This is a genomic window from Nonomuraea typhae (assembly GCF_009760925.1).
Taxonomy (GTDB): Bacteria; Actinomycetota; Actinomycetes; order Streptosporangiales; family Streptosporangiaceae; genus Nonomuraea; species Nonomuraea typhae.
The window spans coordinates 1-225850 of the sequence record NZ_VRLV01000001.1 but is presented as its reverse complement, the minus strand read 5'-3'; the positions used below and the strand labels follow the sequence as shown (position 1 = coordinate 225850).

Annotated in this window: 211 protein-coding genes, 1 tRNA gene, 2 pseudogenes and 1 riboswitch (1 of these 215 cut by a window edge); of the genes and pseudogenes, 93 read left to right on the top strand and 121 right to left on the bottom strand. The window is 71.7% G+C overall.

What is annotated here, in order from left to right:
- The 5 genes from FVE25_RS01070 to FVE25_RS01050 all read right to left on the bottom strand — a co-directional run.
- Window positions 1-952, bottom strand: the 5' portion of a protein-coding gene (locus FVE25_RS01070; RefSeq protein WP_157244458.1) for a glycosyltransferase family 4 protein. 140 nt of this gene lie to the left of the window's left edge; 952 of the gene's 1092 nt are visible here — the first part of the coding sequence; its start codon is at window positions 950-952; its stop codon lies off the left edge, out of view.
- Window positions 949-2220 carry a M48 family metallopeptidase gene (locus tag FVE25_RS01065; protein WP_157244457.1) on the bottom strand — a complete coding sequence of 424 codons (1272 nt, stop codon included), beginning with the start codon at window positions 2218-2220 and terminating at the stop codon, window positions 949-951. Before FVE25_RS01065 ends, FVE25_RS01070 begins: the two co-directional genes overlap by 4 nt.
- Entirely contained in the window at window positions 2217-2777 is a 561-nt protein-coding gene (locus FVE25_RS01060; protein ID WP_157244456.1) for a hypothetical protein, read from the bottom strand. The genes FVE25_RS01065 and FVE25_RS01060 overlap by 4 nt, the downstream gene beginning before the upstream one ends.
- A gap of 331 nt (window positions 2778-3108) precedes the next feature.
- Window positions 3109-3606, bottom strand: a complete 498-nt coding sequence (locus FVE25_RS01055; protein ID WP_157244455.1) for a C40 family peptidase — start codon at window positions 3604-3606, stop codon at window positions 3109-3111.
- A 69-nt stretch (window positions 3607-3675) separates the two neighbouring features.
- Window positions 3676-3828: riboswitch (cyclic di-AMP (ydaO/yuaA leader) on the bottom strand.
- A 228-nt stretch (window positions 3829-4056) separates the two neighbouring features.
- Complete coding sequence (locus tag FVE25_RS01050) at window positions 4057-4674, bottom strand: class I SAM-dependent methyltransferase (protein ID WP_157244454.1); 618 nt, start codon at window positions 4672-4674, stop codon at window positions 4057-4059.
- A 70-nt stretch (window positions 4675-4744) separates the two neighbouring features.
- Between FVE25_RS01050 and FVE25_RS01045 the strand changes: the two genes are divergently transcribed.
- On the top strand, window positions 4745-5629 hold the full coding sequence (locus tag FVE25_RS01045) for a LysR family transcriptional regulator (protein WP_157244453.1): 885 nt from the start codon (window positions 4745-4747) through the stop codon (window positions 5627-5629).
- Here the strand turns inward: FVE25_RS01045 and FVE25_RS01040 are convergent.
- Both FVE25_RS01040 and FVE25_RS01035 read right to left on the bottom strand, forming a co-directional pair.
- Complete coding sequence (locus FVE25_RS01040) at window positions 5626-6564, bottom strand: C40 family peptidase (RefSeq protein ID WP_246266500.1); 939 nt, start codon at window positions 6562-6564, stop codon at window positions 5626-5628. The two genes, FVE25_RS01045 and FVE25_RS01040, sit on opposite strands and share 4 nt — an antisense overlap.
- A 201-nt stretch (window positions 6565-6765) precedes the next feature.
- Complete coding sequence (locus FVE25_RS01035) at window positions 6766-7998, bottom strand: NYN domain-containing protein (RefSeq protein ID WP_246266498.1); 1233 nt, start codon at window positions 7996-7998, stop codon at window positions 6766-6768.
- A 420-nt stretch (window positions 7999-8418) separates the two neighbouring features.
- Between FVE25_RS01035 and FVE25_RS01030 the strand changes: the two genes are divergently transcribed.
- A complete protein-coding gene (locus tag FVE25_RS01030; protein ID WP_246266496.1) occupies window positions 8419-9285 on the top strand; it encodes a phosphotransferase family protein in 867 nt (288 codons plus the stop codon).
- Here the strand turns inward: FVE25_RS01030 and FVE25_RS01025 are convergent.
- Together FVE25_RS01025 and FVE25_RS01020 are read right to left on the bottom strand one after the other, a co-directional pair.
- The gene (locus FVE25_RS01025; protein WP_157244450.1) at window positions 9282-9947 is read right to left on the bottom strand and encodes a response regulator; all 666 of its coding nucleotides are present in this window, start codon (window positions 9945-9947) and stop codon (window positions 9282-9284) included. The genes FVE25_RS01030 and FVE25_RS01025 overlap by 4 nt on opposite strands.
- Entirely contained in the window at window positions 9944-11146 is a 1203-nt protein-coding gene (locus FVE25_RS01020; RefSeq protein ID WP_157244449.1) for a sensor histidine kinase, read from the bottom strand. Before FVE25_RS01020 ends, FVE25_RS01025 begins: the two co-directional genes overlap by 4 nt.
- A 109-nt stretch (window positions 11147-11255) precedes the next feature.
- Here FVE25_RS01020 and FVE25_RS01015 point away from each other — a divergent pair, with 109 nt between their 5' ends.
- From FVE25_RS01015 to FVE25_RS01005, 3 genes are all read left to right on the top strand, one after another.
- A complete protein-coding gene (locus FVE25_RS01015; RefSeq protein ID WP_157244448.1) occupies window positions 11256-11474 on the top strand; it encodes a hypothetical protein in 219 nt (72 codons plus the stop codon).
- Window position 11475: 1 nt separating this feature from the next.
- A complete protein-coding gene (locus FVE25_RS01010; protein ID WP_157244447.1) occupies window positions 11476-11979 on the top strand; it encodes a PH domain-containing protein in 504 nt (167 codons plus the stop codon).
- 176 nt (window positions 11980-12155) lie between these two features.
- Complete coding sequence (locus FVE25_RS01005) at window positions 12156-13664, top strand: PH domain-containing protein (protein ID WP_181019411.1); 1509 nt, start codon at window positions 12156-12158, stop codon at window positions 13662-13664.
- Window positions 13665-13739: 75 nt separating this feature from the next.
- Here the strand turns inward: FVE25_RS01005 and FVE25_RS01000 are convergent, their stop codons facing one another.
- The 3 genes from FVE25_RS01000 to FVE25_RS00990 form a co-directional block, all read right to left on the bottom strand.
- Window positions 13740-15254, bottom strand: a complete 1515-nt coding sequence (locus FVE25_RS01000; protein WP_157244445.1) for a hypothetical protein — start codon at window positions 15252-15254, stop codon at window positions 13740-13742.
- A gap of 65 nt (window positions 15255-15319) precedes the next feature.
- The gene (locus FVE25_RS54235; RefSeq protein WP_219825250.1) at window positions 15320-16762 is read right to left on the bottom strand and encodes a serine/threonine-protein kinase; all 1443 of its coding nucleotides are present in this window, start codon (window positions 16760-16762) and stop codon (window positions 15320-15322) included.
- Window positions 16752-18251 carry a serine/threonine-protein kinase gene (locus tag FVE25_RS00990; protein ID WP_157244444.1) on the bottom strand — a complete coding sequence of 500 codons (1500 nt, stop codon included), beginning with the start codon at window positions 18249-18251 and terminating at the stop codon, window positions 16752-16754. The genes FVE25_RS54235 and FVE25_RS00990 overlap by 11 nt, the downstream gene beginning before the upstream one ends.
- Before the next feature lie 94 nt (window positions 18252-18345).
- Between FVE25_RS00990 and FVE25_RS00985 the strand changes: the two genes are divergently transcribed.
- On the top strand, window positions 18346-20052 hold the full coding sequence (locus FVE25_RS00985; RefSeq protein WP_157244443.1) for a DEDD exonuclease domain-containing protein: 1707 nt from the start codon (window positions 18346-18348) through the stop codon (window positions 20050-20052).
- Between the two features lie 10 nt (window positions 20053-20062).
- Window positions 20063-20350: an Lrp/AsnC family transcriptional regulator gene (locus FVE25_RS00980; protein WP_157244442.1), complete on the top strand. Its 288-nt coding sequence runs from the start codon at window positions 20063-20065 to the stop codon at window positions 20348-20350.
- Between the two features lie 484 nt (window positions 20351-20834).
- Here FVE25_RS00980 and qcrB read toward each other — a convergent pair whose 3' ends face one another.
- From qcrB to ctaE, 4 genes are read right to left on the bottom strand one after another with little or no spacing between them, the layout of a single operon-like run.
- Window positions 20835-22493, bottom strand: coding sequence for a cytochrome bc1 complex cytochrome b subunit (gene qcrB, locus FVE25_RS00975; RefSeq protein ID WP_157244441.1), 1659 nt, complete (start codon window positions 22491-22493; stop codon window positions 20835-20837).
- Window positions 22490-23596, bottom strand: coding sequence for a cytochrome bc1 complex Rieske iron-sulfur subunit (gene qcrA / locus FVE25_RS00970; protein WP_157244440.1), 1107 nt, complete (start codon window positions 23594-23596; stop codon window positions 22490-22492). Before qcrA ends, qcrB begins: the two co-directional genes overlap by 4 nt.
- The gene (gene qcrC / locus FVE25_RS00965) at window positions 23593-24402 is read right to left on the bottom strand and encodes a cytochrome bc1 complex diheme cytochrome c subunit (protein ID WP_157244439.1); all 810 of its coding nucleotides are present in this window, start codon (window positions 24400-24402) and stop codon (window positions 23593-23595) included. Before qcrC ends, qcrA begins: the two co-directional genes overlap by 4 nt.
- Before the next feature lie 14 nt (window positions 24403-24416).
- Window positions 24417-25064 carry an aa3-type cytochrome oxidase subunit III gene (gene ctaE, locus FVE25_RS00960; RefSeq protein WP_157244438.1) on the bottom strand — a complete coding sequence of 216 codons (648 nt, stop codon included), beginning with the start codon at window positions 25062-25064 and terminating at the stop codon, window positions 24417-24419.
- A gap of 207 nt (window positions 25065-25271) precedes the next feature.
- Here ctaE and FVE25_RS00955 point away from each other — a divergent pair, with 207 nt between their 5' ends.
- Window positions 25272-25670: a hypothetical protein gene (locus FVE25_RS00955; RefSeq protein ID WP_181019465.1), complete on the top strand. Its 399-nt coding sequence runs from the start codon at window positions 25272-25274 to the stop codon at window positions 25668-25670.
- A 9-nt stretch (window positions 25671-25679) separates the two neighbouring features.
- Window positions 25680-26726, top strand: a complete 1047-nt coding sequence (trpD, locus tag FVE25_RS00950) for an anthranilate phosphoribosyltransferase (RefSeq protein ID WP_157244436.1) — start codon at window positions 25680-25682, stop codon at window positions 26724-26726.
- Here trpD and FVE25_RS00945 read toward each other — a convergent pair.
- The 5 genes from FVE25_RS00945 to ctaC form a co-directional block, all read right to left on the bottom strand.
- On the bottom strand, window positions 26701-28281 hold the full coding sequence (locus FVE25_RS00945) for an MFS transporter (RefSeq protein ID WP_157244435.1): 1581 nt from the start codon (window positions 28279-28281) through the stop codon (window positions 26701-26703). The two genes, trpD and FVE25_RS00945, sit on opposite strands and share 26 nt — an antisense overlap.
- Window positions 28282-28362: 81 nt before the next feature.
- Window positions 28363-29553 (bottom strand): L,D-transpeptidase, encoded by a 1191-nt coding sequence (locus FVE25_RS00940; RefSeq protein WP_157244434.1) that lies wholly within the window; start codon window positions 29551-29553, stop codon window positions 28363-28365.
- Window positions 29554-29693: 140 nt separating this feature from the next.
- A complete protein-coding gene (locus FVE25_RS00935) occupies window positions 29694-30107 on the bottom strand; it encodes a cytochrome c oxidase subunit 4 (protein WP_157244433.1) in 414 nt (137 codons plus the stop codon).
- Window positions 30107-31762 (bottom strand): aa3-type cytochrome oxidase subunit I, encoded by a 1656-nt coding sequence (gene ctaD / locus FVE25_RS00930; RefSeq protein WP_157244432.1) that lies wholly within the window; start codon window positions 31760-31762, stop codon window positions 30107-30109. The genes FVE25_RS00935 and ctaD overlap by 1 nt, the downstream gene beginning before the upstream one ends.
- Window positions 31759-32541, bottom strand: a complete 783-nt coding sequence (ctaC, locus tag FVE25_RS00925) for an aa3-type cytochrome oxidase subunit II (RefSeq protein ID WP_246266492.1) — start codon at window positions 32539-32541, stop codon at window positions 31759-31761. Before ctaC ends, ctaD begins: the two co-directional genes overlap by 4 nt.
- A 199-nt stretch (window positions 32542-32740) precedes the next feature.
- On the opposite strand from ctaC, the gene FVE25_RS00920 reads away from it, so the two are divergent.
- Genes FVE25_RS00920 through FVE25_RS00910 form a run of 3 tightly spaced genes read left to right on the top strand, consistent with a single transcriptional unit; the run spans window position 32741 to window position 34606 of the window.
- Window positions 32741-33874 (top strand): cysteine desulfurase family protein, encoded by a 1134-nt coding sequence (locus tag FVE25_RS00920; RefSeq protein ID WP_157244430.1) that lies wholly within the window; start codon window positions 32741-32743, stop codon window positions 33872-33874.
- Window positions 33871-34116 (top strand): sulfurtransferase TusA family protein, encoded by a 246-nt coding sequence (locus FVE25_RS00915; RefSeq protein ID WP_157244429.1) that lies wholly within the window; start codon window positions 33871-33873, stop codon window positions 34114-34116. Before FVE25_RS00920 ends, FVE25_RS00915 begins: the two co-directional genes overlap by 4 nt.
- A gap of 55 nt (window positions 34117-34171) precedes the next feature.
- Complete coding sequence (locus FVE25_RS00910; RefSeq protein WP_157244428.1) at window positions 34172-34606, top strand: CBS domain-containing protein; 435 nt, start codon at window positions 34172-34174, stop codon at window positions 34604-34606.
- A 50-nt stretch (window positions 34607-34656) separates the two neighbouring features.
- Here FVE25_RS00910 and FVE25_RS00905 read toward each other — a convergent pair whose 3' ends face one another.
- Both FVE25_RS00905 and erpA read right to left on the bottom strand, forming a co-directional pair.
- On the bottom strand, window positions 34657-35643 hold the full coding sequence (locus FVE25_RS00905; protein WP_157244427.1) for a carbohydrate kinase family protein: 987 nt from the start codon (window positions 35641-35643) through the stop codon (window positions 34657-34659).
- Between the two features lie 177 nt (window positions 35644-35820).
- Window positions 35821-36174: an iron-sulfur cluster insertion protein ErpA gene (erpA, locus tag FVE25_RS00900; protein WP_157244426.1), complete on the bottom strand. Its 354-nt coding sequence runs from the start codon at window positions 36172-36174 to the stop codon at window positions 35821-35823.
- Window positions 36175-36327: 153 nt separating this feature from the next.
- Between erpA and nadA the strand changes: the two genes are divergently transcribed.
- Window positions 36328-37461, top strand: coding sequence for a quinolinate synthase NadA (gene nadA, locus FVE25_RS00895; protein WP_157244425.1), 1134 nt, complete (start codon window positions 36328-36330; stop codon window positions 37459-37461).
- A gap of 6 nt (window positions 37462-37467) precedes the next feature.
- Here the strand turns inward: nadA and FVE25_RS00890 are convergent, their stop codons facing one another.
- The 7 genes from FVE25_RS00890 to FVE25_RS00860 are packed head-to-tail and all read right to left on the bottom strand — an operon-like array spanning window position 37468 to window position 45261.
- Window positions 37468-38082 carry an SIMPL domain-containing protein gene (locus FVE25_RS00890; protein WP_246266490.1) on the bottom strand — a complete coding sequence of 205 codons (615 nt, stop codon included), beginning with the start codon at window positions 38080-38082 and terminating at the stop codon, window positions 37468-37470.
- 41 nt (window positions 38083-38123) lie between these two features.
- Window positions 38124-41297: a bifunctional lysylphosphatidylglycerol synthetase/lysine--tRNA ligase LysX gene (gene lysX, locus FVE25_RS00885; protein WP_246266488.1), complete on the bottom strand. Its 3174-nt coding sequence runs from the start codon at window positions 41295-41297 to the stop codon at window positions 38124-38126.
- A 38-nt stretch (window positions 41298-41335) separates the two neighbouring features.
- Window positions 41336-42700: an alpha/beta fold hydrolase gene (locus FVE25_RS00880; protein WP_157244422.1), complete on the bottom strand. Its 1365-nt coding sequence runs from the start codon at window positions 42698-42700 to the stop codon at window positions 41336-41338.
- Between the two features lie 31 nt (window positions 42701-42731).
- Window positions 42732-43289 (bottom strand): PspA-associated protein PspAB, encoded by a 558-nt coding sequence (gene pspAB, locus FVE25_RS00875; RefSeq protein ID WP_157244421.1) that lies wholly within the window; start codon window positions 43287-43289, stop codon window positions 42732-42734.
- Window positions 43286-44176: a zinc metalloprotease HtpX gene (gene htpX, locus FVE25_RS00870; protein ID WP_157244420.1), complete on the bottom strand. Its 891-nt coding sequence runs from the start codon at window positions 44174-44176 to the stop codon at window positions 43286-43288. Before htpX ends, pspAB begins: the two co-directional genes overlap by 4 nt.
- 3 nt (window positions 44177-44179) lie before the next feature.
- On the bottom strand, window positions 44180-44458 hold the full coding sequence (gene pspAA, locus FVE25_RS00865; protein WP_157244419.1) for a PspA-associated protein PspAA: 279 nt from the start codon (window positions 44456-44458) through the stop codon (window positions 44180-44182).
- Complete coding sequence (locus FVE25_RS00860) at window positions 44455-45261, bottom strand: PspA/IM30 family protein (RefSeq protein ID WP_246266486.1); 807 nt, start codon at window positions 45259-45261, stop codon at window positions 44455-44457. The genes pspAA and FVE25_RS00860 overlap by 4 nt, the downstream gene beginning before the upstream one ends.
- A gap of 150 nt (window positions 45262-45411) precedes the next feature.
- Here FVE25_RS00860 and FVE25_RS00855 point away from each other — a divergent pair, with 150 nt between their 5' ends.
- Entirely contained in the window at window positions 45412-46029 is a 618-nt protein-coding gene (locus tag FVE25_RS00855) for a DUF3043 domain-containing protein (RefSeq protein ID WP_343046126.1), read from the top strand.
- Between the two features lie 27 nt (window positions 46030-46056).
- Here FVE25_RS00855 and FVE25_RS00850 read toward each other — a convergent pair whose 3' ends face one another.
- On the bottom strand, window positions 46057-47007 hold the full coding sequence (locus tag FVE25_RS00850) for an SMI1/KNR4 family protein (RefSeq protein ID WP_157244417.1): 951 nt from the start codon (window positions 47005-47007) through the stop codon (window positions 46057-46059).
- 80 nt (window positions 47008-47087) lie between these two features.
- Between FVE25_RS00850 and FVE25_RS00845 the strand changes: the two genes are divergently transcribed.
- Window positions 47088-48086, top strand: coding sequence for an aldo/keto reductase family protein (locus FVE25_RS00845; RefSeq protein ID WP_157244416.1), 999 nt, complete (start codon window positions 47088-47090; stop codon window positions 48084-48086).
- Between the two features lie 52 nt (window positions 48087-48138).
- Here FVE25_RS00845 and FVE25_RS00840 read toward each other — a convergent pair whose 3' ends face one another.
- Complete coding sequence (locus FVE25_RS00840) at window positions 48139-48345, bottom strand: hypothetical protein (RefSeq protein ID WP_157244415.1); 207 nt, start codon at window positions 48343-48345, stop codon at window positions 48139-48141.
- Between the two features lie 84 nt (window positions 48346-48429).
- Between FVE25_RS00840 and FVE25_RS54880 the strand changes: the two genes are divergently transcribed.
- On the top strand, window positions 48430-48933 hold the full coding sequence (locus tag FVE25_RS54880) for a GPS-CTERM domain-containing protein (protein WP_157244414.1): 504 nt from the start codon (window positions 48430-48432) through the stop codon (window positions 48931-48933).
- A gap of 125 nt (window positions 48934-49058) precedes the next feature.
- Entirely contained in the window at window positions 49059-50009 is a 951-nt protein-coding gene (locus tag FVE25_RS00830) for a bifunctional adenosylcobinamide kinase/adenosylcobinamide-phosphate guanylyltransferase (protein WP_157244413.1), read from the top strand.
- Here FVE25_RS00830 and FVE25_RS00825 read toward each other — a convergent pair.
- Together FVE25_RS00825 and FVE25_RS00820 are read right to left on the bottom strand one after the other, a co-directional pair.
- Window positions 49993-50940 (bottom strand): aldo/keto reductase, encoded by a 948-nt coding sequence (locus FVE25_RS00825; protein ID WP_157244412.1) that lies wholly within the window; start codon window positions 50938-50940, stop codon window positions 49993-49995. The two genes, FVE25_RS00830 and FVE25_RS00825, sit on opposite strands and share 17 nt — an antisense overlap.
- Window positions 50931-51785: an NAD-dependent epimerase/dehydratase family protein gene (locus FVE25_RS00820; protein WP_157244411.1), complete on the bottom strand. Its 855-nt coding sequence runs from the start codon at window positions 51783-51785 to the stop codon at window positions 50931-50933. The genes FVE25_RS00825 and FVE25_RS00820 overlap by 10 nt, the downstream gene beginning before the upstream one ends.
- Before the next feature lie 80 nt (window positions 51786-51865).
- On the opposite strand from FVE25_RS00820, the gene FVE25_RS00815 reads away from it, so the two are divergent.
- Window positions 51866-52795: a LysR family transcriptional regulator gene (locus FVE25_RS00815; RefSeq protein WP_246266681.1), complete on the top strand. Its 930-nt coding sequence runs from the start codon at window positions 51866-51868 to the stop codon at window positions 52793-52795.
- Here the strand turns inward: FVE25_RS00815 and FVE25_RS00810 are convergent.
- A complete protein-coding gene (locus tag FVE25_RS00810) occupies window positions 52742-53542 on the bottom strand; it encodes an ABC transporter ATP-binding protein (protein WP_157244409.1) in 801 nt (266 codons plus the stop codon). The two genes, FVE25_RS00815 and FVE25_RS00810, sit on opposite strands and share 54 nt — an antisense overlap.
- Window positions 53543-53566: 24 nt before the next feature.
- Here FVE25_RS00810 and FVE25_RS00805 point away from each other — a divergent pair, with 24 nt between their 5' ends.
- Together FVE25_RS00805 and FVE25_RS00800 are read left to right on the top strand one after the other, a co-directional pair.
- Entirely contained in the window at window positions 53567-54874 is a 1308-nt protein-coding gene (locus FVE25_RS00805; RefSeq protein WP_219825248.1) for an aminoglycoside 3'-phosphotransferase, read from the top strand.
- A gap of 4 nt (window positions 54875-54878) precedes the next feature.
- Complete coding sequence (locus tag FVE25_RS00800) at window positions 54879-55742, top strand: adenosylcobinamide-GDP ribazoletransferase (RefSeq protein WP_157244408.1); 864 nt, start codon at window positions 54879-54881, stop codon at window positions 55740-55742.
- Here FVE25_RS00800 and FVE25_RS00795 read toward each other — a convergent pair.
- Genes FVE25_RS00795 through FVE25_RS00785 form a run of 3 tightly spaced genes read right to left on the bottom strand, consistent with a single transcriptional unit; the run spans window position 55735 to window position 57925 of the window.
- Window positions 55735-56619, bottom strand: coding sequence for a CPBP family intramembrane glutamic endopeptidase (locus FVE25_RS00795; protein WP_157244407.1), 885 nt, complete (start codon window positions 56617-56619; stop codon window positions 55735-55737). The genes FVE25_RS00800 and FVE25_RS00795 overlap by 8 nt on opposite strands.
- Window positions 56619-57581: a DUF1648 domain-containing protein gene (locus tag FVE25_RS00790; protein ID WP_157244406.1), complete on the bottom strand. Its 963-nt coding sequence runs from the start codon at window positions 57579-57581 to the stop codon at window positions 56619-56621. Before FVE25_RS00790 ends, FVE25_RS00795 begins: the two co-directional genes overlap by 1 nt.
- On the bottom strand, window positions 57578-57925 hold the full coding sequence (locus tag FVE25_RS00785) for a GntR family transcriptional regulator (RefSeq protein WP_181019410.1): 348 nt from the start codon (window positions 57923-57925) through the stop codon (window positions 57578-57580). The genes FVE25_RS00790 and FVE25_RS00785 overlap by 4 nt, the downstream gene beginning before the upstream one ends.
- Before the next feature lie 105 nt (window positions 57926-58030).
- Here FVE25_RS00785 and FVE25_RS00780 point away from each other — a divergent pair, with 105 nt between their 5' ends.
- From FVE25_RS00780 to FVE25_RS00730, 11 genes are all read left to right on the top strand, one after another.
- A complete protein-coding gene (locus FVE25_RS00780) occupies window positions 58031-59482 on the top strand; it encodes a leucyl aminopeptidase (RefSeq protein WP_157244405.1) in 1452 nt (483 codons plus the stop codon).
- Window positions 59483-59530: 48 nt separating this feature from the next.
- The gene (gene lpdA / locus FVE25_RS00775; RefSeq protein ID WP_157244404.1) at window positions 59531-60895 is read left to right on the top strand and encodes a dihydrolipoyl dehydrogenase; all 1365 of its coding nucleotides are present in this window, start codon (window positions 59531-59533) and stop codon (window positions 60893-60895) included.
- A 22-nt stretch (window positions 60896-60917) separates the two neighbouring features.
- Window positions 60918-62459, top strand: a complete 1542-nt coding sequence (gene sucB, locus FVE25_RS00770; protein ID WP_157244403.1) for a 2-oxoglutarate dehydrogenase, E2 component, dihydrolipoamide succinyltransferase — start codon at window positions 60918-60920, stop codon at window positions 62457-62459.
- 623 nt (window positions 62460-63082) lie between these two features.
- The gene (locus tag FVE25_RS00765) at window positions 63083-63967 is read left to right on the top strand and encodes a TIGR01777 family oxidoreductase (protein WP_157244402.1); all 885 of its coding nucleotides are present in this window, start codon (window positions 63083-63085) and stop codon (window positions 63965-63967) included.
- A 32-nt stretch (window positions 63968-63999) separates the two neighbouring features.
- The gene (locus tag FVE25_RS00760; protein ID WP_157244401.1) at window positions 64000-64737 is read left to right on the top strand and encodes a Type 1 glutamine amidotransferase-like domain-containing protein; all 738 of its coding nucleotides are present in this window, start codon (window positions 64000-64002) and stop codon (window positions 64735-64737) included.
- A gap of 38 nt (window positions 64738-64775) precedes the next feature.
- Window positions 64776-65447, top strand: a complete 672-nt coding sequence (lipB, locus tag FVE25_RS00755; RefSeq protein WP_157244400.1) for a lipoyl(octanoyl) transferase LipB — start codon at window positions 64776-64778, stop codon at window positions 65445-65447.
- A 216-nt stretch (window positions 65448-65663) separates the two neighbouring features.
- Complete coding sequence (locus tag FVE25_RS00750) at window positions 65664-66647, top strand: M48 family metalloprotease (RefSeq protein ID WP_157244399.1); 984 nt, start codon at window positions 65664-65666, stop codon at window positions 66645-66647.
- Window positions 66648-66695: 48 nt separating this feature from the next.
- A complete protein-coding gene (gene lipA, locus FVE25_RS00745) occupies window positions 66696-67625 on the top strand; it encodes a lipoyl synthase (protein ID WP_157244398.1) in 930 nt (309 codons plus the stop codon).
- Between the two features lie 153 nt (window positions 67626-67778).
- Window positions 67779-70274 (top strand): beta-glucosidase family protein, encoded by a 2496-nt coding sequence (locus tag FVE25_RS00740; protein ID WP_246266483.1) that lies wholly within the window; start codon window positions 67779-67781, stop codon window positions 70272-70274.
- 75 nt (window positions 70275-70349) lie between these two features.
- The gene (locus tag FVE25_RS00735; RefSeq protein ID WP_157244397.1) at window positions 70350-71024 is read left to right on the top strand and encodes a DUF4191 domain-containing protein; all 675 of its coding nucleotides are present in this window, start codon (window positions 70350-70352) and stop codon (window positions 71022-71024) included.
- Entirely contained in the window at window positions 71024-71785 is a 762-nt protein-coding gene (locus tag FVE25_RS00730; RefSeq protein ID WP_157244396.1) for a class I SAM-dependent methyltransferase, read from the top strand. Before FVE25_RS00735 ends, FVE25_RS00730 begins: the two co-directional genes overlap by 1 nt.
- Here the strand turns inward: FVE25_RS00730 and FVE25_RS00725 are convergent.
- Both FVE25_RS00725 and FVE25_RS00720 read right to left on the bottom strand, forming a co-directional pair.
- A complete protein-coding gene (locus FVE25_RS00725; RefSeq protein WP_157244395.1) occupies window positions 71769-72692 on the bottom strand; it encodes a glycoside hydrolase family 113 protein in 924 nt (307 codons plus the stop codon). The two genes, FVE25_RS00730 and FVE25_RS00725, sit on opposite strands and share 17 nt — an antisense overlap.
- Window positions 72689-73297 carry a TetR family transcriptional regulator gene (locus FVE25_RS00720; RefSeq protein WP_157244394.1) on the bottom strand — a complete coding sequence of 203 codons (609 nt, stop codon included), beginning with the start codon at window positions 73295-73297 and terminating at the stop codon, window positions 72689-72691. The genes FVE25_RS00725 and FVE25_RS00720 overlap by 4 nt, the downstream gene beginning before the upstream one ends.
- Before the next feature lie 116 nt (window positions 73298-73413).
- Here FVE25_RS00720 and FVE25_RS00715 point away from each other — a divergent pair, with 116 nt between their 5' ends.
- Entirely contained in the window at window positions 73414-77697 is a 4284-nt protein-coding gene (locus FVE25_RS00715) for a GH92 family glycosyl hydrolase (RefSeq protein ID WP_157244393.1), read from the top strand.
- A gap of 19 nt (window positions 77698-77716) precedes the next feature.
- Here the strand turns inward: FVE25_RS00715 and FVE25_RS00710 are convergent, their stop codons facing one another.
- Entirely contained in the window at window positions 77717-78178 is a 462-nt protein-coding gene (locus tag FVE25_RS00710) for an RDD family protein (RefSeq protein ID WP_157244392.1), read from the bottom strand.
- A 90-nt stretch (window positions 78179-78268) separates the two neighbouring features.
- Between FVE25_RS00710 and FVE25_RS00705 the strand changes: the two genes are divergently transcribed.
- The 4 genes from FVE25_RS00705 (at window position 78269) to FVE25_RS00690 (ending at window position 82353) form a co-directional block, all read left to right on the top strand.
- A complete protein-coding gene (locus FVE25_RS00705; protein ID WP_157244391.1) occupies window positions 78269-79312 on the top strand; it encodes a hypothetical protein in 1044 nt (347 codons plus the stop codon).
- A 93-nt stretch (window positions 79313-79405) separates the two neighbouring features.
- Window positions 79406-80830 (top strand): type I glutamate--ammonia ligase, encoded by a 1425-nt coding sequence (glnA, locus tag FVE25_RS00700; protein WP_157244390.1) that lies wholly within the window; start codon window positions 79406-79408, stop codon window positions 80828-80830.
- Window positions 80831-81064: 234 nt separating this feature from the next.
- Window positions 81065-81622 (top strand): hypothetical protein, encoded by a 558-nt coding sequence (locus FVE25_RS00695; protein WP_157244389.1) that lies wholly within the window; start codon window positions 81065-81067, stop codon window positions 81620-81622.
- A 77-nt stretch (window positions 81623-81699) separates the two neighbouring features.
- Complete coding sequence (locus FVE25_RS00690; RefSeq protein ID WP_157244388.1) at window positions 81700-82353, top strand: GOLPH3/VPS74 family protein; 654 nt, start codon at window positions 81700-81702, stop codon at window positions 82351-82353.
- Here the strand turns inward: FVE25_RS00690 and FVE25_RS00685 are convergent.
- From FVE25_RS00685 to FVE25_RS00675, 3 genes are read right to left on the bottom strand one after another with little or no spacing between them, the layout of a single operon-like run.
- Entirely contained in the window at window positions 82350-82874 is a 525-nt protein-coding gene (locus tag FVE25_RS00685) for a GNAT family N-acetyltransferase (protein ID WP_157244387.1), read from the bottom strand. The genes FVE25_RS00690 and FVE25_RS00685 overlap by 4 nt on opposite strands.
- A 4-nt stretch (window positions 82875-82878) precedes the next feature.
- Window positions 82879-83637, bottom strand: a complete 759-nt coding sequence (locus tag FVE25_RS00680) for a phosphotransferase (protein WP_157244386.1) — start codon at window positions 83635-83637, stop codon at window positions 82879-82881.
- Window positions 83638-83646: 9 nt separating this feature from the next.
- Window positions 83647-84678 carry a hypothetical protein gene (locus FVE25_RS00675; RefSeq protein WP_157244385.1) on the bottom strand — a complete coding sequence of 344 codons (1032 nt, stop codon included), beginning with the start codon at window positions 84676-84678 and terminating at the stop codon, window positions 83647-83649.
- A 100-nt stretch (window positions 84679-84778) separates the two neighbouring features.
- Between FVE25_RS00675 and FVE25_RS00670 the strand changes: the two genes are divergently transcribed.
- Entirely contained in the window at window positions 84779-86806 is a 2028-nt protein-coding gene (locus tag FVE25_RS00670) for a tetratricopeptide repeat protein (protein WP_181019409.1), read from the top strand.
- Between the two features lie 4 nt (window positions 86807-86810).
- Here the strand turns inward: FVE25_RS00670 and FVE25_RS00665 are convergent, their stop codons facing one another.
- Window positions 86811-89756 (bottom strand): bifunctional [glutamine synthetase] adenylyltransferase/[glutamine synthetase]-adenylyl-L-tyrosine phosphorylase, encoded by a 2946-nt coding sequence (locus tag FVE25_RS00665; protein ID WP_157244383.1) that lies wholly within the window; start codon window positions 89754-89756, stop codon window positions 86811-86813.
- 81 nt (window positions 89757-89837) lie between these two features.
- Here FVE25_RS00665 and FVE25_RS00660 point away from each other — a divergent pair, with 81 nt between their 5' ends.
- On the top strand, window positions 89838-90365 hold the full coding sequence (locus FVE25_RS00660; RefSeq protein WP_181019408.1) for an HXXEE domain-containing protein: 528 nt from the start codon (window positions 89838-89840) through the stop codon (window positions 90363-90365).
- On the opposite strand, the gene FVE25_RS00655 is transcribed toward FVE25_RS00660, so the two are convergent.
- Complete coding sequence (locus FVE25_RS00655; protein WP_157244382.1) at window positions 90346-91026, bottom strand: type 1 glutamine amidotransferase; 681 nt, start codon at window positions 91024-91026, stop codon at window positions 90346-90348. The two genes, FVE25_RS00660 and FVE25_RS00655, sit on opposite strands and share 20 nt — an antisense overlap.
- Window positions 91027-91114: 88 nt before the next feature.
- Here FVE25_RS00655 and FVE25_RS56135 point away from each other — a divergent pair, with 88 nt between their 5' ends.
- The gene (locus FVE25_RS56135; RefSeq protein ID WP_181019407.1) at window positions 91115-94507 is read left to right on the top strand and encodes a serine/threonine-protein kinase; all 3393 of its coding nucleotides are present in this window, start codon (window positions 91115-91117) and stop codon (window positions 94505-94507) included.
- A 9-nt stretch (window positions 94508-94516) separates the two neighbouring features.
- A complete protein-coding gene (locus FVE25_RS00645; RefSeq protein WP_157244380.1) occupies window positions 94517-95368 on the top strand; it encodes an alpha/beta hydrolase in 852 nt (283 codons plus the stop codon).
- Here FVE25_RS00645 and FVE25_RS00640 read toward each other — a convergent pair.
- Both FVE25_RS00640 and FVE25_RS00635 read right to left on the bottom strand, forming a co-directional pair.
- A complete protein-coding gene (locus FVE25_RS00640; protein ID WP_157244379.1) occupies window positions 95355-96068 on the bottom strand; it encodes a PaaI family thioesterase in 714 nt (237 codons plus the stop codon). The genes FVE25_RS00645 and FVE25_RS00640 overlap by 14 nt on opposite strands.
- A 167-nt stretch (window positions 96069-96235) precedes the next feature.
- Window positions 96236-98431, bottom strand: a complete 2196-nt coding sequence (locus tag FVE25_RS00635; protein ID WP_157244378.1) for a M9 family metallopeptidase — start codon at window positions 98429-98431, stop codon at window positions 96236-96238.
- 117 nt (window positions 98432-98548) lie between these two features.
- On the opposite strand from FVE25_RS00635, the gene FVE25_RS00630 reads away from it, so the two are divergent.
- Window positions 98549-99496: a D-2-hydroxyacid dehydrogenase family protein gene (locus tag FVE25_RS00630; protein WP_157245426.1), complete on the top strand. Its 948-nt coding sequence runs from the start codon at window positions 98549-98551 to the stop codon at window positions 99494-99496.
- Between the two features lie 83 nt (window positions 99497-99579).
- Here FVE25_RS00630 and FVE25_RS00625 read toward each other — a convergent pair whose 3' ends face one another.
- The gene (locus FVE25_RS00625) at window positions 99580-101655 is read right to left on the bottom strand and encodes a SufS family cysteine desulfurase (protein WP_157244377.1); all 2076 of its coding nucleotides are present in this window, start codon (window positions 101653-101655) and stop codon (window positions 99580-99582) included.
- 187 nt (window positions 101656-101842) lie between these two features.
- Here FVE25_RS00625 and FVE25_RS00620 point away from each other — a divergent pair, with 187 nt between their 5' ends.
- Window positions 101843-103183: a helix-turn-helix domain-containing protein gene (locus tag FVE25_RS00620; protein WP_157244376.1), complete on the top strand. Its 1341-nt coding sequence runs from the start codon at window positions 101843-101845 to the stop codon at window positions 103181-103183.
- 189 nt (window positions 103184-103372) lie between these two features.
- Here the strand turns inward: FVE25_RS00620 and FVE25_RS00615 are convergent, their stop codons facing one another.
- Together FVE25_RS00615 and FVE25_RS00610 are read right to left on the bottom strand one after the other, a co-directional pair.
- Window positions 103373-103858, bottom strand: a complete 486-nt coding sequence (locus tag FVE25_RS00615; RefSeq protein WP_157244375.1) for a methylated-DNA--[protein]-cysteine S-methyltransferase — start codon at window positions 103856-103858, stop codon at window positions 103373-103375.
- Window positions 103859-103983: 125 nt separating this feature from the next.
- On the bottom strand, window positions 103984-104850 hold the full coding sequence (locus FVE25_RS00610) for a TetR/AcrR family transcriptional regulator (RefSeq protein ID WP_246266481.1): 867 nt from the start codon (window positions 104848-104850) through the stop codon (window positions 103984-103986).
- Window positions 104851-104920: 70 nt separating this feature from the next.
- On the opposite strand from FVE25_RS00610, the gene FVE25_RS00605 reads away from it, so the two are divergent.
- Window positions 104921-106558 (top strand): right-handed parallel beta-helix repeat-containing protein, encoded by a 1638-nt coding sequence (locus FVE25_RS00605; protein WP_157244374.1) that lies wholly within the window; start codon window positions 104921-104923, stop codon window positions 106556-106558.
- A 50-nt stretch (window positions 106559-106608) separates the two neighbouring features.
- Here FVE25_RS00605 and FVE25_RS00600 read toward each other — a convergent pair whose 3' ends face one another.
- Window positions 106609-108378 (bottom strand): NAD+ synthase, encoded by a 1770-nt coding sequence (locus FVE25_RS00600; RefSeq protein ID WP_157244373.1) that lies wholly within the window; start codon window positions 108376-108378, stop codon window positions 106609-106611.
- 55 nt (window positions 108379-108433) lie between these two features.
- The gene (locus FVE25_RS00595; RefSeq protein WP_157244372.1) at window positions 108434-109645 is read right to left on the bottom strand and encodes an MDR family MFS transporter; all 1212 of its coding nucleotides are present in this window, start codon (window positions 109643-109645) and stop codon (window positions 108434-108436) included.
- Window positions 109646-109705: 60 nt separating this feature from the next.
- Between FVE25_RS00595 and FVE25_RS00590 the strand changes: the two genes are divergently transcribed.
- Window positions 109706-110692, top strand: a complete 987-nt coding sequence (locus FVE25_RS00590) for a DUF5937 family protein (protein ID WP_157244371.1) — start codon at window positions 109706-109708, stop codon at window positions 110690-110692.
- On the opposite strand, the gene FVE25_RS00585 is transcribed toward FVE25_RS00590, so the two are convergent.
- The 3 genes from FVE25_RS00585 to FVE25_RS00575 form a co-directional block, all read right to left on the bottom strand.
- The gene (locus FVE25_RS00585) at window positions 110636-111085 is read right to left on the bottom strand and encodes an expansin C-terminal domain-related protein (RefSeq protein ID WP_246266677.1); all 450 of its coding nucleotides are present in this window, start codon (window positions 111083-111085) and stop codon (window positions 110636-110638) included. The genes FVE25_RS00590 and FVE25_RS00585 overlap by 57 nt on opposite strands.
- Window positions 111086-111164: 79 nt before the next feature.
- Window positions 111165-112121, bottom strand: coding sequence for a terpene synthase family protein (locus FVE25_RS00580; RefSeq protein ID WP_181019406.1), 957 nt, complete (start codon window positions 112119-112121; stop codon window positions 111165-111167).
- Window positions 112122-112135: 14 nt separating this feature from the next.
- Window positions 112136-112681, bottom strand: a complete 546-nt coding sequence (locus FVE25_RS00575) for an EF-hand domain-containing protein (RefSeq protein ID WP_157244369.1) — start codon at window positions 112679-112681, stop codon at window positions 112136-112138.
- A 151-nt stretch (window positions 112682-112832) separates the two neighbouring features.
- Here FVE25_RS00575 and glnA (FVE25_RS00570) point away from each other — a divergent pair, with 151 nt between their 5' ends.
- The 4 genes from glnA (FVE25_RS00570) to FVE25_RS00555 all read left to right on the top strand — a co-directional run bounded on the left by glnA (FVE25_RS00570) (window position 112833) and on the right by FVE25_RS00555 (window position 117337).
- On the top strand, window positions 112833-114194 hold the full coding sequence (glnA, locus tag FVE25_RS00570; RefSeq protein WP_157244368.1) for a type I glutamate--ammonia ligase: 1362 nt from the start codon (window positions 112833-112835) through the stop codon (window positions 114192-114194).
- 279 nt (window positions 114195-114473) lie between these two features.
- On the top strand, window positions 114474-114938 hold the full coding sequence (locus FVE25_RS00565; protein ID WP_157244367.1) for a hypothetical protein: 465 nt from the start codon (window positions 114474-114476) through the stop codon (window positions 114936-114938).
- Window positions 114939-115086: 148 nt separating this feature from the next.
- Window positions 115087-116625 carry an MFS transporter gene (locus tag FVE25_RS00560; protein ID WP_157244366.1) on the top strand — a complete coding sequence of 513 codons (1539 nt, stop codon included), beginning with the start codon at window positions 115087-115089 and terminating at the stop codon, window positions 116623-116625.
- Between the two features lie 112 nt (window positions 116626-116737).
- Entirely contained in the window at window positions 116738-117337 is a 600-nt protein-coding gene (locus FVE25_RS00555) for a TetR/AcrR family transcriptional regulator (protein WP_157244365.1), read from the top strand.
- Window positions 117338-117376: 39 nt separating this feature from the next.
- Here FVE25_RS00555 and FVE25_RS00550 read toward each other — a convergent pair whose 3' ends face one another.
- The 4 genes from FVE25_RS00550 to FVE25_RS00535 form a co-directional block, all read right to left on the bottom strand.
- Window positions 117377-117940 carry a vitamin K epoxide reductase family protein gene (locus FVE25_RS00550; RefSeq protein WP_157244364.1) on the bottom strand — a complete coding sequence of 188 codons (564 nt, stop codon included), beginning with the start codon at window positions 117938-117940 and terminating at the stop codon, window positions 117377-117379.
- Window positions 117921-118640: a DsbA family protein gene (locus tag FVE25_RS00545; protein ID WP_219825246.1), complete on the bottom strand. Its 720-nt coding sequence runs from the start codon at window positions 118638-118640 to the stop codon at window positions 117921-117923. Before FVE25_RS00545 ends, FVE25_RS00550 begins: the two co-directional genes overlap by 20 nt.
- A gap of 99 nt (window positions 118641-118739) precedes the next feature.
- Window positions 118740-119666: a M56 family metallopeptidase gene (locus FVE25_RS00540; protein ID WP_157244363.1), complete on the bottom strand. Its 927-nt coding sequence runs from the start codon at window positions 119664-119666 to the stop codon at window positions 118740-118742.
- Entirely contained in the window at window positions 119666-120013 is a 348-nt protein-coding gene (locus FVE25_RS00535; RefSeq protein ID WP_157244362.1) for a BlaI/MecI/CopY family transcriptional regulator, read from the bottom strand. The genes FVE25_RS00540 and FVE25_RS00535 overlap by 1 nt, the downstream gene beginning before the upstream one ends.
- Before the next feature lie 101 nt (window positions 120014-120114).
- Between FVE25_RS00535 and cutA the strand changes: the two genes are divergently transcribed.
- The 4 genes and pseudogenes from cutA (at window position 120115) to FVE25_RS00515 (ending at window position 122439) form a co-directional block, all read left to right on the top strand.
- Complete coding sequence (cutA, locus tag FVE25_RS00530) at window positions 120115-120435, top strand: divalent-cation tolerance protein CutA (protein WP_157244361.1); 321 nt, start codon at window positions 120115-120117, stop codon at window positions 120433-120435.
- A 57-nt stretch (window positions 120436-120492) separates the two neighbouring features.
- Window positions 120493-120663 carry a hypothetical protein gene (locus FVE25_RS00525; RefSeq protein WP_157244360.1) on the top strand — a complete coding sequence of 57 codons (171 nt, stop codon included), beginning with the start codon at window positions 120493-120495 and terminating at the stop codon, window positions 120661-120663.
- 443 nt (window positions 120664-121106) lie between these two features.
- Window positions 121107-121843, top strand: a pseudogene (locus tag FVE25_RS54870) (MBL fold metallo-hydrolase).
- Entirely contained in the window at window positions 121840-122439 is a 600-nt protein-coding gene (locus FVE25_RS00515) for a TetR/AcrR family transcriptional regulator (RefSeq protein WP_246266480.1), read from the top strand. Before FVE25_RS54870 ends, FVE25_RS00515 begins: the two are co-directional and overlap by 4 nt.
- On the opposite strand, the gene FVE25_RS00510 is transcribed toward FVE25_RS00515, so the two are convergent.
- Together FVE25_RS00510 and FVE25_RS00505 are read right to left on the bottom strand one after the other, a co-directional pair.
- The gene (locus FVE25_RS00510; protein WP_157244358.1) at window positions 122431-123039 is read right to left on the bottom strand and encodes a family 1 glycosylhydrolase; all 609 of its coding nucleotides are present in this window, start codon (window positions 123037-123039) and stop codon (window positions 122431-122433) included. The genes FVE25_RS00515 and FVE25_RS00510 overlap by 9 nt on opposite strands.
- 644 nt (window positions 123040-123683) lie before the next feature.
- Window positions 123684-124895, bottom strand: a complete 1212-nt coding sequence (locus tag FVE25_RS00505) for an MFS transporter (RefSeq protein WP_157244357.1) — start codon at window positions 124893-124895, stop codon at window positions 123684-123686.
- A gap of 126 nt (window positions 124896-125021) precedes the next feature.
- Here FVE25_RS00505 and panB point away from each other — a divergent pair, with 126 nt between their 5' ends.
- Window positions 125022-125843 carry a 3-methyl-2-oxobutanoate hydroxymethyltransferase gene (panB, locus tag FVE25_RS00500; RefSeq protein WP_157244356.1) on the top strand — a complete coding sequence of 274 codons (822 nt, stop codon included), beginning with the start codon at window positions 125022-125024 and terminating at the stop codon, window positions 125841-125843.
- Window positions 125844-125881: 38 nt separating this feature from the next.
- Window positions 125882-126538 (top strand): NADPH-dependent F420 reductase, encoded by a 657-nt coding sequence (npdG, locus tag FVE25_RS00495; RefSeq protein ID WP_157244355.1) that lies wholly within the window; start codon window positions 125882-125884, stop codon window positions 126536-126538.
- A gap of 125 nt (window positions 126539-126663) precedes the next feature.
- Here npdG and FVE25_RS00490 read toward each other — a convergent pair whose 3' ends face one another.
- From FVE25_RS00490 to FVE25_RS00465, 6 genes are read right to left on the bottom strand one after another with little or no spacing between them, the layout of a single operon-like run.
- Window positions 126664-127269, bottom strand: a complete 606-nt coding sequence (locus FVE25_RS00490) for a response regulator transcription factor (protein WP_157244354.1) — start codon at window positions 127267-127269, stop codon at window positions 126664-126666.
- Entirely contained in the window at window positions 127266-128354 is a 1089-nt protein-coding gene (locus tag FVE25_RS00485) for a sensor histidine kinase (RefSeq protein WP_157244353.1), read from the bottom strand. Before FVE25_RS00485 ends, FVE25_RS00490 begins: the two co-directional genes overlap by 4 nt.
- Window positions 128355-128366: 12 nt before the next feature.
- A complete protein-coding gene (locus FVE25_RS00480; RefSeq protein ID WP_157244352.1) occupies window positions 128367-129092 on the bottom strand; it encodes an ABC transporter permease in 726 nt (241 codons plus the stop codon).
- 31 nt (window positions 129093-129123) lie between these two features.
- Complete coding sequence (locus FVE25_RS00475) at window positions 129124-130002, bottom strand: ABC transporter ATP-binding protein (protein WP_157244351.1); 879 nt, start codon at window positions 130000-130002, stop codon at window positions 129124-129126.
- A 19-nt stretch (window positions 130003-130021) separates the two neighbouring features.
- Entirely contained in the window at window positions 130022-130714 is a 693-nt protein-coding gene (locus FVE25_RS00470) for an alpha/beta fold hydrolase (protein WP_157244350.1), read from the bottom strand.
- A 32-nt stretch (window positions 130715-130746) separates the two neighbouring features.
- Window positions 130747-132168 (bottom strand): aminotransferase-like domain-containing protein, encoded by a 1422-nt coding sequence (locus FVE25_RS00465; protein WP_157244349.1) that lies wholly within the window; start codon window positions 132166-132168, stop codon window positions 130747-130749.
- A gap of 59 nt (window positions 132169-132227) precedes the next feature.
- Between FVE25_RS00465 and FVE25_RS00460 the strand changes: the two genes are divergently transcribed.
- The 3 genes from FVE25_RS00460 (at window position 132228) to FVE25_RS00450 (ending at window position 134732) form a co-directional block, all read left to right on the top strand.
- A complete protein-coding gene (locus tag FVE25_RS00460; protein WP_157244348.1) occupies window positions 132228-133397 on the top strand; it encodes a trans-sulfuration enzyme family protein in 1170 nt (389 codons plus the stop codon).
- A gap of 26 nt (window positions 133398-133423) precedes the next feature.
- Window positions 133424-134341, top strand: a complete 918-nt coding sequence (locus tag FVE25_RS00455; RefSeq protein WP_157244347.1) for a serine/threonine dehydratase — start codon at window positions 133424-133426, stop codon at window positions 134339-134341.
- A 130-nt stretch (window positions 134342-134471) separates the two neighbouring features.
- Window positions 134472-134732: a hypothetical protein gene (locus FVE25_RS00450; RefSeq protein ID WP_157244346.1), complete on the top strand. Its 261-nt coding sequence runs from the start codon at window positions 134472-134474 to the stop codon at window positions 134730-134732.
- A gap of 98 nt (window positions 134733-134830) precedes the next feature.
- Here FVE25_RS00450 and FVE25_RS00445 read toward each other — a convergent pair whose 3' ends face one another.
- The gene (locus tag FVE25_RS00445) at window positions 134831-135961 is read right to left on the bottom strand and encodes a lipase family protein (protein ID WP_157244345.1); all 1131 of its coding nucleotides are present in this window, start codon (window positions 135959-135961) and stop codon (window positions 134831-134833) included.
- Between the two features lie 127 nt (window positions 135962-136088).
- On the opposite strand from FVE25_RS00445, the gene FVE25_RS00440 reads away from it, so the two are divergent.
- Window positions 136089-136667: a hypothetical protein gene (locus FVE25_RS00440; protein ID WP_157244344.1), complete on the top strand. Its 579-nt coding sequence runs from the start codon at window positions 136089-136091 to the stop codon at window positions 136665-136667.
- Here FVE25_RS00440 and FVE25_RS00435 read toward each other — a convergent pair.
- The gene (locus tag FVE25_RS00435) at window positions 136608-137570 is read right to left on the bottom strand and encodes a LysR family transcriptional regulator (RefSeq protein ID WP_157244343.1); all 963 of its coding nucleotides are present in this window, start codon (window positions 137568-137570) and stop codon (window positions 136608-136610) included. The two genes, FVE25_RS00440 and FVE25_RS00435, sit on opposite strands and share 60 nt — an antisense overlap.
- A 72-nt stretch (window positions 137571-137642) precedes the next feature.
- On the opposite strand from FVE25_RS00435, the gene FVE25_RS00430 reads away from it, so the two are divergent.
- Window positions 137643-137894: a CBU_0592 family membrane protein gene (locus FVE25_RS00430; RefSeq protein WP_157244342.1), complete on the top strand. Its 252-nt coding sequence runs from the start codon at window positions 137643-137645 to the stop codon at window positions 137892-137894.
- Window positions 137891-138541 carry a cyclase family protein gene (locus tag FVE25_RS00425; RefSeq protein ID WP_157244341.1) on the top strand — a complete coding sequence of 217 codons (651 nt, stop codon included), beginning with the start codon at window positions 137891-137893 and terminating at the stop codon, window positions 138539-138541. The genes FVE25_RS00430 and FVE25_RS00425 overlap by 4 nt, the downstream gene beginning before the upstream one ends.
- 3 nt (window positions 138542-138544) lie before the next feature.
- On the opposite strand, the gene FVE25_RS00420 is transcribed toward FVE25_RS00425, so the two are convergent.
- From FVE25_RS00420 to FVE25_RS00410, 3 genes are read right to left on the bottom strand one after another with little or no spacing between them, the layout of a single operon-like run.
- A complete protein-coding gene (locus tag FVE25_RS00420; RefSeq protein ID WP_157244340.1) occupies window positions 138545-138721 on the bottom strand; it encodes a hypothetical protein in 177 nt (58 codons plus the stop codon).
- Window positions 138722-138760: 39 nt separating this feature from the next.
- Entirely contained in the window at window positions 138761-141391 is a 2631-nt protein-coding gene (locus FVE25_RS00415) for a helix-turn-helix transcriptional regulator (protein WP_181019405.1), read from the bottom strand.
- A 10-nt stretch (window positions 141392-141401) separates the two neighbouring features.
- Complete coding sequence (locus FVE25_RS00410; RefSeq protein ID WP_157244339.1) at window positions 141402-142799, bottom strand: DsbA family protein; 1398 nt, start codon at window positions 142797-142799, stop codon at window positions 141402-141404.
- A 73-nt stretch (window positions 142800-142872) separates the two neighbouring features.
- Between FVE25_RS00410 and map the strand changes: the two genes are divergently transcribed.
- Window positions 142873-143721: a type I methionyl aminopeptidase gene (gene map, locus FVE25_RS00405; RefSeq protein ID WP_157244338.1), complete on the top strand. Its 849-nt coding sequence runs from the start codon at window positions 142873-142875 to the stop codon at window positions 143719-143721.
- On the opposite strand, the gene FVE25_RS00400 is transcribed toward map, so the two are convergent.
- The 4 genes from FVE25_RS00400 to FVE25_RS00385 all read right to left on the bottom strand — a co-directional run bounded on the left by FVE25_RS00400 (window position 143708) and on the right by FVE25_RS00385 (window position 148127).
- Window positions 143708-144097, bottom strand: coding sequence for a sensor histidine kinase (locus tag FVE25_RS00400; protein WP_157244337.1), 390 nt, complete (start codon window positions 144095-144097; stop codon window positions 143708-143710). The two genes, map and FVE25_RS00400, sit on opposite strands and share 14 nt — an antisense overlap.
- A gap of 175 nt (window positions 144098-144272) precedes the next feature.
- Complete coding sequence (locus FVE25_RS00395; protein WP_157244336.1) at window positions 144273-146249, bottom strand: bifunctional copper resistance protein CopD/cytochrome c oxidase assembly protein; 1977 nt, start codon at window positions 146247-146249, stop codon at window positions 144273-144275.
- Complete coding sequence (locus FVE25_RS00390) at window positions 146246-146791, bottom strand: copper resistance CopC family protein (protein WP_157244335.1); 546 nt, start codon at window positions 146789-146791, stop codon at window positions 146246-146248. Before FVE25_RS00390 ends, FVE25_RS00395 begins: the two co-directional genes overlap by 4 nt.
- Before the next feature lie 52 nt (window positions 146792-146843).
- Complete coding sequence (locus FVE25_RS00385) at window positions 146844-148127, bottom strand: helix-turn-helix domain-containing protein (protein WP_157244334.1); 1284 nt, start codon at window positions 148125-148127, stop codon at window positions 146844-146846.
- Between the two features lie 434 nt (window positions 148128-148561).
- Between FVE25_RS00385 and FVE25_RS00380 the strand changes: the two genes are divergently transcribed.
- Window positions 148562-151339, top strand: coding sequence for an AfsR/SARP family transcriptional regulator (locus FVE25_RS00380; RefSeq protein WP_181019404.1), 2778 nt, complete (start codon window positions 148562-148564; stop codon window positions 151337-151339).
- 21 nt (window positions 151340-151360) lie between these two features.
- Here the strand turns inward: FVE25_RS00380 and FVE25_RS00375 are convergent, their stop codons facing one another.
- From FVE25_RS00375 to FVE25_RS00365, 3 genes are read right to left on the bottom strand one after another with little or no spacing between them, the layout of a single operon-like run.
- A complete protein-coding gene (locus FVE25_RS00375) occupies window positions 151361-152740 on the bottom strand; it encodes an NCS2 family permease (RefSeq protein WP_157244332.1) in 1380 nt (459 codons plus the stop codon).
- Between the two features lie 60 nt (window positions 152741-152800).
- Window positions 152801-153034, bottom strand: a complete 234-nt coding sequence (locus tag FVE25_RS00370) for an EF-hand domain-containing protein (RefSeq protein ID WP_157244331.1) — start codon at window positions 153032-153034, stop codon at window positions 152801-152803.
- 9 nt (window positions 153035-153043) lie between these two features.
- The gene (locus tag FVE25_RS00365) at window positions 153044-155239 is read right to left on the bottom strand and encodes a molybdopterin cofactor-binding domain-containing protein (RefSeq protein WP_157244330.1); all 2196 of its coding nucleotides are present in this window, start codon (window positions 155237-155239) and stop codon (window positions 153044-153046) included.
- A 94-nt stretch (window positions 155240-155333) separates the two neighbouring features.
- Between FVE25_RS00365 and FVE25_RS00360 the strand changes: the two genes are divergently transcribed.
- Window positions 155334-156812, top strand: coding sequence for a PucR family transcriptional regulator (locus FVE25_RS00360; RefSeq protein WP_157244329.1), 1479 nt, complete (start codon window positions 155334-155336; stop codon window positions 156810-156812).
- Here FVE25_RS00360 and FVE25_RS00355 read toward each other — a convergent pair.
- Window positions 156788-159598: an AfsR/SARP family transcriptional regulator gene (locus FVE25_RS00355; protein ID WP_157244328.1), complete on the bottom strand. Its 2811-nt coding sequence runs from the start codon at window positions 159596-159598 to the stop codon at window positions 156788-156790. The genes FVE25_RS00360 and FVE25_RS00355 overlap by 25 nt on opposite strands.
- Window positions 159599-159664: 66 nt before the next feature.
- Complete coding sequence (locus FVE25_RS53685; protein WP_181019403.1) at window positions 159665-160615, bottom strand: excalibur calcium-binding domain-containing protein; 951 nt, start codon at window positions 160613-160615, stop codon at window positions 159665-159667.
- Window positions 160616-160788: 173 nt separating this feature from the next.
- Here FVE25_RS53685 and ald point away from each other — a divergent pair, with 173 nt between their 5' ends.
- Window positions 160789-161904 carry an alanine dehydrogenase gene (ald, locus tag FVE25_RS00345; RefSeq protein ID WP_157244327.1) on the top strand — a complete coding sequence of 372 codons (1116 nt, stop codon included), beginning with the start codon at window positions 160789-160791 and terminating at the stop codon, window positions 161902-161904.
- Between the two features lie 2 nt (window positions 161905-161906).
- Here the strand turns inward: ald and FVE25_RS00340 are convergent, their stop codons facing one another.
- The gene (locus tag FVE25_RS00340; protein ID WP_157244326.1) at window positions 161907-162617 is read right to left on the bottom strand and encodes a thioredoxin-like domain-containing protein; all 711 of its coding nucleotides are present in this window, start codon (window positions 162615-162617) and stop codon (window positions 161907-161909) included.
- A gap of 115 nt (window positions 162618-162732) precedes the next feature.
- Between FVE25_RS00340 and FVE25_RS00335 the strand changes: the two genes are divergently transcribed.
- Window positions 162733-163359 carry a DUF305 domain-containing protein gene (locus tag FVE25_RS00335; RefSeq protein WP_157244325.1) on the top strand — a complete coding sequence of 209 codons (627 nt, stop codon included), beginning with the start codon at window positions 162733-162735 and terminating at the stop codon, window positions 163357-163359.
- The gene (locus tag FVE25_RS54865) at window positions 163356-164879 is read left to right on the top strand and encodes a phytoene desaturase family protein (protein ID WP_181019402.1); all 1524 of its coding nucleotides are present in this window, start codon (window positions 163356-163358) and stop codon (window positions 164877-164879) included. The genes FVE25_RS00335 and FVE25_RS54865 overlap by 4 nt, the downstream gene beginning before the upstream one ends.
- On the opposite strand, the gene FVE25_RS00325 is transcribed toward FVE25_RS54865, so the two are convergent.
- From FVE25_RS00325 to FVE25_RS00310, 4 genes are all read right to left on the bottom strand, one after another.
- The gene (locus FVE25_RS00325) at window positions 164876-165925 is read right to left on the bottom strand and encodes a threonine aldolase family protein (protein ID WP_157244324.1); all 1050 of its coding nucleotides are present in this window, start codon (window positions 165923-165925) and stop codon (window positions 164876-164878) included. The genes FVE25_RS54865 and FVE25_RS00325 overlap by 4 nt on opposite strands.
- Window positions 165922-166551 (bottom strand): SDR family NAD(P)-dependent oxidoreductase, encoded by a 630-nt coding sequence (locus FVE25_RS00320; protein WP_157244323.1) that lies wholly within the window; start codon window positions 166549-166551, stop codon window positions 165922-165924. Before FVE25_RS00320 ends, FVE25_RS00325 begins: the two co-directional genes overlap by 4 nt.
- Window positions 166548-168608, bottom strand: a complete 2061-nt coding sequence (locus FVE25_RS00315) for a DUF6421 family protein (RefSeq protein WP_157244322.1) — start codon at window positions 168606-168608, stop codon at window positions 166548-166550. The genes FVE25_RS00320 and FVE25_RS00315 overlap by 4 nt, the downstream gene beginning before the upstream one ends.
- Before the next feature lie 72 nt (window positions 168609-168680).
- Complete coding sequence (locus tag FVE25_RS00310) at window positions 168681-169166, bottom strand: FBP domain-containing protein (RefSeq protein ID WP_157244321.1); 486 nt, start codon at window positions 169164-169166, stop codon at window positions 168681-168683.
- 78 nt (window positions 169167-169244) lie between these two features.
- Here FVE25_RS00310 and FVE25_RS00305 point away from each other — a divergent pair, with 78 nt between their 5' ends.
- On the top strand, window positions 169245-169811 hold the full coding sequence (locus FVE25_RS00305) for a TetR-like C-terminal domain-containing protein (RefSeq protein WP_157244320.1): 567 nt from the start codon (window positions 169245-169247) through the stop codon (window positions 169809-169811).
- Here FVE25_RS00305 and FVE25_RS00300 read toward each other — a convergent pair.
- On the bottom strand, window positions 169804-171312 hold the full coding sequence (locus tag FVE25_RS00300; protein ID WP_246266476.1) for a serine/threonine protein kinase: 1509 nt from the start codon (window positions 171310-171312) through the stop codon (window positions 169804-169806). The genes FVE25_RS00305 and FVE25_RS00300 overlap by 8 nt on opposite strands.
- Window positions 171309-172769: a hypothetical protein gene (locus FVE25_RS00295; protein WP_157244319.1), complete on the bottom strand. Its 1461-nt coding sequence runs from the start codon at window positions 172767-172769 to the stop codon at window positions 171309-171311. The genes FVE25_RS00300 and FVE25_RS00295 overlap by 4 nt, the downstream gene beginning before the upstream one ends.
- 106 nt (window positions 172770-172875) lie before the next feature.
- Between FVE25_RS00295 and FVE25_RS00290 the strand changes: the two genes are divergently transcribed.
- A complete protein-coding gene (locus FVE25_RS00290; protein ID WP_157244318.1) occupies window positions 172876-174834 on the top strand; it encodes a hydantoinase/oxoprolinase family protein in 1959 nt (652 codons plus the stop codon).
- The gene (locus tag FVE25_RS00285) at window positions 174831-176525 is read left to right on the top strand and encodes a hydantoinase B/oxoprolinase family protein (protein ID WP_157244317.1); all 1695 of its coding nucleotides are present in this window, start codon (window positions 174831-174833) and stop codon (window positions 176523-176525) included. The genes FVE25_RS00290 and FVE25_RS00285 overlap by 4 nt, the downstream gene beginning before the upstream one ends.
- Here the strand turns inward: FVE25_RS00285 and FVE25_RS00280 are convergent.
- From FVE25_RS00280 to FVE25_RS00240, 9 genes are all read right to left on the bottom strand, one after another.
- Window positions 176465-177070, bottom strand: a complete 606-nt coding sequence (locus tag FVE25_RS00280) for a Uma2 family endonuclease (RefSeq protein ID WP_157244316.1) — start codon at window positions 177068-177070, stop codon at window positions 176465-176467. The two genes, FVE25_RS00285 and FVE25_RS00280, sit on opposite strands and share 61 nt — an antisense overlap.
- A gap of 63 nt (window positions 177071-177133) precedes the next feature.
- A complete protein-coding gene (locus FVE25_RS00275; RefSeq protein ID WP_246266475.1) occupies window positions 177134-177772 on the bottom strand; it encodes an adenosylcobinamide amidohydrolase in 639 nt (212 codons plus the stop codon).
- Window positions 177769-178542, bottom strand: coding sequence for an ABC transporter ATP-binding protein (locus FVE25_RS00270; protein WP_157244315.1), 774 nt, complete (start codon window positions 178540-178542; stop codon window positions 177769-177771). The genes FVE25_RS00275 and FVE25_RS00270 overlap by 4 nt, the downstream gene beginning before the upstream one ends.
- Entirely contained in the window at window positions 178539-179531 is a 993-nt protein-coding gene (locus FVE25_RS00265) for a FecCD family ABC transporter permease (RefSeq protein ID WP_157245419.1), read from the bottom strand. The genes FVE25_RS00270 and FVE25_RS00265 overlap by 4 nt, the downstream gene beginning before the upstream one ends.
- 44 nt (window positions 179532-179575) lie before the next feature.
- Window positions 179576-180538, bottom strand: a complete 963-nt coding sequence (locus tag FVE25_RS00260; protein ID WP_157244314.1) for an ABC transporter substrate-binding protein — start codon at window positions 180536-180538, stop codon at window positions 179576-179578.
- A 211-nt stretch (window positions 180539-180749) separates the two neighbouring features.
- The gene (locus tag FVE25_RS00255) at window positions 180750-181610 is read right to left on the bottom strand and encodes a Gfo/Idh/MocA family protein (protein ID WP_157244313.1); all 861 of its coding nucleotides are present in this window, start codon (window positions 181608-181610) and stop codon (window positions 180750-180752) included.
- 3 nt (window positions 181611-181613) lie between these two features.
- Window positions 181614-182798, bottom strand: coding sequence for a cytochrome P450 (locus FVE25_RS00250; RefSeq protein WP_157244312.1), 1185 nt, complete (start codon window positions 182796-182798; stop codon window positions 181614-181616).
- Window positions 182744-183745, bottom strand: coding sequence for a phosphotriesterase family protein (locus FVE25_RS00245; protein WP_246266473.1), 1002 nt, complete (start codon window positions 183743-183745; stop codon window positions 182744-182746). Before FVE25_RS00245 ends, FVE25_RS00250 begins: the two co-directional genes overlap by 55 nt.
- Window positions 183730-184497 (bottom strand): phytanoyl-CoA dioxygenase family protein, encoded by a 768-nt coding sequence (locus tag FVE25_RS00240; protein WP_157244311.1) that lies wholly within the window; start codon window positions 184495-184497, stop codon window positions 183730-183732. The genes FVE25_RS00245 and FVE25_RS00240 overlap by 16 nt, the downstream gene beginning before the upstream one ends.
- Before the next feature lie 91 nt (window positions 184498-184588).
- Between FVE25_RS00240 and FVE25_RS00235 the strand changes: the two genes are divergently transcribed.
- Both FVE25_RS00235 and FVE25_RS00230 read left to right on the top strand, forming a co-directional pair.
- On the top strand, window positions 184589-185482 hold the full coding sequence (locus FVE25_RS00235; protein WP_157244310.1) for a TIGR03621 family F420-dependent LLM class oxidoreductase: 894 nt from the start codon (window positions 184589-184591) through the stop codon (window positions 185480-185482).
- Between the two features lie 43 nt (window positions 185483-185525).
- Window positions 185526-186113 (top strand): histidine phosphatase family protein, encoded by a 588-nt coding sequence (locus FVE25_RS00230; protein WP_157244309.1) that lies wholly within the window; start codon window positions 185526-185528, stop codon window positions 186111-186113.
- On the opposite strand, the gene FVE25_RS00225 is transcribed toward FVE25_RS00230, so the two are convergent.
- From FVE25_RS00225 to FVE25_RS00200, 6 genes are all read right to left on the bottom strand, one after another.
- A complete protein-coding gene (locus FVE25_RS00225; RefSeq protein WP_157244308.1) occupies window positions 186106-186372 on the bottom strand; it encodes a sigma factor in 267 nt (88 codons plus the stop codon). The two genes, FVE25_RS00230 and FVE25_RS00225, sit on opposite strands and share 8 nt — an antisense overlap.
- A complete protein-coding gene (locus FVE25_RS00220; RefSeq protein WP_157244307.1) occupies window positions 186372-187247 on the bottom strand; it encodes a maleylpyruvate isomerase family mycothiol-dependent enzyme in 876 nt (291 codons plus the stop codon). The genes FVE25_RS00225 and FVE25_RS00220 overlap by 1 nt, the downstream gene beginning before the upstream one ends.
- A gap of 22 nt (window positions 187248-187269) precedes the next feature.
- Window positions 187270-188046, bottom strand: a complete 777-nt coding sequence (locus FVE25_RS00215; RefSeq protein WP_157244306.1) for a hypothetical protein — start codon at window positions 188044-188046, stop codon at window positions 187270-187272.
- A gap of 15 nt (window positions 188047-188061) precedes the next feature.
- Window positions 188062-188328, bottom strand: a complete 267-nt coding sequence (locus FVE25_RS00210; protein ID WP_157244305.1) for a 3'-5' exonuclease family protein — start codon at window positions 188326-188328, stop codon at window positions 188062-188064.
- Window positions 188329-188415: 87 nt separating this feature from the next.
- A complete protein-coding gene (locus FVE25_RS00205; protein WP_157244304.1) occupies window positions 188416-188652 on the bottom strand; it encodes a DUF397 domain-containing protein in 237 nt (78 codons plus the stop codon).
- Window positions 188653-189474: a helix-turn-helix domain-containing protein gene (locus FVE25_RS00200; RefSeq protein ID WP_157245417.1), complete on the bottom strand. Its 822-nt coding sequence runs from the start codon at window positions 189472-189474 to the stop codon at window positions 188653-188655.
- A gap of 223 nt (window positions 189475-189697) precedes the next feature.
- Here FVE25_RS00200 and FVE25_RS00195 point away from each other — a divergent pair, with 223 nt between their 5' ends.
- On the top strand, window positions 189698-190201 hold the full coding sequence (locus tag FVE25_RS00195; RefSeq protein WP_157244303.1) for an ATP-binding protein: 504 nt from the start codon (window positions 189698-189700) through the stop codon (window positions 190199-190201).
- 88 nt (window positions 190202-190289) lie between these two features.
- Window positions 190290-192692 carry a helicase-associated domain-containing protein gene (locus FVE25_RS00190; RefSeq protein ID WP_157244302.1) on the top strand — a complete coding sequence of 801 codons (2403 nt, stop codon included), beginning with the start codon at window positions 190290-190292 and terminating at the stop codon, window positions 192690-192692.
- Here FVE25_RS00190 and FVE25_RS00185 read toward each other — a convergent pair.
- Window positions 192673-193305 carry a TetR/AcrR family transcriptional regulator gene (locus FVE25_RS00185; RefSeq protein ID WP_246266471.1) on the bottom strand — a complete coding sequence of 211 codons (633 nt, stop codon included), beginning with the start codon at window positions 193303-193305 and terminating at the stop codon, window positions 192673-192675. The two genes, FVE25_RS00190 and FVE25_RS00185, sit on opposite strands and share 20 nt — an antisense overlap.
- A 36-nt stretch (window positions 193306-193341) precedes the next feature.
- Between FVE25_RS00185 and FVE25_RS00180 the strand changes: the two genes are divergently transcribed.
- A complete protein-coding gene (locus FVE25_RS00180; protein ID WP_157244301.1) occupies window positions 193342-193668 on the top strand; it encodes a rhodanese-like domain-containing protein in 327 nt (108 codons plus the stop codon).
- Here FVE25_RS00180 and FVE25_RS00175 read toward each other — a convergent pair.
- Window positions 193665-194918 (bottom strand): ArgE/DapE family deacylase, encoded by a 1254-nt coding sequence (locus FVE25_RS00175; RefSeq protein WP_157244300.1) that lies wholly within the window; start codon window positions 194916-194918, stop codon window positions 193665-193667. The two genes, FVE25_RS00180 and FVE25_RS00175, sit on opposite strands and share 4 nt — an antisense overlap.
- Window positions 194919-194957: 39 nt before the next feature.
- Between FVE25_RS00175 and FVE25_RS00170 the strand changes: the two genes are divergently transcribed.
- Entirely contained in the window at window positions 194958-195869 is a 912-nt protein-coding gene (locus tag FVE25_RS00170) for an endonuclease/exonuclease/phosphatase family protein (RefSeq protein ID WP_219825244.1), read from the top strand.
- On the opposite strand, the gene FVE25_RS00165 is transcribed toward FVE25_RS00170, so the two are convergent.
- The 3 genes from FVE25_RS00165 to FVE25_RS00155 form a co-directional block, all read right to left on the bottom strand.
- On the bottom strand, window positions 195866-196429 hold the full coding sequence (locus tag FVE25_RS00165; RefSeq protein ID WP_157244298.1) for a DUF1349 domain-containing protein: 564 nt from the start codon (window positions 196427-196429) through the stop codon (window positions 195866-195868). The two genes, FVE25_RS00170 and FVE25_RS00165, sit on opposite strands and share 4 nt — an antisense overlap.
- Window positions 196430-196433: 4 nt before the next feature.
- Window positions 196434-197150, bottom strand: a complete 717-nt coding sequence (locus FVE25_RS00160; RefSeq protein WP_157244297.1) for a spherulation-specific family 4 protein — start codon at window positions 197148-197150, stop codon at window positions 196434-196436.
- A gap of 206 nt (window positions 197151-197356) precedes the next feature.
- Window positions 197357-198271, bottom strand: a complete 915-nt coding sequence (locus FVE25_RS00155; RefSeq protein ID WP_157244296.1) for an NAD-dependent epimerase/dehydratase family protein — start codon at window positions 198269-198271, stop codon at window positions 197357-197359.
- A 284-nt stretch (window positions 198272-198555) separates the two neighbouring features.
- Here FVE25_RS00155 and FVE25_RS00150 point away from each other — a divergent pair, with 284 nt between their 5' ends.
- Window positions 198556-198876, top strand: a complete 321-nt coding sequence (locus FVE25_RS00150; protein WP_157244295.1) for a GroES family chaperonin — start codon at window positions 198556-198558, stop codon at window positions 198874-198876.
- Between the two features lie 12 nt (window positions 198877-198888).
- On the opposite strand, the gene FVE25_RS00145 is transcribed toward FVE25_RS00150, so the two are convergent.
- Together FVE25_RS00145 and FVE25_RS00140 are read right to left on the bottom strand one after the other, a co-directional pair.
- Window positions 198889-199806, bottom strand: a complete 918-nt coding sequence (locus tag FVE25_RS00145) for a hypothetical protein (protein WP_157244294.1) — start codon at window positions 199804-199806, stop codon at window positions 198889-198891.
- A 54-nt stretch (window positions 199807-199860) separates the two neighbouring features.
- Window positions 199861-200295, bottom strand: a complete 435-nt coding sequence (locus FVE25_RS00140) for a TIGR02611 family protein (RefSeq protein ID WP_157244293.1) — start codon at window positions 200293-200295, stop codon at window positions 199861-199863.
- Between the two features lie 130 nt (window positions 200296-200425).
- Between FVE25_RS00140 and FVE25_RS00135 the strand changes: the two genes are divergently transcribed.
- From FVE25_RS00135 to FVE25_RS00125, 3 genes are read left to right on the top strand one after another with little or no spacing between them, the layout of a single operon-like run.
- A complete protein-coding gene (locus tag FVE25_RS00135; RefSeq protein WP_246266470.1) occupies window positions 200426-201319 on the top strand; it encodes a phosphotriesterase family protein in 894 nt (297 codons plus the stop codon).
- Window positions 201320-201339: 20 nt separating this feature from the next.
- Window positions 201340-202203 (top strand): sensor histidine kinase, encoded by an 864-nt coding sequence (locus FVE25_RS00130; protein ID WP_157244291.1) that lies wholly within the window; start codon window positions 201340-201342, stop codon window positions 202201-202203.
- Window positions 202200-202877 (top strand): response regulator, encoded by a 678-nt coding sequence (locus FVE25_RS00125; RefSeq protein WP_425489465.1) that lies wholly within the window; start codon window positions 202200-202202, stop codon window positions 202875-202877. Before FVE25_RS00130 ends, FVE25_RS00125 begins: the two co-directional genes overlap by 4 nt.
- Here FVE25_RS00125 and secY read toward each other — a convergent pair.
- Entirely contained in the window at window positions 202870-204135 is a 1266-nt protein-coding gene (gene secY / locus FVE25_RS00120) for a preprotein translocase subunit SecY (RefSeq protein WP_157244290.1), read from the bottom strand. The two genes, FVE25_RS00125 and secY, sit on opposite strands and share 8 nt — an antisense overlap.
- An 85-nt stretch (window positions 204136-204220) precedes the next feature.
- On the opposite strand from secY, the gene FVE25_RS00115 reads away from it, so the two are divergent.
- Window positions 204221-204817 (top strand): P-loop nucleotide/nucleoside kinase family protein, encoded by a 597-nt coding sequence (locus tag FVE25_RS00115; RefSeq protein WP_246266468.1) that lies wholly within the window; start codon window positions 204221-204223, stop codon window positions 204815-204817.
- On the opposite strand, the gene FVE25_RS00110 is transcribed toward FVE25_RS00115, so the two are convergent.
- A complete protein-coding gene (locus FVE25_RS00110) occupies window positions 204759-205370 on the bottom strand; it encodes a TetR/AcrR family transcriptional regulator (protein WP_181019401.1) in 612 nt (203 codons plus the stop codon). The genes FVE25_RS00115 and FVE25_RS00110 overlap by 59 nt on opposite strands.
- A gap of 48 nt (window positions 205371-205418) precedes the next feature.
- Here FVE25_RS00110 and FVE25_RS00105 point away from each other — a divergent pair, with 48 nt between their 5' ends.
- Window positions 205419-207566 (top strand): excinuclease ABC subunit UvrA, encoded by a 2148-nt coding sequence (locus tag FVE25_RS00105; RefSeq protein ID WP_157244287.1) that lies wholly within the window; start codon window positions 205419-205421, stop codon window positions 207564-207566.
- Here the strand turns inward: FVE25_RS00105 and FVE25_RS00100 are convergent.
- Genes FVE25_RS00100 through FVE25_RS00080 form a run of 5 tightly spaced genes read right to left on the bottom strand, consistent with a single transcriptional unit; the run spans window position 207553 to window position 211955 of the window.
- Complete coding sequence (locus FVE25_RS00100) at window positions 207553-208326, bottom strand: putative hydro-lyase (RefSeq protein ID WP_157244286.1); 774 nt, start codon at window positions 208324-208326, stop codon at window positions 207553-207555. The genes FVE25_RS00105 and FVE25_RS00100 overlap by 14 nt on opposite strands.
- Window positions 208327-208358: 32 nt before the next feature.
- The gene (locus tag FVE25_RS00095) at window positions 208359-209591 is read right to left on the bottom strand and encodes a sugar ABC transporter permease (RefSeq protein WP_157244285.1); all 1233 of its coding nucleotides are present in this window, start codon (window positions 209589-209591) and stop codon (window positions 208359-208361) included.
- Entirely contained in the window at window positions 209588-210361 is a 774-nt protein-coding gene (locus tag FVE25_RS00090; protein WP_157244284.1) for an ATP-binding cassette domain-containing protein, read from the bottom strand. The genes FVE25_RS00095 and FVE25_RS00090 overlap by 4 nt, the downstream gene beginning before the upstream one ends.
- A gap of 1 nt (window position 210362) precedes the next feature.
- Entirely contained in the window at window positions 210363-211484 is a 1122-nt protein-coding gene (locus FVE25_RS00085) for a sugar ABC transporter substrate-binding protein (RefSeq protein ID WP_157244283.1), read from the bottom strand.
- Between the two features lie 42 nt (window positions 211485-211526).
- Window positions 211527-211955: a winged helix-turn-helix transcriptional regulator gene (locus FVE25_RS00080; protein WP_157244282.1), complete on the bottom strand. Its 429-nt coding sequence runs from the start codon at window positions 211953-211955 to the stop codon at window positions 211527-211529.
- A gap of 67 nt (window positions 211956-212022) precedes the next feature.
- On the opposite strand from FVE25_RS00080, the gene FVE25_RS00075 reads away from it, so the two are divergent.
- The 4 genes from FVE25_RS00075 to FVE25_RS00060 all read left to right on the top strand — a co-directional run bounded on the left by FVE25_RS00075 (window position 212023) and on the right by FVE25_RS00060 (window position 215804).
- Window positions 212023-212940, top strand: coding sequence for an NADP-dependent oxidoreductase (locus FVE25_RS00075; protein ID WP_157244281.1), 918 nt, complete (start codon window positions 212023-212025; stop codon window positions 212938-212940).
- A gap of 70 nt (window positions 212941-213010) precedes the next feature.
- Window positions 213011-214060 carry an ATP-binding protein gene (locus tag FVE25_RS00070; protein ID WP_157244280.1) on the top strand — a complete coding sequence of 350 codons (1050 nt, stop codon included), beginning with the start codon at window positions 213011-213013 and terminating at the stop codon, window positions 214058-214060.
- A complete protein-coding gene (locus FVE25_RS00065; RefSeq protein ID WP_157244279.1) occupies window positions 214057-215142 on the top strand; it encodes a vWA domain-containing protein in 1086 nt (361 codons plus the stop codon). Before FVE25_RS00070 ends, FVE25_RS00065 begins: the two co-directional genes overlap by 4 nt.
- Window positions 215139-215804 carry a hypothetical protein gene (locus tag FVE25_RS00060; RefSeq protein ID WP_157244278.1) on the top strand — a complete coding sequence of 222 codons (666 nt, stop codon included), beginning with the start codon at window positions 215139-215141 and terminating at the stop codon, window positions 215802-215804. Before FVE25_RS00065 ends, FVE25_RS00060 begins: the two co-directional genes overlap by 4 nt.
- 105 nt (window positions 215805-215909) lie before the next feature.
- Here the strand turns inward: FVE25_RS00060 and FVE25_RS00055 are convergent, their stop codons facing one another.
- On the bottom strand, window positions 215910-216128 hold the full coding sequence (locus FVE25_RS00055; protein WP_157244277.1) for a hypothetical protein: 219 nt from the start codon (window positions 216126-216128) through the stop codon (window positions 215910-215912).
- A gap of 138 nt (window positions 216129-216266) precedes the next feature.
- Here FVE25_RS00055 and FVE25_RS00050 point away from each other — a divergent pair, with 138 nt between their 5' ends.
- The gene (locus tag FVE25_RS00050; protein ID WP_157244276.1) at window positions 216267-217199 is read left to right on the top strand and encodes a LysR family transcriptional regulator; all 933 of its coding nucleotides are present in this window, start codon (window positions 216267-216269) and stop codon (window positions 217197-217199) included.
- Window positions 217200-217897: 698 nt separating this feature from the next.
- Here FVE25_RS00050 and FVE25_RS00045 read toward each other — a convergent pair.
- A complete protein-coding gene (locus FVE25_RS00045) occupies window positions 217898-218428 on the bottom strand; it encodes a histidine phosphatase family protein (protein ID WP_157244275.1) in 531 nt (176 codons plus the stop codon).
- A gap of 131 nt (window positions 218429-218559) precedes the next feature.
- Here FVE25_RS00045 and FVE25_RS00040 point away from each other — a divergent pair.
- Window positions 218560-218633, top strand: a tRNA-Ile gene (locus tag FVE25_RS00040).
- 422 nt (window positions 218634-219055) lie between these two features.
- On the opposite strand, the gene FVE25_RS00035 is transcribed toward FVE25_RS00040, so the two are convergent.
- Complete coding sequence (locus FVE25_RS00035) at window positions 219056-220444, bottom strand: site-specific integrase (RefSeq protein WP_246266465.1); 1389 nt, start codon at window positions 220442-220444, stop codon at window positions 219056-219058.
- 1625 nt (window positions 220445-222069) lie between these two features.
- Between FVE25_RS00035 and FVE25_RS00030 the strand changes: the two genes are divergently transcribed.
- From FVE25_RS00030 to FVE25_RS00005, 6 genes and pseudogenes are all read left to right on the top strand, one after another.
- Entirely contained in the window at window positions 222070-222384 is a 315-nt protein-coding gene (locus FVE25_RS00030) for a hypothetical protein (protein WP_157244274.1), read from the top strand.
- Between the two features lie 85 nt (window positions 222385-222469).
- Window positions 222470-222685, top strand: coding sequence for a hypothetical protein (locus FVE25_RS00025; RefSeq protein WP_157244273.1), 216 nt, complete (start codon window positions 222470-222472; stop codon window positions 222683-222685).
- A gap of 328 nt (window positions 222686-223013) precedes the next feature.
- Complete coding sequence (locus FVE25_RS00020) at window positions 223014-223715, top strand: HNH endonuclease family protein (RefSeq protein ID WP_246266463.1); 702 nt, start codon at window positions 223014-223016, stop codon at window positions 223713-223715.
- 611 nt (window positions 223716-224326) lie between these two features.
- Complete coding sequence (locus tag FVE25_RS00015; protein ID WP_157244272.1) at window positions 224327-225184, top strand: Crp/Fnr family transcriptional regulator; 858 nt, start codon at window positions 224327-224329, stop codon at window positions 225182-225184.
- A gap of 126 nt (window positions 225185-225310) precedes the next feature.
- Entirely contained in the window at window positions 225311-225520 is a 210-nt protein-coding gene (locus FVE25_RS00010) for a hypothetical protein (protein WP_157244271.1), read from the top strand.
- A gap of 155 nt (window positions 225521-225675) precedes the next feature.
- Window positions 225676-225850 (top strand): annotated as a pseudogene (locus FVE25_RS00005) (ISAzo13 family transposase); the annotation flags it as partial.

The following is a 225850-nucleotide window of genomic DNA, read 5'->3' as shown; positions in this document are numbered from 1 at the left end:
CGGGAACCGACCGCCCGTCCACCACCACCCCGGTCTCCCCCGGCCGTACGGCATCGGGGGCGCCTCCGGAGGCCCCGGCCAGTACCGGCAGCCCACTGGCCGCGGCCTCCAGGAAGACGATGCCGAGCCCTTCGACGTCCACCCCGCCCAACCGGGTACGGCACGGCATCGCGAAGACGTCGGCGGCCGCGTAGTACCCCGGCAGGCTCTCCTCCGGCACCGGCCCCGCGAAGACCACCGACCGGGTCCGCGCCGCCAGCCGTTCCAGGCGCCGCCGGGCCGGGCCTTCGCCAGCCAGCAGCAACACGGCGCCGGGCACCGCCCGCAGCACCCTCGGCCACGCCCTGATCAGCTGGTCCTGTCCCTTGCGCGCCACCAGCCTGGACACGCACAGCACCACCGGCCGCCCGCCCAGCCCGAGCTCGACCGGCGCCGCCGAGGGGTGGAACGCCGAAGGGTCCACGCCGGGCGCCAGCCGTACCAGCTTGGCCGGGGGAATCACGCCGGAGAGCCGAGCCCGCGTGTACGAGCCCAGATACGTCACCACGTCCGCGTGCGCGCCGATCCGGCGCAGCACCCGCCTCAGGCCCGGCGTGCGGGCCCAGGACGCCTCGTGCCCGTGCGTGAGCATCACGATCCGCCGGGCCCCGGCCGCGCGCAGGCGGGGTGCGAGCAGGCCCAAAGGCGCGGCGGCGCCGAAGACGACGGTGTCCGCCCCCAGCCGGGCCACGAGGTGGGCGGCTCGGCGGGCCACGGCGGGCGTGGGCAGCATGAGCGAGGTCGGATGGCGGAAGATCGGGTACGGCTGCCGCCGGTCGAAGGCGGCGCTGCCCGGCCAGGCGGGGGCGTAGACGGCGACCCCGGGCGTCCGCACCGCCAGGCCGTGCACGAACGACTGGATGCCGCCCTGTCTGGGCGGGAAGTCGTTCGTGACGATGAGGACGCGGCTCACGGCTCGGGCACGCCGTTCAGCAGCGCCCAGGAGCGGGCCATGGCGATGCGCTGCGGGGCGGTGGGGTGGGAGGCGTACAGGATGTACTCGACGAGGTCGGGCGACAAATCCGAGATGTTCGTGGTCGCCAGCCGCTTCTGCATGGCGACGAACGTGGCCGGGTCACGCGTGAGGTCGAGCGAGTGGGCGTCGGCCCGGGCCTCGACGTGGCGGCTGATGAGGTTCTGGGCGGGTCCGGACAGCACCGTGGCCAGGCTCATCAGGCCCATGACGGCGCCGACCGCCACCGGCTCGGCGATCGTGCCCACCCGGACGCGCCGCCGTACCCAGGGGAAGATCGCGAACAGCGCGGCCGCGCCGAACGCGGCGCCCAGCGCGGCCAGGAGCGTGCCGTTGAGGACATCGCCGTTCCCGGCGTGTCCCAGCTCGTGCGCGACGACCAGCTCGACCTCGGGCTCCGGAGCCTTGAGGAGCGTGTCGTAGACCACGATGCGGCGGGTGGCGCCGAAGCCGGAGACGTAGGCGTTGAGCGCGGTGGTCCGGCGGGAGGCGTCGGCGACGAGCACGTCCTCGACCGGGACGCCGTCGCGCTCGGCCATGGCCAGCAGGTCGGTGCGGAGCTTGCCCGCGGCCATGGGGCGGAAGTCGTTGAACAGCGGCTCGAACACGACCGGATACACGAACGAGGCGACGATCGTGAGTACGGCGGCGCCCCCGGCGGCGGCGATCCACCAGCGGCGGAACCGGCGGGCCAGCCCGGCCAGCGCCACGACCATGATGGCCAGCAGCACGATCCGGACGCCGATGCTCTTCAGCCGGTCACCACTCCAATCGGCCCACCCCTGGGTGGACAGCCCGAAATCGCGCAGCCGTACCTCGAACCACATCCCGAGCGGCCAGCGCAGCAGCTCGACCAGCGCGGTCAGCACCACCACGCCCAGAATGACCCGCACCCACCACGGCCCCCGCAGCCTGCCGAGGAGCTTCGCGCCCATCGGCGTGGCCACCAGCAGCCCGGCGAACAGAATCGTCAGCCCGAACGACAGGTACGACGGCACGCTGGTGGCCGCGTCGAACGCCTGTGACCTGGCGAGCTGCTCCGCGGTGAAGTCGCGGGCCGGATCGGGGGCCACCTGGGGCGCCTGCGCGGGCAGCGGCCGCCAGGGGGTGGTGAGCGCGGCGATCACGACGAAGGCGGCGCCGAGGACGGCCGCCGCGATCCCCGCCTGCCGCCGCAGCCCCGCCCCGGCCAGGGTGTCTTCCGTCATGCCAGTTCCTTCCGCACGTACCTGCGCCACCGATCGGTCAGCTCGGCGACCGGCCAGGGCAGCGCTCGGTGCGCACCTGCCCGCCGGGCGTCGTGGTAGAGCTTCACCAGCCTGGCCTCGCCCAGCCGCTCGGCCAGGAAGCGACACGCCAGCCACGCCTCCTGGTAGGACTGTGCCAGCCGCGCCGACCCGGGCGCGAACGCCTCCGGGCCGGGGAGGCTCCGCGGCACCCTGCCCGCCCGTACCTCGGCGGCCAGCTCGGCCGCGGCCACGGGCACGGCCAGCCCGGCGTCCTTGTAGGCCACGTAGTCGGCGAACCCCTCGTACAGCCACGCGGGCAGCCCCTCCGTCCCGGCCGCCACGTGGGTGAGCTCGTGGGTGAGCACGACGTCGCGCCCGGTGGGGGTGAGCCTGGCGTACGTCTCCGGGATCACGATCACCCGCCCGGCGTCGGCCACCGCGGCCAGACCCTCGACGGAGGCCACCCCGGCCATCCGGGCCGCCTCCCCGGCGTCGGCCGCCACCTCGACGCGCGGCCGTACCGGCTGCCCGAGCACCGCGCCGACCCTCCGCGCGGCCCTGTCCGCCCGCCGCGCGAGATCCGCGCGATCGACACCTGCGGCTGGCGTACGGCGGGCCGATCCTTCAACCGGCGTACGGCGGGCCGTTCCCTCAGCCGGCGTACGGCCGGCCGTCCCCTCATCACGCGTAGCGGACGCCCCGCAGCCCACGGCTGCGATCAGGAGGGCCGCGAGCGCGGCGCGACGGCTCACGACCACGGCCCGATGGTAGCCGCACGCGCGTGGGCCCCGTCCCGGGAGGGGACGGGGCCCACGTGCGTCAACCGGGCGGAACCTCGCCTCAGCCCGGCCTGTGCTGACCGGGCTCCTACGAACCCGGCCGGACGGCTCCGGCGAACGACGACTTACGCCATCCGCTGAGCCTGTCCACCCGCACCCGCTTGCCCGAACTGGGCGAGTGGACCATCTTGCCGTCGCCGACGTACATGCCGACATGGCCACGACCGCGGAAGAACAGCAGGTCACCCGGCTGCAGAGACTTCCATGAGATCTTCTTCTTGATGCGCGCGTACTGGCTGTGCGTCACGCGGGGGATCTTGACTCCGGCCTTCTTCCAGGCGTACTGGACGAGTCCGGAGCAGTCGAAGGCGCCGGGTCCCGTGCCGCCGTAGCGATACGGGTCGCCGACCTGCGCCCTGGCCACGGAGACGGCCTTGACCGCCTTCGCCTTCTGCCTGGTGGCGCGGGTGGTGACGGCCTTCTTGACGGCCTTCGTGACGGCCTTCGTGACGGTCGCGGTCCTCGTGGTGGTCGCGGCCTGCGCGGCGGGGGCGTGGAGGGCGAACCCTCCGGCCGTCACGGTCATGGCGATCGCCGCGCCACTGAGGACACGACGGGGGTAATGCAGGGAGGTAGACAGGATGTCTCCTTGGAGCTTCCACGAACGCCTACCGGGTTAGCTGTCGGATTCGGGCCTGGAAGTCGCCCTACGGCACGCGGTGTGCGCGCGCCGATTCACCCCTTGACCCCTGGGGATCGGGATCGGTGGTTCCCCGGCTCCGTGCCTCCTGGCTGCACGGACTCGGCAGGCCGCGGCCCTCGTGGTGACGGGGCGGCCGGCGGATGTGTGGTGCTACGGCGCCCATGGCTTGTCCGCCGCGACGCCAGAAGGTACTCGGGGCGTCACGGCTCGGCAAAGCGCAAGCAAAGTTGTCAAGATCAGCCAGAGGGTTCTGTCAGAGCGAGAACTCCTGCTGAACCACGGGTTCCGTTATCCAAATGTGACCCTGCTCACACTTGGAGCTCCAAGGTCATGTCAGATCCCATCCGTCACTCTGGTCACAGCCGTCAGCCGGAACCCGGTCGGCACGTGCCGTACCTCTTCGATCTCCCGCAGCCGCGCCGGCCCCTCGAGATAGCGATGCAGGTACGGCACGCGGCGCAACCCGGTGACGGCGAAGCGCGCCTCGATGGCGGCGAGCATGTCGCGCGCGGTCGCACAGTCCGCATGGGCCTCGCGCCAGCGCGCGAGAGGGTCCTCGACCGGCTCGTCGAAGCGCCCGAGCAGCACACCGGCGTCGTAGAACCAGGTGGCCGCGGGCCCGTCGGCCCAGTCCCACGCGAACTCGTCCACGACGAGCCGCCCGCCGGGGACCAGCAGCGCGGCGGCGCGGTCGAGCGCCTTCCCGAGCGGGTGCATGTGGTGGAGCGACAGTGACATCACGATGACGTCGAACGGGTCGTCCTCGTAGGCGGCCATGTCGGCCCGCCGCGCGGGGACCCCGGCGGCGTGGGCGGGACCGGGGTCGAGGTCGATGGCGGTGACGTCGTGGCCGAGAGACGACAGCTGCGCGGCCAGCGAACCGTCGCCGCACCCCGCGTCCAGGATGCGGACGGGGACGGCGGGCAGAAGGGAGGCGATCCAGGCGTCCATGACCCGATCCTTCTGCGGACAAGGCATGAGCACCACTGCGGGTTCGGCATGAAAGGCATAAGCTCCATGCATGCTTGACGTCTGGTCACTGAAGGTGCTGTCGGAGGTGGGGCGGCTCGGGTCCTTCTCGGCCGCCGCCGAGGCGCTGTCGATGACGCAGCCCGCCGTCTCCCGGCAGATCGCCGCGCTGGAGCGGCGCAGCGGCGTGCGGTTGTTCCACCGGCTGCCCCGCGGCGTCCGCGCCACCGACGCCGGGCTGGCCGCGCTGGAGCAGGCCGCGCGGGTCCTCGACGGCATGACGCTGCTGGAGACGAGGCTGGCGGCCCACGCGGCGGGCGAGACCGGCCGCGTGCGCGTGCACGCCTTCCCGAGCGCGGCCACGGACTTCGTCCCCGGCTGCTTCCGCATCCTGGCCACCCGGCATCCCGGCGTGGAGCTCTCCCTGACCGTCGCCGGTCAGGGGGCGCACGCCGTCCGCGAGGGGACGGCCGACCTCGCGCTGACCACCTCGTGGGACCCCGAGCCGCCCGCGGGCCTGGAGGCGGTGCCGCTCCTGGACGACGACCTGCTGGTGGCCCTGCCCGGCGCGCACCCGCTCGCCTCGGCCGAGACGGTCGCGCTGCGCGAGCTGGCGGAGGAGCCGTGGATCGACGGCACCCACCCCGACTGCCTCGGGCCGCTGTCGGAGCTGGGGGCGGCCATGGGCGCGCCGCCGCGCGTGCGCCACCTGTGCGACGACTGGAACGGGCGCCAGGGGCTGGTGGCGGCGGGGGTCGGGGTGATGTTGTACCCGTCGGTCGCGGGCGCCGCCGTGCGCGGGGACATCCGGCTGCTGCGCCCCTCCCCCGCGCTGCCCGCCCGGCGCGTCTACGCCGTCGTCCTGCCCCGCCCGGCCCGCTCACCGGCCGTGGAGGCGCTGCTGGAGGTCATGCTGGGGTACGGCCCGGCCGCCTAGGGCCGGATGGCGCCGACGATCCGCCGGCCGTACGAGGAGAGCTTGACGACCTTGATGACGTCGCCGGTCTGCGGCGCGTGCACGATGTTGCCGTTGCCCGCGTACATGGTGACGTGGCCGAGGCCCTCGCTGAAGATCAGGTCACCGGGCTGGAGGGCGTCCAGGCTGACCTTCCGCTTGGCGCCCCAGGCCCACTGCTGCCAGGTGGTGCGGGGCAGCGAGACGCCGCCGGCCCGCCAGGACGCCTGGGTGAAGCCGGAGCAGTCGTAGCCGCGCGGCCCGGTGCCGCCGTAGATGTAGGGCTTGCCGACCTGGGCGTAGGCGAACTTGAGCACGGCGGCCGCGTTGCCGGTGGCCGGGCCGTCGTAGGCGATGCCGGTGCTGTCGGGGTCGCCCTCGTTGTAGGCGCCCAGTTCGCGCAGGAGCTTCTTCTGCTGCTTGATCAGCTCGAGAACCTCGGCGCGTTCCTTCTCCACCTCGTCGCGTTCGTCGTCGGCGGCGACGAGGGCGTCCTGGGCGCGGTCGCGCTCGGCCTTCAGGCCCTTGTTCTCCCGGTCGAAGGCGGCCAGCCGCTCGCTCCGCTCGGCCTGCATCTGGCTCGTGAGGGCCATACCGCTGAGCAGGCCCGTCGGGTCGCCGTTGCCCATGATCGACGGCCAGGAGGTCACGTCGGCGCCGAGCCGGTAGTCGTTGACCGTCATGGTGACGATCTGCTTGCGCAGGTTCTCCACGGTGGCCAGCTTCTGCTTGTACGAGGAGTTCAGCCGCGCGTACTTCTTCTTGGCGTCCTTGTGCCGCTCGGTGGCGGTGTTGAAGCGGTCGACGACCTTGTCGGCGCGGTCGTTGAGGCGGGCGAGCTTGGCCTTGGCCTGTTTGATGGTCGGTTTGGGGTCGGCGGCGGCCACACCGACCGGTGACGCCAGCAGCCCGATCACCAGACCAGCAGCCAACGTAGCCCGGCCGTACTTCACAGCGTCGCCTCCCAGGGAACATATCTGGGGGGAAATAGTACAGAAGTGACGGGTGAGGTCTCAGCTATTCGCCCCATTTGTAACCAACGCCCTAGCTCCTCGTCAGCGCGACCGGAGGCGCATGGCAGGCGTCCCCGGTCGCTGTGCGGGAGCGGCGTCGGAAGGTTACGCCCGGCCGAGGCGGCGAAGCAGCAAAGCAGACGGAACCGGTCTGGCGCCCATGCGCCGCACCGACTCGGCCACCTCGCGGTCGGAGGAGACCACCGCGATCGCGCGGCCGGGCGGCTCGGCCCGGACGAGCTGGCGGATCACGTCGTCGGCGATCTCCCCCGGCGCGCTGAACAACACGCGCACCCCTCGCGGGGCGACCACCTGAACCGGCGAGTTGAGCTCGGCGCCGTCGAAGACGACGGTCACCTCGACCCGGGTCTGGGCCACCAGCCCGCCCAGCCCGGTCATGAGCCGGGCCCGCTGGTCGGCCAGGGTGAGGCTGCCGTAGCCGGTCTTGGTCACGTTGTAGCCGTCGATGACCAGGTGCACCTGAGGCAGGGCCAGGAGCTGGTCGAGCAGTTGCGGGTCGTCGTCGGCCAGCGCGCGGGCGGGCACGGCGCGGACCCCGGGAGCGCCGGGCGAGACGGCGGCCACCGAGTCGGCCGGGCGGCTGATGGTCGTGGGCAGGGCCAGCTCGCGCCGCAGCCCGGCCGAGGCGTCCTGCAGCGCGTCCAGCAGGACCCGGATGCGCGCGTCCTCGATGCTGCGGCCCTCGCGGGCGGCCCGGCGGGAGACCTCGAGCTGCTTCTCCACGTCGTTCAGGCGCTCGCGCAGGCGGCGCAGCTCAGCCTCCCCGGCGCTGCCCGCGGCCGTGGCCGCGGTCATGGCCTCCTCGGCGGTCTGCTCCACGGACGCGCGCCGCTGCTCGGCCGCCTTGGCCCGCTCGCGCGCTTCGTGCAGTTTGCGGCGCAGGTCGGAGTTCTCCGCGCGGGCGGCCTTGAGCTGCTCGCGCAGCCGGTCGGACTCCTCCTTGGCCGCGGTCTTCTGCGCCGAGAGCTGCTCACGCAGACGTGCGACCTGCTGTTCCTGCGCCGACCCTTCGGCGGCCACGGCCGACTGCTCCAGGTCGGCACGGGCCATCTCCACGATCTCCGCCCACCCGGGCGGACGCGTGAGGTAGGCGGCGGCCGCCACCAGCACGGGGTCGGCCGCGGGCGGCACATTGCCCTCGGCCAGCGCGGCGACGAGTTCCGGCCACCCGGCCGCGACCGACTCGGCCACGGCCTCCCTGAACTCCTTGTCGTTCTCCAGCTGCGCGGCGATGGGCGCACTGCCCAGCTTGGCCCGCTTGCGCGGATCGAACCTGGCGATCCCGCGCAGCGGCGGCGGCACCACGGCGGCCGGCATCGACCCCAGGACCTGTGCCGCGAGGTCGACGACATTGAGTCTTACCTGCTCAGGGAGCGGGCGAGACAGGCCTTCACCGGCTGAGCTCATCCCACGTGTGTCCCTTCGCGCCTTGCTCTTTCAGTCAAGGGTACGGCTGCCGCGTACCTAACCGTAACTGTGCGTTGCATCTGGACAAGCGCTTGGTTGGCGGTATACGACTGTGCCAGGTGAGGGAGGTCCAGGGTGACGGAACAGATGCGTACCTCCACGCGTGACCTGGAGGAACTGCACGATCGGGTGGCCGCGTGGCTGCGCGGGAAAGTCGGCGGGGAGGTCGCCGTCTCGGAGCTGGAGCGCCCTTCGGGTAATGGAATGTCCAGCGAAACGTTATTTTTTACCGCTCAGTGGTCCGAAAACACGACACGCTGTGTTGCAAGGATGGCGCCCGCCGCCGAGTCGGTCCCCATCTTCCCCGCCTACGACCTGGGCGCCCAGTTCGAGGTGATGCGCCTGGTCCGCGAGCGCGCCGGCGTCCCCGCGCCCCGGGCGCTCTGGTACGAACCCGACCCGGAGCCGCTCGGCATGCCGTTCTTCGTCATGGAGCGGGAAGACGGGCTGGTGCCGCCCGACGTCATGCCCTACACCTTCGCCGGCTGGCTGCTCGACGCCGCCCCCGAGCAGGCCCGGCGCCTCCAGGACGAGACCGTGAAGATCCTGGCGGCGGTGCACGACGCCCCCGTGCGCCCCGCCGAGCTCGCCTTCCTCGGCGCCGCCGGGCTGCGCGCGCACGTGGAGGACCAGCGCGCCTACTACGCCTGGGCCCACGGCGGACGGCGCATCCCGCTGCTGGAACGGGCCTTCGACTGGCTGGAGGCGCACTGGCCGCAGGATCCCGGGCCGGACGTGCTGACCTGGGGGGACGCGCGACCGGGCAACGTGATGTACCGGGACTTCCTGCCGGTGGCGGTACTCGACTGGGAGATGGCCGCGGCCGGCCCGCGAGAGCTCGACCTGGGCTGGATGATCTTCCTGCACCGGTTCTTCCAGGACATCACCGAGGCCCTCGAACTGCCCGGCATGCCGGACTTCATGCGCCGCGAGGACGTCTGCCGCACCTACCGGGAGCTCACCGGCCACGAACCCCGGGACATGGACTTCTACGAGATGTACGCCGCCCTGCGCCACGGCATCATCATGGCCAGGGTCTGGCAGCGCCGGATCCACTTCGGCGAGCAGCCCGAGCCCGCCGACCCCGACGACCTCGTCCTGCACCGGGCCGCCCTCGAACGCATGCTCGGCGGTTAGGTGCCGGCGTCGTAGACCGTCAGCGCGATCTGCACCCGGTTGTTGAGCTCCAGCTTGGTCAGAATGCGCGAGACGTGCGCCTTCACCGTGGCCACGCTCATGAACAGCTCCGCCGCGATCTCCGCGTTGGACCTGCCCCGCCCCACGGCCACGGCCACCTCGCGCTCGCGCTCGCTCAGCCGCGTCAGCAGCGTGCGCGCCCGCTCGGTGCGCAGGCTCGCGCCGCCGTCGGAAACGTGGCTGATGAGCTGGCGGGTCACCACGGGCGACAGGATGGGCTCCCCCGCGGCCACCCGGCGGATGGCCGCGACCAGGTCGCCGGGCGGGATGTCCTTCAGCAGGAACCCCGCCGCCCCGGCCCGCAGCGCGCGCAGCACCTGGGCGTCGGCGTGGAAGGTGGTCAGCACGATCACCTCGGGCGGCGCGGCCGTGGCGCGCAGCGCCTCGGTGGCGGTCAGGCCGTCGACGCCGGGCATGCGGATGTCCATGAGCACCACGTCGGGCCGGTGCTCGGCCACCCGCGGCGGCACCTCCGCGCCGTCGGCCGCCTCGCCGACGATCTCGATGTCGCCGGTGCCCGACAGGATCATCGACAGCCCGGCCCGCACCAGGGCGTCGTCGTCGACGATCAGCACGCGGACGGGCGCGGTGGCAGTGCTCATGTGGTCCACGGTAGCCATGCCTTCACCACGAAGTCGCCATTGATGCGCGGGCCGTGGTCGAGCCGGCCCCCGGCCAGCTCCGCGCGTTCGGTCAGGCCGATGAGCCCGGCCCCGGCGCCGGGGATGCGCGGGCCGAGCCGTACCCCGACGGGGTTGCGCACCTCCACGGTCAGGCCCTTGCTGCGGCCGCCCGAGACCGTCACCGTCACCGGGGCGCCGCCGGCGTGCTTGCGCGCGTTGGTCAGGGCCTCCTGGACGATGCGGTAGGCGTTGCGGCCCAACGCCTCGGGGACCTCGCCCAGCTCGGGCAGGGTCAGCGTGAGGTCCATCCCGGCCCGGCGGCTCTCCTCGGCCAGCGTCTGGACGTCGGCCAGCGTCGGCTGCGGCCTGTCGGGCACCTCCTCGTCGCCGCCGGCGTGACGCAGCACCCCGATGACCCCGCGCAGGTCCTGCAGCGCCTGGTGGGCGCTCTCCCGGATGGCCCCCGCCGCCCTGGCGACGTCGTCGGGCCTGGCGTCGGGCCGGAACTCCAGCGCCCCGGCGTGCAGGCTGAGCATGGACAGCCGGTGGGCCAGCACGTCGTGCATCTCCCGGGCGATGCGCTCGCGCTCCAGCCGCTTGGCCTGCTCGGCGGCGGAGTCGGCCTGGGCGCGCAGCGACCACACGAGCTGCCTCCTGGCCCGCACCACCACGCCCCAGGCGAAGACGGCCAGCGAGATGGACGCGCCGAGGGTGAAGGTGCCCCAGTAGGACAGGTCGGGGCTGGGACGCAGGTAGGCGTAGGGGAACAGGGTCAGGACGTTGACCAGGAGGACCGGGCCGGAGATCTTGAAGGGCCGGTGCACGGCGACCGTGAACGACGCCACCACCGCGGCGCCGCCGACCAGGATGAGCGAGGTCGACAGCAACGCCATCGCCATCGCCAGCGTGACCGGCCACCTGCGGCGCAGCCACACCGAGGCGCAGGCCAGCGCGCCGATGACCTGCTCGGTGACCTGCAGCGGCGCCGGGACGGAGCTGAGGTCGGGCACCGTGAGCAGAGTCAGCCCGCTGGCGAGCAGGAACATGACGGTGTCGACGATCCAGTCACGCGTCGAGCGCTTGACCGGCCGGCCCTCCACGCCGTCGCCGAGCAGGACCGAGGGCAGCACCCATCGATACTCCTGCCGCGCGGCCGTGGCGTTCTCCGAACCTGTCACGTTTTCCGAGGTTATGGCCTTCCGGCGGGGAAACGACAGCGACCAAAGTAGATGTCTCGCTCAACCTCCGGCCGTGGCGGATCAACCTCCGGATCTGCAGGCTGGAGGCATGAAAGTGGTCCTCGAGACGGCCGGATGGCTGCTCCTTATCCAAGGGGCCGGCGGCCTCGTCAACACCGTGTTCGGCTGGTGGAGCTGGTCGCACGACCTGCTGCTGGTCAACCGGCTGCCGTTCCTGCGCGGGCAGGAGGTGTTCGCCGCCATCGTCATCGGCGTGCTCGGGGTGGCGATGCTGGCCGCCGCGCGAGCCGGCAAGAAGGAGGGCTGACATGAGCGACATCACGGCCACACTCACCCTGCGCCCTCCCCGCCACCGGGCGGACCCGAGGGCCGTCTCCTGGTGGCGGGTCCAGGGCCTGATCCTCGCGCTGCCGGTCGCCGCCGCGGCCGGCGCCGCGTACTGGATCTTCACCGACCGGCCGTTGTGGCTGGGGCTGGTGGTGGCGGCGTTCGCGCTGCTGTGCCTGGCGCTGGCGCTGGCGGCGCCGCGTGCCTACTACCGGGTGCAGCGCTGGGAGGTCACCGACGACGCGGTCTACACCCGTCAGGGCTGGGTGACCCACACCTGGCGGGTGGCGCCCATGTCGCGCATCCAGACGGTCGACACCGCGCGGGGGCCGGTGCAGCGACTGTTCGGGCTGGCCGACGTCACCGTCACCACCGCCTCGGCCGCCGGCCACATCAAGATCGAGGCCCTCGACCACGAACTCGCCGCCCAGCTCGCCGAGCGCCTGACCGCGATCACCCAGGCCACCCCCGGAGACGCCACATGACCGCCCCAGCCTTCGACGAACGCGACCAGCCAACCGGGGCCACCAGGACCACGGGACACACGGGGCACACTGGGCACACTGGGGCCGACGGACGTGAGGGGCGCCGCGGATCTGACGGGCCCAACAGACGCGACGAGCGCGACGAGCGCACGAAAGCCGCCGAGACCGGTGAGCGATTGGACGGCGATGAGGGTGGCGGCTGGCGGGGGCTGGCCGGGCGTAGCGTCGCGGCCTCCGCGGTCATGTCGCTGGCCATCGTGGCGCCCGTGGTCGTGGTGCTGGGCCGGATCCTGCTGGGCGACGACTGGTCGTTCGCCGCCGTGGCCGGCCTCAACGCCGTGGCCGCGGCCGCCATCATCGCCGCCGCCGCCGGCTACGACCTGCTGCGCCTGCGCACCACCCGCTGGCGGCTCACCGGCGAGCGGCTGGAGCTGCGCTCCGGGATCGCCGAGCGCCGCCACCGCTCGGTCCCGCGCGAGCGCGTGCGCAGTGTGGACATCACCGCGGATCCGGTACGGCGGGCGTTCGGCCTGGCCGTGGTCAAGGTAGGCACCGGCGAGCACACCGGCGACGGCAAGGAACTGACCCTCGACCCGCTGACCCGGCCGGAGGCCGAAGCGCTGCGCCGTACCCTCTTGGAGGGCGAGCGCGCGCCCGAGGTGGCGGCCGCGGACGACGCGGTGGTGGCCAGGCTGGAGTGGGCCTGGATCCGCTACGCCCCGCTGACCGTCTGGACGTTCATCGGCGGCGCGATCGCGGCTGGCGCCCTCTACAAGCTGCTCGACATGCTCGGCTTCGACCTGCTGGCCTTGGACACCCTGAAGGGCGCGTGGGGGTGGGCGAGCGCGCACCCGTGGCTGGCGGTGCCGGCGGTCCTCGCCGCGAACCTGGTCTTCGGCCTCCTGGGGGCGCTGGCCCTGTTCGCCGAGGCGTGGGGCCGCTACCGGCTGGAGCGCGCGCCCGGACGGCTGCGCCTGCACCGCGGCCTGCTGACCACGCGCTCGCTGACGCTGGAGGAGCGCAGGCTGCGCGGGGTGGAGGTGGCCGAGCCGCTGCTGCTGCGGCTGGGCGGCGGCGCCCGGGTCAAGGCGGTGGCGACCGGCCTGCGCAAGGCCGAGGACAACGAGACCGAGGACGTGGCCGCGCTGACCCCGCCCATGCCGCGCGAGCTGGCCTGGGAGGTGGCCGCCAAGGTGTACGGCGCGCGGCCCGGCGAGGCGCACCCGGTGCTGCTGCGCCATCCGAAGGCCGCCAGGGCCAGACGGCTGCGCTGGGCCCTGCTCACGGTGCTCGTGCCGGCGGCGGCGCTCGGCGTCCTCGACGCCCTGTACACCTGGGTGCCGGTGTGGGCATGGGCGGTCCCGGTGGCGCTGGTGCCGGTGGCGCTGGGGTTCGCGGTGGACGCCTACTGCGGGCTCGGCCACGGGCTGGGCCCGCGCCACCTGCTCACGCGCTCGGGCTCGGCGTTGCGCAGCACGGTAGCGCTGGAGCGCTCGGGCATCGTGGGCTGGACGGTGCGCCAGTCGTTCTTCCAGCGCCGGGCGGGGCTGCTGACGGTCTCGGCGACCACGGCGGCGGGCAAGGGCCACTACGACGTGCTCGACGTGGGCCAGGACGAGGGCTTGCGCATGGCGTCGGTGACGGTGCCGGGACTGCTGGCGCCGTTCGTCATGCGCAAGCGCTGAGGGTCGCCTGCCCAGGCCCCTGCGCTGGGCAAGCGCGAGCTTGGCTCAACTGTACGGCTCGCGCTTGCAGGCGGCTTAACTGCCGGTGGGCTGCTCGGCCAGGGCGTCGGCCAGGGCGCGGGCGAGCTTGAGCGCGCCCGCCCGGCCTTCCTGCTCGGTCACCAGCTTGGCGTCGCCGGAGTCGGCCGTGGCGCCCTTGGGCACGTCGACGCCCGAGTAGTCCACGACCAGCACCGTGGCGCCGCGGCGCAGGACGATCGTGCCGGTGCCGCTGTGGATGTCGCCCTTCTTGATCGTGACGTACTGGTGGAAGGCGGCGTCGCCCAGCCCCTTGATCTCGGCCATCTTGCCCCAGAAGATGCCGCCGAAGCCCAGGTCCTGGTTGGCCCCGCGCTTCTGCGCGTACATGCCCTTGGCCGCGCCCTGGTCGGGCCCGCCCGCGCGGTCGGCGAACTCGTGGACGGTGACCAGCGCGCTGCGCAGCTTGTGCCCGCCGCCGGACAGCGGAAGCTCCCGGTTCAGCCAGCGGCACTCGGTCTGCTGCTCCTTGCCCTCTTCCAGCGCCCGGGCCCGTTTCTCCCCTTCGGGGACGAGCTGGAGGGCGGTCGCCGACACCTTCTCGCACAGGACCGGGAAGGCGGCCAGCACCGTCGGGGAGGCACTGGGCTGCGACGGAGCGGGCGTCGGCGTGGCCGTGGGTTTGGGCTTGGCCCTGGCCAGCACGTCGGGGTTGGCCGCCTGCCAGGTGGAGACGCCCTTGACCACGTGGGTGAGCAACTGGGTCACCTCGCGCAGGGCGTTCTCCTCCGTGATCGACTTGGTGCCCTCGTTCGAGAGCATCTTGGCGTCCTTGGGCTGCTGGCTGGCCTGGAACTTGATCTTGACGGTCATGTCGCCGTTCCTGGCCTGGGCCTCGCCGAAGGAGTACCACAGCAGGTCGCCGGAGCGCCGCCAGGTGTACTGGGCGAAGGCGCCCTCGCCCACGCCCTGGATCTCCCGCATCGGGGAGATGTACTCCTTCTCGTCCTCGCGCGACTCGGGCTTGGCGGTCTCGCGGTACTTGGCGCCGCCGTAGTCGAGCTCGTAGATGCTCTGGGCCATGGCCCGGCCGGTCTTGGCGCCCTCGCCCTTGTGCTGCTCGACGCGGATGTCGAGCTCGCGGCTGCGCCAGAACTCGTTGTAGGAGATACGCCGGTTGACCCAGCTGCAGGTGAAGGTGACCGTGCCGGAGTCGGCGGCGTCCCGCGAGTCGCCGGTCGCGGGCGCCCCGGGCACCAGCCGCTCGGCCTCCGTCTTCGGCACCATCGCGCACACGTCCAGCGTGGGAGGCGCGGCGGGCTTGCCCTTCGCGACCGGCGCGGACGAGCGCGCGCCGCCCGGCTGCCCCCCGGGCAGCGGCGAAAGCCTGCCGGTGAGCACGAGCACCGCGGCCCCGGCCACCAGCACCACCACGACCGCGCCGGCGACGGCCGCGATCAACCGGCCTCTGCCCCGGCGCCGGGGCGGCTGCGGCGCAGGAGGCATGGTCGGCTGCTCGTACGGCCCGCGGTAGGGGTTGGTCGGCGGCTCGAACTGGCTACCGGGGTTCACTGCGTCACTCCTGACTTGCCCGGGAATGCTGGGAAAGAATGGTAGTCATGGGGCTTGCAAGGCACTTACAACGCCGCTGCCACCGCCTTGGCCGCCTGTTCCGCCGCCTGCCGGTCACCGGCGGCCACCGCTTTCGCGTCCGGGACGTGGACCAGCACCTCGCCGATGAGGTTGCTGTCGCGGAACATCACCGTCGCGGTGGCCTGCCCCGTCGTGCCGGTCAGGTGCTTCTTGAACGCGTGCTGGGCGAAGGCCGCCTCTCCCACGCCGGCCACGTCGGTGACGCCGCTCGTCTTCACCCGGAAGGTGACCCCCTCGGCGGCCGCGCGGTTGACCCGCTCGGCGTCGAAGAGCCTGCGCGCCACCGCGGGCCCGTCCAGGTCGCCGCGTGGCTGCTCGGCGCGGGCCCTGACGGTCAGCTCGCGCAGCGTCCTGGAGCCCTGCCAGACCCGCCAGCGGCACTCCCCCGCGCGGGTGCGCTCCGCCCGCGCCTCGGCCTTCAGCAGCTCTCCCGCCCGCGCCGCCGGCAGAAGGGCGCACGGGTCGGGCGCCGTGGCGTACTTCCCCGCCGCGTCCTTCCCGGTCAGTACGGCGAGGCCGTACCACCCTCCGGCGGCCAGAATCGCGACGGCCAGGGCGGCGACGACGGGCACCACCCAGCGGCGCCGCCTCGCGGGCGGACGCGGGGCGGCGGGCGGCGGCGCGCCCGTGAGCGCGGCCCGGATCTGGGGCGCGGCAGGCCGGGCGGCGGGGTCCTTGGCCAGCATCGCCAGGAGGAGCCCGCCCAGTTCGCGCCCGGCCCGGGCGGGAACGGGCGGATCGTGCAGCAGGACGGCGGCGGCGATCGCGGCGGGCATGGCGCGCTCGAACGGCGCCCGGCCCTCGACCACGGTGTAGAGGCTGGCGCCCAGGGACCACAGGTCGGAGGCGGGCCCGGAGGCGTGGCCATTGAGGCGCTCGGGGGCCATGTAGCCGGGCGAGCCCGCGCTGCCGTGGCGGTCGCCGCGCCCGCCGACCGGGGCGGCGATGCCGAAGTCGGTGAGCATGGCCGAGCCGTCGGCGTCCAGCAGGATGTTGCCCGGCTTGACGTCCTGGTGGACGATGCCGGCCGCGTGCGCGGTCTCCAGCGCCGACAGCACGCTCAGCCCGATCCGCGCGACCATGGCGGGCGGCAGGGGGCCGTGCTCCCTGACGACCTTGTCCAGGGAGCGGCCGGTGGCCAGGTCCATGATGATCCACGGCTGGTCGCCTTCGAGCACCACGTCGTGGATGAGGACGATCGCCGGATCGCGCAGCCGCCCGGCCGCCCGGGCCTCGTCGATGGCGTGGTGGGCGAACTGGGCGCGCTCCTGCGGGCTCAGCCCGCGCGGCACCCGGACCTGTTTGACCGCGACCGCGCGGTGCAGCGTCTCGTCGGCGGCCCGCCAGACCGTGCCCGCGCCGCCCTCGCCGAGCCGCTCGATCAGGCGGTAGCGGCCGGCCAGGAGGTAATGTCCCTCAGCCTGCACGGCGCAGCCCCTGCTCGACGAGTTGGGCGGCTTTCAGCGCGGTGTTCTTGATCTCCACGTCGGTGGGCTTCTGGTTGAGCGTGGTGTACTCCACCTGCACCACCAGGTTCGCCACCCGGTACAGCAGGAAGGCGCTGTGGACCCGGCCCGTCTTGCCGGACAGCTCGAAGGCGAAGCCCTCCTCGCCCGGGGCGGTGATCTTCCTGACGGCGCCGCGCCTGGCCTGGTAGTTGCCCTTGGCGCCGATCTCCGGCCAGGTCCACTCCAGCTCGCCGGCCCGGTTCCAGTACCGCTGCTGGTTGGCCAGGAGCCGGACGGCCTTCGGCGCGGTCATGCGCCACGGGTCCGGGGTGTCGGAGTCCTTCTGCACCTGGACGCCGACGCCGGAGTTCGGCACCGGCCAGCCGCACTTGGGGCCGGCGTCGTCGGCGGAGGGCAGGCCCTTGGGCGGCTCGCGCACGCCGAGCAGCGAGGCGACCTCCTGCGGGGTGAGCAGCGAGCACAGGTCGATCGGCACCGTGTACGCGCTCGGCGGCGTCTTCTCCCCCGGCCGCAGCACGAGGAAGGCGCCGGCCCCGGCCACCAGCAGGACCGCGGCCGCCGCGGCGATCCAGATCCAGAGCCGGGACTTCCGCTTGGGCCGGGTGGGCACCGTGGCGTCGTGGACCACGGGCACCTGCGCCGGTTGCCCGGCGGCCAGGCGGCGCAGCGCGTCGAGGGCGGTGGTGGCGTGGGGCCGGGCCGCGGGATCGCGGGCCAGCATGGCGGCCAGCAGCGGGCCCAGCGGGCCGTGGGCGGGCCTGGGCGGCTGGGTGAGCGTGTTCTTGATGCGCTCGCCCACGGGCCCGTCATAGACCGGGCTGCCCTCGCCGGCCAGGAACAGCGTGGCGCCGAGCGACCACAGATCGCTGGCCGGGCCGCCGGGGTGGCCCTCCAGGCGCTCGGGCGCGATGAACCCCGGGGAGCCGATCATCAGGCCCTGCTCGGTGAGCGTGGCCTGGCCCTCCTGGCGGGCGATGCCGAAGTCGGTCAGCACCACGCGGCCGTTGTCCGTCAGGAACACGTTGCCCGGCTTCACGTCCCGGTGCTGCAGGCCGCGGGCGTGGGCGGCACTGAGCGCGTCGAGCACGTCGGCGCCGATGCGGGCCACCTGCGCGGGCGGCAAGGGCCCCCGGGCGGCGACCAGGTCGCCGAGGTTGCTGCCGCGCAGGAGTTCCATCACCAGCCAGGGACGCTCCTGCTCGACGATGACGTCGTGCAGGGCCACGATCCCCGGATGGCGGAGCTGGGCGGTGGCCTGCGCCTCGCGGACCGCCCTGGTCACGGCCTCCTGGCGCTCGCGCGGGCCGAGGTGCTCGCCCAGCGTGAGCTCCTTGACCGCGACCTCGCGGCCGAGCATCTCGTCTCGGGCCAGCCAGACCCTGCCCATGCCGCCGCTGCCCAGCAACTGGAGCAGGGCGTATCTGTTGGCGAGTCGTCCCCCGGACATAGGTAGGAGACTAACGAAAGATCAGGATTTGTCGGTCAGCATTGACGGCGGGGCTCCCGATAACTGTCGGTCCCCCCTTCTATGGTCTTGGTTCGTGGACGCGGTTCAAGGCACTCTCGACGAGCTCGGCACTCCCCTCAGCGAAGTCACGTTCGTCGTCTTCGACCTTGAGACGACCGGCGGCTCCCCCGCCGAGCACACGATCACCGAGATCGGCGCGGTCAAGGTCAGAGCGGGCGAGGTGCTGGGCGAGTTCTCCACGCTGGTCGACCCCGGGAGCCCGATCCCGCCGTTCATCTCGGTGCTGACCGGCATCACCGACGCCATGGTCATGGCCGCCCCGCGCATCGAGGCGGTGCTGCCCAGCTTCCTGGAGTTCGTCAAAGGCACCGTGCTGGTCGCCCACAACGCCGGCTTCGACACCCGCTTCATCAAGGCGGCCTGCGCCGCGCTCGGCTACCCGCCGCCGGCCAACCCCGTCGTCGACACCGTCGACCTGGCCCGCCGCGTCCTGACCCGTGACGAGGTCGCCAACGCCAAGCTCGGCACCCTCGCCCGCTTCTTCCGCAGCCCGGTCGAACCCTGCCACCGCGCCCTCCAGGACGCCCGGGCCACGGTCGACGTCCTCCACGGCCTCATCGGCCGGGCCGGCTCCTTCCAGGTCCACACGCTGGAGGAGCTCAAGTCGTTCGTCCGCGCCCCCACGCCCGAGCAGCAGCGCAAACGCCACCTCGCCGAAGCCGTCCCCCACGCCTCCGGCGTCTACCTCTTCGAGGACGAACGCGGCGAAGTCCTCTACATCGGCAAGTCCACGAACCTGCGCAACCGCGTGCGCTCCTACTTCACCGCCAGCGAGACCCGCCCGCGGGTGCGCGAGATGATCGGCATCGCCGAGCGGGTCCGCCACATCGTCTGCGCCACCGCCCTGGAGGCCGAGGTCCGCGAACTCCGCCTGATCGGCGGCGCCAAACCCCGCTACAACCGCCGCTCCCGCTTCCCCGAGAAGGTCGTCTGGCTCAAGCTCACGCAGGAGCCGTTCCCGCGCCTGTCCATCGTGCGCGAGGTCCGCGACGACGGCGCCGCCTACCTCGGCCCGTTCGGCACCACCCGGGCCGCCGACGACGCCAGAACCGCCCTCCACGAGGCCGTCCCGCTCCGCCAGTGCACCCAGCGCCTGAGCCCCGCCACCCGCGTCCCGGCCTGCGTCCTGCACGAGATGGGCCGCTGCGGCGCCCCCTGCACGGGCAGCGAGACCCCCGCCGACTACGCCCTGCACACCGAGGCCGCCAGACGCGCCATGCAACACGACGCCACCGCCGTCTTCACCGCCGTCTCCACCCGCATGGAACGCCTGGCCGTGGAGCAGCGCTACGAGGAGGCATCGATCGACCGCGACCGCCTGGCCGCCTTCATCCGCACCGCCGCCCGCATGCAACGCCTCACCGCGCTCACCCGCCTGCCCCAGATGGTCGCCGCGAGCCCCGCCTTCGACGGCGGCTGGGACATCCACGTCATCCGCTACGGCCGCCTCGCCGCCGCCGGCGTCATGGCCCGCGGCACCCACCCCGTCCCCTACGTCGAATCCCTGGTCTCCACGGCCGAAACCGTGATCCCCGGCCCCGGCCCCACCCACGCCGCCACCGCCGAGGAGACCGAATGCATCCTGCGCTGGCTCGAATCCCCCGGCATCCGGCTGGTCGAGGTCGACGGCGAATGGAGCCTGCCGGTCAACGGCGCCGCCCGCCACAAGGCCCGCATCGACCAGGCATACCGCGGGCTCGACCACAGGCCGCTGCGATAGGGTGAAGGCCATGGTCACGGCAATCGTTCACATCAACGCCGAAGTCGACCGCATTCCGGAGGTCGCCCAGACGATCGCCGAGATCGACGGCGTCAGCGAGGTCTACTCCATCACCGGCGAATACGACTTGCTGGCCATGGTCCGGGTGGCGGCCTACGAGGAGATCGCCGAGGTCATCCCGGGCCGCCTCAACAAGGTGCCCGGCGTGCTGCACACCGAGACCCACATCGCCTTCCGCACGTACTCCAAGCACGACCTGGAGTCCGCCTTCTCCCTCGGCCTCCCCGAAACCGACTGACGCGACCCCTTCTGCCCCTTCTGTTACGGCGTAGCCACACCCCCTTCTGTTACGGCGTAGCCACACCCCCTTCTGTTACGGCGTAGCCACACCCCCTTCTGTTACGGCGTAGCCACGCCCCCCACCACCCGCCGACGTGCGCGTGCGCAGGTCGGGGGGATCGCTTCTCACGTCGGACGCATGCCCCGCCGCAACGGCCCGGGTAACCACGCGCCGGCGCCCATCCCTGGCCACAGCAGCGCTCCCGGCGAAGCGGCCCTGGCAAGGCTCCGGCCGGCCCGTGCACCCGCCACGCCACCCGACCCCCGGGAGCCCTCCCAGCCGGCGTGCGTGCTGACTCGGTTCAACGCGGCGGGCGCCCCAACCCGGTCCCATCCCCGCGTGCGGCCCAGCCCGGTTCCCAGGCGCTCTGCCGTACCCCGTGCCTGTGAGCACGCGAAGAGGCCCGGACGGAAGATCCGTCCGGGCCTCCAGGCGTGCGGGGTCAGTGCTGGGTGATCGACTTGTCGTCGCCGCCCGCACCCACCGCGGCGTGCTCGTCGTGGTCATGGCCGTGGCCGTCGTCCAGCGGGATCTTCTCCCCGCCGTACGCCTTGGACATGCCGGCACGCAGCTTGCCGAGCGGCCCGCGCATGCCCTTGGGCGGGATGCCCGCGCTGTCTTCCTCGACCGGCAGCATCGGGACCGGCTCCTTGGAGCGCAGCAGGTCTTCGACGGTGTCGATCGGCGGCGTGTGCACCTCGATGAACTCACCGTGCGGCAGGCGCTTGATGACGCCCGACTCCACCCCGTGGCTGATGACCGCGGCGTCGTAGCGCTGCAGGCCGAGGCAGATCCGGTAGGTGATGATGTAGGCGAGCACCGGGCCCACGAGCACCGCCACCCGGCCGATGTAGGTGGTCCAGTTGAGGCTGATCTGGAAGTTGGCCGACAGCTCGTCGTTGGCGCCCAGGAGCCACAGCACGCCGTAGAACACGATGGCGGCCATGCCGATCGAGGTCCGGTGCGGGTTGTTGCGGGGACGCTCGGAGACGTGCATGGCGCGGTTGTCGCCGGTGACCCAGCGTTCGAGGAACGGGTAGAGGGCCAGGCCGGTCATGACGATGCCCATCGGGACCAGCGCCGGGATGATGACGCTCAGCGGCAGGGTGCCCGCGTGGGCGGTGCCGAAGAGGTTGATCTCCCAGGCCGGCATGAGCCGCAGCGAGCCTTCCAGGAAGCCCATGTAGAAGTCGGGCTGCGAGCCTGCCGAGATGTCCGCCGGGTTGTAGGGCCCGAAGATCCAGATCGGGTTGATCTGGGCGAACGTGCCCAGGCCCGCGATCAGCGCGAACGTGAACAGGAACATCGCCCCGGCCTTCAGCATGAACGCCGGGTAGAAGGGCGCGCCGACCACGTTGTGGTTGTTGGCGCCGCGGCCGGGCATCTGCGTGTGCTTCTGCACCCAGGTGAGGACCACGTGGGCGCCGATGAGCGCGAGCAGGATGCCCGGGATGAGCAGGATGTGGAGGGAGTAGAACCGGGAGATGACATCCACACCCGGGTACTCGCCGCCGAACAGGAAGAACGTGATGTACGTGCCGACCAGCGGCAGCGAGATCGCCACGCCCTCGGTGATGCGCAGGCCCGCGCCGGACAGCAGGTCGTCCGGCAGCGAGTAGCCGGTCAGGCCCTCGGCCAGCGCCAGCGTGAGCAGGATGACGCCGATGAGCCAGGTCAGCTCGCGCGGCTTGCGGTAGGCGCCCATGAAGAACACCCGCAGCATGTGCACCATCATGCTGGCCACGAACATGAGCGCGGCCCAGTGGTGCATCTGCCGCATGAGCAGGCCGCCGCGGACGTCGAAGCTGATCTCCAGCGCCGACGCGTACGCCTGGGACATGCCCACGCCCTTGAGCGGGGCGTAGGAGCCGTCGTAGATGACGTGCTCCATGCCCGGCTTGAACCAGAGCGTGAGGAACGTACCGGTCAGCAGCAGGATGATGAACGAGTAGAGCGCGACCTCGCCCAGGAGGTACGTCCAGTGGTCCGGGAAGATCTTGCGCAGGTTGCGCCTGAGGAAGTTGCCCGCGCCCAGGCGGTCGTCGAGGAAGGACGACGGCCCGCCGATGGCCTTGGGCACCGCGTTGAGCTCGCCGCTCATGCCTGGCTCCCTTCCCTGGCCGCCTTCTCGGCGTCACCGCGCTCCCAGTAGCTGGGACCGACGGGCACGTTGAAGTCGTCCTTGGCGATGAGGTAACCCTCGCCGTCCACGGCGATCGGCAGCTGCGGCAGCGGCCGCGCGGCCGGGCCGAAGATGACCTTGGCGCCGTCCGCGGCGTCGAACGTGGACTGGTGACACGGGCACAGGATGTGGTGCGTGGTCTGCTCGTACAGGGCCGCGGGGCAGCCGACGTGCGTGCAGATCTTGGAGTACGCCACGATCCCGTCGTGGGTCCAGTTCTTGTTCACGCCGGACTTGATCTCCTCCGGCCTGAACTTGATCAGGATCAGCGTGGCCTTGGCCAGCGCGTTCATGTCGTGCTCGTACCCCTCGGGCACGACCGACAGGATGCCGCCCGGCGAGTTGAAGTCCGCCGCGCGGATCGGCTGGCCGGTGCCCTCGACGACCAGGCGCATCGGCTTCTTGCGCGTCTCCGCCCACACGGTGTGGCGCAGCAGCTTGTTGAAGTTGGCGCCGGTCATCTTGGTGTTGTCCAGGTCCCGCAGCAGCACCAGCGGCAACAGGCCGAGCGGCGCGGAGGCCAGCAGCAGCGTGCGGCGCAGGAGCGGCCGCTTGACGAAGCCGCTCTCGTTGGCGCCCTGCAGGAACGTCTCGGCGACCTCTTCGCGCGTGGCCGCGTCGGAGGCCAGGTCGTGCCGCTCCTGGATCAGGTTGTACTTCGGCATGATGCTGCGCACCCACACCGTGATGCCGACCGCGAGGCCGAGCAGCGCCAGCGTGAGCGTGCCGCCCAGGGCCAGGTTGGAGTCACCGGTCGCCGCCGGCGTGCCGACCTGAATCTGCACGTACAGGATGATGAACGCGATGGCCGACAGGAAGGTGATCGTGAAGCAGAGCGCCACGACCTTCTCGGCCTTTCTGGCCGACTTCTCGTCGGGGATCATCACGCCCGGCGTGTCGGCGCCGGCCTTGTCGACGGTCTCCTTCGCCCCGAGCATCGAGGTGCCCGGTGCGGGGGTGCCGATGACGCGCTTGGGCACCCGCTCGTCCGGCTGCTCGATCTCGTGCTCGTTGTCTGTCATGACTTCTTCCGCTTCTTCGCGGTGATCCAGATGGCGGCGAGCGCCATGAAGCTGATGCCCACGACCCACGCCACGAGTCCTTCGGTGACCGGGCCGATGCGGCCGAGACCGAAGCCACCCGGGTCCTTCATGGAACGGACCTCGGTGATGTAGGCGATCATGTCGCGCTTCTCCTGCGGCGTGATCGTCGTGTCGTTGAAGACCGGCATCGCCTGCGGGCCGGTGACCATCGCCTCGTAGATCTGCGTCGGGGACGACTGGTTGAGGTTCGGCGCGTACTTGCCCCTGGTCAGCGCGCCACCGGCACCGCCCCAGTTGTGGCACTGGATGCAGTTGGCGCGGAAGAGCTCGCCACCCTTGGCGGCGTTGCCCAGCGAGCCGTCGACCTGCTCCTTGGTGGGGACCGTGGGCCCGCCGCCCAGCGACTGCACGTATGCGGCCAGCTGACGGGTCGTCTCCTCGTTCACCCACGGAGGGGTGGGCTTGCGCGGCGCCTGGGCGCCGGGGTTGGCCGCGGGCATGCGGCCGCTGCTCACCTGGAAGTCGACGGCCGCGGCACCCACGCCCACGAGCGTGGGGCCCGTGGAGGTGCCCTCGGCGTTGAGGCCGTGGCAGCTGGAGCAGTGGGCCTGGAAGAGGCTCTTACCCTGTGCGACGTCGTCGAGCTTGCCGGACGCGAGCGCCGCGTCCGCCGGCCGGCTTGCCTGCACGAGCGTGGCGTAGGCCACCCCGATCAGCGCCAAGGCCAGTACCAGGACGGCATATCTCGCGAGGGGATGCCGCCGCCAAGCGGTGGTCCTAGTCACAGAGATCCCGTTCCTTAACGAATGATGTAGATGGTCGCGAAAAGACCAATCCAGACGACGTCAACGAAGTGCCAGTAGTAGGACACGACGATCGCGCTGGTGGCCTGCTCATGCGTGAAGCGCTTCGCGGCGTACGTGCGTCCCAGCATGAACAGGAACGCGATCAGGCCACCGGTCACGTGCAGGCCGTGGAAGCCCGTCGTCAGGTAGAACACCGAGGTGTAGGCGTTCGCCGACAGGGTCGCGCCCTCGCTCGCCAGCTCGTTGTACTCGTAGAGCTGACCGGCCACGAAGACCGCGCCCATGAGGAAGCTGACGAAGTACCAGAATCGGAGCTTGCCGACCTGGCCCTTTTCCGCGGCCCACACGCCGAGCTGGCACGTCACGGAGGACAGCACCAGGATGATCGTGTTGACCGTTGCGAACGGGATGTTCAGGTGAGCTTCCGCCTCCGTGCCCGCAGGCTGGAGGGACGGGCCCCATTCGAAGCCGTCACCGATGCTCACCGACCGGATGGTGAAGTACATCGCGAACAGCGCCGCGAAGAACATGAGCTCAGAGGACAGCCACACGATCGTCCCCACGCTGACCAGGTTGGGTCTGCGCGACGAATGTGCTGTCGTCGTCGAAGTTATTGCGGATGCTGTCGCCACGGGCAGCATTATTGCGGTTCCTGTGGTCGGTCCGGCGCACGACCCCCCGTTAGCAGGTACAAAGCCGCTGCCAACCTGGGATAATTGCCGCAAATCACGCGTCGGGCCCGGCGGCCTGGGATTCCGTCCGGGACCCCCGGTACCATCCACTTGACCCTACCTCTACGACCGATAGCGAGCGCAGCAGTGAGCACCACTGGCAGCACTGACGAGACCATGAAGGTGCTCGTCTACAGCGACGACGCAGGCACCCGGGACAAAGTACGGCAGGCCATCGGACGCCGTCCGGCCGCCGACGTCCCGTTCGTGGAGATCGTGGAGTGCGCCACCGAGCCCAAGGTGCACCAGTGGCTCGGCTCCGGCGAGATCGACGTGGCCGTCCTCGACGGCGAGACCCAGCCCGCGGGCGGCATGGGCGTCGCCCGCCAGGCCAAGGACGAGGTCTACGACTGCCCGCCCATCTGCCTGATCATCGCCCGCCGCGACGACCGCTGGCTGGCCGACTGGTCCAAGGCCGACGCCGTCGTGCCCCAGCCCATCGAGCCCATCGTGCTGGCCGACGCCGTGGCCGACCTGATGCGCCGCCGTTCCTCCTCCCGACTCAACGCGAAGTAGGTACCGACGATGGACTCCCGCACGACCTGGCCGGCCCTGCTGTCGGCCCTCCTCGCCGGTGAGAACCTCACCTCCGACGAGACCGCCTGGGCCATGCGGGAGATCATGTCGGGTGCGGCGACGCCCGCCCAGATCGCCGGCTTCGCCATCGCGCTGCGCGCCAAGGGCGAGACGGTGGCCGAGGTCGTGGGGCTGTCCCGCACCATGCTCGACCTGGCCACGCCGCTGAAGGTGGACGGTCCCGTGGTGGACGTGGTGGGCACCGGCGGCGACCGCGCCCACACCGTGAACGTCTCGACGATGGCCGCCATCGTCGCCGCCGCGGCGGGCGCGAAGGTGGTCAAGCACGGCAACCGGGCCGCGTCCTCGTCCTGCGGCGCCGCGGACGTCCTGGAACACCTGGGCATCCGCCTCGACCTCACCCCGGAACAGACCGCGTCGGTGGCCGGGGACGCCGGGATCGCCTTCTGCTTCGCCCCGGTCTACCACCCCGCCCTGCGCTTCGCCGGCCCGCCCCGCAAGGAGCTCGGCGTCCCCACGGTCTTCAACTTCCTCGGCCCGCTGACCAACCCCGCCCGCCCCACGGCGCAGGCGATCGGCGTCTACGACCCCAAGATGCTGCCCGTCCTGGCCGGCGTCTTCGCCGAGCGCGGCGTCTCGGCCCTGGTCTTCCGCGGCGACGACGGCCTGGACGAGCTGACCATCGCCACCACCTCCACGGTCTGGGTGGTCCGCGACGGCGCCGCCACCCAGACGGCCTTCGACCCGGCGGTCCTCGGCATCCCGCGCGCGGAGGCGGGCGCCCTGCGGGGCGGTGACGTCGCCTTCAACGCCCAGGCCGTGCACGACCTGGTCCGCGGCAAGACGGGCCCCGTGCGCGACGCCGTCCTCCTGAACACCGCCGCCGCCCTGGTCGCCCTGGACGGCCCGGCCGACGACCTCGACTCCGCCATGATCGACGGCTACGCCCGCGCCGTCCAGGCCGTCGACTCCGGCCGCGCCGCCGCCACCCTGGACCGCTGGATCGAAGTCAGCCGCTCCCACCGCCCCGCGTAGGGACACACGGCTCAGCGGCCTCCTGGCCGCTCTCCTGGCCGTCCGCGTGGGCGGAGGCCGGGGAGGGGACGTGCCGCAGGAGGCGGGCGATCAGGACGGCCGTGAGGGCCAAGGCCGCCGCGGCCACCCCGGCGACCGTGTTCAGGCTCGTGGTGAACGCGCCCCTGGCGGTCTCCATCAGAGCCTGCCCGGCGGGCCCGGTCAGGTCGGCGGCCGTGGCCAGGGCGCCGGCCGGCGTGTCCCTGGACGACGCCTCCTCGGCCGGGGTCAGACCGGCCGGGAGGGACAGCGCGCCCCGGTAGAGGGCGGCGCCCAGGCTGCCCAGGAGGGCGATGCCCAGCGCGAAGCCGAGTTCGCCGCTGGTCTCGGTCAGCGCGGCGGCGGAGCCGGCCCGCTCGGGCGGGGCGGCGCCCACCACCAGGTCGGTGCTCAGGGTCACCAGAGGCCCGGCGCCCAGGTTGATCAGGGCCCAGCCGGTCGTGAGCAGGACGGGGCCGGAGGTGGTGTCCACCTGGGTGATGAGGAGGAGACCGGTGACGGAGACGGCCAGGCCGTACCCGATGAGGTAGGCGGGGCGGATGCGGCGGGCCAGGAGCGGCGAGACCAGGAAGCTGACGCCGCTGGCGGCCACGGCGGGGAGCATCCACAGACCGGCCGCCCACGGGGACAGGTTCTCCACGAGTTGCAGGTGCTGGGTCAGGAACAGCATCAGGGCGCCCATGAGCAGGGTGCCGGTCATCATGGCGCCCAGGGCGGTGTTGAAGGCGCGGCCGGCGAACAGGTTCAGGTCGAGCATCGGGTGGGCGAGAGTGCGCTGGCGGCGGACGAACAGCCAGGCCATGGCCAGGCCGAGCAGCATGGCGGCGATCGGCGTCGCACCCACGCCGTCCTTGGCGATCTCCTTCAGGCCGTAGACCAGCGGGAGGATGGCGGCCAGCGACAGGGCCACGCTGGTCAGGTCCAGGCGGCCGGGGACCGGCGCGCGGTACTCCGGCAGCAGCATCGGGCCGAGCACCAGGAGCAGGAGCATCGCGGGGACGCCCAGGAGGAAGGCCGCGCCCCACCAGAAGTGTTCGAGCATCGCGCCGCCGGCGATCGGCCCCAGGGCGGCGCCGCCCATGAAGAAGGCGAGCCAGATGCCGATGGCCAGCCCGCGCTGGCGGGCGTCGGTGAACATGTTGCTGATCAGCGCCAGGGTCGAGGGCGCCAGCGTCGCCCCGGCCAGGCCCAGGAGCGCCCGGGCGGCGATCAGCATGCCGGGGCTGGTGGAGTAGGCCGCGGCCACCGAGGCCAGGCCGAAGCCGGCGGCGCCGATGAGCAGGAGCCTGCGGCGCCCGATCCGGTCGCCCAGGGTGCCCATGGTCACCATGAAGCCGGCCAGCACGAAGCCGTAGATGTCGGTGATCCACAGTTGCTGCGTGCTGGTGGCTCCCAGGTCCGCCGCCAGATGGGGCAGGGCCAGCAGCATCACGAACACGTCGATCGAGACCAGTAGCGAGGTCAGGGCCAGCACGGCCAGCCCGATCCATTCGCGGCGTCCCGCCTGCGCTGTCATGGCGCGTCCTTCCGTCGTCTCCTGCGAGGTCACGGGAGAGTCGGAGCCGGACGCGGCTGCTCTACATCGCCGGCGCGGACATCACATCAGATCGGTACGGCCGGCCTTGACGGAACTCCACTTGAGCCACTGCTTCCAGTCCTCCTGCCAGTGCCCCCACCCGTTGGTGGGGTCCAGCGGCCGGGGCGAGCCGGTGATGATGATCGGATCGCCGATGAGGGTGTTGCTGATGAACCAGGAGGCGTTGGCGGGGCTGATGTTCACGCACCCGTGGCTGACGTTGGCATACCCCTGGGATCCGACGGACCAGGGCGCGCTGTGCACGTACTCCCCGCTGCTGGAGATCCGGACGGTGTTGTAGACGACCTTGCGGTAGTAGCCGGCCTGACCGGGCCCGATCCCGGGCGAGATCATGACGGTGACCGGCTCGCGGGACATGGCCAGGTGGATGCCGGAGGTCGTGTAGTACTTCCAGGCGCCGCCCTGGCCCGCGCTCATGGGGATGTTGCGGATCCGCTTGCCGTCCCGGCGGACGGTCAGGTAGTGGGTGTCGGTGCTGCCCTTGGTGATCTGCTCCCGGCCGATCTTGAAGTCGAGCGTGTAGTCGCGCTTGCCGTACATGCCGGGTCCGCCCTGCACGCCGGCCAGGCGCGCCTCGACGCGGACCTTGGTGTGCGCGGGCCAGTACGTCTTGGGCCGGAAGTCCACGTGGCGGTCGTCGAACCAGTGCCAGGCGCCTTCGACGGGCTTGCTGGCCTGGACCGACAGGTTGCGCTCGACGGCGACCCGGTCGACGATGTCGCGGTCGAAGGCGATCATGATGGGCATGCCGACGCCCACGGTGAGGCCGGTGTCGTTCTTGTTGGGGGTGAGGGTCTCGACGTCGAAGGTCTTGGTGGCCTTGACAGTGGAGAACGTGCTGGTGGTCTGCTTGCCGTCGGCGCCGGTGGCGGTGACGGTGTAGGTGGTGCCGGGGCGGGCGGTGCGGGTGCTGCGCCAGCGGGTGCCGTCGGCGCTGAGCATGCCGGGCAGCGTGGCGCCGGAGGCGGTGGCCGTGACGCTCTTCAGGGTGGCGCCGTTGTGCGCGGCGACGATCACGGCCTGGTCGGTGGCGATGCCGGCGGCGTTGTGCGCGGGGAGGATCGAGATCGTCTTCGGGCCTGGCCCGGCGGCGGCCTGGCCCGCGGTGTCCCCGTCCGCCGCGTTGCCCGCCGAGCACGCGGTCGCCAGTGCGAGGGCCAGCCCAGCCGATGCAGTCGTTACGTGCCCCACGACAACTCCCTTACGGTGATCGCTCCGCTCACGTCCCGTTACTACCCTCAGTGAGCGATTCGCCACGTAAGGCACATGGTAAAAAACGGCAAAACGGGTGCCCTCCCCCGGAAAGGAGGAGGGCACCCGAAAGTGACGACTCAGTGCGAGAAGTTGCCCCGGTAGTACTGGAACACGAACCCGATCATCGCCATGATCACCATGAACAGGCCGATCAGGAACATCCAGAAGCCGATCGCGAACCCGGCGAAGGCGAAGGCCGCCGCCAGGCACAGGAACAGCGGCCACCAGCTGCTCGGGCTGAAGAAGCCGATCTCGCCGGCGCCCTCGTGGATCTCACCCTGCTTGTTGTCCTCCGGCTGGTCGCCGATGCGGCGCGCCGTGAACATCAGGTAGTAGCCGATCATGAAGGCGAAGCCGACCGAGATGGCCATGGCCGTGGTGCCGACCGGCTCGCCGTGCCCGGTCGCCGCCTTGGTCCAGAACCAGTAGGCGACGTCCACGCCCGCGAAGAACAGGCCGCAGAGCAGGAACAGCCAACCCTGAACCTTCATCAGACCTCAACCTCCTGCTTGGCCGAAACGTGCGGGTAGTGCAGGTCGAAGGCCGGGCGCTCGGAGCGGATGCGCGGCAGCGAGGTGAAGTTGTGCCGCGGCGGCGGGCAGGAGGTCGCCCACTCCAGCGAGCCGCCGTAGCCCCACGGGTCGTCCACGGTGACCTTGGGCGCGCTGCGCGCGGTCTTCCAGACGTTGTAGAAGAACGGCAGCACCGAGATGCCGAGGATGAAGGCGCCGACCGACGAGATCATGTTCAGGTCGGTGAAGCCGTCGGCCGGGCTGTAGTCGGCGTAACGGCGCGGGAAGCCGAGCACGCCCAGCCAGTGCTGGACCAGGAAGGTCGTGTGGAAGCCGATGAACAGCAGCCAGAACTGCAGCTTGCCCAGCTTGTCGTCGAGCATCTTGCCGGTGAACTTGGGCCACCAGAAGTAGAACCCGGCGAACATCGCGAACACCACGGTGCCGAAGACCACGTAGTGGAAGTGGGCGACGACGAAGTAGGTGTCGGAGATGTGGAAGTCCAGCGGCGGCGAGGCCAGGATGACGCCGGTCAGGCCGCCCAGCAGGAAGGTCACGAGGAAGCCGACCGAGTAGAGCATCGGCGACTCGAACGACAGGTGGCCCCGCCACATCGTGCCGATCCAGTTGAAGAACTTCACGCCCGTCGGCACCGCGATGAGGAACGTCATGAACGAGAAGAACGGCAGCAGGACCTGCCCGGTCGGGAACATGTGGTGCGCCCAGACCGTGATCGACAGACCGGCGATGGAGATGGTCGCCGCGACCAGCGAGATGTAACCGAAGATCGGCTTGCGGCTGAAGACCGGCAGGATCTCGGTGACGATGCCGAAGAACGGCAGCGCGATGATGTACACCTCGGGGTGGCCGAAGAACCAGAACAGGTGCTGCCAGAGCAGCGCGCCGCCGGTCTCGGAGGCGAAGATGTGGGTGCCGAGCTTGCGGTCGGCCTCGAGGGCCAGCAGTGCGGCGGCCAGCACCGGGAAGGCCATCAGCACGAGCATGCTGGTGAGCAGGACGTTCCAGGTGAAGATCGGCATCCGGAACATCGTCATGCCCGGAGCGCGCATGCAGATGATCGTGGTGATGAAGTTCACCGAGCCGAGGATCGTGCCCAGGCCGGACAGGGCCAGGCCCATGATCCACAGGTCACCGCCGAGGCCGGGCGAACTGATCGCGTTCGACAGCGGCGTGTAGGCGAACCAGCCGAAGCTGGCCGCGCCGTTGGGGGTGAAGAAGCCCGACACGGCGATGATGCTGCCGAACAGGTAGAGCCAGTAGCTCACCATGTTCAGGCGCGGGAAGGCCACGTCGGGGGCGCCGATCTGCAGCGGCATGAGCTCGTTGGCGAAGCCGGCGAACAGCGGCGTCGCGAACATCAGCAGCATGATCGTGCCGTGCATGGTGAACAGCTGGTTGAACTGCTCGTTCGAGGTGAACTGCAGGCCCGGCTGCGCCAGCTCGGCGCGCATGACCAGCGCCATCACGCCGCCGATCAGGAAGAACGCGAACGACGTGATGAGGTACAGGTGACCGATGATCTTGTGGTCGGTCGAGGAGAGCCACTTCGCGACGATCCGCCCCTTGGGAGTCGGACGCGCCGTAACGGTGGTCGGGTGGTGCGTGGCGGTCACTGAGTCCTCCGGAGCTGGTCCGCGAAGTACGTGTCGAACTCAGCCTGTGGAACGAGCTTCACCGAGAACAGCATGCGGCTGTGGTCAACGCCGCACAGCTCCGCGCAGCGACCGGCGTAAACGCCGGGCTTGTCCAGCGTCTTGATCTCGAACGTGCGGCCGGGGTTGCCTTCCTTGATGCCCGGGATGACGTCCCGCTTGAACAGGAACTCCGGCACCCAGAAGGAGTGGATGACATCCGGCGAGGACAGGTCGAACTGCACCGTCTTGCCGACGGGCAGCACGAGCTGCGGGCCCTGGCGGTAGTCGCCGACCGGCTGGCCCACGACCGGGAAGGGCATCTTCTTGCCACCGGTCTCGGTGGTGAAGCGCCAGCTCCACTGGAATGCCTCGACCTTGACCTTGACGTCGGGATTGGCCGACATCTTCTCCAGCGCCTGGCTGTCACGCGCGGTGTAGAAGAAGAACACCGAGACCATGACGAGCGGAACGAGCGTGTAGAAGATCTCGATCGGCAAGTTGTAGCGCACCTGCGGCGGCAGCTCGGCCGCCTTGTTCCGCTTGCGGTGGAAGATGCATGCCCAGATGATCAGGCCAAGGACCACGGCGCCGGTGGCGAGAGCGGCGATCCAGGCGCCGTTCCAGAGGCTCTGGACAATGCCGCCCTGCTCGGTGACATGCTCAGGAAGCAGTCCACGAGACCAGTCGGCCTCGGGCACATCATTCGCACACGCCGTAGCGGAGGCCAGCAGCAACGCCAAAGCGGCGGCGCGCGGCACTCTGCCCCGGGCCAACGAACGCCGCGTCGAACGGCGAGTCGGACTCACGGATCGCCTACCCCACAGATGAAGCCCAGAAGTCACTTCTGGGCGCTCGTATTTCCAAATGCACAGCTGATTGCAGACACAGTAGCGTGGAAGGGCCTCGCCCTCCCGCCCGCCCCCTCGATGGCGCGCCGGGAGTGGGACGATAAGTCGCGTGGCGTACTTCGACGCGGCTTCCACGGAGCCGCTGCACCCCCAGGCACGCGAGGCGTATCTGGCGGCCCTCGACGTCGGCTGGGCCGACCCGGCGCGGCTCTACAACCAGGCCCGCCGCGCGCATCTGCTGCTCGAGCAGGCACGCACGGAGGTGGCCGAGGCGCTCGGCGCGCGGCCGGATGAGGTGTCGTTCACCTCGTCCGGGACGCAGGCCGTGCATCTGGGCGTGCTCGGCACCCTACACGGGCGGCGCAGGGCCGGACGCCGTCTGGTGACCGGCGCGGTCGAGCACTCCAGCGTGCTGCACGCCGCCGGCCTGCACGAACGCGACGGCGGCACGGTGGAGACGGTCGGCGTCGGGCTGAGCGGCCGCGTCGATCTGGCCGCCTTCACCGAGGCGGTCGCCCGCGAGGGTACGGCTGCCGCCTGCCTGCAGACGGCCAACCACGAGGTCGGCACCCTCCAGCCGGTGGCCGAGGCGGCGGCGGCCTGCCGGGAGCACGGGGTCCCGCTGCTGGTGGACGCGGCCCAGAGCGCGGGGCGGCTGCCGATCCCGGAGGGCTGGTCGGTGCTCATGGCCAGCGCGCACAAGTGGGGCGGCCCGGCCGGGGTGGGCGTGCTGGCGGTGCGCAAGGGCAGCAGGTTCCGCTCGTTCCTGCCGGAGGACGAGCGCGAGCGCCGCCGGGTGCCGGGGTTCGAGAACGTGCCGGCCATCGTGGCGGCCGCCGCGGCGCTGCGGGCGATGACCGCCGAGGCGGCCCAGGAGCGGTCCCGGCTCTCCGCGCTCGTGGACAAGATCAGGGAGACCGTACCGAAGATCGTTCCCGATGTGGAGGTGATCGGGGATCCCGTTGACCGGATTCCGCATGTCGTGACGTTCTCGTGCATGTACGTTGACGGGGAGGCGCTGCTCACCGAGCTGGACAAGGCGGGATTCGCGGTATCGTCCGGCAGCTCGTGCACCGCGAGTACGCTTCGACCATCGCATGTTTTGGAGGCGATGGGCGTGCTGACGCACGGGAACGTCAGGGTCTCGCTGCCCCGGGGCGCTTCCGCTGCCGACGTGGACAGGTTCCTGGAGATCCTGCCCGAGACGGTGCGCCGCATCCGCCGGGACGCAGGAGTGGCATGACCGAGGTGACCCAGCCGGCACTGACCATCGACGCACTGGGGAAGAAGTGCCCGATCCCGATCATCATGCTCGCCGAGCAGATCAACTACGTCCCGCTGAACGCGGTGGTGGCGGTGCTGGCCGACGATCCGGCGGCCTACACCGACGTGCCCGCCTGGTGCCGGCTGAAGTCCCATCCGCACGTGGGGACGTACGAACTGCCGCAGGGCGGCTGGGCCATCCACGTGCGGCGCAATTACTGACCTGGGATATTGGGTAGGAACGTCCCCGGAATGTCATCTCATTTCGGGGGAAACGATGACTGCTGGACATCCGCACGAGACCGCCCGTGACCTGATGAACCCGGGCGTGGAGTGCATCGCCGCCCACGAGACCCTGGACCGCGCGGCCCAGATGATGCGCGACCTGGGCGTGGGGGCACTGCCGATCTGCGGCTCCGACGACCGGCTCAAGGGCATCATCACCGACCGCGACATCGTCACCAAGTGCGTGGCCGCCGGCCACGACCCCGCCCGGGTCACCGCCGGGGATCTGGCGACCGGGCTCGTCTGGGTGCCCGCCGACGCCACGGTCGAGGAGGCGCTGGCCCGCATGGAGGAGAACCAGATCCGCCGCCTGCCGGTGATCGAGAACCACCGCATCATCGGCATGATCAGCGAGGCGGATCTGGCCAAGCACCTGCCGGACGACCAGCTGGCCACGTTCGTGCACCGCATCTACGCGGGGGGCTAACGGTCACGCGGGGACCTGGCGGGCCTGGCCGCAGGTCCCCCGGACGGCGGTCAGGCGTAGTGGCAGCGGATGCGCTCGGCGATGTCGGCGACGGCCTCCTGGCCGTAGGCGGCGGCGAAGCGCTCCAGGAAGGTCTTCTGGCCGAGCTCGTACTCCTGGCCGCCGACGCGCTCGAGCACGTGGGTGGCGGTCAGGTTGCCGATCTGCCCGCACCGCTCCAGGGGCAGGTCCCAGGCCAGGCCGGACAGGAAGCCGGCGCGGAAGGCGTCGCCGACGCCCGTCGGGTCGGCCTTGCCGCGCTCGGGGGCGGGGGCGACCTGGATGGACGGCTCGCCCTTGCGGTCGATGACCGCGCCCTTGGGGCCGAGCGTGGTGACGCGCACACCGACGCGGTCGAGGATCTCCTCGTCCGACCAGCCGGTCTTCTGCTCGATCAGGCCCTTCTCGTAGTCGTTGGAGAAGAGGTAGGCGGCGCCGTCGACGAGCGAGCGGATCTGCTCGTCGGCCATGCGGGCCAGCTGCTGGGAGATGTCGGCGGCGAAGGGGATGCCGCGCTGGCGGCACTCGTCGGTGTGCCTGAGCATGGCGTCGGGGTCGTTCGGGCTGATCAGCACGAGGTCGAGACCGCCCACCCGCGCGACGGCGGGCTGCAGCTCGATGTTCCGCGCCTCGGCCATGGCGCCGGTGTAGAACGAGGCGATCTGGTTGTGGTGCTCATCCGTGGTGCACAGGAACCTGGCGGTGTGGTGAGCCTCCGAGACGTGCACGGACTCACAGTCGACGCCGTGCCGCTCGAGCCAGGAGCGGTAGTCGGCGAAGTCGGAGCCGACCGCGCCGATCAGGATGGGATTGAGTCCCAGACAGCCCATGCCGAAGGCGATGTTGGCCGCGCAACCTCCCCGCCGGATCTGCAGGTCGTCGACCAGGAACGAGAGTGACACCCGGTCCAGTTGCTCGGCGATGAGCTGGTCCCCGAAGCTTCCGGGGAACGTCATCAGATGGTCTGTCGCGATGGAGCCGGTGACGGCGATGCGCACGGGATTCTTCTTCCTCGTTGTCTGCAAGCCAAGTTGAGCTTCACGAGGATATGCGAAGGCCACGTTCACACCAAGGTGAACGCGGCCTCCCGCGCTCCGGCGCAAATGCCGGCCGGATATGACCATGGGCCCCGGCGCCTTTCCGGGCTCCGGGGCGGATTCTTTGTGGACGCCCTCTTAGTTGAAGGAGTCGCCACAGGCGCAGGAGCCGGTGGCGTTCGGGTTGTCGATGGTGAAGCCCTGCTTCTCAATGGTGTCGACGAAGTCGATCGTGGCGCCCATGAGGTACGGAGCGCTCATCCGATCCGTCACCACGCCAACCCCACTGAAGTCGGTCACAACGTCGCCGTCCATCGAGCGGTCGTCGAAGAAGAGCTGGTAGCGCAGGCCGGAACAGCCACCGGGCTGTACGGCAACGCGAAGCTGCAGACCTTCCTCGCCCTGCTGCTCGAGCAGGCCCTTGACCTTGGCGGCGGCCGCGTCCGTCAGGATCAGGCCCTGCGTCGTGGTCTCGCTGCTCTCAACCGTCATGTGCGAACTCCCGCGGTCTGTTTCTGACTTCCTACTAAGACGCTATCAACACCGGCCGGACTCTACGCATTCCCGGTTCCACGACCCGGGACAAACCGCCGCAGGCCGTATGCCATGATGAGTATCGTCACTTCGACGATAAGGGGCTTGGACATGACCACCACCCAGCTGTTCATCCTCGGCAGGGGCGCCGACGCGGGGAGCGAGCGCGGCGTCGACTGTCCCGGCGAGCTTCCCCCGGCCTCCGACCCTCACCTTGTCGAGCGGGCCCGCAAGGCCAAGGAGGCCCTGGGCGAGCGGGTGTTCGTCCTCGGCCACCACTACCAGCGGGACGAGGTCATCCAGTTCGCCGACGTGACCGGCGACTCCTTCAAGCTCGCCCAGCAGGCCGCCGCCCGGCCCGAGGCCGAGTTCATCGTCTTCTGCGGCGTGCACTTCATGGCCGAGTCGGCCGACATCCTGACCTCGCCGTCGCAGCGGGTCGTGCTGCCCGACCTGGCCGCGGGCTGCTCGATGGCGGACATGGCCACGTTCGACCAGGTCGAGGAGTGCTGGGAGGCGCTGGAGGACGCGGGCCTGGCCGGCGATGTGATCCCTGTCACATACATGAACTCCAGCGCCGACATCAAGGCGTTCTGCGGACGGCACGGCGGCGTGGTGTGCACCTCCTCCAACGCCAGGCGGGCGCTGGAGTGGGCCTTCGCGCAGGGCAAGCAGGTGTTGTTCCTGCCCGACCAGCACCTGGGCCGCAACACCGCGGTGCTGGAGATGGGCATGTCGCTGGAGGACTGCGTGGTGTGGAACCCGCACCGGCCCAACGACATGAGCAAGGTCGCCGAGGCGAGAATGATCCTGTGGAAGGGCCACTGCTCGGTGCACGGGCGCTTCACCCCCGAGGCGGTGGACGACGTGCGCGAGCGCATCCCGGGCGTCAACGTGCTGGTGCACCCGGAGTGCCGGCACGAGGTGGTGCTGAAGGCCGACCACGTCGGCTCGACCGAGCACATCATCAAGACGCTCCAGGCCGCCCCGGCCGGCTCCAGCTGGGCCGTCGGCACCGAGCTGAACCTGGTCAAGCGGCTGGGCTGGATGTTCCCCGACAAGAACGTCTCGTTCCTGGACAAGACGGTCTGCTACTGCTCGACGATGAACCGGATCGACCTGCCGCACCTGGTGTGGGCGCTGGAGTCGCTGGCGCTCGGCGAGACGGTCAACCAGATCACCGTCGACCCGGACACCGCCCACTGGGCCAAGGTCGCGCTCGACCGCATGCTGGCCCTGCCGTAAGACCGATCAGGCGCCGAAGGAGTAGACGACCCGGACGGCCACCGAGACGCTCTGCTCGCCGGGGCTGATCGAGGACTGCTCGGCGGCCGCCGCGGCCATCATCATCGGCCGCGGCGGCCCCTCGACCTCCTCGGTGATGGCCACGACCTGGCCGAGCGGGCGGCCGGACAGCCGCGCGTACTGCTCGGCCTTGCCCCTGGCGTCGTGGAAGGCCCGGTCGCGGGCGTCCCTGAGCGCCTTGACCGGGTCGGAGATCTCGAAGCTCACGCCGTTGAGCCTGGCCTCCTCACCGATCGAGGCCACGAGGTCGATGATCCGATCGGCCTGGGAGAGGTCGCGGATCACCGCCTCGACGCCCTGGGCGGCGCGGTAGGCGGAGACCTTCGGATAGTTCTCGTACTCGGGACCCAGCGACAGCTCGCTGGTGCGCAGGTCCTTGGCGGCGATGCCCGCCTCCGCCAGCGTGCGGGTGAGCCGGACCGCGGCGGCGCGGGCTCCGGCGAACGCCTCTCCCGCGCCCGCCTTGCGCACCTCGACGCCGGCGTTGAGCCGCATCACGTCGGGCACGGCCGAGACCACGCCCTGACCGACCACGGTGATCTGCTGGCTGGCCGTGTCCACGTCTACCCCCTCGGGAGCCGAGTCCATGATCCCGGGCCAGACTACCCCAGCGGACGCCGCTCCCCCATGGGCCGCGTCAGCGGGAACAGCAGCGTCTGCCTGATGGGCGCGCCGGTCAGCACCATGACCAGCCGGTCCACGCCGAGACCGAGCCCACCGGTCGGCGGCATGGCGTACTCCAGCGCGCCCAGGAACTCCTCGTCCAGCTCCATCGCCTCGGGGTCGCCCCCGGCGGCCAGCAGCGACTGCTCGGCCAGGCGGCGGCGCTGCTCGATCGGGTCGGCCAGTTCGGAGTAGGCGGTGCCGAGCTCGGCCCCGAAGGCGACCAGGTCCCAGCGCTCGGCCAGGCGGGGGTCGTCGCGGTGCGGGCGGGCCAGCGGCGAGACGTCGGCGGGGAAGCCGACGTAGAAGACCGGGGCGGTGGTGCGCGCCTCGACCAGCCGCTCGTACAGCTCCAGCACCAGCTCGCCGCGCCGCCACGTGGGGTGGTACGGCACGCCGAGGCGGTCACAGAGCTTGCGCAGCTCCCGCGGCCCGGTGTCGGCGGTGACCGGCTCGCCGGCCGCCGCGGAGATGGCCTCGTTGACCGGCACGACCGGCCATTGTCCCGAAATATCAACTCCTTGCACGACGTGTCCCCCGAGCGCGGCTTCCGCGGCCTCCTGGATCAGCGATCGCGCCAGCTCCAGCATGTCGTGGTAATCGGCATACGCCTGGTATGCCTCCAGCATCGTGAACTCCGGGTTGTGCTTGTGCGAGACGCCCTCGTTGCGGAAGGTCCGGCCCAGCTCGAAGACCCGCTCCACGCCGCCCACGCACAGCCGCTTGAGATACAGCTCCGGCGCGATCCGCAGGTACAGGTCGAGATCGTAGGCGTTGATGTGCGTGCGGAACGGGCGGGCGGCGGCCCCTCCGTGGACCGGCTGCAGGATCGGGGTCTCCACCTCCAGGAAGCCCCGCCGTACCAGGCCGTCGCGCAGCGCGTGGACCGCGGCGGCGCGCACCCGCAGCATCTCCCGCGCGGCGTCGGAGGTGATCAGGTCCAGGTGGCGGCGGCGCACGCGGGCCTCGGGGTCGCTCAGCCCGCGGCGTTTGCCGGGCAGCGGGTGCAGGCACTTGCCGGTGAGGGTCCAGTCCTGCGCCAGGACCGAGATCTCGCCCTTGTCCGAGCGGGTGACCTCGCCGCGCACCCCGACGTGATCGCCCAGGTCCACCACCCGCCGCCAGTCCGCCAGCAGCCCGGGATCGGTGATCATGACCTGCCGTTCCCCCGCCCAGTCGCGCAGCGTGGCGAACAGGATGCCGCCGTGGTCGCGCACGAGCATGACCCGGCCCGCCACCGCCACCCGCTCGCCGGTCCGGGCCGCCTGCGCCGTCGTGTGCGTGCGCGGGAAGCCCGCCGGGTACGGCTCGGCCACCAGCGCCAGCTTGCCCGCGCGGACCTCGTCCTGCTCCCGGCGGCGCGTGGGCACGGGCTCGGCCGGGGCCGCGACCGGAGCGGGAAGGGCCACCGGGGCCCTGCCCTCGCCGCGGCTCAGCAGCGTGGGCAGGCTGGGCCCGGCCAGGAACCCTTCGGCGATCGCCGAGGCCAGGCCGACCTTGGGCAGGTCGCGGGTGTCGGCGTAGGCCAGGAAGCGCGGCACCCACTCGGGCCGGTACTTCACGTTGGAGCGGTAGAGCGACTCCAGCTGCCACCAGCGCGAGAAGAACAGCAGCAACCGGCGCCAGGCCCGCAGCACCGGCCCGGCGCCGATCCTGGCGCCCTCCTCGAAGGCGGCGCGGAAGACGGCGAAGTTGAGCGAGACGCGCTCGACGCCGATGCCGGGCGCCCGCTCGGCCAGGCCGGCGACCATGAACTCCATGAGCCCGTTGTCGGCGTCCCGGTCGCGGCGCATGAGGTCGAGGGAGAGCCCGCGCTCGCCCCAGGGCACGAACGACAGGATCGCCGCCTCGTCGCCGTCTGCGCTCAGCGCCTCGACGAGCACGCAGCGGCCGTCGGCCGGGTCGCCGAGGCGGCCGAGCGCCATGGAGAAGCCGCGCTCGGTCTCGGTGTCGCGCCAGGCGTCGGCTCTGGCGATGACGCTGCGCATCTCCTCCGGGGACAGCTCGGCATGACGGCGCACGCGCAAGGTGTATCCGGCGCGGCGGACACGGTTGACCGCCTGCCGTACGCCGCGCATCTCGCGGCCCTCGAGGGTGAAGGCGGCGACGTGCAGCACGGCCTCGTCGCCGAGCTGCAGGACCTTGAGCCCGGCGCGGGCGTAGGCGCGGGCGCCCTCCTCGCCGGCGCCGATGGCGGCGGGGGTCCAGCCGTACTCCTCGGCCTGCCGCCGCCAGCGGGCGATGGCCGGCTCCCAGGCTTCGGCGTCGCCGATCGGGTCGCCGCCCGCGAGGCTGACGCCGGCGACGACCCGGTAGGAGACGGCGCTCTTGCCGCTGGGCGAGAAGATCGCGGCCCGGTCGCGGCGGGTGGCGAAGTAGCCGAGCGAGTCGCGCTCGCCGTGGGCGGCCAGCAGCTCGCGGATCCCGGCCTCGTCCCCGGGCAGGAGTTCGGCGATGGCCCGCTGCGAGCGGAACAGCACGGTGAACGCCCACAGCAGCGCGACGGCGCTGAGCAGGCCGATGACGAAGGCCACCCAGGCGGGGCCGTACCCCCGGCGGTCGAAGTCGAGGATGAGCGCGCCGCCGAGCGCCTTCTCGATCACCCACTGCAGCCGGTCGGAGGCGCGCAGCGTGCCGGGGAAGGCCATGATGAGCGCGTAGCCGACGCCGACGGAGACCAGCAGCCCGGCCAGCAGGGTCAGCAGCGCCTTGCGGACGGCGGCGCGCTGCGTCCTGGCGAAGAACTCCTTGCGCGCGGCCACCAGCAGCCCGAGCATGACCACCGTGAAGCCGAGGTTGGCCAGCACCACCCACAGCGGCTCGTCACCCTCCTCGGGCAGCTCCCACACCACCACCCCGTACAGAGCCAGCCCCAGCAGCGTGATGCCCAGGAAGAGGAGCAGCAGCCGGTAGGCGATCCGCTTGCGCCGCGCGACGGCCCCGGCCAGCAGCGCGAGGAAGACGGCGTAGGCCAGGTTGGGCTCGGCGGGGAAGACGAAGTCGGTGAACGCCTGGGTGAGGGGGCGCAGCAGGACGCGCAGCGGCCGGACGAGCGCGATGAGCGCGCAATAGGCGGCCAGGGCGGCGAGGATCCCCGCCAGGACCCTCGGCATCCACCCCAGCCTCGACCTCATTGTCCGGACATACCCGGCTACTCTCCGTTAAATGGCCTGGTGATGGCCTCGGGAGCGTCAAGCTGAACCTGATGTCCCGCCTTGGGCAGCCGCACGTGGTCCGCGCCGAGCGAGCGGGCCAGCCGCTCCTGGCATCCGTCGGTACGGCCGGCCGTGATGACCAGCGTCGGCACGGGCGGATAGGGATGCTCGCGCCGAATCTCCTCCAGGTCGGCGGCCATGTCGCGAAAGGCCAGCCACTCCCCCGCGGCGGCCGCCAGCACCCTGCCCTCCCGGTAGACGCCCGCGGGGTCGCCGCCGCCACCGGCCAGCCGGTGGGCCAGCGGGCCGACGCACCGGGCCAGCGCCGCCGCCGCCCACGTCCCGCCGAACGCCGGCAGCCAGCGGCCCAGCGCCCGGCCCGGCCCCGAGGTGCCACGGCCCGGCCTCTCCCGGCAGCTCGGGTCCACCAGCACCACCCGCGAGACGCGCAGCGGGTGCAGGCGGGCGAACGCCTCGGCGTGCCAGGCGGCCACCGAATGGGCGATCACCGCGACCTTCTCCGGGTGCGAGGGCGCCAGCGCGGCCAGGCGGGCGGCTTCGCCGTACAGCGTGGGCGGCTCCGGCGCGGCGGGGCTGCGGCCGAGTCCGGGGCGGTCGAAGCGGATCACCCGGTGCGCGGGGGCCAGGCCGGCGGCGACGGCGTCCCAGTGGAACCAGGCGCCGCCCATGCCGGCGGCCACCAGGACGGCGGGGCCACGGCCGTCCTCGACCACGTGCGGGCGGGCGTGTCCGGGCTCGTCCTGGGGGGCGGCCAGCAGGCGGGCGGCCACGTAGACGAGCCAGAGCGCGATCACGGCGACCTGGGCGCGCTGGGCCACGCCGACGAGGTGACCGGCGGCGGCCGCCACCAGCGTGAGCACGGTGGCCAGCGTGTAGGCCCCGGCCAGGAACCTGGCGGTGCGGGTGCGCCAGGCCCTGGCCAGCAGCAGCATCGCGACCAGGGAGGCGGCCGAGGCCAGCGCGCTGGTGTAGGTGTGCAGGTGGTGGGCGAGGGTGTGCGGGGCCCGTTCGCAGGCCGGGCTGCTGATGAGCGCGCAGTCCAGCGGGACGGCGCTGTCGGCCGCCGTGAGCAGCCCGAACGCCGCCATGGCCAGCCAGCCCGGCCATTCGGCGCGTACCCGGGGGGCCAGCGCCACGCCCAGCACGCAGGCCAGCCCCGCCAGCGCGTCGGCGGCCCGGAACAACGCCGACCACGACTGGTCGCGGGCGGCCAGCTCGCTCAGGTAGCCCTCGGTGCGATCCACGGCCGGGTTGGCGAACTGGCCGGGCACCCAGGCGCTGTACAGCACGGCCGCCACGATGAACGCGCAGGCCGACACCACGATCAATCGACGCTCCACGTGATCATTAGATCACTGTGGGTGATATCGCTCAGAGCCCGGGGGCGCCCCAGACGGGGAACCAGCGCGACAGGTCCTCCTCCAGCGGCAGCTCACCGGCCAGCACGCCCCTGGCCTGCAGCTCCAGCGCGTTGTCGCGCCGCTCGCCGGGCAGCGGGGCGAAGGGGTAGAAGGTGCCGCGCTTGTACAGGTAGATCACGGCCAGGCGGCGCCCGCCGGGGCCGTCGAACGACACCAGCGAGCACAGCAGCGACGGGCCGAATCCGGCGCCCTCCAGGGAGGAGTTCACCGCGTGCAGCTCGGTCACCAGGCCGGCGAGGTCCGAAGGCGCCCGCCGTACCAGCAGCCAGGTGTAGCCGTAGGCGTCGGCCGAGCGCTCGACCCGCTCGCCGAGCAGGGCCCGCACGTCGTTCTCCAGCGCGGCGAACGCGCTGCCCTCGGCGGCGCGGAAGCACACCGACCCCAGCCCGGTCGGCGCCAGGCCGGTCGCGGCCTGCAGCGTCACCGCGGCCGACGGCAGCGCGAACAGCGCGTCGAGGTTGGGCGTGACCGCTCTGGTCCTGCCGAGCAGGGCGTCCAGCCACCTCATCTTCCCAGCTCCGCGGAGATCTTCGCGAGGTTGTCCAGGCGCTTCTGCAGCGGCGGGTGGGTGGAGAACAGGTTCGCCAGCGTCTCTCCCCCGGTCAGGGCCGGGGCGAAGTAGAAGGCGTTGAACGGCTGGGCCTCGCGCAGGTCGCGGGTCGGGATCCTGGCGATCTCGCCGCTCACCTTGGTCAGCGCACTGGCCAGGGCGGAGGGCCGCTGGGTGAGCAGCGCTCCGGCGCGGTCGGCGGCCAGCTCCCGATAGCGGGACAGGGCGCGGGTCAGCAGGAAGCTGACCGCGTAGACGGCGACGGAGACCAGCAGGATGATCAGGCCGATGGGCAGGCCGCCCCGGTCGTCGCGGCGCCCGAGACCGGCGTAGAGCGCGAACCTGGTCATCAGACCGGCCAGGATGCCGAGGAACGAGGCGATCGTCATCACCGCCACGTCACGGTGGGCGACGTGCGACAGCTCGTGGGCCAGCACCCCTTCGAGCTCCTGGGGCTCCAGGCGGCGCAGGATGCCGGTCGTCACGCAGACGACGGACTTCTTCCGGTTGCGGCCGGTGGCGAAGGCGTTGGGCACGTCGGAGTCGGCGACGGCCACGCGGGGCTTCGGCATGTCGGCCATCGCGCACAGCCGGTCGATCATGCCGTGCAGCTCCGGCGCCTCCTGAGGGGAGACTTCCCGCCCGCCCATCGCGAACAACGCGATCCGGTCGGACAGGAAGTACTGCGCGAACAGCATGACACCGGCGATGAGCAGCACGGTCAGCGCCCTCACACCCAGCGCGATGAGGACGCCGACGAAGGCGACGTACAGCAACCCGAGCAGGAACATCGTCACGACCATGCGGCGGGTGAGGCCGCGGTCGGACGCGAACCGCGTGCGCACGGGCTACCCAGGAATCAGGCCCTGATCGCCCAGCATCTCCCGGACCTCCTCGATCGAGGCGTCCGCGGGGGGAAGGATCAGCTCTGACGGCTCAAGGCTGTCGTCGGGAAGCGTCTTGCCCACGTGACGCACCTTGTCGAGCAGGGCGTGCAGCTTGACCCGGAAGCTCGCCTCGTCGTCGGCCACGATCGCCGACTCCAGCTCGCTGTCGAGTTCGTTGAGCACGGCGATGTCGTCGGCGGAGATCTCCACCTGACCCTCGCCCATGATCCGGACGATCATGCGCCCTCCCCCTGCCGCGGGAACTGCTGCGTCTGCTGCTGAGGCTGGGGCTGCTGCTGGGGCTGCTGAGCCGGCTGCGGGGCCGACTGCTGCTGGCCCTGCTCGATCGAGGACTGCGGCGCCGGGCCCTGCCCGAGCTCGGCCTTCATGCGGGCCAGCTCCAGCTCGACGTCCATGCCGCCGCCCATGCGGTCGAGCTCGGCCTGGATGTCGTCGCCGCGGGTGCCGCTGAAGTCGTCGAGCGCGCCGCTGGCCAGCAACTCGTCGATGGCCCCCGCCCGAGCCTGCATCTGCGCGGTCTTGTCCTCGGCGCGCTGGATCGCCAGGCCGACGTCGCCCATCTCCTCGGAGATGCCGGAGAACGCCTCGTTGATGCGCGTCTGCGCCTCGGCGGCGGTGTAGGTGGCCTTGATCGTCTCCTTCTTCGTGCGGAAGGAGTCGACCTTGGCCTGCAGCCGCTGGGAGGCCGTGGTGAGCTTCTCCTCCTCGGCCTGCAGGTTGTCGTGCTGGATCCGCAGATCGGCAATCTGCGTCTGCAGGCCGGAGCGGCGGCTCAGCGCCTCGCGCGCGAGGTCCTCGCGGCCCACCGACAGCGCCTTGCGGCCCTGGTCCTCAAGCTTCCTGGCCTGCCCCTCCAGGCCGTTGATCTGCAGTTCGACCCGCTTGCGGGAAGTGGCGACGTCGGCCACGCCCCTGCGTACCTTCTGCAACAGCTCAAGCTGACGCTGGTACGAGTAGTCGAGGGTCTCGCGCGGATCCTCCATTTTGTCCAGGGCCTTGTTGGCCTTGGACTTGAAGATCATTGAAAGTCTCTTCATCACGCTCATGCGCGTCGGCCGTCCCCTTCTTAGGTCGTGCTGTTGGTCACCCACTGCAGCGCAGCCGCCTTGGGATTACCCTACGCATAACGCACGAGGGCGTCACTAAGTTGCAGTACAGGTAGGGTTGACGTTGTGTTGCGACGCCGTTCCCAAACCTCCGTGGATGACACCCCCGTCTCCACTGACGATCCTAAGGCCCAGCCCCAGGGTAAAGGTCGTCCCACTCCCAAGCGCCGGGATGCCGAAGGCAGACGGCGCCAGCCGGTCTCCGCGCCCAAGGATCGCAAAGAGGCCTACCGGCAGATGCGGGCCAAGCAGGCCGCCGAGCGCGATCGCGCCCGCAAGGGCATGCTGGCCGGCGACGAGAAGTACTACCCGGTCCGCGACCGGGGTCCCGCGCGCAAGTTCGCCCGCGACTGGGTCGACTCGCGCCGCCTGCCCAGCCAGTACTTCCTGCCGTTCTCGCTGCTCATCCTGCTGGCGACCTGGATCCCGTGGCCCGTGGGCACGCGTGAGCTGATCCTGTTCTGGGTGATGATGACGGGCTGGCCGGTCATGATGGTCGGCGTGCTCTTCACCTCCGTCTACGTCTCGTGGAAGGTGAAGAAGGAGGCGGCGGCCAAGTTCCCGGGCGAGAGCATGAAGGGCGTCGGGTTCTACGCGGCGATGCGGGCTTTGCAGATCCGCAAGCTGCGCTTCCCGCCCCCGCAGCTCCTGCCGGGCGGCAAGCCGGTTCCGCCCAAGAAGTAGGAGATCTTTCCGGGTACGGCGGCGCCGTCAGTACTCCAGGGGCCAGACGACCCGTCCGTCCTCTATGCCGACCTCGTCGGCTTCCATGGCGTCGGCGGTCTGCCGGAGCAGTTCCGTGAACGAGCCCGCGGTGACGGTGACGCCGGTGGTGATGCCGCCCAGTCTGAGGACCGTGGTGCCACCCGGGTTGGCCACGTCCATGCCGCCGTACTCGTCCCACTTGACCGGGATGAAGCCGGGCAGCCACCACGACTCCGGCTTGCGGCACAGCTCCCGCCAGGTGTCGCGGATCCCGCGGATGGACAGGTCGCCCGCCTGCAGGACGCCGGAGCCGTTGTGGCGCAGCAGTGAGGCGCGCAGGCCGTCGGGGAAGTCCATGCCCATCTGCGACTCGGCGATCGCGATCGTGCGCGCCCTGCCCGGGCCGGGCAGCTCCCGGTAGGACACCGGGGCGTTGGCCTTGAGCCAGCGCTCGATCCGGCGCCACTGCCTGGCGACCCGGCGTTCGACGGCCGGGTCGATCGGCCGGATCCGCACGGGCCGCCTGACAGGGGTGCAGGTGGCCTGGGCGCCGAGCCTGCCGGGCTTCGGGGCGGGTTCGGCGGAGGTGCGGGCGAGGGAGAGCTCGGTGGCCGAGAGGAGTTCGGGCGCGGCCGTGGGCGGCGGCGTGGCGGACCCCTCGGGCACCTCGGGCACCTCGGGCGGCGTCGGCTGCTGCTGCTCGTACCGCGCCGTCCAGCCCCACGCCGCCTCTTCCGCCGTCTCCTGGGGCGGGATCAGCGCCACGACCATCGTCACCGCCACGACCGCGGCGATGACCGCCCAGGCCAGCCACATGCCCGTCTTCGGCCCGGCCGATTCCACCGGCGCCAGGGCGGGAGGGGGAACCGGCTCCGGGATCCGGGTGCGGCGGCGCAGCCGTACACCGATCGCGACCAGGATCGCGGCCGTCAGCGCGACCCGCGCGAGCTTCAGCACGCCGGGCACCCTATCCCGAAACCGGGCCACCGGCAGACCTGCGGTCGGCGGGCCACCCAAGACCGCCTAAGGTCGGACGTATGGAATTCCGTCACCTCGGCCGCAGCGGTCTCCTCGTCAGTGAGATCAGCTACGGCAACTGGATCACCCACGGCTCTCAGGTCGAGGAGGACGCCGCCAAGCAGTGCGTGCAGGCGGCGCTCGACGAGGGCATCACGACCTTCGACACCGCTGACGTCTACGCGGGCACGAAGGCCGAGGAGGTGCTGGGCCGGGCGCTGAAGGGGGTGCGCCGGGAGTCCCTGGAGATCTTCACGAAGGTCTACTGGCCCACCGGCCCCGGGCGCAACGACCGCGGCCTGTCCCGCAAGCACGTCACCGAGTCCATCCACGGGTCGCTGCGCCGCCTGCAGACCGACTACGTCGACCTCTACCAGGCGCACCGCTTCGACTACGAGACGCCGCTGGAGGAGACGCTCAAGACGTTCGACGACCTGGTCCGCCAGGGCAAGGTCCTGTACGTGGGCGTCAGCGAGTGGACCGCCGGCCAGATCGCGCAGGCGCTGAAGATCGCCGACGAGATGGGCTTCGACCGGATCGTCTCCAACCAGCCGCAGTACTCCATGCTGTGGCGGGTGATCGAGGGCGAGGTCGTGCCGCTGAGCGAGAAGGAGGGCATCAGCCAGATCGTCTGGTCGCCGATCGCGCAGGGCGTCCTGACCGGCAAGTACCAGCCCGGCCAGCCGCCGCCCGCGGGCTCGCGCGCCACGTCCGAGGCCGGAGCCGGGTTCGTCTCGCGCTTCCTGGAGGACGAGGTCCTCACCCGCGTCCAGGACCTCAAGCCCATCGCCGCCGACCACGGCCTGACCATGGCCCAGCTCGCGGTCGCCTGGGTCCTGCAGAACCCGAACGTGGCCTCGGCCATCGTCGGCGCCACCCGGCCCGAGCAGGTGCGGGACAACGTCAAGGCGGCCGGCGTCAAGCTGGACGCCGACGTGCTGAGCCGCATCGACGACGTCCTCGGCCCCATCGTCGAGCGGGACCCGGCCAAGACGGTGAGCCCGGAGAAGCGGCCGTAGCCCGGTTCCCGCGCCCGGCAAAAACCCCTTGAGTCACTCAAGGGGTTTTTCGTTACTCGGCGCGCAATGACATTCCCGCGTATTCGACGCGGTCCTCCTCCAGCAAAGCCACCTGTTCCACACCGGCCTCGAGCAGCTCGCGGTAGTTTTCCCCGAGCCACGACTCGGCGTCTGCCTGGCTCGGAAAGACTTCTCTCGGCAAGGGGCGGTCCGTTACCTCGTTACCATTCGCATTCTCATAACGCCACCGCCATGTCATGCCATACGCTCCTTTTCCGCGGGTTCGCCGGTGCGCCTACCGACGGCAATGGAACCTTACTCCCCTCTTGGAGGAGGCTTTTCGATGCCGCGCAGAATGAGGGCCTTCCTCGCGGACGGCACGCCTTCGCCGCCCGGGTGGACCGTGTGGGAAAGCGACGGCACGGCCTGGCTGGCGGCGCGGCCCGACGACCCTGTTTCGGCTGGTGACCTCATCGGGTGGCGCTACGCCGCCGGGGCGGGAGAACCGCCCGGCCGGGGATGGATGACCTACGTCGAGCAGTGCGCCGGCCCCTCCGATTCTCTTCGGGAGGCGGCCGTGGTGATCGACTTCGGGGACGCGCAGCGCGGCGAGCGGCCGCCCGCGCCCGTGCGCGCCTGTGTGCGCGTCGACGAGGGGGCCACCGCCGCGCAGGTGCCGGCCAAGGTGGCCGAGGTGCGGACCGGCGCGCGGGGCGAGGTGGCGGCGGTGAACGGCTACCCGGCCGCGCCGCCGCCCGGCCCGCCCGTCCCCCTGCTGGCCGGTGGGGTGGCGGTGCTGATCCTGCTGGCAGCCGTGGTCCTCCTGGCCGTCCGGCGCCGTGCCTGACGCCTCGCTCGGGCGCTCGGGCGCTCGGGCGCTCGGGCGCTCGGGCGCCGGGCCTGACGCCTGGCTCGTGCGCTCGGGCACCGGGCTCGGCTGCCTCGTCCGCTCGAAGCGCTAGGCTCGGCGCGGTGACGATCGTGCTCTCCGGTACGGCGGGGCCGCGCGGCTGGCCGGAGCCGGGATGCGCGTGCGCCTCCTGCCTGGCGCTGCCCGCGGGGCACCGGCGACCGGCCGGACTCCTCGTGGACGGGCGGCCCGTCTCCCCCGGCTCATATGCGGCCGGGGGGCTCCGGGTGCTTTACGAGCCCGGCTGCGGCCGGGAGGCCGATGCGGCCGGGCCGTACGACCTCGTGGTGCTCGACGTGGCCGGGCGGCCGGAGCGGCTCGGGGAGCTGCGCCGGGCCGGGCTGGCCGGGGCGGGCACGCGGGTGGTGGGCGTGGGGTTCGACCACCGGGTGCGTTCGGAGGAGGAACTGGGCAGGCGGCTGGCCCTGTGGGGGGCGCTGGCGGTGCCCGATGGAACGGTCCTGGACGACGTGGCCGGATCCCCGATGCCGCGTCCGCGGCGGGCGTTGCTGCTGGGCGGGTCGCGGTCGGGGAAGTCGGCCGAGGCGGAGTTGCGGCTGGCGGCCGAGCCGTACGTGACCTATGTGGCGACGGGGCCGTCCGGCGACGGGGACGGGGAGTGGGCCGCGCGGGTGCGCGCGCACCGCGAGCGGCGGCCCGCGCACTGGGAGACGGAGGAGACCACCGACCTGGCCGGCGTCCTCGCACGGGCGCGCACACCGCTGCTCGTCGACGGGCTCGGCACCTGGCTGGCGGCCGTCTTCGACGAGCACGGCGCCTGGGAGGGGCCCGGGGAACCCGTGTGGCGCCGGTGCGAGGAACTGGTGGCGGCCTGGCGGCGGGCGCCGCAGGAGGTCGTGGCGGTCTCGGACGAGGTGGGTCTCGGGGTGGTGCCCGCCACCGCCAGCGGGCGGGCCTTCCGTGACGCGCTCGGGCGGCTCAACCAGCGGCTGGCCGCCGAGTCCGAGTACGTGGCGCTGGTGGTGGCGGGGCGTCTCACGCCGCTGGGCTGAGGTTCAGGCGGGCGAGTTCGCCGTCCGTCAGCGTGAGCGCGCCGGCCGCCGCCGAGTCGCGGATCGTGGCCGGGCGGGTGGCGCCGGGGATCGGGATGACGTTCGGGGCGAGCGCGAGGTGCCAGGCCAGGCAGACGCGCTGCGGGCTCACGCCCCGCTCGGCGGCGATCTCGTGGAAAGCCTGGAAGGGGCGGCGCGGGGTGTGAGACGACGCGCCGTCCGGGGTGTTGGGGGTGTTGAGGGTGGTGCCGTCCAGGGTGTTGGGGGGCGCGTCGTCCAGGGTGTCCAGGGCGCTCAGGGAGATGCCGCTCAGCGGGCTCCAGGGCAGGAAGGCCACGCCCAGGTCCGCGCACAGCGCCAGCGTGTCCGCCGCGTCCCGTGCCGCGGGCGAGAAGCGGTTCTGGACCGAGGCCAGCCGGCCGCCGAGCACGTCCGCGGCCTCGCGGATCTGGTCCACGGTGACGTTGGAGATCCCGGCCATCCGGATCTTGCCTGCGTCCAGCAGGTCGCGCAGGGCGCCCACGGAGTCGGCGAAGGGGACGGCGGGGTCGGGCTTGTGGAGCTGGTAGAGGCCGATCGCCTCCACGCCGAGCCGCCGCAGCGAGGCTTCGCAGGCGCCGCGCAGGTGGCGGGGGTCGCCGTTCACGGTCCAGGAGCCGTCTCCCGGCCGCCCTCTGCCGCCCTTGGTGGCCACGAGGACCTCGGCTGCCCCGCCGTACGCGGACAGGGCCCGCGCGATCAGTCGCTCGTTGTGGCCGGCCTCGCCGGCGTGCCAGTGGTAGGAGTCGGCGGTGTCGATGAGCGTGACCCCGGCCTCGACGGCCGCGTGGACGGTCGCGACGGCCCGCGCCTCGTCCGGGCGCCCTTCGATGGACAGCGGCATGGCGCCGAGGCCCACCGGCCCGATCTCGACGTCCGCGATCATGCGCATGCCGCCACCACCCCGGGCAGCCAGTCGCGGACGTCGGAGAAGGTGAACCCGAGCGCGCTCGCCCGGCCGTTGTCCATGGTGTAGTCGCGTTCGAAGGAGTACGGCGAGGCGCCCGCGGTGAACACGGGCCGCCCGATGGCCGCGCACAGCTCGCGGACGTCCAATGTGCCGTGGGAGCAGGCGTTGACCGGGCCGGTGAAGGCGCCCAGCGCGGCCCAGGCCAGGAAGGCGGCGATCTCGCGGTCCTGGATGAAGGAGGCGGGCCGGGGGTCGGCGTGGACGGCGACGGGCTCGCCCGCGCGCACCCGGCGGACGTAGTGGGCCAGGCGGCCGGTGAAGTCGTCGCCGCCGAGCACGTGCGCGGTCCGCACGACGGCGACGCCGAACCCGGCCCGCGAAAGGACGGCTTCGGCCTGCCGCTTGCCCTCGCCGTAGTGGTCGTCGAGGAAGCGGGCGTCATGCCAGGGCAGGTCCGGGTTCACGGGCCAGGTCTGCGCCGGCACGGCGCTCTCCCGGTACGGCCCGGCGCCCTCCAGGCCGGAGTAGACCTCGACGGTGGAGGTCATGACGTAACGCCGGGTCCTGCCCTCGAAGACCCGGAGGGCCGCGGCGGCCTGGAGGGGCGTGTAACAGACCTGGTCGACGACGGCGTCGAACGTGCGCCCGCCCAGCGCCTCCCGCAGCGCCCGCTCGTCGCCCCGGTCGGCCTTCAGATGGGTGACGCCGCCGGGGGCCGGGGCGGAGCCCCGGTTGACGACGGTGACGCGGGCGCCCTGGTCGCGAAGGATCTCGAGGAGCCTCCGGCCGAAGTACCGGCTGCCGCCGATGACGCAGATCTCGTTCATGGGCGTCAGCCTGCCGCCGTATAGTCGCCAGTGGTAGTGGTGACTTGCTGAACCCGTCATAAGGAGAACTGTTGATCGATGTGCAACGGCTGCGCATCCTGCGCGAGGTGGCCCGGCACGGCAGCTTCAACCGCGCCGCCACCGCGCTGCGCTTCACGCCGTCGGCCGTCTCCCAGCAGATCGCCGCGCTGGAACGCGGACTCGGCATCACCGTGGTCGAGCGCAGCACCCGCGGGGTCACGCTCACCGAGCCCGGCCGCATGCTCGTGGAGGCGGCCGACGCCATCGCCGCCGAGCTGAGCGATGCCCAGGAGCGCATCGACCGGCTCTCGGCCCCGCGCACCCAGCTGACCGTGGCCGCCTTCACCTCCGGCGGGCGCGCGGTGCTGCCGGCGGCGCTGGCCGGGTTCGTCCGCGAGCACCCCGAGGTCGAACTGACCATCCTGGAACGCGAGCCGGAGGACTCACTGCCGCTGGTCCGCGAGGGCCGGGCCGACCTGGCGCTCGGCTACCACTTCGACGGCCTGCCGCCGGCCCGCCCCGGCGACCGCTCGGGCCTCGACTGGACGCCGCTGGTGACCGACCCCCTGCGCGTGGTCCTCCCCCGCGAGCACCCGCTGGCCGGGCGCGAACAGGTCGGCCTGGGCGAACTGAGCGACGAGCGGTGGGTGCTGGGCTGCCTGAAGACCGTGGACCTGATGCGCCACTACGCGGCGCTGGCCGGGTTCGAGCCGCGGATCTCGTGCAGCGCCACCGACTACTTCTTCGCCCAGTCCCTGGTCTCGTCCGGTCTCGGGGTGGCGCTCATCCCCCGGATCGCGCTGACCCGGGCGCCCGGCCTCACCGACGCCGCCCTGGAGGCGCCCAGCCCGACCCGGTTCATCGGGGTCGCCACCTCCCGCCGCCATCGCGGTACGGCCCAGCCGTACGTGGACAGGCTCGTGGAACTCCTGCGGTCAGGGACGGACGGCGCGGGCGTACCAGCGGCCCTCGAGACGGTCGACGTCTAGCGGGCGGCCGAAGCACTCGGAGAGGTTGGCCGGGGTGAGCACGTCCTCGACGGCGCCGGCGGCCAGCACGCGGGCGTCCTTCATGAGCATCGCGTGCGTGGTGGTGGCCGGCACCTCCTCCAGGTGATGGGTGACCGAGACCGTGGTCAGGACCGGGCGGGTGCGGGCCAGGTCCTCGACCGCCTCGATGAGGTCCTCGCGGGCGGGCAGGTCGAGACCCGCGGCCGGCTCGTCCAGCAGCAGGACCGCCGGGTCGGCCATCAGCGCCCTGGCGATGCGCACGCGGGCCCGCTCTCCCTGGGAGCAGACGCGGAAGTCGCGGTCGGCCAGGTCCTTGCAGCCGAGGTCGGCCAGCAGCCGCAGGGCCCGGTCACGCTCGGCGTCCCCGATCCTGTCCCACAGCGGGACGCTCGTCCCGGTGTGCCCGGTGAGGACCACGGTGAGCGCGCTGGCGTTCTCCTCCTCCATCAGGCCCTCGTCCACCAGGCGCTGGCTGGCGGCCACCAGGCCGATGTGGCGGCGCAGCTCACGCAGATCCACGCGGCCCAGGCGGTGGCCGAGCACCTGCACCGTGCCCTCGCTCGGGTGCCGCACGGCCGAGACCAGCGACAGCAACGTCGTCTTCCCGGCGCCGTTGGGGCCGAGCACGACCCAGTGCTCGCCGAAGTCCACCCGCCAGTCGACTCCCGACAGCAGGGTCTTGCCGACGACACGGACACCGACGCCTTCGAGTTCCAGCACGTGCATCCGGCCACGATAACGTCCTAAATCATGCTGAGTAACCAGGTCCTTAAACTGATCACCTATGACGCCCGCCATCGGATGGTGGTTACGGACCCTCCCAAACTTGCCGGACTCGTCGAGCGGGCGCAGGGCGGCGACGTTCGTGAACAGTCCGAGTTGCGGGCTTTGGGGCTCGGGCTGATGCTGCTCGGCTCCCACGAAGCCGCCGCCGAGCGCCTCCGTGCCGCGCTGAGGCTGGCCGGGACCCCGGCCGAGGTGGTCGCCGCCCGGATCGGGCTGGCCGACGTTTACCGCCACCGCGGCGACCTGCCGGCCGCGGAGCTCATCTGCCGGATGACGCTGCCCCTGGCCAGGGAGGAGGCGCCCGAGCTGACCGGCCGGCTCCTGCTGCTCCTGGGCGCGACGCTGGCCGAGCAGGGGCGGGCCGGGGAGGCCGGGAACGTGCTGGCCGAGGCCGCGGCGTCCGAGGCGGGCGACCCGCGGCCGGACATCCCGACTCCGGGCGTTTCCTTTGCTTCGGACACCTCCTTTGCTTCGGACACCTCCTTTGCTTGGGACGCCTCCGGGCTGGGTGGAGCCGCTCGGGCGATGCTGGACTCCCTTGACGACCTCGTGCTTCCGCTGCCCCCGGCCGTCGTGGCCGTGCTGGGCGACACCCCCGAGTGGAGCCACGACCACGACGGGGCCAGCGGCTCGCTCGCCCGCTCCGGCCCCTATTTCGTGCGCCGCGGGCCCGAGGCCGTCGCCGAGCACGACCGGCTGACCTGGCTGCGGGCGTGGAGCCAGGTGCCCGAGGTGGTGGCGTTCGCCGGAGACGTGCTGGTGACCGCGGACACCGGGGTGGAGACGTGGGCCGAGCACGAGGAGTCGGGCGACCCCGTGCAGGTGGGTACGGCCATGGGCGAGGCCCTCAGGAAGCTGCACGCCGTACCCGTGGCGGAGTGCCCCTTCGACGGCCGCCTGGACGTCCTGCTGGATCTGGCGGCGCGCAACGTCCTCGAAGGCCGGGTGGACCCGGAGGACTTCGACGACGACAACCTCGGCCGCACGTCCGAGCAGGTGCTGGCCCGCCTCCACGCCGAACGCCCGGCCGGCGAGGACCTGGTCGTCGCGCACGGCGACTTCACCCCGTCGAACCTGATGACCAACGGCGTCCTCATCGACCTGGCCCGGCTGGGCGTGGCCGACCGGCACCGCGACCTGGCGATCGCCCTGCGTGACCTGGAGGGCGACTTCGGGGACGAGGCCGTGGCCGCCTTCCTGTCCGCGTACGGCCCGGCCGCGCCCGACCCGGCCAAGCTGGCGTACTACCGGCTGATCGACGAGCTGTTCTGAGCGCATGGACGGGCTGAGGTTCGCGGTCGGCACCCTGTCGGTCTTCCCGGTGCGGGTCTCCCGGGTGGACCGCGAGGTGGCCGGGCGGGCGATGACGCTGGCGCCGGCGGTGGGGCTGGCCTTGGGCGTGGTGGCGGGTCTCCCCCTGCTGCTGCCCGGCCCCGGGCTGCTGGCGGCCGCGCTCTCCCTGGGGCTGCTCGCGCTCCTCACGCGCGGCCTTCACCTGGACGGCCTGGCCGACCTCGCCGACGGCCTGGGCAGCGGCAAGCCGGGCCCTCAGGCGCTGGACATCATGAAAAAGTCCGACATCGGGCCCTTCGGGGTGATGACCCTGGTCTTCACCCTGCTCGTCCAGGCCGCCGCCCTGGCCGGCCTCCACGCGGACCGGGCCTGGGCGGTCGCGGTCCTGGTGACCGCCTGCGTGTCGGGGCGGCTGGCCCTCACCTGGGCCTGCCGGGCGGGCGTCCCCGCGGCCCGCCCGACGGGCCTGGGCGTCATGGTCGCGGGCACGGTACGGCCGGCCGCCCGCTGGGCCGCGACCGCCGCCACCCTGACCCTGGCCACGGCCGCCGGCGCGGCCCTCACCCCGGCGGCCCTCACTCCAGCGGCTCCCACTCCAGCGGCCCTCACTCCAGCGGCTCTCACCTCGGCGGCTCCCACTTCGGCGGCCCTCACCCCGGCGGCCCTCACTCCGGTGGCTCCCGCGTGGCTGGTGCTGCCGCTGGCCGTGCTCGCCGGGCTCGGGGCGGCCCTGGCGCTCCTGTGGCACGCCCGCAGGCGGCTCGGCGGGGTCACGGGCGACGTCCTGGGCGCCCTGACCGAGACGGCCACCACGGCCGCCCTGGTCACCTGCGCCCTGCTCACCTGACCCCGGCGACCGGTTCGGCCGGCCGTACCGGGAAGAGCTTCAGCAGCGCGGCGCCCAGCGCGGCCAGCACCACCCAGCCGGCCACGCCCATGACGCCGACCAGGGCAGGGTTGGGCGGGGCGGCGGCGTCGCCCAGCAGGAAGCTCAGACCGGCGACGGCGTTCAGGGAGGCGTGGGCCAGGACGGCGGGCCAGACGCTGCCGGTGCGCAGCCGCAACCAGCCGAGTATCACGGCCATCAGGACGGTGACGATCACGAAGTACGGGCCCGACCAGAAGCCGAGCGCCGGGTAGTTGTAGCCGAGCATCGTCAGGGGGAAGTGCCACACGCCCCAGATCACGCCCGACAGGAGCAGGCCGCCCACCACACCGCGGGCGGCCACCAGACGGGGCACCAGCCAGCCTCGCCAGCCGAACTCCTCGCCCAGGGCGGGGATGGCGTTGAGGACCGGCGCGAGCACGACGGCGAAGACGAACTGGCCGGCCAGCATGGCGCCCACGTCGCCGGTGGCCGGCGCCCCGGCGGCCTCCAGGTGCCGGCGCCACAGGCTCAGTCCGTCCAGGTCGAGGGAGACCAGGCCGACGGCGGCGCTGAGGGCGAGGCACAGCACGACGACCACGGGCGTGCCGATCCAGGTGAGGGCGAGGATCACGAGTGTGCGGCGGCGGTCGGGGCCGAGGGTGAGGCCGTTCTCCCGCGCCCACACGCGGAACGGGGTGCGTTCGCGGGCCCAGACCGCCAGCGTGGCCAGAGTGGGCGTGAACATCATGGCCATGGCGACAAGGGGGAACAGGGGCGAGGCCATGCCGCCGCCGAACCACAGCGGCAGAGCGAACGCCCAGCTCAGGACGAGGGCCACCAGAAGGAAGAGAACCATCACGCCGCCCTTTCTTCGATGAGGGCGTTGAGGAGGGAGGCGCCGCGACGGGCGTCGTCGACGCTGATGAGGAGCTGGCCGCCGGAGCGGTAGCGCAGCACGAGGCACTCGCCGCCGCGCAGCATGATCGCGGCCATCCCGGGGACCCCGCGCAGGCCCCAGCCGCCGACCTGGCTCGGGTAGCGGTTCTCCGACCACGCCTTCTCGATCTTCGACAGCCGGATCCGCCGCACCGGCCAGCCGAGCAGGCCGAATCCGATGGCCACGCCGTCGCCGGTGACGCGCACGGTGGCGGCGCTGGTGAGCAGGCCGGCGACGAAGATGAGGACGGCGGCGGCCAGGACGATGCCCCAGACCGGGGCGGGCAGCGCGCCGATCAGGCCGAGCGCGGCGACCGTGACGGCGACCACGCCGCTGAACACGTCCATGGCGGCCAGCCACGGGTTGCTGACCCGGCTCACCCACACCGAGCGCTGGCCCTCGCGCAGGCGCAGCCTGGGCGGCGTCTCTCCGGCGGGCGGCGGCTGGTCGGGGCCGCCCTTGCCGAGGAAGCCCGCGGCGAGACCGGCGCCGATGGAGCCGATGAGCACGGCGGTGACGATCCAGCCGGGCAGCTCGGCCTGCGTCCAACCGGCGCGGCCGAGGTTGGCGTAGACCGTCGTCACGGCCATGCCGATGACGAAGAGCGACGACCACACCAGCGCGCCCCACCAGTAGGCGCGGCTGAGGGAACGTTCCAGCATCTTGCCGTGGATGGCGATGCCCAGCAGGACCACCCAGACGGCCACCCAGATCAGCGTGGTCGTGAGCACGAAGGGAACGAGCGACGTGGCCCCGTCGGGGCGATCGGACCAGTGGGTGGCGATGGGGTCGGGCAGGCGGTCGCGGAAGGAGAGGGGCACGGCGATCAGGATCGCGGTGACGATCAGGCCCCAGATGCTCCCGACCAGCCGGGTTCTCATGGCAGTTCCTCCAATATCGCGATGACGTCCTCACGGCGGTAGCCGTACCGTCGTGCCTCTTCGAGCAGGTCGTGGGCGCGTTGCACGAGCAGTGCCCGGCCGTCCGCGCGGCCCGCCACGCTGACCCCGCGCCCCCTCCTGAACTCCAGCAGCCCCTCGTCGCGCAGTTCGCGCAGGGCTCGCAGCACGGTGTTGGCGTTGATGCCGAGCGCGTCGGCCAGGTCGCGGGCGGGCGGCAGCCGGTCGCCGGGACCGATGGAGCCGTCGGCGATGGCACGCCTGATCGCGCCGGCCACCTGCTCGTGCAGGGGGCGGGCGTCGTTCAAGTCCAACGTGAGCAACATGATGCTAATGACAGTAGCACCATTCATTCGATGGTGCTACTCGGCAATTGGTAGGATGAACCCCTGTTTGTGAGTACGCAGAAAGCGCGGATAGCATCGGTTTACGTGACCACTGTGCGGCTGAACTCAGCAGATCCGATCTCGTTCGACACCGACGCCCTGATCGTCGGTTTCCATCCCGGCGCTGAGGGGCCGCGCCCCGTGGCCGACGGCCTCGACGCCGCTTTCGGCGGCAAGCTGGCCGCCTCCCTGACCGCCGTGGGCTTCACCGGCAAGGCCGGTGAACTGGCCAAGGTCCCCGCGTTCGGCGCCATCACCGCGCCGCTGCTGGTCGCCGTCGGGCTCGGCGACTCCCCCGACGCCGAGGCGGCGCGACGGGCCGCCGGCGCCGCCGTACGCTCCCTGGCCGGGACCAACCGCGCCGCGCTCGCCCTGGGCGGCGACGCCGAGGCGGTCGCCCTGGGCGCGCTGCTCGGCGCCTACGCCTTCGCCCGCTACCGCACCGGCGGCGAGCACAAGAACCCGGTCGCCGAGCTGACCGTGCTGGCCCCCGAGGCCGAGGGCGCCGCCGAGCGCGCCGGCATCCTCGCCGAGTCGGTCACCCTGGTCCGCGACCTGGTCAACACCCCGCCCTCCGACCTCTTCCCCGCGCGCTTCGCCGAGATCGCCGAGGAGGAGGGCGGCAAGGCCGGCCTGACCGTCGAGGTGCTCGACGAGAAGCAGCTCAAGGAGGGCGGATACGGCGGCCTCGTCGCCGTCGGCCAGGGCTCGGTCAACCCGCCGCGCCTGGTCAGGCTCTCCTACGGCCACGCCGACGCCACCAAGACGCTGGCCTTCGTCGGCAAGGGCATCACCTTCGACACCGGCGGCCTCAACCTCAAGCCGTCCGCCTCCATGGACTGGATGAAATCCGACATGGGCGGCGCGGGCGCGGTTCTCGGCGCCCTGCTCGGCATCGCCAAGCTCGGCCTCAAGGTCAACGCCGTCGGCTACCTCTGCCTGGCCGAGAACATGCCCAGCGGCACCGCCCAGCGTCCCTCCGACGTCATCCACAGCTACAGCGGCAAGACCGTCGAGGTGCTCGACACCGACGCCGAGGGCCGTCTCGTCCTCATGGACGGCATCGCCCGCGCCACCGAGGACGACCCCGACCTCATCGTCGACGTCGCCACGCTGACCGGCGCCCAGATCGTCGCGCTCGGCTGGCGCACGGCCGGCGTCATGGCCAACGACGACGACGTGCGCGAGCTGGTCGTCGAGGCGGCCGGGTCCGTCGGCGAGGGCGCCTGGGGCATGCCGCTGCCGGAGGAACTGCGCAAGGGCCTCGACTCGCCCATCGCGGACATCGCCAACCTCCAGCCGGAGCGCTGGGGCAGCATGCTCGCCGCCGGCATCTTCCTCAGGGAGTTCGTGCCCGACGGCGTCAAGTGGGCCCACATCGACATGGCCGGACCCGCCTTCAACAAGGGCGAGCCCCACGGCTACACCCCGAAGGGCGGCACCGGCGCCACCACCCGGACCCTCATCGCTCTCGCCGAGCGGCACGCGAGCGCCTGAAACAAATGAAAAGATGACGGCATCACGAACCCGACAAGGAGCCTTCCTGTGGCCTACGACATCGTCGTTCTAGGTGGCGGCAGCGGCGGTTACGCCTGCGCGCTCCGGGCGGCCGAGTTGGGCAAGTCCGTCGCCCTGATCGAAAAGGACAAGATCGGCGGCACCTGCCTGCACCGGGGATGCATCCCCACCAAGGCGCTCCTGCACTCCGCGGAGGTCGCCGACGAGACGCGCGAGAGCGAGTCCTTCGGCGTCAAGGCGCGCTTCGAGGGCATCGACGTGCCCGGCGTCCACGCCTTCAAGGACAAGATCGTCACGCGTGCCTGGAAGGGCGTGCAGGGCCTGCTCAAGTCGGCGGGCGTGACGATCGTCGAGGGCGAGGGCCGCCTGACCGGCCCCAACCGGATCCAGGTGGGCTCCGAGGTCATCGAAGGCCGCAGCATCGTGCTGGCCACCGGCTCGGCGCCCAAGTCGCTGCCCGGCCTGCAGATCGACGGCGAGCGCGTCATCACCAGCGAGCACACGCTGACGATGGAGCGCGTGCCCGCCTCGATCATCGTGCTGGGCGGCGGCGTCATCGGCGTCGAGCTCGCCAGTGTGTATCGTTCCTTCGGCGCCGAGGTGACCATCGTCGAGGCGCTGCCGCACCTGCTGCCGGCCGAGGAGGAGTCCAGCTCCAAGCTGCTGGAGCGGGCCTTCCGCCGGCGCGGCATCAAGTACGAGCTCGGCGTCTTCTTCGACAACGCCAAGATCACCGACACCGGTGTGATCGTCACCCTCGCCAACGGCAAGACCTTTGACGCCGAGCAGCTGCTCGTGGCCGTCGGCCGCGGCGCCGTCTCGGCGGGCATGGGCTTCGAGGAGCAGGGCATCCAGATCGAGCGCGGCACGGTCGTGGTCGACAGGCACTGCCAGACCACCGTCCCCGGCGTCTACGCCATCGGCGACCTGATCGACACCCCGCAGCTGGCCCACGCCGGCTTCGCCGAGGGCATCCTGGTCGCCGAGCACATCGCCGGGCTCAACCCGCCGGCCATCGACTACGCGGGCGTGCCCCGGATCACCTACTCCGACCCCGAGGTGGCCTCCGTGGGCATCACCTCGAAGCAGGCGGCCGAGCAGGGCATCGAGATCGTCGAGCAGGTCTACGACCTGGCCGGCAACCCCAAGAGCCAGATCCTCGGCACCGCCGGGGCGGTCAAGGTGCTGGCCCAGAAGGACGGCCCGGTCGTCGGCGTCCACATGGTCGGCCGGCGCATCGGCGAACTCGTCACCGAGGGCCAGCTCATCTACAACTGGGAGGCGCTGCCAGCAGAGGTCGCCCAGCTCATCCACGCGCATCCCACCCAGTCAGAAGCCATGGGCGAGGCGATGCTGGCACTGGCCGGCAAGCCCCTGCACGTCCACAACTAAGAACTCGAGGGAAGACATACCCATGCCGGTCTCCGTACAGATGCCCCAGCTCGGCGAGAGCGTCACCGAGGGCACGGTAACCCGTTGGCTGAAGAAGGAGGGCGAGCGCGTCGAGGCCGACGAGCCGCTCCTCGAGGTGTCCACCGACAAGGTCGACACCGAGATCCCGTCGCCGTCCGCGGGTGTCATCACCAAGATCGTTGTGGCTGAGGACGAGACCGTCGAGGTCGGCGCCGAGCTGGCGATCATCGACGAGAACGGCCAGGCCGGCGCCCCGGCGGCACCGGCTCAGGAGGCTCCGGCACCCGCTGCGGAGCCCGCGCCCGCCTCCTCGATCCCGCAGCCCGCCCCGGCCGAGGCCCCCGCCGCCCAGGCCCCGGCCGCGCCTGCGCCCGCCGCTCAGGCGCCCGCCCCGGCTCCGGCACCGGCCGCCCCGGCGGCTCCTCCGGCTCCGGCGCCCGCCCCGGCCGCGCAGGCCCCGGCCGCCCCGGCGCAGCCCGCCTCGCCGATCGCCACCACGCCGGCCGTCGCCCCGGCTCCGCTGCCGTCCTCGGGTGAGAGCCCCTACGTGACGCCGCTGGTGCGCAAGCTCGCCAACGAGCACGGGGTGGACCTGGAGACGATCACCGGCACCGGTGTCGGCGGACGCATCCGCAAGCAGGACGTCCTCGAGGCCGCCAAGGCCCAGCGCGAGGTCGCCGCCCCGGCCGCGGCCGCCCCGGCGGCTCCGGCCGCCCCCGCCGCCCAGGCGCCCGCCGCGCCCGCCGCGGCCCCGGCCGCCGCTCCGGCTGCCCAGGCCCCGGTCTCGACCGGTCCCGAGCAGGTCGAGGTGGACACGACGCTGCGTGGCCGTACCGAGAAGATGACGCGCCTGCGTCAGACGATCGCCAAGCGTATGGTCGAGTCTCTGCAGACGGCCGCCCAGCTCACCTCGGTCGTCGAGGTGGACGTCACGAAGATCGCCCGCCTGCGGGCCAAGGCCAAGGACGACTTCCTGCGCCGCGAGGGCGTGAAGCTCACCTTCACCCCGTTCTTCGCGATGGCCGCGGTCGAGGCGCTCAAGCAGCACCCCAAGCTCAACGCCACGATCAACAACGAGACCAACGAGGTGACCTACTTCGACGTCGAGAACCTCGGCGTCGCGGTGGACACCGAGCGCGGCCTGCTGGCCGCCGTCGTCAAGAACGCCGGCGACCTCAACCTGGCCGGGCTCGCCCGCAAGGTCACCGACCTGGCCGAGCGCACCCGCAACAACCAGGTGACGCCCGACGAGATCACCGGCGGCACCTTCACCCTCACGAACACCGGCAGCCGCGGCGCCCTGTTCGACACGCCGATCCTCAACCAGCCGCAGGTCGGCATGCTGGGCACCGGCGCCGTCGTCAAGCGTCCCGTGGTGGTCGACACGCCTGAGGGCGAGGTCATCGCGGTGCGCTCGATGGTGTACCTGGCGCTCACGTACGACCACCGCCTGGTCGACGGCGCGGACGCGGCCCGCTTCCTGACGACGATCAAGCGTCGCCTGGAGGAAGGCCGCTTCGAGGCGCAGCTGGGCCTCGCCTAGCCGCCTGCTGAGGGGATCGGCTTTCCCGGCCGGTCCCCCAGTCCCGCTCGGGCCTGCGTCTTCGTGGGGCCGCCCGCCCGTAAGCGGCCTGTCCTTTACGGCAGGCCGCCCCACCCACCGCCCGCCGTCGTGGGCGGGCGCCGATCATCCGTGCGCTTCTCACGTCGGACGTGGTCCCCACCGCCACGACGCCCCTCAGCCCGCGCCAGGGCCTCCGGCCGGACCCCATCGGGGCTGGACCGTGACCTGCCCACCTGGCGGTCCCACCTCGCGGTGGTGACCGGCCCACCTCGCGGTCGCCTCTTCCTGGTCACCACTTCCTGTCGCCCCATTCCTAGTCGCGCCCTTCCTGGGTCCCCTGGCATCTGGTCCCTTGACTTCCTAGTCCCCCGACTTCCCACTCCCGCCTTGCCACTGATCGGAACTCGATGGCGCATGTCCGGTTTCCGCGTTCCGAGTGTTCGGTTTCCGGTTTGCGGGGCCGGGCTTGGCGGCACTTGGAACGCTCAATGTGCCCCAACCCCAGGCATCCCTTTCCCGGCTCCCCCAACCGCCCGCGTTTGGGTGGTTCTCGTGGTGGAGGGGAAAGCGGGGGCGCGGGGGTGGCGGCGTAGGGTGGGGGCATGGCGATCATTGTTACGGGCGCATCGGGGTTGCTGGGGCCGGCGTTGATCGCGGCGCTGCGGGAACGCGGTGACGACGTGGTGCGGCTGGTCAGGCGGCCGCCTCGGGCCGATGACGAGGCGCAGTGGGATCCGGCCGGCGGGGTGCTGGATCCGGGGGTGCTCGACGGGGCGTCGGCGGTGGTGCATCTGGCCGGGGCGCCGATCGCCGGGAAACGGTGGAGCCAGCCGTACAAGAAGGAACTCGTCGCGAGCCGGGTGGACAGCGCGGCCACGCTGGTGCGGGCGATCGAGCAGGCGGAGCGGAAGCCGGAGGTGCTGGTGTCCGCGTCCGGGGTGGACTTCTACGGCGACACCGGGGATCGGGTCATCGACGAGGACGCGCCGGCGGGGACGGGGTTCCTGCCTCAGCTGTGCGTGGCGTGGGAGGGGGCGGCCAGGCAGGCGCCGGTGCGGACCGTGCAGGTTCGGACGGGGCTGGTGCTCAGCGGGAAGGGCGGGGCGCTTCAGCCGATGTTCCCGATCTTCAGGATGGGGCTGGGGGCGCCGCTGGGGTCGGGGCGGCAGTACTGGTCGTGGATCGCGGTGGACGATTGGGTGGGTTCTGTCCTCCATATTCTGGAAAATCGTGAAATAGCGGGACCGGTTAATCTCGTAAGCCCTTCTCCGGTTACCAACGCGGAGTTCACCAAGCAGTTCGGACGGGCGCTCAAACGGCCCACCATGCCGATCGGAGTTCCCGGGTTCGCGCTGGAGCTGGGACTCGGCGAGTTCGCGCGGGCGGCATTGCTGCCGAGCCACCGCATTTCCCCGAAAAAGCTGACGGACAGCGGGTACGGCTTCGCCTATACGCATCTCGATCAGGCATTGGCCGCCGTAATCTAGTCTGTCCGACACCACGTGGAGAGAGCTCAGCCATGACCAGAACCGGCCAGTCGCACATCCTTGCCATCGGTGGAGGATCATTCCGCCCGACGCGGCGCCACGGCTTCCTCGAAGCCAGTCCGCTGCTGCGGTACGCACTCGACCTCACCGGCCAGGACCGCCCCAAACTCGGCCTGATGGCCACGGCCACGGGCGACGACTCCGACTGGTTGCTGAAGATGTATGGCGCCCTCGCCCGCTGGGACGTCGAGGTGAGCCATTTGACGGTCTTCCCCATGCCCAACGTGGCCGATCCGCGGGCGTGGATGCTCGACCAGGACATGATCTACGTCAGCGGCGGCAGCGTGGCCGCGCTGATGGCGTTGTGGCGGCTGCACGGCTACGACGAGATGCTGGAGGACGCCTGGCGGTCCGGGGTGGTGTTGTCCGGGCAGAGCGCGGGCGCGCTGTGCTGGCACGTGGGCGGCAACACCGACTCCTTCGGGCCCGATCTGCGCGTGTGGGCCGAGGGCATGGGGCTGCTGCCGTACTCCTGCGGCGTGCACTACAACGCCGAGCCGCAGCGCCGCCCGCTGTTGCAGGCGTCGGTGGCCAGCGGCGAACTGCCTCCCGGTTACGCCGCCGACGAGGGCGTCGGCCTGCACTACGTGGGCACCGAGTTCATCCAGGCGGTCAGCATCGCGCCCGGCGCCTACGCCTACCGGCTGGAGCACGACGGCGCCGGCAGCGTGAAGGAAGTGCGGATCGAGCCCAGGCTTCTCACCGCCTGAATTACCCTTCATCCGTGAGGGAACGGCACAATGGACGCATGCGCCACACCTTGGCCATCGTGCGGCTCGGTGTCGATGTCCCCTACGAGCAGGCCTGGAACCTCCAGCGCTGGGTGCACAGCAAGCGCCTGTCCGGCGAGGTGGGCGACACCGCCCTCATGCTGGAGCACGCGCCCGTCTACACCGCGGGCAAGCGCACCGCCCCGCACCAGCGGCCCGCCGACGGCACCCCGGTCATCGACGTCGACCGGGGTGGCCGGATCACGTGGCACGGGCCCGGTCAGCTCGTCGGCTATCCGATCGTGGCGGTCCCGGATGTCAACGCCTACATCCGGCGGCTGGAGGAGGCCATGGTCCTGGTCTGCGCGGACTTCGGCGTCACCGCGCGCCGGATGCCCGCGCGCGGCGGCGTCTGGGCGGCCGGTGACGCGGCGCTCGGCCTGCCCGACCGGATGCTGGGCGCGGTCGGCATCCGGGTCCTGCGCGGGGTGGCGATGCACGGCTTCGCCCTCAACTGCGCCAACGACCCGCGCTGGTTCAACCGCATCGACCCCTGCGGGATCCAGGGCGCGGGCGTCTCCACGCTGTCCGCCGAGACGGGGCGGCGCATCGTGGTGGAGGAGGTCATGCCCATCATGGAGAAGCGGCTGGCCGAGGCGCTGGGCATGGAGTCGTACGACCTCCACGAGGAAGACCTCCTGCGCCGCTGACCACTCCCGAACCCTGCGCCGCCGGCCCCTCCCCGCCTCCTGTGCCGCCTGCTCCTGACCGCCCCTCCTCCCAGGCTCCCCGCCACCTGTTCCGCTACTTCCCGACCACCCCTCCCCACAGGCTCCCCACCACCTGTCCCGCCACTTCCTGATGGTGATGGAATCGGCATGCGATCGCGGTTGATTCCGCACGCGGGGTTTCTACCATCGGGCACTGTGAAACGCCTTCTGGCCCTCGCGGTGTCCTTGTGCGTGCACCTGTTGACGCTGGCGTTCCTGGTCGCCGGGGTTGTGCTCATCGCGGTCAGCCCGGGTGAGCTGGTCGTGTGGCTGGCCGGTGGGCTGCTGGTGAGCATCGGTGTGGTGTTGCGGCCGCGGCTGGGGCGGCTGCCCGCCGACGCCGAGGTGCTGGGGCGCGAGGCGGCTCCGGAGTTGTACGGCGCGGCGGCCCGGGTGGCCGGGGCGGTGGGGGTCCGGGCACCGGTCACCGTGGCGGTCATGGACCTGGGCGTGGACGCCACCTACAGCCGGGTGGGCCTGCGCAGGACGCCGATCCTGGTCATCGGGCTGCCCCTGTGGCTGGCCCTGACCCCGCGGCAGCGGGCCACGCTGCTGGCCAGGGCGTATGCGGTGGGCGCCACGGGCGAGGGGCTGATCGTCGGGCAGGCGCTGGCCACGCTGGCGGAGTGGCGGCTGGGGCTGACCGGGTCCGAGCCGATCAAGGCGCGGGAGGAGGCCAGGCTCCAGATGGACCGGGCGTCGCTCGGCGTCATGCACACCCCGGGCGCCTCCTACGAGGCGGCCGGGTTCCTGGGCCGGATCGTCGGGCGGGTGCTGGGCGGGCCGTTGCTGCTGGTGGAGTTCGGGCTGGTGAGGCTGGTGCGCGCGGATGCCGGCCGTACTGAGGGACTGCGGCGGGGACTGGCGGCGAAGGTGACCTCGGCGGAGGAGCTGAGCGCGCTGGAGGAGCTGATGGCCAGCGGGCGGTATCTCGCGCCGATCCAGGCGGCGGCGCTGCGCGGGGAGAGCGTGCCGTCGATCAGGGAGGACGCGCTGACCCGGTCGCGGCTGGCCGACGACGGGGTGCTGACCTCGGCGCCGGGGACCGATGCGCTGGGGTCGCGGGAGTCGGCGGCGATCGACGCGGAGTTGCTGGCTCACTACACGCGGGCGATCCGGGGATTCGGGCTGATTTCCTGAGGACAGGTCCGGTCATGGGATGTTCTCGGGGGGACGTAAGCTTGCAGGGTGACCGTTGCTCCTGAAGGCCGAAAGCTCCTCCGCCTGGAGGTGCGCAACGCCGAAACCCCTATCGAGCGCAAGCCCCCGTGGATCAAGACCAAGCTGAAGACGGGCCCCGAGTACACCGAGCTCAAGTCGCTGGTGCGCCGGGAGGGCCTGCACACGGTCTGTGAAGAGGCGGGCTGTCCCAATATCTACGAGTGCTGGGAAGACCGCGAGGCGACCTTCCTGATCGGCGGCGACCAGTGCACCCGCCGGTGCGACTTCTGCCAGATCGACACGGGCAAGCCCAAGGAGTACGACAGGGACGAGCCGCGGCGCGTGGCCGAGTCCGTCCAGCAGATGGGCCTGAAGTACGCCACCGTGACCGGCGTCGCCCGTGACGACCTGCCCGACGGCGGCGCCTGGCTCTACGCCGAGACCGCCCGCCAGATCCACGCTCTGCTGCCCGGGTGCGGCGTCGAGCTGCTGGTGCCCGACTTCAACGGCAACCGCGAGCAGCTGGAGGAGGTCTTCTCCAGCCGGCCCGAGGTGTTCGCGCACAACGTCGAGACCGTGCCGCGCATCTTCAAGCGCATCCGCCCGGCCTTCCGCTACGAGCGCTCGCTGCAGGTCATCACGATGGCCCGTGAGGCGGGGCTGGTGACCAAGTCCAACCTGATCCTGGGCATGGGCGAGGAGCGCGAGGAGGTCGTCCAGGCGATGCGCGACCTGCACGGGGCCGGCACCGACCTGCTGACCATCACCCAGTACCTGCGGCCGACGCCGCGCCACCACCCGGTGGAGCGCTGGGTGAAGCCCGAGGAGTTCGTGGAGCTGCAGGCCGAGGCCGAGGCGATCGGCTTCGCCGGGGTCCTGTCGGGGCCGCTGGTGCGCTCGTCCTATCGTGCGGGCAAGCTCTACAAGCAGGCGATCGAGGCGCGGCAGCGCGCCTGAACCGCCACACGATCACGTACGGCAGCACCTGAACCGCCACACGACAGGTACGGCGGACGCCACAAGGACCGCATCCCAGACCCGGGGTGCGGTCCCTTTTTGTCCCGAAATATCACGCTAAAGTAACAAACCTAGTCATCGCTCGGTTTCCTGGTGAACACTGACGGCGTGGACTTCGACGAACTGATCAACAAGCTGGACCTCAGCACCAAGATCCGCCTGCTCACCGGCGCCGACATGTGGGCCCTGCCCGCGATCCCCGAGATCGGCCTCGACCGCCTGGTGATGAGCGACGGCCCGATCGGCGTGCGCGGCGAGCAGTGGAGCGCCGCGGACCCGTCGATCGCCCTGCCCAGCCCCACCGCGCTCGCCGCCACCTGGGACGTCGCGCTGGTCAAGCAGGTCGGTCGGCTCCTCGCCCAGGAGGCCAGGCGCAAGGGCGTCCACGTGCTGCTGGCCCCCACGATCAACCTGCACCGCACCCCGCTGGGCGGCCGGCACTTCGAGTGCTTCTCCGAGGACCCGTTCCTGACCGGCGAGATCGGCGCCGGCTACGTCGAGGGCGTCCAGGACGGCGGCGTCGGCACCACGCCCAAGCACTTCGTGGCCAACGACTTCGAGACCGACCGCTTCACGGTGAACGTCAAGGTGAGCGACAAGGTGCTGCGGGAGATGTACCTGGCGCCGTTCGAGCGGGTCGTGCGGGCCGGCGCGTGGGGGCTCATGACCGCCTACAACTCGGTCAACGGCACGACCATGACCGAGCACTCCGGCCTGGTCAACGGCGTGCTGAAGGACGAGTGGGGCTTCGACGGCTACGTCGTCTCCGACTGGACGGCGGTGCGCTCCACCGAGCCCGCCGCCCTGGGCGGCACGGACGTGGCCATGCCCGGTCCCAACGGGCCGTGGGGCGAGAAGCTGGAGGCCGCCGTGCGTGAAGGGAGGGTGCCGGAGTCGGTCGTCGACGACCGGGTCCGCCGCATCCTGCGCCTGGCCGAGCGCACCGGCGCCCTCCGTGGCGGCGCCGGCGACCAGGCTGAGTCCGGCCGGGCCGACGACCACACGCAGGCCGCCCGTACTGACGCGGCGGCCCGCCGTACTGACGCGGGGGCCGACCGGACCGGTGCGGCGGCCCGCCGTACCACGGAGCACGCGGAGATCGACGGGATCGCGCTCGCCCGTGAGGTGGCGGCGCGGTCGTTCACGCTGCTGAAGAACGAGGGCGCCGTGCTGCCGTTCGCGGGCGTGCGGAGTCTCGCGCTCATCGGGTCGGCGGCCGACGAGGCGCGGATCATGGGCGGCGGCAGCGCGCAGGTCTTCCCCGACCGGATCGTCTCGCCGCTGCAGGGGCTCAGCGAGCGAGAGGGCGTCGAGGTGCGGTACGCGCTCGGCACCGATCCCCGGCTGCGCTTCTCCCCCGTCAACGCCCCGGCGACGGCGTTGTTCCTGGACGCCGGCGGGCAGGTGCTGGGCGAGGCAGAGGTGCCGGTCGCCGAGGCGCGCTGGGTGGGGCTGCCGCCCGCGGGCGTGGACGTGGAGCGGCTGGCGGCCGTGGAGCTGCGTACCTCCTACACCGCGGACCTCGCGGGCGAGCACCACTTCTCGATCACGGGCGTCGGCCGGTTCACCTTCACCCTGGACGGTCAGACGATCTTCGATGACACCGTCGTGTTCGAGGGCGACGACCCGGCCGCCGCGATCCTGCACGCCCCCGAACGGCGCTTCACCCACGCGATGGAGGCGGGCCAGACCGTCGAGCTGACCCTGCGCCAGCACGAGGTGGCCAGCTTCAACGGCATGACGCTGATCATGTTCTCGCTCGGCCACGGCAACCCGACCGACGGCGAGGCCGAACTGCTGGCCGAGGCCGCGCGCCTGGCCGCCGAGTGCGACGTGGCCGTGGTGGTGGCCTCGACCACGCTGGAGGTGGAGAGCGAGGGCTTCGACCGCACGGACCTCAAGCTGCCCGGCCGCCAGGACGAGCTCATCGCCGCCGTCGCCGCCGCCAACCCGCGCACGGTCGTCGTGGTCAACGCCGGCTCTCCCGTCGAGATGCCGTGGGCCGACCGGGTGGCGGCGATCCTGCTCACCTGGTTCCCCGGGCAGGAGGCCGGGTCGGCGCTGGCCGACGTGCTCTTCGGCGACGCCGAGCCCGGCGGGCGCCTGCCCACGACCTGGCCGGCGGCGCTGGCCGACAGCCCGGTCGTCGACGTCACGCCTTCGGACGGGGCGGTGCCGTACGACGAAGGGGTGTTCATCGGCTACCGGGGCTGGCAGAAGGCCGGGCGGACGCCGGCGTTCTGGTTCGGGCACGGGCTCGGGTACACGACCTGGTCGTACGACGCGGTGGAGGCGACCGGCGACGCCGTCGTGGTGTCGGTGACCAATACGGGCACGCGGCGCGGGCGCGAGGTCGTGCAGGTGTATCTGGCGCCCGCCGAGCCGGGGTCGCGGCCGGAGCGGTGGCTGGCCGGGTTCGCCGTGGCCGAGGCGGAGCCGGGTGAGAGCGCGCGGTGCGTGATCGAGCTGCCCGAGCGCGCCTTCCAGGTGTGGGAGGACGGCGGGTGGGCCACGGTCGCGGGCGCATACGCCGCCGAGGTGGGGGCGAGCGTCGCCGACCGGCGCCTTTCCGCGATCGTCGGCCGTTGACCGTGACCGCGGGGCGGGCCTCGCCCCGCGGTCACGTTTTCATCTCTCCGCCCCGGTGTTTGTATCCTTCAAGACATGGCAACCGCAGAAGAGAAGCCGGGCCGCATCAAGCAGCTCCGCATGATCGCGCAGATCATCAACCAGGCCAACCCCAAGGGGTTGCCGATCGTGTTCCTCTCGGCGGTCGCCACGCTCGCGGTTGCCGTGGTCATCGGCATCGTCCTCGACCAGCTGGTCTACTCGATCATCCTGGGCATCATGCTGGCCTTCACCGTCGGCCTGGTGGTCTTCGGCCAGCTCGCGCAGCGCGCGCAGTACTCCATCCTGCACGGCCAGACCGGCGCCGCCGCCGCGGTCCTGCAGGGCATGCGGGGCAACTGGCAGGTCACCCCGGCCATCGCGGTCAACCGCGACCAGGACCTCATCCACATGGTCGTCGGCTACCCCGGCGTCGTGCTGGTCTCCGAGGGACCGGGCAACCGGGTGGCGCGCATGCTGACCGCGGAGAAGAAGCGCATCTCGCGGGTGGCGCTCGGCATCGAGATCTACGACATCCAGTGCGGTGACGGCGAGGGCCAGGTGCCGCTGGCCAAGCTGCAGCGGCACATCATGAAGCTGCCGCGCAACCTCAAGAAGCCCGCGGTCAACGAGGTCAAGGACCGGCTGCGGTCCCTGCCCAAGAACATGCCGCTGCCCAAGGGCCCCATGCCGAAGGGCGCGCGCGTGCCGCGCGGCCCCAAGATGCGCTAGTGCTGTCGCAGTCGTCGCGGGCCAACCGCTGGTGGTGGGACGGCAACGCCGACGACTACCAGGGTGAGCACGGCGGTTTCCTCGGTGACGCCCGGTTCGTGTGGTGCCCGGAGGGGCTCGACGAGGCCGATGCCCGCCTGCTGGGCGAGGTGGACGGGCGGGCCGTGCTGGAGATCGGCTGCGGGGCCGCGCAGTGCGCGCGGTGGCTGGCCGGTCAGGGGGCGCGGGTCGCCGCCTTCGACATCTCCCATCGGCAGCTGCGGCACTCCCAGCGGATCGACCTGGAGACCGGGGTCCACGTGCCGGTCGTCCAGGCCGACGCCGAGGCGCTGCCGTACCGTGAGGGTGTGTTCGACCTGGCGTGCTCGGCCTTCGGGGCGTTGCCGTTCGTGGCCGAGCCGTCGGCGGTCTTCCGGGAGGTGCGCCGGGTGCTGCGGCCCGGCGGGCGGTTCGTGTTCTCGGTGAGCCATCCGGTCCGGTGGGCCTTCCCCGACGACCCGGGGCCGCGGGGGCTGACCTCCGATCGGTCCTACTTCGACCGCACGCCGTACACCGAGACCGGGCAGCGCGGCGAGGTCACCTACGTCGAGCACCATCGCACGATGGGCGACTGGGTGGGGTTGCTGGCGGCGGCCGGGCTGCGGCTGGACGGGCTGACCGAGCCCGAGTGGCCGGCGGGGCACGAGCGGGTGTGGGGCGGGTGGAGCCCGCTGCGGGGCCGCCATCTGCCCGGGACCGCGATCTTCAGCTGTAGCGCCTAGCCATGGCGTGGAAGACCGCCTTGGGCTCCCAGCGGGTCTCGTCGAGCATGCGGACCACGCCGTAGGCGCCCAGGTCGTCGGGACCGGGCCGCGTGTAGGTGGCGAAGGTGAACCACAGGGCGGTGTCCACGCCCTCCTGCTCGAAGACGTCCAGCAGGTCGTCGAGGTAGCGGACCTGCTCCTGCTCGTCGGGGACGGCGCCGGCCGGGGGCTGCCAGGCCATGCCGCCGAGCTGCGCGGCCCCTTGATAGGCGCAGGTGCCGAACTCGGTGACGATCACCGGCTTGCCGTGGGCGCGGTGGGCGCGGATCTCCTCGGGGAAGGTCCGCTCGTTGTAGCCGGCCCGGTAGGCGTCGACGCCGACCAGGTCGAACGGGGTCCAGTCGATCGGCTCCCAGGGGGCGCTGGCGTAGGTGACGGGGCCGTCGAAGTGTTTCCTGGCCGTCGCGGCGGCCTCGGCCAGGAAGGCGTTGAGGCGTTCGATGATCGGGCCGAGGTTCTCCCACCAGGCGACCTCGGAGTCGGCCATCGCCTCCAGGCGCTCGGTGTAGGTGTTGCCGGGCATGAAACCCTGGCCGAAGGCGCTGGTCTCGCACCCGGTGACCAGGGTCACGCGGCCGTCGACCGCCCGGGCGCGGCGGGCGCATTCGGCGTAGAGGTCCAGCATCTCCCCGGTGGTCAGGTCCACCGGGAACGGCGCGAAGTACACCTCCAGCCCGGCCGCCGCGGCCTCCTCGGCCGCGACGCTGAGCCGCTCGGGGTTGCCTCCCGACACGCGTACGGCCTGGCAGTGCAGGTCACCGGCGATCACGCGCATCTCCCGGCGTACGGTCTCCCGCTCGAACACCGGGCGGGTGGTGTCCGGCTCCGGCAGGAAACCGGTGTCGTAGTTGATGCCCTTCTTCATGTGCCATATCCCCTTTCCAGCAGGTCGAAGGCCCGGTCCACGTCGGGGCGCAGGGACTCCCCCGCCTCCCGCACGCTCATGCCGCCGGCCAGGCGCTCGAAGAACGCCTCTTGCAGCAGCTGGATCGTGGCCGTGATCTGGGCCGCCATCAGGTCGGCGGTGAGGTCGGCCGGGAAGTGCCAGGTGTCGCGGCCGTCGAGGACCATCGCCAGGGCGGCGCGCTGGCCGTACTGGATGCGCTGGACGGCGGCGATCAGCGCGGGGCTTTCGACGATGACCTTCATCCGGCTGACGAGCTCGCCGATGTCCGCCTCGGCCTCGATGCGCGCGCCGAAGCCCAGGTAGTGCTCGCGCAGGACGCCGAGCACGCTCTGGCCCCTGCGGCGGCCGGCGACGATGCCGGCGATGTCCTCCTCGACGCCCTCCAGGACGAGGGCCTCCTTGCTGGGGAAGTAGTTGAACAGCGTCACCTTGGCCACTCCGGCGGCTTCGGCGATCTCGTTGACCGTGACCGCCTCGAACCCGCGCTCGGCGAACAGGCGCAGGGCGGTGTCGCCGATGTGCTTGCGCCGCTGGGCCTTCTTCTCCTTGCTCACCCCGACCATGACGCCGAGGCTAATCCATACCGAGTTCAAAAGTAAACCCGGTACGGTTTCTAACGAGCCATTGACAACGTTGTCTAAACAGTTTCTCCTTGTGACAACGTTGTCAGGAGGGTCGTATGCGTAGAACGCATCTGACGGTCGTCACGGCCGTCGCCTTAGCGGTGTTCGCGGGGTTATCCGGGGTGGCGGCAGCCGATCCGCCGCCGTCGCCGCTGCCGTCGGACGCGCCGTCCGCGGCCCCCACGCAGCCCGCTCCCATCGAGGAACAGCCGCCCGCCCAGCGCTCCGCCGCGCGCACGGCCGCCGCCGCGCCGCCGCCGGGAGCGCTCTTCTACTCCTCCTTCGAGACCGGGCAAACCCCGCCGACCTGGCTCAACACCGGCGAAGAGGGCAAGCCCTCCGAAGGGATCACCGGCAGCAGCACGGGCGGCATCCCCGGCAACATCACCGACGAGATCGTCGAGATCGCCGCCAGCGGGGAGTTCACCGCCGCGGGCGAGGTCAAGGAGAACCTCCTCGACGGCGACGTCAACACCAAGTGGCTGGTGTTCGCCGGCACCGGATGGGTCTCGGTCAAGCTGGCCAAGCCGATCAAGGTGGTCAGGTACGCCCTGGCCAGCGCCAACGACGCGCCCGAGCGGGATCCCCGCGACTGGCGGCTGGAGGGCTCCGACGACGGGCGGAACTGGACGGCCGTGGACACCCGCGCCGGTGAGACGTTCGACGCCCGGTTCAAGACCCGGGAGTTCGAGGTCGCCGCCGCCGCGCCGTACCTCCACTACCGGCTGAACGTCACCCGCAACGGGTCGGGCGGGATCGTGCAACTGGCCGAGCTGCAGTTGTCCGACGGGGACACCGCGCCCAAGCCGCCCTCGCCGATGCGCACCCTGATCGGCCCCGGGCCGGGCAGCGGGTTCACCGCCAAGCCGCGCGCCGGCTACACCGGGGTCCAGGCGTTCCGGTACTCCGGCAGCACCACCGCCGAGCGCGGCGGGCACGCGACGAACAAGGTGTTCGAGACCGACGTCGAGGTCAAGGCGGACACCGAGCTCACCTACAAGATCTTCCCCGAGTTCACCGGGGCGTCCATGGCCTACCCCAGCACCTACGGCGCGCTGGACCTCGCCTTCGACGACGGCACCTACCTCAGCGGCCTCAAGGCGCAAGACCATCACGGGGTACGGCTCAGCCCACGGGCCCAGGGCGAGTCCAAGACGCTGTATGCCGACCAGTGGAACAACAAGGTCGTCCGGATCGGCGACGTGGCCGAGGGCAAGCGGATCAAGCGCATCCTCGTCGGCTTCGACGCCCCGGCGGGGCCGCTGCCGTTCAAGGGGTGGGTGGACGACGTCCTCATCGCCCCCGCCTCCGGCGAGCGGCCGGCGAGCGTGGCCGACTACGCGGTGACGACCCGGGGCACGAGCTCGACCGGCGGGTTCTCGCGGGGCAACAACTTCCCGGCCACGGCGGTGCCGCACGGGTTCACCTTCTGGACGCCGATGACCGGGTCCGGGTCGAACTCCTGGCTGTACGAGTACCACCGCAACGGCAATCCGGACAACGTGCCCACGATCCAGGCGTTCGCCGCCTCGCACCAGCCGAGCCCGTGGATGGGCGACCGGCAGTCCTTCCAGGTGATGCCGTCGACGCTGGCGCTGCCGAGCGCCGACCGGGTGGCCAGGGCGACGCCGTTCACGCACGACAAGGAGACGGCCCGGCCGTACTCCTACGGGGTGGAGCTGAACAACGGGATCCGCACCGAGATCGCCCCCGCCGACCATTCGGCGGTCTTCCGCTTCACCTTCCCCGGGGACGGCGGCAGCCTGATCTTCGACAACTACGACGACAACGGCGGGCTGACCATCGGGCCCGACGGGGTGGTGACCGGGTACACCGACGCACGCAGCGGCCTGTCGGCGGGGGCGACGCGGATGTTCGTGTACGCCGTCTTCGACCGGCCCGTCACGGCGGGCGGCAAGCTGACCGGCGCCGGGCGCGACAACGTCACCGGATACGTGCGCTTCGCCGACCGGCAGGTCAGCATGCGCATCGCCACCTCGTTCATCGGTGTCGAGCAGGCGCGGCTGAACCTCGCCGAGGTGGCCGACGGGTTCGAGCCGGTGAAGGCGCGGGCCAAGCGGGCCTGGGAGGAGAAGCTCGGGGTGATCGAGGTCGAGGGCGCCTCGCGGGACCAGCTCACGACGTTGTACTCAAACCTGTACCGGTTGTTCCTGTATCCGAACTCCGGGTTCGAGAACACGCCCGACGGGCCCCGGTACGCCAGCCCGGTCTCGCCGCCCACCGGGCAGAACACGCCCACGCAGACCGGTGCGAAGATCGTGGACGGCAAGATCTACGTCAACAACGGGTTCTGGGACACCTATCGGACGACGTGGCCCGCCTACGCCCTGCTGTCACCGCAGGCCGGGGAACTGGTCGACGGCTTCGTCCAGCAGTACCGCGACGGCGGCTGGATCGCCCGCTGGTCCTCCCCCGGCTACGCCGACCTCATGGTGGGCACCAGCTCGGACGTGGCCTTCGCCGACGCCTACACCAAGGGTGTGCGGGGCTTCGACGCCGCCGCGGCCTACCAGGCGGCGCTGCGCAACGCGACCACGGTGCCGCCGAACGCCTCGGTGGGCCGCAAGGGCATGGCCACCTCGCCGTTCCGCGGGTACACGGCGCTGAACGAGACCGGCGAGGCCATGTCGTGGGCGGTGGACGGCTACATCAACGACTTCGGCATCTCGGAGATGGCCAAGGAACTCGCCAAATCCGCCACCGGCCCCCTTAAGTCGAAATATCTCGAAGAAGCCGAATATTTCCGCAGCCGTGCCCTGAACTACGTCCACATGTGGGACCCCGCGACCGGCTTCTTCCAGGGCCGCGACTCCACCGGCAAGTGGCGGCACACCAAGGACACCTACGATCCCCGGGTCTGGGGCTTCGACTACACCGAGACCAACGGCTGGAACATGGCCTTCCACGCCCCCCAGGACGGCGTCGGCCTCGCCAGCCTGTACGGCGGGCGGCCCGCGCTGGCCAAGAAGCTGGACGACTTCTTCGCCACCCCGGAAACGGCCACGCTGCGCGGCTCCTACCCCAGCGTCATCCACGAGATGCGCGAGGCCAGGGACGTGCGCATGGGCCAGTACGGCCACAGCAACCAGCCCAGCCACCACATTCCGTACATGTACACCTACGCGGGCCAGCCGTGGAAGACGCAGGCCAAGGTCCGTGAAGCGCTCTCGCGCCTGTACCTGGGCAGCGAGATCGGCCAGGGCTACGCCGGCGACGAGGACAACGGCGAGATGTCGGCGTGGTACCTGTTCAGCGCGCTCGGCTTCTACCCGCTCCAGATCGGCAGCCCGCACTACACGGTCGGCTCGCCGCTGTTCACCAAGGCCACCGTGCACCTGCCGTCGGGCAAGGACCTGGTGATCAACGCTCCGGGCAACAGCGCGGCCAACGTCTACGTCCAAGGGCTCAAGGTGAACGGCAGGGCGTGGACCTCGACCTCGCTGCCGCACGACCTGCTGGCCGGCGGCGCCGTACTCGACTTCACCATGGGCGCGAAACCGTCCTCGTGGGGCCGGCCGCTGGAGTCGATCACCCCGGACGGCGCGGCGCCGCGCCCGCTGCGCGACCTCCCGGTCAGCGGCGGCCCGGCGGCGCTGTCGGACGACACCTCGGCCACCACCGCCACCCTGACCGGCCCGGTGGTCCTGAAGGCGGGCGCCCGCGAGAGGGCCACGTTCTACACGCTCACCTCGGCGGCCACCGGCCCGGCGGCGTGGACGCTGGAGGGCTCCCTCGACGGGACCACCTGGACGGTCGTGGACCGGCGCGAGAACGAGACGTTCACCTGGGCCCGGCAGACCAGGCCGTTCAAGATCGCCAAACCCGGCCGGTACGCCCACTACCGGCTGACCGCCCCCGGCACCCTGGCCGAGCTGGAACTCCTCGCCCAGCCCGACCCCGCCTGCACGCGGACGATCACCGGCACCCACGCCGGCCCGCTCACCGTGAGCTCCGGCGTGACGTGCCTGGCGGCGGGCGCGAAGGTCACCGGCCCGGTGGTCGTCCGCAAGGGCGCGAGCCTGTACGCGCTGGAGTCCGCGGAGATCGGCGGCCCGCTGACCGCCACGGACGCGGAGAACGTGGCCCTGCTCGGCACGGCCGTGGGCGGTCCCGTGACCGCCACCGGCGTCGCCGCGCTCACGCTCGAAGCGGTCACCGCGGGCGGGCCGATGACGCTGACGGGCAACACCGGGCCGCTGCTGGCCGCCTCCCGGGTGCGTGGCCCGCTCACCTGCTCGGGCAACCGGCCGCCACCGGTCTCCAACGGCCTGCCGAACACGGCCGGCGGGCCCGTGACGGGACAGTGCGCCGCCATGTGAGAGATGCGGCCCGGGCGGGCTACATGTTCACCACGATCGTGTTCGAGGACCGGTCGTGCAGCCCGCGGTTGTCACGGTCGTAGACCACCGCGGGCACCGCCAGCATGAGCAGGACCGTGCGCACGAACACCGGGAACAATCTCGGGACGCCGCCGTCCATGGCGACGACCTTGATCTTCATCAGCCGGTGCCCGAACGTCTGGCCCAGCGTCGTCACCAGCACCAGGTACTGCACCGCGAAGATCGCCGCCGGCAGCCAGGGCGCCTCGGCCGGGCTCGTGCGCAGGATGAGCTGCGCGATGGCCCACGTGCAGATCATCCAGTCGATGACCAGCGCCCCGATCCGCCGCCCCCACCCGGCCACGGCGCCGCTGCCCTCCTCGGGCAAGCCCAGCCGCTGCCCCGGATATCCGAGGTCGACCCCGGCGGCACGCACGCCGCCGAGCCAGGTCTGCGTCCAGCGCGGCTGCTTGTCAGTCATGACACCAACGGTATCCGGCGGGGGCGGTGGTCGCGATTGTGACCCAATCGCGCTTCTGCCAGGGCGTTTCCGCGCGCATGATGTCTCCTCATGGATGACCTCGACGCACGCTTCAAGGAGCTGGTGTCCCAGATTCCGGAGGACGAGCAGCGGCAGATGCGCGAGGCCGCCGCCAAGGCCGCCCGCCAGGCCCGGCCCGCTCCACGGGCGCGCAGGTCCGGCGGCTCGGCGGGGTCCTGGGGTCCGCCCGGTTACGGGGGTGGCCGCCGCCGGCGGGGGTGGCTGGCCGTGGTGGTGGCCTTCGCCGTGCTGGTGTCCGCCGGGTCCGTCCTGGCCTTCCGTCCGGACTTCCTGTCGCCCGCCGTACCGGACGGCCTGCCCTCGATCGAGGACCCGCTGCTGTCGGCGGACCCGCAGATCCCCTCAGACCCGCAGGACCCATCGAACCCGCAGGACCCATCGAACCCGCAGGACCCGTCCAACCCGCAGGATCCGTCCGACCCGCAGGATCCGTCCGACCCGCAGCTCTCAGGAGACCCGCGCCCCTCGGACGGCCCGCGGCCCGCGGACCCCTTCGCGGGCTCGCCGGAGGCGGGTTTCGCCGACGGCGCGGCCGGGTTCGCGATGCCCGCGGCCGAGGCGCTCGGCGGGCTGCCGAAGAAGGACGTCGCCACCGGCCTGGGGCGGGTGCGCGAGCTGATGATCGCCGCCTATCTCGACCCCACGGCCATCATGGGCGGCCCGGCCATCACCCTGCGCGGGGTCCTGGAGCCTGAGCAGCGGGAGATGGCCGACGGGCTGGTCACCGCGTTCGCGCCCGGGACCGCGGAGCTCGCCACCGACGTGATCAAGGTGGACGGCACCACAGAGCTTTCCCCGTACGCGGGCGGCGGCGTCCGCGTCACGGTCAGGTACCGCGTCGTCTACGCCGTCCAGCCGGTCGGCCATCCCCAGCGGGTCGTCCGCCTGGTGGTCCAGCCCCGCGGCACGTTCCGCCTCCGCGAAGGCGGCCGCGTCCTGGTCGAGGACCTCCGCGCCAGCGCGACGCCGGTGCGCTGCGACACCAAGGACCGCTTCATCCACCCGGTCTACCCCGGCTCCGACTCCGGCTGCCGGAACACCATCGAGGCGTGAGCCCCCTTAACAACGGCGAAACACACGAGACACGGCGCGGAAATCGCCTCCCCCTACCGTCGGGCTGATACCCGTCCCCAGGGAGGTTCGAGAGTGTTCAACTCCGCCGACGACGTCCTGAAGTTCATCAGCGACGAAGGGGTGCAGTTCGTCGATGTCAGGTTCACCGACCTGCCGGGGACGACGCACCACTTCACCTTCCCGGTCGAGAACTTCGGCGCCAGCGTCTTCACCGACGGCCTCATGTTCGACGGCTCGTCGATCCGCGGCTTCCAGGCCATCCACGAGTCGGACATGCTGCTGCTGCCCGACCCCGCCAGCGCCGTCCTGGACCCGTTCCGCCAGCACAAGACGCTCAACATCAACTTCTTCGTGCACGACCCGCTGACCGGCGAGGCATACAGCCGCGACCCGCGCAACGTCGCCCGCAAGGCGGAGGAGTACCTCAAGGGCACCGGCATCGCCGATACCGTGTACTTCGGCCCCGAGGCGGAGTTCTACATCTTCGACGACGTGCGCTTCGAGACGCGGGAGAACGCCGGCTACTACTACATCGACTCCATCGAGGGCGCCTGGAACACCGGCAAGGCCACCGAAGGCGGCAACCTCGGCTACAAGCCGCGCTACAAGGGCGGCTACTTCCCGGTGCCGCCGATGGACCACTTCACCGACCTGCGCTCGGAGATGGTCCGCAACCTCATCGAATGCGGCATCGACGTCGAGATGCAGCACCACGAGGTGGGCACCGCCGGCCAGGCCGAGATCGACTTCAGGTTCGGCACGCTGCTCAAGACCGCCGACAACCTGATGCTCTACAAGTACGTCATCAAGAGCACCGCCCTGGAGTACGGCCACACGGTCACCTTCATGCCCAAGCCGATCTTCGGTGACAACGGCTCCGGCATGCACTGCCACCAGTCGCTGTGGAAGGACGGCGCGCCGCTGTTCTACGACGAGGTGGGCTACGCCGGCCTGTCCGACACCGCCCGCTACTACATCGGCGGCCTGCTCAAGCACGCCCCGTCGCTGCTGGCCTTCACCAACCCGACGGTCAACTCCTACCACCGCCTGGTCCCGGGCTACGAGGCGCCGGTCAACCTGGTCTACTCCCAGCGCAACCGCTCGGCCTGCGTGCGCATCCCGATCACCGGCTCCAACCCGAAGGCCAAGCGCATCGAGTTCCGCGTGCCGGACCCCTCGTGCAACCCGTACTTCGCCTTCGCCGCCATGCTCATGGCCGGCATCGACGGCATCCGCAACAAGATCGAGCCGCCGGAGCCGGTCGACAAGGACCTCTACGAGCTGCCGCCCGAGGAGGCCCGCAACATCCCGCAGGTGCCCGGCTCGCTGAGCGAGGTCCTCAGCGCCCTCGAGGCCGACCACGACTACCTGCTCGAGGGCGGCGTGTTCACGCCTGACCTGATCGAGACGTGGATCGCCTACAAGCGCGAGAACGAGGTGGACCCGATCCGGCTGCGGCCGCATCCGCACGAGTTCGAGTTGTACTACGACGTGTAGCCCGCCCCCGCAGGGCGGCCCCGGCCCCGGCATCGGTATCGATGCCGGGGCCATTTTCATGGATCTACATTTTTTCTATATTTAGAACTCTATTCGAGAATTGCATTCGCAATGCCGAAGGAGGGACTTGACGCACACAATTCGCCAATCTAACGTTTGAATACATCAAACGAGGGGGCGGCCGATGTCGCGGTTCTGCGGAATCATTTGCCGATTAACCGATCCGCGTTCAATATGCCCGGCCTGAAGGATCTGCTCCGATCGCTCCGGTCGCGGCTGCGCGGCGGACCGACCCGCGAACCGACACGCGGACGGGCCGCGGACGGCGACGACGCGCCCGCCTGGTGCCGCAATCCCGCCTTTCCCGTCTTCGGCCTCCCTTTCACCTGGGACGTGGTCCGCGGGATCGGCTGCGAGTGCCGGGAACCCACGACCAGGCTGACGCTGACGCACCGGATCTCCGGCGAGGCGGATCTGAACGTCAGCAGCTTCTGGGCGCCGCCGACCTCCCGGGTGGCCAGGTTCCACGCGGCCATGGCCCTGGCCAGGAGAGTGGCGAATCCGTCTCCGGCGCGCGGCATTCGGCAGGACTTCCCCGCCGAGGACGACGCGGAACGCGTCACCGTCTCCATTGACGGAGAAATGGTGGAATTGACGGTGATTCACGCCGGAGAGCATTGGGTGGCGCTGGGCCGGCTGGGCGAGGTGTTCCTCGAACTTGACGCCTCCGGCATATCGATTGCCGACATCGAGCTCACGCGCATCACCGATGCCGGCCCATACCTGAGGTGATTTCATGATGTTTGTCAGGTCGAGGAGATGACGCCTGGGTCTGCACCTGCCCCAGGGGCAGGCCGCACACTCGGGGCATGACGCTGAGCATCGCCGAGGAGTTCGTGCTCCTGGCCTACGGGGACGACGACGGCAAGCCGCTGGTCAAGGAAGAGCGCGTCAAGCTCGTCCTGGTTGCGGCGCTGCTGTCCGAGCTGGCGCTCGATGGGCGCGTGGAGCTGGACGAGGACGGCGGGGTGGCGGTGGCGGACGCCACGCCGACCGGGGATCGGGCCCTGGACGAGGTGCTGGCCGCCATCGCGGAGGTCGGCAGCACGCTGGAGCCGCACCGGTGGTTCGTCCGGCTGCACGCCCGGCAGGAACCCGTCCGGGTGCTCGAGTCGCTGGCCGAGGCGGGCGCGCTGCGGGTGGACCGGCGGCGGAGCTTCGGGGTGTTCGCCAGCACCCGCTATCCGCAGGGCGATCCCGGGTTCGAGCTGGAGATCCGCTCGAGGATCCAGGCGGGGCTCGACGGCGCCGAGGCCGGCGGGCGGACGGCGGCGGTCCTGGCGCTGGTGCACGCGGCGAAGCTGACCGGGCGGCTGTTTCCCGGCGCCGACGCCGCCCGCGTCGAGGAGCTCGTGGCCGGCGACTGGGTCGGCCGGGCGCTCCTCGACTACTACGGGCGCGGCGATCGGGGGAACGTCGTGGAAACGGCTTTCAACACCGTGTTCGGCGACGGCTCGCCCTAACGGCTCAGGCGGTAGAGGACGGTACGGCGCAGCGGGCTGTCCTCGGGCAGGTTCGGGTAGTCGAAGTCGTCGGCCGGGTCCCGGGTCATGCCCAGGCGTTCCATGACCGCTCTCGAGCGGGTGTTGCCCACGTCGGTCATGGAGACGATCTCCTTCAGGCCGGCTTCGGTGAAGCCGAACTCCAGGGCGGCCCGGGCCGCCTCGGTGGCGTAGCCGTGACCCCAGGCGTGCCGGGCCAGGCGCCAGGCCACCTCGACCGCGGGGGTGAAGTGGGCGGGAAAGTCCCAATAGATCAGGCCGGTGAAGCCGATGAAGGCGCCGGTCTCGCGCACCTCCAGCGCCCACAGGCCGTAGCCCTGCCGCTCGAACGCGGCCTCGATGCGGTCGGCGAAACCGTCGCTCTGCTCGCGGGTCAACAGGCTGGGGAAGTGCGCCATCACCTCGGGGTCGGCGTTCAGCGCGGCGAACGGCTCGCGGTCCGCTGCGCGCCAGCGGCGCAGGATCAGTCGCTCGGTGTCCATCCGCTCAACAATAGGACAAAAGCCCCGCCTCTACCGCTTCGCGGTCGTCATGCAGCAAACCGTGCACGGCCTCCTGCAGGGCGAAGGTCGCCGCGTACGCCTGGGCCCGCGCGTCGAGGTCGGGAAAGTGTACGGCCAGCCGTCTCCTGGCCGGTTCGGGGGCGGAGACGGACAGCGCGGCGTAGTCCACGGCCGGGTCGCCGGGGCCGGCGCCGTCCCAGTCCAGGATGCCGGTGATGCGGCCGTCCTCGACGAGCACGTTGGCGCCGCCCAGGTCGCCGTGGACGAAGCCGATGGGGGCGGTGTCGGCCGTCTGCCGCGCCTTCTCGGCCTCGGCCAGCGCCCTGCGGCGCGCCGCCGGGGACAGCAGAGGGGCCACGCGCCGCCGTACCTCCGCCTCGAGCTCGTGCCATTCCGCGCGCCAGGCCGTACCGCCTGCTGCCGGGACGGCGGCGAGGCGGCGCAGGAGGGCGGCCGGGGCGTCGGGGTCCAGCGGCGTGTCCGGGGTCAGCGGGACGCCCGGGAGCAGGCGCGTGACCAGGCAGCCGGGGCGGACCTCGACCACCTCGGGGGCGGGCAGGCCGTGGGCGCGGGCCAGGGTGATGCGCTCGGCCAGCGGCGCCACGGGCGCGTCGTAGCGGGGGAAGCGCCAGGCCAGGCCGGTCGCGTCGTCGAGGACGACGTCGGCGTGCTCACCGCCGAGCAGGCGCAGGGCGGCTGCGGGGCGGCCCATGGCACGGGCGTAGTCCTCGATCCTGCGCATATGGTGATCTTATCGGCGCAGCTTGATGCCGGTGATGCGGCGCAGGAGGTCCCACCAGAACGACGCGCCGAACAGCAGTGCCACGTAGGTGAGCAGGAAGCCGGGCCAGTGGCTGGGCGTGGTCAGGCGGTCCCACCACACGGCGCCGTTCCAGCGCACGCCGGGGTCGCCGCTGGCTGGGAACGTCAGGCTCACGATCGCGTGGTCGAAGATCTTGACCAGGGCCGGTGAGCTCAGCGTCTCGGTGAGGCAGTCGGTCAGCTGGACGTCGGCGGTGCACTTCCGCTTCAGCTCGGCGACCGTGGCCGGGTCGCCGGAGGCCACCGCGGCCACGCCGGTGCGCAGCGCGTTGTCGCGCAGCAGCGTCTTGGCGTACTGCAGGCCGTCCACGCTGAACAGCAGCACCACGACCAGGCCGAGCGCGGCCATGACCCATTTGACGTAGCGCTTGTACAGCAGCGACAGGCGCTGCATCTCGCCGTCGAACCAGGTCTCCACCCCCTGCCGGAACCGGTCGAGGTCGCGCTGGGCGCCCTCCCAGACCCCGAGGAGGTGGCCGTACAGCGGGCTTTTCATCGCCTTCAGCTTGGCCAGCCAGCCCTCGACGCCGCCCGGGTCGGAGGCGGCCAGTTCCAGCATCGCGACCGCGAACCGGCCGGGCGGGATGTTGGCGATGCTGGTCCTGCCCGTCTTCGGATGGTCGATCTCGCGGACCCGCTCGTACAGCAGCGTGGTCATCTCGTCGCCGGACTTGGTCTCGGGCGCGGGCATCGTCGACTCCACCGGCGCCGGCTGGTCGCTGTGGGCGGGCCGAGGGTCGCGGGAGAACGGCAGCACGGCGAACACGTCGCGGATCTTGGCAGGCAGCCACGCCCGCCCCTTGTCGGCGCCGTCCATGGTGTCGCGCAGATACGCCCACAGGAACTTGCTGCGGATCGCCAGCAGCCGGACGATCCCCTCGTTGATGCCGCTGACCAGCAGCGACAGCAGCAGGAACGTCAGGATCAGGCCGATGGCCAGGTCAATGTAAAGAGACAGCAAAAAGGATCACCCCCGCGCTTTGATACACCCGGCGCGGAAAGCCCGCAACGCAATGCGACGGATCGGAACGCATCTGCTGCCGGCGTGCTCATACTGGGCTATGACCCAGGACGCGGCGGGCGAGCGGGCTGTGGCGGCCGAGAGCATCGGCGAGCGCGCGATCGTCATTCCAGGCGATCACAACACCGTCCATGTCGGGACGCCCGCGGCCGCCGGGCAGCTCGTCGTGGGCGACATCCCGCAGCGTCCGCCCGCCTTCCAGGAACGGCCCGGCATCATGTCCGGGCTGCGGGCCGACGACCGGGTGAGCGTGGTCCGCTCGGTCACCGGGGCGCCGGGGGTCGGCAAGACCACCATGGCCGCCGCGTACGCCCGCGAGTGCCAGGCGGCTGGGTTCGCCGTCGTGGCCTGGATTCACGCCGAGACCCACGACCAGATCGTCACCGGGCTGGGCCGGCTGGCCGGGCGGGCCGGGCTGCGTGAGTCCGGCGACTCCACGGTGGAGGCGGCCGAGAAGGCGCACGACTGGCTGGCCGCCCAGACGCGGCCCTGCCTGCTGGTCTTCGACAACGCCGCCGGGGTGGCCGAGCTGCGCCGCTGGGTTCCGGCCACCGGCAACGTCCAGACCGTCATCACCACCCGGGACCGTGCCTTCGACCGGCTGGGCGCGCGGGTGCCGGTGGAGGTGTTCACCGAGCGGGAGTCGGTCGCCTTCCTGGAGCGGGCGACCGGGCTCGGCGACCCCTCGGGGGCAGCCGCCCTCGCGCGGGAGCTCGGCCACCTGGCGCTGGCCCTCGCGCAGGCCGCGGCGCTGATCGAGGAGCGCGGCACGCCGTACGCCGGCTATCTCGCCTCGCTGCGGCGGGTGCCGCTCGACCGGAACCTGCGGCGGATCGAGGGCGACGCCTATCCCGACAGCGTGGTTCAGGCGGTGATCCTGGCCGTCGAGGCGGCCGAGGCCGAGGTGGCCGGCGCGGCCGAGCTGCTGAGCGCGATCTCCGTGCTGTCGCCCGACGGGGTGCCCACGTACCTGCTGGGCCCGGCGGAGGACGACGACGTCCGGGATCTGCTCGCCGCGCTCGCCCGGCGCTCGTTGCTGTCCTGGAGTCAGGATCGGTTATCGGTGGTGGCCCACCGGGTGACGCAGCGGGTCCTGCGCGAACGCGATCCCGGGGCGACGCGGCGGGCCGTCGATCGGGCGACCGTCCTGCTGACCGCCTACCGGCCCACGGACATGTGGGTGAAACGGGACCGCTGGGAGTCGTTCGTCACCCAGACCGAGGCGGTCTACCGGCACGCCGCCGGGCGGGCCGTACCCGATCTGATCTCCCTGCTGCAGCTGGCCATCGCGTACAAGGGCCGGCACTCCAGCAACGCGGAGGCCGTGCGGATCTACGAGGACTGCCTGGCCGACTTCACGCGGGTGCTCGGGCCGGATGACGCGGCGACCCTCAACGTGCGCTCCGACCTCGCCTTCTCCTACAGCCATCTGCGGCAGCCGGAGCGGGCCATCGAGCTCTACCAGCAGTCCATCGCCGACCACATCCGGGTGTTCGGCAGCGACCACCCCGGGACGCTCAAGGCGTATGCCGGACTGGCCGGGGCGCACAGCCTCAACAACGATCCGATGTCGGCCATGCCCATGTACGAGCGGGCGGTGAACGAGCACACCCGGATCCTCGGGCCCGCGCATCGCACGACGCTGGGCCAGCGGAACCTCCTGGCGCTGACCGTCAGCCACACCGGGGACCATCCCCGGGCGATCACGCTGATGGAGGCCACGCTCGTCGACTGCGAGCGGGAGCTGGGGGTGGACGATCCCGACACGCTGATGGCCGGTCGGGGGCTGGCGATGGTGGCGGGGAACGCCGGGGACGACGAGCGGGCCACTCTTCTGTACCGGGAGTGCGTGGCCGGGTACGAGCGGGTGCTCGGGGCGGACAACATGTTCACCCTGCAGACGAAGGCGGTGTTCGCCGAGTACCTGGCGCTGACCGGGCGGCCGGAGCCGGCGCGGGAGCTGTACGCGGAGATCATGGAGATCGCCGAGCGGGTGCTCGGGGCCGGGCACGGGGTGACCGAGCAGGCGCGCGAGCAGCTGGACAGGCTCGCCGGGCCCGGCAGGTAGGGGCTCAGCCGCCGTAGAAGACGTCTTCCATCACCTGGCGGGCGCGGCGGGTGACCCGGCGGTAGTCGTTCAGGAAGTCCTCCGAGCCGTCGGGCGGGTAGCCGAGCGTGCGCGCGACCAGGCGCCGCTCGCGGGCGTCCACGGGGACGCTGTCACCCGGGCGGCCCTTGATCAGCATGATCGCGTCCCTGATCCGGGAGGCGAAGCGCCAGGCCCCGGTCAGTTCCCCGGCGTCGGCCGGGCCGAGCAGCTCCGCCGCCACCGCCGCGCGCAGCGTCTCCAGGGTCCTGGTCGTGCGCAGGGACGGATGCTCGTGCGCGTGCCGGAGCTGCAGGAGCTGGGCGACCCACTCGACGTCGGACAGCCCGCCGGGGCCGAGCTTGGTGTGCAGGGCCGGATCGGCGCCGCGCGGCAGCCGCTCGGCCTCCATTCTGGCCTTCAGCCGCCGGATCTCCCGGACGGCGTCGTCCCCGATCCCGCCCGCCGGGTAGCGGATCCGGTCGATCATCTCCGTGAACTCCGCCCCCAGGCCGGCGTCCCCGGCCGAGAACCGGGCGCGCAGCAGGGCCTGCGACTCCCAGGGGGACGACCACCTCGCGTAGTAGGCCGCGTAGGAGGCCAGGGTGCGCACCAGCGGGCCCTGGCGGCCCTCTGGGCGCAGGTCGGGGTCGATGAGCAGGGGCGGGTCGGGGGCCGGGAGGGCGAGGAGGCGGCGCACCTCGTTGGCCACCGCGAAGGCCGCGTCCGTGGCGTCCCGCTCCGCTTCAGCGGGCAGTGGCGCGTGGACGAACATCACGTCGGCGTCGCTGGCGTACGAGCACTCCATGCCGCCCAGCCGTCCCATGGCGATCACCGCGACGCGGGTCGGGAGGGGTGCGCGGCGTTCCAGGGTGACCTTGGCCACGGCCGCGTCCAGCGCCGCCCGGATGGTGACGTCGTTGAGCTCCGACAGGGCGACGCCCACCTGCTCGATGTCGAGGAGGCCGGAGATGTCGGCGACAGCCGTACGGAAGAGCTCCTTGCGGCGCAGCGCCCGCACGGCGCCCACGGCCGATTCGGCGTCGTCGTGCCGTGAGACGGCGGCGCCGGCCTCGGCCAGCAGCGCGGCGGCGGGGCGGGCGGCGAGCTCGGCGTCGGAGCCCAGCAGCGGGACCGCCTCGGGGGCGTGCGTGAGCAGGCCGGTCGCATACCGGCTGGTGCCCAGGACGCGGGCCATCCGGCTGGCCACGGCGGTCTCGTCGCGCAGCAGGCGCAGGTACCACGGCGTGGAGCCGAGCTTGTCGCTGACCTGGCGGAAGCCGAGCAGGCCGGCGTCCGGGTCCGGGGTGCCGGCGAACCAGCCGAGCATGACCGGCAGCAGCGTGCGCTGGATGGCCGCGCGCCGCGAGACGCCGCTGGTGAGGGCGGCGATGTGGCGCAGCGCGCCCGCCGGGTCCACGTAGCCGAGCGCCTCCAGGCGGGCCATCGCGGCGGACGTGGACAGGCGGGCCTCCGACTCCGGCAGTCTCGCGACCGCCTGGAGCAGCGGACGGTAGAACAGTTTCTCGTGCAGGCGCCGGGCCTCCATCGCGTGCCGGCGCCAGCGGCCGGTGAACTCGCCCACCGGGTCGACCTGCGTGCCCAGCGCGCGGCCGAGGCGGCGCAGGTCCTCCTCGGCGGCGGGCAGCACGTGGGTGCGGCGCAACCGGTGCAGCTGGAGCAGGTGCTCGACCCGGCGCAGGAACGTGTACGCCTCGGCGAGGCCGCGCGCGTCCTCCCTGCCCACGTATCCGCCCCTGGACAGCGCGGCCAGCGCCGGGAGCGTCGCCTTGCGGCGCAGCAGCGGGTCGAGGCGGCCGTGCACGAGCTGCAGCAGTTGCACGGCGAACTCGATGTCGCGCAGCCCGCCGGGGCCGAGCTTGATCTGCCGCTCCCCCTCCGCCCGGACGTGCTCCTCCACCCGGCGGCGCATCGCCTGGACGTCCTCGACGAAGTTCTCCCGGGTGGCGGCCGACCAGACCAGGTCGTTCACGGCCGAGACGTAGGCGGCGCCCAGCTCGGCGTCCCCCGCGACCGGCCGGGCCTTGAGCAACGCCTGGAACTCCCACGTCTTGGCCCAGCGGCGGTAGTACGCCAGGTGGCTGGCCAGGGTCCGGACCAGCGGCCCCGAGCGGCCCTCCGGCCGCAGCCCCGCGTCCACCTCCCACAGCGCGCCCTCGGAGGTGGCCGCCGAGCAGGCCCGCATCATCGCCTGGGCCAGCCGGGTGGCGGTACGCAGCGCCTTGGTCTCGTCGGCGCCCTCGTGCGGTTCGGCGACGAACACGACGTCGACGTCGCTGATGTAGTTGAGCTCGCGGGCGCCGCATTTGCCCATGCCGATGACGGCCAGCCGGACCGGCTCCGCGCCGTCGCCGGCCTCGGCCCGCGCGATGGCGAGCGCCGCCTCCAGCGCCGCGCCCGCGAGGTCGGACAGCTCGGCGGTCACCTCGGCGTGGGCGGCCGCGCCGGTGAGGTCGCGGGCGGCCAGGTGCAGGAGCCGTCCCCGGTAGGCGACGCGGAGCGCCACGAGCGCGTCGTCCGCGCCGGCGCGGGACTCGGGCGCGGCGGGATCGGCGCCGACCGCGCGCAGCAGCTCCTCGCGCGGATCCCCCAGTTCGGGTACGGCCAGCAGCGCCGTCTGACCGGGATGCCGGACCAGGTGTTCCCCGAGCGCGGCGCTCACTCCCAGCACGGCGAACAGTCGCTCCCGCAGCGGCCGGTCGCCGGACAGGGTGCGCAGAACGCCGGGGTCGCGCTCGGCCAGCCGGGTGAGCGAGGTCAGCGCGAGGTCCGGGTCGGCCACCCGGACCAGGTCCTGCAGGAGTTCCTCGGCCTCGGGGGTGTCGAGGGTGGCGGCCAGGCGGGCGGCCCGGGCGCCGTCGGCGAAGCCGAGCTTGGCCAGGCGGGCTGCGGTGGACTCGATCCTCGGCACGGTCCCATCTTGACAGGCGGCCTTTGGCGCGACCTAAAGTAGGACGCAACGTTGCGTTGCATTTCTGTGGAGGAGACGGTCATGGGCGAGGTTCCGGCGACGGTGACGTGGGGGCTGCTGGCCGCGTGGGCGGTGCACGACGCGGAGGAGCTGGCCACGATGGCCGCCTGGATGCGGGAGAACCGGGCGCAGTTGGAGGAGCGGTTTCCCCGGGTTCCGTGGGGGCGCTTCGAGCTGTCGCAGAAGCAGGTCAACGTGGCGATCGGGCTGATGGCGGGGGTGATCGCGGGGGCGGCGGCGGACGGGGCGCGGACGGGCGGGCGGAGCCCGGTGTTCCAGTCGGTGCTCGCCGGGTTCGGGCTGCACGGGCTGGTGCACCTGGCGCAGGCCGCGATCGTGCGCGGTTACACGCCGGGGGTGGTGACCTCGCCGCTGATGGTGCTGCCGTTCTCCGTCTGGGCGTGGCGGCGGTTGAAGGCCGCGGGGGTGCCGGTGCGCGGGAGCGCGGCCGGGCTGATGGCATTCCCCGCGGTGGTGGGCGGGGTGCACGCGCTGGCCCGTCTGGCCACCCGGCCGCGGAAGGCGCGGGTCAGCGGCCGGTGGTTCTGACGATCCCGGCGAACGCCTCCGCGACCGGGCGCCAGGTCGCCACGAGGTCGGCGTCGGCGGCCTTCACCTCGGCGGCCAGGGCCGGGTCCCGGCCGGTGGCGGCGATCCAGCCGGCGAAGATCTCCGGCGTGACCTCCGGGTGGAACTGCACCCCCCAGGCACGCTCCCCCAGCCGGAACGCCTGGTGGGGGTAGCGCTCGCCGGTCATGAGGAGGGTCGCCCCCTCGGGCAGGGAGGTCATCGCGTCGCCGTGGAACTGGGCGGCCACGGCTTCCGCCCGGACGACCGGCGACAGGAGCGGGTCGTCCTGCGCGGCGGGGAGGAAGGTGAGGGCGCAGGTGCCGACCTCGACGCCCGCGGCGCCGCGTTCGACGGTGCCGCCGCAGGCCAGGGCCATGAGCTGGGCGCCGAGGCAGATGCCGAGCACCGGGAGGCCGCCGGCGACGGACCGGCGGATGAGGGCGCGGGTGGCGGGGAGCCAGGGGCAGCGCTCGTCCTCCCAGGCGGCCATCTCCCCGCCGAGGACGATGAGGCCGTCGGCGGCGTGTTCGGGCACGGGCTCGCCGAGGTAGGGGCGGATGACGTCGCAGGGAAGGCCGAGCCAGGCGGCGAAGTAGCCGAGGGGCGCGTCGGCCTCATGTTCGATGACGGTAATCCGCATATGGCGTAATTTACCTGGACAATCATCCCAGCTTTGCCCTCGATCATCAGGGCGGAACTTTCTCCCGATTCCCGGCATCCAACTGCCCATGGGGAAGCTGATCGACGGGGACCCGCAGCGGCTCGGCTCGTACTGGCTCGCGGGCCGGATCGGGACGGGCGGGCAGGGGATCGTCTACGAGGGCTACGGCGAGGACGGCCGCCGGGTGGCGATCAAGGTGTTACACGGGGACCAGCCTGCCCAGCTGGTCAGGGAGGCCGAGGCGGCCCAGCGGGTGGCGTCCTTCTGCATCGCCGAAGTGCTGGAGGCCGTCCTGGACGGGCCGCGGCCCTACATCGTCAGCGAGTACGTCGAGGGCCTGAGCCTGCGGGCCGCGGTCGCCGGGGGCAGGCGGTTCGCGGGCGGGGAACTGCACCGGCTGGCCACGGCGGTGGCCACGGCGCTGACGGCGATCCACGAGGCCGGGGTGGTGCATCGCGACCTCAAGCCGGACAACGTCCTGCTGGGCCCGGACGGGCCGCGGGTGATCGACTTCGGCGTGGCCAGGACCGCCGAGATGTCGCTCACCATCACGGGCATGGTCACGGGGACGCCCACGTACATGGCCCCGGAGGTGTTCACCGGGCACCGGGCCGGACCGAAGGCGGACGTCTACGCCTGGGCCGGCATCCTGGTCTTCGCCGCCACCGGCGCGGACCCGTACGCGGCCGACAGCCTGGGCGGCGTCATGCACCGCGTGCTGTCCACGACGCCCGACCTGAACACGCTGCCGGAGACGCTGCGGCCCCTGGTGGCGGCGGCGTTCAGCAAGGACCCGGCCGGCCGTCCTCATGCGAAGGACCTGCTCCTGGCGCTGGTCAGCGGCGACGCGCGGCTGGACACCGCGCATCTGCTGGCGGCCGGCGGCAGCGAGGCGGCGCGGATGGAGAGCCGGGCCGACGACCCGGCCCTGGGCACGCTGGCCGAGGAGACCTACCACCTGCTGGAGCCGGCCGAACGCGAGCTGGCCCCCGAGGTGTTCCTGCGGCTGGTCACGGTGCAGGCGAGCGGCGAGCTGTCGGTACGGCCGGCCGCGCTGGCCGAGATCCTGGAGGGCCGCCCCCTGCCCGAGGTGGCCGCGGCCAAGCGGCTGCTGGAGGTCTTCGGCTACATGCTGACCAGGTCGGCGGAGGAGGTACGGCTGTCCCGCCCGGCGCTGCCGCACGCCTGGCCGAGGTTTCGCCGCTGGATCGAGGCCAATCGCGACGGCCTCGCCGTACACCGGGAGATTCTCGCGGCGGCGGCCAGGTGGGATGCGGCGGGGCGGCGGGACGGCGATCTGTTTCAGGGCAGCAGCCTGGAGAGCGCCCTGCAGTGGGCCGCGACGGCGCGCAAGAACATCACGCTGTCCCTGGCCGAGCAGGCTTTCCTGGAGGCGGGGGCGCGGCTGTCGCGGCAGCGGGCGCGGCGCGGCAGGCTGATCTCGCTGAGCCTGGCGGGGCTGCTGGTGATCGCGCTGGTCGCCGGTGGGCTGGCGGTGTACCAGGGGCGGCTGGCGGATGCGCGGGCCGAGCAGATCGCGGGCCAGTTGCGCCGGGCGGAGGCCGATCGGCTGGCGACGCTGGCGGCGGCGACGCGGCGGACGGATCCGATGCTGGCGGCGCTGTTCAGCGTGACGGCCTGGCGGCTGGACCGGACCCCGCACACGCGGGCGGAGCTGACGACCTCGGCGAACCAGCGGGACACGGGCATGTTCCGGGATCCGGCGAACGCCCCGGACACCATGCGGGCGATCAGCGGGGACGGGCGCTGGTTCGTCAGCGTCAGCGGGGACGAGGCCCGGCTGTGGGATCTGCGGACCGGGCGGCGGGCCGGGGGCGTGAAGGCCCTGGGACTGCAGAAGGACCCGGTGGGGGCGGTCGCGCTGTCGCCGTCGGGCAGGACGCTCGTGGTCGCCACGGGCGAGCGGGCGACGGCGTGGGACGCGCGCTCCGGAAGGTCGCTGCGGAACTGGCGGTTCCCCAAGCCGATCGAGGTGGTCCGGCAGTGGGTGGACGTGCGTTTCCGGGACGAGGAGCGGCCGGTCCTGCTCACCGCGGACGCCGGCACGCTGTGGGACCTGCGCACGGGCGCGACCGGGCGGGCCCGCATGACGTCCGGCACCGTCTACAGCCGGGACGGGCGCTGGCGGGCCCAGGAGGTGGGCGTCCCCGACCCGAACCGGGTACGGCTGACCGGGCCGGCCGCCGGGCGGGCCGAGGAGCTGGGCGATCTCGACGGCGCCGGCACCCAGGGCGTCTGGAACAAGGGCGCGCCGGTCTTCAGCGGGGACTCGCGCCTGGTGGCCACCGTGGCGCCGGAGACCATCCAGTTCTGGCGGATGTCCGACACCCAGCTGCTCACCTCGGTGCCGGTCAGGGGCGAGGCGGAGGACGCGGCGCGGCCGTACGGCGCCTTCGACGGCAGCACGTTCCGCTACCTGCAGGCCGACCAGGTGTTCTCGATCGACGTCGCCGACCTGTACGGCGGGCCGGGCGAGGCGGTGATGAACGGGCAGCTCGCCCCGGACGGCACGCGCCTGGCGTTCACCACGGGCGACGGCGACATGCTGGTGCGGCGGGTGCGTGACGGACGGGTGGAGGGCAAGATGCGCGCGGAACAGGCGGCCTTCAGCCCGGACGGCCGGCTCCTGGTGGGCGCCCGGGCGGGGGCGCGCCGGGTGACGGTGCTGGAGAACGGCCGCCCGCACACCCTCGGCCTCGGCAGGAAGCTGCAGCCCGACCTGTACTCCTTCAGCCCGGACGGCTCCCTCCTGGCGTTGTCGCTGGTCGCGGCGGACGACACGTACGTGGTGCAGATGTGGGACTGGCGGGCGCGCCGGATGCTCTGGCAGACGGCGCAGGCCGACGTGGCGCTCACCCGGTTCTCCTTCGACGGCGCGTTCCTGGCGGTCGGCGGGCGGGAGGTGCGGGTGCTGAGCGTGGCGACCGGCAATCCGGCGGGCGCGGCGTTCGGCGGCACGGGCAGGGAGAGCCTGGTCGTGGGCCTGCACTTCGATCGGGCCGGGACGTCGCTGTACGTGATCGACTCGCGGCGCCGGTTGACCGTGTGGGATCTGGCCACCTACCGGCGCACGGGTGCGATCGCCAACGGCGCCGGCGAGATCAGCGCCCGGTCGCCGCGCGAGGACCTGATCGCGACCTGGGGCGGCCACGACGGCAGGATCCGGCTGTTCGACCCGGTCAGCGGCACGACTCTGGGGATGCTGCGCGACATCGGGGGTGGCCTGGACCCGGAGAAGCGGGAGACGATCTCCCTGGCCTTCAGCGCCGACGGCGGCACCCTGCTGGCGCTGGATCGCGACGGCAGCGTGCACGAGCATCCGGTCGGCGCCGAGCGCGTGGCCGCCGCCGTCTGCGCCCGGGCCGGCCGGTCGCTGACCGAGGCGGAGTGGCGGGCGCACGTCAACCCGGGCCTGCCGTACCTGCGCGGATGCTCCTAAGATCACGTCATGAAATATGACGACGTGGCGGGGATGCGGATCGCGGTCTTCGGGACCGGGCCGAAGGTGATCGTCGCGGTGCACGGCATCACCGCCTCGTTGATGGCGTGGAACGCGGTGGCCGCGCGGCTGCCGGAGGAGTGGTCGCTGGTGGCCATGGACCTGCGCGGGCGCGGGCACAGCGCCGGCCTGCCCGGTCCCTACGGTCTCGAACGGCATGCCGAGGACGTGCTGCGGGTGGCCGAGTACGCCGGCGCCGGGCCGGAGGCCGTGCTGACCGGGCACTCGATGGGCGCCTACGTGGCGGTGCTGGCGGGAGCGCGGCGGGCCTTCTCGCGGGTGGTGCTGGTCGACGGCGGCCTGCCGTTCCCGCCCGTGCCGCCGGGGGCGGACGTGGACGCCGAGATCGAGGCGACGCTCGGCCCGGCCATCGCCCGCCTGAGCCAGACGTTCGCGACGGCCGGGGACTACGTGGCCTTCTTCCAGGCGCACCCGGCCTTCATCGGCCACTGGACTCCGGAGGCCGAGCGGTATGTCCGTTACGACCTGACCGGGCCCGAGGGCGCGCTGCGCTCACGCGCGGCCGGCGCGGCGGTGCGCGAGGACGGGCGCTGGATGCGGGTCAACGGCGCGCGGATCGGGGCGGCGCTGGCCGCGATCGAGGCGCCGGTGACGTTGCTGCGGGCGCCGCGCGGGCTGCTGAACCAGGATGTCGGCATGCTGCCCGGCCCGCTCGCCGAGCAGTGGACGGCACGGGTGCCGGGCCTGCGCGACGAGCTGGTGCCCGATTGCAACCACTACACGATCATGTTCGACGACCGCTGCGCGGCGCTCGTGGCCGCCCGGCTCAGCGGGGCGTGATCCAGGTGGCGCGGGCGGCGGCGACCAGCGTGCCGTCCTGGTCGTAGATGGCGCTCTCGCCGAAGAGCTTGCGGCCCTCGCTGCCGGTGGCGCGGCCCACGACCGAGTACGTGCCGTCGGGGTAGACCTTGCCGTGGATCTGTACGGCGAGGCGGCCCAGCAGGGCGGACTCACCGGGGCCGAAGTGCGCCCAGCCGGTCACGCAGTCGAGGGCGGCGCCGACGATCGCGTCGGGCACGCCGTCCTCACCGGCGACCGCGAACGGAACGCGCCAGCCGGCGGCGACCAGGTCGGTGCCCTCGACCGGGCCGGGGAAGATGCGCAGGCCGTCGCCCGGGGCGCGCAGCCCGCAGACGAAGCAGTCGGGGAAGGCGTGGCCGCGCCAGCCGGGGAAGCCGGCTTCGGCGCGGGCGGCGTCGGCGAAGCGCACGAACTCGGGGGCCTTCAGGTCCTCGTGCACCGGGATGGCCTCGGCCAGCAGCTTGTCACCGTGGTGGAGCGAGGCGCAGTTGGCCATGTGCTCCAGGCGCAGCTCGGTGTCCAGGGGGGTGGGGGCGTGGAGGGTGACCTCGACGGCGGCGCCTCGACCGCCCAGCGCTTCGGCGACCGTACCGGCCACCCAGCCTCCGTTGGCGATCCCCTTGGGACCCTGGAAGCGCTCGGGAACGGTCAGCACAGTCTGCAGAGCAGCCGTCGTCATACAGTCATCCTCCTCAGTCGCGTCATAACGCCCACGCCGGAAATTTCATTTCAAACGTGCCAATTTTAGGGGATGACGGGTTTAGCGTGAGCAGCCGGGGTCCTACGGGCGGATGACGGGACGGAAATCTCCGGGGTCCCGGCGAGCCGCCGGGACCCCGGAGATTCTCAGAACGACGTCGTCACGGCCGCCCCGGTGAAGGAGGCCGTGCCGGACAGGCTGATGTAGTGGTAACCCGGCGCGGGATTGGTGACCGTGAGCGTGTGCGCGTTGCCCGCCCCGGTCGCCCGCTGCGTGTAGGAGCCGGTCGTGGCCCACGACGAGGAGTTGTAGTAGAGGTCGGCGTCACCGCTGCCGCCCTCGCTCTTGATCGTCAGCTTGGCGGTGCCGGCCGGGATCAGGATGTACAGGTAGGAGTAGTTGCCCTGGGTGGCCGACAGGTTGCTCCGGCGGCAGTTCTGGCCGAGCGCCCTGGTGTCGCCGCCGTCGCATTCGGGGGCCGGGGGCTCGCCGGTGCCGCCGCCGCACGCTCCCGCCGCGCACTCCGTCAGCCAGGTGTCGAAGGCGGCGTCCAGGTTGAGCGCCTTCAGGTGGGTGCGCGCGGCGGCCCAGTTGCCGGCGCGGTAGTGGCCGAGGACGGTGTTCACGTCCGCCCGGCGTTTCTCGAACATATAGCGGACCGCGAGGTAACCCCACCGGTAGACGCGCTGGGTGTCGTGGGCGTAGGTGGTGTCGAAGAGCGTGCTCAGCCGGTAGGTGTGCTTGGCCGCCTCCTCGATGGCCGCGTCGTAGGCCAGGCGGCGGTAGCCGTACGAGACGTATTCCGCGAAGCCCTCGATCCACCAGATCGTCGGGGTGCTCACGCCGTCCTCGAAGTCGCCGCGCATGTTGAACCGGCCGTCGAGGTAGTGGGTGTACTCGTGGTTGAGGTTCCAGATGTGGAAGGCCGGGCGCAGCCACTCGGCCTCGTAGGCGATGAACCTGGGCTGGTTGCCCGCGGCCGAGGGGTCGCCCTCCAGGTACATGCCGCCGTTGTTGGTGTCGATGCCGAAGATGGCCCCGGCATAGGTCTGATAGTCGTCACTGGAGTCGAAGGCGTTGACCTCCAGCGTCGTGTTGTTGTCACCGGCGACCGGACCGTTGTCGGCGGCCAGGTTGTGGAAGTAGGAGTCCTGCCCGGCCAGGCTGGCGCAGGTGTCGGCCAGTTCCCCGGCGGTCATCTGCTGGGCGCGGATCTTCAGCGTGGGGCCGCACGTGTGCCGGACCGGCAGCGCGGCGGCGATCAGGCGGTTCTGCAGGTCGCACGTGCCGTAGAAGGAGCAGTTGGCGCGGTCGTAGGAGTCGGCCATCTCGGCCACGCCGACCCACAACTTCGCGGTCGGGCCGGTGATGGACGACCGTTGCAGCAGCTCGCGCGACATCGGGCGGACCGTCGGGGCGAGCGCGGTGTGCTGGACGAAGCGGGTCAGCTCGCGGCCGGCGTTGCCGGTCAGGTAGGCGCGCTCGGTGCTGAGCAGGCCGAGGTGCCGGATGGCGAAGTCGCGCAGCGTGGTCAGCGTGCTGGTGTCGCTCTGGACGGCGGTGACGAACTCGGGCACCTGGTGGCCGCGGAACAACACGGTGTAGACGCTGTTGACCGCGTTCACCATGTACCACGAGGCGTCGTAGGAGCTGTTGTAGCCGTTGAGCAGGCGGCGCACCACGGGCAGGTAGCGGGCGTTCTCCTGGGCGCTGTCGATCAGGATGACCGCCTCGCCCAGGACCTGGCCGTTGCCGTCGCCGACCGTGTTCGATCGGGGGTTGTTGTGGAAGGCGTCGAGGCCGGCCCGGATCGCGGTCTTGAGCGGCTGGCCGTACGGGCCGACGTCGCTGGGGTTGTACCACTGCACGTAGTAGCCCGCGCGCAGGTACAGGACGAGTTGCAACGTCTTGGTGCTGTTGTCGCCCGGGTAGGCGGCGGCGTTGTCGCGCAGCGCGTTGGCGATGGTGACCATCTGCGGCTCCTGGAAGGCCGCGCGGGCCCGTGAGCCGGTGAGCGGGAAGAGGCCGTTGACGCAACTCAGGTCGGCGGCCTTGACGGCGGTGACGAGGGCAGCTCCGGTTTTGCCCTCGACGTCGCAGGCGGCGCTGTCCTGTGCCTGGACGGCCCGGTCGTAGTCCTCCTTGTGGAGGTCCTTGGCGGCCGAGAGGGGTGGGCGTTCGTCGGCCTTGAGGGGTTTGTCCTGGCGGTGGGGGGTTTCGGCGGTGGTGGCGGGGCGCGGCGCCGGGTCGGAGACCACGGTCCGCGCCTGCGCGGGAAGGGGTACGGCGAGGCCGCCGAGCACCAGCCCGGCCGCCACGAGTAAGGATCCTGCGACTCGCATCGCATACTCCTGGGTGGGGGGTTGGGTAATGTGATATGTAAAATTTCACATGGTTCTATGCGGAATCAAGACCGAATCTCACAGAAAAATCCCGCCCTGGTAGCTTGACGCTCCGTGATGAACTGCGCCGTCCTCGACGACTACCAAGGTGTCGCCCTGTCCCTCGCCGACTGGTCAGCGGTCTCCGCCCGCTCCTGCCGCGAGCCGTTCACCAGCCACGACGACCTGGTCGAGGCCATCGGCGACTGCGAGATCGTCGTCATCATGCGCGAGCGCACCCCGTTCCCCGCCGCCCTGTTCGCCCGCCTGCCCAACCTGCGCCTGCTGGTCACCTCCGGCCTGCGCAACGCCTCGATCGACCTGGAGGCAGCTCGCGCGCACGGCGTCACCGTCTGCGGCACCGCCAGCAGCTCCACCCCGCCCGCCGAGCTCACCTGGGCCCTCATCCTGGGCCTGGCCCGCCAGATCGGCCCCGAATCCACCGCCTTCCGGGCGAACGGCCCCTGGCAGCAGACCATCGGCACCGACCTCCACGGCAGCACCCTCGGCCTCGTCGGCCTGGGCAAGATCGGCACCCAGGTGGCCCGGGTCGCCCTGGCCTTCGGCATGGACGTGACCGCCTGGAGCCAGAACCTGACCGCCGATCGCGCGGAAGCCGCGGGGGCACGCCTGGCCCCCTCGAAGGAGGCGCTCCTGGAGTCCGCCGGCTTCGTCTCCGTCCACGTGGTGCTCGGCGAGCGCACCCGCGGCCTCATCGGCGCCCCCGAACTCGCCCGCATGCGCCCCGACGCCTACCTGGTCAACACCTCCAGGGCGGCGATCGTGGACCAGGACGCCCTCGTCGCCGCCCTGCGCGAGCGGCGCATCGCGGGCGCCGGGCTCGACGTCTTCGACCTCGAGCCCCTCCCCCACGACCACGCCTTCCGCACCCTGCCCAACGTCCTGGCCACGCCCCACCTGGGGTACGTCACCCGGGGCAACTACGCGACCTACTTCGGCGAGGCCGTGGAGGACATCCACGCCTTCCTCGCCGGATCGCCCGTCCGGGTGCTCGGCCGGCCCTGAGCCGGATCGCCCCGTCGGGATGCTGGGCCGGCCCTGGGCCGGATCGCCCGTCCGGGTGCTCGGCCGGCCCTGAGCCGAGCGGTCTAGGGTGCGACGGCCGTCACGACGGCGGCCGCGGTCACGCCGTGCACGCCGGCCGCGTCCGTGTGCCCGGCCAGGCGGGCGCGCACGGCGTCCCTGAGCGCGGTACGGCGGGCCGCGCCGAGACCGGCGACCTCCCCGCCGGCGGCCGAGAGGCCGAACAGGCAGGCCAGGTCGTCCGGCCCGCCGGGAATCGTGACCGGCACGCTCCAGCGCTCCTGCCTGACCCGCGTGAACCCGGCGGCGGACACCAGCTCGGCCACCTCGTCGCCGTCCAGCGACCACGGCTCCTCGAACATCTCCGCCACGCCGGCGCCGAGAACGCCGGCCAGGGCGGCGTGAAGGGCGGCGAAGAGCGGGTTGCGGCCGAGCGGCAGCCACGTGACGACCGCGACGCGCGCGCCGGGCCGGGCGGCCCTGCGCATCTCCGCGGCGGCGGCCGCGCGGTCGGGCACGTACTGGAGGACCTGCTGCACGGTGATCAGGTCGAAAGCCCCGTCGGAGACGTGCAGCGGGGCGGCGCCGCATTCCACGTACTGGATGGGCGCGCCCTCGGGCACGGGCGGCTCCTCCCTGGCGAGGGCCAGCATGGCGGGGCTGAGGTCGGTGCCGACCACGGCGCCGTCGGGTCCCACGGCCGCGGCCAGCAGGCGGGCGACCGTACCGGGTCCGGTGCCGACGTCGAGCGCGCGGGTGCCGGGCGCGGGGGCGAGCGCGCCGACCAGCGCGCGGCCCCACGGCTCGAAGACCGACGGCAGAAGGATCTCCTTGTAGGGGCGGACGGGCGCGGTGTCGGCCGCGTCGGACGGCGTCTCCCAGGTGGTCTTGACGGCGGTGGCCGCGCTGCCCCGCGTCCGTTCGAGGGTGCCGGCCAGGATGTCGACCTCGTCGGGTGTGTTGTACAGGTAGAAGGAGGCGCGCACGGCCGCCGGGATGCCGAAGCGGCTGCAGGCCAGCTGCGCGCAGTGGTGGCCCGAGCGGACGGCGATGCCCGCGCCGTCCAGCGCGGTGCGCACCTGCTGGAGCGGGATGCCGTCGATGACGAACGACATGAGCGGCAGCCGGTCCGCGGTGTCCTCCGGGCCGATGAAGCGGATGCCCGGCACCCTGGCGAGGCGGTCGAGCGCGTACTCGATGAGCGCCTGGTCGTGGGCGGCGATGTTGTCCATGCCGAGCCCGGCCAGGAAGTCGCAGGCGGCGCCGAGCCCGACGGCCTGCGCGACCGGCGGCGTGCCGGCCTCGAACCGCAGCGGCGGCGGCGCGTACGCCATCGCGTCCAGCGTGACGGTCTCGATCATCTCGCCGCCGCCGAGGAAGGGCGGCAGCGCGGCCAGCAGGTCGTACTTGCCCCACAACACCCCGATCCCGGTGGGCCCGCACATCTTGTGCCCGGAGAAGGTGACGAAGTCGGCGCCGAGTTCCCGCACGTCGATGGCCATGTGCGGCACCGACTGCGCGGCGTCCACGAGCAGCAGCGCGCCCACGTCGGCGGCGCGGGCGGCGATGGGGGCGATCGGATTGACCGTGCCGAGGATGTTGGAGGCGTGCACGACCGCGACCAGCTTGGTCCGCTCGGTCACCCGCTCCTCCAGCGCGGACAGATCGAGCCGCCCGTCGTTCGTGATGCCCAGATAGCTGATCTTGGCCCCGGCGCGCTCGGCCACCAGCCGCCAAGGGATGAGGTTCGAGTGGTGCTCCATCTCGGTCACGACGATCTCGTCGCCGGGTCCGAGCCGGTGCTCGTCATCGGCCCACATGAGCGCGTTGGCGAGCAGGTTGACGGCCTCGGTCGCGTTCTTCGTGAACACGATCTCCTCGCTGCGCGCGGCGCCGACGAAGGCCGCCACCTTGCGGCGCGCCCCCTCGTACAGCTCCGTCGCCTCCACGGCCAGCCGGTAGACGCCGCGGTGCACGTTGGCGTTGGAACGTGTGTAGTAGGCGTTGAGCGCGTCCAGGACCACGGCCGGCTTCTGCGTGGTCGCCGCACTGTCCAGGTAGACGGGCGGACGCGTGCCGTCGGCGGCCGGGTCGAAGAAGGGGAAGGTCTTGCGAATCGTTTCGACGTCCAGTAACCCCATCGTGATCTCCTCCTGCCGAAAGGTGTAGAGGCAGTCTGAGCGCGGGAGATCGGAGGAGATCCAACTGCAGTTGTACGGCAGGCGATCCTTCCCACGGTAGCCCGGATCCGCCCGCCCCTCTATCGGCAGCAAGTTGCCGTCGTTCCTGGCCGGCGGGCCGGAGCCGAACCTCGCCTAACGTGAAATCATGACCAGCGACTTCATGGTCGACGGGGCTCGGATCATGGCGGTACGCCGCTCTCGCGGCATCTCCCGGCGGATCCTGGCCAACCTCGTCGGGTGCAGCGAGGAGTGGCTGCGCCTGATCGAGACCGGCGCCCGGCCGCTGGACAGGCTCTCCACGATCCTGCGCATCGCCGACGTCCTGCGCATCAGCGACCTGTCCGAGCTCGTCGGGGGCGAGGTGGCGCTGCCGGCCATGGGGGCGCAGGGTGAGTACGACGAGATCGGGCACGCGCTGCTGTACCCGAGGAGGCTGGCCGGGGAGCCGCGCGAGAGCGCGGACCGGGTGCGCCGCCATGTCTCGGCCGCCTGGGACGTCTGGCAGCGGTCCCCCCGCCGATACTCGGAGGTGCGCAGGCGGCTGCCGGAGCTGCTGCTCATGGCCGAGGCGGCCGGACTGGGCGAGCCGGAACACGAAGCGGGCAGCGCACGCGGAGCACACGGGGCGCACGAGCCGGAACACGAAGCGGGCAGCGCACGCGGAGCACACGGGGCGCACGAGCCGGAACACGAAGCGGGCAGCGCACGCGGAGCACGCGGGGCGGGCGAGGCCGGCGGGGCGGCTAATCTCGCGCAGGTCTACCGGCTGTTCTCCGCGTTCCTGCGCGGCTGCGGACAGCACGCGCTCGCGCTCCTGGCCGCCGACCGTAGCGTGGCCGCGGCGGCCCTCGCCGACGCGCCTCTGCTGCACTCGGTGGCGCAGGCCGAACTGGCCGAGGTCCTCATCCACCTGCGCAGGTACGGCGACGCCCGCCACCTGTGCCTGTCCGCGATCGACCACGTCGACGCCGCAGGACCCGCCGGATCGGCGCTGGCCGGAGGCTGCTACCTGACCGCCGCGCTGGCCGCCGCCGAGGAGAACGACGTGCCGCGGGCCGAGGAGTACCTGCACCGCGCCAGGCTCCTGGCCGGCGTCCTGGGCGAGGACCGCGACGACCTTCACGCCCCGTTCGGCGCCGCCGAGGTGGAGACGCAGGCGGTGGCCGTGGCCGTACGCCTGGGCCGCCACCGCCTGGCACTGCGGATGGCCGACGGCATCGACGTCACCCGCCTCCGGGCCAGAGACCGCCAGGCGCGCTACTTCCTGTCCCTGGCCAGGGCCCACTCGATGGAACGCGACTCGGCCAGCGCCACGGCCATGTTGCGCAAGGTCCTGGACACCTGCCCGGAGGAGCTCACCTACAACCCGCAGGCGGCCTGGGTGGTGGACCAGCTCCGCCGGGTGGACTGCGCGGTCACCCGGGGAGAGCTCCGCGAGATCACCCTGTCCACCCGCCGCGTCCGGCGCCTGTCGAGCGCCCGGTAGAACGTTGTGGCGCCCGGTAGAACGTTGTGGCGCCCGGTAGAACGTTGTGGCGCCCGGTAGAACGTTGTGGCGCCCGGTAGATCGATGTGGGCACGCGGTAGAACGTTTGGCGCGCGGTAAAACGTTTGTGGCGCCCGGTAAAACGTTTCAAGAAACCGCTGGAACGTTTTAAGAGGCGGCCAGAACGTCTCAGAACAGCGTGCCGCGCTCGAAGTCGAGCAGGTAGCGCTTGACGGGCAACCCGCCGCCGTACCCGGTGAGGTCGCCGTTGGCGCCGACGAGGCGGTGGCACGGGATGATGATGCTGACCGGGTTGTGCCCGTTGGCACTGCCGACGGCCCGGGCGGCGCTGGGCGGCCGGCCCAGCCGTTCGGCCAGGCCGCCGTAGGTCAGCGTCTCACCGAACGGAACCTGCTGCAGCGCCGCCCACACCTCCTTCTGGAACGGCGTGCCGACCAGGTTCATCGCCAGGTCGAACTCCTTGAGCGTGCCCGCGAAGTAGGCGCCGAGCTGGGCGGTGACCTCGCCGAAGGGCTCGGGGTCGGGGTGACCGAAGAACTCCTGCGGCGGCAGGTAGCGCTGCTTGCGCATGTAGACGCCGGTCAGCAGCCCGTCGAGGGCGACCAGCGTCAGCGGCCCCACGGGGCTGTCGATGACGGTGTGCGTGCGGATCATGGCCCGGCCAGCGTACGGCAGCGCCTCTCGCCGTGTCGCGCCGGATTCGGACGTGTTTCTCGCCTTACGGACCCGGATCCGAACCCAGGTCTCACGCCTTACGGACCCGGATCCAGACCCAGGTCTCACGCCTTACGGCGCCGATAGGCACGCTGCTGACAGGCGCGCGAGCAGTACTCCCGCCGCCGCCCGGTGACCGCCTCCTCGATCACCTTTCCGCACACGCCGCACATCCGCCCATCCCCCGAATCATCACGAGTTTCATCACGTGTTTCATCACGAATACCGAGCTCCAACCCCTCACGAACCAGCACCTCAACCCCGTCCAGCACCCGCTGCAACCCAAACTCAAACGGGTCCAACGGCGCGTCATACCCCCCATCCCGATAAATCCGGGAAAGCGTCGGATACCGATCCATGTGCACCCAGAGCGCCTCCCGCTTCCCCCACCACTCCTCATCCCCCACCCCGGTCCGCCGCTCCACCCGGGCCGCCTCCACCACCCTCCGGGCGGCACTCTCCACGAACCCCCCGACCAGCTCCACCACGGCCACCACCTGAGCGGCCCCCAGCCCCGTCCCGGAAACCACGCCGAGCGCCCACTCGAAGCCGGCCACCGCGTTGGGCCCGGGCACGTGCCGGACCCCCGATGAGTCCAGCAACCAGGGATGCCGCCGATAGCACTCCAGAGCCTCCCGAGCCCACAGCTCCAGCCGCTCCCGCCACCCCGCCCCCGGCCCGGGCGCGATCTCCGGCCCGTCCCCCAGCACCGCGTCCCGCATGAGGTCCACCAGCTCGGCCTTGCCGGGCACGTGCCGGTAGAGCGACATCGTCGTGTACCCGAGCCGCTCGGCCACCCGACGCATGGACACCCCGGCCAGCCCCTCGGCGTCGGCCAGTTCGATCCCGGCGCGCACGATGGCCGCCAGGTTGAGCCCGCCGCGCTGCCCGGCGGCGCCCCACAGCAGTTCGGTGCTCCGCTCCGGATTCACCCTTGACTCCCCTCTCCGTCTATGCTGTATACCAGATGTGTACACCGCACACATCCCCAGAAGGGCTCTCATGATCTTCGTTGACCCGGCAGGCGACGACACCGGACCCGGCACCCTCGAACGTCCCTTCGCCACCTTGGCCCGCGCCGTCGCCGAAGCCTCCCCCGGCACGATCATCACCCTGCGCCGGGGCACCTACCATCTCGGCGAAACCCTCCGCCTCACCGAGGCCCATTCCGGCCTCACCTTCCAGGCGCACGGGTACGGCGGCGCCGTACCGGAAGAGGTCGTCATCAGCGGCGGCTGGCCGATCACCGAGTGGCAGGAGGCGGGCGAGCGCCTCTGGCAGGCAGAGGCCCCCGCGGCCCGGCAGCTCTACGTGAACGGCCGCCGGGCCGAGCGTGCCTCGCTCGACCTCCGGGAGCGCACGCTCACCAGAACCGCGACCGGCTACACCCTCGACGCCCCGGTCGAGTGGCCGGGCGAGGTGGAGTTCGTCTACCGGGGCGCCTATCCCTGGTCGGAGGGGCGGGTGCCGGTGGAGCGGGTGTCCGGTGCCGAGGTCACCATGGCGCAGCCCGCGTTCGGCTGGGCGGCCAGGCTCTACCACTCGATCATCGCGTGGGAGGGCGGGGGCGAGGACTGGGCCGTCGACCGGCCGAGCAGCGCGGAGAACAGCCCGGCCTTCCTCACCGAGGGCACGTTCGCGCTGGGCGGCGGGGTGGTGTCCTACAAGGGCGAGCGGCCGGCGGACGCGGTGGTCCCGATGCTCGAGGTGCTGGTGCACGCCAGGGGTGTGCGGGACGTGAGGTTCCGCGGCATCACGTTCGCCGAGGCGTCCTGGCTGCGGCCGAGCGCGCCGGAGGGCTTCCTGCACTACCACGGCAACGGCTTCTACGCCGGCGGCGAGCTGCGCGACGTGGTGTTCGCCGAGGGCCAGGGCAAGGTGACGGTCCCCGGCGACCCCGAGACGATCCCCGGCAACGTGGTCTTCGAGCGGTCCCACGGGGCGCTGCTGGAGGGGTGCCGGTTCACCCGGATGGGCGGGGTGGCGCTGGAGTTCCGGGGTGACGGCACGGGCAACACGATCCTGGCGTGCGAGATCGAGGACGTCGCGGGCGGCGGCGTGGCCATCGGCGACGGGGCCCGCGACCACCGGATCGAGCGCACCCTCGTCCGCCGGATCGGGCGCGACTACCACGGCTCCCCCGCCGTCCTGATCAGCGGCACCGAGGGCACGGTCGTGGCACGCAACGAGGTCGCCGAGACGCCGCACGCGGGCATCGTGCTGTACCCCGGCCGAGGCGCGCAGGTGCTGCACAACCTGATCCACGGCACGATGCAGGTGCTGGCCGACGGCGGCGGCCTGTACGTCTCCGGCGCGCAGGGCTCCTCCTACGCCAGCGGCGCCCAGATCCGCGGCAACGTCATCCGGGACACGATCACCCCGTACAACTACGGCCTCTATACCGACTACGGCGCGGCCTGGGTGAACGTGCAGGGCAACCTCGTCCACCGCGCCGACAACCCGGTGGTGCTGGAGGTCTCCCCGCCGCTGGAGCACGTGGCGTTCGTCGGCAACTTCTGGGACGCCGACCCGGGCGAGGCGCCGAAGGGCGTGACGTTGTCGGACAACACGGTCCTGACCGGCGAGATGCTGGAGTCCGACCCGGCCGTCGCCGACATCGTGGCGGCCGCGGGCCGGTAGCCGGCCAGAAGAGGCGTCAGGGCGTTCAGAGGAGGCGGGCGGTCACGACCTCACGCCTCCTCGCGCCACCGGTTGGTGATGGGCAGCCGCCGATCCCGCCCGAAGTTCTTCGGCGTGATCTTGGGCCCGGGCGGATACTGGCGCCGCTTGTACTCGGCCAGGTCCACCAGCCTGATGACCCGGGTGACCAGGGCGGGATCGTGACCGGCGGCGATGAGCTCGGCCGAGCCCATGTCCTTCTCCACGTAGTCGTCCAGCAGCCGGTCGAGCACCTCGTACGGCGGCAGCGAGTCGGTGTCCCGCTGGTCGGGCCGCAGTTCGGCGCTCGGCTCCTTGGTGATGGAGTTCTCCGGGATCGGCGCCGCCACGTCCATCGCGAACGACGGGCTGCCGTGGGCGTTGCGCCAGCGGGCCAGCTCCCACACCATCGTCTTCGGCACGTCCTTGATCGGCGCGAACCCGCCCGCCGAATCCCCGTAGAGGGTGGAGTAGCCGGTGGCCAGCTCGCTCTTGTTCCCCGTGGTCAGCACCAGGTGCCCGTGCTCGTTGGACAGCCCCATGAGGATCATCCCGCGCACCCGGGCCTGGAGGTTCTCCGCGGCCAGCCCGGACAGCTCGATCTCCTTCTCGAAGGCCGTCACGATATCCCCGATCGGGACGACCCTGGCGCTGACCCCCTGCCGCCGCACCAGTTCCTCGGCGTCGCCGATGGAGTGATCGGAGGAGTACCGCGACGGCATGAGCACGACGTTGACCCGTGAGGCCCCGATGGCGTCGGCGGCGATGGCGGCCGTCAGCGCCGAGTCGATGCCTCCCGACAGCCCGAGGATGACCGACCGGAACCCGTTCTTGGCCACGTAGTCGCGCACCGCGAGCACGAGCGCGTGATAGACCTCGGCCGCCGGCTCGAGCGGCGCGGCCAGCGGCGCCGGGAGCGGCTCGTAGGGCGCGACGGGCTCCTGCGACAGCACGAACCGGTCCACGGTGATCGTCGAGCCGTCGCCCGCGTCGTAGGCGAGCTGCGCGGGCGGCTCATCGGAGGTCTCCAGCTCCAGGTCCACCACGAGCAGCTCCTCCCGGAACTGCCCGGCCCTGGCCACCAGCTCGCCCGAGGCGTCCACGACCAGCGAGTCGCCGTCGAAGACCAGCTCGTCCTGCCCGCCGACCTGGTTGACGTAGATGAGCGGGCAGCCCGCCTCACGCGCGCGGCGCGCGCACAGCTCCAGCCGTACGTCGTCCTTGTCCTTCTCGTACGGCGAGGCGTTCGGCGCCACCAGCAGCCCGGCGCCGGCCTGGCCGACGACGGCCACCGGTCCCCCGTCCTGCCAGAGGTCCTCGCAGACCGCGACGGCGACGTCCACCCCGTGCAGGCGGAAGATCGGCAGCCGGTCGCCGCGGACGAAGTACCGGTATTCGTCGAAGACGCCGTAGTTGGGCAGGTGGTGCTTCGCCGTACGGCAGACGACCTCGCCGCGGTGCAGCAGCGCGGCGGCGTCGAGCGGCGCGCCCTTGGGCTGGCCGGCGCGCGGGGCCAGCCCGGCGCGGTCGACGTAGCCGACGAGCACCGGCAGCTCGCCGAGCCCCTCCTCGGCCAGACGGGCCGCGGACTCCTCCAGCGTGCGGATGCTGGCCTCCACGAAGGAGGTGCGCAGGACGAGGTCCTCGACGGGATAGCCGGTGAGGAACATCTCGGTGAAGACGACCAGATGGGCGCCGCGCTCGGCCGCGTCACGCGTCCACGTGAGCATCTTGGCGGCGTTGGCGGCCAGGTCGCCTACCGTCGGGTTCGTCTGGGCGAGGGCTATGCGCAGTTGAGCCACGGAACCAGCCTAGTACGCGCCGATTTTCGCGCCGCGGCGGCGCTCCCGTGCCTTTTCACCCGGCGGCGGCATCGCTCCTGCGCCGTACGGCGGGTCCCAGGACGATCATCCCGGCCGCCGCGACCACGCCGACGCCGCCGATGCTGAGCCACAGGGCCACCTGGCTCACGCCGAGCAGCGCGCTGCCGAGCAGGGGCGCGAGCACGGCCGAGGCCGACCAGGCGAGGCCGTACAGCCCGGAGTAGCGCCCGCGCAGGTGGGCGGGAGCGAGGGCGGCGACGATGGTGCCGATGAAGCCCGCGGTGATGATCTCGCCCGCGGTCCAGACGACGATGCTGACGCCGAGCATGACGACGTCGGTGACGAACGCGGTGAGGGCGAAGCCGACGCCCATGATCACCAGCCCGGCGGCGAGCGTGATCGGCGCGTCGAGACGGCCGAGCCAGTTGGAGACCAGCGGCTGCACGATGACGATGAGCACCCCGTTCAACGCCATGGCCAGGCCGAACTCGCCCGGGCTGAGCCCGACGACCTTGGTCATGGCCACGGGCAGCATGGTCATGGTCTGGGAGTACATGATCCCGTCGCCCAGGATGACGAGCGTGAACCCGATCATGACCTTGTCGCGCAGCACGGTGCCGAAGCCGCCCGAGCCGCGCTCGGCGGGCGGCGGCGCGGTCTCGGGCACCGCCCGCCACACCAGGACGGCGAAGGCCACGCTGGTGGTGGCGTTGACCCAGAACAGCCAGACGAAGCCGAGCCCGGCCAGCCAGCCGCCGGTCGTCATGCCGACCGCGTAGCCGAGGTTGATCGCCCAGAACAGCAGCCCGTAGGCGCGCGGGCGCTCCGCGGGCGAGACCAGGTCGGCCACGAGCGCGTTGGAGGCGGGCCGGTAGGCGTCGATCACCAGGCCGAGCACGAACATCGCGGCCAGGATCGAGGGCAGCGAGGTGCTGTACCCGAGCCACATCATGGTCGCGGCGGTGGCCAGCATGCCGCCCGACAGCGTGGCCCGGCGGCCGATCCGGTCGGTCAGCACGCCGGCGACCAGCTGGGAGATCAGCGAACCCACGCCGAAGACAGCCATGACCAGGCCCGCGACGGCCACGGACAGCCCGCGCGCCTGGGTCAGGTACACCCCGGTGAACGGCATCACCATGGTGCCGAGCCGGTTGACGAGCGTGCCGCTCCACAGACCCCAGAAGGGCTTGGGCAGGCCCCCGAACTTCGACCCCAGGAAGGACTTTTCAGCAAGCGCGGTACTCACCCGCACAGCATGAAAGAACCCCGTTTCGGACAGCCAACCATTTAGTGCACACTAAATCGTATGGCCATCACGTGGACCCTCCGCCCCGAGGACGTGGCCGGCATCCGCTTCGGCTTCTCCCCGCTGTGGGAGCTCGTGGCCAGCGTCCGCACGCTCCAGGACCCCGCCCGCCAGTCGATCCACCTGCCGTGGATCAAGGCGGTCCGCCCGCGCCTGTCCGAGCTGGACATGGCCGAGGTGTTCGCCCTCGTGCCCGCCGAGGGTTACATCGCCGACTTCCTCACCCCGCCGCCCGACACCCCCCTGCCCGACTTCGCGCAGGAGCTCGAGCGCGTACGGCACACGCCGCCGGAGACCGCCGCGGCCGAGACGGTCAAGCTCGCGGACGTCGACCCGCCGGCCATTGCGCGCTTCCGGGCCGACCCGGCCGCCGGGATCCGGCGGGTCACGGCCGCCCTCCAGGCGTACTGGGACACCTGCTTCGCCGAGTACTGGCCGCGCGTCTACGGCCTGCTCGAACGCGACGTCTTGCGCCGCTCGCGGCAACTGGCCACCGGCGGCGCCCGTGAACTGTTCGCCTCCCTCGACCCCGGCGTCGTCTGGACCGGCGAGCAGCTCCTCATCGACCGCCCCTGGTGCCTGATCGAGGGCCTGCACGGCGACGGCCTCGTGCTGGTGCCCAGCGCCTTCTACTGGCCCTCGGTGGCCGTCATGTCCGCGCCGTACCAGTCCGCGCTCATCTACCCGGTACGCGGCGTCGGCACGCTGTGGGAGGACGGCCCGCCGCCGGCCCCGGGCGCACTGGCCGCCCTCATCGGCAAGAGCCGCGCGCAGATCCTGCTGGCCCTCGCCGAACCGGCCACCACCTCCGCCCTGGCCCGCCGCATGGCGCTCACGCCGGGCGCGGTCAGCCAGCACCTCGGCGTGCTCAGCGAGGGCGGCCTCGCGGTCGGCCTGCGCGTCGGCAAGCAGGTCGTCTACCGGCGCACCTCAACAGGTGACGCGCTGGCTGTCGGCAGCTGCGGGAGCGGGCGCCGGCGCGGGTGACGGCGGGGGTGACGGGACGGCGCCGCCGTACAGGAAGACGCCCGTGCGCTGCACCTTGCCCGGCGCGAGATCGAGGTCCTCGACCGTCTTCCTGTGCTCGCGCACGTCGGTGACCCGGAACGCGAACGGGCCGTCGCCCGCGCCGTCGCGCGCCACCCACGTGCCGTCCGCGCGCCGCCGCAGGTCACGCCACCTGCCGTCCACGCGCACCTCGACGCTGCGCAGCGGGCTGCCGTGGTCCAGCACCTGGACGGCCAGCCACTCCTCGTCCGAGCCCGGCTTCACCACGATGGCCAGCGGCCGGGCCGGCTCGGGGCCGGGCACCGGCGTCGCGCAGGCGGGCGCGCGCAGCAGGTGCACCGTCCACAACGCCACCCCCGCCGCCCCGAGCATCGCGATCACGCCGAGACCCCGCCGCCCACGCCGCCTGTGCCGTCCCACGATGAGTACATAGCGCGAACGGCCGATCACGTTACGTGTAGCGCGCGGACTCCAGGAGCCAGTCCAGGTGGGCGCGCGGCGCGGCCAAGTAGGCGCAGGCCACCTTGCTGGCGTCGCGGGCCTCCTTGGGCTCCAGCTCGTCCAGGGGCAGCAGCCGGGCGGCGTCGCGCATGTCCGCGCAGCGCTCCTCGATGCGGTCCAGCACCCAGGCGGTCGCCTCCCACTCCTCCAGCCCCAGTTCGTGCATGGCGATGACGACCAGGTTGTGCGCGTCGCCCTGCTCCTTCGGGCGCGAGGCCACGTCGTTGCACCAGGCGATCGTGTCGCTGCACGCCTCCACCAGGTCGCGCCACGGGTCGCAGGCGTGCACCCAAGCGGGCACCTCCACCCGCAGGCACGGCTCCACCAGGTCGTACAGGTAGGGGCCGACCGTGCCCCGGCGCAGCGCCGGGTACTCCTCGATCGTCGGGATCCGGCCCGTCGCCCGGTTCCTGGCCTCGGTACGGCAGGCGTCGTGCTGACGTTGCAACCCCATGGCGAACCTGGCCCGCCACCGGTTGCTCATCCGGGCACTGGTCACCCGCCACAGATCGGCGAACGCCGCCTCCAGCGGATGCTGCGCCGTACCCTCCAGGAGACCCTGGAAGATCTCCAGCGGGCACGGGCCCTCGTCGAGCTCGTCGTCGAAGTGGAACAACCACGTCAGCCACTGCGCGAACAACGCCGCCGCGGCGGCGTCGAACTCCGCGAACGCCCGCCCGGCCATCCGGTGGAACCCCACGGCCGGGTCGGCGCGCAGCCCCGTCCTTCGGGCCCAGTCGATGACGGCGGCCTCGATCGCGTAGACCGACGGGTGCATGCGGCAGGGCTCGGCCATCGCCGGGACCCGCTCGACCAGCGGCAGCAGCGCCTCGGCCGGGACGCCGCCCCGGCGCGGCGCGGGCAGCAGCGGCTTCCTCGTGAGCACGGAACGCAGCGCGTCCCGCATCGACGCGATCACCATCACAGGGGCCCGAACAGCCAGTTGCCCGAGGCGTGCGGATCGTCGCCGACGTAGTACTGCCGGGCCGCCTCGACCAGCTCCGTCACCGCCAGCACGCCGCGCCCGGACCGGTCGAGCCGGTCGAATGCCTCGTCCACGTCGTCGTAGGCGGTGCCGAAGGCGCTCAGCATCGTGCGGAACTCGGCCGGCCCGATGAGGCCGTCGCCGTCGGCGTCGCACAACTCGGCCACCACCTGGATCGCGGGGCGGAAGACCGTGTCGAACCCCTCGCCCTCGATGAAGGCCGTCGCCATCGCGGCGTGGAAGTCCTCCCGGGACATGCGCGTTTGCTGGTCCCGGCCCAGGGCCTCCGAGAGGGCGGCCCAGATCCCGTCGAAGCTGTCGACGAGCCTGGTCCCGGCCGCCGACGTCGGCGACTCCCCGAACCCGACCAGGATGCGCGCGCCCAGCCCGAGCAGGTCCGCACGCTCGATCTCGCCGGCCCCGCTGACCTCGATGTGCTCGAAGGCCCGGTCGAGTTTGTGATTGCGCAGGTCGATAGCCACGAAATGCCTCCCCCGAGACTGATCTGCGTGATCACATTAGGTCGACGCGCGTGGTTTGTCAGTGCGCCACGCACCGGACGGCCTCGTAACGTGTGCGAAACACGGACACGGCATCCTGTACCTAACCACCACTGTCACATGAGGGGCTGCCTTGGACCGCCAGCAGGAGTTCGTGCTCCGCACGCTTGAGGAACGCGACATCCGGTTCATCCGGCTGTGGTTCACCGACGTCCTCGGCTTCCTCAAGTCCGTCGCCATCGCCCCCGCCGAACTCGAGGGCGCCTTCGCCGAGGGCATCGGCTTCGACGGCTCGGCCATCGAGGGCTTCGCCCGGGTCTACGAATCCGACATGCTGGCCAAGCCGGACCCGTCGACGTTCCAGATCCTGCCCTGGCGCAGCGAGAGCCCCGGCGCCGGCCGCATCTTCTGCGACATCCTGATGCCGGACGGCTCGCCCTCCCACGCCGACCCGCGCTGGGTGCTCAAGCGCACGCTGGCCAAGTGCGCCGACATGGGCTTCACCTTCTACACCCATCCGGAGATCGAGTTCTTCCTGCTGAAGAACCGCCCGGTGGCCGGCGAGAAGCCCGAGCCGATCGACGCCGGCGGCTACTTCGACCACACCCCCCACAGCTCCGGCCACGACTTCCGCCGCCAGGCGATCATGATGCTGGAGTCGATGGGCATCTCGGTGGAGTTCAGCCACCACGAGGGCGCCCCCGGCCAGCAGGAGATCGACCTGCGCTACGCCGACGCGCTCACCACGGCCGACAACATCATGACCTTCCGCCTGGTCATGAAGGAGGTCGCGCTGGAGCAGGGCATCTGGGCCTCCTTCATGCCCAAGCCGTTCACCGACTACCCGGGCTCCGGCATGCACACCCACATGTCGCTGTTCGAGGGCGACCGCAACGCCTTCTACGAGGCGGGCGCCGAGTACCAGCTGTCCAAGATCGGCCGCTCCTTCATCGCCGGCCTGCTGCGCCACGCCGCCGAGATCACCGCGATCACCAACCAGTGGGTCAACTCCTACAAGCGCCTGTGGGGCGGCGCCGAGGCCATCGCCGGACAGGGCGGCGAGGCTCCCTCCTACATCTGCTGGGGCCACAACAACCGCTCCGCGCTGGTCCGCGTGCCCATGTACAAGCCCGCCAAGGCCGGCTCGACCCGCATCGAGTTCCGCTCCCTCGACTCCGCCTGCAACCCCTACCTGGCCTTCGCCCTCATCCTGGCCGCCGGCCTGAAGGGCATCGAGGAGGGGTACGAACTCCCGGCCGCCGCCGAGGACAACGTCTGGACCCTGACCAGCGCCGAACGCCGCGCCCTCGGCATCCGGCCCCTCCCCCAGTCGCTGGACGAGGCGATCGGGGTCATGGAACAGAGCGAACTGGCCGCCGAGACGCTGGGCGAGCACGTCTTCGACTTCTTCCTGCGCAACAAGCGGACGGAGTGGCGGGAGTACCGCCGCCAGGTCACCGAGTTCGAACTGGGCCGCTACCTGCCGGTGCTCTAGCCGCGGCAGAGGAGTGCGCGTTCCCGGGGTGCCTGGCTTCGATCACTACCGCCACGAGGACGGGGCATGTTGAGTCCGGCCGCCTTTCGGCGTACTGCCTGCGTGGCGTTCCCGCCATTCTCCGAGTAAGGCCGGGGAAAGCTGAAAGCCGAGCGTTGCCGCCGCCGCATAGCAGGCCGAAGCACCGCGAGTCGATCTGTTCGCCTTTCACGCTGCCGGTTTTCTCGCTGAGGCTGTCGCGACGGGTCCGCAGGGCTACAGTATCGGCATGCTCGATGTATGGCCGATGCTCTTGATCGCCTTTGTTCTGGCGGCCATCGGCCTGCTCTCCAACCTGGTAGCCGGCATGATCCAGCACAACGTCAAGCCATGGGCTTCCCACCCGTGCCGTACGGCGACCAAGCACCGAACGGCATTCGTCACGGCGATGTCATCCGGATATCCGAAGCCTCGGGGCCGATGTATTTCAAAGACGCGAAGAAGTGGGTGGGGCCCGGCGGAAACGGAATCGCCGCACCCAGTAATTGGTGGGTGCCCGGCGCTCCTCAGTACAGTGCGATTCTGCGTTACAACAATCATCCCGGAGGCTGGGTCGGCGACCTCTTTCCTTACCATCGATTGCTGACGTGCACGCAATACAACGGCGGCTCCAGCGTCCGGCTGGCTTTCCTCATGAATGTCGAGCCAGATCACATCGGGGAATCGGGCTCCTGGACTTTTACCGTCAAGGTGTACCGGGATTGAGAATGTCGACGAGGCGGTCGTACGGGAGGGCCTGGGGACGTCGGCCGCGTCCTCGCGTCCAGCTTTCGAAACGGGACCGTTGCGTATCGGAATGCTATGCGATACGGTGACGTTGCGAAACTTTCCCGTATCGAAACTAAGGACTCCCATGGAAGCCTCCACAGGACACCCCCGCAGGTGGACGATCCTCGGCGTGCTGGTCTTCAGCCTGCTGGCGGTCGTGCTCGACAACACCATCCTGAACGTGGCCATGAAGACCATCGCCGACCCCATACAAGGGCTCGGCGCCACCCAGAGCGAACTCGAGTGGGCGATCAACTCCTACACCCTCGTCTTCGCCGGGTTGTTGTTCACCTTCGGCGTCATCGGTGACCGAACCGGGCGCAAGCGCATGCTCTTCATCGGCATGTTGTTGTTCGGCCTGGCCTCCCTGGCCTCCGCCTACAGCCAGGATCCGATGCAGCTGATCCTGGCCAGGGCGGCGATGGGCATCGGCGGCGCCGCGATCATGCCGGCCACGCTGGCCATCATCTCCAACGTCTTCCCCGCCCACGAGCGCGGCAAGGCCATCGGCATCTGGGCCGGTGGCGTCGGTCTGGCCGTGGCGGTCGGGCCCATCACCGGCGGGCTGCTCATCCAGCATTTCTGGTGGGGTTCCGTCTTCCTGATCAACGTGCCGATCGTGATCGTCAGCATGATCCTCATCGGCACGCTCGTGCCCGAGTCGCGTGACCCCAGGCCCTCCAGGCTCGACCCGGTCGGCGTGGTCCTGTCGATCATCGGCCTCGTCGCGATCGTCTACGGCATCATCCGCGGCGGCGAGCTCGGCACCGTCACCAGCGCCCAGGTCTGGGCGCCCGCCCTGGCCGGTGTGCTCGTGCTGGCCGCGTTCGTCTGGTGGGAGCGTCGCATCGACCACCCGGTCTTCGACGTGCGCAGCTTCTCCAACGTGGCCTTCACCTCCGCCATCGGCATGATGGGCATCGTCTTCTTCGCGATGATGGGCGGGATGTTCTTCCTGACCTTCTACCTGCAGATCGTGCTCGGCTACAGCGCGCTGCAGGCGGGGGCCATGATGATCCCGTTCGCCGCCGCGCAGCTGATCTTCGCGCCGCTCAGCCAGCGCATCAACGACCGCTTCGGCGCCAAGCGCTCCTCGACGGTCGCCATGACGATCATCACCCTGGTCCTGGCGAGCTACGCGCTGTTCGACCAGAGCACCCCGGTCGTCGTCATCGAGATCGTCTTCTTCGTCCAGGGCGCCGCGATGGCCAACATCATGCCGCCCGCCACCACCGCCATCATGAACGCGCTGCCCCGCGAGAAGGCGGGCGTCGGCTCCGCGATGAGCAACACCGTCCGCCAGGTCTCGGGCGCGCTGGGCGTGGCCGTCCTGGGCGCCGTCCTGTCCTCCGCCTACCGCGGCGAGATCGCGCCGGCGCTGGCCGCCCTTCCCGAGGGTGTACGGCACGCCGCCGGCGAGTCCATCACCAACACGGTCGCGGCCGCCCAGGGCAACCCGGCGATCCTCGGCCCGGCGTTCGACGCCTTCCTCGACGGCATGCACCTGACCGCGCTGGCCTCGGCCGTGATCGCGCTGGCCGGGGTCTTCGTGGTGGCCAGGTGGATGCCCGGCAAGACGCCGGCCGTCCTGCAGGTGGAGGAGAAGGAACCGGCCATGGCCTGACCGCTCGTCATGATCTTGATAGGGTTTTCGGCGGCTCGCCCGGGAACGGGAACACCGCGAGCCGGGAGAGACTTGGTAGAGACGTGCACCCGACAGCTGGAGTGAGGCCGCGATGACGATGCAGGATGCGGCGGCCGCCCGTCCCGCGGGCCGGCCGCGCAGCGAGAAGGCCGAGAAGGCCATCGTCGAGGCCACCCTCGACCTGATCGGCGAGGGCATGGGCATCTCCGAGCTGTCCATCGAGGCCATCGCGGCCAGGGCCGGCGTCGGCAAGACGACGATCTACCGGCGCTGGTCCAACAAGGAGGACCTCGTCGCCACCGCGCTGGCGGCGCTCAAGGCGCCGGTGCCGCCGCTGGCGGGCGAGTCGGTGCGCGACGACCTGGTGACGATGATCGACCAGATGCGCACCGAGTCCGGGCAGGTGCGGACGCGGTGCGTGATGAACATCGCGATGAGCGAGTCGGATCGGTATCCGCATCTGTTCGACAAGTTCCGGAAGCTGGCGATCGAGCCGCGGCGGGCGGCGATGCGGGCGGTGCTGGAGCGCGGGATCGCCAACGGCGAGCTGCTGCCCGGCCTGGATCCTGAGCTGGCCATGGCCATGCTCAGCGGGACGATCATCTGGTACACGAAGTGGGGCCAGGTCGAGGACGACGCCGGGCTGGCCGAGCGGATCGTGGACCAGGTGCTGTCCGGGATCGCCCCCTGACGGCCGGCTCTTCCGCTCGGAGAGCCGGCCGGGCCGTACTCAGATCAGGCTGCTCCAGTAGGTCCAGAAGCGCACCGTGATCAGCGCGAGGACGGCCAGGTACCAGAGCGTGAGCACGATCACGTGGTGCCGGGAGAACGAGCGCCCGAAGTTCCGGAGCGTGACGTAGAGGAAGATCGGAATGGTCACCGCCCACACGATCATGCAGTACGGGCACAGGGCGCCGATCACGTAGAGGCTCTGGTAGATCAGCCAGTGCACGAAGACGATCCCGGCGGTGGCCCCGAGCTGCAGCCCGATCCAGAACCACCGCTTCGGCGCGAACCCGGAAAGCAGGGCGGCGCCGGTCGTGGTGACGATGGCGAAGCCGGCGATGCCCAGCAGCGGGTTCGGGAAGCCGAACAGCTCGGCCTGCGACGTGGACATGATCGAGCCGCAGGACAGCACGGGGTTGATGCTGCAGCTCGGCACGTACTCCGGGTTCTTGAGCAGCGCGATCTTCTCGACCGCCAGGACGAACGCCGCGACCAGCCCGATACCGCCGCCGATCAGCAGCAGGTACGGCAGCAGCCGCGGGAACGGCTCACTTGGCGAGGGCCGCATCGATGGCCGCCTTGATGTCGTCGGTGGACTTGGGCTGCAGTTTCTGGCCGTTGAGGAAGAACGTCGGGGTGCCCTCGACGCCGAGCTTCTGCCCGTCGGCGACGTCCTGGTTGATGCGTGCCAGGGTCTGCGGGGAGTTGTAAGCCTTGTCCCAGGCGGTCATGTCGAGGCCGAGCTGCTGCGCGAACTCGCGGAAGAGCTTGTCGGCCGGGGTCTGCTTCTCGGCCCAGGTCTTCTGGGTCTGGTACATCCGCTGGTACATCGCGTCGAACTTGCCCTGCCCCGCCGCGGCCTCGACGGCCCTGGCGGCGCGTTCGGCGTTGAAGTGGCTGGTGATCGGGAAGTAGCGGGCGACGAAGGTGACCTTCCCGGTGTACTGCTTGCGGAGCTGCTCGATCACGGGGAAGGCGGCGCCGCACGCCTCGCACTCGAAGTCCAGGAACTCCACGAGCGTGACCTTGCCGTCCTGGGCGGTCTGAAGGCGGTGGCTGTTCGGCCGGACGACCTGCGGGCCCTGGGTGGCCTGCTCGCCACCGGTTCTGGTGATCACCAGGACGGCGGCGACCACCACGGCGAAGACCGCGATGGCGGACAGGACGAAGGCGACGTTGCGCTTTCTGGCGCGCTGCCGTTCGTCCTCCTCGCGCAGAGCCTCGATCTTGGCACGCCGTGCCTGGGCCCGCTCCTGCTGGTAGGACACGTATCCTCCCGTGGAGTTCTACGTTGAGTAGAAGATGATTTCTACCTAGCGTAGAAGATGAGGGCAGTGGTCTGTCCCGCGGTTCACCCGGAGAGGCGGTCAGGCGGGCCAGAACATGCCGCAGACCACCGGCGCCACCAGCACGGCCAGCGGCCCGCTCAGCAGCGCCACCGCCGCCGCGTACGCCGCCGCGGGCGTCCATCGGCCCGCCCGGCCCCGGCTCAGCAGCCGCTCCACGCGGTGCACCACGCCCTCCTCGGCCAGGCCGAACGCGGCCTCCGGCGTGGTCGCGGACATGAGCACGATCGCGCGGGCCAGCGCCGTGTCGCCGCTCACCCGCCGCGCCCGGTCATCGGCGATCATCTCCAGCAGCACGGGTACGGCTCGGCGGGCGATCCGCGCGGCGGGCAGCCAGGGAAAGGCCCTGGCCAGCGCCACGAAGGGCATCAGGGACAGATCGTGGCGCCCGCGCGCATGGGCGCGCTCGTGGGCCAGGACCGCGTCCAGCTCGGTCTGGTCGAGCAGGTCCAGGGCGCCCCGGCTCAGGACGATCCTGGCCCGCCGCCCCGGGACGCAGTACGCGACCGGCTCGGCGCCCGGCAGCACGTACACGTCGTCGCCATGCCCGTCGGCCAGCACGTCCACGAGCGTGCGCTGCCTGCGCTGCTCGGCCACCGTGCGTACGGCGGTGCGGATCGTGCACGCGGCCAGCCAGGCGAGCAGCCCCGCCGACCAGGCCAGCGCCAGGGAGTGGGCCGGGCCCAGCCCGTCGAGGGCGCGGCCGTCGAGCACCTGGTGCAGGAACGTGTGCATCCCGTGGGGAAAGGCCGCCGCCAGGGGCGCGACCGCCGCCACGAGCCCCACGCCCACGGCCCCGAGGCCCCCGGCCAGGCCGATCGCCTGCCACAGGACCAGCGCGGCCCGCGGGTGCCGCCGGGCCCATGCCGCCGCGGCCAGCGCCTTGGCCGCGCGGCCGCCGAGCGCCACGGGCACCAGGGCGACACCGGCCGCGACCAGCCAGAACATCACCGGTCCCGGCCCTCCAGGGCGGCGCGCAGGGCGGCGGCCACCTCCGGGGAGACCGTGCCCACGAACCGGCTGACCGCGGCCTCGACGTCACCGGCCTCGTCCAGGGCCTCGCGCATGGCCTCCGCCACGAAGGCGTCCTTGCCGGCCGCGGCCCGGTAGAGGTGGGCCCGCCCGGCTCGTTCCCTGGTCGCCAGGCCCTTGCGCGAGAGCCGTACCAGAACGGTCAGGACCGTGGTCACGGCGGGCCGGGAGGGCAGGGCGTCGGCGAGGTCCTGGGCGAGCATGCCGTCCGGGTGCGCCCACAGCGCCTCCATGACCGAGCGCTCCAAACTGCCGAGCCGCACCGCCGCACCCCTCTTTCCCTGGTCCTCGCTCTACGGTAGACGGTTCGGCGGGGTGCTGATCCCCTCTTCCATATGCCGATAAATCCGGAAAATATGGGGCAATGACCGGGCATTTGCACGTGCTCACGACCGTGGACAGCGCCGGCACGGCCGCGACCCTGGCCCAGAGCATCCTGGTGGCGCGGCTGGCCGCGTGCGTCCAGGTCGTCGGCCCCATGCGCTCGATGTACTGGTGGCAGGGCAAGATCGACGACGCCCAGGAGTGGCTGCTCATCATCAAGACCCCCGAACCCGACTACCCCGCCCTTGAGGCCCACATATCCGCCAATCATCCCTACGACACGCCGGAGATCACCGCCACCGCGATCGTCGCGGGCAGCGCCAAGTACCTGCGCTGGCTCGACACGCCCGACCAGGTCTAGGACGGGCCGGCTTTCATCCCGGGCCTCGAGCTCGCGCGCCGGTACCACGCGGAAGCGGTGCGGCCACTCCTCGACGAGGGCTTCCCCCGGCTGCTCGCCGAGTTCACCGGCGGCGGGGTCTTCCACGACGGCCTCGGCGAACTCCAGCCCGCCCGCGCAGCCCTGCGGTGGGTGGCGTCGACCAGTTCGCCGGCAGCCGGGGCACAGCCCTCGACTTCCTCGCCCTGACGGCGGGGGCGTCTGGCTGATCATCCTGCGGTTGAAGAACGTCCCGCTCCCCCTGCTGGTGCCCTACGGGCTCCTGCTGGCCGGGCTGTTGCTGTGGCCCCGGCGCGTTCTGGCGTTCCCGTTCGCCCTGGGCACGCTGGGGCTCTACCTCGCGGTCGTCTACCACGTCACGGACCTGCCCGTGCTGCTCGCCCTGGCCGCCGCGGCCTGCCTGGCCTGGGCGGCAGCCGTACGTCTGCGGGTACGGCGGGCGGCCCGCGGCCCACCAGACGGGCCTTCCTGGCAGGCTGCGCGGGGCTGGTGCTGGGCGCGCTCAGCGCGCTGTCGGGCGGCCACGTGGAACGGCGGCGCCAGGAGACGGCGACGCAAGGCGAGCAGGCGCGGCAGGCGGCCGTCCGCGCCCCGTCCACGCCTACCTCATCGACCACCCCCGGCACGGCCCCATGCTGGTCGACACCGGCGTCAACTGGGAGCAGGCGCACGATCACGACGGGTACTACGACCTGACCTCGCGCCTGCTGACCGAGCGCGACGAGTACCTGATGAGTCCCGGGCAGGATCTGCGAGTCCGGCTCGCCCGGCTCGCCCGGCTCGCCCGGCTCGGCTACGGGATCGGCGAGATCCGCACGGTCTTCCTCACCCATGTCCACGACGACCACGCGGGAGGGCTGCGCTACCTGCCCCGGGCGCGGGTCGTGATGGACCGCCGCGACTGGTCCGGCGCCTTCGGCGCCTTTCCCGCAGCCAGGACCACTTCGGCGACGGAAGCGTCATCCTGCTGCCGACGCCCGGCCACTCACCCGGCCACATGTGCGTCCTGCTGCGCATGGGCGCCGGTAGCGTGCTGTTCATGGGCGACACCCTCTACACGCTGCCCCATCTGGCCGTCGATCAGGTCCGCCAGATGACCATCGGCGGCGCCGACACCGTCCACCAGATCGAGGCGGCCCGCCGCATCCAGAACCTGCTGGCCGCCGACCCCGGTATCGTGCCGCTGTTCGCCCACGACAACACCCCCTACCAGGCCGGGCTGGGGCCGCTCGGCGAGAAGGAGCTGCAGGCGTTGCGCACCCGCATGGAGGCCGTGCTCACCCCCGTCTGGCGGCTGCGGCCCGGTCACGCTCCCCGCTTCGCCCCGCCCGCCTCCGGCGCCGGACCGGGCCGGGTGGAGTTCCGGTGACCGGCCCGCGGCGTACCCGGGGCAGGCCCCGCGACCCCGAGGCCGACGATGCGATCATGAAGGCGGCGCTGGAGCTGTTCGTCGAGCGCGGCCTGGAAGGCGCCGGCATCGAGCAGATCGCCAAACGCGCGGGCGTGGCCAAGGTGACCGTCTACCGGCGCTGGTCGTCTAAGGAGGAACTGCTCACCCAGGCGATCGAGCGGGCCCGTACCCTCACCCCGGAAGCGGACCTGTGGGCCGGCACCTCAGCGGCGTCCGTCGACGAGAGGCTCATGGACTCCTGGGTGCGCACGTTCGGCGACACCCGCTTCCGGGCGATCCTGGCCCAGCTCATCGGCTCCAGCGTCACCCAGCCGTCGCTGCTGGCCGCCTACCGCGAGCACTACATCCGGCCCCGCCGCAAGGCGATCCACGCCGCGTTCGACCGCGCCCGCGCCGACGGCCTGCCGGCCGCGGACGCCGACCTCGACACCGTGATCGACATGGTCGTGGGGGCGGTGATGTACCGCATGCTCATCGACCCGGACGCCGCAACCGACCGCGACTACCTGGAGTCCGTCCTGCAGCAGGCCGACCGGCTGCTGCGGCTACAGTGACGGGCCGTTGGCCGCGATCACCTCGCGATACCAGTGCCCGGAGACCTTGCTGGTCCTGCGCTGGGTGGCTCGGTCGACGTGGATCAGCCCGAAGCGGTGGTCGGGATCGTCCAGCAGGGACCAGACGCTCCAGCCGCGGAGGTCGACGCCGGCTCGGATGGCCCGATGGGCGGCCTGCAGGTGGTCGCGGATGTAGGCGACGCGGGCGGCGTCCTCGACGGTTCCGCCGGCCGTGACCGTGTCGGGGAAGGCGGCGCCGTTCTCGGCCACGTACAGGGGAAGCTCGCCGTACCGATCGCGCAGCGCGCACAGGACGTTCGTCAGACCGTCGGGGGCGATCTCCCACCCCAGCCCGGTGACCGGCCCCGCGGGCTCGGCGACCCGCACGTTCAGCAGGTCGGCCAGGACGGTCTCCTGGCGTTCGATCGCGGCCAGGTCGGCGATCCCGAAGCCTTGGGGGATGTCGTCGCCGGCGGGTTCGGCGAGCGCCGCGTCGCCGACCGCGAGCCGGAGGTAGTAGACCACGCCGAGGAAGTCGATCGGGGTGGAGATGGTGGCCAGATCGCCCTCGGCGACTGGGGGCCTCGACCCCGAGTTCATCATCGAAGCTCAGGGCCAAGGTCATCGAGGTCGAGGAGAACTAGCCGAGTACGCGGGGGGTGCTGACTGCTCATGCTCAGCCTTCACCTTCTCCAGTTGCGCGGCGTTCCGCCCAAGGGACAGGTCCTGCGACGTCTTGCCCGGTACCGAACGCGCGGTAACGCAAGGCGCTCGGGGTCGACGAGGATCGTCACCCCAGGAACGAAGCCGCGCGACGCTTTCGGCGAGTCGCTGATGCCGGTGGCCCACATGATGATCGTGTCGAAGGTCGCCGGCGGATCTGGACAGGTATCGGAATGCGTCAAGGCTTCGACGCCTGCCAACCGACCATTCATCCGAACGCGGCAGAGCAATCCGCGGCGTGTAGGCCGGAACACCGTCCCACTTCTTGAAGAAAGCACCTCTTGGCCACCGTCGACTCTGGATTGGTTGCCGCAAGCGCTGACATATCCGGCCCACACCTCGGGGGTCCGGGGGCCGGGGCCCCCGGCTGGGGTGTGGGGGCTTGGCCCCGCCTTAGAACTGCCCGAGCGCCCAAGCGCGAAGCGCTCCAAAGGGAGGACCATGCCTTTGGGGGTCCGGGGGCGGGGCCCCCGGCTTGGTCCTCCACTCGACACAGCCCGAGCCTCAGGCGCGAAGCGCCCCTATGTGAAGGACCTTGCCTTTTCGGGGAGGGTGGGCTGGGGGGTGGCGGTTGGGCGGCGGCGCCACAAGGGGAGGGCTATCAGGACCATCAGGACGCCTACCGCTCCGGCTGCCGCGAAGGCCCAGCCTGGGCCGTATCGGTCGATGATGGCGCCTGCCACGGGGGCCGAGGTGGCGCCGCCTATCAGGAGGGCGGTGCCGTGGTAGCCCATGGCTTCGCCTCTCGCGGCCGCCGGGACCCAGCGGCTGGCCGTGTCCACCGTTGAGGACAGGGCCGGGGCGCACAGGACGCCTGCGGGGAACAGCGCCAGCAGGAGCCAGCGCCAGTCGGCGCCCGCCAGGCCCACCGGGATGGTCAGCGCGCCCATCAGGGCGATCAGGAGCAAGGGGGAGAAGCCCCTCGACAGGCCGCCGTAGATGAAGCCTCCGGCCAGCGAATACACGCACCAGATCGCCACCGCCAAGCCCACCCATGGCACTTGGCCGGTGTGCTTCATCGCGGCCACCAGGGACAGTTCGGAGGCGGTCAGGATGAAGGTGGCGGCGGCAGCCGTACCCAGGAGGGCGATGAAGGCGGGGGTGAGCCACTGGGCGCGCGGGACGCGGGACTGCGGGGCTTCCAGTTCCTCGGCGGAGCGGGTGGGGGGGTTGAGGATGGTCAGGGCGGTGCCGGAGCCGATCATGCCGGCGGCGACGACGGCCATGGTCCAGCCGCTGCCCGCTGTGGTGATGCCGGCGACGGCGAGGGCGGGGCCGGTCATGTAGGACAGTTCGACGAGCATGGAGTCCAGGGAGAAGCCGCTACGCCGCTGGTCGAGGGGGACCATCGCGGCCAGGCACTGGCGGATGACGCTGAAGACCGGGAGCGCCAGGACTCCTGCGGCGAAGGCGGCCACGACCAGCACCGGGTACGGCATGGCCCACGCGGTGCTCCAGAAGACCGCCTGGGCGAGGGTGGTGGTGATGAGAACGGGGCGCAGGCCGTACTTGTCGACGAAGCGGCCGGACAGGGGCGAGCCGATGGCCATGCCGATCGTGCTGGTGGCGGTGACCAGGCCGGCTTTGACGAAGCCGGCGTCCATCGAGTGGATCACGTGCAGGGTCAGGGCCATGCCGGTGGCCGTGGATGGGATGCGGGCGAGCAGGCCGACCAGCAGGAGAGTTCGGACGCCGGGGACGCGCAGCAGCCGTCGGTAAGGTTCGATCGCCATGATTATTACTGACCTCCGCCCCCTATTGTGACGGACCAGGCTGACATTTCCCCTTCGGGGTAAGGCATCATCGAAGACGTCCGGGTACGCCACTGGGGCGACTCGAGACTTTCTGGAGGGTTATCCATGTCCTCTCTGTATGGCGGCGTGTCCGGCCGCCGGGTCACCGTTCGCGATCTGGCCGGCGCCAAGGAGCGCGGGGAGAAGTGGGCCATGCTCACCGCGTACGACGCGATGACGGCCCGCGCCTTCGACAGGGCCGGGGTGCCGGTGCTGCTGGTGGGCGATTCGGCGGCGATGGTCGTCTACGGCTACGACTCGACGCTGCCGGTCACGATCGAGGATCTGCTGCCGCTGACGGCGGCCGTGGTGCGCGGGTCGTCCCGGGCGCTGGTGGTCGCGGATCTGCCGTTCGGGTCCTATCAGGCGTCTCCGGCGCAGGCGCTGGAGACGGCGGCGCGGTTCATGAAGGAGGCCGGGGCGCACGCGGTCAAGCTGGAGGGCGGGCGCCGCGTGCTGCCGCAGGCGGAGCTGCTGGTGTCGGCCGGGGTGCCGGTCATGGGGCATCTGGGGCTGACGCCGCAGTCGGTCAACGCGTTCGGCGGGTACCGGGTCCAGGGGCGCGGGCAGGCGGGCGACGAGCTCATGGCCGATGCCAAGGATCTCGAGAACGCGGGCGCGTTCGCGGTGGTGCTCGAGTGCGTGCCGAACGAGCTGGCGGAGCGGGTGACCACGTCGCTCTCGATTCCGACGATCGGCATCGGCGCCGGGCCGTCCACCGATGCCCAGGTCCTGGTATGGCAGGACATGATGGGTCTGACCGAGCGTCCGGCCAAGTTCGTCAAGGCGTACGCGGCGCTGGCCGACGAACTCGACCGGGCGGCACGCGAGTTCACGGCGGAGGTGAGTGCGGGGGTGTTCCCCGCGCCGGAGCACACCTACACCTGAGCGTGGCCGTCGCCGGGCGGGCTGGCATGATCTGACCCATGACAACAGACGTGAGCGGACTCTCGATCGGCATCCTGGGCGGCACCGGAGACCAGGGCAAGGGGCTGGCGCGCAGGTTCGCGCTGGCCGGGCATCCGGTGCTCATCGGGTCGCGCAGCGCGGAGCGGGCGCAGCAGGCGGCGGAGTCCATCGGCTCCGGCGCCCGGGGCGCGGGCAACGCGGAGGTGGCGGCCGAGGCGGACATCGTGATCGTGGCGGTGCCGTGGGAGGGGCACAAGGAGCTGCTGGAGTCTCTGCGCACCGAGTTGTCCGGAAAAATCGTGGTTGATTGCGTCAACCCGCTCGGGTTCGACAAGCAGGGCGCCTACGCGCTGCCCGTGGAGGAGGGCAGCGCCGCCCAGCAGGCCGCCGCCGTCCTCCCGGACAGCCGCGTGGTGGCCGCGTTCCACCACGTCTCGGCCGTCCTGCTGCTGGACGAGACGGTGGAGAAGGTCGATCTGGACGTGCTGGTGCTGGGCGAGGACCGCGAGGCCACGGACATCGTCCAGGCGCTGGCGGGGGTCATCCCGGGCGTTCGCGGCATTTACGGCGGCCGCCTGCGCAACGCCCACCAGGTGGAGGCGTTCACGGCCAACCTCATCTCCATCAACCGCCGTTACAAGGCTCACGCCGGCATCCGCCTCACCGACGTATAAACCCAGCCTTTACGGCGGAGCCGCCAAGACACCTCCCTCCGGCGTGCGTCGCGCCCGATCGTCGGGCGCTTCTCACGTCGGACGGACGTCCCGCCGCCACGACGCCCCGAACCCACCCAAGTGGTTCACAACCACCCCGCATCCTGCGCGATCCGGATCGCGTCGATCTTGTTCCGCGCCCCGGTCTTGGTGATGGCCGACGTCAGGTAGTTGCGTACCGTCCCCGGCGACAGATGCAGCCGCCCGGCCGTCTCCTCCGCCGTCACTCCCCGGGCCGCCTCCCGCAGCACCGTCGTCTCCCGCTGCGTCAGCGGGCTCTCGCCATACTCCATGGCCGAGCTGACCAGTTCCGCGTCCAGCACCCGCAGCCCCGCGTGCGCCCGCCGCACCGCGTCGGCCAGCCGCTCCCCCGGCGCGTCCTTGACCAGGAACGCGGTGATCCCGGCCGCCAGCGCCCGCCGTACCTGCCCGGGTTGTCCCAGCGCGGTCAGGATGAGCACCCGGCACCCGGGCACCCGGGCGAGCAGTTCGGCCGCGGCCGTGATGCCGTCCACACCGGGCAGGTCGATGTCCACGATCGCCACGTCCGGCCGGTGCTCCAGGGCCGCGGGGACGATCTCGTCTCCCCTGGTCACCTCCGCCACCACGGTGATGTCCGGCTCCAGCCGCAGCAGCGCGGTCAGGGCGGCCCGGATCATGTGCATGTCCTCGGCCAGCAGGACCCTGATCACGCGGGCACCTCCAGGCTGAGCCGGAAGGCGCCGTCCTCGGCGCGGGCGCTCATCGTGCCGCCCGCCTGCGCGGCCCGTTCTGACAGGCCCAGCAGGCCGCCGCCCGAAGGCCCGGCGCCGGCCGCGCCGTCGTTGACGATCTCCAGCCGGAGCCGGCCCGCGTGCGCGGCCGTGGTGATGGTGCAGGTGGTGGCGGTGCTGTGGCGCAGGACGTTGGTGACGCCCTCGCGTACGGCCCAGGCCAGCGTCTCCTCCGAGGGCGAGGGCGGGGGCGGCTCGGTGGCGGCGAGGTTGACCTGGACGCTCACCCCGGACGCCTCCAGGAGCGCGGCCGCCCTCTGGACCTCGCCGCCCAGGGTGAGCCTGCGGTAGCCGCGGGCCACCTGCCGCACGTCCTGGGCGGCCTCCCTGGCGACCTTGACCAGGTCGCCGACCTCGGCGCGAGCCGTACCCGGGTCGCGGTCCATGAGGCGGGCGGCCAGGTCGCCCTTGAGCGCGATCGCGGTGAGGCTGCGGCCGAGGCCGTCGTGCAGGTCGCGGGAGATGCGCAGGCGCTCCTTGAGGACGGCGGCCTCGGCGAGCTCGGCGCGGGCCGACTCCAGATCGCGGGTGGCGTGGACGAGGCGGACCACGACCAGGACCATGACGCCGGTGAGCGGGACGGTCAGGCCGTACAGGGCCGCGACGACGGGGATGCCGAGCGAGGCCAGCACCCCTCCCCCGGCCACGACCGTCATGAGGCCGACCAGCGGGAGCGCCGCCCACAGCGGCAGCAGGAGCAGGAACGTGCAGGCCAGCAGCTGGGCGGTCACCCCGGACCAGCCGGCGGGCAGGAACGGGTCGGGCAGGTAGGTGACGACGGCCTGCGCCACGACGGACAGGGGGAACCAGGGCGGCCGGGTCCCGCGCAGCGCGGCCCGCATGTTGACGAAGTGGGTCAGGCCGCAGCCGGCCAGGGCCGACAGGACGATCAGGGAGGCGTCCAGCCGGCCGGCGAGCAGGTAGAGCAGGCCGAGCGCGGGGTAGCCGACGGAGACGGCGACGATCAGCCAGGTGGCCAGGCGCCGGACGGAGGAAGCGGTCATCGTACGGCAAATCTACGAGCGCCGGGGTTCCCAGCGAAATCGCAGGCGGATCGCGACCAGCGCGACGAGGGTCCAGACGGCCAGGTTGAGCGCGGGCATGGCGAGCTCGCCGGTGCGCATCGCGTGGACGACCGCGCTGGTCGGCAGCAGCCCGAAGGCGTTCTGCAGCCAGCCGGGCAGGTACTGCACCAGCGGCCCCATCCCGCCCGCGCCCACGGCGCAGACCAGGAAGAACGGCATCACCATCGCGGCGGCCAGCTCGCTGCGCGGGATCAAGGCGGTGTAGGCGGCGCCGAGCAGGGCCATCGTCACCGCGCCGCCGAGCACCGCGCCGAAGAAGGCGGCCGGGTGCGCGGGGAAGGGCACCTCGGCCAGGACCATCACCGCCGCCAGGCAGGCCAGGAGAACCACGACCGCCTGCGTGACCGTGCTGGCGATCTCCCCGGCCAGGATCTGCCCGTCGGTCAGCCGGGTGGCGCGCAGGCGCTTGAGGATGAGCTGGTCGCGGCGCGTGCTCAGCGCGACGGCGATGTTCATGAACGCGGTCAGCGACAGGATGATCGCGGCCGAGCCGCGGAAGATCTCGGTGGCGGCGGCCACGCCGTCGGCCTGGACGTGCCGCATCAGCACCGGCATGCCGACGGCCAGCCCCGCGGGGGTGACCACGGACGCGGCCAGCATGGCCTTGTCCCGCCAGAACAGCCGGGCGCCGAGCTTGTAGGTGGCGGCGAAGGTCATGTACGGCTCCGATCGGGGAAGGCGGGAGTCATCAGAGGCTGCTGTCGAGGAAGAGGTCTTCGAGGGTGGCGGCGCGCACGTCGAGGCCGGTCAGCCGGAGTCCGCGCGCGGCGGCCCAGCTCAGCAGCGTCTGCGCGGCCAGGTCGGGGTCGCCGGCCCGGCAGATCGCCAGTTCGCCGTCGAGGGTGACCGGCAGCGGCAGCTCGCCGGGATCCACGCCCGGCGGCATGCGGAAGGCCACCCGCCCGCTCTGCGCGGCCAGCGTCTCGGCCATCCCGCCCGCCGCGACGATCTCCCCGGCGTCGAGGATGGCCATCGACGTGGCCAGCCGCTGCGCCTCCTCCAGGTAGTGCGTGGTCAGCAGGACCGTGGTCCCCTGGGCGGCCAGCGAGCGCACCAGCTCCCACGTGTCACGCCGGGCCTCCGGGTCCATGCCGGTGGTCGGCTCATCGAGAAAGAGCACGTCGGGACGGCCCAGCGTGGCCAGTGCCAGGTCGAGCCGCCGCTTCTCCCCGCCGGAGAGCTGCCGCACCTTGGTCCGCGCCTTGCCGGCCAGCCCCACGAGGTCCAGCGCCTCCGCCGGCGGGCGGGGCGCGGCGGTGAAGTCCCGCCAGGTCTCGACCGTGCGGGCGACGGTCAGGTCGGGGAAGAACCCCGCCTCCTGCACCATGACCCCGGTCCGCCGCCGCACCTCCCCCCGCTGCCCGGCGGGGTCGAGCCCGAGCACCCGCACCGTGCCGGAGGAGGGCCGCTGGAACCCGGCCAGCACCTCGACCACGGTCGTCTTGCCCGCGCCGTTGCGGCCGAGCAGCGCGAAGATCTCCCCTTCCGCGACCTCGAAGGAGACGCCCTTGACGGCCTCGAAGGCGCCGTAGCGCTTGACGAGGCCGGATACCCGGATGGCTGTCATGCCTCCGATCGTCGGGCGTTCACCGTGCCGGGAACAGTGAAGAATTCACGACCTTCAGCAGTGCCTCCGCGACGGACCCCGGATCGGTCACCTGCTGCAGATGTCCCCCCGGCACCCGGGTGACGGGCCAGCCCCGCCCCGCCGCCTCCTCGGCGACCTCGTCGTACGGCGGGCCGTACCAGAGACAGCCGCACGGCACCGCGTCCCACCCTGCGGGAACCGGCACAAGCTGGGTGTAGTAGGCCAGCGGCAACCGCGCCTGCTCGGCCACGACCCGCTCCCGCGCGACCGGATCGGGCAGCATCGCGACGACGTCGGACTCGCTCCACCACTCGCTCCACCGGGGCAGCACCCCGCCGGGCCCGGCCAGCTCGCGCAGGAACGGCAGGAACTCCTCCCCCGCCACCTTGACCAGCCCGGACCGCGGCGGCAGGTGCGCGTCGGCGAACACGCAGGCCACGACCCGCTCCCCCAGCCCTTCCTTGATCACCGGCACGAAGAGCCCGGCGTTGCTGTGCGCGACCAGCACGAGCGGCCCCTCGTCGGGTACGGCGGAGCGGACCGCCTCGACCACCCTGGGCCAGTACGGCGGGGCGCCCGTACCCACGGCGGTCAGGTCGGGCACCACGGCCCGCCCGAGCTTCCCGGCCACGGGCAGCCAGGTGGCGGGTCCGACGGAGGGGCTGTGCACGAGTACGTAGGTCGCCTGCATGACGCCCACTCTGGCCCAATCGGCGGGGAAAGTCAGACGATCAGCGCGTGTCCCGAGGTGCTGCGGCGGCTGCCGTCGTGGGAGTTCCACGCGGCGGCCAGCCCGTCCACGGCCCGGCTCAGCTCCCGGGGCGTGAAGAGGAAGTGCAACCGTGTGTACTCGGCGTGCCCGCCCACCGGGTCGAACGCCCGTCCCGGCGGAATCGCCACACCGTGGCGCAGGGCGACCTGGGCGAAGGAGTCGGAGTCGCCGTGCGGCAGCCGTACCCAGATCGTCTGGCCGCCGAGGGCGGGCTCGAACGACCAGGACGGGAGCCGCTCGCGCAGCTCGGCCACCAGATGGTCGTGCCGCTCGCGGAGGATGGCGGTGCGGGTCGCGCGGATCTCGTCCAGGCGCCGCAGCAGCGCGACGGCGGCCAGCTGGGACACCGCCTCCCCGGCCAGGTCGTGGATGGCGCGCAGCCGGGCGAGCCGGGCGGCCAGGGGGGCGGCGGCGCGGATCCAGCCGACCCGCAGCCCGCCCCAGACCACCTTGCTCAGCGAGGCGATCGTGATGACCTGCTCCCCTGAGGTGAACGCGGCCAGCGGCGGCGGCGTCTCACCGGAGAAGCACAGCTCGGCGCAGACCTCGTCGTCGACGATCGGCACGTCGTGCTCGGCGGCGAGGGTGGCCAGCGCGCGGCGTTCCGGCACCGGGAGCACGGCGCCGGCGGGGTTGCTGGCCGTGGGCACGGCGTAGGCGAGGGCGGGCCGGGCCTGGAGGCCGCCGGCCAGGCCCTGGGTGGCGCCGCGCACGACGGCGGCGGCGTGGCGGAAGACCTCGAGCGCGCCGGGGTAGGTGGGCGCCTCGGTGAGCACGGTGTCGCCGGGCTGTACGAGCAGGGCGGTGAGCAGGCTGAGCGCCTGCTGGGCGCCGGTGGTGACGACGATCTCGTCGGCGGTGGTGGGCAGGCCGCGGGCGCGGTAGTAGGCGGCGACGGCCTCGCGCAGCGCGGGCTGGCCGGCGGGGTAGTAGCCGAGGTCGTGGGGCCGGGCGGCCAGGCGTTCCGCCGCCTCCTGGTATGCCTCGAGCATGAAGGGCGGCGGCACGTCGGGGGCGGCGCAGGTCAGGAGCTGGACGCCGTCCGGCGGGTGCAGCATGTGCTGGATGAGCGGGTTGGCGGGCACGCCGTCGAGGTCGCGGGTGGCGGGCAGGTGCGCGGCGGCGACGCGGGTGCCGCTGCCCTGCCGCCGGAGCACGCGCCCTTCCTGCTGCAGCAGGTCGTAGGCGGCCACGACGGTGCCGCGGCCGACGGCCAGCAGCTTGGCCAGCGCGCGGTCGGGCGGGAGGAGGTGGCCGGGAGGGAGCACGCCGTCGTCGATGAGGGCGCGCAGCCGGGCGGTGAGCAGCAGGTACAGCGGCCCCCGGCCGGAGGCCCACCGGCCCAGCAGGTCCACCAGATTGGCTCCATCCATGGACCAATTATCCGTCATTGGCCCTCACATCGCCGGATATTTCCGGACATCCTGTTGACATGGAACTTCGCCCGGAAACTCGCGCCGTCCACCACGCCCAGCCGGACCTCGACGGCAGCCGCCCGATCTCCGTGCCGATCTACCAGACCTCCGGGTTCGTCTTCGACGACCCGGCCGTGTTCGCCGACGCCATGGGCCGCCCCGACGGCTCCTTCGTGTACGGCAGGCTCGCCAACCCCACGGTCCGCGCCCTGGAGGACAAGCTGGCCGACCTGGAGGGCGGGGTCGCCGCCGTGGCCACCGGCTCCGGCATGGGCGCCATCAACTGCGTCCTGCTCGGCCTGCTCAGCCCCGGCGACTACCTCATCTCCCAGAAGGCCATCTACGGCGGCACCGCCGCCATGATCAACGAGCTGGAGCGCCGCTTCGGCGTCACGGTGACCTACGTCCCCGAGGACGACCCGGCCGCCCTGCGCGCCGCCGTACGCCCGGAAACCAAGCTGGTCTACCTGGAGACGCTCGCCAACCCCGTCCTCCAGGTCGCCGACCTGCCCGGGATGTGCGCGGTCGCCCGCGAGCTCGGCATCGTCTCGGTCGTGGACAACACCTTCGCCACCCCGATGCTCTGCCGTCCCATCGAGCACGGCGCCGACGTGGTCGTCCACTCCACCACCAAGTACCTGTCCGGCCACACCGACGTCGTCGGCGGCCTCGCGGTCTTCGCCGACGACGCCCTCTATCGCAAGGTCTGGCACTTCTCCGTCGAGCTCGGCGCCACCGCCGACCCCTTCGCCTCCTGGCTCACCCTGCGCGGCCTGCAGACGCTGCACCTGCGTATGGAGCGCCACTGCTCCAACGCCCGCTACCTCGCCACCCGCCTGGCCGCGCACCCCGCCGTCACCGCCGTCCACTGGCCGGGCCTGCCCTCCCACCCCTCCTACGAGCTGGCCGGCAAGCTGCTGCCCGACTTCGGCGGCGTCTTCTCCTTCGAGCTGAGCGGCGGCCGCCCGGCGGGCGAGAAGTTCATGAGCTCGGTACGGCTGGCCCTGCTGGCCCCGTCCCTCGGCGGCGTCGAGACCCTGGTCATGCACCCCGCCACCACCTCGCACCGCTCGCTCGGCCCCGAGGAGCTGGCCCGGCACGGCATCGGCGAGGGCACGATCCGCCTCGCCGTCGGCATCGAGCACCCCGAGGACCTCTGGGGCGACATCGAGCAGGCCCTGTCCTAGAGTCCATTCGCATGAGGCAGCCCAACATGACCGTGACACACGCCGACGTGGTGGCCGCCAGGGAGCGCGTCTCCGGCCGGGTCCTGCGCACACCCGTCCTGGAGGTCACCCCGGGGCTGGTGTTCAAGCTGGAGCAGCTGCAGCATTCCGGGTCGTTCAAGGTGCGCGGGGCGTTCAACCGCATCCTGTCGGCCGGGGAACTGCCCGCCGGCGGGGTCATCGCGGCCAGCGGCGGCAACCACGGCCTGGCCGTCGCCTACGCCGCCCGTGCGCTCGGCGTCCGCGCCGAGATCTTCGTGCCCACGGTGACCAGCCCGGTGAAGCTGGCCGGGCTGCGCGCCCTGGACGCGCAGGTCACGCAGACCGGCGCCATCTACGCCGAGGCGGCGCAGGCCGCCGCCAAGCGCGCCGCCGAGACCGGCGCGCTGCCGGTGCACGCCTACGACCAGCCCGAGGTCGTGGCCGGGCAGGGCACCCTGGCGCTCGAGCTCATGGAGCAGGCCCCGGACGTGGACACCGTGCTGGTCGCGGTGGGCGGGGGCGGCCTGGCCGCCGGGGTGGCGCTCGGGCTGCCCTCAGGCGTGCGGCTCGTGACCGTCGAGCCGGAGCTGATCCCCGCCCTGCACGCGGCCCTGCGGGCCGGGCGGCCGGTCCCGGTGGAGGTCAGCGGCGTCGGCGCCGACGCCCTCGGCGCCACCGAGGTGGGCGGGACGGCCTTCGGCGTGCTGTCCGAGGCGGAGGTCACCAGCGTGCTGGTTTCCGACGCGGCCATCGTCGAGGCCCGGCGGACCCTGTGGACGCGGCACCGGACGGTCGTCGAGCACGCCGGCGCCGCCGCCTACGCGGCCCTGCTGAGCGGGGCGTACCAGCCCGCTGACGGGGAGCGTGTGGCTGTGGTGATCTGCGGTTCCAACACCGACCCGGCCACGCTCACCACGTCCTGATCCGGACGTCACCGGCGCGTTGACACCTGTTCGAGCCCGTGAAATAACCAGGGTCCGGCCTGCGACGGAGCAGGGAGGTCACGTGCCTGAGACGATCGGCTCGTGGGCGGACCCGTAGCGTGAGGCGGCCGTGATCCTGCGCCGGGTCAATGATCATCCCGCCCTCGCGCGGGCGGCGGCCACCCCGGTGCTCGCGATCGAGCGCCTCGGCTACGCCATCGCCCCCCACGCGTGCCCCGGCATCGCAGATCGCCTGCGCCTCGGCCCCGAGGCGGCCGAACGCCTCGCCGGGCTGCGGCGCGAGGTCGAACGGCTGGCGCGCCGCCCTGTCGATCCGGACGACGGGGCGGACGTGCGCCGCGCACCGCTGGAGCTCGGGGCGGCCCCGTGACCGATCTGCTGACCGCCCTGGCCAGGTCGCAGACCTGAGCGAGCGCGGGGAAGGGGCCGCGCAGGGGTGTGGGCGCGCGGCCCCTTGGCTAGGAGGGTTCAGCAGTTGCCGAACGCCGGCAATCCATACACTCTCAGGGCAAGCCACTCGATCGCCAGTGGTCCGCCCTGAACGGCGCCCAGAACATGGTTGCCTCCGGGCAGCGACAACCAGCGCGCGTTCACGCCCGCCTGGCAGTACTCCGACCGGAGCGTGGCGCCCACCGCGTGCGGGATGATCTCGTCACCCTGGGCGTGGTAGAGGAAGACGGGCACCCGCGGCGGCCGGGCGCCCAGGCGGTTCTCGGTCAGCCGGGCCGTCCACTTCGGCTGGTTCATCAGGTCGATCGGGGACAGGTCGGAGAAGCGCAGCCCGGCCAGCTTGCCGAGGTCGCCCACGCAGTCGTCGGCCGCGTCGGTCATGAGCGCCTTGCCGCGTTCGTTCAGGTCGTTGAACAGGTCGAGTTCGTCGTAGGCGGCGTCGAAGCCGACTCCGGCCGCGGCGGCCAGGCCGAAGTTGGGCCCGCCGTCCAGGCTCTGGGCGACGGCCTTGAGGTCGGCGGGCACGCCGCCCGCGGCGACGCCGCGCAGCCGCAGCTCGGGCGCGTACGCGGGCTGGAGCTGCCCGGCCCAGCCGGCGGAGGCGCCGCCCTGCGAGTAGCCCATGATGCCCACGGGCGCGCTCGCGGACAGCCCGCTGCCGGGCAGCCGGATGGCCGCGCGGACCGAGTCCAGCACCGCCTGGCCCTGGGAGATGCCGGCCATGTAGGTGTGCTGGCCGGGGGTGCCGAGGCCCTCGTAGTCGGTGATGGCGACCGCGAAGCCCTTGAGCAGGAACAGGCTGACCAGGGCCAGCTCGGCCTCCCTGCCCTCGCGCATGGCCAGGGACGGGGCGCACTGGTCGCCGAGTCCGTGGGTGCCGACGGCGTACCCGATGACCGGGCGGCGGCCCAGCGGGTAGCCGGCCTTGGGCACGAGCACGGTGGCGGACACGGCGTTGGGGGCGCCGGTCGCCGAGGTGGAGCGGTAGAGCACATTCCAGGCGTTCACCGGGACTTCCAGGAGCTTGCCCGGCAGCAGGTACACCGTCGTCGGCTGGGCGGAGATCACGTCTCCCGCCGCGGCCGCCTGGGCGGGTACCGGGAGCAGGATGAGCGAGATGATCAGGGATAAGATCACGGACAGTCTCATGGCGCCGTCCTCCCGCGCGAAGACCACGCTGACCGCGTGGAAACCACGCTGATCGTTACCCGGCGGTAACCTCCTGTCAAGACCTGAAATGCCGCCGGTCAGAACGATGTTCCGGCAAGATGGACGGATGGACTCAGGGTCTGTGGCCTTCCTCCGCGAGCTCCTCGCCGACACGGGCTGGGTCGAGCGCACCCGCGAGCTGGGCATGGCGTTGCGGGCCACCCGCTCCCCCGGCGGCCTGCTGCTGGTGGGCACTCCGCAGGAGGAGCCGTGGCACCTGACGGCGCACCTGACCGACGAGGCCAGGCTGGCCGACCTGCCGCAGCTCGCGCCCACGCTGGTCCGCTGGCAGCCGCCGGCCGACGCCCCCGCCCATCTGCGGGTCGGGCTGGAGCGCATCGAGGCGGCCCGGCGGGGGGAGACCCTGTTCGTGGTGGCCGGCGAGACGGCACCGGTGCCGCTGCTGGAGCGGGTGGACGACGCCCGCCGTACCGGCGCGACGATTCTGGCGCTGGAGAGCGGCGATCCCGAGCTCGCCGGGCTGGCGCACGACGCGCTCGTCATCCCCCGGCACGGGCTGATCACCTTCGACGGCGCGCAGCACCTGGTCAGCAGCGCGGCCGGGGAGATCCCGCAGCGGCCGAGCCTACGCGACCGGCTCGCCCGGCTCCTCGACCGCGTGAGTGGTCCGCAGGTGGCCGACTAGCTCCCTGGTCACGTCCTCGATCGCGCCGATGACGACGGCCTGCACCGGGTCGGGCTCCCCCGATCGGGTACGGCTGACGCGCGTGACGGCGTCCAGCCGCCGGGCGCCGACGTCCTTGATCTCGCTGACCCGCACCTCGCCTTCGGGCACGTCGAGCAGGGCCAGCGTGGGCACGATGGCCACCCCGTGCCCGGCCGCGACCAGGGCCAGCGTCGGCCCGAACTCGGTGATCACGTGGACCTTCCGCGGCTCGAACCCGTGCAGCGCGGCCAGCCGGTCCAGCGCCTGGCCGCAGGCTTGGGAGGGTTCACCGGCCACCCAGGGGGCCGCGGCGAGCTCGCCGATCGTCCGCGGCGCCTCGGGCCAGGCGGGCGGGGCGACGATGCGGAATTCGTCCACGTACAGGGTGCGGGTGGCCAGCGACGGCTGGCTGAGCGCGGGCAGGCTCATGTCCTGCTCGGTGATCAGCACGTCGACCTGGCCGAGGCGCAGCTCCTGCAGGGCGGGCGGGCCGTACACGTCGTGGATGACCGGGACGATCTTCGGGTGGGCCAGGGCCAGCCGTTCCATGGCCGGGACCAGCATGTGGGTGATCACGGTCGGGAAGGCGGCGATGCGGACCGGCCCGGCCAGGCGCTCGGTGAAGCGGGTGAGCTCGCGGCGGGCCTCGGCCAGTTCGTCCTCGACCCGTTCGGCGTACCCGGCCAGCACCCGGCCGGCGGGCGTGAGCGAGACGCGGCGCTGGGAGCGGTCGATGAGCGCCAGGCCGACCTCGCGCTCCAGGTGGGCGAGTTGCTGGGAGACGGCGGAGGGGGTGAGGAAGAGCGCCTCGGCCGCGCGCATGACGCCGCCACGGCGGGCCACCTCGCGCAGGACACGCAGGCGCCGAGGATCGATGTCCATATAGGACAGCTTACGCGCAGATTTAGATCTCTTAACTTGTGCTTTAGCTCCACAAATCCTGACAATTTCGCCATGGATTTCCTCCTCGGCGCCCTCGGCTGGCTGGGCGCCGCCGCGCTTCTCTACGGCTACGCCATGGTCTCCTCGGGCAAGATGTCCGGCGACGGCGCGCCGTACCAGGTGATCAACCTCTTCGGCTCGGTCAGCCTGATGATCAACAGCGGCTACAACGCGGCCTGGCCGTCGGCCGCGCTCAACCTCGTCTGGGCCGGCATCGGCGTCGTGGCCCTGCTCAAGCTCTACCGCCTCGGAGTCGCCCCATGATCGTCGAGCTCAGCCACCGCATCGCGGACGGCATGATCACCTATCCCGGCGTCCCGGGACCGGTGCTCGGCGTCCACCTGAGCAGGGAGGACTCACGCGAGGTCTACGCCCCGGGCACCGAGTTCCACATCGGCACGATCACTCTGGCGGCCAACACCGGCACCTACGTCGACACCCCGCACCACCGCTACGCCGACGGCCCCGACCTGTCGCAGGTGCCGCTGTCCAAACTGGCCGACCTGCCCGGCCTGGTCGCCGAGGCGGGACAGGGCCGCGCGGTCGGCGTGGACGCCTTCGCCGGCCTCGACGTGCGCGGCCGCGCCGTCCTCGTGCGGACCGGATGGGACCGGCACTTCGGCGCCCCCGAGTACCTCACCGGCCACCCCTACCTCGCCCCCGAGGCCGCCACCTGGCTGGCCGGACGGGGAGCCGCGCTCGTCGGCATCGACTCGCTCAACATCGACGACACCCCGCCCCACGGCGAACGGCCGGCGCACACGATCCTGCTCGCCGCGGGCATCCCCATCGTGGAACACCTCACCGGCCTGTCGGCCCTGCCCGGCAGCGGCTTCCGCTTCCACGCCGCGCCGCCCATGATCGCCGGCATGGGCACCTTCCCGGTGCGTGCCTACGCCGTCATCCCGTAGCGGTCAGTCCTCGTCCTGGTCGGCTTCGTCCCACGCCTTGTTCCGCTCGGCGGCGCGCTGCAGCGCCCCGGCGGCCTCCTGCTCGCTGGCGTAGGGACCCATCCGGTCCTTGTTGGGACACCCCTGCTCGGGCTCCACCCTCATGTGCTTGAGGCAGAACCACCACTGGCCTTCGCTCACGTGAGCAATGATGCCCCTTTGATCCCTTCCGAATCCCTTTCACAGGCCGAGCCCGGCCAGCTCGCCACGCGAGGACACCCCGAGCTTCGGGAAGGCGTTGTAGAGGTGGTAGCCGACGGTCCGCGGGCTGAGGAACAACCGGGCCCCGATCTCCCGGTTGCTCAGGCCCTGCGCGGCCAGCCGTACCGCCTGCAGCTCCTGGGCGGTGAGGCGGCCGGCCAGGTCGGGGGCCTGCTCGCGCGCCGCCCGGCTCTCCCCGGTGGCCCGCAGCTCACCGCGCGCCCGCTCGGCCCACGGGTGGGCGCGCAGCCGCTCGAACTCCTCGGCGGCCGTCCGCAACTGCGCGCGGGCTTCGGTCATCCTGCGCTCGCGCCGCAGCCGCTCGCCGTAGAGCAGCGCGGCCCTGGCCCGGTCGAAGGGGAAGGACTCATGCCGTACGGCACGCGCGTGCAGCTCCAGGTCGTCGCCGATCAGCGCCCGGTTGCGCAGCGACACCGCCTCGGCCCACACCTGCCCGCTCTCGGCGGCGAAGCGGGCATACGTCTCGGCCGCCTGCTTCGCCTGGTCGTGGCGGCCCAGCCGGACCGCGGCCTCGACCAGGGTGGGCAGCGCGGCCAGCACGCCGGTCGGCCGCTCGCCCGAGACGACCGCGGCCAGGCGGTCGAAGGCCGCCTCGTAGCGGCCGAGCCCCAGGTCGAGCAGGCTCAGCGCGGCGGCGGCGTGCACGGCGGCGGGGGCGAGGCCGCGTTCCAGCGGCTCGGCGGCCAGCTCCGCGCAGCGTGCCTCGTCGCCCTCGATGGCGGCAAGTTCGGCGAGGATGCCCGACAGCTCCAGGGCCGGGCGGCTCTGCCCGGTGTCGGCGGCGATGCGCAGCCCCTCCTCCGCGGTGACCCGGGCCTCGCGGTGGGCGCCGGTGAACGCCTGGCAGCGGGCCAGCACCACGAGCATGGCGGGCAGCACGCCGAGCGCCCCGTGCTCGCGGCTGTCGCGTTCGAGCCAGGAGATCGTCCCGAAGGCGCCGGCGACGTCACCGGCGATCAGGTGCAGCCGCGCGAACAGCAGCCGGTCCTGGACCGCGGCCCCCTCCCCCGGCGGATCGGCGAGCAGCTCGCGCAGCGCGGCGAAGGCGTCGGAGATCTCGCCCCGGTCCAGCCGGTTGGCCGCCAGCGCGGCCCTGGCCAGCGTGTGCACCGGCCCGCCGCCGGGCAGCCCGCGGGCGAACTCGCCCATCATCTCCACGCAGGAGAAGTCGTTGTTGCGCCAGGCCGCGGCGACCGCGTCGCGCAGCAGGACGACGGCGTCCTCGGGGGCGGAGGGGTCGCTCTCGTTCAGGAGGATGCGGTAGGCGTCCTGGGCGTCGTCGCGCGTCTCGGCCAGCACCGCGCGGAGCTTGGCCGACTGCACGCGCTCCTCGAGACCGCTCTCCTTCAGCAGCGCGGCGGCCCGCTCGAACTGCCCGGCCTCGGTGGCGGCGCCGGCCGCGGCGATCCTGCGGCGCCCGCGCACGCGCGGGTCGGGGGTGAGCGCGGCGGCCCGCTCGTAGGCGGCGGCCACGGCCGCGTACCCGCCCCTGTCCCTGGCCCGCTCGGCGGCGGCCTCCAGGGCGGCGGCGACCTGCTCGTCGGGGCCCGGCGCGGCGGCGGCCAGATGCCAGACCCGGCGATCGCCGTCGAGGACCTCGGCCAGCGCGCCGTGGGCGGCCAGCCGCCTGGCCAGCGGCGCGCCCTGGTAGACGGCGCTCCTGATCAGCGGGTGCCCGAAGGCGATCCGGTCGCCGGTCGCGGTAAGCAGCGCCGTACGCTCGGCGGGCTCCAGGTCGGCGGGCCCGGCGCCGAGCCGCGCGGCGGCGGCCAGCACGGTCGCGGCCGCGCCCGTGTCGTCGGCGGCGGCCACCAGCAGAAGCGTCCCGGTCGCCGCGGGCAGGGCCGCGACCCGCTCGGCGAACGCCTGCTGAATGCGGCTCTGCACCGGCACCAGCCCCGCGGAGTACGGCCCGGACCGCTGCCGGGAGGCCGCGAGCTCCACCAGGGCCAGCGGGTTGCCCATCGCCTCGACCAGCACCTCCGTGCGCTCCAGCGGGCTCAGCCCGGTCGCGCGCTCGGCCAGCAGCGCCCGGGCCGGGCCCTCCCCCAGCCCGCCCAGCCGCAGCTCCGGCAGCCCGGGCGCGGGAAACTCCGGCGCGTACGGCTCGCGCACGGCCAGCAGCATCACCACTCCCTCGGCCTCCAGCCGGCGGGCGGCGAACAGCAGCGCGGCGGCCGACGCCTGGTCCAGCCATTGGGCGTCGTCCACGAGGACGACCAGCGGCCCCGCCTCGGCCAGCAGCGTCAGCACCGCCAGCCCGACCAGGAACGGGTCGCCCGAGCCCGCCGGACCTCTGCCCAGCGCTCCCGCGAGCGCGCGCGCCTGCCCGTCGGGCAGCCGGTCCAGCCGCTCGGCGGTACGGCCCAGCAGCAGGCTCAGCCCCGCGTAGGGCAGTTCGTGCTCCGACTCGACGCCGGATCCGCGTAGCACGGGCAGGTCCCCGGCGCGGGCGGCGGCGTGGCCGAGGAGGGCGGACTTGCCGATGCCCGCCTCTCCTCTGATGACCAGCGCCGCGCTCCTGCCCTCGCGTGCCGCGGACAGCAGCCGCTCGATCATGGCCGTTTCGTCCGTGCGCCCGTGCAGCATGGCTCACAGGCTACCGAGACTGCCCCGTGACCAGGTCGTACAGGGTGTCCTCGCCCTGCGCTCCCGACAGGGTGCGCCCGCGTGCGGCGAACACCGGCACGCCGCTGACGCGGACCTTCGCCAGCTCGGCGCGCAGCTCGTCGGCACCCTCGTCGCTCCAGGTCACGCCGGTCTCGGCGGCCAGCTCCCGCAGGGTCGCGCGGTCCGAGACGTCCCGGCCCTCGCCGAAGTAGGCGCGGAACAGCCGCTCGGTCATCGCCTCGCCCCTGCCCTGGGCGGAGGCGAGCGCGATGAGCCGGTGCGCCTCGAAGGTGTTGGCGAACAGCGCCCGGTCGAAGCGGTAGGCGATGCCCTCGGCGGCGCCGAGCCCGGTCATCTGCTCGGTGGCCGCGGCCGCCTCCGGCCCGAAGGCGCGTTCGTGCACCCGGGTGAGCGGCTCGGGCGTGGTCACCTCGGGGGCGAGCTGGTACGGGCGGAAGACCACCTCCGCCCGGCCGCCCTCGGCCCGGTACCGCTCCAGCGCCTTCCGCAGCCGGTTGAAGCCCAGGTAGGACCACGAGCAGGCGATGTCCAGCGTCATCTCGACCACCGGCGGCGCGAAGTCGTCGCGGTGGTCGAGCACCCACTCCCGGTAGGTGCGCGCCGGCCGGCCGGTGAGCTCCTCGACCGCGGTGCTGACCGGCTCGGCCTCGGCCGTCATCGTCAGCATCTCGGTGAAGGTCGCGTCCACGGCCTCCGGCGGCAGCCAGGCGGCGAACCCGGCCTTGGCCTCCTCCGCCGGCACCTCCTCGAAGCGCAGCGGCCGGCCGATCACCTCACCGATGATCCGCACCCGCTCCTGCTGCGTGTGCACCCGCGGCCCGGTCACCGCGTACGCGGCGCCGACGTGGGCGTCGTCCAGCAGCGCCCGCACGCCCACCGCGGCCAGGTCCGCCTCGTGCACCACCGACCGGGCCCAGCCGCCGAACGCCTCCCGCACCACGCCATCGGCCCGGATGCCGGCCGCCCAGCCCAAGTCGTTGCCGGCAAACCCGCCGCCGCGCACGAACGTCCATTCCACGCCCGAGTCCCTGAGCAGCCCCTCGATCATCCGGTGCGAGGAGTTGACCGGGTCGGCCCCGTCCACGGCGCCCGCCGACGACAGGTAGACGACCCTGCGCACCCGATCAGTGATCTTCTTCAGCACCGCTTCGGCGTGCGCGTCCGCCCGCAACGTCGGCCACACCAGGAACACCCGGTCCACGCCCTCGAGCGCGGCATCCAGCGTCGCGGGGTCGCCGAGGTCCCCGTACACCTCCCACTCGCGCTCCGGCCGGCGGGTCAGCCCCCGCACCTCGACACCCATCTCACGCAACTGCGCGACCACCTGGCCGCCGACCTTTCCGGTCGCTCCGGTAACAAGAATCATGCCTCCGACGGTAGGAGCCGGGCAGGGGGCACAGCATCTGTCAACCGACTGGGTCTCGGTAGACTCGGGTGCCATGACGACACTGCTCCAGCCCGGGCGAATCTCGCCCATGCGTAAGGTTCCCGCCCACATCCAGCGGCCGGAGTACGTCGGCAAGAAGCGTCCGAAAACCGGTGAGTCGGATGTGAAGACGCCGGAGGTCATCGAGCGCATGCGGGTGGCCGGCCGGATCGCCGCCCAGGCCCTCGACGAGGTCGGCAAGGCCGTACGGCCCGGCATCACGACCGACGAGCTCGACCGGATCGGCCACGAGTTCCTGCTCGACCACGACGCCTACCCGAGCACGCTCGGCTACAAGGGCTACCCCAAGTCGCTGTGCACCTCGATCAACGAGGTCATCTGCCACGGCATCCCCGACGACACCGTGCTGCGCGACGGCGACATCGTCAACGTCGACATCACCGCCTTCATCGGCGGCGTCCACGGCGACACCGACGCCACCTACCTGGTCGGCGACGTGGACGAGGAGTCCAGGCTGCTGGTCGAGCGCACCCGCGAGGCGATGATGCGCGCCATCAAGGCCGTCGCCCCCGGCCGCCAGCTCAACGTCGTCGGCCGGGTCATCGAGTCGTACGCCAAGCGCTTCGGCTACGGCGTCGTGCGCGACTTCACCGGCCACGGCATCGGCACCAGCTTCCACTCGGGGCTGATGGTCCCCCACTACGAGGACCCGTCGCTCCAGGTCGAGCTGAAGCCCTGGATGACGTTCACGATCGAGCCCATGCTGACGCTCGGCACGATCGACTACGACATCTGGCCCGACGGCTGGACCGCGGTGACCAAGGACCGCAAGCGCACCGCGCAGTTCGAGCACACGATCCTGGTCACCGAGACGGGCAGCGAAATCCTCACCCTCGCTTAGGCACCACGCCGGTCACGGTGGTGCCCTCACCGCGCACGCTGTTGATCGACAGACTGCCGCCGATCTCCGCGAAGCGGGCCCGCATCCGCGTGATGCCCCGCCCCGCGTTGGCCGCGTGGAAACCCTCTCCATCGTCGCTGACCGTCATCCGCAAGCCGCTCTTGCCGGCGGTGACGGCGATGGAGACCGTCCGTGCCCCGCTGTGCTGCTCCACGTTGGCCAGCGCCTCCTGGATCGCGGCCAGCACCCCCCGAGCGATGGACGGGGGGACGTCGGCACTGGGCAACGCCCAGGTCTCGACCGTGATCCCGGTGCGTTCGCCCCATTCGCTGAGGTAGCCTTCCAGCTCCTCGGCCAGGCTCCGCCCCCCGCGCATGCGCGTCTCTTCCGCCAATATCTCGCCCTTCTCACAGCGGGCACCTCGCCGGACCTGACTCCGGCACCTGCATGACCACGCGAGCGGCCATGCAGAAATGCCCGGCTCCCCCGTTCAGAAGCCTACTGGACCATGTGACGACCGTGGAGGTGACAAGGTTCTCTGGGCGACCCCGTCACTCCCCCTTGTCGGCCTTGTTGAGCTTTGCCAGATACTCGTTGTAATCGTTGAGCGCGGCGTCCCCTGCGGGATTCCGGTCGGCACGGCGATCTTCGCGGCGTGCCGTCCGGTCCTCGTCGCGGTACCACTGTACTGCGATCGCCAGCAGAACGATCAAGGTGGGAATCTCCCCGAAGCCCCACGCGATGGCCCCGCCGTTGTTCTGGTCGGCCAGCAAGGGCCCGCCCCAGGTACGGCCCAGCTGCTCGTACCAGTCGGCGGCCAGCACGGTGCCCATCATCATCAGCGCGATGCCGAAGAAGGCGTGGAACGGCATGGTGACGAACAACAGCAGCAGGCGGCCCACGTACGGCAGCTTGTGCGGCGCCGGGTCCACGCCGATGATCACCCAGAAGAACAGGCTGCCGCTCAGCAGGAAGTGCAGCGTCATCGCGATGTGCCCGAGATGCTCCTCCATCGCCCCCGCGAACAGCGGCGTGAAGTACAACGCGTAGGTCGAGGCGATGAAGATCGCGGTGGCGATCGCCGGATGGGTGACGACCTTGACCACCCGGCTGTGCAGGATCGTCGTCAGCCACTCGCGCGGCCCGCGGTCACCGCGCCGGACGGCCGGCTTCAGCGCGCGCAGCGCCAGCGTCACCGGGGCGCCCAGCACCAGGAAGATCGGGACGATCATGGACAGCGTCATGTGCTCGACCATGTGCACGCTGAACATGACCTTGGCGTACCGGGCCACGCCGCTCTGGGTGGCGAGCACGAGGATGACGACGCCGGCGAACCAGGACACCGTGCGGCCCCAGGGCCACTTGTCGCCGCGCCGGATCAGGCGGTAGACGGCCGCGCCGTACAGGATGGCGAGGACGGCGGCGACGGCGGCGAAGAACAGGTCGAGCCACCACATCGAGGCCAGGTTGGCCAGCGAGATCGGCGGCGGCATCGGGAAGCCCAGCAGCTCGAAGGCGCGGTCGGCGGGCAGGCTCACCACGGGCGGCGGCGTGCGCGACAGCGCCACCGCCAGGCCGACGGTGGCGAACATCAGCAGCGTCTCCCCCGCCGCCAGCCGGATGAAGGCACGCGGCTTGCCCGCCTCCATCGCGACCAGCGTGCGCTGGCGGTGGTACCAGCCGATGTAGCCCAGCAGGATGAACGCCACGATCTTGGCCACGATCAGCACGCCGTAGCTGGAGGTCCACAGGTCCGACACCGCGGTCAGGCGGGCGATCACGCTGAGGAGCCCCGACAGGCCCACGGTCACGTAGAACCACAACGCCGCCCGCGAGAACCGCGCCGACGCCTGCTCGAGCTGCGGCGCCTTGCGGATCGCGTGGATCACGAGCACGATCAGCCCGCCGACCCACATCGCCAGCCCGATCAGGTGCAGCGACAGCCCCGCCGTGGCCAGGTCGTGGTTGGGCGAGGAGGAGGCGTGCCCGGTCAGCGCCGGCGGCAGCAGCGCGATCAGCCCGAGCGCCAGCAGTCCCGCCGCGGAGCCCGCGGTGATGGCGCCGCGCGAGAACAGCGCGATCGCCACCCCGAACAGGATGACCAGCGTGAGCGCGATCCCGTTGCCGACCTGCGTGGCGTAGCTCGGGATGTAGTTCTTCAGCACCACGTTGGCGACGGAGTCGGTGTAGAGGTCCGACAGCTGGAACAGCATGAGCAGGAACGCGAACCCCGCCCACGACAGCGCCGCCCACGACGCCGCCCGGACGTAGCCGAGCGCGCTCTTGCCCAGCATGCCCTTGTCGCTGGGCAGCAGGGTCGCCGCGACCACCAGCAGCCCGATCGTCGCCACCGCGGCGGCGTCCATGCCCAGCTTGGAGATCGGCAGCCCCCAGCGCGTGAGCGCGTCGGCGGCCGGGATGCCGGGGATGATGCGCGGGAACGCCGCGCCTCCGGCGACCAGTGCGATGACCAGCCCGGCGATCGCGGCGGCCACCGCCGCGAGCGCCATCCGCACGGTCCTGGTCACGGCTTCTTGTTCCGCATGCTGAGAAGGAATCCGATCCCGATGCCCGCCAGGGCGCCGACCACGATGATCAGCCAGATGGGGAACGTGACCCCGCCTCCGCTCCGCTCGGCGCTGGCCTGCACGGGCTTGTCCGCGGCCGGCGCACTGGGGGCCGCGGCCACCGGGGTCGCCGCCGCCTTGGCACCACCCTTGACCGTGAACGGGATCTCACCCTCGATCGGGTGGCCGTCGGAGGAGACCACCCGGTAGGCGATGACGTACTTCCCGTCGGCCAGCGGACCCTTGACGGCCTGCTTCACCACCTTGCCGTCGAGCACCGGCTGCCCCTGGTGGAACTGGCCGCCGTCACCCCTCACGATGACGAACGGCATGCGCACCTTGGCGGTGAATTCCAGCGTCACCTGCTCCACGGACGTGACCGTGCCGTCCTTGGCCGGGTTGCTCGCGCGCAGCGCGTCGTGCGCCAGAGCGGGAGCGGCGGTGCCGAGAACGAGCAGGGCGGCGAGAGTCGCGGTGAGGGCCGCGAACGGGGATCTATTCATGGCAACCCCAAGGCTACCCACGCCACCACCCGCTCCCGCCGCCGCGCCAGGTCTACAATCCCGCTGAGGCCAGTGCCCTCTTGTAGGCGTGCACGGCGCCCTCTGTGTCGCCGAGCTGCTCCATCCCCTCGGCAGCGGCGAACCAGGTGCCGGCGGCGACCCGCGAGTCGGGCATCGGGCTCAGCCAGGCCCTGACGGCGTCGATCTCGGCCGCGGCCTCGCCCGGGCGGCTCATCGCCGTGTAGGCCCTGCTCAGCAGCAGGTGCGCTTCCGCCTCGGCGCGGCGTGCGCTCGTGGGGAACAGGTCGCGGCCCTCGGCGGCGTGCAGGGCGGCTTCCCCGGGCAGGCCCGCGACGATCTCGGCCCTCGCGAGCTCCATGAGGCCGTGGCCGCGGTCGAAGGTGCTGGCCGAAGTCTCCGCGAGCTCCTTGATCGAACGCTGGACCAGGGCGCGGACCTCGTCGGCGGCCTCCGGGCGAATCTTGAGGGTCAGCGAGGCCAGGGCCAGGCGCATGCGGGCGAGGTTGCGCGGCTGACCGCTCTCCGACTGCACGGCCAGCGCCCGCTCCGCCAGCGCCAGGCATTCCTCGCCGTGGCCCAGGGCCTCGGCCACCACGGAGGCGTTCCAGCAGGCCGCCACCGTGGAGCGGGGTGTGCCCAGGGCGTCGGCGGCGTTGAGCAGCTCGGCGGCGTACTGACGCGCCCGCAGCAGATCGCCGCGGTAGAGGTAGACGGCCAGCAGGTTCGCCCCGAGCTCGACGAGGATGTCGGACCACGCCGGCTTGTTGCTCGCGCCGAGAATGGCTTCACCGACCTCGACGGCCTCGGTCAGGCGGTCGCTGGAGCGGTACACGCGCACGAGCGCGCTCGCGACCTCGATCGTGCGTTCCTGGGGCAGATCCTCCTCGCCCAGCCGGGTGAGGATCGCGATGGTCTCGTCGAGGTCGCCGCATGCCTCCGTGGCGAGGGCGAGCCCGTACTGCACGTCTTGACGGAGTGCCGTCAGCCCTGTCAGGTTGTTGTCCGCCATCAGCTCGGCGAAGCGGGTGCGAGCCTCGGCCACCTCACCGTTCTCGAGCGCCAGACGCGCGTAACCAAGGGCGAGCTCGATGTCCTCCATCTGCTCGGCGGTGACGCCATTGACGAGGTAGGACAGGGAGCAGTCGAGCTTCTGGGCGAGTAGCTCCAGCACCGCCGGAGTAGGGGTACGCTTGCCGCTCTCAATCAAGGAGACGTAGCTGTCCGACAACTCGGGATGCGCCAGCTGGGCCTGTGAGAGGCCACGCTGTCGTCGCACGGTCTTGATACGCAGACCAACCAGGTCAGATGTGGTCACTGCTGCCGCTCCCTGAAAAGATGTATCCGAGCATCACACACAGGCGAGGGAGAACCCCCCATGCGCACGCGTCTTGCCATGTCCGCAGTAGCTGCCGTGATCGCAACCGTGGTGGTTGTTGGAGGCAATGCTACGGCGGCCAATGCCGGAACGCCATCAGGACCAGTTTCCGCTTCGTGGTTCGACACCCCAGTTTGTTGTTAGACACACTGGCTTGGCCCGTTCTGCCCATTCGCAGGAGACCGCACTCTCCGCGGCTGGGCAGGGCGTGAGCCACCAATCCAGGCGTGCCCCCAGCACGCAAGGACCTCACCGTAACGGAGGCGTCTACATTCCTCCTATATTCCGAAAAAGCAATAGCCTGGATGGCACCTGACGGGCTGCCACGGGGGTTCGGCGTGTTATCGGATATTCAGATCCGTGTTCTGGGCGCGGTGGGCGGATCGACGACCGCCGGTCCGTTCGACCCGGGGCCGCCCCGGCAGCAGGCGGTCCTGGCCATCCTCGCCACCCGCGCCCCGCACGTGGTACCGATGAGCAGCCTCATCGACGGCATCTGGGGAGGCAGCGCCCCGCGCAGCGCGGAACAAAGCATCTACACCTACGTCGCCGGGCTTCGCCGTGCGCTCGAACCCGTGCGCGGCCGGCGCGAGCAGCCCACCGTGCTGGTCGGCGGAAGCGGCGGATACCAGCTGCGGATCGACCCCCGCCACATCGACTCCCGCCTGCTGACCTCGCTCACCGCCGAAGCCCGGCTCTTCGAGGAGCAGGGGAACCACCCCAGCGCTCTCCGGCTGATCGAACAGGCGCTGGCCCTCCCCCAGGGCGTCCCGCTCACCGGCGTGCCCGGCCCCTTCGGGCAGAACGAACGCTCGCGGCTCGAGGAGCTCCTCACCGCCGCGCTCGAGCAACGTGCGGATCTGCTGCTCAAGCTCAACCGGCCGGAGGAGGCGGTCACCTGCCTTCAGGACGCGTTACCGCACCATCCGCTGCGCGAGCGGCTTCGCGAGTTGCTCATGACGGCCCTCCATCGGTGCGGCAGGCAGGCCGACGCTCTGGAGGTCTTCGCCGAAGGCAGCCGCATCCTCGTGGAGGAACTCGGCGTCGGCCCCGGCGAGGGTCTGCGGCGCTGTCACGAACTCATCCTCCGCAACACGGATACGGAACTGCCCGACGTCCCCCGCCAGCTTCCGCGCCAGCTCATCAGTTTCACGGGAAGGACAAAGGAACTCGTCTATGTGAAAGAACTCCTCGTCCCGGAGAAAGACGAGCCCCCGCACCCCTTGGTCGCGATCACCGGGCCGCCCGGGATCGGAAAGTCGGCTCTGGCGCTCCAGGTCGCCCACGATGTCATCGAGGCATTTCCGGGCGGGCAACTGTTCGTCAACCTCCGCGGCAAGACCGTCGGCGTGCGGGCGCTGTCCCCCCACGACGTCATCGCCCGCTTCCTGCGCGGGCTGGGCGTGCCCGCCCAGAACGTGCCCAGCGATCTGGACGAGGCGGCGGCCCTGTGGCGCAGCCAGATCGCCGGGAGAAGAATGCTCGTGGTCTTGGACGACGCCGCCGACATCCACCAGATCAACCCCCTGCTCTACGCCCCCCTCGGCGTCAGCGTGATCGTGACCAGCAGGGAAACCCTCATCGCCGGCGATGACTGCGTTCAGATCAGGCTCAAGAGCATGACCGAGGCCGAGTCCACCGCCATGCTCGCGACTCTGGCGGGAGCACGGCGGGTCGCCGTGAATCCCGAGGAGACCCGCCACCTGGTCGCCTTCTGCGGCGGGCTGCCGCTGGCGCTGCGCATCTCGGGCGCGCGGCTGGCCAATCATCCGGACTGGAGCGTCGCCGATCTCGTCAACAGGCTGAGCGACGACAGCGAGCGGCTCAACGAGCTCCAGATCGGCGATCTGGCCGTCCACGCCAGCCTCGCCTCGAGCTGGACCGCCATGCGAGACAGCCGGCGAGCCGCCGACACGGCGGGGGCCCGGCTCCTGGAGCTGCTCGGCGTCCTGCACGTGCCCGACGTGACCCCGGACTTCGCCACCGTGCTCCTGGGCGGGACCGCCGCGGAGGCCAACAGGGCCCTGGACCGCCTGGTTGACGCCCACCTCCTGGAGAGAGGGCACTTCGACCGCTTCCATCTGCACGACCTCACCCGGCTGTTCGCGGCGAGCCTGAACCCCGCGGGAGCCCGCGAAGCCGCGATCAGAGCCTTGTCCTACTACGTCGTCTCCGCCCGCCGCGCCAGCGTCCTGATAGACCCGCATCGCACGCAACCGCCGGGGCGGAGCCTCGACGCCACGCCCATTCCGCTGGGCGACGGAAAGCAGGCTCGCGAGTGGCTGTATTCGGAGGAGGCCAATCTCATGGCCGCCGCGACGCATGCCATGTCCTGCTCGGACGAGACGATCGCCAGGCTCGGCGTCGATCTGGTCTTCGCCCTCATGTGGTTCCAGGGCTCCAGCTGGCGCCTGACCAACATGGTGAGCTGCAACCGCCACGCCCTCGAGGTGGCCGAGCGGTACGGTGACCCGGTCCTCACCCTGAACGCCCACGCGCACATGGCGATGGGGCTGGCCCGCATGGAGCGCTTCGACGAGGCGGCCGCGCACCGCCAGGTGGAACTCGACCTGGCACGTGAACTGAACGACCGGTTCGCCGAGCAACGCGCATACGGCAACCTCGCGCATCTCTACGTGGAGGCCGACCGGCTCCGCGAAGCCCGGCTGTGCGCGGACGCCCAGCTCGAGATCGCCACGGAGATCGGCTCCGCGGTGGGTATCCGGTACGCGCATATCATGAGCGGATACGCGCTCCAGAGACTGGGCGAGCACGAGGCCGCGCGAGAGGCGCTCTCGACCGCGCTCTCCAGCGCTCTCGAGGTCGGGGACAAGGCGCATGAGGGGACGGTGCTGATGCTCCTCAGCGAGGTCTGCCTCGCGGACGGCCACCCCCAGGAGGCCGTTGATCACCTGCACGCCGCCATCACCCTGCACGGGACGACCGGCCAGGCCGCGGCGGAGCTCCGCTGCCTCGCCCTCCTGGCCCGCGCCCACCGGCTGCTCGGCCGGTTCGACGACGCGCTCGAGATCATCGACAAGGCGACGACCTTGGCTCATGTGCTCCCGCACGGACGGTGGACGCGATTCACCCTCGAGGAGCGGGACGCGCTCTACGGCGAGCTCGGATTGCCGGTGCTGGGCCCGATCTGATCTCCTGGGGACCTGCCCCCGCTAGCCGAGTGCCTGTTCCAGCGCCGTGATCCCGAAGTACGCCAGGAAGATGGCCGAGACGACCCACAACAGCCACGGGATCTCCCCGAACCGCCCCCGCGCCGCCTTGATCAGCGTGTAGGCGATCACACCCGCCCCCACCCCGTTCGTGATCGAGTACGTGAACGGCATCAACGCGATCGTCAGGAACGCCGGGATCGCGAGGTCGAGGTCCTCCCAGGGCACCTTGCGCGACTGCGTCATCATGAGCGCCCCGACCAGCACCAGTGCGGGGGTCGCCGCGGCGGGCGGGACGACCGCGGCCAGAGGCGTGAACAACAGGGTGAGCCCCAGCAGCGCCCCGGTGGCCACGCTGGCCAGCCCGGTCCGCGCCCCCTCGCCCACTCCGGCCGCCGACTCGACGAAGACCGTGTTGGCCGAGGCGCTCATCGTGCCGCCCACGACGCCGGCGACGCCGTCCACGGTGAGGATGGCCCCGAGCCGGGGCACGCGGCCCTTCTCGTCGACGAGGCCGGCCTCGTCGCTGACGCCGATGATGGTGCCCATCGCGTCGAAGAACCCCGACAGCACCAGCGTGAACAACACCACGGTCGCCGTCACGGCCCCGGCGCGGGCGAAGCCGCCGAAGACGTCCACCTGGCCGACGAGCCCGAAGTCGGGGGCGGCGATCAGCGATTCCGGCAGCCGGGGAACCACGATGCCCCAGGTCTTCGGGTCGATCACGGCCAGCGAGTTGACCACGACGGCGACGACCGTGGTCACGACGATGCTGATGAGGATGGCGCCGGGCGTCCTGCGGACGTACAGCACGATCATCAGCAGCAGGCCGAAGCAGAACACGGCGACGGGCCAGCCGGCCAGGTGCCCGGTGGCGCCGAGCTGCACCGGCGTCCCGGTCCCGCGGCCCACGAAGCCCGCGTCCACGAGGCCGATCAGTGCGATGAACAGGCCGATGCCGACGCTGATGGCGTGCTTCAGCGCCAGCGGGATCGCGTTCATGATGAGCGTGCGCAGCCCGGTGACGGCCAGCACGATGATCACGACGCCTTCCAGCACGACCAGGCCCATCGCCTGGGCCCAGGTCATGTGCGGCGCCGCCTGGTAGGCCACGACGGCGTTGAGCCCGAGGCCGGCGGCCAGGCCGAAGGGGGCGTTGCCGGCGAAGGCCATGAGCAGCGTGCACACGGCGGCGGCGAGCGCGGTGGAGGTGGTCAGCTGGGCGATGGTGAGGTGGGCGCCGGTGACGTCCTTGGCGCCGCCCAGGATGATCGGGTTGAGCAGGATGATGTAGGCCATGGCCATGAAGGTGGTGACGCCGCCACGCACCTCACGGCCGGCGGTCGTCCCCCGCCCGGACAGCTCGAAGAAGCGGTCGAGCACAGCGGTCCCCCCTCGCGATCAGGGGGGACTTGCCCGTTGCCTACCCGGCGGGAACGCGGGTCACTCCTTCTCGTGCCGCCCGCCGCCGACCATGGCGACGAACTCCTCCAGCCCGATGTGCCCGTCGCCGTTCTTGTCCGCGGACTTGATGAACAGCTCGATCTCCGCCCGGTCGAGGCCCTTCGTCCCCAGCGCCTCGTTGACCTGGCGAATCTCCTCGACGGTGATGACGCCGTCGCCGTCGGTGTCGAATCGGGCGAACTCTTCTCTCGCCTCGTCCTCGATGTTGCTCATCCGTCCAACCTAGCGGAGGGCGATCTCCTCGGGCCGGATCGGCACCCGGGAAAGCGCCAGCCCGGTCGCGTCGCGCACCGCCGCGGCGATGGCGGGCGTGGACGACAGCGTGGGCGGCTCGCCCGCCCCTCTCAGCCCGTACGGCGCGGCGGGGTCGGCGTTCTCGAGAATGTCCATGCGCATGGGCGGCATGTCGAGAATCGTGGGGATGAGGTAGTCGGTGAACGACGGGTTGAGCACCCGCCCGTCCTTGACCTGGATCTCCTCCATGAGCGCCAGCCCGAGCCCCTGCGCGGTGCCGCCGTGGATCTGTCCTTCGAGGGCCAGCGGGTTGAGGATGCGCCCCACGTCCTGGACGGCCGCCAGCTCAACCACCTTGACCAGCCCGAGTTCGACGTCCACGTCCACGACCGCCCGGTGCACGCACAAGGCGAGCTGGGTGTGGGAGTCGCCCTGCCCGGTGACCGGGTCGAGCGGGTAGGTAGGCCGGTGGCGGTACTCGCGGGTCTCCTCGATCGGGCCGTGCTTCTCCAGCGCCTCGCGCGCCTCCAGCCCGCCGAACCGCTCCCGCACGGCCTCGCAGGCCGCCTTGACCGCGCCGCCGGTGACGTAGGACTGCCGTGAGGCCGACGACGAGCCCGCGGAGCCGACCGTGGTGTCGGCCGTGGCCACGCTCACGTGCTCGACGCCCAGCTCGGTCCTGGCGATCTGCGCCTGGAGCGTCACCAGGCCCTGGCCGACCTCGGCGGCCGCGGTGTGCACGGTCACGTGCGGCTCGCCGTTGACCAGTTCGGCGCGGACCCGGGCGGTGGAGTAGTCGTCGAAGCCTTCGGAGAAGCAGATGTTCTTGATGCCGACGCCGTAGCCGACGCCCCGCCGTACCGACTCCCCATGGGTGGTCTGGGAGACGCCGCCCGGCAGGTCGCGCAGGTCGCAGCCGTCCGTGGCGGCGGGCAGCGGCATGGCCTCGAGCGTGCGCAGCATGCCGGCCAGCGGCGCGGGGGCGTCGATGAGCTGGCCGGTGATCAGGCGGGAGCCCTCCGAGACGGCGTTGCGCACGCGGATCTCGACCGGCGACAGGCCGCAGGCGGCGGCGAGCTTGTCCATCTGCGACTCGTAGGCGTAGCACGCCTGGACGGCGCCGAAGCCGCGCATCGCGCCGCAGGGCGGGTTGTTGGTGTAGACGCCGGTGGCGACCAGGCGCACGTTGGGCACCTCGTAGGGGCCGACGCCGAGGGAGGCGGCGTTGCCGACGACGGCGGGCGAGGAGGAGCAGTAGGCGCCGCCGTCCAGGAGGATCTCGGCCTTGACGTAGACGAGCTTGCCCTCGCGGGTGGCGCCGTGCTCGTAGCGCATCCAGGCGGGGTGGCGGTGCACGTGGCCGAAGAACGACTCCTCGCGCCCGTACACGATCTTGACCGGGCGGTTCAGGCGCAACGCGAGCATGCAGGCGTGCACCTGCATCGACAGGTCCTCGCGGGCGCCGAACGCGCCGCCGACGCCGGACAGCGTCAGGCGTACCTTCTCCGGCGGCAGCCCCAGGCAGGGGGCGAGCTGGTCGCGGTCCACGTGCAGCCACTGGGTGGCGATGTAGAGGTCGACGCCGCCGTCCTCGGCGGGCACGGCCAGGCCGGACTCCGGGCCGAGGAACGCCTGGTCCTGCATGCCGACCTCGTACTCGCCGCGCACCACGACGTCGGCGGTGAACGTGTCGCCGGTCACGACCGGCTGGCGGCGCAGCACGTTGCCGCCGGGCTGCACGTACGGCTGATCCGGGTCGGCGGCGGCGGCGCGCGCATCGGTGACCGCGGGGCGCAGCTCGTACTCCACGACGATGGCCGCGGCGGCCCGCCGGGCGGTCTCCGGATGGTCGGCGGCCACCAGCGCGACGGGCTCGCCCTGGTAGCGCACCTGGTCGACGGCGAGCACGGGCTGGTCGTGATGCTCCAGGCCGTAGAACTTCTCGCCCGGCACGTCCTCGTGGGTCAGCGCGGCCAGCACGCCGTCCATGCGCAGCGCCGGCCCGACGTCGATGGATCTGATCCAGGCCGAGGCGTGCGGGCTGCGCAGGGTGACGCCCCAGACCATGCCGTCCAGCCACAGGTCGGAGGCGTACGCGAACTCCCCCGTCACCTTCAGCGTCGCGTCGGGCCGCCGCGCGCTCTCGCCGACGCCCTGCCGCGTCGTACCGACCGTCTCCGTCATCCTCCGAGTACAGCACCACCGTCCGTGAGGGTCCTATGCGCGGCAGGTGAAATCGCGGTCAGCGGTTGACGGGCCGGCTTGTATATTCCTCCAAGTGCGCATCAGCGACCTTCTGGCCAGGCCGGAGCTGGGCCTGCGCCTGCTCACGGGCGACCCGTCCCGCGAGTTCACCACCGTGCACATCACCGACCTGCCCGAACCCGGCCGCTACCTGTCGGGCGGCGAACTGGTGCTGACCGGGCTGCTGTGGCGGCACGGCCCCGAGGACTCCCCGCGCTTCGTCGCCGCCCTGCGCGAGGCGGGCGTCGCCGCGCTCGGCGCCGGGCAGGCGTGGCTCGGCCACATCCCCTCCGACCTGGTGGCCGCGTGCACCGCGGCGGGCCTGCCGCTGCTGGAGGTGCCGACCGAGGTCTCGTTCCGCACGCTCAGCGAGATCGTGGCGCCCCGCCTGTCGGGCGACGTGCGCGAGGAGCTCGGCCGCCACCGCCGCATCGTGGCCGCCGTGGCGGAGGGCGCCGACCTGCCCGAGCTGGTCGCGCTCACCGCCGCCGAGCTGGGCGTCACGGGCGCGGTGGTCTCCGCCGCGGGCGACCTGATCGCCGGGACTCTGGAGGATCCCGTACGGCTGGCCCGCGCCTACCTGGCCGCGCCCCGGCTGCCGTTCGTGACCGGCGGGCACACCGTCTTCGCCGTGGGCCGGGGGCACCGGGCCGCCGGATGGGCGCTGGCCTGCGACGGCGACCTGCTGGACCGGGCCGACCTGGGGTACGAGCTGGCCGCCTGCGTCGCGCTGGAACGCATCCGCCTGGAGGCCGGGCGGCGGGTGGAGCGCCGGCTGACCGAGCAGCTCCTGGCCGCCGCCCTGACCGGCGGCGACGCGGCCGAGCTCAACGCCAGGCTGCGCACCTGCGGGATCGACGCGGCCGAGCCGTACACGGTCGTGAACGCCGTCGCCGCGGACCCGGGCGAGCGCGGGCCCGATCCGGCGACGCTGGGCGGGCAGGTGCTGGAGGAACTGCTGGGCCGTGAGGTCGTGGCCGCGGCGGGCGCGGACGGCGCGCCGGCCGTCGTCCCGCTGCGCGGCCTCGGCGTGAGCGAGGTGGCGGAACGGCTGCGCGCCGGGGTGGCCGTGCTGTCGGCGCTGCCCGGCACCCGGATCAGCGTGGGCCTGAGCAGCGCGCTGAGCGGCGCGGCCGCCCTGCGCGGCGGCGTCGCGGAATCGGGACACGCCCGCAGACTCGCCGAGAAGCGCGGCGGCGGCGTGGTCACCTCCGCCGAGATCTACACCCACGACCTGCTGCTGGCCACCGTGCCCGCCGAGATCGGCCGCTCGTTCGCCGACAGCCTGCTGGGCCCGTTGCTGGCCTACGACCGCAGCCACCAGTCGGACCTCGTCGGGACGCTCGGCGTCTTCCTGGACACCGCGGGCTCCTGGCACGCCTGCGCCGAGCGTCTGCACGTGCACGTGAACACGGTTCGCTACCGCATCAAGCGCATCGAGGAGCTGACCGGGCGCGACCTGTCCACGATGCCGGACCGGGTCGACTTCTATCTGGCGCTGCGCGCGCCCTGAGCGGCGCGGTCGCGGGCCACGGCGTCGAGCTCGGCCCGGGCGCGAGGTTCCCATCGCGGGTTGCCGAGCTCGGCGGCCAGCGATACGGCGTGTGCCGAGTGCTCGGCGGCCTCGTCGAACCGGCCGAGCGCGCGGAAGGCCCTCGACAGCCCGACGTGGCAGCGAACCTCGCCGATGAGGTAGCGCACGACCGCGAACATGGCCAGCGCGCGGCGGAATCGGGCCACCGCCCTCGGTATCTGCGACGCGGCCAGGTGAACCTCGGCGAGGAACATGTGACCGCTGCCCACCGTACGGGTGTCACCGGCCCGCCGGCCGGCGGCCAGCATCTCGGTGACCGACTGCCGGGCTTCTGTCAGACGGCCCAGCTCCAGCAGCGCCTGGCCGCGCATGAGCAGCGCATAGCGGACACCGACGTCCACGCCCATCTCCCGGGCCAGCGCGAGCTGAGCGTCGGCGTAGGGCAGGGCCGTCTCGAAGCGCTCGGAGATCGCATGAAGATTGGCGAGATTGCCCAGCGCGCGCTGCTCGCCGAAACCGTCGCCCAGCCGGCGCGCCAGCTCGAGCGAGGTTTCCATGTGACGGACGGCCGGCACCAGCCGGTCGGACATCAGCATCGCGGCGGCCAGATGGTTGTGCGCGTCGAGTTCCATGGCCGGATCGTCCAGCCGGCGTGCCACGGCGAGGGCGCACTCGTTGCCTTCGAGCATGACGATCGAGCGGTGGTAGGCGCTGTGGAACCAATGGAGGGAGAAGATGATCGCGACGCCCAGCCGGGCGATCTCCTCGTCCGGCTGGGACATGGCCGCCATGGCCGCGGACACCAGGTTGGTCTCCTCCGTCAGGAACCAGGCGACGGCCTCGTCCCTCGTCTCCAGGGCGAACGGGGCGGCGGTCAGCGGCGTGACGCCGGCCAGGACCCGGTGCGGGTCCATGAGCGTGCTCGCCAGGCGGGTCGTGCCGGCGGCGCAGTCCAGCGCCCTGACGACGGCCGCGCGGGCGCCCTCGGGCCGCAGCTCCGCGGCGTAGAGGCGGACCAGGTCGTGCACCTGGTAGCGGCCGATGCGGCCGTCTTCCACGAGGTTGGCGTCGGCCAGGCGGGTCAGGGCGGCGGCCGCCTCGCCCTCGTCCACGTCCTCGCCGAGCAGGACGGCGGCCAGCTGCACGGTCACCTCGGGGACGTGCAGCGCGCCGAGCAGGGCCAGCAGACGGGCGGCCGTCCTGTCCCGCGCGTCCGCGCTGTCGCGCAGCGCGGTCCAGCTCGAGGCCAGCACGGAACGGACCGCGAGGTCGCCGAACTGCAGCTCGTGCAGCCGCTGCTCGTGACCGAGGCGGCCGGCCAGGCCGGCGAGGGTCCAGTCGGGGTGATCGGCCAGGCGCGCGCCCACGATGCGCAGGGCCAGCGGCAGCCCGTCGCACAACCTGGCCAGCCGCTCGGCCGCCTGCCGGTCCGCGCGCACCCGGCCGGGCCCGGCCAGCGCCGACAGCATCGACAGGGCGTCCGCGGCCGGCAGGGCGCCGAGGCGGGTCTGCACGCAGTCGTCACCGGCGGCCAGGCTCTCCCGGCTGGTGACGATGACGGCCACGCCCAGCGGCCCGGTCAGCAGCGGCCGGACGTGTTCGAGCCCGGCGGCGTCGTCGAGAAGCACCAGCAGCCGCTTGCCCGCCGCCTTGCTGCGCCACGTCGCGGCCGCCTCGTCCACGTCGAGTGGTACGGCGTTGCCGGGCACCCCGAGCGCCCGCAGGAACCGGCCCAGGATCTCCAGCGGCGTCAGCGGCGTGACACCCGGCGTCCTGCCGTGTAATCGCACGAACAGCTGCCCGTCGGGGTAGTGCTCCTTCACCGCGTGGGCCACGCGCAGGGCCAGCGCCGACTTGCCGACGCCCGGCGGGCCGGAGATCGCCACCATCGGATGGGCGGGACCGGCCAGCAACGCGGTCAGCCTGGCCTGCTCCTCGGCCCGGCCGACGAAGCCGAGCAACGCCCTGGGCAGCTGGCGCGGCACCTCGTCGGGCGGCTGGGCGGGTGCCGTCGCGGAATCGCCGCCCAGGATCAGCGCGTGGGCGCGGCGCAGCCCCGGCCCGGGGTCCACGCCCAGTTCCTCGGCGAGCACGCGCCGGCCTTCGGCGAAGACCTCCATTGCCTCGGCCTGGCGTCCGGACCGGTGGAGGGCGAGCATGAGCAGCTCGCGTGCCCGTTCGCGCACGCGGTGATGGGCCAGCAGCCGCCGTAACGCGGCCACCGCCTCCTCCACGCGGCCCAGCCGTACCAGCACGTCGGCGCGGTATTCGCGCACGTCCAGCCACATCTCCCGCAGCCGCCCGCGCTCGGCCTCGGCGAAGGGGCCGGGGACGCCGGACAGCGGGGTGGCCCGCACCAGCTCCAGCGCCTGGTCGAGTGGGGTGAGCGCGGCGGCGTGGTCGCCCCGCTCCCGCAGCGACCTGGCCCGCGCGGCGTGGAGGGCGAACGCGTAGACGTCCACCTGGGCCGGCTCGACCTGCAGGCGGTAGCCGCCCGCGCCGCCGAGCAGCACCGTCGGCTGCCGGCGCGGGGCGCTGACCGGCTCCAGCACCCTGCGCAGCCCGGCCACGTAGGTGTAGATGCCCTGCTCGGCCGAGCGCGGGGCCCCGTCGCCCCACAGCCCGTCGACCAGCGCCGCCATGGTGACCACGTGGGGCGCGCTCATGGCCAGCATCGCCAGGACGGCCTGCTGCCGCGGCGGTCCCGCGTCGAACGGTCCTGAAGCCGTGACCCCGCCCACCGGGCCCAGCAGGTGAATCCGCACGCTCTCACCCCCATCGACCCCGACGGGGGGAAGCCTAGTCGGGGGGACGGACAGTGCGGCCGCGGTTCAGAGATCGCCGGGGTTACAGGCGACGCCGTTGTTGTCCTTGTCCACGTACCAGCCGTATTCGGTGTGGCGGCCGCGGGTGTAGGGACCACCCGCGCCGGCGGCGATGGCCTCCTTGCAGCTCGGGTAGCGCTTGTCCTTGGCGGGGAGCAGGCTGCCGCCGGTGGGGGCGCCGACGGGCGGGTTGCCCGCCGGGGTGGACGCGCCACCGGCCGGGTTCGTGGCCGTCGGGTTCGTGGCCGTCGGGTTCGTGGTTCCGGGGGCCGGGTTCGCGGGCCCGGTCGGGTTGCCGGTGCCGGTCTGGCCGGGAGGCGTGGCGGCCGGGTCGGAGGAGGAGGGCAGCGGGTTGGCCGGGTCGGAGGAGGGGGTGCCGGCCGGGGCGCCGAGTTTGCCCGCCAGGGATTCGGCCTCGAGCCTGGTCAGGGGCCCCAGGCTGAGACTGTCGCCGTCCATGGCCTCCGAGACGGTGGGCGCGGCCACGACGAGGTTCGACGGGGTCACGACGACGGCCAGCGGGCGCTGCGCGGACAGCAGCTCCGACACGAGCGAGGCCACCCGGTCCTTGAACGCGGGCGCCATGGCGATGCGCACCGAATACGTGCCGTCGTTCTCGGAGACGACCTCGATCTGCTGCACGGCCGTGACGGTGACGCCCTTGCCGATGAAGTAGCAGAGGTTCTGCGCGTCCTTGACGGCTTCCTCACCGGCGCAGGAGTCCTTGATGTCGCGCACGGGCGCGAAGTGGATGGGCGAGGCGAGCTGCTGCGGCGGGGCGGCGCCGAGCAACGGCGCGTTGGGGCTCCTGGTCATCAGGACGGCCACCGCGCCCAGGACCCCGGCGATGATGATCACCAGGACGAGCGAGACGAACAGAACGATCGTGGTGGCCTTGCTGGCACCTGATTGTTCCTGCTGCGGTGTGTCGGAGACCGGTGGATTCTCCATCGACATGGACGAGGACCCCATCCTGGCGTTCGTGGGCTGTCGGTGAGCTTATCGAGGACAAGCCAGACCGGGGTAATCAGCCGGACTTCCCGTATTTTCCAGCAACATGTGAGGAAGAATGGAAGAACAATTACAGATTGTCGATGGTTCGTGAAGACCGGTGAAACGAGAGTGGATCCATGAAGGTCGGAGTTCCTCGCGAAGTCAAGAACAACGAGTTCCGCGTGGCGCTCACCCCCGCGGGGGTCCACGAACTCGTACGGCACGGCCACCAGGTCCTCGTCGAACACGAGGCGGGCACCGGTTCGGCCATTCCCGACCGCGACTTCGAAGCCGCGGGCGCGGTCATCCTGCCCGGTCCCGACGACGTCTGGGCCGCGGCGGACCTGGTCCTGAAGGTCAAGGAACCGGTGGCGGAGGAGTATCACCGCATGCGCAAGGGGCAGGTGCTCTTCACCTACCTGCACCTTGCCGCCTCCGAGGCGTGCACGCGGGCCATGCTCGAATCCGGCGTCACCGGCATCGCGTATGAGACCGTCCAGGCGGACAACGGCGCGCTGCCGCTGCTGGCGCCCATGTCCGAGGTGGCCGGGAGGCTGGCCCCGCAGGTCGGCGCCTACCACCTGATGCGCTCGGAGGGCGGCAGGGGCGTGCTCATGGGCGGCGTGTCCGGGGTGCGGGCCGCGCACGTCGTGGTGATCGGCGCGGGCGTGTCCGGCATGAACGCGGCCGCCATCGCGCTCGGCATGCAGGCCGAGGTGCTGCTGCTGGACCGCAACATCGACAAGCTGCGCCAGGCCGACGTCATCTACCGGGGACACTGCCAGACCGTGGCCTCCAACACCTTCGAGATCGAGCGGGCGGTGCTGGACGCCGATCTGGTCATCGGGGCGGTGCTGGTGCCGGGGGCCAAGGCGCCGAAGCTGGTCTCGAACGATCTGGTGCGGCGGATGAAGACCGGGTCGGTGCTGGTGGACATCTCGATCGACCAGGGCGGCTGCTTCGAGGACTCGCGGCCGACCACGCACGCGGAGCCGACCTACCGGGTGCACGGCTCGATCTTCTACTGCGTGGCCAACATGCCCGGAGCCGTGCCGCATACCTCGACCTATGCCCTCACCAACGTCACCCTCCCCTACGCGCTGGCCATAGCCGACAAGGGCTGGGCCAGGGCGCTGCGCGACGACCGCGCGCTCGCGCTCGGCCTCAGCACGCACGAAGGGCACCTCACCAGCCAGCCGGTGGCCGAGGCGCACGGGCTGGAGTGGGTGCCCTTCCAAGAGGTGCTCGGCTAGCGCTACTTCTTGGTCGCCGACGGCGACGGGCTCTGGGACGGCGGCTGCTGCTGTTGCTGCTGCTGCGGGTCGGGCGGCAGCGGAGCCTGGTCGGCGGTCGTCTCCACCGCCTGAGGGCCGCCGCAGGTGGCGCCGGGCTCAGGGGTGTCCTTGCCGTTCTGGTACTTCTTGATGAACGCCGGCAGCTTGGTGTCCTCCGCCTTGTCGAGCTTCAGCTGGTGCCCCCAGGACGAGGCCACGATCGGCGACGGCAGGTTGGGGAACGGGCTGACCAGCATGTACTCGATGTTGCCCGTCTCCTGGGCCACCTTCTTCAGCGCGTCGACCTGCGGCTTGGGCAGGTCGGGGCGGTAGGTGATCCAGACCGCGCCGTGCTCCAGGGAGTGGACGGCGTGCTCGGGGTGGATGGGCTTGTCGTAAACGGCGCACTTCTGCCAGTAGTTGTTGTGCTCGCCGCCGACAGGCGGCGTCTCCTTGTACGAGACGGTGTTCCAGACGTGCTGGCCGGCGTCGTACTTCACGCTCGTCACCCCGTCGAGCGAGCTCGCCCGGGACTGGTTGATCAGGTAGAAGCCGACCACACCGACGAGCAGCACGATGACCGCGCCACCCGCGCCCCACATGAAGAATGCGGTGCGGCGCTCCTTACGCCTCTGCTCGGCCCGCATCTTCTCCAGATGCTCGCGCCGCGCCTGCGCTTTCTCCTTCGTCATCGACTCCTCCATCGGCATGACAACTGCGGGTCACCCTAATGCCCTCCGGGCGTATATGGAGAATAAGAAGCTTAACGATGAGCTCACGCCACCCCTGGGTAGTCTGGACGGCGTCATGGACAAGCCCGCCAGGAGCCCGCTCCTCATCATCGCCGCCGCGATCGTCCTCGCGGCCGCCGCCGCCTTCCTCGTCTTCGGCAGGGGCGGCACGCCGTCCGAGACCTCGCCCGAGGCCGGGTTCGCCCGCGACATGGCCACCCACCACGCGCAGGCCGTGGACATGTCGTTCACGATCAGGGACAAGGGCCCCGCCCCCGACATCGGCAACCTGGCCTTCGACATCATCAACACCCAGGCCAACCAGCGCGGCATGTTCCTCGGCTGGCTGCAGCAGTGGGATCTCACGCAGGCCACCGACCTGCGGCCGATGACGTGGATGGCCGGGCACGGGCACGCCGGGCAGCAGGTGAAGGCGGGCGTGATGCCCGGCATGGCCTCCGCCGAGGAGCTGGCCAAGCTCAAGCAGCTGCGGGGCAAGGAGGCCGAGGTGTTCTTCCTGCAGCTCATGATCCGCCACCACGAGGGCGGCGTGCAGATGGCCAAGGGGCTGCTGCCGCTGTCCGGCCGGGAGGAGGTCAAGAGCATGGCGCAGAAGATCGTCGACGGTCAGACCGGCGAGATCAAGCTCATGACCGACCTGCTCAAGCACCGGGGCGCGCAGCCGCTGCCCTCCATCTTGTGAGCTTCGACGTCGCGGTGGCCGGGTCCGGGCCCAACGGGCTGGTCGCCGCCGTCACCCTCGCCGCCGCCGGGCGGCGGGTCCTGCTGCTGGAGGCGGCCGAGAGCTTCGGCGGGGCGCTGCGCTCGGCCGAGCTGACGCTGCCCGGCCGCGTGCACGACGTGGGGGCCGCCGTCCTCGCCATGGCGCTGCTCTCCCCCGCCTACCGCGACCTGGGCCTGACCTTCGCCGACCACCCCGCACCGCAGACCGGCCACCCGGCGCCACAGGCCGGCCACCCTACGCCGCAGGCCGGCCACCCTACGCCGCAGGCCGGTGACCCAACCCTGCTGACCGGCGATCGTGCCCGCCCGGCCGACGTGGTGTTCGCGCATCCTCCCGTGGCCGCCGCCCACCCTCTGGACGACCGGCCCGCGGTGCTCGTCCACCGCGACGCCGGCCGTACCGCGGAGGGGCTGGGCCGCGACGCGGCGGCCTGGCGGGTGAGCGTGGGCGCGGCGGCACGGGCGGGCAGGCCGCTGGCCGAGACGTTGCTGGCGCCGCTCGGGTGGCCGAAGGCGCCGCTGGCCGCGGCCCGGTTCGGGCTGTTCGGGGCGCTGCCGGCGACCGTGCTCGGGCGCGCGGTGTTCCGGACGACCGAGGGGCGCGCGCTGCTGGCGGGCATGGCCGCGCACTCGGTCCTGGACCTGCGCGCGCCGATCACGAGCGGGTACGGCATGCTGCTGGCGGCCAGCGCGCATCTGGTGGGCTGGCCGCTGGTCAGAGGCGGTTCGCAGGTGCTGGCCGATGCGCTGGTGGCCCGGCTGCGCGCGCTCGGCGGCGAGGCGGTGACCGGGCACCGGGTGCGTGATGTCAGGGAGCTGGACGCGCCGGTCCGCATCCTGGACGTGACGCCGCGGCAGTTCCTGTCGATGGCCGAGCTGCCGCCGGGCTACCGTGACAGGCTGCGCCGCTACCGCTACGGGCCGGGGGTGTTCAAGCTCGACTGGGCGCTCGACGGGCCGGTGCCGTGGCGGGATCCGCAGGTGGCGCGGGCCGGGACCGTGCACCTGGGCGGCACGATGGAGGAGATCGTGCTGAGCGAGGCCGAGACGGCGGCCGGACGCCATTCGCCGCGGCCGTACGTGCTGGTGGTCCAGCCGTACGCGGCCGACGCCACGCGCGGCGGGCACACGCTGTGGGCGTACTGCCACGTGCCCAACGGCTCCACGGCGGACATGACCGCGGCCGTGGAGGCGCAGATCGAGCGCTTCGCCCCGGGGTTCCGCGACCGGGTGCTGGCCCGGCACGCGATGACCACCGCCGACCTCGAACGGTTCAACCCGAACCTGGTCGGCGGCGACATCGGCGGCGGCGCCGGCTCCCTGGGCCAGTTCGTCCGGCGGCCCGTGTGGTCACCGGCGCCCTGGCGTACCCCGCTGCCCGGCGTCTACCTGTGCTCGGCCGCCACCCCGCCGGGCGGCGGCACGCACGGCATGGGCGGCTACCAGGCCGCCCGCCTGGCCCTGCGCGACCACCCTTAGACGGACAGTTCCTCGCGTACGGCGGCGGCGAAGGCGTCCACGTCGGCCTCGGTGGTGTCGTAGGAGCACATCCAGCGCACCTCGCCGATGGCCGGGTTCCAGGTGTAGAAGCGGAAGCGCTTCTGCAGCCGCTCGGTGACCTCGGGCGGCAGGATGGCGAAGACCGCGTTGGCCTCGACCGGCCGGGGCACCTCGACGCCGGGGATGTCGCGCACCGCCTCGGCCAGGCGGCGGCCCATGGCGTTGGCCTGGCGGGCGTTGCGCAGCCACAGGTCGCCGGCGAGCAGGGCCTCGAACTGGACGGAGACGAAGCGCATCTTGGACGACAGCTGCATGTAGGTCTTGCGCAGGTACTCGACGCCACGCGCCGCCTCGGGGTTGAGGACGACGACGGCTTCGCCGTACAGCAGCCCGATCTTCGTGCCGCCGAAGGAGAGCACGTCGACGCCCGCGTCGGTGGTGAGGGCGCGCAGCGGCACGCCCAGCGCGGCGGCCGCGTTGGTGAGGCGGGAGCCGTCCAGGTGGACCTTGAGGCCGAGCTGGTGGGCGTGCTCGCAGATCGCCTTGATCTCGGCGGGGGTGTAGACGGTGCCGAGTTCGGTGGTGTTGGAGATGGAGACGACGCCGGGCTGCGGGCGGTGCACGTCGCCGAAGCCCCACGCCTGCGTGTCGATCAGTTCGGGCGTGAGCTTGCCGTCGGGCGTGGGGACGGTGAACAGCTTGATGCCGGCGGCCACCTCGGGAGCGCCGCCCTCGTCCGTGTGGATGTGGGCGGATTCGGCGCAGATGACCGCCTGCCAGTTCTCCAGCATGGAGCGCAGCGAGACGACGTTGGCCGCGGTGCCGTTGAAGACCGGGTAGGCGGTCGCCGTCTCGCCGAAGTGCTGCCGGAAGACGTCCTGGAGGGCCTCGGTGTAGACGTCCTCCCCGTAGGAGATCTGGTGGCCGCCGTTGGCGCGGGCGATGGCCTCCAGGATCTCGGGGTGCACGCCGGCGTAGTTGTCGCTGGCGAACGCCTTGAGCTCGGGGTCGTGCCGGGGAATCACGCGGTGAGGTCCAATCGGGTGCCGTTGATCTCGGCGGCGGGACGGTCGTAGAGGCCGCCCACCGCTTCGGCCAGGGTTCGCACGTCGGTGAACCCGGCGAAGGCGGCGTCCGGTTTGGCCGCCCGCATGGCGTCGTTGACCAGCGCCTTCACCACGAGGATGACGGCGGCGGAGTTGGTGTCCTTGAGCGCGTCGGCCAGGGACCTGGTCCACGCCTCGGAGGCGGCCTTGGCCGCGGCGTAGCAGGCGCCGCCCGCGGTCGGGGTCTCGGCCGCCTTGGCCGAGACGATGGCGAAGCGGCCGTTGCCGCTCTTGCGCAGCAGGGGCTCGAAGGCCAGCGTGACGTGCTGGAGGGTGCGCACGAGCAGGTCGTGCAGGGCGTCCCAGTCGTCCAGGTCGGTGCCGGCGAACGTCTTGCCGCCGCGCCAGCCGCCGACGAGGTGCACGACCCCGTCGACGCGGCCGTGCTCGGCGTCGATGCGTTCGGCCAGCGCTTGTACGGCGGCGCGGTCGAGCAGGTCGACGTCGTCCTTGTCCACGCCGATGACGGTGTGGCCGTTCTTGGTGAAGTGTTCGGTGACCGCCTGCCCGGTGGGCCCGGCGGCGCCGGTGATGAGGATGATCATGCGCGGATCCCCTTGGTGCTCTCGACGACGTCTGCGAGCTTACGGCGCAGCGCCTCGTAGAACATGCTCAGGGGGAACTCGTCGGACAGGACCGCGTCCACCTTGGCCTTCTGCTCCTCCGGCAGCGCCGTGATGCCCTTGGCCCAGGTGGAGGCCGGGTCGGGCGAGACGTAGGCGCTGACCAGCTCGTGCGCGGCCAGCCAGTGGGCCACCTTGGAGCGGTCGATGCTGTCGCGGTAGAGCTTCTCGACCTCGCCGCGCAGGTCGGCGACGCCGTCGGCGACCCGCTCCCAGTCGATGCCGAGGCGGTTGTCGGTCCAGCGCACGATGTCGTTGCGGTGCAGGTAGGCGAAGAGCAGCTGCCCGCCGAGGCCGTCGTAGTTGCGCACGCGCTCGCCGGTGATCGGGAAGCGGAAGAGCCGGTCGAACAGGATGGCCAGCTGGACGTAGCGGGCGTGCGGCACGCCCTGCCGCTCGAGCTGGACGGCCTCGCCGAACGCGGTCAGGTCGCAGCGCAGCTCCTCCAGGGAGTAGAGCCAGTACGGCATGCGCTGCTTGATCATGAACGGGTCGAACGGCAGGTCGCCGTGGCTGTGGGTGCGGTCGTGGATCAGGTCCCACATGACGAAGGTGTCCTGGGCGAGCTGCTGGGAGGCGAGCAGCCGGGCCGCGTCCGGGGGCAGGTCCAGCTTGAGCGTGGCGGCGGCGGCGCCGGAGACCGCGCGGAAGCGGGCCGCCTCGCGGTCGGCGAAGATGCCGCCCCAGGTGAACCTGGCCGGGGCCTGCCGTACCGCGACGGTCTCGGGGAAGAGCACGGCCGAGTGGGTGTCGTAGCCGGCGGTGAAGTCCTCGAAGGCGATCGGGACGAACATCGGGTTGTCGTAGCCGCCGGCCTCGAGGCGGGCCAGCCAGTCGGGCCAGATGGTGCGGATCCAGACCGCTTCGAGGTTGCGGTTGGGGTTGCCGTTCTGGGTGTACATGGGGAACACCACGAGGTGCTCCAGGCCGTCCTCGCGCTGGGTGTCGGGGTGGAAGAGCTCCAGCGAGCCGAGGAAGTCGGGGACGCCGAGGTCTTGGTCGGCCCAGGCGCGCAGGTCGGCCTGGACCGCGGCGAGGTAGGCGGCGTCATGCGGGAAATATCCCGACATTTCGCCTACCTGCTGGGTGATGGCGGCGACCAGCTCCTTGGCCTTCTGCTTCTCCTGCGGGACGGAGCCGTCCTTGACCTGGAGCGGGCGCAGCTCCTCGACCGTGGCCTTGAGCGCGGCGAACCCGGCCGCCTTGGCCGCGTCGCGGTCGCCGGCGGCACGCTCGTCCGACGGGATCCTCGCGGCCCAGGTGATCACGTTGCCCCAGAGGCGGCGGTGGTCGTAGTCGGCGATCGAGTCGTCGCCGAACAGGTCGGAGTCGGCGAAGACGACCACGCGACCCCGGCCGTGCCGTACCGCCACGGCCAGCGGGGCGGCGGCAGGGGTGGCGGTCGGCGAGGAGGCGAAGAACACCGTGCCGCTCTCGGCGCTCAGCGTGCCCGCGCGGTAAAAACACGCTTTCTTGACGCCCGCGAGCAGGCCGTCGGTGGTGGTGCGGTCGGCCAGGACCCAGGTGGCCACCTCGCGGTGGGCGTTCTTCGGGTCGCGGACCGTGGTGTGCTCGACGGTCACGCCGAAACGGGCCAGGAGCTCGCCGAGGTTGTTGCCGTACTTGTCCTGCTCCTCCTCGGCCAGGACCACGAGCCCGCCGCCGTCGCGGACGTAGGCGTCGATCGCGTCGATCTCCTCCGGGGAGAAGACCGGCGTGCCCTGCCCGGTGGTGCGCTCCCACCGCTCGCCGGAGGGGTGCGCGATGACCAGGACGTCCTGATCGTGGAGCGTTCCCGCGTTCAGGGCGCCGGCGGTGTGGGCGGTGACCGTGTGCCCAAGGTGACGCAGCTGATCGGCCGCGCGCGCGTAGCTGTTGTCGTCGGGGTGACCGGGGTTCATCGCCTCGGCGATGTCGCGGCGGATGGTCCACGACTCGCTGTGCGCCTCGTCGAAGAGCACCTTGGGGAAGGACTTCATGAAATATCTCCTGCCAAAGTCACTTATTGACGAAAAATATACACGAAGGGTGGGGGTGCAGCGCTAGTCCCTTCAGGCGAGCACCTTCTGAAGGAACCCGGCCACATTCCCCCGCGTCCTGGCGACCAGTTCGTCGAGCGTGAGCGACTCGTGGATGCGCGAGCCGGGGCCGGCGTCCTTCTTGCCGCGCAGGTAGAGCGAGCAGGCCAGGTCGGTGCAGATGTAGGCGCCGACCGAGTTGCCGTCACCCCCGACGCGCCGGGCCGTCAGCAGCGAGACGCCGTCACCGGAGTGCGAGGTCAGGCAGATCGAGCACAGGCTGCGCCGCGTGTGCCCGGCGTTGGGCGCCGCCCGGCGCAGCGCCACCCCGACCAGCCTGTCGCCGTGCCGGGCGACGAGGTAGGCGCGGGCGGGCGCGGCGAGGTCCTGCCAGCCGAGGAAGTCGAGGTCGGCCCAGGGCCGCTCGGCCAGGTCACGGGGTACGGCCAGCCGCTTGGCCTCGCCCTTGGTGCAGTTGACGAAGGACGCGCGGATCTCGCGCTCGGTGATGGGGTCCATGGCATCGAAGCTACTTCCCCTATGGCAGGGATACAAATGATTAAGTAGAATCCTAGGAGCCCTAGGAAAGGAGGCGGCATGGCACGAGCCGGAGTGACCGTCGAACGGCTCGCCGAAGCGGCGGCCGACCTGGCCGACGAGGTCGGGCTGGAGAACGTGACGGTCTCCGAGCTGGCCCGCCGCTTCGGCGTGAAGGACGCCAGCCTGTACTCCCACATCAGAAACGCCCACGAGCTACGCGTCCGGGTGGCCCTGCTCGCCCTGGCCGAACTCGCCGACCGGGCCGCCGCCGCGCTGGCCGGGCGGGCCGGCAAGGACGCGCTGGCCGCCTTCGCCAACGCCTACCGCGACTACGCCAGGGAGCACCCGGGCAGATACGCCGCCGCCCAGGTCGAACTCGACCCGGAGACCGTCAGGGCCGGCGCCGCCGGACGGCACGCGGAGATGATGCGGGCCATCCTGCGCGGCTACGCCCTGCCCGAACCCGCCCAGACCGACGCGGTCCGCCTGCTCGGCAGCACCTTCCACGGCTTCGTCGGCCTGGAGCGCTCGGGCGGCTTCAGCCACCACCCGCGCAGCGCCGACGCCTCCTGGGCACGCATCCTGGACACGCTCGACGTCGCGCTGCGCACCTGGCCTAGCTGACCCGCACGCTCTGCCGTACCCGGGTGTGGGTGGCGTCGTCGCAGGTGGAGCGGGCGCAGAAGTACAGCAGGAGCAGCGGCTTGACCGGCCGCTCCACCACGTAGCCGACGAAGCCCAGGCGGGAGGCTCCCTTGGGATCCTGGAGCGTGCCCTGGAAGCTGCGGGCCGGGCTGCTGCCGGCCTGGTCCTGCACCGGGTTCCTGGCGATGGTCACCTGGCCGGGCAGCAGGCCCTCCAGGGTGGACTTCATCTGGTCGGCGGTGGCGACGCCGTCGAGGGTGTCCGACACCTGGGCGTAGACCCCCGAGGCGACGGCCGGGTCGGCGGCGATGATGGGCGCCACCTGCGACCAGTCGGCGTTGGCCCCCGACACGAACAACGCCTCGAACTCCGCCGCCCGCGGCGACACCACGGCGAACACGTCCTCATGGGTGACGGCGATCCAGCCGGCCGGGTAGTCGAAGGTCAGCGGGGCCGCGACGCTGCTTTGGTACCTGGACCAGGACTCGCCCCGCTGGTTCACCAGCAAGAGCACCACCAGCACCAGGGCGGCCAGCGCCGCGGTCAGCGCCGCCAGCACGATCGGCAGCTTGCCGCCCCGCCGTACCCGGGAGGGCCTGGTGGCGGCGAAGACGGCCGGCGGCGTCCTCGGGGCGGTCTCGGCGGCGTGCCCGCTGATCGCGTCCCGGAGGGCGGCCACGAACGCGGTGCAGCTCGGGTAGCGCTGGTCGGGCGACTTGGCCAGCGCCCTGGCCATGACGCCGTCCACCTCCAGCGGCAGGTCCGGTCGTACCTGCGACAGCGGCGCGGGCTGCTCGGCCAGGTGCGCCCACAGCAGGGCGATGTCGTTGTCCCGCTGGAACGGCAGCCGCCCGGTCAGCGCCTCGTAGACCACGCAGGCCAGCGCGTACTGGTCGCAGCGCCCGTCCACGGTCTCCTTGTTGATCTGCTCGGGCGACATGTAGCGAGGCGTGCCGATGAACTGGTCGGTCTGGGTGAGCCCGGAGATCGAGGTGCGGTGCTTGGTGATGCCGAAGTCCGTCAGGTAGACGTGGTCGCCGGCCATCAGGATGTTGGCCGGCTTCACGTCGCGGTGGATCAGGTCGTGGGCGTGGGCGGCGTCCAGCGCGGCGGCCACCTGGGCGAAGATCATGTTGACCTGCGCCACCGGGAGCGGCCCCCGGTCGTAGATGAACCGGCGCAGATCGGAGCCGTCGACGTAGCGCATGGCGATGTACAGCACGCCCGACGGGTCGGCGTTGGCCTCGTAGATCGGGATGATGTTGGGGTGCTCGATGCTGGCGACGGTGCGCGATTCGAGGATGAAGCGCTGGCGGAAGCGGTCGTCCACGCTGAGCACCGGGTTGAGGATCTTCAGCGCCACCCGGCGGCCGAGCCGCGGGTCCAGCGCGAGGTAGACCACGGCCATGCCGCCCTTGCCGACGACGTTCTCGATGACGTATCCGGCGACCTCTTGCCCGATCAGCGACCTGTCGTTCACGTCGGCAGCCCGCAGTAGCCGCAGAAGCGGTGCCCCTGCCCGAGCCGCATGCCGCAGCCGGTGCAGTAGCGCTGCTCGGGGGCGGTCAGGACCGGGTTTGGCGCGGGCTGCAGCGCCTGGTCGCGCCGGACCACGACCGTCTCGGTGGAGCCCTCGTCGAAGCGTGGCAGCGCGCCGCCGATCGGGGGCGGCGCCGCCGGCGGCGGCTCAGGGGTACGGCGGCGCCGCCACAGCAGGACGGCGCCCGCGGCGGCGGCCACGAACAGCACGCCCGCGGCCGCGATGAACGGCCACAGCGGCATCGAGCCGCCCTGGTTCACCGGCGCCTGCCTGGTGCCGGCGTCCTCGGCGGTGCCGCGTTTGGCCAGCGCGGTCTTCAGGTGGGCGCCGGCCACGATGTGGCCGGGGTAGAGCTCCATCACGCGCTGGAAGCCGGGGGCGGCGAGGGTGTAGTACTTCGTGTGGAAGCGGGTGAGGGCGGCCTCGAAGTTGGCGTCGATGGCGCCGCGCCGCGGGGTGACGCCGGCGCCGGCGAGGGCCCCGGTGATCTCCCTGACGCCGATCATGCGGGCGTCCTTGCCGCCGCCCACGAGCATGCCGATGACGTGGCCGTCCTTGTCGCCGATGACGGGGGCGCCGAGCATGCCCTTGTCGGCCAGGCCGCCGAGCTTGACGGGCTCGTCGACCTTCTTCTCCGGGTCGGCGAACGGGCGCCCGCCCGCTCCGGCGCCGCCCTGGCCCAGGTGGGCGATCTCGACGGTGTGCTGGAGCCTGGGCGCGGGGCGGCCGAGGAAGCCGGCCACGTTGGTGGGCGAGCCCTGCTTGTCGGGGACCTTGTCGGCCAGGGGCGCGGTGGGCATGCCGGCGCTGCCGTCGGCGCGGCCGGTGGGCACGAGGACGGCGGGGCTGTCGGGGGTCGTGCCGGCCTTGACGATCTCGGCGGCGAAGCCCTTGGGGTCGGGCGGCGAGATGTTCGGAAATATCGTGATGCTGGGGGTGACGTTGATGAGGCACGTGGCGGTGGCCCGCTTGGGCGGGTAGCAGTCGCGCAGGTGCCGGTCGAGCTGCGGGTCGTCGAGCCGGTGCCGCTTGAAGTCCAGCGGCACCTTGACCTTGTGATGCTCGGAGAAGACCTTGTTGGCGGCGTAGAGGCGGACGTCCTCGGCGCTCTGCACGATCCGGGTGAGCGTCACGATGGCGCCCTCCGGATTCACCACGAGGCCGGTGCCCTTGCCGATCGGGATGTCGTAGGCACGTTCCACGTGCACGAGATCGCCGATGTGGTCCAGCAGGGTGATCTCCACGTGCGCCGTCGCCTCGACCCGGACCACCGCGGGCGTCACCAGGTCGGTGATGCCGCTCGGGTGTTCATGGGCGAGGGCCGGCAGGCCGGGCAGCATCACGGCGACCATCCCGGTCGCCGCCACAGCGCCCGCCAGAGCTGTGAGACGCGCCATCTCCGCTCCCCTACGAAATTGTTAGGACAAGCCTCCCAACCACCCGGCATAAGTCAAGGTCCCGGCACATAGACAAGCGCTTGCTCGGCAACCTACGGTGGACCCGATGAGCTACGTGATCGCCGTGGACGTGGGCGGCACCTTCACCGACGTGGTCCAGCGCGGCCCGGGCGGCCGGATCTCGGTGGCCAAGGTACTCAGCACGCATGACGATCCGGTCTCGGGCGTGACACAAGGCATCCGCAACGTCCTGACCGACCCGGCCGCCGTCACCAGGGTCGTCCACGCGACCACACTGGCCACCAACGCCATCCTGGAGCGCAAGGGCGTGCGCGTCGCCTACGTCACCACCCGCGGCTTCCGCTCGATGATCCCCCTCGGCCGCTACGCCCGCGTCGAGGAGGACCGCTACGACCTGCGCTTCACCCCGCCGCCCCCGCCGGTCGCCGCCGAGGACTGCTTCGAGGTGACCGAGCGCGTCTCCAGCGACGGCTCCGTCCTGACCCCCCTCGACGAGGACTCGGTACGGCGGGCCGCGCGGGAGATCGCCGCCCGCGGCATCACCTCGGCCGCGGTCTGCCTGCTGCACTCCTACGCCAACCCCGGCCACGAGCGCCTCGTGGCCCGGATCCTGCGCGAGCACGTGCCCGGTGTGGCCGTCTCCAGCGAGATCTGGCCGGAGATCCGCGAGTACGAACGGGCCACGACCACGATCATGTCCGCGTACGTGGGCCCCCTCATGTCCGGATATTTGGGCAGATTGCGTGGCAGTCTTCTGGAGCTGGGCATCGACGCGCCCGTGCACGTCATGGACTCCGGCGGCGGCGTCATCTCGGCCGACCTCGCCGCCCGCCGCGCCGTGGCCACGATCGAGTCCGGCCCCGCCGCCGGCGTCCTGGCCGCCGCCGCGACCGGGCTGCCCGCGGTCATCTCCTTCGACATGGGCGGCACCACGGCCAAGGCATGCCTGGTGCGCGACGGCGTCCCCAGCCTGACCCGCGAGTTCCACGTGGGCGGCAAGGGCAGCTTCGGCGGGCGCCGCGCCGGCACCGGCGTCCCCATCAAGACCCCGGCCATCGACCTGGCCGAGGTCGGCGCCGGGGGCGGCAGCATCGCCTGGGTGGACGCGGCCGGCGTCCTGCGCGTGGGTCCCCGCTCGGCCGGCTCCTCCCCCGGTCCCGCCTGCTACGCCCGCGGCGGCGCCGAGCCCACGGTGACCGACGCCAACCTCGTGCTCGGATACCTGTCGTCGGCCTCCATGCCCCTGTCGCGGCCGCTGGCGGTCAAGGCGCTGGAGCACGTCGCCGGGCCGCTCGGGGTGCCGGTCGAGGAGGCGGCGCTGGCCGTACACGAGATCGTGTGCGCGTCGATGGCGTCGGCGGTGCACGTGGTCACCGTGCAGCGCGGCATCGACCCGCGCGGGTTCACGCTGGTGGCCTTCGGCGGGGCGGGCCCCATGCACGCCTGCCGGGTCGCCGAGCGCTTCGGCATCGGCCGGGTTCTGGTCCCGGCGCACTGCGGCGTCGCCTCGGCCGCCGGGCTGCTGTCGGCGGTGCCGGCCACCGAACGGGTGCGCTCGGCGCTGCACGCCGCCGCCCCGGAGGAGATCTTCCGCGCGCTGGCCGGCGAGGCGGCGCACGACCTGGGCCTCCCGCTGTCGGCGTTGCGCGTCACCCGCCTGGTGGACGCCCGCTTCCGCGGCCAGGCCCACGAGCTGACCGTGGAGTGGGACGACCTGCCCACCGGATTCTTCACGAAATATGCCCAGGTGTACGGCGTGGCGCAGCAAGGCGAGATCGAACACGTCAGCTACCGCGTCCGGGTGACGCACCCCGAACCCGCCCCGCCCCTGAGGCCCGGACCGCCGGACCCGCGGCCCCCCGCGACCAGGACGATCCACCTCCCGGAGGCGGGCCCGGCGCAGGTCCCCGTGCACACCAGCCGCGCGTTCACCCGGCTCACCGGCCCCGCCGTCGTCGAGGACCCGGAGGCCACGATCGTCATCCCGCCCGGCTGGCAGGCCCGGCCGGACGCGGCGGGAGCCGTACTCCTGGAGCGGACATGATGGACCTGACCGCCGACGTGCTCCACCACGCGCTGGTCGTGGCCGCGGAGGAGGCCGGCATCGTGGTGGTCCGCTCGGCCTACTCCACGTTCATCGTCGAAGGCTCCGACGCCTCCGCCGCCATCCTGGACGCCGGCGGCCGCCTGATCGCCCACTCGACGGCTACCACGCTCATGAACAGCATGGCGCTCAAGGTCGCGCTCCCCGAGGTGCTGAAGGACCACCCCGTGATGCGCGACGGCGACGTGTACGCGCTCAACGACGCCTACCGGGGCGGCGTCCACACCAACGACCTGCTGGTGTACCGCCCGGTGTTCGTCGGCGGCGTCCCGCGCTACTTCACCGCCACCATGATCCACGTCTCGGACCTGGGCGGCCTGTCGGCGGGCGGCATGGCCCCGCTGGCCACCGACATCTTCCTGGAGGGCCTGCAACTGCCCCCCATCCTCCTGGCCACGGCAGACGGCGTGCTCCCGCAGGTCGAAGCCATCCTCCGGGCCAACAGCCGCACCCCTGACAAGGTCATGGGCGACGTCCGCGCGCTGATCGCCGGCACCGCCGTCGCCGCCGCCCGCCTGCGCGCCCTCATCGCGGAGTACGGCGAAGCGGGCCTGTCCACGGCCGTCGACGCCTACCTGGACCACACCGAGACCAGGACGAGAACCGCCCTGGCCGGCCTCCCGCCGGGCGCCTACACCGCCTCCTACCCCATCGACGACGACGGCCACGACCCCGCCACCCCGCACCACGTCCGGGTGACCGTCACCCTGACCGGTGAGGCGGCGATCCTGGACTTCGCCGGAACCGGCCCCCAGGTCCCCGCCGCGATCAACGCCTCCGCCTCGCAGTCGCTGGCCGCCGCCGTCTTCGCGGTGCGCTGCTTCCTGGACCCGGCCATCCCGATGAACGAAGGCTGCCTGCGCGCCCTGGACATCCGCCTGCCCGAGGGCTCCCTGCTGAACGCCCGCTCCCCCTACCCGTGCGGCGGCCGTTACGTCCCGATCTACGCCGCCATGGAGGCCGTCTTCGCCGCCCTGTCGGCCGCGCTGCCCGAGCGGGCGATCGCGGCGAGCGGCATCCTGCAGCCGTTCTCGATCGCCGCCGTGGGCGCTCCCTACTGGATCCACCTGGCCTACGACTTCGGCGGCGTGGGCGCCCGCCACGGCCTGGACGGCCCCGACGCCACCGGTGTCCACTTCGGCCTGGGCCGCAACTCCGTCCCCCAGGCCGAGCCGGTGGAATCCCGCTGCCCCCTGGTCGTCGAGGCGGTGGAGACCATCCCGGACTCCGGCGGCCCAGGCCGCTGGCGCGGCGGCCTGGGCACCCGCACCGTCTACCGCTTCCTGGCCGACTGCCACGTGACCACCCGCGGCGACCGCCTCCGCCTGCCTCCCCCGGGCCGCGCCGGCGGCCTGCCCGGCCGGGTGGGCGGCTTCTACAAACGCCGGGCCGACGGCACCCTGGAACGCCTGGCCGCCAAGGTCAACAACGTCCTTTTCCTGGCCGGGGAGTCCTTCATCGTCGAAACCACGGGCGGCGGCGGCATCGGCCCTCCCCACGACCGCCCCCGGGCGGAAGTGGAAGCCGACCTCCGCTCCGGCCACATCACCGAACGCGGTGCCAGGGAGGACTACTCGTCAAGCGCCTCCACGAGCACGCCGGGATCGAAGGCAACCTCAAAGGGTGCCTGAAAAGCAGCGACTTGCCCTGCTCGGTGAACCTGCGGGTCCCCGTAGCCCGTAGTGCCAAGGGTGTAGGCGTAGAGCGCCGGGCCCTCGTCCAGTTCGACCCTCCAGTAGGTGGTGATACCCGCCTCGGCGTAGGCGGCAGCCTTGACGAGGCGATCCCGTACTCTCGTGGTCGGGCTGACGATCTCTACAGCGAGGAGTATGTCGCTCGGGGCGAACATCAGCTCCACCGAACGCAGTCTCCTGACGGGAACGACAGCGATGTCCGGGATGAAGAAAGTCCGCTCGCTGATTCTGAGGTTCACCGTTGAGAGAGGCTGCAACCCAGGCGGTGCGGCTTCGTAGAGAAGCCGCTGCATCTGGAAGATCGCAAGCTGGTGGAGAGGGGAAGGGGCAGGACTCACCAGCAGGCTCCCGTTGATGAGCTCGTAGCGGTTCCCGTCATCCGGGAACTCGAGCAGGTCGTCGACGGTGAACGGCGGCTTTCCAGGTAGAACCGTGTCCCCGGGAAGCGCAGTCTCCGTGGCGGTCGGTTCGATCGTTGCCATCGCGGTCACCCACCCAGTATCGCGAGCACGGCCCTTGCCCACATGCTACTTCCCCGGATTTTCTTACTTTCCGTCACCGGGTCGCCACTTTTCGGCGCCTTCCCGGACCGCCGCATGAACCGCCCGCGCGATGCGCGCCCCCCACTCCGACCGAGGCCCCCCGAACACCTCCTCCGCCCCCGCCTCGGGCACCGCCACGCACACGGCGTCCGAAGCCGTCCCCGTACCCGGATACCCGGCCTCGGCCAGTGCCTGCGTCTTGGCCTCCGTGACCGTCATGACGGTGTTGACCAGGGCGGCGTCGGTCATGGGCACGGGGCAGCGGACCAGGATGTTGATCGTGCCCACGCGGATCGGGGCCAGTTCGGGGTCCGGCGCGCCTTCTGGGGCGGCGGCCCAGGTGGGGACGCGGAGGCCGACCGTGGCCCAGGCGGTGACGCCGCCGTCCGAGGCGGACACGCAGCGGTCCACCGAAGCGGCGGTCATCATGCCGACCCCGAGGCCGGGCGGAGCCAGGGAGGTCAGGTGGTCGGCCGGGTCCATGCGGGCGTATCCGGCGACCACCTGGGCGTTGAGGACCCAGGCGCGGGGGCCGATGCCGCCGCCGAGCATGGCCGAGGAGATCGTGCGCCAGCCGGGGCCCAGGTCCCACACCAGCATGCCCAGGCGGGCGCCGTCCTCCACCCGGTAGGTGAGGTTCACGGGCCGCCCCGGACGAGGTGGACGACCGGGCGGCCGTCCGGTCCCGGTTCGACCTTGACGTGGGCGTCGAAGTGTTCGCCCACGAGCGCCTCCGTCAGGACCTGGGCCGGCCGGCCGTGGGCGGCGGCGTGGCCGCGGGCCAGCAGGAGGAGGGTGTCGGCGTACTGGCCGGCCACGGTGAGGTCGTGCAGGGTCGAGACGACGGTCAGGCCGTCGGCCAGGCGGAGGCGGTCGACGAGTTCGAGGACCTGTTGCTGGTGGCCGAGGTCGAGGGCGGTGGTGGGCTCGTCCAGCAGGAGGACGGGCGCCTGCTGGGCGAGCGCTCTGGCCAGGACCACGCGCTGGCGTTCGCCGCCGGACAACTCGCTCAGGCGGCGCTCGGCCAGCGGGCCCAGGTCCAGGCGGTCCAGCACCGAGGCGGTGATCCTTCTGTCCTCGCGGCTCTCGCTGCCCAGATAGGAGATGTACGGCGTGCGGCCCAGGAGGGCGTAGCCGGAGACGGTCATGTCCGGTGGCAGGGCGGGGCTCTGGGGGGCGTAGGCGACCAGGCGGGCCCTGGCCCGGGGTTTGAGGGAGGCGGCGGGGCGGTCGGCGATGGTGACCTCGCCCCGGTGGGCGACGATGCCCATGACCGCTTTCAGGAGGGTGGACTTGCCGGCGCCGTTCGGGCCGATGACGGCCAGCCATTCGCCGCGCCGTACGGACAGGTGGACGTCCGTCAGCACCTCGCGCTCGCCCAGCGTGACCGACAGGCCGGTGCCGGCGATCATGTGGCGGTCCGGCGGGTCATGCGCAGCACCACGACGAAGAACGGCGCGCCGACGAACATGGTCACGACGCCGATGGGCAGTTCGGCGGGGGCGATGAGGGTGCGGGCGAGCAGGTCGGCCAGTACGAGGAAGGCGGCGCCGCCGATGAGCGACAGGGGCAGGACCATGCGGTAGGAGCCGCCGGCCAGGCGGCGCACGATGTGCGGGACGACGATGCCGACGAAGCCGATCAGGCCGCTGACCGCGACGGCGGCGGCGGTGGCCAGGGAGGCGGCCAGGAGGACGGCCAGCCGTACCCGGGAGGCGTGGACGCCGAGGGCGGTGGCCTCGTCGTCGCCCACGGACAGGACGTCGAGCATGCGGCCGTGCAGCAGCAGGGCGGTGGCGGAGACGGCGGCGTAGGGCAGGACGAGCCAGAACTGGTCCCAGCCGCCGCCGACGTCGCCGAGGATCCAGGAGTAGATGCGCTGGAGCTCCTCGACCTTGAACTGCTGCACGAACGTCTGGATCGCGGTGAGGAAGGAGGTGACCGCGACGCCGGCCAGGACCAGGGTGGCGGTGCCGCCGGAGCGGCCGGCGGTGTTGCCGAGCACGTATGCCAGCATGACGCCGCCGAGGGCGCCGAGGAAGGCGGCGACGGGGATGCTGAGGACCGGCGCGGGCACCAGCACGATGACCAGCGTCGTGGTGAGTCCGGCGCCGGCGGCGGCGCCGAGCAGGTACGGGTCGGCCAGCGGGTTGCGGAAGACGCCCTGGTAGCCGGCACCGGCCAGGGCGAGCAGGCCGCCGACGACGGCGGCGACCAGCACTCTGGGCAGGCGCAGTTCGTACAGCAGGCCCTTCTCGATGGGCGCGAGCCCGGAGTCGACGGTGACGAACGGCAGCCAGTCGGCGGCCTGCAGCACGACCTGCCAGGGTGAGATGCCGGCGGCGCCGCCCAGAAGCCCGGCGATCATGCCGGCGGCCAGCAGGACGAGCGCGCCCGCCATCCAGAGCGGGCGCGCCCGTGCGGGCCGGAGCCGCGTGCCGTGCACTACTTCGCGGCCGCCTTGCCGACGGAGGCCTCGATGGCCTTGGCCAGGTCGACGATGCGCGGCCCCCAGCGGGAGGCGAGGTCGTCGTCGAGCTGGATCACCTGGTCGTTCTCGATCGCCGACAGGCCCTTCCAGCCGGGCCGCTTGGCCAGGGTGTCCTTGCTCTGCTGGCAGCATTTGACGTCGGCCAGGAAGATGAGGTCGGGGTCGGACTTGGCGACGAACTCGGCCGACAGCTTGGGGTAGCCGCCGGCGGCGCCGGGCGCCTGGTCGGCGATGTTGGTCAGGCCGAACATGGCGTAGATCTGGCCGATGAAGGTGGAGGACGTGGCGGCGTAGGGCGTCGTGTCGAGCTCGTGGTAGTAGGTGAGCTTCTTGGCCTTCGGCGCGTTGGCGGAGAGCTTGTCCAGTTCGGCCTTCATGCCGGTGACGACCTGGTCGGCCTTGTCCTTGTTGCCGGTGGCGGCGCCGAGGTCGGCGATCTCGTCGTACGCCTCGTCGATCTTCACCGGGGCCGGTTCGAGCAGGACGGGCACGTTCAGCTTGCCCAGCTCGGCGACGATCTTGTCCTGGTCGTTGGCCAGGATGACGAGGTCGGGCTTCTTGGCGACGATGGCCTCGACGTTCGGCTTGAAGCCGGACAGGTCGCTCTTGGGCGCCTCGGCCGGGTAGGTGGACTGGTCGTCGACGGCGACGACCTGCGGGCCGGCGCCGATGGCGAAGAGCGTCTCGGTGGAGGTGGGCGAGAGCGAGATGATGCGCTCGGGCTTCTTCTCCAGGGTGACGGCGCCGTTGCCCGCCTGGACCGTCACCGGGAAACCGGCCGCCGCTGGGGCGGAGGACGAGGGAGCGGAGGAAGACGGGGCTGCGGACGGGGTGGTGGTCGTGCCGGTCTGACCGCAGGCGGTCAGGACGAGCGTTCCCAGCAGCGCGCCCGCGAAGGCCGTGCGTACGGGCCTCACGAGAAAGTCCTTTCACACTGTCGGAACCGAGAGACCCGCGGGTGAGCGACGGATCACCCTTTTCCACGAGGGTTGATGACGTCAGCGCGTGGCAGGCGACCTGGCTGTGACAGTTGCGGGACAGCGCCGGACTCGCACCGGACTTCGCTGCAACACTGCGCTTCGGACAAGCTTCGGACAAACGCTATCAATGCTCCGATGGTGGTCGGAGTCAAGGGGTGGTGACTTGAATCTCCGCCTCGGAGATGATGCGCTGCAGCCTCAGCCCGTGGGCGGCGTCGAGCGGGTGCCCGCCGCCCTGCCGTACGGTCTGCGCGAACTCCGCGGCGACCACGGCCAGCGGGTCGTCGTCGAAGCCGGGCAGGACGGCGTTGCCCTTGCGCCCGTAGACGGCGAACTGGGAGGGTGGCAGGTCGCCGGCGCCCGCCATGCAGAGGGAGACCTCGCTCACCGCGCCGCCCTCGTGGTCGAGCAGGAGGCCGACCCAGCCGAGCGGGTTGCCGTGGGCGCGTACGCCGGTGACCCGGCCGAGGGCGGCGTCGAGCAGGTCGATGACGTGGGGGCCGACGTCGAGCAGGGCGCCGCGCTGCAGCCGCCAGGGCGTGCCGAACGGGTGGTCGCCGGAGAGCACGGCGCTGACGTTGACGGCGTGGCCGCCGAACGGGTCGATCTCGGCGCAGCGTTCCAGGAACGCGCGGGTCTGCGGCGCGTAGCGCAGGGTCAGCAGCATCTGCGAGGCCACGCCCGTCTCCGCGACCGCCGCGGCCAGCCGTTCCGCGCCGTCGAGCGCGTCGGCGAGCGGCTTCTCCAGCAGCAGCGCCTTCCCGGCCCGCGCCGCCTTCACCCCCAGCTCAGCCTGTACGGCCGGCGGCACGCAGAAGCAGATCGCCGCGGAGGCGTCGAAGAGGTCCTCCAGCCGTTCGAAGACCGGGGCGCCGAGCCGTGCGGCGGCCTCGGGCCGGCGGGCCCACACGCCGACGAACTCGATCTCCGGGCTGGCGGCGAGCATGGGCGCGTGCGCCATCTCCGCCCACGGGCCCGCCCCGACCAATCCGACCTTCACCGGCTCCATAAGTCACCATTTAACCGGCAATTCAGTCAGACCTCGACCGACGATCGATCGCCGGTAGGAGATCGGGCCGGGAACCAGCCGCAGCCCGGGCAGCCGCCGGCCGAGCACCTCCAGCGCGGTGCGCAGCTGCAGCCGCCCGAGCGCCGCCCCGACGCAGAAGTGGATGCCGTAGCCGAAGACCAGGTGCGCGTCGGCGTTGGGCCGGTCGAGGTCGAAGACCTCGGGCTCGGCGAAGACGGCCTCGTCGTGCGCCGCCGAGTCGGTGGACAGCAGCACCAGCGACCCCGCCGGAATCGTCGCCCCGTGCAGGGAGACGTCAGTGGTGGCGTGACGGAACGAGCCCAGTGAGGCCCCGTCGATGCGCATGCACTCCTCGACCGCCCTGCCGAGCCTGTCCTGCGGCACCGGCCAGACGCCCTCGCGCAGCAGCCGCAGCACGCTGTTGCCGAGCTGGTTGGGCACGGTGTCGTTGCCGCCCAGGAGGATCGTGGAGATCAGCTCCACCACCTCCCGATGCGACAGCTCCCGCCCGATCAGCCCGGTCATCAGCGAGGTGAAGTCGTCACGCGGCTCGCGCGCCCGGGCGGCGACCAGCCGGTCGACGTAGTCCAGGTACTCCAGGAAGCTCCCGGCCAGCTCGAGCTGGCGATCCGGCGGCTGCGGCGACAGGAACAGCTGGAACCAGTCCTTCACGTGCGCCTGCACGTGCGCCTCGTCGGCCTCCGGCACCCCGATGAACCGGGCGGTCAGCTTGACCGACGGCTCGTGCCCGATGTCGCGGACGAAGTCCGCCTCGCCCCGGGACACGATCCGGTCCAGCAGGTCCTCGTTGAGCGCCCGGAAGCGATGCTCCAGCGCGGCGACCGCCCGTGGCGTGAACGCCCGCGAGACCGACCGGCGCAGGCGCGTGTGGTCGGGCGGGTCCACGTTCGCCACGAAGCTGGACAGGAACGAGCCGTGCTCGCCCAGCTTCTCCCTGGTCGCGGCGGTCAGGCTGCGCGAGATCGTGAGAGAGCCCCTGGAGGAGAACCGCACGGGGTCGCCGTAGGCGGCACGCACGTCGGCGTGCCGGGTCAGGACGTAGGCGCCGAGGTGCGCGCTGTGGAAGACCGGCTGCTCGCGCCGCAACCGCCTCAGGAAGTCGTACGGCGCGGCGACGTGCCAGTCGGAGCTGACGTCGAAGTCCATCCAAAGATCCTTCGCGGGTTGTCGACGAGCATGAGCTGGATCTGCGCCTCGGTGACGCCACGCTCGCGCAGCGCGGGCAGCACGTCACGGGAGATGTGCAGGAGGTGGTAGTCCGGGTGGCGGCGCCGTACGACGTCGGCGTCGAAGCGGTCGTTGAAGCAGTAGGAGTCGTGGGAGAGCACCAGGCGGCCGGCGTGGCCGCGGGCGCAGAGGTCGGCCACGATCCGGACGCGGTCGGCGAAGGGGCTGATCGTGTCGATGCCGAAGCGGTCCATGCCCAGGTAGGAGCCGCCGGCCAGGAGCTCTTCGAGGTAGGCCAGGTCGGTGGAGTCGCCGGCGTGGCCGATGACCACGCGGGAGAGGTCCACGCCGCAGGAGGCCAGCAGGCGCTGCTGGTCGAGGCCGCCGGGCTCGTGGCTGTGGGTGGTGATGGGGGCGCCGGTGGCCAGGTGGGCTTCGGCCACGGCGCGGAAGATGCGGCGGCAGTTGGGGGTCATGCCGGGTTTGTCCGTGGCGCACTTGAGCATGGCGGCCTTGACGCCGGTGCGGCCGATGCCCTCGGTGAGGTCGCGGACGAAGAACTCGGCCAGCCGGTCCCGGCCGCCGAAGAGCGAGCCGGGGCCGCGGTTGCCGAAGTACGGCGGCAGCGCGTCGTAGGTGTAGAGCCCGGTGGCGGCCACGATGTTGACCGAGGTCAGCTCGGCCACCCGCTGCACGGCGGGCACGTAGCGGCCGAGGCCGACGACGGTGAGGTCCACGATCGAGTCGATGCCCTCGGCCTTGAGCGCCTCCAGCTTCCCCGCGGCCTCACGGGCGCGGGCCTCCAGGTCCCAGCCTTCGGGGATGTCCGGCCAGTTCCAGAGGATCTCGGGGCTCAGCCCGAAGACGTGCTCGTGCATGAGCGTCGCGCCGAGGTCGGCGACGGGCCCCTTCACGGTTTCGGGCACGGGAACCTCGGGTGCTCGAACGGCTCGTTGACGCGCAGGCCGAGCCCGTCGGTCTGCTTGTACGGCGCGCCCGTGTAGAGGGCGGCGGCGTCGAAGTAGGTGACGGTGAACGACAGGCGGGTCTCCGCGCGCCGGTTGACCGGGGCGCCGTGCACGGTGAGGGCGTGGTGCACGGTGGCGTCGCCGGCCTTGAGGTCGAGCGGCGGCGACAGCTCCAGGTCGCCGAGCCAGGGATGCAGGCTGAGCTGGTCGTCGCCTTCGGCGGTGAAGCTGCGCCCGAGCAGGCCGTGGCGGTGGGAGCCGGTGTAGAAGCGCAGCGCGCCCATGTCGGCGGGCACGTCCACGAGCGCGAGCCAGACGGTGAGCATGGCCGAGCGGTCCATGGGCATCCAGGGGAAGTCCTGGTGGAACTGGGTGGCCCCGTGCTCACCCGGCTCCTTGACCAGCAGGTTCGTCACCTGGACGCGGACGGCGGCGACGTCGTGCAGCATGGCGGCGGCGGTGGCGGCCAGCGCGGGGCTGACGGCCAGGGCGGCGAACGCCTCGTCCCGCTCGGCGATGTCGCGGGACTGGCCGAACGCCTGGTCGATGATGCCGCCTGCCGCGTCGCGCCGGTCGCGGAGGTGCTCCAGGGCGCGTTCGCGCAGCATGTCCACGGTCGCCGGATCCACCAGGCGGGCCAGCCGTACCCACCCCTGTTCCCTGAAGGCGGCGACCTCGTCGGCGTTCGCCTGCCGTACCCGGATGTCCATGACCCCGATGTTGGTAGCAAGCGCTTGGTAAGTCCAGCGCGAACGGGAAGGAGCCCTTGCCGGATAGCCAAGCGCTTGGTTGGATGTCCGCATGCGGCCCTTCCGGTTCGGCGCGGTGGTACGGCAGGCGGACTCGGCCAAGGCGTGGGCGGAACAGGCCAGGCGGCTGGAGGGCACCGGGTTCGACGTGATGCTCGTCCCCGACCACCTCGTCGGCGAGCGCCTGGCCCCGATCCCCGCCCTCGCGGCGGCCGCCGCGGCCACCACGCGGCTGCGCCTGGGCACGATGGTGCTGGCCAACGACTTCCGGCACCCGGCGGCCCTGGCCAAGGAGCTGGCCACGCTGGACGTGCTGTCCGACGGCCGGGCCGAGCCCGGCATCGGCACCGGCTGGATGGCCGGCGACTACGCGGCGGCGGGACTGCCCCTGGACCCGCCGGGCGTACGGCTGGAACGGCTGGCCGAGGCGCTGGCCGTGCTCAAGGGGCTGTGGGGCGAGGGGTCGTTCACCCATCACGGCGCCCACTACCGGGTGGAGGGCCTGGATCTCTATCCGAAGCCGGTGCAGCGCCCGCGTCCGCCGTTGCTGCTGGCCGGCGGCGGCCCCCGGCTGCTGCGCCTGGCCGCGCGGGAGGCGGCCTCGGTCAACCTGACGACCCGGGTGCTGCCGGACGGCTCGGGACCCGACCCCGCCGACGGCGGCCTGGACGCCTTCCTCGCCAAGATCGCCCTGGTCGAGGACGCCGCCCCGGGGCCGATCGAGCTGGGCACCAGCATCCTGGAACTGGGCGAGGCCAAGGCGGCGGCCTGGAGCCACGCCGACACCTCGGGCCTGGCCGCCACCCCCCAGGTCCTCCACGGCACCCGTCACGATATTTCCGACAAACTCCGTCACTGGCGGGCCGAACATGGCCTGACCTACTTCGTCCTCCACCACGACCGGGACCTCGACGCGTTCGCCCCGATCGTGGAAGAGCTGGCCTGACCTGCGGGGAAGTGCCGCGATGGCCACCTGGTTTGATGGTTTCATGAGGGAACTTCTGCTGCTCAGGCATGGCGAGACCGAGTGGAGCAAGAACGGCAGGCACACCGGCCGCACCGATCTGCCGCTGACCTCTTACGGCGAGAGCCAGGCCGCCGCCCTGGCGCCGCTGGTGAAGGGGAAGACGTTCGACCTGGTGCTGGTGAGCCCCGCGCAGCGCGCCAGGCGCACCGCGGAACTGGCCGGCCTGACCGACTACGAGGTGGACCCGGACCTGTGGGAATGGGACTACGGCGGCTACGAGGGCATCACCACGGCCACGATCCGCGAGACCCGGCCCGGCTGGTACCTCTGGCGTGACGGCGTGATCCCCGGCGACGCCGCCCATCCCGGCGAGAGCGCCGCCGAGGTCGGCGCCCGCGCCGACCGGGTGATCGCCCGGGCCAGGGCGGCGCAGGGCGAGGTGGCCCTGGTGGCGCACGGCCACTTCCTGCGCGTGCTGACCGCCCGCTGGCTGGGGCTGCCGCCCGCGGACGGCCGCCTGTTCCGCCTGGACACCGGCACCTACTCCAGGCTCGGCTTCGAGCACGCCGAGCCGGTCGTCCTCAGCTGGAACGCGCCGGTGCTCAGCTGACCCTGCTGCGGGTGGCCGAGACGTGCAGGCTCCTGGTCACCAGCCAGGCGCGCAGTGAGCCGGTCCGCGGGTCGAAGGCGCCCGGCCGCTCCCACAGGGCGACGAACACCTCCTGGGTCACCTCCTCCGCGGCCGCCGCGGAGCCGGTGACCTTGACGGCGACGCCGTACACATAGGGGGCGTAGGCGTCGTAGGCGCTCTCCAGCGCGTGCGGATCGCCGCTGATGAGACGCGCCCGCACGTCCTCGTCCGAGATCATCAGTCGCACCCCAGAGTGGCCGCGGCGGCGACCAGGTCGCGGGCCAGTCCCGGATCGCCCTCGGCCGCGTAGGCGAACTCGGGCGCCCGCCCGGCCACCAAGCGGCAGAAGCCGACGGCCTCGGCCGACAGCAACACCGCGACCCGTTCCGAGGGCTCGGCCAGCGGCACCGTCCAGCTTCCGCCGCCCGGCCCGGTCAGCACGAACGTGGCCGAGACGTGCCGGCGCGGCCCCTTCATCGCCCGGGGCAGCATGGCCAGCCCGAACTCCACGATCTGCCTGACGTGCGCGTCCGCGGGCGGATCCCCGCGCGGGCGGCCGAGCGCGGCCCTGATGTCGTCGGCGTGCGTCCAGGTCTCGAAGGTCCGCTGCACCATCGCCTGGCGCAGCGAGCCGCGCGCCGGGCCGGTGCCCGCCAGCGCCATGTCCACGCCGAGCAGCGCGTGCGCGCCGCCGGAGACCCGTTCGAGCAGCTCGCCCGCCTGATCGCGCCAGCGCCGGTGCACGGGCGCCTCCCGCGCCCGCACCCCCATGAACTGCGCCACCCGCGCGTCGTTGGCGGCCAGGTGCTCGACCATCGCGCGCACGGTGCCGTGCTTGACCACCGGCGCGTCCCACTGCGGCGTGCTCAGCTCGGTGAGCAGCTCGTCCATGAGCGCCACCTGCGTCGCGTACGGCACCGCCACCGCCATCACCTCGGGCGGGGCCGGCTCCCTGCGCCGGCGGGCCAGGGACAGCATGGTCTCGCGCAGCCTGGCGGGAGGGGCGAGCGCCGGGTCCGGCCGGTCCAGCAGGGCGATCGCGGCCGTGCACTCCGGGCACGCGGCCACGTGATCGTCGGGACTCTGGCCGTCGAAGAGGTACGGGTCCGTCATGGGCAACCTCCGCAGCCCGACGCTACGTCCCCGTGACGCCCCCGTCGAGTGCCAGCTTGCTACCCGGGAACGGCGCCAGAACGGTTTCCCGCCACGGGCCGTCGAGGAAGGCGCGGGCCCGCTCGCGCCAGGCGGGCAGCCGGTCGTCGGCCGGGACCTCGTCGTCCAGGCCGAGCGCGGCGTCGTGCGCACGCTGGACGGCCAGATGGGAGTCCAGCGACATGCCCCAGACGGTGACCGCCTCGGTGTCGCAGAACAGCACCTCGTACAGGCCGACCAGCCGGTGCCCGTGCTCGGCCAGGATCGGGGCGCGCTCGGTCCGCACCGCCTCCAGGTAGTCCAGGGCGGCGCCGGGCCGGACCCGGGCGCTCTCGAACAGGTAGAACTCGGCGGCGTACCCCTCGGCCACCAGCCCGGCCAGCGCGGGCGAGCCGGCCACGGCGCCGAGCGGGCGGGAGAAGGCGGAGAAGCGCAGGTCGTCGATGTCGGAGAGGAACAGCCGGTCGTCGACGCCCTGGTAGATCTCCATCATCTGCCGCCAGCCGCCGTCCCAGCCGCCGTGGCAGTCCCAGAGCGTGACCGCCTTGAACTGCGGGTGGCCGGTGATGCCCACGGCGTAGAAGGCGCCGACCAGGTCGATCTCCCGGGACCTGATCGACATGCCCTCCGTCAGGGCAGGCTGCCGCCTGCTCTCGTCCTCGCGCTTGTACCGGGTCAGCCAGGCGAGGTACTCCGTCGGCCTGCGGGAGTTCATGGGCCGGAAGTCGACCTCTTCGAGCAGGTAGATGCCTCGCCGCACGCGCCACCTCACCTATTAGCCAAGCGTTTGCTTGGCTTGCAGGGTATCAGGTTGCGGACCACGGCCGGTCAGCCATTCCAGGACACGCCGATGACCGGACTCGGCATCCTGGTAATGCCCCCAGTGCCAGTACCGCGGCTGGTCACGGATGCCGGTGATCCAGGTGCGGTAGGAGACGGCGCCGTCCGCCGGCGCCACGCCGTACGTGCGGACGACGACCTTGCCGCCGGGTGCCAGGAGCACGTCGTCGGCGATCGGGTAGAGAGTCAGCTGGTCGAGCATGGGCCGATCCTCACAGAGCGCGGGATTCGGCCCATTACGCCCCCGCAGCGCCGCCGTTACGCGGCGGCGTTCCCGGTAAAAACGGCGTTACACCAGCAGGCCGTCGAACTCTCCGTCCTTCACCCCGAGCATGAGCGCCCGGATCTCCTCGCGGGTGTAGATCAGGGCCGGCCCGTCGGGGAATCGCGAGTTGCGGACCGCGATCGCCCCGTCGGGGAGCTCGGCGAGCTCCACGCAGTTGCCCTGCGAGTTGCTGTAGCGGCTCTTGCGCCAGGCCACCTGCTTGAGGTCGGCCGCGGGCATGCCGTTATACGTGTGCTTCATTTAGATCTTTCTGAGATGACCGCCGATGAGCTCCACGGTGCCCCCTGGCGTGGTGCTCTCCACGCACAACTGCTCCATCGCGGTGAGGTACGGGTCGACGTCCTCACGCTTGTCGAGGTACAGGGCACCCCAGAGCTGTTCGACGTATACGACGTCCGACAAATCGGACTCGGGAAACCGCAAGATGCTGAATGCGCCTCCTTCAGCGGCGTGCATGCCGTACCTGAAGGGCATCACCTGAATCGTGATGTTGGGGAGGGCGGCGACCTCCAGCAGGTGCTGCAGTTGCTCGGCCATGATCTCTCTCCCCCCGATGGTCCGCATGAGCGTCGCTTCGTCGATGACCGCCCAGAGCCTCGGGCCGTCCTTCTGGGTGAAGCGCTCTTGCCGTTGCAAGCGCAGATGCACGCGGCTTTCTATCTGCTCCGGGGTTGCATCGGGGTTGCCGAGCCGGTACACGGATCGCGCGTAGTTGGCCGTCTGCAGCAGGCCGGGCACGTGCTGCACCTCGTAGGTGCGGATCACGCTCGCCGCCTCCTCCAGTCCCACATACGTGGTGAACCAGCCCGGCAGCACGGATGAGTACTTGTGCCACCAGCCGGGGGTGTTGGCCTCGCGGACCATTTCCAGCAGCGCTCGCCGCTCGGCGTCGTCGCTGACGCCGTACAGCGTGAGCAGGTCTTCTACGTCACGTGTCTTGAAGCCGACGCGGCCCAGCTCCATCCGGCTGATCTTCGATTCCGAAGCCCGGATGTGGAAACCGGCCTGGCCGCGGTCGAGACCGCTGTTCTCGCGCAGGCGCCTCAGGCTCGCCCCGAGCATGATGCGCCGAACAGTCGATGCGGAACCCGGCGGATCGATGGACACGTGCTGCTCCTTGGTCGATTCCTTGTCACACAGTCTGTCACTTCACGGCCGAAAGATCATGGGCCGCGGACAAGATCCCCTTTCCCGCCGATTGACCATTTGATGGCCAACGGTAGCGCTCCGCGCGTGCTTCTGCACGTGCATTCGCTCTTGCACCTGCACGAGAGTTTGCCGCACAATGATCAACGTGCAATCCACCTTGGCGCACGGCCAATGGACCACGTTCGACTGGTGGCCCCCGGTCGGCTGGTGGCCCGAGGCGGCGCGAGATCTCCTGGTGTCCGGTCCCCACGCGAGCGCCACCTTCGTCCTGCCGCCCGCCGCGCTCTCCGTGCACTCCGCCCGCATCTTCACCTCCGGCACGCTGTCCGGATGGGGCCTGGCCGAGCTGAGCGAGAACCTCGAACTCGTCGTCTCCGAACTGGCGACCAACGCCCTGCGCCACGGCCTGCGCCTCAACGAGCCCCACCGCCAGCGCCCCGTCCACATGTCCCTGGTACGGCGCGGCCCCCTCGTCACCTGCGCCTTCACCGACCCGGGCACCTCGGTCCCGGTCCTGCGCTACCCGGGCCCCCTGGACGCCGGCGGGCTGGGGCTGCACATCGTCGACTCGCTCAGCATGCGCTGGGGATGGTCCGCGCTGGCCCCCCACGGGAAGATCGTCTGGGCCGTCCTGTCCTGACAGCCCTCTTGACTGGGTTCCGCTGCACTACCGTGGATGGTCATGGCTCACGGCGAGTCCCGCGCGACCCCCATGAGAGTGCTGACAGATGGACGATCACCTGCTCGGCTGGCTGCGAACACTTGACGAAGACAGGCTCGGCCGCGTTCTGGTCAACCGGCCCGACGCCATAGCCCCTCCCTGGCCGCGGCGCCTCGACGTGCTGGCCCAGCGGCTCGGCAACGGCTTCGCGGTCATGGCCGCCATGCGCGGCCTCCCGCTGCCCTGCCTCGAACTCGCCCAGGCGTGCCTGGTGATCCGCGCGCCCGCCCCCGCCAAGGTGAGCGCCTTCCTCGGGGTGGCGGAGCAGGAGATCGCGCCCCATCTCGACTGCCTCTACGACCACGCGCTGGCCTGGCCGGGCGACGACGGCGTGATCCACCTGTCGGAGGCGGTCTCGCGCTGGTGGGCCGCCCCGCTCGGCCTGGGTGAGCCGCTCGAGCACTACCTGAACTCCTGGACGATCAGCAACGACGCGCTGCGCGCCATGGCCCGCACCCTGGGCGTGCCCTCCCACGGCAACAAGCGGCGCACGATCCTGCGGGTCGCCGAGGTCCTGGCCGACCCCGCCCGCATGGACAGGATGCTGCGCAACGCCCCCGAGGGCACCCGCGCGCTCCTCGACGCCTTCGCCTGGGACGGCCCGGTCCGCACCGTCGAGGGCGGCCGCTTCGTGCTGCCCGGCACGCCGGAGAAGTGGGCCGCCGACCACGGGCTGCTCTACCGGCCGCGCTGGGACAGCGCCGAGATGCCCCGCGAAGTGGCGCTGTGCCTGCGCGGGCCCGGCTACCAGCCGCCCTTCACCCCGCACCCGCCCGAGGTGGCCACCATCCCCGTCGACCCGGCCGAGGTCGACCACCTGATGACGCTGGCCGCCCCGCACGTGGTCGAACGTTGCGCCGCCATCCTCGACAACACCTCCAAGACGCCGCTGCCGCTGCTCAAGACGGGCGGCGTGGGCGTGCGCGAGGTCCGCAGGGTGGCCAGGGAGACCGGCTGCGACGAGGACGAGACCCGGCTGCTGCTGGAGGTCTGCGCCGTGGCCAGGCTGCTGGCCTGGGACGAGCAGTCGGGCGGCATGGTGCCCACCGACCGCTTCGACCGCTGGCGCCTGGACGAGGGCTCGGCCCGGCTGCGCGTGCTGCTGGCGGCCTGGTGGCGCATGGAGCGCTCGTCCCTGCGCAAGATCGACGGCAAGTACGGCACGGTGCTCGGCGACGACCAGTCTGGCAGCTCGGTGGCCAGAGTCCGCCGGGCGGTCCTGACCGGCCTGGCCCATCTGCCCGCCGGCACCGCCTTCGCCGAGCGCGGCAGCCTCGTGCGCAACGTGCACTGGCACGCGCCCCTGCTCGACCAGGCGCTGCTGGCCGAGTGCGCCGCCGGGGTGCTCGACGAGGCCCGGCTGCTGGGTCTGCTGGCCGGCGACTGCCTCACCGACCTCGGCCGGGCGCTGGCCGGGCTGGCCGCGATCGCCGGTGACGAGAACGACGACGCCGTCCCGCTCGTGGAGCACGATCCGATACTGGCCGAGGCGTCCACGCGGGCGCTGGCCAGCGTGCGCAGGAGCGCGTTGTTCGGCCCCGACCTCACCGCGGTGGTCACCGGGCCGCCGTCGGCGGAACTGGCCGCGCTGCTCGACCGGGTGGCCGAGCGGGAGTCCCGGGGCGCCGCCTCGGTCTGGCGCTTCACCGTCGAGAGCGTGCGCCGCGCGCTCGACAACGGCTACGACCCCGACGAGCTCCTGGGCGAGCTGAGCGAGGTCGGCTCGATCCCGCAGCCGCTGGAGTACATGGTCCGCGACGTGGCCAGGCGCCACGGCGAGGTGACGGTGATCTCGGTCGGCTGCGTCGTGCAGGCCAGCGACCCGGCGCTGCTGGCCGAGATCGCCGGCCACCGCCGCCTGGCCAGGCTGGGGCTGCGGCTGCTCGCGCCCACTGTGCTGGTCAGCTCCGAGCCCGCCGAGCGCACGCTGGCCGTGCTGCGCGAGCACGGCTACTCCCCCGTGCCGGTGGCCGACGGCGGCGAGATCGCCATCCGCCGCACCCGGGTCGAGGATCCCCCGGGCGGCAAGCTGATCCTGCTGCCCGGCGGCCAGGTCGCCGAGCTGTCGGAGATGGACGACCCGGCGCACCTCATCCCGGAACCGGGTCCCGACCCCATCGAGCACGCCCGGCGGCTGGTGGCCAGCGCCGGGCAGCCCGAACGGACCGGCCGCACCTGGGCGGTCATCGGGCGCATGGCCTCCCGGCTGCCGACGGCCCAGCAGTCGCTGCTGGGGTTCGTGGTCGATCGCGGGGTGCGGGCCGGGATCACGCTGACCGACGGGCTGACCGCCACGATCAGCCACGGGGAGCTGCGGGGCAGCACGCTGGACGCCTGGTGCGAGGAGGCGGGCGACTACCTCGAGTTCCCGCTGGCCGAGATCGTCGAGGTCAGGGCGACAACCTTCTAGCCAGTTCCAGCGCCGCCCGGCGGGCGCGGGCTTCGCCGTACTCCTCCTTCAGGACGCCGGCCAGCTCGCCGCCGACGGCGGCCAGCACGAGGTGGGCCAGCGCGTCGGGGTCGGCGCCCGGACTGGCCTCGGCGAGCAGGATGGCCACGTGGCGGTGCCAGAAGCGGTAGGCGCCGATGCGGTAGCGGGCGCCCGGGCTGGCCGTCTCCGACATGCGCACCAGGTCGAGGTGGGCGAAGAGGTAGTCGAGGTAGGCGGCGACGAAGGCGGCCAGCCGCTCGGCCGCCGGGGCGCCGGGGCCGAGCGGCGCCGGCCCCGACAGGATGTGCTCTTGCAGTTCCCGCTCGCGGCGGTCGAGCAGGGCGGCGGCCAGGCCGGACTTGTCGCCGAAGCGGCGGAACAACGTGCCCTTGCCGACGCCCGCCTCGGCCGCGATCGCGTCCATGGAGACCGCCTCGACGCCCTTCTCCGCGAACAGGCGGGCGGCGGCGCCGAGGATCTTCTCCCTGTTCCTGGCGGCGTCGGCACGCTCGGCCACCGGGCGGCCGCGCAGGATCTCCAGCGTCTCACTTGACGAAGCGGACTGTGGTCCGTTAGTTTTCGAGCCATCCACGAAACGGACTGTAGTCCATTTACTTCGGAGGCCGCAATGACCACGCCCATCACCCGCGACGAACTCAAGGCCGCCATCGACGCCGGCGCCGTGACCGTGCTCGACGCCCTCGGCGGCCAGTACTACGCGCAGCAGCACCTGCCCGGCGCGCTGGCGCTGGTCGAGAGCGAGGTGGACGAGCGCGCCGCCGGGCTTCTGCCCGACCGCGCCGCCGCCATCGTCACCTACTGCTCCAACACCGCCTGCCCCAACAGCAAGAACGTCGCCAAGCGGCTGGAGTCCCTCGGCTACACCAACGTCCGCACCTACCGCGAGGGCATCCAGGACTGGGTCGAGGCCGGCCTCCCGGTCGAGAGCGCCTAAGCCACGCCGCAACGGCGGACCGCGAGCAGCGCCAGGGCCCGCGTGACCTCGCGGACCTCCGCCAGCTCCACCTGCTCCCTGGGCGCGTGCGCGAACGCCACGTCGCCCGGCCCGTAGTGCAGCGACGGGATCCCGCCGCCGTTGTACAACCGCAGGTCGCTCCCGTACGGCGCGGCCGTCTCCCTGGGCGGCACGCCCCGCACCTGCGCCACCGCGGCGTTCACCTCGGCCAGCAGCGGATGGGCCGACGGCAGCCGCCCGCTGGCGAACTGCCCGCCCGGCCACGTCACCACCGGCGGGTTGACCCGCAGCCACGGATCGGCCGCCTCCAGCACCGCCTCCTCGAACGCCTCGCGCGCCGCCTCCGGATCCTCGTCCAGCCGCACGCCCATCCGCCCCTCGGCCACCAGCAGGTCCGGCACGCTGCTGGCCCAGTCACCCGCGCGCACCGTCCCGACCTCGATCGGGTACGGCATGCGGTTGCCGTCGAACACGGCGGGCAGGTTGCGGTTCCGCTCGGCCTCCAGGCGCCGGATCGCCTGGAACACCGGCCAGAACACCTCGATCGCGCTGACCCCTTCGTACCGGGTCGCGCCGTGGGCTGCCCGTCCGGCCACCTCCACCCGGAACGTCAGCGCACCGGCGTTGGCCGTGATGACCGCGCCGCTGGTCGGCTCGGTGATCACCGCGGCCTCGCCGGTGTGCCCCCTGGCCAGGGTGGCGAACGCGCCCAGACCGCCGTCCTCCTCGCTGACCACGCAGTGCACCGCCAGCGGCCGGGCCGTACGCACCCCCGCGCGGTGCAGCGCGCGGACCACCGCCAGGTTCACCGCCACGCCCGCCTTCATGTCGCACGCGCCCCGCCCGTGCAGGGTGTCGCCGGTGATGCGGGCGGCGAACGGATCGCTGCCGTGCCACTTGGCCAGATCGCCCGTCGGCACCACGTCCACATGTCCCTGCAGCACCAGCGCGGGCACGCCCTCGCCCCCGGTCGTGCCGACCACGCCGTACCCCTCGGCCCTGGGCGCCTCGGTCCCCGGGAAACCCTCGCGGGCCCGCAGGTCGTCCAGGTCGAGCTGCCACACGTCCACGTCCATGCCCGCCTCGGCGAGCAGGCGGGCGAAGCGGTGCTGCAGGTCGGACTCGGCGTCCGTGCCGGTCACGCTCGGCACTCTGACGGCCTCGGCCAGCAGGTTCACGGTCTCCGCGTCGTCGATCGCATCGAGCACGCGGGCTTCCACATCACGCATGGGATGAACCGTATCCGGCCCATCAGGCGATACAGCGGTGTGATCTGGATTCTCGTGCTGCCGTTCGCGGCCTGGGCGGCGTTGCGCGTGGCCGGGCTGGAGCCCGCCTGGCCGTGGGTGCCTCTCGTGGCTTTCACCCCCTATGTAGCTCTGGCCTCGATCGTCCCCGCCGCGCTGAGCGCGGTCCGGCGCCGGTGGCCGGCCGCCGCCGTGGCCGCCCTCAGCTGCGCCACCCTGGCCGCCGGCGTGCTGCCCAGGTACCTGCCCGACGCCAACCCCGCCGCCGCCGGGCCGCCTCTGCGCGTGCTCGCCGCCAACCTGCAGATCGGGCAGGGCGAACCGGAAGCCCTCCTGGCCCTGGTCCGGAGCCTGCGGCCGGACGTGCTCACGCTCCAGGAGCTCACCCCCGCGACCGCCGCCCGGATCGAGGCCCTCGGCCTGCGCGACCTGCTCCCCCACGCGGTGGTACGGGCGGCCCCGGGCGCGGCCGGATCAGCCGTCTACGCGCGCCACCCGGTCCGCGAGCTGCCGCTGCCCGGCCACTTCCGGCAGGCGCGCGCCGTGATGACCGTGGCCGGTCGGGAGGTCGACGTGGTCTCTGTCCACCCCTGCGCGCCCCGGTACGACGGGCCGAGCCCCTGCTGGCGGGAAGGACTCGACACGCTGCCCCGGGCGGAAGGGCGCCTGCGCGTGCTGGCCGGCGACTTCAACGCCACCCTCGACCACCCGCCCCTGCGCGACCTGCTCGCCTCCGGCTACCGCGACGCCGCCGACGTGGCCGGCCAGGGACTCACGAACACCTGGCCCATGCGCGGATGGGGCCTCCTGCCCGGCGTGGCCATCGACCACGTGCTGGCCGGCGCCCCGATCGCGGTCACCGCGTTCAGCGCGCACACCCTGGCGGGGACCGACCACCGGCCCGTCTTCGCCGCCCTCCGCCTGCCCCGCTAACCGGCCAGCACCCGCACGTCCGTGAACCGCACCGGGAAACCCTTGCTCACCGGCGCCGCCGCCATCGCGCCGGCCAGGACCGCGGTGGAGGGCGGGAAATAAGCCCGGCGCAGCAGGTGATCCGGCTCCTCGCCGGCCAGGCCGTAACGCACGCTGACCGTGTCGCCCTCCCGGTCCAGCCGGAACGTCATCCCGTCCGGGCTGTCGTGCAACGGCAGCAGCGAGGCGTCGGAGTAATCCCTGGTCACCACGGTGACCAGGGAGAACGTCCCGTCCATGAACTCCACGCCCGCCTTGACCCAGTGGGTGTCGTCGATGCGCAGCACCGCGCCCGCCTGGTCGTACAGCTCGCCGTACTCGGCCGTGAACGTCACCGACAGCCGCAGGTCACCGCCGCCCGGCCGGACGAACAGATGCGCGTTGTCCACCGTGAACCCGTCACCGGTGCGCCGCCACAGATCCGTGCCGCCATCGCAGAACAGGCTCAGGCCGTCGTCGGCGGTCCACTCCCGGGGAGGGTTCAGCCACTGCCAGCCCGTGGCGCCGAAGGCCATGATCATGGGGTCATCCTGCCACGATCCTCCGGCCGTAGTAAGCGGGCAGAACGGCCCAGCCGGGGCCGTCGCTCAGATGCACCGCCCCCGCCAGCCGGGCCGCCTTCCGCAGCGTCCCCGCCCAGGAGCGCTCGTGCACCCCGTGGATCAGATGGCAGAACCGGCCCCTGGCCAGCGTCCGCGCCCAGGCGGGCTCCCTGATCGCGCGGTAGGCGGCCAGCGGCCCCTCGAACGTCACCAGCACGTCCGCCAGCGCCGCGTACCCCGGATCGGGGTAGACGCCCGGGTTCAACACGATCGTCCCCCGGATGCCGTCCACGATCTCCCGGTAGTACTCCAGCCGCTCCGGCCCCGACGCCACCTGGTCCAGGAACACGCCCCGCACGCCGTACCACGCCCTGACCCGGCGCAGCTCCGCCCGCACGTCGGCGGCGGGCCGCACGCCGAAGTCGGTGTCCACCCGCGCCAGCACCTCGGTCCCCGCCTGAAGCAGCCGCCCGACGAAGGGCGCGTAGGCGGGCTCCCGCTCCTCCCCCGCATCCAGCACCACCATCCGCGGCGGCACCGCCACCAGCCGCTGCCACGCCTCGGCCGCCTGGGCGGGGTGAAAGTAGGCCGGCACACACGCCCCGACCGCCGCCTCGCCCACCTCCAGCAACCGCACGCCCTGCTGCGGTACGGCAGGCCGCCGCGCGTCCGGCCCGGAGGGCGTGCCGAGACAGGGCACGGCCGGATGGGGTGCGGGGGCAGGTGCGGGTGTGGCGAAGTACGGCACGGCCGGGCGCTCGGTGCCCGAACCGCCACGGCCCGGGCCGCCTGCGCCTGCTGTGCCCGGGCCGGCGGTTCCGGTTGTGTCCGGGCCGGCGGTTCCGGTTGTGCCCGGGCCGGTGGTGCCGGTTGTGTCCGGGGCCCACTCGCGAGCCGCTTCCCCGCTCACACCTGGTCTCCTGTCCTTGTCGGGTGGTTCCATGGGGCGCCGGTCGCCGGGGCGGTGTCCGGGAGGCACACGGCTGACCAGACGGCTTCCAGGCAGGCGCGCAGGGTGGTGCGCGGCTGCCAGCCGAGGGCGGTGGTGGCGCGGGTGATGTCGGCGCACTGCCACGGAACGGCGGGCGGGCCGCCGGCGGCGGGGAGGATGCGGGCGCCGGGGCGGGCCACTTCGACGAGCGTGGTGAGCAGGTCGGGCACGGGAGTGGCGCGGCCGCTGCCGATGTTGAGGACGGGCGGGAGGGGGCGGTCGGCGCGGGCGGCCAGTGCCACGGCGGTGGCGGCGTCGCGGACGTCGAGGAAGTCGCGGTAGACGTCCTGCCCGCCGACGACGAGGTCGCCGCCGTCCCGGAGGGTGAGGGCGAGTTTCATGGGCAGCGAGCCGGGGGGCGCGCCCGGGCCGATGACGTTGAAGAGCCGCAGGACGGTGGCGTTCATGCCGTCGCGGGCGGCGGCGCGGACGAGTTCGGTGGCGGCCAGCTTGGTCAGGGCGTAGGGGCCGATCGGGTCGCAGGGGGCGTCCTCGGTGGTCGGCGGGCCCATGGGGACGCGGCCGTACTCCGCGGAGCTGCCGATCTGGACGACTCTCGCGCGCGGGGCGGCCACGGCGACGGCGGCCAGCAGGCGGGCGACGGCGACGACGTTGTCCCTGGTCAGGGTGGCGGCGTCACCGGTGGTGGCGCCCGCGCAGTTGACGATCACGTCGGGCGCGACCTCGTACATCAGGCCGGTGAGCTCGGCCGGGGGGCAGGCGGCCAGGTCGAGGCGGGCGCGTGGCACGGCGACGACGTCGCCCTGGGGGCCGAGGGCCGCCCTGACGTGCCGGCCGACGTAGCCGGCGGCGCCGAACAACACGATCACCGGGGGCTGCTTCCCATAGCACCACACCCTCTGACTGAATTCCCGCCTTCGCTGAGGCGCGCCGTTTTCGCGGCAGAGAAAGTTATAGCCGAGACGTCGTGATCGTGAGCGCCATTCCGGGTTGACGGCCGCTGACCAGCCGAAATATCCGCCTATGAAATATCCGATATTTCGTTTACAACGGATATAGGGCGAGGTTTATCGCGGCCGCCTCTCCGGCGGCTGAGGCGGCGGGAGGGCGACGGGCGGGTGGCCGTGGTGGCCGATGGACGTAAACTGCCGATGTGGCAGAACCGAAGTTCGAGATCCAGATGCTCCACGACCGGGTCCTGATCCGGCTCGAGCACGAGGCCGAGGAACGGCGCAGCGGATCGGGAATCGTGATCCCCGCGACGGTCAAGATGGCCAACCGGCTCGCCTGGGGCGAGGTCTGCGGCGTCGGCGCGAGCGCGCGCACGGTGAAGGTCGGCGACAAGGTCCTGCTCAACCCCGAGGACCAGTTCGAGGTGGAGCTGCACGCCCACACCTACCTGGTCATGCGCGAACGCGACCTGCACGCGGTGGCCACCACCGAGACCGACCACGGCACCGGCCTCTACCTCTGACGCGGCGCCCGCTCACGCCCTGCGGACGAAGTTCAGCCAGAAATCCGCCCGCCAGGTCTTCGCCGGAATTCCGGCCAGCACCCGTTTCGTGGTCCCGTTCAGGTCCAGGACGGCCAGCCGGTACGCGCCGCGGAAGGCCATGACCGCGATCACGTGGTTCTCGTCCCACCAGCCGAACAACGCCTCCGGCTCGGACTTGACCCGCTTGAGCACCGCGCCGGTGCCCGGGTCGACGACGCACAGGTGCTCGGCGAAGCGCGACGGGCACCACACGGCCAGTTGCTTGCCGGAGGGTGAGAAGGCGTCCTCCGGCCCGGTGGGCAGCCCGAGTCCGGCGAACCCGCGCACGACCTTGCCGTCGGCCGGGTTGTGGAAGCGCAGCCCGTTCTGGTGCTCGGCGACGAGGTTGCCGTCGGGGCTCCACCAGAAGGCGGCCTTGGCCGCGACCCCGGGCACGGTGACGGTGGTGGCGGTGGAGCGCAGCGCGTCCACGACGGTGAAGCCGGTGGTGCGCCACTTGCCGCCCGTCTTCGACTCCACGGTGAGCGCGACCTTCGTGCTGTCGCGTGACCACGAGGCGTAGGAGGCGGTCATCGGCTTCCTGACGGTGCGGATGCGCGCGGGCCTGCCGGTGAGCCGGTCGGTGACGACCACGGAGTCCCAGCCCGAGCGGTAGGAGTCGGGCACCGCCGCGACCCTGCGGCCGTCGGGTGACAGGGCCGCCTCGGACATGCCCTTCTGCCGGGCGAAGGTGTCGCCCTTCACCGCCCTCAGGTAGGTGCGCTTGGTGCCGAATCCGTAGGCGCCGAGCCGTACCGGATCGCTGGCTTGCTCCTGGATGGTCACGCCCGCGCCGGGCAGCGGCACGTTGGGGGCCGTGACCGTGGAGGTGAGCAGGGCTAGGGCGGCGAGGGCGCTTTTGACGAGCACGCCCGCAGGTTAGACACTCCTGGGGCGGGTGGGGCCGAACGATGCCGAACGGGTCTAGAGGAGGTCCTTGGCGATCTGGATGAGGTCGATGCCGAGGGTCCTGAGGCCGACGTAGACGATCGCCCCGGCGGCGATGACGGTCACGACGGCCACCAGGATGCGGATCGTCCAGCCCTGGCGCTTGAACCACTCCGTCCAGGCGTGGAGGGTGCGCTTGCCGAACTCCAGGACCTTGTGCGCCCAGTGGAACTCGGTGGACAGGACGGCCAGCCCGGCGAAGACCACCAGCCAGCCGGGGCCGGGGAAGGGCACCATGATGAGGCCGCCCACGACCATGACGGCGCCGATGACGCCGATGACGATCTTCAGCGTGAGCGCGCCCGATCGGGTGGACCGGATCCCGTCCAGCCACCCGTGGATGCCGGACCTGCGCGCCGCCTCGTCCTTCAGCCGGTCGGCGTCGCCGGTTTCGGAGTTCTGGGTAACCACGATCCCCCCGGACCTGTCGATGTTTCCTCCAGGATAGCGGCGCGGCTTTCACTTCCCTTGCAGGTAGATCTTCACCCCGAAACCAGCGTCCAGCGGCAAATATCGGTTAATGTCTGGCATGCCCGAGGTTATGCTTCGCACCGTCACCGGCCCGCTCCGCGCGGCCGCGATCACCGGTGCCGTTCTCCCCCGTGAGCACCTGCGCACCGACATGCGCTGGGCGGTCGGCATCGACTCCGACCCCCATCGCTGGCTCGACGAGGAGCGCACGGTCACCGAGGAACTGCGCGCCCTGCGCCGGCAGGACGGCCTCGGCCTGGTCGTGGATCTCACCTGCCTGGGCATGGGCCGCGACGCCGCCTCCCTCGCCCGCATGGCCGCGGGCAGCCGCGTGCCCGTCATCGCCGCCACCGGCCTGTACGCCGAGCCGTTCAGCTCGATCCGCGACGCGAGCGTCGAGGAGCTGACCGCCCGCCTGATGAGCGAGATCACCTCCGGACTCGACGGCAGCGGCGTCTTCCCCGGCGTCATCGGCGAGGTCGGCTGCTGGGGCGAGGAGCCCACCCCCGCCGAGGAGCGCGCGCTCATCGCCGCCGCCCGCGCCTCACGCTCCTCGCGGCTGCCCGTCGCCACCCACGGCCAGAGCCCGATGGGCCTGCTGGAGATCCTCCTCGGCCAGGGCCTGCCCGCCGAGCGCGTGAGCGTCGGCTACGCCGACGCCGACCTCGGCGCCGCCCGCAAGATCGCCGAGTCCGGCGCCTACGTGTCGATCTCCTCCCTCGGTCACGGCCCAGAGCAGGCGGCCCGCCTCGCGCTCGGCCTCATCGAGGACGGCCACGCCGGCCGCCTCCTGCTCGGCAGCGGCCTCGGCCGCGTCGCCCAGCTCCAGCGCTACGAGGGCCCCGGGTACGCGCACGTGTTCCACACGCTCCTGCCCCGGCTGTGCGAGGCCGGCGTCCCGGACGAGACCCTGCGCCTCATCACGCACGGAAACCCGCTGCGTTGGCTCACCGGCACCGGCTGACGACTGGCTAGGATCGTGGGGTGAGCAAGCTCCCCCGCCTGCCCAAGCTGAGCGACCTGCCCGCGGTCGTCGTGCTGGCGTGGGCGGGCTGGCTGGCCGTCCCGTGGTCGTTCAGCGGCCTGGCCCACGCCCAGGCCGCCGCGGCCGAGGCCGCCGCCCAGGCCCGCCCGCACGACCCGGCGGCCGACGCCGCGCAAACGCTCCTCCTCGACGCCCCTGCTCCCGAGTTCGCCGCCCGCCCCGCCGCGGACGATGCGGTACGGCCGGCGCCGTACAAGACGTGGGGCATGGCCGCGCGGCAGGACGTGCTGGCCAAGGAGCGGGCCAGGCTCGCCGGAGAGGTGCACGACGCGGCGGGCCACGGGCTGGCGGCGATCGCCATGCAGGCGGGGCTGGCCCTGGTCACCCTCGACGAGAACCCGGAGCAGGCCCGCGCCTCGCTGCTGGCCATCAAGGAGACGAGCACGCGGGCGCTGGGCCAGCTCAGGGCGGCGCTCGACGGCATCGAGGCGACCGGCGAGCTGCCGGGGCTGATCGACGGCGTGCGGGCGGCCGGGCTGCCGGTCGATCTCGAGCCCGCCGAGCCGGAGGTGCCCGCCGAGCTGAGCCCGGCCGTCTACAAGGTGGTGCGCGAGTCGCTGACGAACGTGCTGCGCCACGCGGGCCCCACCCGCGCCCTGGTACGACTGGCCGACGACCCCGGCGTGTTCACCGTCGAGGTGGCCGATCGCGGCAGGGGCGGCTCGGGCGCGGCGGAGGGCAGGGGGCTGAGCGGGATGCGGGCCCGGGTCCAGGCCGCCGGCGGCCAGTTCGCCGCCGGTCCGCGTGAGGGCGGCGGGTTCCGGGTCGTGGCCAGGTTCCCGCGCGCCGGTAGCCGCGGGTGACCCCGGAGCCCGCCGGGGCGGTGATCCGGGTCGCGGTGGCCGACGACCAGGCGGTCGTGCGGATGGGGTTGCGGGCGCTGATCGAGCGGGAGGCGGACCTTGCGTGCGTGGGCGAGGCGGCCGACGGCGTCCAGGCGCTGACGCTGCTGAAGGAGACCCGCCCCGACGTGCTGCTGCTGGACATCCGCATGCCCGGCATGGACGGCGTGGAGACGCTCAGGGCGATCGCCGGCGACCCGGAGCTGAGCGGCGTCAGGGTCGTGGTGGTGACGACGTTCGCGGTGGACGAGTACGTCTTCGCGGCGCTGCAGGCGGGCGCGAGCGGCTTCGTGCTGAAGGACGGCGCGCCGGACGAGCTGGTGAGCGCGGTCCGGGTGGTGGCGGCGGGTGAGGCGCTGCTGTCGCCGGCGATCACGCGGAAGGTCATCGGCATGTTCGGCCGCCACGCGGGGGCCGCGCCGGTGGCGGGGGTCGAGCGGCTGACGCCGCGCGAGCGGGAGCTGGTGGCGTGGGTGGCGACCGGGCGCTCGAACGAGGAGATCGCCAGGGAGCTGACGATCAGCCGGGACACCGTGCGCACCCACGTGAGCAGGGCGATGGTGAAGCTGCACGCCCGCGACCGCGCCCAGCTGGTGGTGTTCGCGATGCGGGCGGGGCTGGCGCCGCCTACGTGAGCAGGCGCTCGTAGTTGCGCTGCAGGAGCTGGTATTCGACCTGCTTCACGGTCTCGAGCCCGACGCCGACCATGATGAGCACGCTGGTGCCGCCGAACGGGAAGTTCTGCTGGGTGGACGGGTCGCGCAGCAGCGCGAAGGCGACCAGCGGCAGCAGCGCGAGCACGCCGAGGTAGAGGGAGCCGGGGGCGGTGAGCCGCGACAGCACGTACGACAGATAGCCGGCGGTCGGCCGGCCCGGCCGGATGCCGGGCACGAAGCCGCCGTAGCGCCGCATCTGGTCGGCCACCTCCTGGGCGTTGAAGGTGAGGGAGACGTAGAAGTAGGCGAAGGCCACGATGAGCGCGAAATAGCCGGTCATGTAGAGCGGGTGGTCGCCCTGGAGGTAGGGCGCGAGCCAGGGCAGCTGCCCGGCGAAGAGGGTCGGGACGTAGAGCAGCGAGGCGGTGAAGATGACCGGCACGATGCCGGCCTGGTTGACCTTCAGCGGGATGTAGGTGCTGGTGTTGCCGTAGGTGCGGCTGCCGATCATGCGTCTGGCGTACTGCACGGGGATGCGCCGCTGGGCCTGCTCCATGAACACCACCGCCGCGACGAGGAAGACGCCGGAGACCAGGATGATCACGGCGGCGAAGGCGCTCATCTGGAAGATCGTCGACATGTAGGCCGGGAAGACCGCGACGACCTGCGTGAACATGAGCAGCGACATCCCGTTGCCGATGCCCCGGTCGGTGATCAGCTCGCCCAGCCACATGACCGCGCAGGTGCCGGCGACCATGACGGCGACCAGCACGAGCAGGCCGAGCAGGCCGTCGTCCCGCAGCACCCGCTCCTGGCAACCGGGGAACAACTGCCCGGTCCTGGCCAGCGCCACGACGGTGGTGGCGTTGAGCACGGCCAGCCCGACCGTCAGGTAGCGGGTGTACTGGGTGATCTTCTGCTGTTCGCCCGCCTTGCGCATCAGCTCCAGCCGGGGGATGAGCACCGCCATGAGCTGCATGACGATGCTGGCCGTGATGTAGGGCATCACCCCGAGCGCGAACACCGACAGCTTGAGCATCGCCCCGCCGCTGAACAGCTGCATCATCTCCGCCAGCCCGCCGCGCGCCGCGCCGAGGCAGCGCTGCACCGCCACGACGTCCACGCCGGGCGAGGGCAGGACCTGCCCGAACCGGAAGAGCACGAGGAGGCTCAGCGTGAACAGCATCTTCTTGCGCAGCTCCGGGACGCGGAACGCGCGGGCGAACAGGGTCAGCATGCGCCAAGCCTGGCCGGGCGGCGCGCGCGGGTCGTCCGCCGGTGAGCGGCCTCCGGGTACGCAGATCCGCGTAGGCTCTGGCCTCGTGGTTCCTGTCTGGGTGATCAGCGGCCCGCCCGGCGCGGGCAAGTCCACCGTCGCCGCCACGCTGCTGGCCCGCCTCGCGCCCGTGCCGGCGCTGCTGGACAAGGACACCGTCTACGGCGGCTTCGTCGCGGAACTGCTCAGCGTGTACGGCCGGCCGCCGGGCGAGCGGGAGGGCCCATGGTACGACGAGCACGTCAAGGTGCACGAGTACGGCGGGCTGACCCGGCTGGCCCGGGCGATCAGGGGCCACGGCTGCCCGGTGATGCTGGAGGGCCCGTTCACCTCGCAGGTGCACTCGGCGCGGTTGTGGGCCCGGTGGGTGGAGGAACTGGGCGGCGGCCCGGCGCACCTGCTCTGGGTCCGCTCCGACGGCCCTGCCCTGCGGGCGCGCCTGGAGGCGCGGGGCCTGGCGCGGGACGCGGGCAAGCTGGCCGCCTTCGACGCCTATTTGAAGGCGATCCGGGTGGACGAGCCGCCGGCCGTACCGCATCTCGAGATCGACAACCGGCGGGGCGCGCCGGCGATCGGCGAGCAGCTCACCGCGGCGGGTATGCCGCCGCGAACACCTCCGTCAGACGCGGCACCAGCCGGGTGAAGACGCCGTCCTCGTAGGTGGCGTCCGGCTGGTTGGCGAGCTGCTGGGAGACCACGCCGGCGATCAGGCTGGCGGCCAGGGCGAGGCCCTGCTCCCCCGCCGCCTCGGGGGCGACCTCGCCGCGGGCGGCCGCGCCCTCGATGAGCGTGGCGAAGTGCCGCCGGATGGCCAGGGCGGGCGCGTACGCCTGCTCGGAGGGGTGGAAGCCGGGCACCGGCCGCCAGAAGAGCAACTGGGCGAGCACCTGGTTGGCCATGATCCAGCGGGCTCCGGCCTCCAGGGAGGCGCCCATGGCGGCCAGGCCGGGTTCCATGCCCTCCGCGGCCTGCCGTACCGCCTGGAGGTAGCCGTGCTGGCCGCGCTCGAACAGCGCGTCGTAGACGGCCGCCCGCGACGGGACGTACTTGTACAGCGAGGGCGGCTGGATGCCGAGGCGCCGGGCCACGGTGGCCATGCTCAGCGCGGCCACGCCGTCGGCCGCCATCACCTCCAGGGAGATGCGCAGGATCTCCTCCTGCGTCTCCGCCCGGCGGCGGGCTCGTCTGTCTGTCACAGGCATAGCTTAAGCTATAGGTGTTAGCTAAAGCTATGAGGAGTGCCCATGGACATCGAACTGACCGGCCTGCGGCAGAACAACCTCAAGAACGTCTCGCTGCGCCTGCCCAAGGAGCGGCTGACCGTCTTCACCGGCGTGTCGGGCTCGGGCAAGTCGTCGGTGGTGTTCGGCACGATCGCCACCGAGTCGCAGCGGCAGCTGAACGCGACGTACACGGCTTTCATCCGCAACCGCCTGCCCAAGTTCGAGCGCCCGCGCGCCGAGAGGCTGGCCCACCTGACGCCGGCCGTGGTCGTCGACCAGAAGCCGGTCGGCGGCAACGCCCGCTCCACGGTCGGCACCATGACCGAGATCCACCCGATCCTGCGCGTGCTCTTCTCGAGGTACGGCGAGCCGTCCGCGGGACCGGCGACCGCCTATTCCTTCAACGACCCCCACGGCATGTGCCCCGCCTGCGACGGCCTGGGCAAGACCGTCCGGCTCGACCTCGACCTGGCCATCGACCGCTCGTTGTCGCTCAACGAGGGCGCGCTGCGGCTGTGGCCGGTGGGCTCGTACGCGTGGGGGCTGTACCAGCAGTCGGGGTTGTTCGACATGGACAAGCCGGTGGGCGACTTCACCGGCGAGGAGTGGCGCCTGCTGCTGCACGGCGAGGGCTTCAAGCTGGCGCGCGGCACCTACGAGGGCGTGGTCGACCGGTTCGACCGGCTCTACCTCAAGCGGGACAAGGATCTGGTGGCGGCCGGGAAGATGCTGGTGGAGGGCCCGTGCGAGGTGTGCGGCGGGGCGCGGCTCAACGCCGCCGCGCTGGCCTCGCGCATCGGCGGGCACTCCATCGCCGACTACGCGGCGATGGAGGCGAGCGACCTGATCCGGGCGCTGGACGGGCTGGGCAACCCGGTGGCCGAGCCGGCGGCCGAGGCGCTGCGCCGGATCGAGGCGGTCGGCCTCGGCTACCTCAGCCTCGACCGGCAGACCGGCACGCTGAGCGGCGGCGAGGCCCAGCGGCTCAAGACCGTGCGGCACCTGGGCTCCTCGCTCAGCGGCCTGACCTACATCTTCGACGAGCCGAGCGTCGGCCTGCACCCGCGCGACGTGCACCTGCTCGGCGAGCTGCTGCTGGAGCTGCGCGACAAGGGCAACACGGTGATCGTGGTCGAGCACGACCGCGGCATCATCGAACTGGCCGACCACGTGGTGGACATGGGCCCGCGGGCGGGCGCCTCCGGCGGCGAGGTGGTCTACGAGGGGCCGGTCGCCGGGCTGCGCGCGTCCGGCACGCTGACGGGGCGGATGCTGCGCCGCGGGAACGGGCTCAAGCCGGGCGTGCGCACGCCGTCGGGCTGGATGGCGATCCGGGGCGCCTCCCGGCACAACCTGCGCGACGTGTCGGTGCGGGTGCCGCTGGGCGTGCTGACCGCGGTGACCGGGGTGGCGGGGTCGGGCAAGAGCACGCTCATGGGCTTCACCGAGGGCATCGCGATCGACCAGTCGCCGATCGGCGGCTCGATCCGCTCCACGCCCGCCACCTACCTCAACGCCATGGACCCGATCCGCAGGCGCTTCGCCGCCACCAACGGCGTGGACCCGGGCTGGTTCAGCTTCAACGCGCTCGGCGCCTGCCCGGCGTGCGAGGGCAGGGGCGTGATCAAGACGGACCTGGCGTTCATGGACCCGGTGACCTCGGTCTGCGACGCCTGCGGCGGCAGCCGGTTCAGCCCGCGGGCGCTGTCGTACCGGCTCGACGGCCGCACGATCGCCGACGTGCTGGCGATGACGGCCGAGGAGGCCGAGCGGGTGTTCGGGATGTTCGGGGTGATGGGCGAGCTCGGGCTCGGCTACCTGAGCATCGGCCAGCCGCTCAGCACGCTGTCGGGCGGCGAGCGGCAGCGGCTCAAGCTGGCGCACCGGCTGCGGGAGAGCGGCAACGTGTACGTCTTCGACGAGCCGACGACCGGGCTGCACATGGCCGACGTGGGCACGCTGCTGGCGCTGCTGGACCGGCTGGTGGACGGCGGCAACACGGTGATCGCGGTGGAGCACGACCTGGACGTGGTCAAGCACGCCGACTGGGTGATCGACATGGGCCCGGAGGCGGGCCGGCACGGTGGCCGGGTGGTGTTCGAGGGCACGCCGGAGGACTTGGCGCAGGCCGACACGCATACGGCGAAATATCTGGCTAAGTCACTCTGAAGTCCTCATCCCGGGCGTCGAGGATCGCCATGTGCCCCGGCAGGTGGCCGATCGCGAACTCCACCGCCCCGATCGCCAGCTGCGGCGTCACCCCGCAGGCCCAGAACACCGGCACCTCCCCCGGCGCCACCGGCACCGGGTCGCCGAAGTCCGGCCGCTCGAGGTCCTCGATGCCCAGCTCCTTCGGGTCGCCCGCGTGAACCGGCGCGCCGTGGACCGCCGGGTAACGGCCGGTGACCTCCTCGGCGGTGGCCACCAGCGCACGGGGAACCGGCCGCATCGAGACCACCAGCGGACCGGCGAAGACCCCGGCGGGCTCGCACGGCAGCGCCGTACGGAACATCGGCACGTTCACCCCGAGCTCCACGTGCCTGACCGGGACGCCGGCCCGCATCAGCGCGGCCTCGAAGGTGAAGCTGCACCCGAGCAGGAAGGCGACCAGGTCCTCCCGCCACTCCTCCAGGACGTCGTCCGTGTCCGCGACCGGCCGCCCGTCCCGGTAGACGCGGTAGCCGGGCAGGTCCGTGCGCAGGTCGCCGGGGAAGAGCCGGGTGAAGGTCGCGCCGGGCGCGCCCTCGTCCAGGACGGGGCAGGGCTTCGGGTTGAGCTCGGCGAAGCGGCGGAAGTCCGCGGCGTGGCGTTCGGGCAGGGCGATGAGGTTGGCCTGGGTCCAGCCCGCGCACCATCCGGCCGTCGGTGTCCGCACCCCCGCGCGGAAACGGGCCCGTGCCCGTCCCGGGCTCAGATCTGGACGCGTCATGCGGCCATGATCCCGGTCAATCTCCGGTACGGCTAGGCCCGCCCGCTGGCCTTCTGGCTGCGGCGGCTGACCGAGTCGATGACCACGGCGGCCAGCAGCACCGCGCCCGTCACCATGAACTGGACGGAGTTGCTCACGCCCTGCAAGGCCATGCCCGAGGCGATCGACTGGATGACCAGCATGCCCAGCAGGGCCGAGTAGGTGCTGCCCCGGCCGCCGAACAACGAGGTGCCGCCGATGACGGCCGCGGCGATGGCCATCATGAGCACGTTGCTCTGGCCGGTGGCCTGGCTGGCGCTGGAGATGCGGGAGGCGGCGAAGATGCCGCCCAGCGCGGCGAAGGCGCCCGAGACGGCGAAGACCGTCATGCGGATGAAGGCCACGTTGATGCCGGCGCGGCGGGCGGCCTCGATGTTGCCGCCGACGGCGAAGATGCTGCGGCCGTACTTGGTGCGCCGCTGGACGAAGTCGGTGACCACCACGACGGCCGCGAAGATCAGCAGCGCCAGCGGCAGGCCGCGGTAGAGGTTGAGGACATAGGCCGCGCCGAACGCCACCACGGCCAGCACCGCCGTACGGAAGACGATGTCCCCGACCGTGCGGGAGGGCACGCCCGCGGCGCGGCGGCGGGCGTTCCCGGCCAGCGACACCGCCAGGAAGCCGGCGGTGGCCAGCGCGGCCAGGCCGTACGCGGCGACGACGTAGGCGAAGTAGGTGTCGGTCAGGCTGGAGACCAGGCCGTCCGGCAGGTTGATGGTGCCGTTCGGGCCGAGCACCCACAGCTGGAAGCCGGTCCAGGCGAGCATGCCGGCCAGCGTGACCACGAACGACGGCACCCCGATCTTGGCGAAGAAGAAGCCGTGGAGCAGCCCCATGAGCGCGCCCGCGGCGACCGCGGCGACGATGGCGGCCAGCGGGTTCCAGCCCTGGTTGACGCTGAGCACGGCCAGCACCGCCGCGCAGGCGCCGCTGACGGCGCCGGCCGACAGGTCGATCTCGCCGAGCAGCAGCACGAAGACGATGCCGACGGAGATAAGGCCGGTGGCGACGATGTCCACGCTGAGGTTCGACAGGTTCTGCGGCGACAGGAAGCGGTCGTTGAGGCTCTGGAAGACGATCCAGATGACGATCAGGCCGATGATCACCGGCAGCGGGCCGAGTTCGCCGCCCCTGACGCGCCGCCTGAACTCGCCGAGGTATCCGGCGAAGCCCTGCTCGCGCACCAGCAGCCGCGGGTCCACCTGCGCGTTCTTGGGATCGCTCACGTGTCCCCCTCGCCGGCGCGGCGCTGCCGCCGGGAGACCGCGTTGTCGGTCGCGCCGGTGATCGCGGCGATGATCTCTTCCTGGCTGGTGGCGCGCGCCTCGAAGACGCCGTTGTTGCGGCCCAGCCGCAGGACGGCGATGCGGTCGGCGACCGCCTTGACGTCGACCATGTTGTGGCTGATCAGGATGACGCCGAGCCCTTGGGCGCGCAGCCGTTCGACCAGGTCGAGCACCTGGGCGGTCTGCTCGACGCCGAGGGCGGCGGTGGGCTCGTCCAGCAGGACGACCTTGGGCTCGCCCAGCAGCGAGCGGGAGATGGCGACGGTCTGGCGCTGGCCGCCGGAGAGCGAGGCGACCGGGATGCGCACGCTCGGGATCTTGATGGAGAGCGTGTTGAGCAGGTCGCGCGAGCGTTTCTCCATCGTCACCTCGTCGAGCACGCCGAAGTGCCTGAGCTCGTTGCCGAGGAACAGGTTGCCGACCACGTCGAGGTTGTCGCAGAGCGCGAGGTCCTGGTAGACGGTGGCGATGCCGAGGGCCTGGGCCTCGCCCGGGCTGTGGATGGTGACCGGCCGCCCCTCCCAGCGGATCTGCCCCGCGTCGGGCGGGCCGACCCCGGCGATGACCTTGATCATCGTGGACTTGCCGGCGCCGTTGTCGCCGACGAGGGCGACCACCTCGCCGGCGTTGACCTCGAGCGCGACGTCCGTGAGCGCCTGCACGGCGCCGAAGCGCTTGGAGACGCCCTCCAGGGCCAGGACCGGGGCCACGTCACTCCAGCCCGGCGGCCTTGCAGGCGGCCCGGACCTGCGGGGTGCAGATCTCGGCGACGGACCAGAAGCCGTCCTTGACGACCGTGTCCTCGACGTTGTCCTTGGTGACCACGATCGGCGTGATGATCTGGGCGGGGATGGCGGCGCTGGTCCCGTTGTCCACCGTGGTGGTGCCCTGGGGAGCCTGGCCGGTGGCGAGCGCGATCGCCATCTTGGCCGCGTTCTCCGCCTCGGGCTTGATCGGCTTGTAGATCGTCATGGTCTGGGTGCCGAGCAGGAGGCGCTGGATGGCGGCGAGCTCGGCGTCCTGGCCGGTCAGCGGGGTGCCCGGCTTGACGCCCGAGTTCTGCATCGCCTTGGCCGCGCCCCCGGCCATGCCGTCGTTGGCGGCGTAGACGCCGATGACGTTCTGCGCGCCGAGCGCGGTGAAGGCGCCGTTGGCCTCGGTGTTGGCCTGGTCGGGGCTCCAGTCCGGGGTGTCGTACTCCTTGCCGATGCTCACCTGGCCGTCGAGCACCGCGTGGGCGCCCTTCTTGTACTCGGTGGCGTTCGGGTCGGTGGGCGAGCCGTTGATCATGACGATCGGGCCGCGCTTGGGGTCGCCGCCGGCCTTGAGGGCGTCCAGCAGCGCCTGCCCCTGCATCTTGCCGACCTGCAGGTTGTCGAAGGAGGTGTAGGCGTCCACCGGCCCGCCGGCCAGGCGGTCGTAGGCGACCACCTTGGCGCCCTGGTCCGTGGCCTTCTTGACGGCCGCGGCGATGGCCTTGGCGTCCACCGCGTCCACGATGAGGACCTTCACGCCGTTGGTCAGCATGGTGTCCACCTGCTGCTGTTGCAGGTTCGGGTCCTGGTTGGCGTTGTTGTAGACGACCTCGCACTTGGGGCAGAGGCTCTTGATGTTCGCGGTGATGTAGGGGCGGTCGAACTTCTCGTAGCGGGCCGTCTTCGACTCGGGAAGCAGCAGGCCGATCTTGAAGCCCTGCTCCACGGTGCCGATCGCGCTCGGGCTGCCGGAGGCGGCGCCGCCCGACTGACCGGCCGTGCCGCACGCCGCCGCCAACCCCATGACGGCCAGCAGACCGCCGATGACCTGTGCTTTCACACGGCGAGCCGTACCCATGGCGACCGGGCGGGCGCGCGGGCTTGCTACACCTTTGCCGGGCTATATCGGGATCTTGGGTAGAACCGGCTGGACCGGCTCCGCGGCACGCTCGTCGTAGGCGCGGCGGGCGGCGAAGACGTCGTCGGCGTGCTGGTTCGACCAGTCGGCGATGGCCATGAGCAGGCCGCCCGCACTGCGGCCGAGCGGGGTCAGCTCGTAGTCCACGCGCGGCGGGATCGTCGGGTAGACGGTCCTGGTGACGATGCCGTCGCGCTCCAGGCTGCGCAGGGTCTGGCTGAGCATCTTCTGGGTGATGCCGTCGAGTATCCTGCGCAGCTCGTTGAAGCGCCGCGGGCCGTCGAGCAGCGCGCCCATGACCAGGGTGCTCCACTTGCCGGTCAGCATGTCGAGGATCGCGCGGGGTTTGCACGCCTCCAGGAACGCGTCGGCGCCGCCGTACTGCCTGAGGTCGGGAAAGGTGGTATCCATCAGGTACCTGAATACCAACCAGGTGCCTTCTTCACAACCGATACCTTGAACGACGAGCATGGCCGGCATGCGACAGATCGTTTACCGCTCTTTCGGCGGACCCGAAGTGCTCGAGCTCGTCCAGGGCGACAAGCCCGTCCCCGAGTCCCATGAGGTGCTGGTCAGGGTGCACGCGGCCGGCGTCAACCCGCCCGACTGGAAGTTGCGCCGCGGTCCGTATCCGCCGCGCTGGAACACCCTCCCGATCACTCCCGGCTTCGACGTCTCGGGCGTCGTGGAGGCGGTCGGCGGCTATGTGGGCAGGTTCGTCCCCGGCGACGAAGTGTTCGGCATGCTCAACTTCCCGCTCCGGGCCAACGCCTACGCCGAGTACGTGGTGGCCAGGCCCCGGCAGTTCGCCCGCAAGCCCGCCCGGCTCAGCCACGTGCAGGCGGCCGCGCTGCCGATGTCCGGGCTCACGGCCTGGCAGGGCTTCGAGGACTCCTGGGACGTACGGCCCGGCCGGCGCGTCCTGGTGCACGCGGCGGCGGGCGGGGTCGGCCACCTGGTGGTCCAGCTGGCCAAGCTCCGGGGCGCGTACGTCATCGGCACGGCCAGCGCGGGCAAGCACGACTTCGTCCGGCGGATGGGCGCCGACGAGGTCGTCGACTACCGCGCCGTGGACTTCGCCTCAGTGGTCGAGCCGGTGGACATCGTCTTCGACCTCGCCGGCGGCGACTACCCCGAGCGCTCGATCCCGCTGGTCAAGGAGGGCGGCGCCTACCTGGGCGCGGCCAACATCAGCGACGAGACCGGCGCCCGCTACACCGAGCGGGGCGTGCGATGGCGGCGCTTCCAGGTCGAGCCCGACCACGCCTCCCTCGCGGAACTGGCCGAGGTGCTGACCCCGCACGTGGACCGGGTCTTCCCACTGGCGGAGGCGGCCAAGGCGCAGGAGGTGATGGAGGCGGCGGACTTCGTCGGCAAGCTCGTGCTGGAGGTTTGACAGACCCCCGCGCGTCAATCTACGTTGACGTACGATCGTCAATGTACGTTGACGCACGAAGGGGGCACACATGCACGCACTGGCACTGGCGGTGGGGGCGAACCTGCCGGTTATCCTGTGGGGACCGCCGGGAACGGGCAAGACCTCGGCCGTCCTCGCCCTCGGCAGGCACCTCGGACTGCCCGTCGAAGTGGTCGTCGGCTCGGTCAGGGAACCCAGCGACTTCGCCGGACTGCCCGTCGTCCGTGAGGGCGCCACCTGGTTCGCACCGCCCCGCTGGGCGGAACGGCTGGCCGCCACCGGCGAGGGCATCCTCTTCCTCGACGAGCTGACCACCGCGCCGCCGGCCGTCCAGGCGGCCATGTTGCGGGTCGTGCTGGAACGCGTCGTGGGCGACCTGGAACTACCCCCCGAGGTGCGGATCGTGGCCGCGGCCAACCCGCCCGCCCTGGCCGCCGACGGCTGGGAGCTCTCCGCCCCGCTGGCCAACCGGTTCGTGCACCTGGACTGGGAGGTCAGCGCCGCCAGGGTGGCCGACGGGTTCGCGAGCGGCTTCGCCGTACCGGACGCGGGCCCGATCGACCCGCCGGCGCCCGCCTCCCTGGCCGCGGCGCGGGCGCTCGTGGGGGCGTTCCTGCGGGTACGGCCGGCCCTCGTGCTGGCCGTACCCGACGAGCCCGCCCGCGCCTGGCCCAGCCCGCGGACCTGGGAGCTGGCCGCCACCGCGCTGGCCTGCGCCGCCCACGACGAACGGGCCAGAGCCGAACTCGTGATCGGCGCGGTGGGCGAGGCCGCCGGGTTCGAGCTGCTGTCCTGGGTGCGGGATCTCGACCTGCCCGATCCCGAGACCCTGTTGTCCGACCCCGCCGCGCCGCTGCCGGACCGGGTGGATCGGCTGCACGCCGTCCTGGGGTCCGTGGTCGCGCACGTGACGGCCGACGGCGGCGGGGAGGCGTGGCAGCGGGCCTGGGCGCTGGTGGCGCGGGTCGCCCGGTCCACCCCCGACGTGGCCGCCGGAGCCGCGCGCTCCCTGGCCGGCCGGCGGCCGGAGGGCACGCCGCTGCCGTCCGCGATGCTGGAACTGGCCCCGATCCTGCGCGCCGCCGGGCTGATGCCGTGAACCTCGCCGCCGCCCGCCTGTGGGCTCTCACCCGCGCCCCCTACCTGGCCTCGGCGCTGTTCGCCCTGAGGGCCGTCGAGCACGACGGGGTCCTGGGCTCGGACGCGAACTGGAACGCGCACGAGGGCGGCAAAGCCGCCATGACCGTGGACGCGAACTGGAACGTGCACGTCACCGTTGACCTGCCCGCCGAGCAGGCCGGCTGGTGGCTGCTCCACCACGTCGGCCACCTGCTCCGCGACCACCACGCCCGAGCCCGGGACGGCGCCTGGAACCTCGCCGCCGACGCCGAGGTCAACGACGACCTGCCCGAGGCCCCCTTCCCCGCCGTCTCCCCCGAGACGCTGGGCCTGCCGGCGGGCCTCCTGGCCGAGCAGTACCTCCCGCTCCTCGACCTGATCGACCCGCCAGAAGACCTCGTGGCCTGCCCGGCGCCGCCGTACACCGCCGCCGGCGCGCTGAGCGACGTGGAACGCACGCTGCTGGTCCGCGCGGTGGCCGCCGAGATCGAGGCGGCCCGCGCCGGCGTGCCCGGCGGATGGCGGCGGTGGGCCGAGGAGGTGCTGCGGCCGTCCGTGGACTGGCGGGCGCTGCTGGCCACGCTGGTACGGCACGGCCTCGCGCGCTCCGGCGGCCGGCTCGACCACAGCTACCGGCGGCCCTCGCGGCGGCAGCTCCCCGACGTCGTGCTGCCGTCGATGGTGCGGCCCCTCCCCCGGGTGGCGGTGATCGCGGACACCTCGGGCAGCGTGCGCGAGCCCGAGCTGCGCCGTGTGCTGGGCGAGGTAGACGGGGTGCTGCGCGCGGGCGCCGCTCAGGTGGACGTGATCTGCTGCGACGCCGCCGCCCATCCCCCGCAGCGGGTACGGCGGGCGGCCGACGTCCGGCTGATCGGTGGCGGGGGGACCGACCTGCGGGAGGGGCTGGCGGCGGCCGGCACGCTCCGTCCCGATCTGGCCGTCGTTCTGACGGACGGTGCGACGCCCTGGCCGCAGCGGCGGCCGCGGTACCCGGTGGTGGTCTGTCTCTTCTCACCCGCCTCCGTTCCCTCGTGGGCGCACGTCGTCGAGGTGGCCGCATGAGCTCGTGGGAGGGATTCACGCAGGGAGAGACGCGGCGGTGGCGGCGGGCCGGGTTCGAGCCGGAGGAGGCGGCGGCCTGGCGGGCGGCCGGGGTCGGTTCTCCGGGCGAGGCCAGGCTGTGGGGCACCGCCGGGGCGACGCCCGAGACCGTCCTCACCTGGCAGCGGGGCGGGATGACGCCCAGGGAGGCGGTCCGGTGGCGGGAGCACGGCGTTACAGCCGGGGAGGCGGCCGTGCGCGGGCTGCTCGGTGAACGGCCGCACCGGGTCGGGGCGCTGGGGCGGCTGGCGGTGCGGCTGGGGGTACCGCTGCAGGAGTTCACGCCCGAGCGGGCGGATGCGCTGCGTGCGCTGCTGCGGGCCGGGGTGCCGGTGGAGGTGGCGCGGGCCTACGCCGACGCGGGCTGGGACGGCGGCGAGGCGGGCGCGTGGGCGCGGCGGGGGGTGCCGCCGGCGCAGGCCGAGCTTTATCGGGCCATGGGGTTCGCCGCGGGCGAGGTGCGCGGGAGCGTGATGGAGGTGCTGGCCGCGTGGTGGGGGGCGGTGCCGCTGGAGGAGGTGGCCGCCTGGTGCGCCGCCGGGCTCGGGCCGGAGGAGGCCGCGGCCCAGCGGGCGGCCGGGGCCACGGCCGAGCAGGCGGCAGTGCTGAGGGCCCTTCAGTAGCCGGGACACCTCAGCGGTCAGGGCGCTTCTCAGCAGGCGGAGCGCCTCTCAGCAGGCGGAGCGCCTCTCAGCAGGCGGAGCGCCTCTCAGCAGGCGGGGCGCTTCTCAGTAATCCACGCCGAAGTCGTGGGCGCCGAGGACGAACCCGTCGCCGCGGGGCAGGATGTGGCCGTTGGCGACCAGGGTGGCCAGGCTGCGCCGTACCTGCTGCTCGTCGAGTCCGCTGGATTCGGTCACCTCCTCGAGAGTGGCCCGGTGGGCGTCGATGGCAAGTGACGCCACCGCTTCGTAGATGTGAATGTCGGTGTCAGACAGAGCTTGCACGTCATGACCATTCATGTGGCGTTCCTCCGCGTATAGTCGTGCTTAACTCCCCTACCCAAGGAGCGCCCCGACAATATCTGTCATATTTCCTGACTTATCCCCATTGCGAGCCTGGAAAGGTCGTCTTACCTTCCCGTTATGGACCTCGAGCTCAGGCACCTCAGGATCGTCCGCGCCGTGGCCGACGCGGGCAGTGTGAGCAAGGCGGCGAACCTCCTCGGCCTGGCGCAACCGGCGCTGACCGCCCAGCTCAAACGCATCGAGAGGGTGCTGGGCGGCGCCCTGTTCGAACGCGACCGCCGCGGCGCCCGGCCAACCCTCCTCGGCGAGCTGGTGCTCGAACGCGCCCGCGTGCTGCTGCCGGCCGCCAAAGAACTCCAGGACGAGGCGTTACGCTTCGCCAGCACCCCCTCCGTGCGCTACCGCATCGGCGCCACGAACGGGCCCGTGCTCGGCGGACTCGTCGACCGATTGGCCGCCGAACGCCCCGTCACCACCCACACCTCCTGGTCGGAACACGAACTCACCACCATGGCCGACCTCGGCCGCCTCGACTACGTGCTGATCGGCGTCTGCGGCGACGCCGGCGCCCCCACCGGCGGCCTCGAATGGGAGACGATCAGCGTCGACCCCGTCTTCGTCCTCCTGGGCGCCAAACACCGCCTCGCCGAGGAGAAGGAGGTCGAACTGGGCGACCTGGCCGGCGAACAATGGGCGGTGACCCCGGGCGACGGCTGCTTCGCCGACTGCTTCGCGATGTCCTGCGCGCGCTCCGGCTTCACCCCCGGCACCATCTACGAGACCGACGTCGCCACCTGCGCCCACCTCGCCCAGGTAGGCCGCGCCGTCGTCCTCTGCCAGGCCACCCACCTACCGGCCGCGGGCCTGGTGAAGATCCCCCTGGCCGGCGCCCCCTTGCGCTGGCGGCAACTCCTCGGCCGCCATCCCGGCGCACCCGACCCCGCGTGGGTACTCGCCCAGGCCAAGGCAGCCCACGCAGACTCCGTACGGCGCAGCACCATCTACCAGGATTGGCTGGTGAGAAATCCGGGTTTCGGCACCGCACCATAATCCGGTGACAGGAACGAGCTGACACTCCCCGCGCCCTGAGGCCACGTCCACCGCGACGGCGCCCGGCCAGCGAGGAGACACCAGGCTTCGTCACGCCCGGCTCTGATCGCGCTCGCGATCGGAGCCCCGATCGTCACGCCCGCACCCGTCACGGCGGTAGCGCCACATCTCCCTCCAGCGAGACCTCGGCATCACCAGGGACAGGCGATCACCCGCCTGACCACCGAAGCCCGCGCCCGCCGTACCACCACGTCGGCATCGAAAACGCCCGGCGCGCCCGGGGCAACGCCATGGTCGTCCAGACATCTTCCGACGCCGAAGCCCGCACGTGAACCGCGCCCAGCGGCGTCTCCCGGGAGACCGTGAACCTGGAGCCCCCGCAGCACCACGCCCGGCTTCACCACCGCCGGCCGGCGCGGCGACGCCACCCAGGGCTACCAGGGCGTCATCAACGCTTAGACCACCACCGAACGCCTGCGGGCGGGCGGCCTGCCCCTGGCCACCGCGGAAGGCAACCCCCAACTGCACCCCACCACAAGAGATACACCGGCCCCGTGGAACGACTCCCAGTGGACCATCGCGACCCGCTGCGACAGCCCAACCCCAACAAACCGTTGACCTTCACCGGCACGCACGGCCGCTACCTCGTCAACGCCTACACCGTGCCCCTAACCCGCCCACGGAGACAACCGCTAGCCCTAGGCGAGCACGTACTCCCACCCCGGCCGCCACTGAAACGACTCCTCAACCAGCTCTTCCAACGGCACCCCGCACAGAAGGTTCTCCAACGCCCAGAGATTGGCCGAATGCCCGATCAAAAGCACGGTGAGACCTTGATGCTCCCGCATCACATCCTGAAGCAGCGCCGCCGTCTCCGCCACGACCTGCCGATAACTCTGCCCACCCGGCCACGCCACATCGACGTGCCGCCCCCGCAGCCCCGCCACTTCGTCAACCGGCCGCCCGTTGTAGATCCCGTAGTCGCACTCCCGCAACCGCGCATCCACCCGAACCTTCGCCGATGCGCCCGCGAACGCCACTTCCGCAGTCTGTACGGCCCGGCGCAGGTCAGAGCAGTAGACCAGATCGACGTCCTTCCTCCTCAACCCGAGCTCAGCGGCTTCTCCCCTGCCCCGAGCCGACAATTCCCCCGGCAACCAGCCTGTGGCGATTCCTGTCTCGTTGTCCACTGTGGTGGCATGCGTCTCGTAGATCAGCTTGACGGCCATGAGTCCGAAACTACCGCTGTCGCCTGCCGAGAAAGCCACGAATGTGATCGCCTTGGACTCCATCTACTGTGCCGGGCATGGAATGATGTCTCCGGCGGCACCGGCAGGGCGCTGCCGGACAACTCCATCAAGGGGCGGTAGCTCAGCCGGTCAGAGCATCGGACTCATAATCCGTGGGTCGTGGGTTCAAGTCCCACCCGCCCTACTCTCCCATACCGCGTTTGACGTGGGGTTTCTCGGTTCTCGTCCACCTCTGGGCTCGTTGTTGATCATGGTTGGTTGCTCGGTGGTTGCTCTTGTGCCGGGATCGTGTAGCGCGGTAGATCATTTAGGCCGCCACTGTCAGTTCAGACCCCAGAGATGACCGCGTGAAGACCAAGTCAGAAGGCCCGCGCGGCGGGTCTGGCCAGCGGTGGCCTGGTGCACAGTCAAGCCTTGCTCAAGCCCACTCGCCTTGCCTGCCCGGTCGTTCTTGACCAGCAGACCAGAAGTCCGATGCATCTCGAAGCGATCCGCTCGACCTTTACCGACTGAGGATCGACCGTCCGCGCCGCCTGGACGGTAACCGTGGAAGACGAGCGGGCAGGCCGGCCGGAGGATCGGCGGGCCTGCCCCGGGTTGAGTGGTTCAGGTGGTGGTGTCTGCCACTTGGGTCGGCAGAGTGATCAGCCGGGCCGTCTTGGCGCCGGTGGCTGCGGTGTTGACCAGGGCGGCGGTGGATTCGGCGGCGGCGCGGGCCACCTCGGGGAAGACGCTGGTGTAGGTGTCGCGGGTGAAGGCGGAGGAGACGTGGCCCAGGGTTTCCTGCACCACCTTCAGATCGACCCCGGCCGCCAGCATGAGTGAGGCGGCGCCGTGGCGCAGATCATGCAACCGCACCGGCGGCAGCCCCACCTGGAAGGCCAGCAGATAGAACTGGTCGCTGACCTGCTGGGGATGCAGCGGCCTGCCGATCTCGTCGGTGAAGACGAACCCGGTCTCGGTCCACGCCTCGCCCGCGGCCAGCCGCTCGGCAGCCTGCCGCTTGCGATGCGCGCGCAACGCGGCCACGGTGTCGGCGTCCAGGGCGATGGTGCGGTCGCTGGCCTCGGTCTTCGGCTTACCCTGGACCGGCTCCCAGCCGAGCTGGGTGATCTGCCAATGCACCCCGGCCGTCCCGGCATTCAGGTTGACATCCTTCCAGCGCAGCCCGACCGCCTCCCCCCGGCGCAGCCCGCGCAACGCGATCAACCTGTAGAGGACCGACAGCCGGTGAGTGGCCGCGTGGGCGAGGAAGGCGAAGGTATGCGCGGGCGTCCACACCATCACCGGCGACGGCCTCGGCGTGGCCACGTACACATTGATCATGGCGGCCCGGCTGAGCCCGGCCCCGCGCCGCCGCTGCTCGACCGTCAGCCGCTCCTGCAGATCGCGGTTCCAGTCCGCCACCCGCTCATCGGTCCACACCAACGCCTTCGGCGCGACGGCATCCGGCAGTTCGACCACCGCGGCCGGGTTGAAGTCGATCAGCCGGTCCTGCTTGATCGCCATATTGAGCGCGTGCCGGAGAGTGGCGCGGATACGGTGCATGGTGGCGGGTCCGACCGGCCGACGGTACCGGACCTTGGCTCGCTCCTCGGGGTCACCGCTAGCGCGGGCGGTGACGATGACGTCGTTGAACTCCTCGATCGCATCGAACATCCCCGCCACATCGGAGACCCGCAGCCGATCCAGCCGAATATCGCCCAGATACGGCCTGAAGTACAGGCGGATATGCGCCTCATACGAACGACGCGTGGTCGCATCGATCCTCCGCTTACGCCGCAGAAACTCGCCCATCCACTCGCTGACTGTGACGGTGGGGTTGAGGTCCTGGCGGGTGCGGACCTTGCGCCGCACCTCCTCCACCGCCGGCAGCACCTTACTGTCCTTGAGCGTGGCCAGCATCAGCTCGGTGACCTTCCGCTGCACGTGCGGATCCTGATCCAGCGCCAGCAACGCCCGAGCCTGCTCCAACTCCGCCTCCACCTCCTCCACAGTGGCGAAACCCCTACGGCGCAGCGGGTTACGCCGCCGCCCGTCCGCATGCGCCGGAAGCTCCAACTGATACGCCCACCGGCCGTGAGTGCTGCTCCACCGCTCCCCGCCGCCCGGGCGGCGCAGCTTCGGACACGCCTTGCCCAGCCTCTTGCCCGTCGCCTCATCCCGGCAGGAACACGTCTTGAAAGTGGTTCCGTTCATCGTCTGTCGCACCCTTTCCTGGGGTTCGCTTGCTGGTTCGCTGACATCACGCCGCCGCCTGCTCGGCGTCGTACGTGCTGCGGCACTCCCCCGGCCCCGTACAGCGCCGTCGGGTGCGGTACGGACCGTCCACGACGCCACCGGCGGCGTGCGTGCCCGCACGGTCATCGCCCCGAACGCCGTACGGCGACCACCAGGGTGGGATTGCCATGCGCCGGGCCGGATGGCAGCCCTGTCGGCCCCTACGGGCCCATGGGCGGGCCGCAGCGGGGGGTGGTGGGCCACCGGCCGGTGCCCGGGGCGGTCGGTATCGACGCCCACCTCCACCACCCATGTCAAGCGATATCCGCTGGTCACAACCCGCGCACCGCGAACATGTACCGCTGAGATGCAAGGCGATGATCGCCTCAACCAGCGAGCCGTCGGACAAGCCCCGACAACGTGCGACCCCGACCCCCGACGATGCGCATGCATCAGGACGAACGCCATCCGGGCAGTCAGCAGCATCGGTGAAGAATGCTCCAGCCACGGCTCACCTCGATCAGCCGACGGGAAATCCCCTGTCACTGATCCAAATACCGGCCCGAAGAGCCGAGTTAGGACAGCGCGGCAACCCAACTCTTAGTCAAACCGCCAAGCGCGGACACCACCGAACCGGCCGAGCAACCACCACCCACGCACGGCCTCAAAGCCATGGCATTCCCGGACGAAATACCACCGCGCACACGTTCCTATACGCCCGATTTCAGCAGTTTCGCGTCCCCGCTTTTAATCCGTAGGTTCCGGGTTCGAGCCCCGGGCGCCCTACCACTCCACACCCCATATGACCTGGGCTTTCTCGGTTTTCGCCCTTCTTCTGAGAGGCGAAGGCGGCCGAGTCGGTGCTCGTCCAGTGCTCTTCGGCACGCGTCCGGCACGCGGGCGGGCCCACGGCGGGCACGTGTGCGGGCCCCAGGACCCCGTAGGTCAAGCCAGACGCGCCGGAAGCACACGGGAAGGGCATGGGCGGAAGGGGTGGTGGGCGGCCAACGTCTGGCCCGACCACAGGCCCGCCCAAGCACTCGTAAAGCCGCTCGCGACTGAGGCTGGGGCCGCTTGTCGCCGTTGTCCTGTTCTGATCCCTTCTGTTCCCTGCATCGCCAGCGCACGCGCCCGGCGAGGTGAGGTTCACCAGCCTGGCCGGGCGGCCCTGCGGGTCGCCTCGAGCTTGGAAGGTCAATTCAGACCCGTGAGAAGGGCAAGGGGAGGGCGTTGCGGAAGAGGTGACGGGTCGCTGGTGACCAGATTGACCGCAGGCCCGTGCAAGCAGCGGCAAAACCGCTCCGCGCGAGCTAGAACCGCTTTCATAGTGGCTGCCGTCCTGCTCACCTCTTCAGAATGGGCCCCTGGTGCTTACTCGCCTCGCCATGGCTGGATCAGCCGTGCTCGCCCTCCTCGTCACCCCGCCGGCAGTCGGTCACTTGTCCGGTGGCTGGAGTAAGCAGACCGCGTACGGCAGCGCCTATGTGTCGGCCAACCGCCGCTCTATCGAAGTCTGTGATCTGGCTGACGACGGCCGGCCCGTGGAGGTCGAGTACGCCACCTCGATGCTGAACAAGTACACCATCACAGATTCCAATGGCGCCAAGCCCGGGTGCGGAGACGACTTCGTCTTGTTCGGTCATATCGACGTGTTCAAGCTCTGCGACGCCGCCTTCCCCCGCGAGTGCACCAGTTCAACCTGGATCAAGAAGTGACCGCGGTGGACGGACCACAGCCGGGCCGCACGCCGCGTCGGTACCGTGAAGCGCGACCTCATTCAGCGAGATCGATACCTGCCTGATGGCAACGATCACCGCACCGGCCACGGGCGCGGAAGGGATCTTCATCGCCGACAGTGCCAATGGAGGCGTCGATGCCGACATCCACCTGCGCTGGGCAAACGTCACCGGCCAGTGGCGCCACTACACCTTCACGTCCCAGAACCGATGGTTTCGAACCTCGGCCGTCAAGCGCTCCATCGCCGGTCGACACGTGATCTACCAGGGCTGCGCCTGACAGGTCTCGCCGTACGCGGACAAGGGCACCGGCCAGTACGAAGCTGCGCCACCCTGCTCGCTGATGCCCTCGAAGCCGTTTGCTTCGGGGGCGTCGCCATGCCTTCGACCCCTGCCTGGAAGTGACGGGTGGGTTGAGGCTTTCCCTGCCTCCAAGCACGTCGGCTGAGAACCGATCGGCTCTCGGTTGCTTGCCCGTTTGCGCATCTCAGGCGTGCTGCGGATCGGTGGCCGAACAGGGATGTCACTGTGGCGGTACGTGATCACCCCGACCACGATCAATACATTCGGTAGTCGATCAACACCAAGATGTAATCGAAGGGATCGACGTGCCGCGTACCTCCACACACACCACTCCCACCCGCATCTCCCTCACCAGCGCCATCGCGCTGGCCCTCACCCTGCTCCCGACTGCCCTGCTGCCCAGCGCCGCCAGCGCCGCGTCCCCGGCTGCGCCAGCGGAAGGTCCGCTGCTGACGGAGGCGATCGCCGCCCTCCCGGTCGCCGCCGAGCGGCGTGAAGGCTACCAGCGCACGTCCTTCCGCCACTGGATCGACGCCGATGGCGACTCATGTAACACAAGGGCAGAAGTCCTCCTGGAGGAGGCCATCACCCCACCTGCGGTGGGCGCCTCCTGCCGCCTGACCGGTGGCAGTTGGCACAGCTATTACGACGACCAGCAGGTCAGTGATGCCGCCGCCCTGGACGTCGACCACCTCGTCCCGCTGGCCGAAGCCTGGGACTCCGGCGCCTACACCTGGAGCGCCGAGCAGCGCCGCGACTACGCCAATTACCTGGACGACTCCTGGCACCTGGTCGCCGTCACCGCCCGATCCAACCGGCAAAAGGCCGACCAGGACCCCACCACCTGGCTCCCGGGCTACGAGGTCTGCCGCTACACCGCAGAATGGACCGCGATCAAAAGGCACTGGAACCTCAGCATCGACTCCACGGAGAAGGAGAAGCTGACCGCCATCGCCGCCGACTGCCCCAGCCAGCGCCTGCCGACTTCACCTGCCGACCCGCGCTGAACTCCGGCACACACTGGATCTTCGCAAGGAGCCAAGCGCCCCCGGGTCCAGACACCTATCGAGACTGCACCGTGCTTCGGCGGCTGAGCCGACCAGCCCGCAGCAGGCTGTGAAGCCGGAAAAGGGTGAGGGGTGAGAGGCCAGGCTACCACCCCTGAGCTTCTCACCCCTCGGTGCTGATCTCAGCGCTCAGCGAAGAGGCAGACGAACATCAGCGCTTCTTAAATTACTACACCGCAGAGCACCGGGGGATAATCTTCACTCCGGGTTGCAAGTTCATTACACGATTCACGGAGGAAATCCCCCGGCCTCCCCGTCACATGACGCGTAAACGGGACCTTCCTCGAGGTCGCAGCTTTCCTTTTTAGGATTTCGGGAGAGAGTTGCGCTCCCGCTTGCTCATGTGGTTATCTCTGGGCGGCTCCTACCAAGCCGCGAAGACCTTAGAAACACTCAGCGAAGAGGCATAGAGGGACGTTCATCGATATGCGAGAAACATTCACCATTAGACCGGGGCATGCATGCTCGGATTATCTCGCAAGGCCTGAACAGATTCCAGGCGCGAATCTGAACCCGAGCTCGCGGGGTCGCGGCCGGGGCTGGCGGCAGGCATGAGAGCCAACCGCTGGCCGCGTCAGCCGGCAGGGCACACCTTCTGGCAGGAGATCACCGATCTCCAACGCGCGGCGCTCTACAAAGTCGGTGTCCATCGGTACCGCCCCGCGAGAACCACGTGCTCGCTCGCGGAGGCCAACCTGGCCGTCCTCACACGTGGCTGGGCCCGCCTGGAGATCAGAACGTCTTCCATCGACTACACGGTGATGGATCTGGCCGGTCCTGGGGAACTCCTCAGCCCCCTCCATATTCTCGACCCGCATCCGCCGCATTGGCTGGGGACGGCGGGCCTGCTGCACTACACGATGCTCACGAAGGGAAATGTCCTCGAGGTTCCCCGTGGCGCGGCCATGGCGCTCCTCAACGACTTCCCCCGCATGCTGGGCCTGATCCTCCAGATTCAGACAGGCCAGCATCACCTCGCCCTCCATGAGCAAGCAAGCAGGCGACTGCCCGCAGAAGCTCGCCTTGCCGGACTCGTGCTGAGCTTGCTCTATAGATACGGCGACAGCAACGGGCCAGACAGCAAGCAGTTCGCCCTCACGGCGCCCCTCTCGCAACGAGACCTCGCCGTCTGGATCGGTGCGAGCGAGGCGTCGGTCACTCGAACGATCAGGAAATGGCGCCGATCGGGCCTCATCACTACCGGCAGGCGTTTTCTCTCGATCCTCAACCCGCGGGGACTGGCAGCTATCGCGGTCCCGGACTCTGCCGACCACTCGATCGCCCCCGCGGCCCGGGATCGCCGGACAAGCCCTGAGCCGTACTGGCTCGCGACGCTGAAAGGGCGGCAAGCAACCTCTCAGGGCCTGGTGATCAATTCAGATCTCCCCCCGGGGCTTTCGCGCTCATGATCATGAAAGTACGCGGAGCGGATGAGTAGCCCGCAGACGGGTCGGAGGCACCAGCGATGACGGATCCTGCCCCTCCGCACGGCGTCGGGATTTCTCGCCAATTCATACCCAAGGACCGTTAACCTCATGTCCACCCAAAGGCCAGGCACTATCGCGCCTGTTTATGTGATGCTCGCCTTGAGCATCGCCTTCAATGCCGCACTGGTAGCAGGGATCGTGATGATGTCGCTTGGCGCCGGAATAATTGTTGCGCTTACTGGCGGCGGCACAACATTTCTCGGCGCCGCCACTCTCGTCCTCACCATCATGGGACTCAGTGGCATCTTCAAACACTGAGTCGCCGCTGCGAGCTCGCCCAGCAAAGACGTGTGGCGATTACGCTACTAACTAGACGTCCGTGGCGCGTGACCTGCCACTTCAGTCTCTGAGTGGACTAAGGACTCGCCGAAAAATAACTCGTAGCATCCCGGATTCCGGTTCGATGGTGTGGTATGGGCATACTGGCAGAGACTGTGGAGATGCTGGCGGCGAAGTTCGAGGCGATCTTGCCGCATCTGGATGAGCGGCAGCGTCGACTGCTGCTGGGCGCCGAGGCCCGAGCCTTGGGCCATGGCGGGCTCCGGGCGGTGGCCCAGGCCGCAGGCGTGCGAGAAGCGACGGTGTCAC

Excerpts from the sequence above, each read along its gene's own strand:
- FVE25_RS00860 (WP_246266486.1), bottom strand. The coding sequence starts at position 45,261 with ATGATCTTCAAGTCCAAGGCCAACAAGGCCCTGGACAAAATGGAGGAT.
- FVE25_RS00790 (WP_157244406.1), bottom strand. The coding sequence starts at position 57,581 with ATGAGAACCCGGCTGGTCGGGAGCATCTGGGGCCTGATCGTCACCGCG.
- FVE25_RS54880 (WP_157244414.1), top strand. The coding sequence starts at position 48,430 with ATGCCGCGCAGAATGAGGGCCTTCCTCGCGGACGGCACGCCTTCGCCG.
- FVE25_RS00990 (WP_157244444.1), bottom strand. The coding sequence starts at position 18,251 with ATGTCCGGGGGACGACTCGCCAACAGATACGCCCTGCTCCAGTTGCTG.
- cutA (WP_157244361.1), top strand. The coding sequence starts at position 120,115 with ATGACCGGGCATTTGCACGTGCTCACGACCGTGGACAGCGCCGGCACG.
- FVE25_RS00725 (WP_157244395.1), bottom strand. The coding sequence starts at position 72,692 with ATGAAGAAGGGCATCAACTACGACACCGGTTTCCTGCCGGAGCCGGAC.
- FVE25_RS00175 (WP_157244300.1), bottom strand. The coding sequence starts at position 194,918 with ATGCGTGATGTGGAAGCCCGCGTGCTCGATGCGATCGACGACGCGGAG.
- FVE25_RS00735 (WP_157244397.1), top strand. The coding sequence starts at position 70,350 with ATGGCAACCGCAGAAGAGAAGCCGGGCCGCATCAAGCAGCTCCGCATG.
- FVE25_RS00010 (WP_157244271.1), top strand. The coding sequence starts at position 225,311 with ATGTCCACCCAAAGGCCAGGCACTATCGCGCCTGTTTATGTGATGCTC.
- FVE25_RS00430 (WP_157244342.1), top strand. The coding sequence starts at position 137,643 with ATGGATTTCCTCCTCGGCGCCCTCGGCTGGCTGGGCGCCGCCGCGCTT.
- ctaE (WP_157244438.1), bottom strand. The coding sequence starts at position 25,064 with ATGCTGCCCGTGGCGACAGCATCCGCAATAACTTCGACGACGACAGCA.
- FVE25_RS01050 (WP_157244454.1), bottom strand. The coding sequence starts at position 4,674 with ATGGACGCCTGGATCGCCTCCCTTCTGCCCGCCGTCCCCGTCCGCATC.
- FVE25_RS00440 (WP_157244344.1), top strand. The coding sequence starts at position 136,089 with ATGGACTCAGGGTCTGTGGCCTTCCTCCGCGAGCTCCTCGCCGACACG.
- FVE25_RS00540 (WP_157244363.1), bottom strand. The coding sequence starts at position 119,666 with ATGTTCTGGCTGGTCGCGGCCGGTGTCGCCCTGGTGCCCGTGGCGCTC.
- FVE25_RS00255 (WP_157244313.1), bottom strand. The coding sequence starts at position 181,610 with ATGGAGCCGGTGAAGGTCGGATTGGTCGGGGCGGGCCCGTGGGCGGAG.
- FVE25_RS00305 (WP_157244320.1), top strand. The coding sequence starts at position 169,245 with ATGGCACGAGCCGGAGTGACCGTCGAACGGCTCGCCGAAGCGGCGGCC.
- FVE25_RS00480 (WP_157244352.1), bottom strand. The coding sequence starts at position 129,092 with ATGACCTTCGCCGCCACCTACAAGCTCGGCGCCCGGCTGTTCTGGCGG.
- FVE25_RS00435 (WP_157244343.1), bottom strand. The coding sequence starts at position 137,570 with ATGGACATCGATCCTCGGCGCCTGCGTGTCCTGCGCGAGGTGGCCCGC.
- FVE25_RS00795 (WP_157244407.1), bottom strand. The coding sequence starts at position 56,619 with ATGGTTCTCTTCCTTCTGGTGGCCCTCGTCCTGAGCTGGGCGTTCGCT.
- FVE25_RS00075 (WP_157244281.1), top strand. The coding sequence starts at position 212,023 with ATGCGACAGATCGTTTACCGCTCTTTCGGCGGACCCGAAGTGCTCGAG.
- npdG (WP_157244355.1), top strand. The coding sequence starts at position 125,882 with ATGACAACAGACGTGAGCGGACTCTCGATCGGCATCCTGGGCGGCACC.
- FVE25_RS00180 (WP_157244301.1), top strand. The coding sequence starts at position 193,342 with ATGACCACGCCCATCACCCGCGACGAACTCAAGGCCGCCATCGACGCC.
- FVE25_RS00565 (WP_157244367.1), top strand. The coding sequence starts at position 114,474 with ATGGCCGATGCTCTTGATCGCCTTTGTTCTGGCGGCCATCGGCCTGCT.
- FVE25_RS00825 (WP_157244412.1), bottom strand. The coding sequence starts at position 50,940 with ATGCGCATGATCGCGGACGTCGAGATCGGGCCGGTGGGCCTCGGCGCC.
- map (WP_157244338.1), top strand. The coding sequence starts at position 142,873 with ATGACGACACTGCTCCAGCCCGGGCGAATCTCGCCCATGCGTAAGGTT.
- FVE25_RS00425 (WP_157244341.1), top strand. The coding sequence starts at position 137,891 with ATGATCGTCGAGCTCAGCCACCGCATCGCGGACGGCATGATCACCTAT.
- erpA (WP_157244426.1), bottom strand. The coding sequence starts at position 36,174 with ATGACGGTTGAGAGCAGCGAGACCACGACGCAGGGCCTGATCCTGACG.
- panB (WP_157244356.1), top strand. The coding sequence starts at position 125,022 with ATGTCCTCTCTGTATGGCGGCGTGTCCGGCCGCCGGGTCACCGTTCGC.
- nadA (WP_157244425.1), top strand. The coding sequence starts at position 36,328 with ATGACCACCACCCAGCTGTTCATCCTCGGCAGGGGCGCCGACGCGGGG.
- FVE25_RS00135 (WP_246266470.1), top strand. The coding sequence starts at position 200,426 with ATGCTTCGCACCGTCACCGGCCCGCTCCGCGCGGCCGCGATCACCGGT.
- FVE25_RS00205 (WP_157244304.1), bottom strand. The coding sequence starts at position 188,652 with ATGAAGCACACGTATAACGGCATGCCCGCGGCCGACCTCAAGCAGGTG.
- sucB (WP_157244403.1), top strand. The coding sequence starts at position 60,918 with ATGCCGGTCTCCGTACAGATGCCCCAGCTCGGCGAGAGCGTCACCGAG.
- FVE25_RS01025 (WP_157244450.1), bottom strand. The coding sequence starts at position 9,947 with ATGAGCACTGCCACCGCGCCCGTCCGCGTGCTGATCGTCGACGACGAC.
- FVE25_RS00270 (WP_157244315.1), bottom strand. The coding sequence starts at position 178,542 with ATGATCGCCGGCACCGGCCTGTCGGTCACGCTGGGCGAGCGCGAGGTG.
- FVE25_RS00105 (WP_157244287.1), top strand. The coding sequence starts at position 205,419 with ATGGACATCGAACTGACCGGCCTGCGGCAGAACAACCTCAAGAACGTC.
- FVE25_RS00910 (WP_157244428.1), top strand. The coding sequence starts at position 34,172 with ATGACTGCTGGACATCCGCACGAGACCGCCCGTGACCTGATGAACCCG.
- FVE25_RS00240 (WP_157244311.1), bottom strand. The coding sequence starts at position 184,497 with ATGGACATCCGGGTACGGCAGGCGAACGCCGACGAGGTCGCCGCCTTC.
- FVE25_RS01015 (WP_157244448.1), top strand. The coding sequence starts at position 11,256 with ATGAAAGTGGTCCTCGAGACGGCCGGATGGCTGCTCCTTATCCAAGGG.
- FVE25_RS00560 (WP_157244366.1), top strand. The coding sequence starts at position 115,087 with ATGGAAGCCTCCACAGGACACCCCCGCAGGTGGACGATCCTCGGCGTG.
- FVE25_RS00590 (WP_157244371.1), top strand. The coding sequence starts at position 109,706 with ATGGCCATCACGTGGACCCTCCGCCCCGAGGACGTGGCCGGCATCCGC.
- FVE25_RS00225 (WP_157244308.1), bottom strand. The coding sequence starts at position 186,372 with ATGATCTCGGACGAGGACGTGCGGGCGCGTCTCATCAGCGGCGATCCG.
- FVE25_RS00625 (WP_157244377.1), bottom strand. The coding sequence starts at position 101,655 with ATGGGGTTACTGGACGTCGAAACGATTCGCAAGACCTTCCCCTTCTTC.
- FVE25_RS00050 (WP_157244276.1), top strand. The coding sequence starts at position 216,267 with ATGGACCTCGAGCTCAGGCACCTCAGGATCGTCCGCGCCGTGGCCGAC.
- FVE25_RS00280 (WP_157244316.1), bottom strand. The coding sequence starts at position 177,070 with ATGGCAACGATCGAACCGACCGCCACGGAGACTGCGCTTCCCGGGGAC.
- FVE25_RS00800 (WP_157244408.1), top strand. The coding sequence starts at position 54,879 with ATGGACGGGCTGAGGTTCGCGGTCGGCACCCTGTCGGTCTTCCCGGTG.
- pspAB (WP_157244421.1), bottom strand. The coding sequence starts at position 43,289 with ATGAGGTGGCTGGACGCCCTGCTCGGCAGGACCAGAGCGGTCACGCCC.
- FVE25_RS00620 (WP_157244376.1), top strand. The coding sequence starts at position 101,843 with ATGACCAGCGACTTCATGGTCGACGGGGCTCGGATCATGGCGGTACGC.
- FVE25_RS00470 (WP_157244350.1), bottom strand. The coding sequence starts at position 130,714 with ATGCAGGCGACCTACGTACTCGTGCACAGCCCCTCCGTCGGACCCGCC.
- FVE25_RS00100 (WP_157244286.1), bottom strand. The coding sequence starts at position 208,326 with ATGACGCGTCCAGATCTGAGCCCGGGACGGGCACGGGCCCGTTTCCGC.
- FVE25_RS00805 (WP_219825248.1), top strand. The coding sequence starts at position 53,567 with ATGCTGAGTAACCAGGTCCTTAAACTGATCACCTATGACGCCCGCCAT.
- FVE25_RS00555 (WP_157244365.1), top strand. The coding sequence starts at position 116,738 with ATGACGATGCAGGATGCGGCGGCCGCCCGTCCCGCGGGCCGGCCGCGC.
- FVE25_RS00760 (WP_157244401.1), top strand. The coding sequence starts at position 64,000 with ATGACCAGAACCGGCCAGTCGCACATCCTTGCCATCGGTGGAGGATCA.
- FVE25_RS01055 (WP_157244455.1), bottom strand. The coding sequence starts at position 3,606 with ATGACCGTGACGGCCGGAGGGTTCGCCCTCCACGCCCCCGCCGCGCAG.
- FVE25_RS00250 (WP_157244312.1), bottom strand. The coding sequence starts at position 182,798 with ATGGACTTCGACGTCAGCTCCGACTGGCACGTCGCCGCGCCGTACGAC.
- ald (WP_157244327.1), top strand. The coding sequence starts at position 160,789 with ATGAAGGTCGGAGTTCCTCGCGAAGTCAAGAACAACGAGTTCCGCGTG.
- FVE25_RS00455 (WP_157244347.1), top strand. The coding sequence starts at position 133,424 with ATGACCGTGACACACGCCGACGTGGTGGCCGCCAGGGAGCGCGTCTCC.
- FVE25_RS00765 (WP_157244402.1), top strand. The coding sequence starts at position 63,083 with ATGGCGATCATTGTTACGGGCGCATCGGGGTTGCTGGGGCCGGCGTTG.
- FVE25_RS00415 (WP_181019405.1), bottom strand. The coding sequence starts at position 141,391 with ATGCTGCACGGGCGCACGGACGAAACGGCCATGATCGAGCGGCTGCTG.
- FVE25_RS00460 (WP_157244348.1), top strand. The coding sequence starts at position 132,228 with ATGGAACTTCGCCCGGAAACTCGCGCCGTCCACCACGCCCAGCCGGAC.
- qcrA (WP_157244440.1), bottom strand. The coding sequence starts at position 23,596 with ATGACAGACAACGAGCACGAGATCGAGCAGCCGGACGAGCGGGTGCCC.
- FVE25_RS00070 (WP_157244280.1), top strand. The coding sequence starts at position 213,011 with ATGCACGCACTGGCACTGGCGGTGGGGGCGAACCTGCCGGTTATCCTG.
- FVE25_RS00645 (WP_157244380.1), top strand. The coding sequence starts at position 94,517 with ATGAAATATGACGACGTGGCGGGGATGCGGATCGCGGTCTTCGGGACC.
- FVE25_RS00640 (WP_157244379.1), bottom strand. The coding sequence starts at position 96,068 with ATGACGACGGCTGCTCTGCAGACTGTGCTGACCGTTCCCGAGCGCTTC.
- FVE25_RS00695 (WP_157244389.1), top strand. The coding sequence starts at position 81,065 with ATGCCCGGCCTGAAGGATCTGCTCCGATCGCTCCGGTCGCGGCTGCGC.
- secY (WP_157244290.1), bottom strand. The coding sequence starts at position 204,135 with ATGCTGACCCTGTTCGCCCGCGCGTTCCGCGTCCCGGAGCTGCGCAAG.
- FVE25_RS00655 (WP_157244382.1), bottom strand. The coding sequence starts at position 91,026 with ATGCGGATTACCGTCATCGAACATGAGGCCGACGCGCCCCTCGGCTAC.
- FVE25_RS00605 (WP_157244374.1), top strand. The coding sequence starts at position 104,921 with ATGATCTTCGTTGACCCGGCAGGCGACGACACCGGACCCGGCACCCTC.
- FVE25_RS00400 (WP_157244337.1), bottom strand. The coding sequence starts at position 144,097 with ATGCGCGGGGGGCGGAGCCTGGCCGAGGAGCTGGAAGGCTACCTCAGC.
- FVE25_RS01065 (WP_157244457.1), bottom strand. The coding sequence starts at position 2,220 with ATGACGGAAGACACCCTGGCCGGGGCGGGGCTGCGGCGGCAGGCGGGG.
- FVE25_RS00685 (WP_157244387.1), bottom strand. The coding sequence starts at position 82,874 with ATGGACACCGAGCGACTGATCCTGCGCCGCTGGCGCGCAGCGGACCGC.
- FVE25_RS00580 (WP_181019406.1), bottom strand. The coding sequence starts at position 112,121 with ATGCGGGACGCGCTGCGTTCCGTGCTCACGAGGAAGCCGCTGCTGCCC.
- FVE25_RS00810 (WP_157244409.1), bottom strand. The coding sequence starts at position 53,542 with ATGCACGTGCTGGAACTCGAAGGCGTCGGTGTCCGTGTCGTCGGCAAG.
- FVE25_RS00410 (WP_157244339.1), bottom strand. The coding sequence starts at position 142,799 with ATGATTCTTGTTACCGGAGCGACCGGAAAGGTCGGCGGCCAGGTGGTC.
- FVE25_RS01035 (WP_246266498.1), bottom strand. The coding sequence starts at position 7,998 with ATGCCGGCCGCCGTGGTGCCGCCGCCGCTGCGCGGGATCGCCAGGTTC.
- FVE25_RS00670 (WP_181019409.1), top strand. The coding sequence starts at position 84,779 with ATGACCCAGGACGCGGCGGGCGAGCGGGCTGTGGCGGCCGAGAGCATC.
- FVE25_RS00980 (WP_157244442.1), top strand. The coding sequence starts at position 20,063 with ATGGTCACGGCAATCGTTCACATCAACGCCGAAGTCGACCGCATTCCG.
- FVE25_RS00080 (WP_157244282.1), bottom strand. The coding sequence starts at position 211,955 with ATGGATACCACCTTTCCCGACCTCAGGCAGTACGGCGGCGCCGACGCG.
- qcrB (WP_157244441.1), bottom strand. The coding sequence starts at position 22,493 with ATGAGCGGCGAGCTCAACGCGGTGCCCAAGGCCATCGGCGGGCCGTCG.
- FVE25_RS00025 (WP_157244273.1), top strand. The coding sequence starts at position 222,470 with ATGGCAACGATCACCGCACCGGCCACGGGCGCGGAAGGGATCTTCATC.
- FVE25_RS00230 (WP_157244309.1), top strand. The coding sequence starts at position 185,526 with ATGAGGGAACTTCTGCTGCTCAGGCATGGCGAGACCGAGTGGAGCAAG.
- FVE25_RS00195 (WP_157244303.1), top strand. The coding sequence starts at position 189,698 with ATGATCAACGTGCAATCCACCTTGGCGCACGGCCAATGGACCACGTTC.
- lysX (WP_246266488.1), bottom strand. The coding sequence starts at position 41,297 with ATGCCGAGGGTCCTGGCGGGGATCCTCGCCGCCCTGGCCGCCTATTGC.
- FVE25_RS00955 (WP_181019465.1), top strand. The coding sequence starts at position 25,272 with ATGAAGGTGCTCGTCTACAGCGACGACGCAGGCACCCGGGACAAAGTA.
- FVE25_RS00320 (WP_157244323.1), bottom strand. The coding sequence starts at position 166,551 with ATGATCATCCTCATCACCGGCGCCGCCGGGCCCACCGGGCAGGCGGTC.
- FVE25_RS00475 (WP_157244351.1), bottom strand. The coding sequence starts at position 130,002 with ATGACAGCCATCCGGGTATCCGGCCTCGTCAAGCGCTACGGCGCCTTC.
- FVE25_RS00845 (WP_157244416.1), top strand. The coding sequence starts at position 47,088 with ATGGAATTCCGTCACCTCGGCCGCAGCGGTCTCCTCGTCAGTGAGATC.
- FVE25_RS01030 (WP_246266496.1), top strand. The coding sequence starts at position 8,419 with ATGGCGCCCGCCGCCGAGTCGGTCCCCATCTTCCCCGCCTACGACCTG.
- FVE25_RS00365 (WP_157244330.1), bottom strand. The coding sequence starts at position 155,239 with ATGACGGAGACGGTCGGTACGACGCGGCAGGGCGTCGGCGAGAGCGCG.
- FVE25_RS00710 (WP_157244392.1), bottom strand. The coding sequence starts at position 78,178 with ATGACTGACAAGCAGCCGCGCTGGACGCAGACCTGGCTCGGCGGCGTG.
- FVE25_RS00840 (WP_157244415.1), bottom strand. The coding sequence starts at position 48,345 with ATGACATGGCGGTGGCGTTATGAGAATGCGAATGGTAACGAGGTAACG.
- FVE25_RS00820 (WP_157244411.1), bottom strand. The coding sequence starts at position 51,785 with ATGAACGAGATCTGCGTCATCGGCGGCAGCCGGTACTTCGGCCGGAGG.
- FVE25_RS56135 (WP_181019407.1), top strand. The coding sequence starts at position 91,115 with ATGGGGAAGCTGATCGACGGGGACCCGCAGCGGCTCGGCTCGTACTGG.
- FVE25_RS00045 (WP_157244275.1), bottom strand. The coding sequence starts at position 218,428 with ATGGCCGTCAAGCTGATCTACGAGACGCATGCCACCACAGTGGACAAC.
- FVE25_RS00510 (WP_157244358.1), bottom strand. The coding sequence starts at position 123,039 with ATGAACTCGGGGTCGAGGCCCCCAGTCGCCGAGGGCGATCTGGCCACC.
- FVE25_RS00705 (WP_157244391.1), top strand. The coding sequence starts at position 78,269 with ATGGATGACCTCGACGCACGCTTCAAGGAGCTGGTGTCCCAGATTCCG.
- FVE25_RS00290 (WP_157244318.1), top strand. The coding sequence starts at position 172,876 with ATGAGCTACGTGATCGCCGTGGACGTGGGCGGCACCTTCACCGACGTG.
- FVE25_RS00370 (WP_157244331.1), bottom strand. The coding sequence starts at position 153,034 with ATGAGCAACATCGAGGACGAGGCGAGAGAAGAGTTCGCCCGATTCGAC.
- FVE25_RS00060 (WP_157244278.1), top strand. The coding sequence starts at position 215,139 with ATGAGCTCGTGGGAGGGATTCACGCAGGGAGAGACGCGGCGGTGGCGG.
- trpD (WP_157244436.1), top strand. The coding sequence starts at position 25,680 with ATGGACTCCCGCACGACCTGGCCGGCCCTGCTGTCGGCCCTCCTCGCC.
- FVE25_RS00200 (WP_157245417.1), bottom strand. The coding sequence starts at position 189,474 with ATGCTCGGGGCGAGCCTGAGGCGCCTGCGCGAGAACAGCGGTCTCGAC.
- FVE25_RS00915 (WP_157244429.1), top strand. The coding sequence starts at position 33,871 with ATGACCGAGGTGACCCAGCCGGCACTGACCATCGACGCACTGGGGAAG.
- FVE25_RS00715 (WP_157244393.1), top strand. The coding sequence starts at position 73,414 with ATGCGTAGAACGCATCTGACGGTCGTCACGGCCGTCGCCTTAGCGGTG.
- FVE25_RS00015 (WP_157244272.1), top strand. The coding sequence starts at position 224,327 with ATGAGAGCCAACCGCTGGCCGCGTCAGCCGGCAGGGCACACCTTCTGG.
- lipB (WP_157244400.1), top strand. The coding sequence starts at position 64,776 with ATGCGCCACACCTTGGCCATCGTGCGGCTCGGTGTCGATGTCCCCTAC.
- FVE25_RS00485 (WP_157244353.1), bottom strand. The coding sequence starts at position 128,354 with ATGACCGCTTCCTCCGTCCGGCGCCTGGCCACCTGGCTGATCGTCGCC.
- FVE25_RS00295 (WP_157244319.1), bottom strand. The coding sequence starts at position 172,769 with ATGGCGCGTCTCACAGCTCTGGCGGGCGCTGTGGCGGCGACCGGGATG.
- FVE25_RS00315 (WP_157244322.1), bottom strand. The coding sequence starts at position 168,608 with ATGAAGTCCTTCCCCAAGGTGCTCTTCGACGAGGCGCACAGCGAGTCG.
- FVE25_RS00190 (WP_157244302.1), top strand. The coding sequence starts at position 190,290 with ATGGACGATCACCTGCTCGGCTGGCTGCGAACACTTGACGAAGACAGG.
- FVE25_RS00335 (WP_157244325.1), top strand. The coding sequence starts at position 162,733 with ATGGACAAGCCCGCCAGGAGCCCGCTCCTCATCATCGCCGCCGCGATC.
- pspAA (WP_157244419.1), bottom strand. The coding sequence starts at position 44,458 with ATGATCGTCCGGATCATGGGCGAGGGTCAGGTGGAGATCTCCGCCGAC.
- FVE25_RS00220 (WP_157244307.1), bottom strand. The coding sequence starts at position 187,247 with ATGACGGACCCGTACCTCTTCGACGGCCAGAGTCCCGACGATCACGTG.
- FVE25_RS00310 (WP_157244321.1), bottom strand. The coding sequence starts at position 169,166 with ATGGACCCCATCACCGAGCGCGAGATCCGCGCGTCCTTCGTCAACTGC.
- FVE25_RS00285 (WP_157244317.1), top strand. The coding sequence starts at position 174,831 with ATGATGGACCTGACCGCCGACGTGCTCCACCACGCGCTGGTCGTGGCC.
- FVE25_RS53685 (WP_181019403.1), bottom strand. The coding sequence starts at position 160,615 with ATGTCGATGGAGAATCCACCGGTCTCCGACACACCGCAGCAGGAACAA.
- FVE25_RS00505 (WP_157244357.1), bottom strand. The coding sequence starts at position 124,895 with ATGGCGATCGAACCTTACCGACGGCTGCTGCGCGTCCCCGGCGTCCGA.
- FVE25_RS00235 (WP_157244310.1), top strand. The coding sequence starts at position 184,589 with ATGCGGCCCTTCCGGTTCGGCGCGGTGGTACGGCAGGCGGACTCGGCC.
- FVE25_RS00615 (WP_157244375.1), bottom strand. The coding sequence starts at position 103,858 with ATGATCCGCACGCACACCGTCATCGACAGCCCCGTGGGGCCGCTGACG.
- FVE25_RS00935 (WP_157244433.1), bottom strand. The coding sequence starts at position 30,107 with ATGAAGGTTCAGGGTTGGCTGTTCCTGCTCTGCGGCCTGTTCTTCGCG.
- FVE25_RS00165 (WP_157244298.1), bottom strand. The coding sequence starts at position 196,429 with ATGATCATGGCCTTCGGCGCCACGGGCTGGCAGTGGCTGAACCCTCCC.
- FVE25_RS00340 (WP_157244326.1), bottom strand. The coding sequence starts at position 162,617 with ATGACGAAGGAGAAAGCGCAGGCGCGGCGCGAGCATCTGGAGAAGATG.
- FVE25_RS00585 (WP_246266677.1), bottom strand. The coding sequence starts at position 111,085 with ATGCTCGGGGCGGCGGGGGTGGCGTTGTGGACGGTGCACCTGCTGCGC.
- FVE25_RS00630 (WP_157245426.1), top strand. The coding sequence starts at position 98,549 with ATGAACTGCGCCGTCCTCGACGACTACCAAGGTGTCGCCCTGTCCCTC.
- FVE25_RS00210 (WP_157244305.1), bottom strand. The coding sequence starts at position 188,328 with ATGCTCGACCAGCTGACTCTCTACCCGATCGCCGACGACGTGCTCCTG.
- FVE25_RS00085 (WP_157244283.1), bottom strand. The coding sequence starts at position 211,484 with ATGGGTACGGCTCGCCGTGTGAAAGCACAGGTCATCGGCGGTCTGCTG.
- FVE25_RS00465 (WP_157244349.1), bottom strand. The coding sequence starts at position 132,168 with ATGGATGGAGCCAATCTGGTGGACCTGCTGGGCCGGTGGGCCTCCGGC.
- FVE25_RS00660 (WP_181019408.1), top strand. The coding sequence starts at position 89,838 with ATGGGCGAGGTTCCGGCGACGGTGACGTGGGGGCTGCTGGCCGCGTGG.
- FVE25_RS00785 (WP_181019410.1), bottom strand. The coding sequence starts at position 57,925 with ATGTTGCTCACGTTGGACTTGAACGACGCCCGCCCCCTGCACGAGCAG.
- FVE25_RS00635 (WP_157244378.1), bottom strand. The coding sequence starts at position 98,431 with ATGCGAGTCGCAGGATCCTTACTCGTGGCGGCCGGGCTGGTGCTCGGC.
- FVE25_RS00550 (WP_157244364.1), bottom strand. The coding sequence starts at position 117,940 with ATGCGGCCCTCGCCAAGTGAGCCGTTCCCGCGGCTGCTGCCGTACCTG.
- FVE25_RS01045 (WP_157244453.1), top strand. The coding sequence starts at position 4,745 with ATGCTTGACGTCTGGTCACTGAAGGTGCTGTCGGAGGTGGGGCGGCTC.
- FVE25_RS00690 (WP_157244388.1), top strand. The coding sequence starts at position 81,700 with ATGACGCTGAGCATCGCCGAGGAGTTCGTGCTCCTGGCCTACGGGGAC.
- FVE25_RS00680 (WP_157244386.1), bottom strand. The coding sequence starts at position 83,637 with ATGCGCAGGATCGAGGACTACGCCCGTGCCATGGGCCGCCCCGCAGCC.
- FVE25_RS00945 (WP_157244435.1), bottom strand. The coding sequence starts at position 28,281 with ATGACAGCGCAGGCGGGACGCCGCGAATGGATCGGGCTGGCCGTGCTG.
- FVE25_RS00720 (WP_157244394.1), bottom strand. The coding sequence starts at position 73,297 with ATGGTCGGGGTGAGCAAGGAGAAGAAGGCCCAGCGGCGCAAGCACATC.
- FVE25_RS00390 (WP_157244335.1), bottom strand. The coding sequence starts at position 146,791 with ATGAATAGATCCCCGTTCGCGGCCCTCACCGCGACTCTCGCCGCCCTG.
- FVE25_RS00445 (WP_157244345.1), bottom strand. The coding sequence starts at position 135,961 with ATGAGACTGTCCGTGATCTTATCCCTGATCATCTCGCTCATCCTGCTC.
- FVE25_RS01010 (WP_157244447.1), top strand. The coding sequence starts at position 11,476 with ATGAGCGACATCACGGCCACACTCACCCTGCGCCCTCCCCGCCACCGG.
- FVE25_RS00265 (WP_157245419.1), bottom strand. The coding sequence starts at position 179,531 with ATGGCGGGCGCGCTCGTCCTGCTGGCCGCCGGCATGATCGCCGGGCTT.